Annotated in this window: 216 protein-coding genes, 2 tRNA genes and 1 pseudogene (2 of these 219 cut by a window edge); 106 read left to right on the top strand and 113 right to left on the bottom strand. The window is 62.6% G+C overall.

The genetic code is table 11. The annotated features are described in order from the left end of the window. From EV664_RS02350 to EV664_RS02340, 3 genes are all read right to left on the bottom strand, one after another. On the bottom strand, window positions 1–346 hold the 5' end (the start) of the coding sequence (locus tag EV664_RS02350) for a dicarboxylate/amino acid:cation symporter (protein ID WP_133494061.1). It extends 995 nt beyond the left edge of the window; the window shows 346 of its 1,341 coding nt (coding positions 1–346); it begins with the start codon at window positions 344–346; the stop codon falls past the left edge of the window. Window positions 347–561: 215 nt separating this feature from the next. Further along, window positions 562–2,658, bottom strand: a complete 2,097-nt coding sequence (locus EV664_RS02345) for a phosphocholine-specific phospholipase C (RefSeq protein WP_133494060.1) — start codon at window positions 2,656–2,658, stop codon at window positions 562–564. Between the two features lie 72 nt (window positions 2,659–2,730). Further along, complete coding sequence (locus tag EV664_RS02340) at window positions 2,731–5,115, bottom strand: TonB-dependent receptor (RefSeq protein WP_133494059.1); 2,385 nt, start codon at window positions 5,113–5,115, stop codon at window positions 2,731–2,733. Window positions 5,116–5,284: 169 nt separating this feature from the next. Here EV664_RS02340 and EV664_RS02335 point away from each other — a divergent pair, with 169 nt between their 5' ends. From EV664_RS02335 to EV664_RS02325, 3 genes are all read left to right on the top strand, one after another. Beyond that, window positions 5,285–6,064 carry a DeoR/GlpR family DNA-binding transcription regulator gene (locus tag EV664_RS02335; protein ID WP_133494058.1) on the top strand — a complete coding sequence of 260 codons (780 nt, stop codon included), beginning with the start codon at window positions 5,285–5,287 and terminating at the stop codon, window positions 6,062–6,064. A 142-nt stretch (window positions 6,065–6,206) separates the two neighbouring features. Beyond that, entirely contained in the window at window positions 6,207–7,574 is a 1,368-nt protein-coding gene (locus EV664_RS02330) for an L-serine ammonia-lyase (RefSeq protein WP_229668037.1), read from the top strand. Between the two features lie 68 nt (window positions 7,575–7,642). Then, complete coding sequence (locus EV664_RS02325) at window positions 7,643–8,707, top strand: PLP-dependent cysteine synthase family protein (protein ID WP_133494228.1); 1,065 nt, start codon at window positions 7,643–7,645, stop codon at window positions 8,705–8,707. A 569-nt stretch (window positions 8,708–9,276) separates the two neighbouring features. Here the strand turns inward: EV664_RS02325 and EV664_RS02320 are convergent. From EV664_RS02320 to EV664_RS02265, 12 genes are read right to left on the bottom strand one after another with little or no spacing between them, the layout of a single operon-like run. After that, window positions 9,277–9,558, bottom strand: a complete 282-nt coding sequence (locus EV664_RS02320; protein WP_133494057.1) for a hypothetical protein — start codon at window positions 9,556–9,558, stop codon at window positions 9,277–9,279. Further along, window positions 9,555–10,184 (bottom strand): cytochrome c oxidase subunit 3, encoded by a 630-nt coding sequence (locus tag EV664_RS02315; protein WP_133494056.1) that lies wholly within the window; start codon window positions 10,182–10,184, stop codon window positions 9,555–9,557. Before EV664_RS02315 ends, EV664_RS02320 begins: the two co-directional genes overlap by 4 nt. Then, on the bottom strand, window positions 10,181–11,839 hold the full coding sequence (locus tag EV664_RS02310) for a cytochrome c oxidase subunit I (protein ID WP_133494055.1): 1,659 nt from the start codon (window positions 11,837–11,839) through the stop codon (window positions 10,181–10,183). Before EV664_RS02310 ends, EV664_RS02315 begins: the two co-directional genes overlap by 4 nt. Further along, the gene (gene coxB / locus EV664_RS02305; protein ID WP_133494054.1) at window positions 11,836–12,759 is read right to left on the bottom strand and encodes a cytochrome c oxidase subunit II; all 924 of its coding nucleotides are present in this window, start codon (window positions 12,757–12,759) and stop codon (window positions 11,836–11,838) included. The genes EV664_RS02310 and coxB overlap by 4 nt, the downstream gene beginning before the upstream one ends. After that, window positions 12,749–13,540, bottom strand: coding sequence for a thioredoxin domain-containing protein (locus tag EV664_RS02300; RefSeq protein WP_133494053.1), 792 nt, complete (start codon window positions 13,538–13,540; stop codon window positions 12,749–12,751). Before EV664_RS02300 ends, coxB begins: the two co-directional genes overlap by 11 nt. Next, the gene (locus EV664_RS02295; RefSeq protein ID WP_133494052.1) at window positions 13,537–13,860 is read right to left on the bottom strand and encodes a hypothetical protein; all 324 of its coding nucleotides are present in this window, start codon (window positions 13,858–13,860) and stop codon (window positions 13,537–13,539) included. The genes EV664_RS02300 and EV664_RS02295 overlap by 4 nt, the downstream gene beginning before the upstream one ends. After that, a complete protein-coding gene (locus EV664_RS02290; protein ID WP_133494051.1) occupies window positions 13,853–14,788 on the bottom strand; it encodes a hypothetical protein in 936 nt (311 codons plus the stop codon). The genes EV664_RS02295 and EV664_RS02290 overlap by 8 nt, the downstream gene beginning before the upstream one ends. Next, window positions 14,785–15,279 (bottom strand): c-type cytochrome, encoded by a 495-nt coding sequence (locus EV664_RS02285; RefSeq protein ID WP_133494227.1) that lies wholly within the window; start codon window positions 15,277–15,279, stop codon window positions 14,785–14,787. Before EV664_RS02285 ends, EV664_RS02290 begins: the two co-directional genes overlap by 4 nt. After that, the gene (locus EV664_RS02280; protein ID WP_133494050.1) at window positions 15,279–15,797 is read right to left on the bottom strand and encodes a quinol:electron acceptor oxidoreductase subunit ActD; all 519 of its coding nucleotides are present in this window, start codon (window positions 15,795–15,797) and stop codon (window positions 15,279–15,281) included. The genes EV664_RS02285 and EV664_RS02280 overlap by 1 nt, the downstream gene beginning before the upstream one ends. Continuing rightward, window positions 15,794–17,161 (bottom strand): NrfD/PsrC family molybdoenzyme membrane anchor subunit, encoded by a 1,368-nt coding sequence (gene nrfD, locus EV664_RS02275; protein WP_188656354.1) that lies wholly within the window; start codon window positions 17,159–17,161, stop codon window positions 15,794–15,796. The genes EV664_RS02280 and nrfD overlap by 4 nt, the downstream gene beginning before the upstream one ends. Then, window positions 17,161–19,908, bottom strand: coding sequence for a 4Fe-4S dicluster domain-containing protein (locus EV664_RS02270; RefSeq protein ID WP_133494049.1), 2,748 nt, complete (start codon window positions 19,906–19,908; stop codon window positions 17,161–17,163). Before EV664_RS02270 ends, nrfD begins: the two co-directional genes overlap by 1 nt. Continuing rightward, window positions 19,896–20,558, bottom strand: coding sequence for a cytochrome c3 family protein (locus EV664_RS02265; protein WP_133494048.1), 663 nt, complete (start codon window positions 20,556–20,558; stop codon window positions 19,896–19,898). The genes EV664_RS02270 and EV664_RS02265 overlap by 13 nt, the downstream gene beginning before the upstream one ends. Window positions 20,559–20,812: 254 nt before the next feature. Here EV664_RS02265 and EV664_RS02260 point away from each other — a divergent pair, with 254 nt between their 5' ends. Together EV664_RS02260 and EV664_RS02255 are read left to right on the top strand one after the other, a co-directional pair. Further along, complete coding sequence (locus EV664_RS02260) at window positions 20,813–22,369, top strand: PAS domain-containing sensor histidine kinase (RefSeq protein ID WP_133494047.1); 1,557 nt, start codon at window positions 20,813–20,815, stop codon at window positions 22,367–22,369. Between the two features lie 93 nt (window positions 22,370–22,462). After that, a complete protein-coding gene (locus EV664_RS02255) occupies window positions 22,463–23,221 on the top strand; it encodes a hypothetical protein (protein ID WP_133494046.1) in 759 nt (252 codons plus the stop codon). A 74-nt stretch (window positions 23,222–23,295) separates the two neighbouring features. Here the strand turns inward: EV664_RS02255 and EV664_RS02250 are convergent, their stop codons facing one another. Genes EV664_RS02250 through EV664_RS02240 form a run of 3 tightly spaced genes read right to left on the bottom strand, consistent with a single transcriptional unit; the run spans window position 23,296 to window position 25,646 of the window. Then, window positions 23,296–23,817 (bottom strand): DUF4142 domain-containing protein, encoded by a 522-nt coding sequence (locus EV664_RS02250; protein WP_133494045.1) that lies wholly within the window; start codon window positions 23,815–23,817, stop codon window positions 23,296–23,298. A 2-nt stretch (window positions 23,818–23,819) separates the two neighbouring features. Continuing rightward, window positions 23,820–25,097, bottom strand: a complete 1,278-nt coding sequence (locus EV664_RS02245; protein ID WP_133494044.1) for a ferritin family protein — start codon at window positions 25,095–25,097, stop codon at window positions 23,820–23,822. A 24-nt stretch (window positions 25,098–25,121) separates the two neighbouring features. Next, window positions 25,122–25,646: a DUF4142 domain-containing protein gene (locus EV664_RS02240; RefSeq protein WP_133494043.1), complete on the bottom strand. Its 525-nt coding sequence runs from the start codon at window positions 25,644–25,646 to the stop codon at window positions 25,122–25,124. Window positions 25,647–25,910: 264 nt separating this feature from the next. Between EV664_RS02240 and EV664_RS02235 the strand changes: the two are divergent. Together EV664_RS02235 and EV664_RS02230 are read left to right on the top strand one after the other, a co-directional pair. Continuing rightward, window positions 25,911–28,186: pseudogene (locus tag EV664_RS02235) on the top strand (FdhF/YdeP family oxidoreductase). Window positions 28,187–28,473: 287 nt separating this feature from the next. Continuing rightward, window positions 28,474–29,247, top strand: a complete 774-nt coding sequence (locus EV664_RS02230) for a Crp/Fnr family transcriptional regulator (protein ID WP_133494042.1) — start codon at window positions 28,474–28,476, stop codon at window positions 29,245–29,247. Between the two features lie 6 nt (window positions 29,248–29,253). On the opposite strand, the gene EV664_RS02225 is transcribed toward EV664_RS02230, so the two are convergent. From EV664_RS02225 to EV664_RS02180, 10 genes are all read right to left on the bottom strand, one after another. After that, window positions 29,254–29,523 (bottom strand): hypothetical protein, encoded by a 270-nt coding sequence (locus tag EV664_RS02225; protein WP_133494041.1) that lies wholly within the window; start codon window positions 29,521–29,523, stop codon window positions 29,254–29,256. After that, window positions 29,520–30,299: an SDR family NAD(P)-dependent oxidoreductase gene (locus EV664_RS02220; RefSeq protein ID WP_133494040.1), complete on the bottom strand. Its 780-nt coding sequence runs from the start codon at window positions 30,297–30,299 to the stop codon at window positions 29,520–29,522. The genes EV664_RS02225 and EV664_RS02220 overlap by 4 nt, the downstream gene beginning before the upstream one ends. 24 nt (window positions 30,300–30,323) lie before the next feature. Continuing rightward, complete coding sequence (locus tag EV664_RS02215) at window positions 30,324–31,511, bottom strand: zinc-dependent alcohol dehydrogenase (RefSeq protein WP_133494039.1); 1,188 nt, start codon at window positions 31,509–31,511, stop codon at window positions 30,324–30,326. A 17-nt stretch (window positions 31,512–31,528) separates the two neighbouring features. Further along, entirely contained in the window at window positions 31,529–32,047 is a 519-nt protein-coding gene (locus EV664_RS02210; protein WP_229668036.1) for an SRPBCC family protein, read from the bottom strand. A gap of 158 nt (window positions 32,048–32,205) precedes the next feature. After that, window positions 32,206–33,258, bottom strand: a complete 1,053-nt coding sequence (locus EV664_RS02205) for a Gfo/Idh/MocA family protein (RefSeq protein WP_133494038.1) — start codon at window positions 33,256–33,258, stop codon at window positions 32,206–32,208. 14 nt (window positions 33,259–33,272) lie between these two features. Then, window positions 33,273–34,238: an MDR/zinc-dependent alcohol dehydrogenase-like family protein gene (locus EV664_RS02200; protein WP_229668035.1), complete on the bottom strand. Its 966-nt coding sequence runs from the start codon at window positions 34,236–34,238 to the stop codon at window positions 33,273–33,275. A 4-nt stretch (window positions 34,239–34,242) separates the two neighbouring features. Continuing rightward, on the bottom strand, window positions 34,243–35,349 hold the full coding sequence (locus EV664_RS02195) for an inositol-3-phosphate synthase (RefSeq protein WP_133494037.1): 1,107 nt from the start codon (window positions 35,347–35,349) through the stop codon (window positions 34,243–34,245). A 7-nt stretch (window positions 35,350–35,356) separates the two neighbouring features. Next, a complete protein-coding gene (locus EV664_RS02190; protein WP_133494036.1) occupies window positions 35,357–36,274 on the bottom strand; it encodes a glycosyl hydrolase in 918 nt (305 codons plus the stop codon). Continuing rightward, window positions 36,271–37,071 carry a TIGR04290 family methyltransferase gene (locus EV664_RS02185; protein ID WP_133494035.1) on the bottom strand — a complete coding sequence of 267 codons (801 nt, stop codon included), beginning with the start codon at window positions 37,069–37,071 and terminating at the stop codon, window positions 36,271–36,273. Before EV664_RS02185 ends, EV664_RS02190 begins: the two co-directional genes overlap by 4 nt. Further along, the gene (locus EV664_RS02180; RefSeq protein WP_162848756.1) at window positions 37,068–37,664 is read right to left on the bottom strand and encodes a histidine phosphatase family protein; all 597 of its coding nucleotides are present in this window, start codon (window positions 37,662–37,664) and stop codon (window positions 37,068–37,070) included. The genes EV664_RS02185 and EV664_RS02180 overlap by 4 nt, the downstream gene beginning before the upstream one ends. A gap of 225 nt (window positions 37,665–37,889) precedes the next feature. Between EV664_RS02180 and EV664_RS02175 the strand changes: the two genes are divergently transcribed. From EV664_RS02175 to EV664_RS02105, 15 genes are all read left to right on the top strand, one after another. Beyond that, window positions 37,890–39,008, top strand: a complete 1,119-nt coding sequence (locus tag EV664_RS02175) for an NAD-dependent epimerase/dehydratase family protein (protein ID WP_133494033.1) — start codon at window positions 37,890–37,892, stop codon at window positions 39,006–39,008. Continuing rightward, entirely contained in the window at window positions 39,005–40,090 is a 1,086-nt protein-coding gene (locus EV664_RS02170; RefSeq protein ID WP_133494032.1) for an SDR family NAD(P)-dependent oxidoreductase, read from the top strand. The genes EV664_RS02175 and EV664_RS02170 overlap by 4 nt, the downstream gene beginning before the upstream one ends. Further along, the gene (locus EV664_RS02165) at window positions 40,087–41,190 is read left to right on the top strand and encodes a glycosyltransferase family 4 protein (RefSeq protein ID WP_133494031.1); all 1,104 of its coding nucleotides are present in this window, start codon (window positions 40,087–40,089) and stop codon (window positions 41,188–41,190) included. Before EV664_RS02170 ends, EV664_RS02165 begins: the two co-directional genes overlap by 4 nt. After that, entirely contained in the window at window positions 41,187–42,299 is a 1,113-nt protein-coding gene (locus EV664_RS02160) for a CgeB family protein (RefSeq protein WP_133494030.1), read from the top strand. The genes EV664_RS02165 and EV664_RS02160 overlap by 4 nt, the downstream gene beginning before the upstream one ends. Then, window positions 42,296–43,384, top strand: a complete 1,089-nt coding sequence (locus tag EV664_RS02155; protein ID WP_133494029.1) for a CgeB family protein — start codon at window positions 42,296–42,298, stop codon at window positions 43,382–43,384. Before EV664_RS02160 ends, EV664_RS02155 begins: the two co-directional genes overlap by 4 nt. Continuing rightward, window positions 43,381–44,466, top strand: a complete 1,086-nt coding sequence (locus tag EV664_RS02150; protein ID WP_133494028.1) for a CgeB family protein — start codon at window positions 43,381–43,383, stop codon at window positions 44,464–44,466. Before EV664_RS02155 ends, EV664_RS02150 begins: the two co-directional genes overlap by 4 nt. Window positions 44,467–44,495: 29 nt before the next feature. Continuing rightward, entirely contained in the window at window positions 44,496–45,524 is a 1,029-nt protein-coding gene (locus EV664_RS02145) for an NAD-dependent epimerase/dehydratase family protein (protein WP_373287475.1), read from the top strand. Window positions 45,525–45,584: 60 nt separating this feature from the next. After that, window positions 45,585–46,601, top strand: coding sequence for a chemotaxis protein CheB (locus EV664_RS02140; protein WP_133494026.1), 1,017 nt, complete (start codon window positions 45,585–45,587; stop codon window positions 46,599–46,601). Between the two features lie 70 nt (window positions 46,602–46,671). Next, entirely contained in the window at window positions 46,672–50,544 is a 3,873-nt protein-coding gene (locus EV664_RS02135; RefSeq protein ID WP_133494025.1) for a CheR family methyltransferase, read from the top strand. A gap of 30 nt (window positions 50,545–50,574) precedes the next feature. Continuing rightward, entirely contained in the window at window positions 50,575–50,955 is a 381-nt protein-coding gene (locus tag EV664_RS02130; protein WP_133494024.1) for a response regulator, read from the top strand. Next, window positions 50,952–51,674 (top strand): Crp/Fnr family transcriptional regulator, encoded by a 723-nt coding sequence (locus EV664_RS02125; protein WP_229668034.1) that lies wholly within the window; start codon window positions 50,952–50,954, stop codon window positions 51,672–51,674. Before EV664_RS02130 ends, EV664_RS02125 begins: the two co-directional genes overlap by 4 nt. Window positions 51,675–51,776: 102 nt before the next feature. Continuing rightward, window positions 51,777–54,212 (top strand): GAF domain-containing protein, encoded by a 2,436-nt coding sequence (locus EV664_RS02120; protein WP_133494023.1) that lies wholly within the window; start codon window positions 51,777–51,779, stop codon window positions 54,210–54,212. Between the two features lie 324 nt (window positions 54,213–54,536). Then, window positions 54,537–54,764: a hypothetical protein gene (locus tag EV664_RS19385; protein ID WP_188656347.1), complete on the top strand. Its 228-nt coding sequence runs from the start codon at window positions 54,537–54,539 to the stop codon at window positions 54,762–54,764. A 32-nt stretch (window positions 54,765–54,796) separates the two neighbouring features. After that, window positions 54,797–55,153, top strand: coding sequence for a ParD-like family protein (locus tag EV664_RS02110; protein ID WP_133494022.1), 357 nt, complete (start codon window positions 54,797–54,799; stop codon window positions 55,151–55,153). Then, a complete protein-coding gene (locus tag EV664_RS02105; RefSeq protein ID WP_133494021.1) occupies window positions 55,150–55,737 on the top strand; it encodes an ATPase in 588 nt (195 codons plus the stop codon). The genes EV664_RS02110 and EV664_RS02105 overlap by 4 nt, the downstream gene beginning before the upstream one ends. Here EV664_RS02105 and EV664_RS19745 read toward each other — a convergent pair. Next, window positions 55,713–56,414, bottom strand: a complete 702-nt coding sequence (locus EV664_RS19745) for a DUF2285 domain-containing protein (RefSeq protein WP_373287482.1) — start codon at window positions 56,412–56,414, stop codon at window positions 55,713–55,715. The two genes, EV664_RS02105 and EV664_RS19745, sit on opposite strands and share 25 nt — an antisense overlap. Window positions 56,415–56,611: 197 nt before the next feature. Here EV664_RS19745 and EV664_RS02095 point away from each other — a divergent pair, with 197 nt between their 5' ends. The 15 genes from EV664_RS02095 (at window position 56,612) to EV664_RS02030 (ending at window position 67,099) form a co-directional block, all read left to right on the top strand. Next, a complete protein-coding gene (locus tag EV664_RS02095; RefSeq protein ID WP_162848755.1) occupies window positions 56,612–57,082 on the top strand; it encodes a hypothetical protein in 471 nt (156 codons plus the stop codon). Window positions 57,083–57,364: 282 nt separating this feature from the next. Then, window positions 57,365–58,648 carry a tyrosine-type recombinase/integrase gene (locus tag EV664_RS02090; protein ID WP_133494018.1) on the top strand — a complete coding sequence of 428 codons (1,284 nt, stop codon included), beginning with the start codon at window positions 57,365–57,367 and terminating at the stop codon, window positions 58,646–58,648. Then, window positions 58,641–59,291 (top strand): hypothetical protein, encoded by a 651-nt coding sequence (locus EV664_RS02085; protein WP_188656346.1) that lies wholly within the window; start codon window positions 58,641–58,643, stop codon window positions 59,289–59,291. Before EV664_RS02090 ends, EV664_RS02085 begins: the two co-directional genes overlap by 8 nt. A 54-nt stretch (window positions 59,292–59,345) precedes the next feature. Further along, on the top strand, window positions 59,346–59,531 hold the full coding sequence (locus tag EV664_RS02080; RefSeq protein WP_133494016.1) for an AlpA family phage regulatory protein: 186 nt from the start codon (window positions 59,346–59,348) through the stop codon (window positions 59,529–59,531). After that, on the top strand, window positions 59,528–59,878 hold the full coding sequence (locus EV664_RS02075) for a hypothetical protein (protein ID WP_133494015.1): 351 nt from the start codon (window positions 59,528–59,530) through the stop codon (window positions 59,876–59,878). Before EV664_RS02080 ends, EV664_RS02075 begins: the two co-directional genes overlap by 4 nt. Further along, window positions 59,871–60,254 carry a hypothetical protein gene (locus EV664_RS02070; RefSeq protein WP_133494014.1) on the top strand — a complete coding sequence of 128 codons (384 nt, stop codon included), beginning with the start codon at window positions 59,871–59,873 and terminating at the stop codon, window positions 60,252–60,254. Before EV664_RS02075 ends, EV664_RS02070 begins: the two co-directional genes overlap by 8 nt. Window position 60,255: 1 nt before the next feature. Then, window positions 60,256–61,056 carry a MarR family winged helix-turn-helix transcriptional regulator gene (locus EV664_RS02065; protein ID WP_133494013.1) on the top strand — a complete coding sequence of 267 codons (801 nt, stop codon included), beginning with the start codon at window positions 60,256–60,258 and terminating at the stop codon, window positions 61,054–61,056. 162 nt (window positions 61,057–61,218) lie between these two features. After that, window positions 61,219–61,680, top strand: a complete 462-nt coding sequence (locus tag EV664_RS02060; RefSeq protein WP_133494012.1) for a P27 family phage terminase small subunit — start codon at window positions 61,219–61,221, stop codon at window positions 61,678–61,680. Continuing rightward, window positions 61,670–61,909 carry a hypothetical protein gene (locus tag EV664_RS02055; protein WP_133494011.1) on the top strand — a complete coding sequence of 80 codons (240 nt, stop codon included), beginning with the start codon at window positions 61,670–61,672 and terminating at the stop codon, window positions 61,907–61,909. Before EV664_RS02060 ends, EV664_RS02055 begins: the two co-directional genes overlap by 11 nt. A gap of 59 nt (window positions 61,910–61,968) precedes the next feature. Beyond that, entirely contained in the window at window positions 61,969–62,112 is a 144-nt protein-coding gene (locus EV664_RS19125) for a hypothetical protein (protein WP_162848753.1), read from the top strand. Window positions 62,113–62,264: 152 nt separating this feature from the next. Then, complete coding sequence (locus EV664_RS02050; RefSeq protein ID WP_133494010.1) at window positions 62,265–62,531, top strand: hypothetical protein; 267 nt, start codon at window positions 62,265–62,267, stop codon at window positions 62,529–62,531. 68 nt (window positions 62,532–62,599) lie between these two features. After that, window positions 62,600–63,826, top strand: a complete 1,227-nt coding sequence (locus tag EV664_RS02045) for a phage major capsid protein (protein ID WP_211338440.1) — start codon at window positions 62,600–62,602, stop codon at window positions 63,824–63,826. Between the two features lie 70 nt (window positions 63,827–63,896). Beyond that, window positions 63,897–64,229: a hypothetical protein gene (locus EV664_RS02040; RefSeq protein ID WP_133494009.1), complete on the top strand. Its 333-nt coding sequence runs from the start codon at window positions 63,897–63,899 to the stop codon at window positions 64,227–64,229. Continuing rightward, entirely contained in the window at window positions 64,229–64,669 is a 441-nt protein-coding gene (locus EV664_RS02035; RefSeq protein ID WP_133494008.1) for an HK97-gp10 family putative phage morphogenesis protein, read from the top strand. The genes EV664_RS02040 and EV664_RS02035 overlap by 1 nt, the downstream gene beginning before the upstream one ends. Window positions 64,670–64,672: 3 nt before the next feature. Continuing rightward, on the top strand, window positions 64,673–67,099 hold the full coding sequence (locus EV664_RS02030) for a phage tail length tape measure family protein (protein ID WP_133494007.1): 2,427 nt from the start codon (window positions 64,673–64,675) through the stop codon (window positions 67,097–67,099). Window positions 67,100–67,269: 170 nt separating this feature from the next. On the opposite strand, the gene EV664_RS02025 is transcribed toward EV664_RS02030, so the two are convergent. From EV664_RS02025 to EV664_RS02000, 6 genes are all read right to left on the bottom strand, one after another. After that, window positions 67,270–67,345: transfer RNA gene (locus EV664_RS02025), tRNA-Lys, on the bottom strand. 90 nt (window positions 67,346–67,435) lie between these two features. Then, window positions 67,436–68,557 carry a rod shape-determining protein RodA gene (gene rodA / locus EV664_RS02020; RefSeq protein WP_133494006.1) on the bottom strand — a complete coding sequence of 374 codons (1,122 nt, stop codon included), beginning with the start codon at window positions 68,555–68,557 and terminating at the stop codon, window positions 67,436–67,438. Further along, complete coding sequence (gene mrdA / locus EV664_RS02015; protein WP_133494005.1) at window positions 68,554–70,596, bottom strand: penicillin-binding protein 2; 2,043 nt, start codon at window positions 70,594–70,596, stop codon at window positions 68,554–68,556. The genes rodA and mrdA overlap by 4 nt, the downstream gene beginning before the upstream one ends. Continuing rightward, window positions 70,593–71,105, bottom strand: a complete 513-nt coding sequence (locus tag EV664_RS02010; protein ID WP_133494004.1) for a rod shape-determining protein MreD — start codon at window positions 71,103–71,105, stop codon at window positions 70,593–70,595. The genes mrdA and EV664_RS02010 overlap by 4 nt, the downstream gene beginning before the upstream one ends. Beyond that, window positions 71,102–72,001: a rod shape-determining protein MreC gene (gene mreC, locus EV664_RS02005; RefSeq protein ID WP_133494003.1), complete on the bottom strand. Its 900-nt coding sequence runs from the start codon at window positions 71,999–72,001 to the stop codon at window positions 71,102–71,104. The genes EV664_RS02010 and mreC overlap by 4 nt, the downstream gene beginning before the upstream one ends. Window positions 72,002–72,024: 23 nt before the next feature. Further along, complete coding sequence (locus tag EV664_RS02000) at window positions 72,025–73,071, bottom strand: rod shape-determining protein (RefSeq protein WP_133494002.1); 1,047 nt, start codon at window positions 73,069–73,071, stop codon at window positions 72,025–72,027. 150 nt (window positions 73,072–73,221) lie between these two features. Here EV664_RS02000 and mutL point away from each other — a divergent pair, with 150 nt between their 5' ends. Next, window positions 73,222–75,039 carry a DNA mismatch repair endonuclease MutL gene (gene mutL / locus EV664_RS01995; RefSeq protein WP_133494001.1) on the top strand — a complete coding sequence of 606 codons (1,818 nt, stop codon included), beginning with the start codon at window positions 73,222–73,224 and terminating at the stop codon, window positions 75,037–75,039. A gap of 2 nt (window positions 75,040–75,041) precedes the next feature. Beyond that, window positions 75,042–75,785 carry a DUF4336 domain-containing protein gene (locus tag EV664_RS01990; RefSeq protein ID WP_133494000.1) on the top strand — a complete coding sequence of 248 codons (744 nt, stop codon included), beginning with the start codon at window positions 75,042–75,044 and terminating at the stop codon, window positions 75,783–75,785. A gap of 268 nt (window positions 75,786–76,053) precedes the next feature. On the opposite strand, the gene rplI is transcribed toward EV664_RS01990, so the two are convergent. The 3 genes from rplI to rpsF are packed head-to-tail and all read right to left on the bottom strand — an operon-like array spanning window position 76,054 to window position 77,293. Beyond that, complete coding sequence (gene rplI, locus EV664_RS01985) at window positions 76,054–76,671, bottom strand: 50S ribosomal protein L9 (protein WP_133493999.1); 618 nt, start codon at window positions 76,669–76,671, stop codon at window positions 76,054–76,056. Window positions 76,672–76,684: 13 nt separating this feature from the next. Next, window positions 76,685–76,909 carry a 30S ribosomal protein S18 gene (rpsR, locus tag EV664_RS01980; RefSeq protein ID WP_133493998.1) on the bottom strand — a complete coding sequence of 75 codons (225 nt, stop codon included), beginning with the start codon at window positions 76,907–76,909 and terminating at the stop codon, window positions 76,685–76,687. A gap of 18 nt (window positions 76,910–76,927) precedes the next feature. Then, a complete protein-coding gene (gene rpsF, locus EV664_RS01975) occupies window positions 76,928–77,293 on the bottom strand; it encodes a 30S ribosomal protein S6 (RefSeq protein WP_133494221.1) in 366 nt (121 codons plus the stop codon). A 238-nt stretch (window positions 77,294–77,531) separates the two neighbouring features. Here rpsF and fabD point away from each other — a divergent pair, with 238 nt between their 5' ends. The 5 genes from fabD (at window position 77,532) to mltG (ending at window position 81,997) form a co-directional block, all read left to right on the top strand. Beyond that, entirely contained in the window at window positions 77,532–78,467 is a 936-nt protein-coding gene (fabD, locus tag EV664_RS01970) for an ACP S-malonyltransferase (RefSeq protein WP_133493997.1), read from the top strand. Between the two features lie 10 nt (window positions 78,468–78,477). Beyond that, window positions 78,478–79,215 (top strand): 3-oxoacyl-[acyl-carrier-protein] reductase, encoded by a 738-nt coding sequence (fabG, locus tag EV664_RS01965; RefSeq protein WP_133493996.1) that lies wholly within the window; start codon window positions 78,478–78,480, stop codon window positions 79,213–79,215. Window positions 79,216–79,379: 164 nt separating this feature from the next. Further along, entirely contained in the window at window positions 79,380–79,616 is a 237-nt protein-coding gene (locus EV664_RS01960) for an acyl carrier protein (protein ID WP_133493995.1), read from the top strand. 117 nt (window positions 79,617–79,733) lie between these two features. Further along, window positions 79,734–80,993, top strand: a complete 1,260-nt coding sequence (gene fabF / locus EV664_RS01955) for a beta-ketoacyl-ACP synthase II (RefSeq protein ID WP_133493994.1) — start codon at window positions 79,734–79,736, stop codon at window positions 80,991–80,993. A 35-nt stretch (window positions 80,994–81,028) separates the two neighbouring features. Next, window positions 81,029–81,997, top strand: a complete 969-nt coding sequence (gene mltG / locus EV664_RS01950) for an endolytic transglycosylase MltG (protein WP_133493993.1) — start codon at window positions 81,029–81,031, stop codon at window positions 81,995–81,997. A gap of 55 nt (window positions 81,998–82,052) precedes the next feature. Here mltG and eda read toward each other — a convergent pair whose 3' ends face one another. The 8 genes from eda to EV664_RS01910 form a co-directional block, all read right to left on the bottom strand. Next, window positions 82,053–82,637, bottom strand: coding sequence for a bifunctional 4-hydroxy-2-oxoglutarate aldolase/2-dehydro-3-deoxy-phosphogluconate aldolase (eda, locus tag EV664_RS01945; RefSeq protein WP_133494220.1), 585 nt, complete (start codon window positions 82,635–82,637; stop codon window positions 82,053–82,055). A gap of 14 nt (window positions 82,638–82,651) precedes the next feature. After that, window positions 82,652–83,623 carry a glucokinase gene (gene glk, locus EV664_RS01940; protein WP_133493992.1) on the bottom strand — a complete coding sequence of 324 codons (972 nt, stop codon included), beginning with the start codon at window positions 83,621–83,623 and terminating at the stop codon, window positions 82,652–82,654. Window positions 83,624–83,629: 6 nt separating this feature from the next. Further along, a complete protein-coding gene (gene edd, locus EV664_RS01935) occupies window positions 83,630–85,450 on the bottom strand; it encodes a phosphogluconate dehydratase (protein ID WP_133493991.1) in 1,821 nt (606 codons plus the stop codon). Between the two features lie 4 nt (window positions 85,451–85,454). Next, complete coding sequence (pgl, locus tag EV664_RS01930) at window positions 85,455–86,159, bottom strand: 6-phosphogluconolactonase (RefSeq protein ID WP_133493990.1); 705 nt, start codon at window positions 86,157–86,159, stop codon at window positions 85,455–85,457. A 68-nt stretch (window positions 86,160–86,227) separates the two neighbouring features. Then, window positions 86,228–87,685 (bottom strand): glucose-6-phosphate dehydrogenase, encoded by a 1,458-nt coding sequence (gene zwf / locus EV664_RS01925; RefSeq protein WP_133493989.1) that lies wholly within the window; start codon window positions 87,683–87,685, stop codon window positions 86,228–86,230. A gap of 56 nt (window positions 87,686–87,741) precedes the next feature. Continuing rightward, window positions 87,742–88,683, bottom strand: a complete 942-nt coding sequence (gene argC, locus EV664_RS01920) for an N-acetyl-gamma-glutamyl-phosphate reductase (RefSeq protein WP_133493988.1) — start codon at window positions 88,681–88,683, stop codon at window positions 87,742–87,744. After that, the gene (locus tag EV664_RS01915) at window positions 88,680–89,594 is read right to left on the bottom strand and encodes a C40 family peptidase (RefSeq protein WP_133493987.1); all 915 of its coding nucleotides are present in this window, start codon (window positions 89,592–89,594) and stop codon (window positions 88,680–88,682) included. Before EV664_RS01915 ends, argC begins: the two co-directional genes overlap by 4 nt. Continuing rightward, on the bottom strand, window positions 89,524–89,850 hold the full coding sequence (locus tag EV664_RS01910) for a MarR family transcriptional regulator (RefSeq protein ID WP_133494219.1): 327 nt from the start codon (window positions 89,848–89,850) through the stop codon (window positions 89,524–89,526). The genes EV664_RS01915 and EV664_RS01910 overlap by 71 nt, the downstream gene beginning before the upstream one ends. A 223-nt stretch (window positions 89,851–90,073) precedes the next feature. Here EV664_RS01910 and secG point away from each other — a divergent pair, with 223 nt between their 5' ends. Both secG and EV664_RS01900 read left to right on the top strand, forming a co-directional pair. Then, the gene (gene secG / locus EV664_RS01905) at window positions 90,074–90,445 is read left to right on the top strand and encodes a preprotein translocase subunit SecG (protein WP_133494218.1); all 372 of its coding nucleotides are present in this window, start codon (window positions 90,074–90,076) and stop codon (window positions 90,443–90,445) included. A gap of 89 nt (window positions 90,446–90,534) precedes the next feature. Then, on the top strand, window positions 90,535–92,169 hold the full coding sequence (locus EV664_RS01900) for a CTP synthase (protein ID WP_133493986.1): 1,635 nt from the start codon (window positions 90,535–90,537) through the stop codon (window positions 92,167–92,169). A 93-nt stretch (window positions 92,170–92,262) separates the two neighbouring features. On the opposite strand, the gene EV664_RS01895 is transcribed toward EV664_RS01900, so the two are convergent. Then, window positions 92,263–92,748 (bottom strand): Hsp20 family protein, encoded by a 486-nt coding sequence (locus EV664_RS01895; protein WP_133493985.1) that lies wholly within the window; start codon window positions 92,746–92,748, stop codon window positions 92,263–92,265. Between the two features lie 556 nt (window positions 92,749–93,304). On the opposite strand from EV664_RS01895, the gene EV664_RS01890 reads away from it, so the two are divergent. From EV664_RS01890 to EV664_RS01875, 4 genes are all read left to right on the top strand, one after another. After that, the gene (locus EV664_RS01890) at window positions 93,305–94,555 is read left to right on the top strand and encodes a lipoprotein-releasing ABC transporter permease subunit (RefSeq protein WP_133493984.1); all 1,251 of its coding nucleotides are present in this window, start codon (window positions 93,305–93,307) and stop codon (window positions 94,553–94,555) included. Further along, entirely contained in the window at window positions 94,548–95,228 is a 681-nt protein-coding gene (locus EV664_RS01885) for an ABC transporter ATP-binding protein (RefSeq protein WP_133493983.1), read from the top strand. The genes EV664_RS01890 and EV664_RS01885 overlap by 8 nt, the downstream gene beginning before the upstream one ends. A gap of 77 nt (window positions 95,229–95,305) precedes the next feature. Continuing rightward, window positions 95,306–98,788 (top strand): DNA polymerase III subunit alpha, encoded by a 3,483-nt coding sequence (gene dnaE, locus EV664_RS01880; protein WP_133493982.1) that lies wholly within the window; start codon window positions 95,306–95,308, stop codon window positions 98,786–98,788. Window positions 98,789–98,806: 18 nt separating this feature from the next. Then, a complete protein-coding gene (locus tag EV664_RS01875; protein WP_133493981.1) occupies window positions 98,807–100,405 on the top strand; it encodes a long-chain fatty acid--CoA ligase in 1,599 nt (532 codons plus the stop codon). A gap of 188 nt (window positions 100,406–100,593) precedes the next feature. On the opposite strand, the gene EV664_RS01870 is transcribed toward EV664_RS01875, so the two are convergent. Both EV664_RS01870 and EV664_RS01865 read right to left on the bottom strand, forming a co-directional pair. Next, complete coding sequence (locus tag EV664_RS01870; protein WP_308423508.1) at window positions 100,594–103,233, bottom strand: M1 family metallopeptidase; 2,640 nt, start codon at window positions 103,231–103,233, stop codon at window positions 100,594–100,596. Between the two features lie 74 nt (window positions 103,234–103,307). After that, window positions 103,308–104,381, bottom strand: coding sequence for a PA0069 family radical SAM protein (locus EV664_RS01865; protein ID WP_133493980.1), 1,074 nt, complete (start codon window positions 104,379–104,381; stop codon window positions 103,308–103,310). Window positions 104,382–104,433: 52 nt separating this feature from the next. On the opposite strand from EV664_RS01865, the gene EV664_RS01860 reads away from it, so the two are divergent. Continuing rightward, a complete protein-coding gene (locus EV664_RS01860; protein ID WP_133493979.1) occupies window positions 104,434–104,775 on the top strand; it encodes a VOC family protein in 342 nt (113 codons plus the stop codon). A gap of 5 nt (window positions 104,776–104,780) precedes the next feature. Here the strand turns inward: EV664_RS01860 and moaB are convergent, their stop codons facing one another. Genes moaB through EV664_RS01845 form a run of 3 tightly spaced genes read right to left on the bottom strand, consistent with a single transcriptional unit; the run spans window position 104,781 to window position 107,823 of the window. Continuing rightward, window positions 104,781–105,308 carry a molybdenum cofactor biosynthesis protein B gene (gene moaB / locus EV664_RS01855; RefSeq protein ID WP_133493978.1) on the bottom strand — a complete coding sequence of 176 codons (528 nt, stop codon included), beginning with the start codon at window positions 105,306–105,308 and terminating at the stop codon, window positions 104,781–104,783. Next, entirely contained in the window at window positions 105,298–107,073 is a 1,776-nt protein-coding gene (locus EV664_RS01850) for a lytic transglycosylase domain-containing protein (RefSeq protein WP_133493977.1), read from the bottom strand. Before EV664_RS01850 ends, moaB begins: the two co-directional genes overlap by 11 nt. Before the next feature lie 3 nt (window positions 107,074–107,076). Next, the gene (locus EV664_RS01845) at window positions 107,077–107,823 is read right to left on the bottom strand and encodes a uracil-DNA glycosylase family protein (RefSeq protein WP_133493976.1); all 747 of its coding nucleotides are present in this window, start codon (window positions 107,821–107,823) and stop codon (window positions 107,077–107,079) included. A 114-nt stretch (window positions 107,824–107,937) separates the two neighbouring features. Here EV664_RS01845 and EV664_RS01840 point away from each other — a divergent pair, with 114 nt between their 5' ends. From EV664_RS01840 to EV664_RS01800, 9 genes are read left to right on the top strand one after another with little or no spacing between them, the layout of a single operon-like run. After that, window positions 107,938–109,599 carry an electron transfer flavoprotein-ubiquinone oxidoreductase gene (locus tag EV664_RS01840; RefSeq protein WP_133493975.1) on the top strand — a complete coding sequence of 554 codons (1,662 nt, stop codon included), beginning with the start codon at window positions 107,938–107,940 and terminating at the stop codon, window positions 109,597–109,599. Window positions 109,600–109,615: 16 nt separating this feature from the next. Next, the gene (locus EV664_RS01835) at window positions 109,616–111,199 is read left to right on the top strand and encodes a tetratricopeptide repeat protein (RefSeq protein WP_133493974.1); all 1,584 of its coding nucleotides are present in this window, start codon (window positions 109,616–109,618) and stop codon (window positions 111,197–111,199) included. A gap of 5 nt (window positions 111,200–111,204) precedes the next feature. Then, window positions 111,205–112,035: a 4-(cytidine 5'-diphospho)-2-C-methyl-D-erythritol kinase gene (locus EV664_RS01830; protein WP_133493973.1), complete on the top strand. Its 831-nt coding sequence runs from the start codon at window positions 111,205–111,207 to the stop codon at window positions 112,033–112,035. 2 nt (window positions 112,036–112,037) lie between these two features. Beyond that, window positions 112,038–112,769: an enoyl-CoA hydratase/isomerase family protein gene (locus EV664_RS01825; RefSeq protein WP_229668068.1), complete on the top strand. Its 732-nt coding sequence runs from the start codon at window positions 112,038–112,040 to the stop codon at window positions 112,767–112,769. Beyond that, window positions 112,766–113,500, top strand: a complete 735-nt coding sequence (locus tag EV664_RS01820) for an N-formylglutamate amidohydrolase (protein ID WP_133493971.1) — start codon at window positions 112,766–112,768, stop codon at window positions 113,498–113,500. Before EV664_RS01825 ends, EV664_RS01820 begins: the two co-directional genes overlap by 4 nt. A 9-nt stretch (window positions 113,501–113,509) precedes the next feature. Next, window positions 113,510–115,231 (top strand): dihydroxy-acid dehydratase, encoded by a 1,722-nt coding sequence (gene ilvD / locus EV664_RS01815; protein ID WP_133493970.1) that lies wholly within the window; start codon window positions 113,510–113,512, stop codon window positions 115,229–115,231. Further along, window positions 115,212–115,589 (top strand): hypothetical protein, encoded by a 378-nt coding sequence (locus tag EV664_RS01810; RefSeq protein WP_133493969.1) that lies wholly within the window; start codon window positions 115,212–115,214, stop codon window positions 115,587–115,589. The genes ilvD and EV664_RS01810 overlap by 20 nt, the downstream gene beginning before the upstream one ends. Further along, window positions 115,586–116,983: an NAD(P)H-hydrate dehydratase gene (locus EV664_RS01805; protein ID WP_229668033.1), complete on the top strand. Its 1,398-nt coding sequence runs from the start codon at window positions 115,586–115,588 to the stop codon at window positions 116,981–116,983. The genes EV664_RS01810 and EV664_RS01805 overlap by 4 nt, the downstream gene beginning before the upstream one ends. Then, complete coding sequence (locus EV664_RS01800; protein ID WP_133493968.1) at window positions 116,974–118,191, top strand: class I SAM-dependent RNA methyltransferase; 1,218 nt, start codon at window positions 116,974–116,976, stop codon at window positions 118,189–118,191. The genes EV664_RS01805 and EV664_RS01800 overlap by 10 nt, the downstream gene beginning before the upstream one ends. Here the strand turns inward: EV664_RS01800 and truA are convergent. Next, complete coding sequence (gene truA / locus EV664_RS01795; protein ID WP_133493967.1) at window positions 118,176–118,922, bottom strand: tRNA pseudouridine(38-40) synthase TruA; 747 nt, start codon at window positions 118,920–118,922, stop codon at window positions 118,176–118,178. The two genes, EV664_RS01800 and truA, sit on opposite strands and share 16 nt — an antisense overlap. Continuing rightward, on the bottom strand, window positions 118,919–119,821 hold the full coding sequence (fmt, locus tag EV664_RS01790; protein WP_133493966.1) for a methionyl-tRNA formyltransferase: 903 nt from the start codon (window positions 119,819–119,821) through the stop codon (window positions 118,919–118,921). The genes truA and fmt overlap by 4 nt, the downstream gene beginning before the upstream one ends. Before the next feature lie 59 nt (window positions 119,822–119,880). Between fmt and recR the strand changes: the two genes are divergently transcribed. The 4 genes from recR to EV664_RS01770 all read left to right on the top strand — a co-directional run bounded on the left by recR (window position 119,881) and on the right by EV664_RS01770 (window position 123,440). Beyond that, window positions 119,881–120,477, top strand: coding sequence for a recombination mediator RecR (gene recR / locus EV664_RS01785; RefSeq protein ID WP_133493965.1), 597 nt, complete (start codon window positions 119,881–119,883; stop codon window positions 120,475–120,477). A 54-nt stretch (window positions 120,478–120,531) separates the two neighbouring features. Beyond that, window positions 120,532–121,059 carry a peptide deformylase gene (gene def, locus EV664_RS01780; protein WP_133493964.1) on the top strand — a complete coding sequence of 176 codons (528 nt, stop codon included), beginning with the start codon at window positions 120,532–120,534 and terminating at the stop codon, window positions 121,057–121,059. 113 nt (window positions 121,060–121,172) lie between these two features. Then, window positions 121,173–122,564 (top strand): DNA recombination protein RmuC, encoded by a 1,392-nt coding sequence (locus EV664_RS01775; protein ID WP_373287481.1) that lies wholly within the window; start codon window positions 121,173–121,175, stop codon window positions 122,562–122,564. Window positions 122,565–122,690: 126 nt separating this feature from the next. Beyond that, window positions 122,691–123,440: an esterase/lipase family protein gene (locus EV664_RS01770; protein WP_162848751.1), complete on the top strand. Its 750-nt coding sequence runs from the start codon at window positions 122,691–122,693 to the stop codon at window positions 123,438–123,440. 319 nt (window positions 123,441–123,759) lie between these two features. On the opposite strand, the gene EV664_RS01765 is transcribed toward EV664_RS01770, so the two are convergent. Genes EV664_RS01765 through EV664_RS01735 form a run of 7 tightly spaced genes read right to left on the bottom strand, consistent with a single transcriptional unit; the run spans window position 123,760 to window position 128,895 of the window. After that, a complete protein-coding gene (locus EV664_RS01765; protein ID WP_133493962.1) occupies window positions 123,760–124,563 on the bottom strand; it encodes a TrmH family RNA methyltransferase in 804 nt (267 codons plus the stop codon). Between the two features lie 13 nt (window positions 124,564–124,576). Beyond that, a complete protein-coding gene (locus EV664_RS01760) occupies window positions 124,577–124,822 on the bottom strand; it encodes an HPr family phosphocarrier protein (protein WP_133493961.1) in 246 nt (81 codons plus the stop codon). A 23-nt stretch (window positions 124,823–124,845) separates the two neighbouring features. Next, window positions 124,846–125,253, bottom strand: a complete 408-nt coding sequence (locus tag EV664_RS01755; RefSeq protein WP_133493960.1) for a PTS sugar transporter subunit IIA — start codon at window positions 125,251–125,253, stop codon at window positions 124,846–124,848. 22 nt (window positions 125,254–125,275) lie between these two features. Further along, window positions 125,276–126,196 (bottom strand): RNase adapter RapZ, encoded by a 921-nt coding sequence (rapZ, locus tag EV664_RS01750; protein ID WP_133493959.1) that lies wholly within the window; start codon window positions 126,194–126,196, stop codon window positions 125,276–125,278. Beyond that, entirely contained in the window at window positions 126,193–126,627 is a 435-nt protein-coding gene (locus EV664_RS01745) for an HPr kinase/phosphorylase (protein WP_133493958.1), read from the bottom strand. The genes rapZ and EV664_RS01745 overlap by 4 nt, the downstream gene beginning before the upstream one ends. Window positions 126,628–126,638: 11 nt before the next feature. Continuing rightward, window positions 126,639–128,216, bottom strand: coding sequence for a sensor histidine kinase (locus EV664_RS01740; RefSeq protein WP_133493957.1), 1,578 nt, complete (start codon window positions 128,214–128,216; stop codon window positions 126,639–126,641). Then, window positions 128,185–128,895, bottom strand: coding sequence for a response regulator transcription factor (locus EV664_RS01735; RefSeq protein WP_133493956.1), 711 nt, complete (start codon window positions 128,893–128,895; stop codon window positions 128,185–128,187). Before EV664_RS01735 ends, EV664_RS01740 begins: the two co-directional genes overlap by 32 nt. A gap of 194 nt (window positions 128,896–129,089) precedes the next feature. On the opposite strand from EV664_RS01735, the gene EV664_RS01730 reads away from it, so the two are divergent. Next, on the top strand, window positions 129,090–130,697 hold the full coding sequence (locus EV664_RS01730; RefSeq protein WP_133493955.1) for a phosphoenolpyruvate carboxykinase: 1,608 nt from the start codon (window positions 129,090–129,092) through the stop codon (window positions 130,695–130,697). Window positions 130,698–130,827: 130 nt separating this feature from the next. Next, on the top strand, window positions 130,828–131,958 hold the full coding sequence (locus tag EV664_RS01725; protein ID WP_229668031.1) for a mechanosensitive ion channel family protein: 1,131 nt from the start codon (window positions 130,828–130,830) through the stop codon (window positions 131,956–131,958). Here EV664_RS01725 and EV664_RS01720 read toward each other — a convergent pair whose 3' ends face one another. Beyond that, the gene (locus EV664_RS01720) at window positions 131,959–133,785 is read right to left on the bottom strand and encodes a DUF885 domain-containing protein (protein WP_133493953.1); all 1,827 of its coding nucleotides are present in this window, start codon (window positions 133,783–133,785) and stop codon (window positions 131,959–131,961) included. It abuts the gene before it with no gap. A 191-nt stretch (window positions 133,786–133,976) separates the two neighbouring features. On the opposite strand from EV664_RS01720, the gene guaB reads away from it, so the two are divergent. From guaB to EV664_RS01705, 3 genes are read left to right on the top strand one after another with little or no spacing between them, the layout of a single operon-like run. After that, window positions 133,977–135,434: an IMP dehydrogenase gene (gene guaB / locus EV664_RS01715; RefSeq protein ID WP_133493952.1), complete on the top strand. Its 1,458-nt coding sequence runs from the start codon at window positions 133,977–133,979 to the stop codon at window positions 135,432–135,434. Window positions 135,435–135,443: 9 nt separating this feature from the next. Then, entirely contained in the window at window positions 135,444–136,631 is a 1,188-nt protein-coding gene (locus tag EV664_RS01710; RefSeq protein WP_133493951.1) for an RsmB/NOP family class I SAM-dependent RNA methyltransferase, read from the top strand. Between the two features lie 32 nt (window positions 136,632–136,663). Beyond that, window positions 136,664–137,185 carry a tetratricopeptide repeat protein gene (locus tag EV664_RS01705; protein WP_133493950.1) on the top strand — a complete coding sequence of 174 codons (522 nt, stop codon included), beginning with the start codon at window positions 136,664–136,666 and terminating at the stop codon, window positions 137,183–137,185. Here the strand turns inward: EV664_RS01705 and rsmA are convergent. From rsmA to EV664_RS01685, 4 genes are read right to left on the bottom strand one after another with little or no spacing between them, the layout of a single operon-like run. Further along, complete coding sequence (gene rsmA, locus EV664_RS01700; protein WP_133493949.1) at window positions 137,175–138,008, bottom strand: 16S rRNA (adenine(1518)-N(6)/adenine(1519)-N(6))-dimethyltransferase RsmA; 834 nt, start codon at window positions 138,006–138,008, stop codon at window positions 137,175–137,177. The genes EV664_RS01705 and rsmA overlap by 11 nt on opposite strands. After that, window positions 138,005–139,006, bottom strand: coding sequence for a 4-hydroxythreonine-4-phosphate dehydrogenase PdxA (gene pdxA / locus EV664_RS01695; RefSeq protein ID WP_133493948.1), 1,002 nt, complete (start codon window positions 139,004–139,006; stop codon window positions 138,005–138,007). The genes rsmA and pdxA overlap by 4 nt, the downstream gene beginning before the upstream one ends. A 10-nt stretch (window positions 139,007–139,016) precedes the next feature. Beyond that, a complete protein-coding gene (locus EV664_RS01690; protein WP_373287480.1) occupies window positions 139,017–140,393 on the bottom strand; it encodes a peptidylprolyl isomerase in 1,377 nt (458 codons plus the stop codon). 55 nt (window positions 140,394–140,448) lie between these two features. Beyond that, on the bottom strand, window positions 140,449–142,698 hold the full coding sequence (locus EV664_RS01685; RefSeq protein ID WP_133493947.1) for an LPS-assembly protein LptD: 2,250 nt from the start codon (window positions 142,696–142,698) through the stop codon (window positions 140,449–140,451). A 159-nt stretch (window positions 142,699–142,857) separates the two neighbouring features. Here EV664_RS01685 and EV664_RS01680 point away from each other — a divergent pair, with 159 nt between their 5' ends. The 3 genes from EV664_RS01680 to ndk all read left to right on the top strand — a co-directional run bounded on the left by EV664_RS01680 (window position 142,858) and on the right by ndk (window position 145,308). Continuing rightward, on the top strand, window positions 142,858–144,333 hold the full coding sequence (locus EV664_RS01680) for a leucyl aminopeptidase (protein ID WP_133493946.1): 1,476 nt from the start codon (window positions 142,858–142,860) through the stop codon (window positions 144,331–144,333). Between the two features lie 24 nt (window positions 144,334–144,357). After that, entirely contained in the window at window positions 144,358–144,798 is a 441-nt protein-coding gene (locus EV664_RS01675) for a DNA polymerase III subunit chi (RefSeq protein ID WP_133493945.1), read from the top strand. An 87-nt stretch (window positions 144,799–144,885) separates the two neighbouring features. After that, window positions 144,886–145,308, top strand: coding sequence for a nucleoside-diphosphate kinase (gene ndk / locus EV664_RS01670; RefSeq protein WP_133493944.1), 423 nt, complete (start codon window positions 144,886–144,888; stop codon window positions 145,306–145,308). A 27-nt stretch (window positions 145,309–145,335) separates the two neighbouring features. Here the strand turns inward: ndk and EV664_RS01665 are convergent, their stop codons facing one another. From EV664_RS01665 to purM, 4 genes are read right to left on the bottom strand one after another with little or no spacing between them, the layout of a single operon-like run. Continuing rightward, window positions 145,336–146,004 (bottom strand): hypothetical protein, encoded by a 669-nt coding sequence (locus EV664_RS01665; RefSeq protein WP_133493943.1) that lies wholly within the window; start codon window positions 146,002–146,004, stop codon window positions 145,336–145,338. Beyond that, on the bottom strand, window positions 146,001–146,378 hold the full coding sequence (locus tag EV664_RS01660; RefSeq protein WP_133493942.1) for an MmcQ/YjbR family DNA-binding protein: 378 nt from the start codon (window positions 146,376–146,378) through the stop codon (window positions 146,001–146,003). The genes EV664_RS01665 and EV664_RS01660 overlap by 4 nt, the downstream gene beginning before the upstream one ends. After that, complete coding sequence (purN, locus tag EV664_RS01655; protein ID WP_229668029.1) at window positions 146,375–146,947, bottom strand: phosphoribosylglycinamide formyltransferase; 573 nt, start codon at window positions 146,945–146,947, stop codon at window positions 146,375–146,377. The genes EV664_RS01660 and purN overlap by 4 nt, the downstream gene beginning before the upstream one ends. Further along, the gene (purM, locus tag EV664_RS01650) at window positions 146,937–148,043 is read right to left on the bottom strand and encodes a phosphoribosylformylglycinamidine cyclo-ligase (RefSeq protein WP_133493941.1); all 1,107 of its coding nucleotides are present in this window, start codon (window positions 148,041–148,043) and stop codon (window positions 146,937–146,939) included. Before purM ends, purN begins: the two co-directional genes overlap by 11 nt. 64 nt (window positions 148,044–148,107) lie before the next feature. Between purM and EV664_RS01645 the strand changes: the two genes are divergently transcribed. Genes EV664_RS01645 through EV664_RS01630 form a run of 4 tightly spaced genes read left to right on the top strand, consistent with a single transcriptional unit; the run spans window position 148,108 to window position 153,688 of the window. Next, complete coding sequence (locus EV664_RS01645; protein WP_133493940.1) at window positions 148,108–149,364, top strand: heavy-metal-associated domain-containing protein; 1,257 nt, start codon at window positions 148,108–148,110, stop codon at window positions 149,362–149,364. Then, the gene (locus EV664_RS01640; protein ID WP_133493939.1) at window positions 149,361–149,990 is read left to right on the top strand and encodes a P-loop NTPase family protein; all 630 of its coding nucleotides are present in this window, start codon (window positions 149,361–149,363) and stop codon (window positions 149,988–149,990) included. The genes EV664_RS01645 and EV664_RS01640 overlap by 4 nt, the downstream gene beginning before the upstream one ends. A 3-nt stretch (window positions 149,991–149,993) precedes the next feature. Continuing rightward, window positions 149,994–152,177, top strand: coding sequence for an RNA degradosome polyphosphate kinase (locus EV664_RS01635; RefSeq protein ID WP_133493938.1), 2,184 nt, complete (start codon window positions 149,994–149,996; stop codon window positions 152,175–152,177). A gap of 14 nt (window positions 152,178–152,191) precedes the next feature. Beyond that, window positions 152,192–153,688, top strand: a complete 1,497-nt coding sequence (locus EV664_RS01630; protein ID WP_133494212.1) for a Ppx/GppA family phosphatase — start codon at window positions 152,192–152,194, stop codon at window positions 153,686–153,688. 8 nt (window positions 153,689–153,696) lie between these two features. Here EV664_RS01630 and EV664_RS01625 read toward each other — a convergent pair whose 3' ends face one another. After that, window positions 153,697–154,014, bottom strand: a complete 318-nt coding sequence (locus EV664_RS01625; protein WP_133493937.1) for an I78 family peptidase inhibitor — start codon at window positions 154,012–154,014, stop codon at window positions 153,697–153,699. Beyond that, window positions 154,011–155,186: a ribonuclease D gene (gene rnd / locus EV664_RS01620; RefSeq protein ID WP_133494211.1), complete on the bottom strand. Its 1,176-nt coding sequence runs from the start codon at window positions 155,184–155,186 to the stop codon at window positions 154,011–154,013. The genes EV664_RS01625 and rnd overlap by 4 nt, the downstream gene beginning before the upstream one ends. Before the next feature lie 176 nt (window positions 155,187–155,362). On the opposite strand from rnd, the gene aspS reads away from it, so the two are divergent. From aspS to EV664_RS01605, 3 genes are all read left to right on the top strand, one after another. Beyond that, window positions 155,363–157,201 (top strand): aspartate--tRNA ligase, encoded by a 1,839-nt coding sequence (gene aspS, locus EV664_RS01615; protein ID WP_133494210.1) that lies wholly within the window; start codon window positions 155,363–155,365, stop codon window positions 157,199–157,201. A gap of 78 nt (window positions 157,202–157,279) precedes the next feature. Beyond that, the gene (locus tag EV664_RS01610; RefSeq protein WP_133493936.1) at window positions 157,280–158,059 is read left to right on the top strand and encodes a polyphosphate kinase 2 family protein; all 780 of its coding nucleotides are present in this window, start codon (window positions 157,280–157,282) and stop codon (window positions 158,057–158,059) included. Next, window positions 158,059–158,490: a hypothetical protein gene (locus tag EV664_RS01605; RefSeq protein ID WP_133493935.1), complete on the top strand. Its 432-nt coding sequence runs from the start codon at window positions 158,059–158,061 to the stop codon at window positions 158,488–158,490. Before EV664_RS01610 ends, EV664_RS01605 begins: the two co-directional genes overlap by 1 nt. 56 nt (window positions 158,491–158,546) lie before the next feature. Here EV664_RS01605 and EV664_RS01600 read toward each other — a convergent pair whose 3' ends face one another. After that, entirely contained in the window at window positions 158,547–159,176 is a 630-nt protein-coding gene (locus tag EV664_RS01600) for a carbonic anhydrase (RefSeq protein ID WP_133493934.1), read from the bottom strand. 66 nt (window positions 159,177–159,242) lie between these two features. Between EV664_RS01600 and lipA the strand changes: the two genes are divergently transcribed. Continuing rightward, window positions 159,243–160,175, top strand: a complete 933-nt coding sequence (gene lipA / locus EV664_RS01595) for a lipoyl synthase (RefSeq protein WP_133493933.1) — start codon at window positions 159,243–159,245, stop codon at window positions 160,173–160,175. Beyond that, window positions 160,175–160,675, top strand: coding sequence for a type II toxin-antitoxin system RatA family toxin (locus EV664_RS01590; RefSeq protein WP_133493932.1), 501 nt, complete (start codon window positions 160,175–160,177; stop codon window positions 160,673–160,675). The genes lipA and EV664_RS01590 overlap by 1 nt, the downstream gene beginning before the upstream one ends. On the opposite strand, the gene EV664_RS01585 is transcribed toward EV664_RS01590, so the two are convergent. The 3 genes from EV664_RS01585 to EV664_RS01575 are packed head-to-tail and all read right to left on the bottom strand — an operon-like array spanning window position 160,597 to window position 162,871. Beyond that, window positions 160,597–161,142: a CinA family protein gene (locus EV664_RS01585; protein WP_133493931.1), complete on the bottom strand. Its 546-nt coding sequence runs from the start codon at window positions 161,140–161,142 to the stop codon at window positions 160,597–160,599. The genes EV664_RS01590 and EV664_RS01585 overlap by 79 nt on opposite strands. After that, the gene (locus EV664_RS01580; protein WP_133493930.1) at window positions 161,139–161,714 is read right to left on the bottom strand and encodes a hypothetical protein; all 576 of its coding nucleotides are present in this window, start codon (window positions 161,712–161,714) and stop codon (window positions 161,139–161,141) included. The genes EV664_RS01585 and EV664_RS01580 overlap by 4 nt, the downstream gene beginning before the upstream one ends. Then, window positions 161,711–162,871, bottom strand: coding sequence for a bifunctional 2-C-methyl-D-erythritol 4-phosphate cytidylyltransferase/2-C-methyl-D-erythritol 2,4-cyclodiphosphate synthase (locus EV664_RS01575; protein WP_133493929.1), 1,161 nt, complete (start codon window positions 162,869–162,871; stop codon window positions 161,711–161,713). Before EV664_RS01575 ends, EV664_RS01580 begins: the two co-directional genes overlap by 4 nt. A gap of 91 nt (window positions 162,872–162,962) precedes the next feature. Here EV664_RS01575 and dusB point away from each other — a divergent pair, with 91 nt between their 5' ends. From dusB to hflX, 7 genes are all read left to right on the top strand, one after another. Then, on the top strand, window positions 162,963–163,961 hold the full coding sequence (gene dusB, locus EV664_RS01570) for a tRNA dihydrouridine synthase DusB (RefSeq protein WP_133493928.1): 999 nt from the start codon (window positions 162,963–162,965) through the stop codon (window positions 163,959–163,961). Next, window positions 163,937–165,028: a two-component system sensor histidine kinase NtrB gene (locus tag EV664_RS01565; protein WP_133493927.1), complete on the top strand. Its 1,092-nt coding sequence runs from the start codon at window positions 163,937–163,939 to the stop codon at window positions 165,026–165,028. Before dusB ends, EV664_RS01565 begins: the two co-directional genes overlap by 25 nt. 7 nt (window positions 165,029–165,035) lie before the next feature. Then, entirely contained in the window at window positions 165,036–166,466 is a 1,431-nt protein-coding gene (gene ntrC, locus EV664_RS01560; protein WP_133493926.1) for a nitrogen regulation protein NR(I), read from the top strand. A gap of 129 nt (window positions 166,467–166,595) precedes the next feature. Continuing rightward, window positions 166,596–168,791: a sensor histidine kinase gene (locus tag EV664_RS01555; protein ID WP_229668027.1), complete on the top strand. Its 2,196-nt coding sequence runs from the start codon at window positions 166,596–166,598 to the stop codon at window positions 168,789–168,791. After that, a complete protein-coding gene (ntrX, locus tag EV664_RS01550; RefSeq protein WP_133493924.1) occupies window positions 168,788–170,167 on the top strand; it encodes a nitrogen assimilation response regulator NtrX in 1,380 nt (459 codons plus the stop codon). Before EV664_RS01555 ends, ntrX begins: the two co-directional genes overlap by 4 nt. Window positions 170,168–170,275: 108 nt before the next feature. Then, window positions 170,276–170,800, top strand: a complete 525-nt coding sequence (gene hfq / locus EV664_RS01545; RefSeq protein WP_268237609.1) for an RNA chaperone Hfq — start codon at window positions 170,276–170,278, stop codon at window positions 170,798–170,800. Continuing rightward, window positions 170,797–172,089, top strand: coding sequence for a GTPase HflX (gene hflX, locus EV664_RS01540; RefSeq protein ID WP_133493922.1), 1,293 nt, complete (start codon window positions 170,797–170,799; stop codon window positions 172,087–172,089). Before hfq ends, hflX begins: the two co-directional genes overlap by 4 nt. A gap of 9 nt (window positions 172,090–172,098) precedes the next feature. Here hflX and mazG read toward each other — a convergent pair whose 3' ends face one another. From mazG to EV664_RS01495, 9 genes are all read right to left on the bottom strand, one after another. Then, window positions 172,099–172,833, bottom strand: coding sequence for a nucleoside triphosphate pyrophosphohydrolase (gene mazG, locus EV664_RS01535; protein WP_133493921.1), 735 nt, complete (start codon window positions 172,831–172,833; stop codon window positions 172,099–172,101). Window positions 172,834–172,937: 104 nt separating this feature from the next. Beyond that, on the bottom strand, window positions 172,938–173,573 hold the full coding sequence (locus EV664_RS01530) for a retropepsin-like aspartic protease family protein (RefSeq protein ID WP_133493920.1): 636 nt from the start codon (window positions 173,571–173,573) through the stop codon (window positions 172,938–172,940). Further along, window positions 173,570–174,334 carry an MBL fold metallo-hydrolase gene (locus EV664_RS01525; protein ID WP_133493919.1) on the bottom strand — a complete coding sequence of 255 codons (765 nt, stop codon included), beginning with the start codon at window positions 174,332–174,334 and terminating at the stop codon, window positions 173,570–173,572. Before EV664_RS01525 ends, EV664_RS01530 begins: the two co-directional genes overlap by 4 nt. Beyond that, window positions 174,331–175,119, bottom strand: a complete 789-nt coding sequence (locus EV664_RS01520; RefSeq protein ID WP_133493918.1) for a TatD family hydrolase — start codon at window positions 175,117–175,119, stop codon at window positions 174,331–174,333. The genes EV664_RS01525 and EV664_RS01520 overlap by 4 nt, the downstream gene beginning before the upstream one ends. After that, a complete protein-coding gene (gene metG, locus EV664_RS01515; RefSeq protein WP_133493917.1) occupies window positions 175,116–176,678 on the bottom strand; it encodes a methionine--tRNA ligase in 1,563 nt (520 codons plus the stop codon). Before metG ends, EV664_RS01520 begins: the two co-directional genes overlap by 4 nt. A 98-nt stretch (window positions 176,679–176,776) precedes the next feature. Next, window positions 176,777–177,757: an AAA family ATPase gene (locus EV664_RS01510; RefSeq protein ID WP_133493916.1), complete on the bottom strand. Its 981-nt coding sequence runs from the start codon at window positions 177,755–177,757 to the stop codon at window positions 176,777–176,779. Further along, the gene (gene tmk, locus EV664_RS01505) at window positions 177,754–178,377 is read right to left on the bottom strand and encodes a dTMP kinase (RefSeq protein WP_133493915.1); all 624 of its coding nucleotides are present in this window, start codon (window positions 178,375–178,377) and stop codon (window positions 177,754–177,756) included. Before tmk ends, EV664_RS01510 begins: the two co-directional genes overlap by 4 nt. Further along, on the bottom strand, window positions 178,374–179,531 hold the full coding sequence (locus tag EV664_RS01500; protein WP_133493914.1) for a D-alanyl-D-alanine carboxypeptidase family protein: 1,158 nt from the start codon (window positions 179,529–179,531) through the stop codon (window positions 178,374–178,376). The genes tmk and EV664_RS01500 overlap by 4 nt, the downstream gene beginning before the upstream one ends. Before the next feature lie 114 nt (window positions 179,532–179,645). Further along, window positions 179,646–180,689, bottom strand: coding sequence for a lytic murein transglycosylase (locus EV664_RS01495; RefSeq protein ID WP_133493913.1), 1,044 nt, complete (start codon window positions 180,687–180,689; stop codon window positions 179,646–179,648). 102 nt (window positions 180,690–180,791) lie between these two features. Between EV664_RS01495 and EV664_RS01490 the strand changes: the two genes are divergently transcribed. Further along, a tRNA-Ser gene (locus EV664_RS01490) sits at window positions 180,792–180,881 on the top strand. 138 nt (window positions 180,882–181,019) lie between these two features. Next, a complete protein-coding gene (locus tag EV664_RS01485; RefSeq protein WP_133493912.1) occupies window positions 181,020–181,229 on the top strand; it encodes a hypothetical protein in 210 nt (69 codons plus the stop codon). A gap of 160 nt (window positions 181,230–181,389) precedes the next feature. On the opposite strand, the gene rpmE is transcribed toward EV664_RS01485, so the two are convergent. The 12 genes from rpmE to rpsB form a co-directional block, all read right to left on the bottom strand. Beyond that, complete coding sequence (gene rpmE, locus EV664_RS01480) at window positions 181,390–181,617, bottom strand: 50S ribosomal protein L31 (RefSeq protein ID WP_133493911.1); 228 nt, start codon at window positions 181,615–181,617, stop codon at window positions 181,390–181,392. Window positions 181,618–181,711: 94 nt separating this feature from the next. Next, window positions 181,712–182,191, bottom strand: coding sequence for a 3-hydroxyacyl-ACP dehydratase FabZ (fabZ, locus tag EV664_RS01475; RefSeq protein WP_133493910.1), 480 nt, complete (start codon window positions 182,189–182,191; stop codon window positions 181,712–181,714). Next, window positions 182,188–182,895, bottom strand: a complete 708-nt coding sequence (locus EV664_RS01470) for an OmpH family outer membrane protein (protein WP_229668026.1) — start codon at window positions 182,893–182,895, stop codon at window positions 182,188–182,190. Before EV664_RS01470 ends, fabZ begins: the two co-directional genes overlap by 4 nt. Then, on the bottom strand, window positions 182,895–185,654 hold the full coding sequence (gene bamA, locus EV664_RS01465; RefSeq protein WP_373287474.1) for an outer membrane protein assembly factor BamA: 2,760 nt from the start codon (window positions 185,652–185,654) through the stop codon (window positions 182,895–182,897). The genes EV664_RS01470 and bamA overlap by 1 nt, the downstream gene beginning before the upstream one ends. 68 nt (window positions 185,655–185,722) lie before the next feature. Continuing rightward, window positions 185,723–186,856: an RIP metalloprotease RseP gene (gene rseP / locus EV664_RS01460; RefSeq protein WP_162848750.1), complete on the bottom strand. Its 1,134-nt coding sequence runs from the start codon at window positions 186,854–186,856 to the stop codon at window positions 185,723–185,725. Next, complete coding sequence (locus tag EV664_RS01455; RefSeq protein WP_133493909.1) at window positions 186,853–188,010, bottom strand: 1-deoxy-D-xylulose-5-phosphate reductoisomerase; 1,158 nt, start codon at window positions 188,008–188,010, stop codon at window positions 186,853–186,855. Before EV664_RS01455 ends, rseP begins: the two co-directional genes overlap by 4 nt. Then, window positions 188,007–188,744: a phosphatidate cytidylyltransferase gene (locus EV664_RS01450; protein WP_229668025.1), complete on the bottom strand. Its 738-nt coding sequence runs from the start codon at window positions 188,742–188,744 to the stop codon at window positions 188,007–188,009. The genes EV664_RS01455 and EV664_RS01450 overlap by 4 nt, the downstream gene beginning before the upstream one ends. Window positions 188,745–188,788: 44 nt before the next feature. Beyond that, window positions 188,789–189,526, bottom strand: a complete 738-nt coding sequence (locus EV664_RS01445) for an isoprenyl transferase (protein ID WP_133494206.1) — start codon at window positions 189,524–189,526, stop codon at window positions 188,789–188,791. Beyond that, a complete protein-coding gene (gene frr, locus EV664_RS01440) occupies window positions 189,526–190,083 on the bottom strand; it encodes a ribosome recycling factor (protein WP_133493907.1) in 558 nt (185 codons plus the stop codon). Before frr ends, EV664_RS01445 begins: the two co-directional genes overlap by 1 nt. A gap of 25 nt (window positions 190,084–190,108) precedes the next feature. After that, window positions 190,109–190,831 (bottom strand): UMP kinase, encoded by a 723-nt coding sequence (gene pyrH / locus EV664_RS01435; protein WP_133493906.1) that lies wholly within the window; start codon window positions 190,829–190,831, stop codon window positions 190,109–190,111. Between the two features lie 103 nt (window positions 190,832–190,934). Beyond that, window positions 190,935–191,864: a translation elongation factor Ts gene (tsf, locus tag EV664_RS01430; RefSeq protein ID WP_133493905.1), complete on the bottom strand. Its 930-nt coding sequence runs from the start codon at window positions 191,862–191,864 to the stop codon at window positions 190,935–190,937. A 164-nt stretch (window positions 191,865–192,028) separates the two neighbouring features. Continuing rightward, on the bottom strand, window positions 192,029–192,829 hold the full coding sequence (rpsB, locus tag EV664_RS01425; protein ID WP_133493904.1) for a 30S ribosomal protein S2: 801 nt from the start codon (window positions 192,827–192,829) through the stop codon (window positions 192,029–192,031). Window positions 192,830–192,982: 153 nt separating this feature from the next. Here rpsB and EV664_RS01420 point away from each other — a divergent pair, with 153 nt between their 5' ends. Next, window positions 192,983–193,288: a hypothetical protein gene (locus tag EV664_RS01420; protein WP_133493903.1), complete on the top strand. Its 306-nt coding sequence runs from the start codon at window positions 192,983–192,985 to the stop codon at window positions 193,286–193,288. Here the strand turns inward: EV664_RS01420 and EV664_RS01415 are convergent. Together EV664_RS01415 and EV664_RS01410 are read right to left on the bottom strand one after the other, a co-directional pair. Next, a complete protein-coding gene (locus tag EV664_RS01415) occupies window positions 193,233–194,021 on the bottom strand; it encodes a CDP-alcohol phosphatidyltransferase family protein (protein WP_133493902.1) in 789 nt (262 codons plus the stop codon). The genes EV664_RS01420 and EV664_RS01415 overlap by 56 nt on opposite strands. After that, window positions 194,018–194,746 (bottom strand): phosphatidylserine decarboxylase, encoded by a 729-nt coding sequence (locus EV664_RS01410; RefSeq protein WP_133493901.1) that lies wholly within the window; start codon window positions 194,744–194,746, stop codon window positions 194,018–194,020. Before EV664_RS01410 ends, EV664_RS01415 begins: the two co-directional genes overlap by 4 nt. Window positions 194,747–194,870: 124 nt before the next feature. Between EV664_RS01410 and EV664_RS01405 the strand changes: the two genes are divergently transcribed. From EV664_RS01405 to EV664_RS01395, 3 genes are all read left to right on the top strand, one after another. Next, on the top strand, window positions 194,871–195,590 hold the full coding sequence (locus tag EV664_RS01405) for an energy transducer TonB (RefSeq protein WP_162848749.1): 720 nt from the start codon (window positions 194,871–194,873) through the stop codon (window positions 195,588–195,590). Between the two features lie 84 nt (window positions 195,591–195,674). Then, window positions 195,675–196,901: an NADP-dependent isocitrate dehydrogenase gene (locus EV664_RS01400; RefSeq protein WP_133493899.1), complete on the top strand. Its 1,227-nt coding sequence runs from the start codon at window positions 195,675–195,677 to the stop codon at window positions 196,899–196,901. A gap of 138 nt (window positions 196,902–197,039) precedes the next feature. Continuing rightward, on the top strand, window positions 197,040–198,827 hold the full coding sequence (locus tag EV664_RS01395; protein ID WP_133493898.1) for a cation:proton antiporter domain-containing protein: 1,788 nt from the start codon (window positions 197,040–197,042) through the stop codon (window positions 198,825–198,827). 100 nt (window positions 198,828–198,927) lie between these two features. On the opposite strand, the gene alaS is transcribed toward EV664_RS01395, so the two are convergent. From alaS to EV664_RS01380, 3 genes are all read right to left on the bottom strand, one after another. Next, the gene (gene alaS / locus EV664_RS01390; RefSeq protein WP_133493897.1) at window positions 198,928–201,582 is read right to left on the bottom strand and encodes an alanine--tRNA ligase; all 2,655 of its coding nucleotides are present in this window, start codon (window positions 201,580–201,582) and stop codon (window positions 198,928–198,930) included. A 72-nt stretch (window positions 201,583–201,654) separates the two neighbouring features. Next, on the bottom strand, window positions 201,655–202,326 hold the full coding sequence (locus EV664_RS01385; protein WP_133493896.1) for a phytanoyl-CoA dioxygenase family protein: 672 nt from the start codon (window positions 202,324–202,326) through the stop codon (window positions 201,655–201,657). 2 nt (window positions 202,327–202,328) lie between these two features. Next, window positions 202,329–203,594 (bottom strand): M24 family metallopeptidase, encoded by a 1,266-nt coding sequence (locus tag EV664_RS01380; protein ID WP_133493895.1) that lies wholly within the window; start codon window positions 203,592–203,594, stop codon window positions 202,329–202,331. 99 nt (window positions 203,595–203,693) lie between these two features. Here EV664_RS01380 and EV664_RS01375 point away from each other — a divergent pair, with 99 nt between their 5' ends. After that, window positions 203,694–205,004 (top strand): dicarboxylate/amino acid:cation symporter, encoded by a 1,311-nt coding sequence (locus EV664_RS01375; protein WP_133493894.1) that lies wholly within the window; start codon window positions 203,694–203,696, stop codon window positions 205,002–205,004. Between the two features lie 149 nt (window positions 205,005–205,153). Here the strand turns inward: EV664_RS01375 and EV664_RS01370 are convergent, their stop codons facing one another. The 9 genes from EV664_RS01370 to dapA form a co-directional block, all read right to left on the bottom strand. After that, the gene (locus EV664_RS01370; RefSeq protein WP_133493893.1) at window positions 205,154–205,777 is read right to left on the bottom strand and encodes a glutathione S-transferase family protein; all 624 of its coding nucleotides are present in this window, start codon (window positions 205,775–205,777) and stop codon (window positions 205,154–205,156) included. 105 nt (window positions 205,778–205,882) lie between these two features. Further along, window positions 205,883–206,707, bottom strand: coding sequence for a class I SAM-dependent methyltransferase (locus EV664_RS01365; protein WP_133493892.1), 825 nt, complete (start codon window positions 206,705–206,707; stop codon window positions 205,883–205,885). Window positions 206,708–206,787: 80 nt separating this feature from the next. Continuing rightward, window positions 206,788–207,858: a recombinase RecA gene (gene recA / locus EV664_RS01360; protein ID WP_133493891.1), complete on the bottom strand. Its 1,071-nt coding sequence runs from the start codon at window positions 207,856–207,858 to the stop codon at window positions 206,788–206,790. Between the two features lie 170 nt (window positions 207,859–208,028). Next, window positions 208,029–208,382 carry a response regulator gene (locus EV664_RS01355; RefSeq protein WP_133493890.1) on the bottom strand — a complete coding sequence of 118 codons (354 nt, stop codon included), beginning with the start codon at window positions 208,380–208,382 and terminating at the stop codon, window positions 208,029–208,031. Window positions 208,383–208,419: 37 nt separating this feature from the next. Further along, entirely contained in the window at window positions 208,420–210,807 is a 2,388-nt protein-coding gene (locus tag EV664_RS01350) for a hybrid sensor histidine kinase/response regulator (protein ID WP_133493889.1), read from the bottom strand. 72 nt (window positions 210,808–210,879) lie between these two features. Further along, complete coding sequence (locus EV664_RS01345) at window positions 210,880–212,973, bottom strand: M13 family metallopeptidase (protein ID WP_133493888.1); 2,094 nt, start codon at window positions 212,971–212,973, stop codon at window positions 210,880–210,882. Window positions 212,974–213,064: 91 nt separating this feature from the next. Continuing rightward, entirely contained in the window at window positions 213,065–213,646 is a 582-nt protein-coding gene (locus EV664_RS01340) for a DUF2062 domain-containing protein (protein ID WP_308423507.1), read from the bottom strand. Then, window positions 213,612–214,094, bottom strand: a complete 483-nt coding sequence (gene smpB / locus EV664_RS01335; protein WP_133493886.1) for an SsrA-binding protein SmpB — start codon at window positions 214,092–214,094, stop codon at window positions 213,612–213,614. The genes EV664_RS01340 and smpB overlap by 35 nt, the downstream gene beginning before the upstream one ends. 75 nt (window positions 214,095–214,169) lie before the next feature. Next, entirely contained in the window at window positions 214,170–215,048 is an 879-nt protein-coding gene (gene dapA, locus EV664_RS01330) for a 4-hydroxy-tetrahydrodipicolinate synthase (protein ID WP_133493885.1), read from the bottom strand. 74 nt (window positions 215,049–215,122) lie between these two features. Between dapA and EV664_RS01325 the strand changes: the two genes are divergently transcribed. The 8 genes from EV664_RS01325 to EV664_RS01290 all read left to right on the top strand — a co-directional run bounded on the left by EV664_RS01325 (window position 215,123) and on the right by EV664_RS01290 (window position 222,890). Next, a complete protein-coding gene (locus EV664_RS01325; protein WP_133494205.1) occupies window positions 215,123–217,126 on the top strand; it encodes a transglycosylase SLT domain-containing protein in 2,004 nt (667 codons plus the stop codon). Window positions 217,127–217,175: 49 nt separating this feature from the next. Then, window positions 217,176–217,661 (top strand): transcription elongation factor GreB, encoded by a 486-nt coding sequence (gene greB / locus EV664_RS01320; RefSeq protein WP_133493884.1) that lies wholly within the window; start codon window positions 217,176–217,178, stop codon window positions 217,659–217,661. 127 nt (window positions 217,662–217,788) lie between these two features. Further along, window positions 217,789–218,070, top strand: a complete 282-nt coding sequence (locus tag EV664_RS01315) for an acylphosphatase (RefSeq protein WP_133493883.1) — start codon at window positions 217,789–217,791, stop codon at window positions 218,068–218,070. 58 nt (window positions 218,071–218,128) lie between these two features. After that, window positions 218,129–218,359 (top strand): hypothetical protein, encoded by a 231-nt coding sequence (locus tag EV664_RS01310; RefSeq protein WP_133493882.1) that lies wholly within the window; start codon window positions 218,129–218,131, stop codon window positions 218,357–218,359. 75 nt (window positions 218,360–218,434) lie between these two features. After that, a complete protein-coding gene (locus tag EV664_RS01305; protein ID WP_133493881.1) occupies window positions 218,435–219,181 on the top strand; it encodes an NYN domain-containing protein in 747 nt (248 codons plus the stop codon). 249 nt (window positions 219,182–219,430) lie between these two features. Beyond that, on the top strand, window positions 219,431–220,945 hold the full coding sequence (gene putP, locus EV664_RS01300; RefSeq protein ID WP_133493880.1) for a sodium/proline symporter PutP: 1,515 nt from the start codon (window positions 219,431–219,433) through the stop codon (window positions 220,943–220,945). Window positions 220,946–220,960: 15 nt separating this feature from the next. Further along, complete coding sequence (locus EV664_RS01295) at window positions 220,961–221,332, top strand: gamma-glutamylcyclotransferase family protein (protein WP_133493879.1); 372 nt, start codon at window positions 220,961–220,963, stop codon at window positions 221,330–221,332. Between the two features lie 73 nt (window positions 221,333–221,405). Beyond that, entirely contained in the window at window positions 221,406–222,890 is a 1,485-nt protein-coding gene (locus tag EV664_RS01290; protein WP_229668024.1) for a M48 family metalloprotease, read from the top strand. Between the two features lie 432 nt (window positions 222,891–223,322). Here the strand turns inward: EV664_RS01290 and ettA are convergent, their stop codons facing one another. Then, window positions 223,323–225,002: an energy-dependent translational throttle protein EttA gene (gene ettA / locus EV664_RS01285; RefSeq protein ID WP_133493878.1), complete on the bottom strand. Its 1,680-nt coding sequence runs from the start codon at window positions 225,000–225,002 to the stop codon at window positions 223,323–223,325. A gap of 163 nt (window positions 225,003–225,165) precedes the next feature. Here ettA and EV664_RS01280 point away from each other — a divergent pair, with 163 nt between their 5' ends. The 3 genes from EV664_RS01280 (at window position 225,166) to EV664_RS01270 (ending at window position 227,415) form a co-directional block, all read left to right on the top strand. Beyond that, window positions 225,166–226,578 (top strand): M28 family peptidase, encoded by a 1,413-nt coding sequence (locus EV664_RS01280; RefSeq protein ID WP_133493877.1) that lies wholly within the window; start codon window positions 225,166–225,168, stop codon window positions 226,576–226,578. Window positions 226,579–226,706: 128 nt separating this feature from the next. Further along, complete coding sequence (locus EV664_RS01275; RefSeq protein ID WP_133493876.1) at window positions 226,707–226,952, top strand: hypothetical protein; 246 nt, start codon at window positions 226,707–226,709, stop codon at window positions 226,950–226,952. A gap of 235 nt (window positions 226,953–227,187) precedes the next feature. Then, complete coding sequence (locus EV664_RS01270; protein ID WP_133493875.1) at window positions 227,188–227,415, top strand: hypothetical protein; 228 nt, start codon at window positions 227,188–227,190, stop codon at window positions 227,413–227,415. Between the two features lie 541 nt (window positions 227,416–227,956). On the opposite strand, the gene EV664_RS01265 is transcribed toward EV664_RS01270, so the two are convergent. Then, window positions 227,957–229,019 carry the final stretch of a TonB-dependent receptor gene (locus EV664_RS01265; protein ID WP_133493874.1) on the bottom strand. The gene runs 1,748 nt beyond the window's last position, so only the last 1,063 of its 2,811 coding nucleotides appear in the window; its start codon lies off the right edge, out of view; the stop codon is at window positions 227,957–227,959.

Here is a 229,019-nt window from a genome sequence, read left to right as displayed (position 1 = left end):
CGGGCTGAACCACATTGGCGACGATCAGGCCGACGATAAGCGCGAGCGTGGAGAAGAAGAGAAAATAGGCAAAGGCTTTGCCCGCGACGCGGCCGACCCGGCCTAAGTCGCGCATTCCCGCAATGCCGGTGACCACGGTCAGGAAAATGACCGGTGCGATGATCATCTTTACCAGCTTGATAAAGGCATCGCCGAGCGGCTTCAGCGCTTCCCCGGTCGCAGGGGCGAAATGGCCCAGCGCGACGCCCGCGACGATGGCGATCAATACCTGCACATAAAGATGCGCATACCATGGACGCGATCTGGGCGGCGTCGGGGTTGAGGGGCTATGGACGATATGCGCCATGGATCGGAAAGTCCTCTATACGTGTATTGGCAGACCGGTTCTTTGGCCGGATCGACCTCGATAGCGATTTTCCTGCGCTTAGACGATAGCGGTCTTATCGGCGGAAATCAGAGCGTGCGGGCGCGCTTTCGCGATGCCGGTCCCGCGTGCCGCGTGCCCACAGCCCTTGTCGCCGATGCGATTGTGGTGCTCGGCTTGCAAAGGCTGAAACCGGATCAGACGCGCTCTGCGGCACCGAAAGGATCGCTGCACGTCGCCCGTCCGGCACCATCGTTGCGCCCGGCGAAGCGTCGTAGCAGGCCGGGATCGACCTCACTGCGCAAGGTGACGTCGTACCAGCCCAGCTGCTCTCGCAGCGGAAGCCGCGTCTTTCCGACGGCAAGTACGCGCGGCTCCGACATGGTGCCGCCAGTCACAGCACTGCTGAGCGTAAGCTTCAGCGCATGTGCGGATTCCGGCAGGTCGATCGCGAGGGTTTCGGCATCGATGCTCCATGAAAGCCCGGCGATCAGCAACAGGGATTCGCGACCACCGGCGAAATGGCGATGAAAGCCGTTCGGTCCGATGATCCACAGGTCATAGCCATGGTCGCGATCGACCGGCCAGCGACCCTTCAGCCTGTCGCCCGCACCGACGCTGTAGCGCTGCGGTGCCTGGTCGAGTGCGAGCCGGTCATAGACGTGGAAGACGGCCGCCGCACCCTCGGCGGAAAAGGTGAGGGCGATTGCGTCGCCTTCCGCCGCATCGGTAACTTCCAGTCGATAGGGCAGGGGACGAGCGCGGCGGATGCCCGGTTCCTGCCAGGGGGTTAGCAGGCCTTCGGGGGCCGAGGGGCTGATCTGGGTAGTCAGTGCCGCAGCGCGATGCGCGTCCATGGCCGGATCGGGCAGCGACGGCCAGGACGTATCGCTGCCGCCAAAGTCGAAAGCGCTGGTCAGGTCGCCGCAGATCGCCCGACGCCAGGGCGAGATATTGGTTTCGCGAATGCCGAACCGCGCCTCCAGAAAGCGGATTACCGAGGTGTGATCGAAAATTTGCGAATTGACCCAGCCGCCGCGCGACCATGGCGACACCACATACATCGGAACGCGCGGGCCAAGGCCATAAGGACGTCCGCGCAGTTCGGGCAGATCGGCATCGGCGTCGCCTGCGCTCGGCATCAGATGATATTCGCCGGTCAGATCGATGCTCGATCCGCCGTGCAGCGTACCGTCGGTCGAACGCGAGGGTGGAGCAGGCGGCGGCATATGGTCGAAAAAGCCGTCATTTTCATCGAACATGATAAACAACGCGGTTCGTGCCCATAGCTTCGGATCGGCGGTCAGTGCATCAAGCACTGCGGCGGTATATTCGGCCCCTTGCGCCGGGCTCGACGGGCCGGGATGTTCGGAACCCGTGGCGGTGGCGATGATATAGGAAACCTGCGGCAGCCGCCCGGCAAGCACGTCCGCCTTCAGCACATCGAGCGCCTGTGTCTTCAGCGCGCGATCCTTCAGCTCGGGATTGCCCTCGCCCCGATAGGCATCGCGGAACGCAGCGAACCCGACCAGCGGATTGTCGGTGAAATTATCCGCCATATCCTGATAGATGCGCCAGTCTATTCCCGCTTCCTGAAGCCGCTCGACCGTCGTCGTCCAGCGATAGGGCTCTGGAAAACCGCCCTTGTCGGCGAACTGATCGTGCGAATTGCTGATCGCCGGGCCACCCATTGTTCCGCCGGGATCATTGGTGCCGCTCCACAGGAACAGGCGGTTGCTGTTGGTGCCGGTCTGGATCGAGCAATGATAGGCATCGCAGATCGTGAATGCGTCGGCGAGCGCGAACTGGAACGGGATGTCGTTGCGGCGGTAATAGCCCATCGCGCGCTGTTCCTTCACCTCGGGCCAGTGCGCCATCCTGCCTTCGTCCCATGCGCGCTGGGCATCGGGCCAGTTATGCGGCGTCCCGCGCATACGCATCAGATCGAAATTGCGGCGCACGGCAAGGTGAAAGGGGGTGACGACACGCGGTCCGGAGGGGGCATTGCGATCTGATTGCTGCCAGACCGGACGCGGCTGGCTGTCCCGGCGTTCCGGAGCGAGCGGGATGGGAAAACGATCGCCGAACCCACGTACCCCGCGCATCGACCCGAAATAATGGTCGAAGCCGCGATTTTCCTGCATCAATATGACGATATGATCGATATCGGCGATCGTCCCGCTGCGAATGTCCGGGGCGATGGTCGCGGCGCGAGCGATCGACGGCGGCATCGCGGACAGCGCGGCGCCCGTGATGCCGCTGCCCAGTAAAGCCCGCCGCGATATATCGACCATATGCTTTCGTCCCCTGGTATTTCATCGGAAGCGCCGGCGCAGCAGAACGCCGACGCTTCCTTCGGCTGCCGATCAGAAATCGAGGGTCAGCGAAGCCGTCACCGTTCGCGGCGAACCCAGAAACGCACTGCCATAATCGGCACCGCTCAGATAGCGCTCATTTGTCAGGTTCGTGCCCTGAACGGTCAGCGACAGCCCCTTGAGCATCGGATTGACTTTGCCCAGATCGACACCGGCATAGGCATTGACCAGCGTGAAATTGGGCGCAACCTCCTTGCCTTCGGTGCCGATGAAGCGATCCCCGACGAATTTGACCGACGCGCCCGCTTTATATACCGATTTGCGATAATCAGCGGCAGCGACCCACATATGCCGGGGCGAGTTCATCACCTGAACGTCCGGCGCAATCCCGATATCGGCATCCTGCTTGGGATCGCCGGTGCCGATATAGACGGCATGGTTATAGGTATAGCTGCCCGACAAAGTGAGCCCCGGGGTGACGCGATAGGCGAGCGCCGCTTCGATGCCCCGGCTTTTGATACCGCCGACGTTCAGATAAACGCTGTCGCTCTCTTCCAGATAGTCGATCCCGCTGACCAGATTGGACGAGATCGACACGATATGGTTGTTGAATTTGATGTCGTACGCGGTCAGCGATGCCTGAACCCGGCCGTTGGTATAGCGGGTGCCGATTTCGACATTGTCCGCTGTTTCAGGCTTGATACGGCGGGCGTCGCGAACCGATTGTTCCAGCGGTCCGCTGCCGATCGCGGCGAAATTCTGCGAATAGCCGGCGAACAGTTCCAGACCCGTGACCGGCGTTTCATAGGCGAGGCCTGCCGATAGCAGCGGGTCGGAATGCGAATTAAGCTGCGTTACCAGCCGGTCGTTGAGCAGCTCGGCGCGGCGCTGGTTGAGGAAGAACTGTTTTACTCCGACGCGCCCGGTCAGCGGGCCATAGGTCAGCACATCCTCTGCATAATACATGACTTCATCGACGTCATAATCGGTGCTGAACTGGATGTAATAGGGCTTGTGATCGAACGCGATGCCGAGGAGCGGATTGGTGATCTTATGCCAGTCGCGCAGGCTGTTCGAACGGTCATGTTCGAACCAATAGCCCGCCCGCAACGCGTTCGTCACGTCACCGAATTCATGCGTCCAGTCGGCATCGACGGTGAAGCCGAATCGGTTGTTCTTGTAATGGGTGTGCCGGTACGACATCACGCCGGTCGAATCGGAAGCGTAGCAGGTCGGCGAATATTCGGCGGGCACCCCCGCAGTGCCGGTGCATCCGGCGATCATCGTTGCGGCCGCTCCGCTCGGCGTTACGAAATAGATTTTACCCAGAGGATCGCCCCCGATAACGGTATTGCCGCCCAGAAATTCGCTTTCCGGATTGCCCGCGCCGTCATTGGTCACATCGACCAGATAGGGCGGAATCCAGTCGCCGCGACCACGCATCCGGTGGAAATATCCGCCCAGCGTGAACGAGACTTCGCCGATCTTCGTCGCAGCCTTCAGATAGCCGAACAGATTTTTGCGAAGCGCGCGCGACCCGGCGCGATAGGACTGGTCGATATAAGGAATACCCGTCCAGCTGTCGGTATAGGCGTCATGATCGGGATCGCTGCGGAACTGGGCAAGCGATACCGACCCGAATTCGGACTCATCGGCATCGTCATAGGAAACGAAGCCGGTCAGATCGACGGTGTCGATTTTGCTCGTCATCTTCGCATCGACATGGGCGCGGGTCGTGACACCCGCCCCGCCGATCCAGTCATGCACGTGCGAGGTTGAGGCGCTGATATAGGCGCGGGTGTCCGAACCCAGATCGCCGGTATCGTAGCGACCGTAAAACTTGCGCGCGCCGAAATCCCCTCCGGCGGCGGTGAAGCGCAGGCGCTGATCGGCGGTGGGATCGCCGCTGAGATAGTTGAGCGTACCGCCGAGTGCTTCGTTCGAGCGCGACGAGATGTCGGCCGTCCCCTGAGAAACGATCACGGTTTTGAGGTCGAGCACGTCGAGATAGCGATTGGCGCGCGATCCGCCGCCATAGCCCGATCCGCCATTCGGCATCCCGTCGATCGTGGTACCGATCTGCTGCCCGCCCGCACCGCTGCTGAACCCGCGAATGCTGATCGACGTCGCCCAGTCGGATGAGCCGAACGCATCGCCTTCGGACACGAAAACGCCGGGCAGTTCGTTGAGCACGTCGTTGACGCTGGTCAGCGCCGATTGGCGATCGATCATCGCCGGCGTGACCTGGCTGTTGGCGAATGTGGTTTTCTGACCGGTTACAACGATTTCGCCCGAATCTTGCGAACCGGTGGAATCGCCGTCGCTATCGCTGGTGGCGGTCTCTGCCGGCGTGGTTTCGGCCGTTGCGACATGCGCCTGGGCATGACCGGTTGCTGCCGCAATCGCAAGGATTGCAGCCCCGAATTTGAATTTCATTCTATGCTCCCTGACAGCCTTTGCGGTTGATCATTGTGGCTAGCTGTTTCGGGCGCCCCAATGGCAGCGATGCGTGACATCGGTGTGACACTATGTGAGTTTATGTTGCTTTTTGCTTTTTGGCGCGGAATGAAGGCATACAACCGTGATCGGTGGGGACAGCGAAAGGATGCGCAACAAGGTGATACAGGCTGACCGCATCTCGCAGATTGTGACGTTGATCGAGCAGCAGGGCGCCCGGTCGATCGGTTCGCTCGCCGCGCATTTCGGCGTTTCGCAGGAAACCATTCGCCGCGATATCCGCCAGCTGGAAGCGCGCGGCAGGGTGACCAAGGTGCATGGCGGTGTCACGCTGCCCGATGCCCGGCTGGAGGCGCCCTATCGGGCACGCCTGCACGAGCGCGCCGAAGCAAAGCAACGGATCGCGAAGATAGCCGCGCGCGAAGTTTCGGAAGGAATGACCGTGCTCATCGATTCGGGCACGACCTCCTTCTGGGTGGCGCGCGAACTTGCGCATATCGCCCGGCTCACCGTCGTTACCAACAGCCTTGAGGTGGCGGGCGAGATACTCGGCCGCACCGGTCAGCGGCTTTTCCTGGCCGGAGGAGCAATCAATTCCGATTATCGCGCCGCCTTCGATGCGGACGCTATTGCCTATAGTCGCCGCTTTGTCGTCGATCTTGCGATCCTGTCGATCGGGGCGATCGAGGCGGATCGCGGCTTTCTGGATTTCGAACCCGATGAAGCCGCGTATAAGCGGGCGATGCTCGACCGCTGCCGCCGCGTAATGATGGTGGCCGATATCAGCAAATTCGAACGGATCGGATCGGCCTTTGTCGCAGGGTTTGCCGACGCGCATGATCTGGTCACCGACATGCCTCCGCCGCAGCCGATCGCCGAAGCGGCGCGCCTGCATGGCACCCGTCTACGGGTGGCGGACAGCGAATAAGCAGTCCCGGCGCTTTCGCCTGCGCATCGGGTTGCCGCTCGCCGACATGCAATCGGCAAATCGTTGGCCCACTTTACTATCAAATGATACTATAATGGAATATGGGCCGCCGGTACGCAAAATTCCCCGTGATGGAGACAGGATGAAGGCCCGTTCAGCGTCAGCGCCGATGAGCGTGAAGGAATTGTTCACCATCGGAATCGGGCCATCCAGCTCGCATACGGTAGGACCGATGCGCGCGGCATTGTGCTTTGCGACGACTCTTACCGAGGAAGGGTTGGTGCCCGAACGAATCCGGTGCGACCTTCACGGCTCGCTGTCGCTTACCGGACAGGGGCATGGCACCGATGTCGCGATCCTGCTCGGCCTTGCCGGAGAGAGCCCGGAGCAGGTCGATCCTGATGCGATCGACGGGATTGTGCGCGGCATCCGCGATTCCGGCGTGCTGCCGCTTGCCGGCGGTCCCGAGATCGCGTTCGATGAAGGCCGGGATCTGGTGTTCAACGATTCCTTCCTCGCCGAACATCCCAACGGGATGGTCTTTACCGCTGTCATGGCGGACGGCAGCCGGATATCTCGCCGCTATTTTTCGATCGGCGGCGGCAGCATCCGGGGCGGTGCCCCTGCACCCTTGCCGAACGCGATCCCCCCGCATCCCTTCGAGTCCGGGGCCGAGTTGCTGAAAGTCGCTGAAGCGCGCGGATTTTCCATCGCCGATATGGTGCGCGCCAATGAATCGGCATGGCGCAGCGAAGCGGAGACCGATGCATTTCTCGATGAGGTGCGCAGCGCGATGTTCGCCTCGATCGATCGCGGCTGCCAACAGGACGGCGTGCTACCCGGGGGGCTGGGGGTACGACGCCGGGCCCGCGCGATCAGGGAGGAATTGCTGCGCCGGGGGCCGCGCTCCGACCCCGGCATGGTGTTCGAGTGGGTGAGCCTGTACGCGCTTGCGGTGAACGAGGAAAATGCGGCGGGCGGGCGTGTCGTCACTGCCCCCACCAACGGCGCGGCCGGCGTCATTCCGGCTGTGCTCAAATATTATGTGACCTTCGTTCACGGCGCCGATGATGCCGGGTGCCGCCGCTTTCTCTACACCGCTTCGGCAATCGGCTTTCTCTACAAGCTCAACGCGTCGATCTCGGCTGCCGAAATGGGATGTCAGGGCGAAGTGGGCGTCGCCTGTTCGATGGCGGCGGCAGGGCTGTCAGCGGCGCTGGGCGGCAGCAATGCCCAGATCGAAAATGCGGCGGAGATCGGCATGGAGCATAATCTGGGGCTGACCTGTGACCCGATCGGCGGGCTGGTGCAGATACCCTGTATCGAACGCAATACGATGGGCGCGATCAAGGCGATCAATGCGGCCTATCTCTCGCTTCATGGCGATGGGCGGCATGTCGTCAATCTGGATCAGGTCATCGAAACCATGCGCCAGACCGGCGAGGACATGAAAAGCAATTACAAGGAAACGAGCCTTGGCGGTCTTGCGGTCAATGTGGTCGCATGCTGACGGGGGCGCAGAATTGAGATAGTGGCGCACTTTCCCTCGCGCCCCACCGCAAAGGACAGCAAGTGACCATCGCAAGCGATCAGCACAGCCATTGGCGGGCAGAAGCGATCCGCCGGATCGAGGCGGATTATAATCGTTCGGCCGATACCCATCTGATCCGGGTCGATCTGCCGCGCACTCCCGGTATTACGCTGTATCTGAAGGATGAGAGCAGCCATCCGACCGGTAGTCTGAAGCACCGGCTCGCCCGCTCGCTGTTCCTCTATGCGCTGTGCAATGGCTGGATCGGGCCGGATACCTGCATCATCGAGGCGTCGTCGGGATCGACGGCGGTCAGCGAAGCCTATTTCGCGCGGATGCTGGGGCTGCGCTTCATCGCAGTCGTGCCGGCGGCGACCGCAGCGCCCAAGCTGGATGCGATCCGCTTCCATGGCGGCGAAATCCACGCGGTCGACGATCCGCGCAGCGTCTATGCCGCTGCCCACCGGCTCGCCGCCGAAACCGGTGGCCATTATCTCGACCAGTTCACCTATGCCGAGCGCGCGACCGACTGGCGCGGCAACAACAACATAGCCGAGAGCATCTTCGCCCAGATGGCAGCGGAAGAGGTGCCGGTGCCGAGCTGGGTGGTGTGCGGGGCAGGGACCGGCGGCACCTCTGCGACGATCGGGCGCTATATCCGCTATCAGCGGCATGCGACGCGGCTCTGCGTCGCCGATCCGGTGCATTCGGTCTTTCACCGACATTATGCCGACCGCAGCATCACCGCGCTGGAAGAAGGTTGTGCGAGCTGTGTTGAGGGGATCGGGCGGCCGCAGGTCGAACCGAGCTTCATCCCAACGGTCATCGATCGCATGATCGCGGTCGAGGATGCCGACAGTATCGGCGCCATGCGCGCCCTGTCCGATCGGCTGGGCAGGCGGGTGGGCGGCTCGACCGGCACCAATCTGATCGCGTGCGAAGCGCTGATCCGCGAAATGGCCGCCGCCGGGCAGGCGGGATCGGTCGTAACCCTGTTATGCGACGGCGGTGAACGCTATGGCTGCACCTATTTCGACGATGACTGGCTCAGCGCCCGGCAAATCGACTGGAAGCCCGCTGCAGATCGGATCGCGGCGTTGTTCGCGGAATAGGCAAAGGGTTAGACGGGGGGCCGATTGATGGTCGCTTAAGTACACAGCAGCCGTCATTTGCCTGTCGTACAAGCGAGTACGATCGATAACGCGCGCGATGCCATGGCCGACCGCGCCCCGTCACCGATCCGATATCGATGGCGCGCAACGGTTGGAAACATGCGGATACAACGGCTTTAGGACCGATGAGGAACTATCCGATATCCGCCGAATGAGGCATGCGATTTATTCGCGCACGCAACCGATGCTCAGGCTTGCCGACGATCGCAATCCAAGCTCGCAACAGTCCGAGAGAAAAAATGGTGGACGCACTTGGGCTCGAACCTAGGACCCGCTGATTAAGAGTCCACAGAAAATATTATAAATCAATCGCTTGACTGCATTCGTTCGCATAAGGTCTTAATAAAAATTCCCAACGAATTCTATGTTTGCACAATGAGGCACAATACCAAAGCGGTCACATGTTTATCCGTATTTGCGTGAGCATTGGCCTTGTTAAAAGATGATCTCGAACCCTGGCGTGCTGAGGGCAGTGAATATCATCTCGGCAACCGCGTCGGTGCCTCCGGTCATCGCGTCAGAAAATCGGCGAAGGTGAACAGAAAGAGGAAACTTGCCCATATCAGTCCGGCAAGTGCGGCCAGGCGGACCAGCATCCGGGACGTGCGAAGCTGCATGAGAAACGTCGCCACCAGCGCGATCTGGCCCATAGCGAGCACAACGTTCACGACGAGCTTCGCCGGAAGATAAGGAGTCTGAGCGTAGATCGCCGTTACGACCAGCAGCAACAGCATCGCAGCCCAGCTTTTTAGCGGCGCGAGGACGATGTGGCTGAACCTGTCCTCCTTCATTGCCGCCCCGCGAGATAGAGAAGCGGGTAGAGGGCGATCCACACAATATCGACAAAATGGAGATATAGCGCGCTCGCCATCACGGTGCTGTGATGGCGGTGCAGACTGACGTGCCGGTCCATCCATAGCAGCCGTGCAGTTGCGGCAAGGCCGATGGTCAGATGGACCGCATGTACGGCGGTGACTGCCCAGTAAAAGGCCCAGAATTGTTCTGCCGGGCCGGAATCGAGTTTGAAGTCGGGGCCGGGGAACAGATGTTCGTGCAGGTCCTTGCGATATTCCACGCCCTTTACCGCGAGGAACAGCAGGCCCAGCGCAAGCATCGCCCACAGCATCCATCGTGTGAGGCGCACAATGTCTGCCTTTGCCGCGCGCTCCGCAATTGCCATAGCCATGCTTCCGGTCATCAGGATTGCGGTGTTCGCGGTTCCGAACCAGAACGCGCTTTCGCCCGCACCGTTCAGAAACGCCTCGCCGCCATGCCAGCGGGCATTGGCGTAGAACAGGAAAATCCCGGCGAAGAACAGGCATTCGGTGGCGAGGAACGACCACATGCCGAACGAGACGGCCACTTGCTGCCGCGCGGGTTCCTCGAAGGGGTCGTGCAGGGCGATATCGCTGCTCATGGCAATTGCGGCCGGTGCGATTGTTCGACTTCGTCGGGCGTGCTGTGCCAAGGATGATATTTATACGGCCCGGCATCGACCACGGGCAGCCGGTCGAAATTTTCCCTGGGCGGCGGCGAGGTGGTCTGCCATTCTAGGCTGGTCGACCCGTGCGGATTGTCGGGCGCTTTCTCCCCCTTCACCAGCGACCAGCCAAGATAGAATATCGGCCAGAGATAGGCGAAGCCGAGCACCACCGCGCCGACCGAACTCATGACGTGCCATGGCTGAAATTCCGGCGGATAGACATGGTAGCGCCGCGGCATTCCCATATAGCCCATCACGAATTGCGGGAAAAAGGTGAAGTTGAAGCCGAAGAACATCGACACGGCGGCGAATTGCGCGAGGCGTTCGGAATACATCCGCCCCGTAATCTTGGGCCACCAGAAGTGCAGCCCGCCGAAAAAGGCCGAAACCGACCCGCCGACCATGATGTAATGGAAATGCGCGACGACGAAATAGGTATCGGTCAGATGCACGTCGAGCGGCACCGATGCGAGGAACAGGCCGGTCAGCCCGCCCAGCGTGAACAGCCCGACAAAGCCCAGCGCATAGAGCATCGATGCGGAGAAGCGGACCTGCCCGCGATACAGCGTCCCGGTCCAGTTGAAGACCTTGATCGCGCTGGGCACCGCGATCACGAAGGAAAGGAAGCTGAACACCATGCTCGCAAAGGCCGACTGGCCCGAAACGAACATGTGATGGCCCCATACCATGAAGCCGATTACGGCGATCACGACCATGGCATAGACCATGAACTGATAGCCGAAGATGCGCCGCCGCGCTTCGCAGGTGATGATTTCGGACACCACCCCGAATGCGGGAAGCACCATGATGTACACGGCGGGGTGGCTGTAGAACCAGAACAGATGCTGAAAGAGCAAGGGATCGCCGCCCGAGCGCGGATCGAAGATCGGCAGGCCGAAGGCGCGCTCCGCGACCACCAGCAGCAGTGACATCGAAAGCACCGGGGTCGCCAGCACCATGACGAGGCTGGTGGTGTACATCGCCCATACGAACAGCGGCAGCCGCATCCAGGTGAGCCCCTTTGCCCGCAGCAAATGAGTGGAGGCGATGAAATTCACCCCTGTCGCAATCGAGGAAAATCCCACGACGAACACGCCCAGCGCGGCAAGCAGCACATGGCTGTTCGAATATAGCGTCGAAAAGGGGGTGTAGAAGGTCCAGCCGGTATCGACTCCGCCCGCGAGCAGCGCGAACAGCGTCAGCAGCCCGCCGCCGATGAACAGATACCAGCTCAGCAGATTGAGCCGGGGAAAAGCGAGGTCCTTCGTTCCCAGCATCATCGGCAGCAGGAAATTGCCGAGCGTGGTCGGGATCGAGGGTACCAGAAAGAACCACACCATGATGATGCCGTGCAGCGTGAAGGCGCGATTATACTGATCGTTGGTGATCAGGTCCGCCGACGGCGTTACCAGATCGGCACGGACCAGCGCCATCGCCGCCGCGCCCAGGAAGAAGAAAAAGGTGATGGCGACTGCATAGAGAATGCCGATCCGTTTATGATCGGTGGTGGTCAGCCAGGACCGGACGGTGGTGCCATATTGCAGATAGTCGGGGCGCGTCAGGTCGCGCGCGGCGATGCCCTCGCTCATTGCACATCCCCTCCGTCGGGCGATTTGAGATAGGCGATCAGCAGGATGATATCGCCTTCGCTGGCGATCCCCTGATAGCTGGGCATCACCGGCTGATAGCCCGCGACCACATCCTTTTGCGGGCGGACGATCGAATCGTGGAGATATTGTTCGTCAGCGCGCCGAAAGCCGCCATCGTTCATCGGCTGCATCCGGCCATAGACTCCGTTGAGCGACGGCGCGCGCACCCGCGCCGAATTGCCGTGGCATCCGGTACAACCCAGCCGCTGGAAGAGGCGTGCCCCCTGTTGTGCCAGCGTGCCGGTATCGTCCGTACCCTCGCTCCACCGGGCATAGTCGGCGCGCGGCATCACCACGATGCCGCCGGTCATCTGCGAATGATCGGTGCCGCAATATTCGGCGCACAGCAGATGATAGGTGCCCGGCCTCGTCGCCTGAAACCAGGTTTCGGTATAGCGGCCGGGCAGCACATCCTGTTTGATGCGAAAGGCAGGCACGAAAAAGCTGTGAATCACATCCTGCGACGTCATCACCAGCCGGACGGGCACGCCGACGGGAATGTGCAGCGCGTTGATCTCTCGCCGGCCATTGGGATGTTCGAGTTTCCACATCCATTGTTTGGCGACGACATGGACCTCCATGGCATCTTTGGGCACTTCATATTGCGAGGTTTCGGTCGTCGCGGCGAACCAGAACAGGAAGATCGCGACGAAGAAGATGGCGGCGGTCCAGCCGATTTCGACATCGCGGGCGAGCCATCCGGGCAATTGCCCTCGCTTCGCCGTCGATCCGCGCCGATATTTGATCGAAAAGCCGATGATGAGCGCGACGACCAGCAGCACGATCGCACCCGAAAGCCCGATCAGCAGCCAGAGCAGATGATCGATGCGCGGGGCGAGGGTGGAGGCATCAGGCAGCATCGCGGTGCCTCCTCGCCATGCGCAGGAAGAAGAAGCCGAAGCCGAGGATCATCAGCATGCCGCCGATCTGCAACGCGGTGACGATGCTTCGCCCATATATACCGTGCGCCGCCGCAAAGCCGTAACAGACGGTGGCGATATGCGCGATGATCCCCTGTTGCTGTTTCGCTTTCACGTCGCCGGCCGATTCCAGCGCTTTGTGGAGCACCGGCGCGACCAGCGCGGTTTCGGGAAGCAGCGCGGTCAGCTCGCCTTTCACGTTGAAGATATAGGCAGAGGCATCGTGCGCGAACTGGTCGGTTGCCGGGTCATATACGGCAGTGAAGCCGAGCGCGCGTTCGGCACGCGCGACCGTTTCCCGGTCGCCGCTCAGCAGCTGCGCGGCGCGCGCGACCTGCGGCAGGCCCTTAAGCCGCGCGGCGGCCATGGCGCGCGCCTGCGTCGGACCGTCCTTCGGGTCGAGGCCGAGAATGACGAAAGCGACATCGCGCCCCGGCATGAGCGTTCCATCGGCAAGCGCACCGCCGGTCAGCGTCATGCCGGGACCGCAGACATGGCCGCAGGTATAATCGGCGAAGAGCAGCACGACTGGCTTTCCACCGATCACATCGCCCAGCCGGACGCTCTGCCCATGCTGATCGGTCCAGCGCGTGTCGCGCGGAATGCGGGCATCGGCGGGCGGATCGATCCCGGCCGCGGCGATGTCTGCGTGGCTCAGCCGGGCGGACGCCGGTTGAACGGGGAGGATCAGCAGCAGCGACAGAGCGGCGAGCCATTTCATTGCGGTGCATCCTCCCAATGCTCGATGCCGCTCGCGAGCAGTCGGTTCTTCGCAAGCTCCACCTCCGGGTCGCGTACGGATCCGGCAGGGCGGGGCGGGACGCCGTCCCCGGTCGGGCGAGTGATTGTTTCCACGAGGCCGGGGGCGGGAAAGGTCTCGGGCGGGCGAAAGGTACGTTTGCCGATCGTCGTTTCGAACCAGCGCCCGGCACCGAGGAGGATCAGCAACAGCACCAGCGGGACTGCGATCGCCACCAGCGCCACCCGGCCGGGACGCTCGATCTGCCAGCTTTCGTGGCGGGATTGCGGTTCGTCAGCCATGCGCCTGCTCCCCGCTGCGCCGCGCGCCGAGCGCCTGTCCCCAGAATCCCACCCAGATCAGGCCGAAGAGCGCCGCCAGCGCAGCGATCCAGTCGGCGGCGACCCACCAGAGATTGATGAGCAGCAGGCCGAACAGCGCCGATCCTCCGGCGATTCGGCGGCCCTGCTCACCCCTCGCAAAAACCAGCGCGAGGATCGGGCCAAACAGACCGAAACACAGCCCGGCAGCGGCGAGCAGTGCCATCGCGTGATCGCGCTTCAGATACCAATCGACCTGGCTCGGCAGATCGGCATACCATTTGATAAGATAATCCATGAAAATCATGTAGCTAAGGCCAAGAGCGGCAGCGATCAGCAGATAGGACAGGTCGCGCCGCAGCTTTGTTTCGCCATGCCCCAGAATGAGCAGCGCGGCGCAGGCGCCACCGACCTGCTCGACAGTGAGCATCATGCCGACCGCCGTCGCCGGATGGCCCGGATCGCCGCCCAGCATCCAATCATAGGCGATATAGGTGATGAGCATCGTCCAGAGCGTCAGCGCGACCGCCGCGAAGCTGCGCGAGGCGCCGCCCCGCAACCGGGCGGCGGCGAACCATAGCGCTGCGATCGCGATCAGCGTACGCAGCGCGATTGCCCAGGGACTTGCCCAGAGCCGGAGATGGTCGGGCACCTCCGCCGCAAATTGCGCGGGCAGGATCAGCAGGCCGAAGAGCAGGATCATCGGCAGCGCGAGCGTGAGCGGGGCCAGCGGCGACCAGTCGGTCACCACCACCCGCGCGATCATCAGCATCAGCACCGCGCCGAATATGGGTGCGCTCGCTGTAAGGAAAGCCGCGCGCCATCCGGTCGCGACCGAATGCGGCGCGACGGGCAGCAGCAATGCCATCCCGATCGCGCCGATCGCGCCGATCATCCACGGCCGGATCATTTCCCCGGCTCCCGGCGCGGGCCGGCCGCCTGCAACGCCTTTACATATGCAGCGATTACCCAGCGGTCCTTCGGATCGATCCGGTCGGCATAGCTGTACATCGCGCCATAGCCATGGGTGATAACATCGACGATGTAACGCGGCGGCGCATCTTCGAGCCGCGCGCTGTGATAGGAAGGCGGGGGCGGAAAGCCGCGCTTCACCACCGGCCCGTCGCCTTCGCCGCGCGCTCCGTGACAGACCGAACAGTAAATCCTGTAGCGCTGTTCCCCCCGGTCGAGCAGCGCACGGGTGAGCGGCGGCGGGGTGGCGAGCGCCTGCGCGCGCGCCAGATCGCCCTGCGCGATCGTTCCTTCGGGCGGATGCTGCCGCACCGGGCCGTCCCGCCAAAGCTGCGGGCTTTCCATCCGGTCGTAGCGCGGCTGTTCCTTCATCGACAGGTCGCAGCCGCCGATCAGGAGCGCAGGCGCAAGGAGCAGAGCCGGACGCATCACGCCTCCACCAGCCGGGTGTGGAAAGCGCCGGTCTGGGCCAGCAGGTCGATCGCCAGATTGGCGCGGCTTCCGCTGTCGCAGCCAAGCACAAGCACGAAACTGTCGCGTGAGGCATGCGCGACTTCTTCCAGATCGAATGCCGGATGGTTGAGCCGGGTCAGGCCAGCCTTCAGGAACAGCGCGATCATCCCGCCGATCGCCCCGGCAAGCGCCAGAAATTCGGTGGCGGGGATCAGAAATACCTGCCAGCTGAACAAAGGCCGGTCGCCGCTGTTGAACGGATAGGCATAGGTGGTGAAGGTCGCGAGCGCGAACATCGCCACCGCGCCGATGATGCCGGTGATCGCGACCGTCCACACGATCGGCCGGGTATCGTCGGGATCGCTGAAGATATCCGACGCATATGGCCCCCATTCGCCGAGAATATCGAAGCCCTCGGCATGCGCGCGGGTGCGCGCGCGGATGAACGGGCTTTCATCGTCGAACCGGGCAAGCGCGATGGCAACATGGCTCATGATTGCGCGCTCCGCTCGCTGGCGAGCAATTTGCGCGTTTCGTAGAGCGAACAGACCGGGATGATCCGGGCGAAGACGAGGAAGAGCCAGACAAAGGCAGCGAGCGTTCCGGCAAGGATCGCGAAATCGACGAACGTCGCCGAATAGAGCCGGAAAAAGCTCGGCATATAGCCGGTCGACAGCGTCTCCATGATGATGAGGATGCGTTCGAGCCACATGCCGATCAACACCGCCAGGGACACGCCGATCAGCGTCGGCACATGCGTGCGCAGGCGGGGCACCCAGAAGAGCTGTGGGCTGAGCACATTACAGGCGAGCATCGCCAGATACAGCGGCCGGTAAGCACCGTTAAATTCGAAATCGACGATGCGCAGCTCGGCTGCTTCCCCGCTCCAGGCGGCAGTGAACCATTCGCTGCAATAGGACGCGCCCATCACCACCGAGGCGGCGAGGAGGATCTTCGCCATCGCGTCGAAATGCGCCGGCACGATGATTCCGTCGAGCTGCATTGCCCAGCGCAGCACGAGCGCGATCAGCACGACCACGGCAAAGCCCGAAAACAGTGCGCCGACGACGAAATAAGGCGGGAAGATGCTTTCGATCCAGCCGGGCGTCAGGCTCGCCGCGAAGTCCAGCCCGACGATCGAATGGACCGAGCAGACCAGTGGTACTGCAAGCACGGCAAGCGACCGATGCAGCCGTTCCTGAGCGCGCCATTGCTTCGCGCTGCCCTGCCAGCCCATGGCGAGAAAGCCGTAGAATTTGCGCCAGCCGGTCCGCCCCGGCCGGTCGCGCAGCGCGGCGAGATCGGGGATCAGCCCGACATAGAAGAACAGGATCGAAAACAGCAAATAGCAAAGGATCGCCCAGAAATCCCAGACGAGCGCGCTGCGCCATTGCGGCCAGATCGTCATGGTGCTGGGATAGGGTGCCATCCAGTAGAAATAGGTCTGGCGCCCGAGATGCAGGATCGGGAAGATGCCTGCCATCGACACGGCGAACAGCGTCATCGCTTCGGCAAAGCGGTTGATCGACGCGCGCCAATGCTGGCGCGTGAGCAGCAGCAGCGAAGAGATCAGCGTGCCCGCATTGCCGATGCCGATCCACCAGACATAATTGGCGATCGGAAAGCCCCAGACGACCGATGTATTATTGCCCCATAAGCCCGGCCCGACTGTGATCGACCAGCCGATCGCGAAAAACCCTATCGCGGCAATCACGAAGCTGATCCCGAACGCGATCCAGTAATTGCGGCTCGCCCGGCGGTCCATCAGCGGAGTGAGCACGGTTTCGGTGACATGGTCGAAACCGGTGACCGAAGGCAGCGTCCATCGCCGGCCGGTGTCGCGGACATGCGCCTCCATCACGCTTTGTCCTCTTGATGGCGCTTCCCATCGTTCAGCGTGCGGGCAAGATAGGTTGTGCGCGGTTTCGTCCCCAGTTCCTCCAGCAGCGCATAATGGCGCGGATCTTCTTTTTGCCGCGAAACCTCGCTCGCCGGATCAGCGATGCTGCCGAAGCTGATGGCATGGGTCGGGCAGGCCGCCTGACACGCGGTCACGACCTTTCCGACCGGGTGATGGTTCGCGTCCGCATCATGTTCGGCGGCGGAGATGCGCTGGATGCAATATGTGCATTTTTCCATGACACCGCGTCCGCGCACGGTGACATTGGGGTTGCGCTGGGCGGTAACCGATGCCGGATCCTCATCGCCCCAGACCGAGCGTTCGGCATAGTCGAAAAAGTTGAACCGCCGCACCCGATAGGGGCAATTGGCTTCGCAGGTGCGCGTACCGATGCAGCGATTATAAACCTGAAGGTTCAGCCCTTCGCTGTCATGCACGGACGCCTCGACCGGGCAGACGGGCTCGCACGGCGCCTTTTCGCAATGCATGCAAGGAACCGGCTGAAAACCGGTCGCGCCTTCCGCGCTTACTTCATAGCGGTCGACGCGCAGCCAGTGCATGTCTCGCCCCGCCGCCATTTCCTCCGGACCGATCACGGGAACGTTGTTTTCGGCCTGACAGGCGACGACACAGGCATTGCAGCCGATACAGACATCATTGTCGATGACCATCGCCCATTGTTGGGCAGGGGCGTCGGTGGCGGCGTGGTTGGGGAGCAGCGTCGCCTGCGCCTCTTTTCCGGGCATCGCTTCGCCCGGCGCGACGATGGGGAAGATGCTGGCGAGCGCGCCCTCGATCGCGAACACGGCCTGCGTGCTGACCACGGTTTCGCTGCTGTCGGCGGGCGATAATGTCAGGCGATCGGCATCGACCATGCGCCATGCATTGGCGCCGATTCCGTTGGCGACCGGGCCGCTGTCGCTTCGCCCATAGCCGGTGAGGATCGTCACGACGCCGCGCCGCTGCCCCGACGCGGCGCGGGCGGCCAGCGTTACGGCACGATCGCCGCTTTCGATGCGGAGCGTTTCGCCGTCCGCAACGTCCCATTCGGCCATATCGGCCGGATGACAGCGAACACTCGCCCCCCAGACTTCCTTGGTGATGCTGTCCGGGCATTCCTGTACCCAGGCATTATGCGCATGGCTGCCGTCCCAGAGGGTGGGCGAGGGGCGGATTTGCAGTTCGGGGCCGATCGGTTGCGGAATATCGGGCAGAATGCGCGTCGCACCGGTGTGCGGCAAAGTCGGAGCGGCGCTGTTCGGGACCACGCCGCGCGCCACCGCGGCAATCCATGCCTGGTCGGTCAGATCGGCCCAGCTTGCGCGCACCCGGCCATGGCTGTCGGCGTCGGCCGCGGGATCGCGGATCAGCGCCACAATATCGGCGGCGCTGCGACTGTCATAGAAACGGCGTACGAGCGGCTGGGCGATAGAGGCAGTGCCATCCGGCCCGCGCCAGTCATTCCATTCCTCCAGCGGATGGCTGAGCGGCAGCCGCCAGGTCGAACGCGCAGCGGTCTCGTTCGGAAACGCGGTGGCAGTGATCGTGCAGGCGACCTTTTCCATACCCCCTGCAAAGTCGATTGCGGGCGGCGCGGAATAGACCGGGTTGGAATCGAGCACGATCAGCGTGTCGATCGCGCCGCCATGCATCGCGCCGCTGAGCGCCTCGAGCGATCGGCGGTGCGGCGCGGGCGAGGCGATCGGCGCGATGTAATCGACGGGCGCTTGGAGCAGATCGTTCGCCCATGCGGCGAAAGCGTGCATATCGGCGGGCTGATCGTGTCCGGCCAGCAGCAGCGCCCGGCCCTTTGCCGTAGCGAGATCTCGCGCGGCGGCGCGCGCGAAATCGCTTGCCGCGCTGCTCAGTTCGGGGCGCGCCCCGCTGCCGCTCAGTTCGGCGGCGAGGTGATGCGCGATTGCGGCAAGTTCGGCGCGCGACGCGCTCAGCCGGCGGTCGGCCATTGCCCCCGTGGCGGTCAGCGACGGCTCCGCCGCATAGAGACGCGGCGCCGGTCGCCGCCGCCGCCGTTCGCTCCAGTGGCGGGCGAGCGCGATCTGCTCCGGCCCCGGACCCAGCGGATCGGCGCCCAGCGACACGATGACGTCCGCCTCCGCCAGATGTTGACGGGGAAGCGCGCTGCGCCCGGTCGCCTGTCCGATCCCGGCGAGCAGCGCATCGTCGTGGATCGGCTCCCATTCGACATGGCGAAGCGCGGGAAAGCGGGTGCGCAGCGCCTTCAGTTCGCGCAATATCGTCGGCGAGGTGATGCGCCCGGTCAGCAGCGCGAGCCGCGACCCGTCGCTGCCGTGCAGCCGTTCATAGAGGGTGCGCGCCACCGCACCCCAGCTTGTGGGGCCGGGCGGCCCGCCGGGCGCGGTCACGCGCTGCGGATCGAACAGGTCGAGCAGCGCGGTTTCGCTGAACAGGTCGGTCGCGCCCAGGCTGGCCGGGTGCGCCGCCAGTCCTTCCAGCTTGATCGGCCGCCCGTCGGTCACCAGCCCCATGACGCCGCGGCCATAGCCGGCAAAGGGAAGCGCGGTCGCATAGCGCCGGATGCTGCCGGGCAGCGTGCCCTCGGGCTGATTCACATAAGGGTAGATTTTCTCGTTCGGCGCTGAGCAGCCGGCGACGCTCGCCGCTGCCCCGGCAGCGATCATCTGCAACAAGGTGCGCCGGTCGAGATCGCCGCTCAGCGATGGCATACCGAACAATCCCTCAGATTTCTGCCGCTATGGGCGATTCGCGCCATGGTCAGCTTTGCAAAGGCGCGATCTTTGGCCGTTCTGTTCCGATAGGGCGATCCTTCGAATTCGCGCTCCGGGGCGACGATCCGGTCCTGCGGCGATTTGTGGCAATCGACGCACCAGCCCATGGTGAGCGGCGCGGTCTGGCGGGTCAGCGGCATCGTGCGGACGTCGCCATGGCACGCTGCGCAGGGCACGCCGTTCTTCACATGCACATGATGGTCGAAATAGACATAATCGGGCAGGCGATTGACCCGCTTCCATTCGAGCGGTCTGCCCTCCGCAAGGCTTTGGCGGACCGGCGCGAGCATGTCGGAATCGGTGAAAAGCTGTGAATGGCAGGTCATGCAGGTATGGGTCGGCGGGACGACGGCGTCCGCCTGTTCCTCCACCCCGGTATGGCAATAGCGGCAATCGATGCCGAGTTCGCCGGCATGATGTTTATGGCTGAACGGGACTGCCTGATCGACGAACCGGCCCTCGCCGGTCGCATAGCCGCTGCGCGCCACCGCACCGCCGATAATCGCAAGCCCCAGCGGCGCAAGGATGATCGCGGCGAGCACGATGCGCGCCCAGGTGTTGGAGGCAGGTCTGAACAGCTGACCCAATGGTTCCCCTTCGATGCAATCGGAACCTTAGTCCCGGCAATTCCCATGGGGCGCGTCGTCTTTTGCGAACATCCCCGGTTGCAAAAGCGTAGTCTTTCCGGAGCTGTTCCGGGGTTTAACAAATGTCGCAAATACGGAAGGATCCTTTGGCAAAATGTATACTTCCGAAGCGTTCGCTAAACTGTGTTAAGGCAGGGGCCCTTTTTCTGCCGCTAGCTATCGCCTTTTCGAATCGCACCGTTTAGCGTTTATGGATGATGACCGAACAATCACGGTTTGATGCACATCTCGCCGAGCGGCGATTTCAGACGCTGATCAATTCGGTCACCGAATATGCGATCTATATGCTCGATACCGGGGGCTATGTTCGCAACTGGAATGCCGGGGCGGAAGCGATCAAGGGCTATTCCGAACAGGAAATCGTCGGGCAGCATTTCTCGCGCTTTTACACGCCGGAGGATCGCGACCGCGGCGTGCCCGCCATCGCACTGGCGACCGCGCTTTCCGAAGGCAAATATGAAAGCGAGGCTTGGCGGCTTCGCAAGGACGGAACGCGCTTCTGGGCGCATGTGGTCCTCGATCCTATTTTCGACGAGCAGGGCAACCATGTCGGCTTTGCCAAGATTACGCGCGACATCACCGAAAAGCGGCTGGCGCAGGAACAGCTCGACCAGACTCGCGAGGCGCTGTTTCAGGCGCAGAAACTGCAGGCGCTTGGCGAGCTCACCGGCGGGATCGCGCATGATTTCAACAATCTGATCACCGTCATTCGGGGATCGGCGGAACTGCTGCAAAATCCCCGGCTCGATCCGGCAAAGGCGAAGCGCTATGTCGACAGTATCGTTGCCGCGTCCGATCGCGCCGCCGAACTGACCAGCCATTTGCTTGCCTTTGGCCGTCGCCAGTCGCTGTCGCCCGAAACGGTCGACCTCAACATCCGGCTGGATGCCTTTGTCGAAATGCTTTCCCGCACGCTCGGCGATACGATCGAAGTGCGGTTGCGAAGCGAGGGCGGGCTGTGGACGGTACGCGTCGACGATACCCAGCTTGAGACCGCATTGCTGAACGCCGCGATCAATGCGCGCGACGCCATGCCCGACGGCGGCACGATCACGATCGAATCGACCAATATTCCTGCGAGCGACGGCGAACCCGATCTGGTGTGCATCGCGCTTTCGGACACCGGACCGGGCATCCCCGATGATGTGCTGAAGCGCGTGTTCGAACCGTTTTTCACGACCAAACCGGTGGGCAAGGGCACCGGGCTCGGCCTGTCGCAGATCCACGGTTTCGCAGCACAATCGGGCGGGCGCGCCGAAATCGAATCGAAGCAGGGGGAAGGGACGACCGTGCGCCTGTTGCTGCCGCGCGCCACGGGCGAGGCGCGGCATGTCGAGCGCCCGGTATCCAGCGTTCCGCACGGCCGGAATCTGACGGTGCTGGTCGTAGACGATAATGAGGCGGTGCTGCAATTCGCCGTCGATCTGCTGGAATCGCTCGGCTATATGGCGCGCACGGCGGAATCGGGCGACGATGCGCTCGATATTCTCCGCTCTGCGCACGTCGATATCGTCTTTTCCGACGTGCTGATGCCTGGCATTACCGGGATCGAGCTTGCCCGACGGGTCGAACAGGACTGGCCGGGCCTGCCGTTGGTGCTGACCAGCGGTTATAGCGAGGAACTGGTCCGCGATCTCGATTTGCGATGGGAGCTGGTTCCCAAGCCTTATACCGCGGAAAGCCTCAGCGGTGCGTTTGAACGCGCGCTCTCCGACACATCGTCTGAAGTGTTGAGAACTGATCCCGGTTAAGGATCGGGGCGGCTTGCCTGTGTCATGCTTGCGGAACGGTAACGGCGATGCACGGTGCCTCGGCCGCCGGGCGTCCGATCGGCAAGGAGATTCATGCGAGACAGTTTTTATTTCGGCATTCCTTTGATTTCGGCGGCGGCTGCGAATGACTGGCAGCGGGTGAATCAGCTGCTGCGCGATACGCTGCACTCGGTGCAGGCGCAGGAGGACGGCAATTTTCGGGTGATCATCGTCGGCGACGATGCGCCGATCGGCTGGCGCGAAGGTTTCGGGCAGGACGAGCGCTTCGTCTTCGTCGCGGCGAATGCGGCACGATCCGCTCCGACCGGGGCCAATGACGATGCCGGCGTGAAACGCTGGATGATCCGCAAATGGGTGAAGGATGCAGGAGGCGGGCTGCTGATGCTGCTCGATGCCGATGATCTGGTGGACCGCGCCACGGTCCGGATGGCGCGCGAACGCATGCGCGGCGATGTGCGCGCCGCAGTCATCGGAAAGGGCGTCGCGATCGACTGGGTCAGCGGCTATGCGCTCGAACTGCCGCATGCGGAGGTGTACGAAGGCGCGTTCCACACCTTGTGCGGGTCGAGCACGATCGCGCGCATCGCCCCGAACGATGATCCCTTCGACGCGCTGGGGTCGCATCATCGCTGGCCGGAAAATGCCGCTGAGCAGGAGATCGATCTGATCCGATTGGCGTTATGGGGCGGCTACAGGGTCAATAGCGACCAGAATCATTCTGAAACGCACGGTCCCTATGCCGCCTGGCGCCAATGGTTCAATCGTGCGGTTGTCGAACATGGCGCGCCGCTATCGCCTGCGTTGCAGCACCGTCTGGCCTTCACGGCATAAACAAAAACCGGCCGGCGGAGGGAAAACCGCCGACCGGCACGGGTACGGACAGCCGGGAAAAGCCGCCCGATCTCTCAAAGATTGGCGCGCAGCGTCTTCATGCGTTCCAGATGCCGGGCAACCACCGGCCCGGTTCCTTCGGCAAAGGAGCGCAGCTGCGGATTATCGCCGCCATGCGCATAGCTTTTCATCAGCGACGATGCTTCTTCATGCGCCAGCACCTGCTGATCGAGATAGGTGCTGTCGAAGGAATCGTCCGGCGCTTCCTCAAGATGCTGGATCATCGTCTCGCGCCGCTTGTCGAGCGCCTCTTTTGGATGCTCGACATCTCTGGTCTCGCGCATCGACAGCGCCGATTTCAGCTGATGCGTGCTGGTATTGTGATCGACGATCATCTTTTGCGCGGCAGCACGTATATCGTCGTTGCGCGAGCGTCGAAGCGCGATTTCGGCTGATGTGCGTTCGTACAGATCGCTGGTCGCGGCTGCCTGCACAAATTCGTTCGCGGTCCTGGTCATCGCCGCGCTCATATGGCCGGCAGCGCCGCCCATCGCGTCGGTCATCTTGTCGACGGTGTTTTTGAATTCGCCTGCCATGTTCAGGCTCCCTGTTTTTCGAGGATATCGGCTTCGGCCCGGGCATAGGAAAAGCTGTCGCCATTCCCGCCCTGGCGAAGCGCCGGATCGGGATGCTCGCCCTCGGTCGCAATGCGATAGTCGCTACCCTGTTCGGCGCGGCGCCGTTCGATCACCTGTTCGGTCGGCACGCCGCCCGCATTCACTGCCTTTTGATAATCGTAGAAACGATGATCGCGCGGCAGATCGCCGATCGGCACAAATTCGGAATCCCATGCGGTCCAGTCCACCGTGCGGCGGAGCACATCGCGGACATATTCCTTGTTCGGTTCGAAACGCAGCGGCTCGGTCATGCCGTCAGCCGGGAGGAAGCTTTCGGGATCGATCCCGTCGATTTCCTTGAGCATCTCGCACGCGATGCGCAGATGCTCGATCTCCATATTGAGGTGCAGTTCCCACAATGCCTTGATCCGGGAATTATTCTCGGTCTGCATGCACGACCAATAGAGCCAGCATTCATTATATTCGTGCAGCACCAGATTGGTGAGCCAGCCGAGCGTTGGGTCGAGGATCGATTCATAATGGCTGACATGCTCTTCCTCGATTTCGGCGATTTCGAGATAGAGCGCGCGCGCCAGCGGATTTTCGGGAATATTCCCGCGATCCATATAGAAATTCATCGTCTGCTGTTCGGCAGCGACGATGGTGAGCGCGTTCATCACCGACTGGGTATCGGCGGCCTTCAGCGTCATCGGACGGCGCAGTTCGTCATGCGGATCGCGATGTTGGAAGATCGTGGGCCGGCCGGGAAGAATCTCGGTCAGATCGCCGACAATGTCCTGGGCGGTTCGCGTCTCGCCCATCAAGTCCATCAGATTGGCATAGCGATAGAGATGGTCGAAATCTTCGAGCAGTGCGAATTCATAGACTTTTTTCAGATAGGGATCGGGCTCCTGCCGGGCGAGCCAGCCGGTCAGATCGACGGCGACCTGCTCATAGCCGATCGTGGTTTCCAGCGTGGTTTCGCTGCCCGGGATCAGCCAGTTGACCGCCTTTTGCTGCTGCTGCTCGATGCGCCGGACCATCGCGAGCCTTTGCTTGATGCCGGTGTCGGCGGTGTGGCGCGCGAACTGATGCGAGTTCATGATCGCTTCGACTTCGATGCCGTTCATGAATATCACGCGGCAGCGGGTATACGGATGAACGTCGCGGCTGTCATACGGGGTGACGTTCAGTTCGGACCAGTTCCGGAGCTGCCGGTCCATCGGAATGCCGCGTTCCTTTAAGGGGTTGAAAGCCATGTTGTGTCTCCGTGCGGGGCGCGATCAGCGCCGGTTCAGCCGATCGAGATGGCGGATATGTTCTTCAATGACAGCAGCGGCCTTCTGCGCCGCTTCGCGCAGTGCAGGGGTATCGCCGTTGCGCGCATAATTGCGTTGCAGCTGCAGCGCCTGTTGATGCGCCTGCTTTTGCTGGGCGAGATAGGTTTTTGCGAAATCACTACCTTTAGCGCGCAATGCGGTCAGCATCTGCGTATGTTCGGGCAGGAGGCGCGGCGCGGGGGCCGATATCCCTGCCGATTGCGCAGCGTGTTTCAGCACCTGCGTGGTGCGCTGATGATCCTTGATCATTTCGCGGGCAAAATCGCTGATTGCCGGATCGCTATCGTTGCTGATCGCCAGTTGCGACGACTGGATTTCATATTGGTCGCTTGATGCGGCGGTTCGCAGATAGTCGAGGGTGTTGCCCGACTTCGCCGTTTTCTGAACGCTTACGGGGGCGGCGGTGGCCGGGGCCAGCGCCATTCCCGCGATCAGGCCCGCTGCTGCAGCAAAAGCTAGAAAATTCATCGCATTTCTCCATGCATGTTCGGGCCGGGAACCGCGAAAGCCGGGGGTTGGTTTCGACGACTCGGAGAAAATAATGGAAGTTAATCATGGAGTTATTCGGGCGGCTTTTGCGGGCGACTGCTCCTCCGCCTCACCGTGATCCGCGACGAACCGGTACCGATGTTGGATGGGTCGAGCGCAATTCCCATCCGTCCCCAACCAAGGTTACCATCGGCCCGCGAAGCGCCTGATACGCTTGACGCCATCAGCAACGGGAGAGACGCGATGGCGGACGAGAAGGATACGGCGCATTATGACGGGCCGTCCGGGGGCTGGGGTTCGGTGCGCGGCATGTCGCGCATCTTCGGCAAGGAACTCGACAATCCCGCCGTGCTGGAAACTTTGCGTCGTCAGAACAAGCCCGGCGGGTTCATGTGCGTTTCCTGCGCCTGGGCCAAACCCGCCAAGCCGCATGTCTTCGAATTTTGCGAAAATGGCGCGAAAGCAACCTTGTGGGAACAGACATCGCGCCGCGCTACGCCGGAATTCTTCGCCGAACATACGGTCAGCGAGCTCAAAACATGCCGAGACCATGATCTGGAGCAGGCAGGTCGGCTGACTCATCCCGTGCGCTATGATCATGCGACCGACAGATATGTCGAGGTGAGCTGGGAAGAGGCATTCGCGCATATCGGCAGCGAGCTGAAAGCGCTCGATCCGCGATCGACGGTATTTTATACCTCAGGCCGGGCGAGCCTTGAAACCGCTTATTGCTATGCGCTGTTTGCCCGCCTGTATGGCCATAACAATCTCCCTGATTGTTCGAACATGTGCCATGAAACCACGTCGGTCGGCCTGAAGAAATTCACCGGTTCGCCGGTCGGCACCTGCATCCTCAGCGATTTCGAGATTTGCGACGCGATCTTCTTTTTCGGCCAGAATACGGGGTCGAACAGCCCGCGGTTTCTCCATCCGCTGCAAAATGCCGTGGAGCGGGGATGCAGGATCGTCACCTTCAATCCGGTATATGAAAAAGGGCTGATGGAATTTGCGAATCCGCAAAGCCCGACCGAAATGCTCACCCCGAAATTGACGCAGATTTCCTGCCAATATCATCAGGTTCGCGCAGGCGGCGATATCGCGGCAATCATGGGCATGTGCAATATATCCTCGAATGGGAGGATGAACTATCGGCGCGCGAAGAGCGCCACCTGCTCGATGTGGATTTCATCGAACAACATACCACCGGGTTCGAGGCGTTTCGCGATCAGGCGCGGGGCACGTCCTGGGAAGCGATCGAGGCGGAATCGGGGCTCACCCGCGAGGCGCTGAAGGATGCCGCGCGGGTTTATGCCGAGGCGCGTGCGACGATCGGCATTTACGGCATGGGGGTAACGCAGCATGTCCATGGTTCGCAAACCATCGGGATGCTGGTCAATCTGATGCTGCTGCGCGGGAATATCGGCAAGGACGGGGCAGGGATCTCGCCCGTGCGCGGGCATTCCAATGTACAGGGGCAGCGCACCGTCGGCATTTCCGAAAAGCCTAAGCTCGTGCCTTATGATTATCTGAAGCGGCTTTATGATTTCGATCCGCCGCCCGATCAGGGGATGAACACGGTGGAGGCGTGCGAAAATATCATCGATCGCAAGGTGAAGGGCTTTATCAGCCTAGGCGGCAACTTCCTTCGGGCGGTGCCGGAGCGCGAGCAGATGGAGGCGGCATGGCCCGATATGCAGCTGACGGTGCAGATCGCGACCAAGCTCAACCGCAGCCACCTTATCAATGGAAAGGTCGCCTATCTGCTGCCCTGTCTCGGCCGTAGCGAGGAGGATGTGCAGGAAAGCGGGCCGCAATCGGTCAGCATGGAGGACAGCCTTTCGCACATTTACGGCTCGGTCGGAAAACGCACACCGGCAAGCGAGCATCTGCGTTCAGAGCTGGCAATCGTCGCAGGGATTGCAAAGGAGACATTGCCGCCCAATCCGAACGTGCCCTGGGACCGGTGGGTGGGCGATTATTCGGTGGTGCGCGACCAGATCGAAAAAACCTACCCCGGCAAATTCGATCAGTTCAATGAACGGATGTTTCAGCCTGGAGGTTTCTACCGCGGCAATCCGGCGCGCGATCGTATCTGGCATACCGAAAGCGGCAAGGCGGAATTCAGCTGCCCGGATCAGCTCACGGCGTTCGGCGTCGAGGAGAAGCCGGGCCGATATCGCCTGATCACGATGCGATCGAACGACCAGTTCAATACGACCATTTACGGCTATTCTGACCGGATGCGCGGGATTGAGGGGACGCGCGATGTCCTGCTGATCAGCCCGGAGGAAATGGATGCGGCGGGGTTGAAAGAAGGGCAGGTGGTGTCGCTGGTGAGCGATGCCGATGATGGCGTTCACCGGCAACTAGACGGTCTGACTGTCACGCCCTTCGATCTGCCGCGCGGGTGTATCGGCGCTTATTATCCCGAAGCCAATCCGCTGATGCCGTTATGGTATCATGACCAGCTGTCGCGCACCCCGGCGGCAAAGGCAGTGCCGGTGCGAATCCTTGCCTAAGGCTTGCTTCGTCGCGGTTAAAGAGGCGTTCGCCGTGCCGGACTGATCCAGGCTAATGCGCAATGAAATCTGCTGTATTAACAAAGCTATGGATTGATTGCCTTCGCGATCGGAATAGCGGGGCGAACGCGCGCCCGAGGTGCTCATCGTAACGCCCCGATCGGCAGCAACCATGCCGACCCCCGGTGGCGCCGTCAGGGTGCTGCCCGAAACGGACTGCCTGATTGCAGTGAACCGCCACCGCGCCGGAATCGAAACGGCTGCCATGGCATTCGGGAGAAGCTGACATGCAAAATACCGCCCCACTCCATTATGCGACGCCGACTCCTGACATACGAGCGCCCGCGAAGGGGCCGGCCGATCCGGTCATCCTCCGCCTGCGCACGCTGGTGGAACTGGATGCCCGGGATATCGCTGCGCTCAGCGATCATGCCGTCCGGACGCGGCGCAGCGTGCCCCCGCGCCGTGAACTGGTGGGCGAGGGCGAAGCGGTGAAGCGCCCGATCATGGTTCTTTCGGGATGGGGCGCGCGGGTGCGCCTGTTGTCGGACGGAAGGCGTCAGCTTTTGTCGCTGCTGCTTCCCGGCGAGTTTGTTTGTGGGCGAACGCCCGAAAGCCCCTGTTCCAGCGCGGTTGTCGCACTTACCGAAATGACGATATGCGACGCGCCGGATCCGCAGGACCTGCCGCATGAGTCTGCGCTGCACTCGGCCTATATCGTGGCGGCGGAGGTGGATGAATATCATCTTCTGGCGCAGATTACACGGCTGGGGCGCATGACCGCTTATGAACGCTGTGCCGATTTTCTGCTGGAAGTGGGCGAGCGGCTCAGCCTTGCGGGGCTGACCGATCATAACAGCTATTCGCTGCCGCTGACTCAGGATTGTCTGGCCGATGTGCTGGGCCTCACCAACGTGCATGTGAACCGGACGCTGCAGGCGCTTCGCCGTGACAAGATCATCCGGACGATGCGCGGCAGCGTGACTCTGCTCAACCCCAACGCGCTCGCCAGGCAGGTGGACCGCCGCCCCGCACCCTGTTTCCGGCGCGGAGCGGCATAGTCCGGATCATCGCTCGTCGCGAGCGATGAATTTGTTGAAACGGCTGTCGCCTTCGTCCTGATAGAGAAAGGCGAGGGTATTCTCGTCGAAAATGCGGAAGAATTTCTCCCATTCGACCGGTTCGAGCGATTCTTCCCGCTCGCCAAAATCGACCCGGAGAATGGCGCCGGGGCGATCGTCGTCCGCGGTGGCGCTCACCACGCTGGGCGTGCCGCCGCGTTGCTCCACCCATTTGCGGATGGTGTCATGATCGGTGGTGCGTACCGCCTCGCTCATTGTGTCTGCTCCGGTTCGGCCATGTTGCGATGCTGTTTCGCGAGCATGCGGTCGGGAACGATATGCGCCATCGCCGCCTGCACTTTGTTCCACATGCCCGATACGACATGGGCGGAGCCGTCCATCATCGCGTCCCAGCCGTCGCGTGCGACCTTGGCCGGATCGGCCTTGTCATCATCCTCGCCGACGGGGGTGTCCATCATGCCTGCACGGTGAAAGAATTCGGTATCGGTCGGGCCGGGCATCAGCACGGTAATCCCCACTCCGGTATCGGCGAGTTCATCACGCAGGGCATAAGCGAAGCTGTCGAGATAGGCCTTGGTCGCGTTATACACTGCCTGATAGCTGCCGGGGATAAGCCCCGCGATCGATCCGGTGATGAGAATACGCCCTTCGCCCCGCGCCTTCATCTGCTGAGTCATTTTCTGGAGCAGATAGGTCGTGCCGGTGACATTGGTGTCGATCACCTTGCGCCATTGCTCGGGCTGCTGATCGACAAAGGCATGGCCGAGCCCGCGCCCCGCATTGGCGATCAGGATATCGACCGGGCGCCCCGCACAGGCGGCGAGCAATTTGTCATTGCCGTCAAAGGTCGAAAGATCTGCAGTCACCGGGGTGACCGCAACCGACCCGTTGCCCAGCTGAGCGGCGATATGGGCGATGTCGGGTTCGTCGGAGGTAACGATCAGGTCATATCCCTGATCCGCCGCGATCTTCGCGAGTTCGAGGCCGATGCCGCTGGAGGCACCGGTGATGATCGCCAGTTTATCGGCCATGGATGATCTCCTGATTTGCCGGAATTACGCTGCCGGAATCTGGCCCGGCTTCAGCACCACCTTGGTGCATTCATTCTGGTCGTTCTTGAATTTGACATAGCCTTCCGGACCGTCCTCCAGCGCCATTCGGTGCGAGATGAGGAAGGTCGTGTCGAGCTCGCCTTCGCCGATCATGCGCAGCAGATCGTCCTGATAATGCTGGACATGGGTCTGGCCGCTTTTGACCTGAAGCCCCTTTTCCATCAGCGCGCCGATCGGGAATTTGTCCAGAAAGCCGCCATAGACGCCGGGAAGTGATACTTTTCCGCCCTTGCGGCAGGCAGTGATCAGCTGACGCAGCGCATGGCCGCGATCGGTGCCGAGAAAGGTCGACGCCTTGATCTGGTCCATCGCATTGTCGAGGAACATGCCGTGACTTTCGAGGCCGACCGCATCGATACAGGCGTCAGGACCCATGCCGCCGGTCATTTCCATCAGCGCTTCATAAGTGTTGCTTTCCTCGAAATTCAGCGTCTCGGCACCGAAACGGGCGGCAAGTTCCAGCCGGTTCGGGAAATGGTCGATGGCGATGACCTTGTGTGCGCCCAGCTTGAAGGCTGATTGTACCGCGAACAGGCCGACCGGACCGCAACCCCAGACGGCGACGGTGTCGCCTTGTTCGATGTCGCAATTATCCGCCGCCATCCAGCCGGTGGGCAAAATGTCGGAAAGGAACAGGACTTTTTCGTCCTCCAGCCCGTCGGGAATGACGATCGGACCGGTGTCCGAATAAGGCACGCGGACATATTCCGCCTGACCGCCCGGATAGCCGCCGGTGAGGTGCGAATAGCCGAACAGAGCCGTCATGCCATGGCCGTACAGTTCGCGCCCCAGATCCTGATTATCCGCCGGATTGGAATTTGCGCAGGCGGAAAACTGGTGCTTTTCGCAGAAGAAGCACTGGCCGCATGCAATGACGAAGGGGACGACGACGCGCTGCCCTTCTTTCAGGGTGCTGCGCGGGCCGGTTTCGACGACTTCTCCCATGAATTCATGGCCGAGAATATCGCCCGGCTTCATCGTCGGGATATAGCCGTCGTAGAGATGGAGATCGGACCCGCAGATCGCCGTCGAGGTGATCCTGATGATCGCGTCGCGGGGGTTGAGGATTTCGGGATCGGGGACGGTATCGACGCGGACATCGTGCTTTCCGTGCCAGGTGAGTGCGCGCATATCGGCTCTCCCTTTCTTCAGGATGCGGGTTCGGGATTGGGCGGGCTGCTGGTCGGGATTTCACCGGCTTCGAGCAGCGCTTTCAGGCGTTTGAGGTCGCGGCGGACCTGAATCGAGGGCTCCTTCTGGAACAGCTTCGCCACTGCTTTGCCCACCATGCCATAAGGCGGTTCGTAGCGGATATCGGCGGTGATCCAGGTACCGCGGCCGGGAGGGGCGTCGCGGAACGTCACCACGCCTTCATGCTTCACATCGCTGCCCTCGGTGGAGACCCATGCAATGCGGCAGTTCTCCTCATCCTCTACGATTTTGGAATCCCATTCATAGGTTCCGTCCGGGCCCGAGACTTTCCAGTGCGAGGTGGTTTCGTCCTTCACCTCGATTGCCTGGACATTATGGAGGACGGGGGCGAGGTTCGAGAAATTGCGGAAAAAAGCATAAACCGCTTCGCGCGGCCGGTTGATCGTTTCGGTATGCCCGCTGACTCCGGTTTCGGACGTGGCGGGGGCATCGTCGGTGCGAGGGTCGCTCATCATGCCTCCTGCAAAGGTGGCGAAGGTGGCGCCGAACCGGGGTTGCGGCGCTGCCTTTGGGGTCGAACACATTAACTCAAGTTATTGAGTTAAAACGGTTTATCGGGACGTTGCCGATGATCGACCAGCGCATGGCAACCGGCTTGGTTCCGAAGTTGCCATCAGGATGCGACGAAGCGAGCCGATGCGGCGGACACGTCGCCGCGCAGCCGGTCGAGCACGTCGCTGACCGCGACCAGATGGTCGACCGCAGGATCGAAACCGCGCCCCTGCGCAAGCCGCCCCGCCCAGTCGCTGCTTGCGCGGCCACCCCAGTCGTCGGGCGGTTCGGCGAGCGTTTCGCACGCCGTGCCCTGCATCGCCCAGCCGTGAAAGTCGTAGAAGGAGCCGTCGCGGTTCACCATCGAGGCGCTTCCCTTCGTCCCGTGGAACCGCATCTCGATCACCGCATCCTGACCGGCGCTGAGATTCCACGAGCAGGCGAGGCGCGCCTCAATCCCACCGGCAAGCGAAAGCATGGCGAGCGCATGATCCTCCGCCACATCGCTGTCGTGCAGCGGTTCGCCTTTGGCGAAGCGGCGGACATGCACGGTGTCAACTTCGGGAAAGCCGAGCGCCCAGAGCAGCAGATCGACGAGATGCACGCCCAGGTCCATGATACAGCCGCCGCCCGACAAACGCGGGTCGTAGAACCATGGCTTGTTGGGGCCATAGGCATTGTGAAACACGCATTCGACGGCATAGATCCGGCCCAGCGCACCGCTTTGCACGCGATCGGCAATCGCCTCCATCGCCCGGGTCCGGCGATAGGAGAAATCGACCGCGAGCAGCCGGTCGGCATCGCGCGCCGCGGCGACGACCGCAGCCGCTTCGGCAGCGGTGCGGCCGAGCGGTTTCTGACAGAATACGGCAGTGCCCGACTGAAGCGCGTGTATCGCCTGTTCGGCGTGCAGCGCGCTGGGCGTGGCGATGACGACGCCGTCCACGCCTTCGTTCAGCATGGCATTCAGGCCCGCCACCGCATGGCTGTCGCGCGCCAGAGCGAGCGCCTCTTCACGGCAAACGGGGTCGGGATCGCTGACAAAGACGGTGTCGACCAGACCGGTGGCGCAGATCGCCGCCATCCGGTTGCGCCCGATCCAGCCTGTGCCGAGAAAGCCGAGCCGCAGTCCGGTCCGGCCACCCGGTGCGGGCTTGCCCGCCAACTTAGACATATCCGCCAACTTCGTCACGCCAGAGTCACCAGTGCTTTGACAAAGCCGTCGGGTTTGTCGCGGGTGGCATCGAGCGCATCGTCGAGCGCCTCGAGCGGATATTCGTGCGTGCACAGCGCCTCGGCATCGAGCACGCCGGACGCGACCGCGGCGACCGCATCGCGTACCCCCTGAAGCGCGACCTTTTCATCGCGTTCATGCGCGTTGATGACGTCGATCCCCTTCCAGTTCCACATCTGCATATTGACCTGACGCGGGCCGTCCTGATGATAGCCGGCGATGATGAGGCGGCCGCCGAACGCAGTCAGTTCGCCCGCCAGATCGAGCGGCCATTGTTTGCCCACTGCCTCGATCACCCGGTCGCACATGGCACCTTCGGTAAGGTCCTTTATTTGTTCGATGATGGCATGGTGATCGTCCATCGCGATTGCATGATCGGCGCCGAAGCGCTGCGCGAGGTCGAGCGAGGAGCGCCGCCGCGATATCGCGATGACGCTCGCTCCGCGCAGCGACGCCAGCCGGGTGAGCACCGCGCCCAGAAAGCCGATCCCGATAATCGCGACCGTGGAACCCGGCCGGATGTCCGACCGGCGAAAGATGTTGATCGCGCAGCCGAGCGGCTCGCCCGGAAAGGGCATGCCCGACAAAGCGGGGGGCAGCTTCACGACCTGATCGGCGCGGGCAATGTCATAATCGGCATAGCTGCGAAAGGAGAGCGCAGCGACCCTGTCGCCCGGCGAGGGATCGCTGACGCCCGGTCCCACCGCATCGACAATGCCCCAGCCTTCATGGCCGAGATCGCCGGGCGGGGTGGGATATTGCATCCATTCGGCCCCGTCCCACGGGGTGAGGTTGGAGGCGCAGACGCCGCAACCCTGAAGCCGCACCCGGACTTCGCCCACGCCCGGTTCGGGCCGGTCGACTTCGGCAATTTCGAGCTGTCCGGGTCCGGTAACCACGGCGGCACGCATTTTGGTCATAAGGTCAGGCGTCCTCCAGATAGGCATCAAGCGAATCCCACGCCGCGGCGTCGGTCTGTTGCCGGGGGGGATGTTTGCAGAAACAGGCGCACGGCGCGTCGATCGGGCCGCTCAGCCCGCGATCGCGCGCGATCATCGCACAGCGGATCATGTCGATCGCCACCCCCGCCGAATTGGGACTGTCCTCCACCGACAGGCGCAGTTCGAGGTTCATCGGAACCCCGCCGAACAATTGCCCCTCCATGCGAATGAAGGCGATTTTGTTATCGTTCTGCCAGGCGACATAGTCGCTGGGGCCAATATGAATATCCTGTTCGGCGAGCGGCTGCGCCGTGACCGACTGCACCGCTTCGGTCTTAGAAATCTTTTTCGAGGCGAGGCGGCTTCGCGCCGACATGTTGAGAAAGTCGGTATTGCCGCCGGTATTGAGCTGATAGGTGCGGTCGAGCTTCACACCGCGCCGGTGGAACAGATCGGTCAGCACGCGGTGGACAATCGTCGCGCCGAGCTGCGCCTTGATATCGTCGCCGATGATCGGAACGCCCGCCGCTTCGAACCGCGCCGCCCAGTCGGGATCGCTGGCCAGGAACACGGGAATGGCATTGACGAACGCCACCCCGGCCTCCAGCGCGCATCCGGCATAGAAGCGGCTTGCCGCCTCGCTGCCGACGGGAAGATAGTTGATCATCACATCGACATCGCGCCCGCGCAATTCGGCGACGATCGTGTCGCGGTCGTCTTCGCTCGCTTCGGCAGGCACGAAGGTGCGATCGTCGATATAGTCGGCCATATGGTCGGCCATCCCGTCGAGCATCGGCCCCATGCGCACGATCGTGCCGGTCGGTTCGACCATGGAGCAGAATTTCTGCGTGCAGTTGGGCGCAGCGAAGATTGCATCGGCGACATCGCGTCCGACCTTTCGCCGGTCGATATCCCATGCGGCGGCGATGCGAATATCGGACGGGCGATATCCGCCGAGCTCATAATGGGCGAGACCGGTCATTGCGTGCGCGCCGGTGCGAAACTGTTCGATGCCCTGCACCAGCGAGCTGGCGCAGTTGCCGACCCCGATAAGGGCGAGGCGGATCGGGCGGGATGTGCTGTTCGGCATGGGGTGTCTATCCTCCCACCGCGCGCACCGACTGGCGCGGGGCATAGCGGTCGATCATCCACGCACAGAAATCGGCGAATTGCTGAGGGTCTTTGGCGCAGCTGGTATGATGCGGTTCGACGCCGAGATGTTCGGGCGTGAAGCAGAACGTTACCGTCACATCGAAATCGGCGAGCGCCTCCATCTGCCGGTCGAACCAGTCGAGCGCGCCTTCGCGGAAACTGTCGGCCCAGGAAAGCCCGGTGCGCAGCCGTTTGACGCCGAGCCGCTTCATCCATGCAACGGCATCGTCGAGCCGGGGGTCCTGAAAATGAAACCATTGCATCAGCCCCATCCGGTCGGCGACGCTCGCATAATGGTCCAGCGCTGGTTTCGGCGTGCCGTCGGCGCGGATCAGGCCCATATAGAAATGGCGGAAATAGCTCGATCCCTCCGCCTCGCGATGGCGGGTGGTCGCGCCCCATTGCTGCGGCAGGTCGAACAGCGAATACCAGTAGATCCGATCCACCCGGTCGATCAGCAGTTCCGAGGTGCGGCGAATGCCGAATTCCTGCACCTCCTCCGCGCCGAACGACCCGACGCCGACTTCGGTGACCCACACGGGCTTGTCGGGAACGACTGCCTCGATCTCAGCAATTTTGGCGGGCCAATCGTGAATCGACCATAGATTCCAGTCGAGCGGAAAGCCGTGCACTGCGACCGCGTCGACGGCATCGAGCGCATCATGGCCGCGCATCCGTTCGATCCAGTGCGGGTCGATCGGCGACATGCCGCCCAGGACGCGGGTAATGGCAGGGTTGATATCGGCAATCGCTGCCCCGGTGCGCTTCACCGTATCGGCATAGATCGACCATTCGGGGTCGAGTTCAGGGTCCCAATGCGATTTGTTATTGGGCTCGTTCCAGATCATTGCGGCTTCGATCATGCGTTGCTCCCCCTTGCCGGATAGACCGCAGCGGGACCGAATTCGGCATAGGGCCGGTCGGCGATGCGGCAGAGATAGACTTCATCCTCCGGCTGATCCTCGATTCTAAACCCGGCAGCGCGCAGCATCGCCTGCGAACAGGCGGCATTGGGCACCCACCAGTTGGTCCAGTCATGCGCGAATTCGCGCTCGATAAAATGCATTCGGGGATAGGCCGGATTGTCGAAACAGGTCGGCGGCTGCGTCGTGCCGGGGCGATGAAAGGGCTGATCGTCGGGCACGTTCAGCACGTCGTGCGACCCCTGCTGCATCGTCTGGAACAGCATCCGGTCGCCGGCGACATGGCCGCGGATCAGGTCGAGCGCGAGCAGCGGGTGGCGCAGATGATAGAGCACCCCCATGAAGATCACGAGGTCGAACCGCTGACCCAGCGCGCCGACATCGTACACCGAGTGGCGGCGCCATTCGATATCGCCGACGCCGAGCGTTTCGGCGACGAGCCGCGCCTGATCGAGATAGCGTTGATCGCTGTCGATGCCCAGCACCCGACCCGCGCCGCGCCGCTTCATCTCGATGGCGTAGAAACCGGCATTGCAGCCGATATCGAGCACCGATGCGCCGTTCAGATCGTCGGGCAGCGCATGGGCGAAGCGGTCGAATTTCATCTTTGGGTAATCGCCCAGAAAGTGATCGGGCGCGGTGTGAATGCCATTGCCGAGATCGATGTTCTGAAACCATGGCGCGAGCGCCTCCACCCGGGCGCGCAGCGTATCGCGTTGCTGAAGCTGCGTAGTCATGCCGGCTGCTCGTTCAGGCTGATGAGCGTGCCGCCATGGCGGCTGTAGCGGATGCGGGTGAGCGAGGCGGGGGCGACCTCCAGCCGGTGCACGGCATTCGCGGTCAGCCCGAGAATGTCGATGACTAGCGTGCGGATGATGTCGCAATGCGTGACCAGCGCGATCGTTCGGCCGCAATAGCGCTCCAGCGCACCGGTCATGAAACCGCGCAGCCGGGCAAGGACCGAAATCATCGATTCACCGCCGCGCGCGGTGGCGGCTGCGCGGTTCGCATTCCATTCGCGCCATTCGGGGTCATCGTCGAGCGCGGCATAATCGCGCCCCGTCCATTCGCCGAAATCGATCTCGTCGAGCGCAGCGCCGGGACGCACCTGCCGTGCCGTGGGCGCAGCGAGGATCGCAGCGGTTTCGAGCGCGCGCCAGGCGGGGCTGGAATGGATGGCGGCAAGATCGGTATCGCCCAGCTTCGCGGCCAGCGCCTTTGCCTGTTCGCGCCCCGCGGCAGTAAGCGGCACCCCGGTCGTTCGCCCGGTCAGGATCTTGCCCAGATCGCCATGGGCGGCGTGGCGGATGAGCAGCATTTCGACGGTCATTCGCTCCCCTTCATGATTGCGTCGCTCCGTTCGAACCCGAAGTCCGACGGACATCTACAAACCTGCGCAAAGTAAAACTGTTCCTATACATTTGTTAATATTGGTATTTTTCAGGAACAAAGGTCATGTAAGCTTCTTCTGCCATGAACAGTTGAGACAAGCATAAATAACATTTGTTATTAACTCAGTTATTATCGGCTATCTAATCACTATCCGGGAGTGTTCATGGCGGAGTTGATTTTGATCACGGGCGGGGCGGGGTTTATCGGACGCAATGTCGGCGAAGAATTGCTGCGGCGCGGATATCGGGTTCGCGTTCTGGATGCGCTGCTCGATCAGGTCCATGGCGAGACTTCGGGTGCCGATGCGCTCGATTCCGGAATCGACTTCCAGCAGGGCGATGTTCGCGATGCGGGTGCAGTGAAGGCCGCGCTCCGCGATGTCGGGGCAGTGGTCCATCTCGCCGCCGAGGTCGGGGTCGGCCAGTCGATGTACGAAGTGGTCCGCTATTGCGACACTAATGATCTGGGCACCGCCACGCTGTTCGAACAGCTGATCGAAACGCCCGTCCGCCGGGTCGTCACGGCATCGTCGATGAGCATCTACGGCGAAGGCCTGTATCGCACGGTCGATGGCGAACCGGTCGAGACCGCGGTGCGCGAACCGCAGCGCGGCGAAGTGCGCGACTGGAACCCGCGCGATCACGAAGGGCGGCCTTTGTTGCCGGTCGCCACGCCCGAATGGAAGCGCCCGGCGCTGCAATCGGTCTATGCGCTCAACAAATATGCGCAGGAGCGGCTGACGCATATCCTTGCGCAAAGCTATGGCATGGAGAGCGTGTGCCTGCGCCTGTTCAACGTGTTCGGGCCGGGGCAGGCGCTGTCCAACCCCTATACCGGCGTGCTGGCGATCTTTGCCGCGCGGTTGCTGAACGGTCAGCCGCCGATGATCTTCGAAGACGGCGAGCAGCGGCGCGATTTCGTCCATGTCCGCGATGTCGCGCGGGCCTTTGCCGATGCGCTGGAGCGGCCGGGCGTATCGGGCGAAACGCTGAATATCGGTTCGGGGCAGGACCGGTCCGTGCGCGAGATCGCGCAGCAGCTTGCGCACGCGATGGGGCGGGGCGATCTGGCGCCCGAAATTACCGGCAAGGCGCGGATCGGCGATATCCGCCATTGCTTTGCCGATACGCGCGCCGCGAAGGACATGCTTGGGTTCGAAGCGCGCGAGGATTTCGCGGCGCGGCTCACCGAACTCGCGCAATGGGTCGAGGCGCAGCAGCGCGCCGAGGACCGGGTCGAACATGCGCGCGGCGAGCTGGAGCGCCGGGGGCTGGTGGCATGACGGCGCGCGACGGCAATACGGTGCTGATCACCGGCGGAGCGGGATTTATCGGCTCCAACCTTGCCCATCGGCTGGCGGGCGAGGGGTGTCGGGTGATCGTGTATGATTGCCTCGCCCGGCCCGGGGTCGAGGATAATCTGCGCTGGCTTGAGGAACGGCATGGCAGCCGGATCGTGCCGATCCGCGCCGATATCCGCGATACCGCGATTCTGGGCGGGGCGGTGAGCGAAGCGGATGCGGTTTTCCACTTCGCCGCGCAGGTCGCGGTGACGACCAGCATGACCGATCCGCGCGACGATTTCACCGCCAATGCGCTGGGCACGGTCGAGCTGCTCGAAGCGCTGCGCCGGGGGCGCGGCGGGGTGCCGCTGATCTTCGCATCGACCAACAAGGTCTATGGCGACCTGGGCGATGTCGGAACGACCCTGGGGCCGAACGGCTATACGCCCGACGACCGCGCGCTGGCGGAACATGGCGTCGATGAGCACCGGCCGATCGCGTTTCACACGCCCTATGGCTGTTCGAAGGGCGCGGCGGACCAGTATGTGCTCGATTATGCGCGCAGCTTCGCGCTTCCCGCCTGCGTCATGCGGATGAGCTGCATCTATGGCCAGCGGCAGATGGGGACCGAGGATCAGGGCTGGGTCGCGCATTTCCTGATGCGCGCGATCGATGGCGAGCCGATCACGCTGTACGGCGACGGCGAGCAGGTGCGCGACGTGCTGCATGTCGACGATGCGATCGACGCCTATATCGCGGCGTGGCGCGGGATCGACCGGGTCGCGGGACGAGCGTTCAATTTGGGCGGCGGCCCCGACAATGCGATCCGGCTGCGCGACCTGATCGAGCATATCGAGGGGCTGATGGAACGCCCGGTCGCGGTCACGCATGCCGACTGGCGTCCGGGCGACCAGCGCTGGTTCGTCGCCGACCGGCGCGCCATCGACGAGGCGCTGAACCTGTCGCGGCCCAAAGGCTGGCGCGAGGGTGTGGATTCGCTGGCGCAATGGATCGCCGAATATCGGCGCGAGCTGTCGGCGCAGGCGCGGCCGAAACTCCATCTGCGCACGGCGGCGTCATGAGCGGGAAAGCTCAGTTTCACCTGATGATGACCGCGGATGCGGTCGGCGGCGTATGGCAATATGCGCTGGAAATCGCCCGAACCGTCAGCGAAAGCGGCGGACGGGTGACGCTGGCGGTGCTCGGCCCGGCACCCGATGCAGAGCAGCGCGATGCGGCGCGCAGGATTGCGCGGCTCGATCTGGTCGATACCGGCCTGCCGCTCGACTGGCTGTGCGAAGGCCCTGAGCCGGTGGAGAAAGCCGGAAGCGAGATTGCGCGGCTCGCCCGGCGGATCGCGCCCGATCTGGTTCAGCTCAACAGCCCTGCGCTCTATGGGGAGGGACGGTTCGGCGTGCCCGTCGTCGCGGTTGCGCATGGCTGCCTTCCCAGCTGGTGGAGCGTCAATGGCGAGGGCGATCTGCCGCCCGCGATGCGCTGGCACCGCGCGCTGATGCGGCGCGGCCTGACCGGCGCCGATGCGGTGATCGCCCCGTCGCAAAGTTTTGCCGCGCTGCTCGCCGATATTTACGACCTGCCCGTAGCGCCGATGGCAGTACATAACGGGCGGCGCATGGGGAAGAGCGTGGCGGTGCGCGAGCCCCATGACTGCGCGCTGACCGCCGGACGGCTTTGGGATCGGGCGAAGAATATCCGCCTGCTCGATACGGTGGCGGGGCGGCTCAGCTTTCCCTTCCACGCCGCCGGATCGGATTGCGGACCGCACGGCGAGCGCATCGCCGTCACCCATCTTCATGCGCTGGGATCGCTGAGCGACGAAGCGCTGGCAGAGCAGCTTGCCCGCCGCCCGGTATTCGTGTCGGCGGCGCGGTTCGAACCCTTCGGCCTTGCCGTACTGGAAGCGGCAGCGGCGGGATGCCCGCTGGTCCTGTCGGACATTCCGACCTTTCGCGAATTATGGGACGGCGCTGCGCTGTTCGCCGCCGCCGGGGATGCCGACGGCTTTGCCGCGGCGATCGAGCAGGCAGTGACCGATCAGGGGCTGCGCGGCGAACTCGGCAAAGCGGCCGAGGCGCGGGCGCAGGCTTATTCGGCCGAGGCGATGGGAGCGAAGATGATGCACATCTTCGCCGGGCTGACCCGGCGGAGGGCAGCGGCATGAAAATCGTGTATTTCACCCATTCGCTGCTATCGTGCTGGAACCACGGCAATGCGCATTTCCTGCGCGGCGTGCTGCGCGAGTTGCAGGCGCGCGGGCATAACGTGCTGGCATGCGAGCAGCAGGGCAACTGGAGCCTTGCCAATCTGCTCGCCGATCACGGGCAGGCGGGGCTTGCGCCGTTTCGCGAGCATTATCCCGAACTCTCCTCCGCGAGCTATGCGACGATCCCCGAAGCGCTAGCGCTTGCCGAGGGCGCCGATCTGGTCATCGCGCATGAATGGAACCCGCCTGAACTGATCGCGGCGCTGGGCGAGCGGCGAAAAGCGGCGAGCGATCACCTGCTCCTCTTCCACGACACGCATCACCGGGCGGTGAGCGCCCCCGAAGAGATGCAGGCATTCGATCTGGAAGCCTATGACGGCGTGCTTGCGTTTGGTGCGGCGCTTGCCCGCATCTATCGCGACCGGGGATGGGGCGCGCGCGCCTTTGTCTGGCATGAGGCCGCCGATCTGCGCCATTTTCAGCCACCCGGGCAGGAGGGCGAGCGCGAAGGGCTGATCTGGATCGGCAATTGGGGCGATGGCGAGCGGAGCGAGGAGCTCGAACGCTTTCTGCTCGAACCTGCCGAGGCGGCGGGCCTGCCGCTCGACATTTATGGCGTTCGCTATCCCGAACCGGCGCTGGCCATGCTTCGGCGCCATGGCGCGCGCTATCATGGCTGGGCAGCCAATGCGCGCACCCCCGACCTTTTCGCGCGGCATCTGGCGACGGTGCATGTCCCTCGCCGCTATTATACCCAGCTTCTGCCCGGCATTCCGACGATCCGGGTGTTCGAAGCGCTGGCCTGCGGCATTCCGCTGGTCAGCGCACCCTGGGACGATGAAGAGGGGCTGTTCCGGCCGGGCATCGATTATCTGGTCGCGGCGGACGGCGCACAAATGACCCGCCATCTGCGCATGCTCGCCCATGAACCGGGCGCACGTGCCGAGCTGGTCCGCCACGGCCTCGAAGCGGTTCGAAGCCGCCATGGCTGCGGCCACCGCGCCGAGGAACTGCTCGCCATCGCCCGAACGCTATCGCCACGACTGGCCGAAAGGAGCGCGGCATGAAAATCGCCTTTTACGGATCGAGCCTGTTGTCCGCTTACTGGAACGGAGCGGCGACCTATTATCGCGGCGTGCTTCGCGCGCTTGCGCGGCAGGGCCATGCGATCACCTTTTACGAACCCGATGCATTCGACCGGCAGGCGCATCGCGATATCGATCCGCCCGAATGGGTCCGCTCGGTCGTCTATCCGGCGACCGATGCCGGGTTGCAATCGGTGCTCGCCGAAGCGGGCGATGCCGATGTGGTGGTGAAGGCGAACGGGGTCGGCGTGTACGACCGCGAATTGCTGGAAGGTATCATCGCTTATGCACGCGGCGATGCGCTGCGCGTATATTGGGACGTGGATGCCGCCGCGACCCTGGACGAAATGGCGGCCGATCCCGACCATCCGGTGCGAAACGCGCTGCCCGATCTCGATCTGGTTCTGACCTATGGCGGCGGCCCGCCGGTGGTCGAGGCGTATCGCGCCTTTGGGGCACGCGCGTGCGTGCCGATCTATAACGGCGTCGATCCGACCACGCATTTCCCGGTGGTGCCCGACCGGGAATTCGCCTGCGACCTTGCCTTTCTGGGCAATCGCCTGCCCGACCGGGAGGCACGGGTGGAGGCATTTTTCCTCGACCCGGCAGCGCGGCTTCCCGACTATCGCTTCCTGATCGGCGGCAGCGGGTGGGAAAGCAAGGCAATGCCCGACAATGTCCGACATCTGGGCCATGTCGCGACGCGCGACCATAATGCGTTCAATTCGACACCGCTCGCCGTGCTCAACATCGCGCGCGATTCGATGGCACGGGTCGGATTTTCGCCTGCGACGCGCGTGTTCGAAGCGGCGGGTGCTGCGGCGTGCCTGATCACCGATGCCTGGGAAGGCGTCGAGCAGTTTCTGGAGCCCGACCGCGAAATCCTTGTCGCGCGCGACGGCAGGGACGTTGCCGACATTCTGAAGGCGCTCACGCCCGAACGCGCGCGGGCAATCGGCGCTGCCGCGCGCGATCGGGTGTGCCGCGACCATAGCTATGCATTGCGCGGGGCCGAGGTTGATCGCGTGCTGCGCGCCGCGTGTGACAAGACAAGGGAAATGGCATGAATATCGTCGTTCTGGGGCTGAGCCTGTCCTCCTCCTGGGGAAACGGCCATGCCACCACCTATCGCGCGCTGCTGTCCGCGCTGTCGGAGCGCGGACACAATATCCTGTTCCTCGAACGCGACCAGCCCTGGTATGCCGGGCAGCGCGACCTGAAAAATCCCGATTTCTGCCGGCTGCGTTATTATGACAGCGTCGCCGATCTTGACGAATGGAAGGATCCGGTCGGACTTGCCGATCTGGTGATCGTCGGTTCCTATGTACCCGACGGGATCGAGGTCGGGCGCTGGGTGCAGCAACAGGCGCGCGGCATCACTGCCTTTTACGATATCGATACGCCGGTGACCTTGGCGGCGCTGGAGCGCGGGACATGCGACTATGTCACCCCGGCGCTGATCGCGGGCTATGATGTCTATCTGTCCTTTACCGGGGGGCCGACACTGACCCGGATCGAGGAGCAGTTCGGATCGCCCTGCGCGCGGGCGCTATATTGTTCGGTCGATACCGCGCGCTATCGCCCGGTGGATGTGCCCAAACGATGGGATCTGAGCTATCTCGGCACCTATAGCGAGGACCGGCAGCCGGGACTGGACCGGTATCTGCTGAACGCAGCGATCGTACTCCCCGACCGGCGCTTCGTCATCGCCGGGTCGCAATATCCCGATCACATCAGCTGGCCCGACAATGTCGAGCGGATCGAGCATCTGCCGCCCGCCGATCATGCTGAATTCTATTCCGCCTCGCGCTTTACGCTGAACCTGACCCGCGCCGACATGGTGGCGGCGGGATGGTCGCCCTCGGTCCGGCTGTTCGAGGCAGCGGCATGCGGGACGGCGATCATCTCCGACCGGTGGAAAGGGATCGGCAGCCTGTTCGCACCGGAGGAGGAAATTCTGCTGGTCGAGCGCGGCGACGACATTCTGGCGGCGCTGGACCGCGACCCCGAACCGATCGGCAGGCGCGCCAGGGCGAAGATCCTGCGGGCGCATGGCGCGGACCAGCGCGCCCGGCAGCTGGAGGAAATTCTGGAGATGCTGCCTCTGGCGGCAGGAAATGCCCGGCCGGCCAAAGCGGCGGCATGGTGAGTATATCGGCGTTGGCTGAGGAGCGATGCGTGAAGCAAGATAAGAAAGAGACCGCACTGGTAGCGGGCGGAGCAGGGTTTATCGGGTCGCATCTGTGCCGGGCGCTGCTGCGTCAGGGGTTTGACGTCATCTGCCTCGACAATCTGCTGACCGCGCGGCGGTCGAACCTGCTGGCGCTGGAGGCAGAGCGTGGCTTTTCCTTCGTTCGCGGCGATGTGGTCGATCCGCTGCCCGCCGTCATTACGGAGCGCGGGGCCGATATCACGCGAATCTATAACCTTGCCTGTGCAGCGTCGCCGCCGCTGTATCAGGCGGACCCCGAACATACGATGCTGACCAATGTGGTGGGCACCGACCGGCTGCTTCGCCTTGCCGAGAGGGCGGGGGCGCGGTTTTTGCTTAGCTCGACCAGCGAAGTCTATGGCGATCCCGAACGCCACCCGCAGAGCGAGGAATATCGCGGATCGGTAAGCTGTACCGGCCCGCGCGCCTGTTACGACGAGGGCAAGCGCGCCGCCGAGGCGATGACGTTCGATTTCGCCCGGTCGGGCCGGGCAGAGGTGCGGGTCGCGCGAATCTTCAACACCTATGGCCCGCATATGAACCCCGATGACGGGCGGGTGGTGTCCAATCTGGTCTGTCAGGCGCTGCTCGGCCTGCCGGTCACGATTTACGGCGATGGCAGCCAGACGCGCAGTTTTTGCTATGTCGAAGATATGGTGAAGGCGCTGATGCTGCTGATGGAAAGCGATATTGCGGGGGACGAGCCGGTCAATCTGGGCAATCCGGAGGAGCGGACGATCGCCGAGTTGCTCGATGCCATCCGGGCGCAGGTCGACCGCGAGATCGAGGTGGAGCATCGTCCGCTGCCGGTCGACGATCCGACACGGCGGCGGCCCGATATCGGCCGGGCGCGCGCGCTGCTCGGTTGGGCACCCGAAACTGGGCTTGCCGAGGGGCTGGCGCGCACGGTCGACTGGTTCGCGCGCGAGCTGGCGCGCAATGCGCCGGGCGTGACGAAGGAAGAGGATGCGCCGCGCGCCGCGATCGCGGTGTGATCTCTGCCGTTCTCTGTCAGCCGCAGGTCCGCCGGGCCCCGCCATGAAAAGTTGATTTTTATGCATCATCCGACCGGCCTTAATATTATCGCCATCGGCGGATCGAGCGGCAGCGGGGCGGTTCTGTCGCGGCTGTTGCCGAGCCTTCCCGCCGATATTCCCGCAGCGATTCTGGTCGCGACGCATCTTGCCAGACATGCGAGCGGCTATCTCGCCGAGCGGCTGAGCGGGCGCGGGGCGATGCGGATCGCCAATGCGGTCGATTGTCAGCTGATCGAACATGGCCATGTCTATATCGCGCCGCCCGACCGGCATTTGCTGGTGATCGACGGGACCGTGCGGCTGGGCAGCGGGCCGCGCGAGAATATGGCGCGCCCGGCGATCGACCCGCTGTTCCGATCGGCGGCGATGTATCACGGGCCGCGCGTGACGGGGGTGGTGCTGAGCGGCTATCTCGACGATGGCGCATCGGGATTGCGGGCGATCAAATCCTGCGGCGGGACGACGGTGGTGCAGGATCCCAGGGATGCGCAGGTCGGGGAAATGCCGCTCGCCGCGCTCGCCGCCAGCGATGTCGATCATGTCGCCACCGCCGATGCGCTGCCCGGGCTGCTGACCGCGCTCGCCCAGGAACAACGCAGCGGCGCGCATACCCCGTCGGATGCGCTGCGGCTGGAGGTGGAGATTGCCGCCGGAAGCCGGCTGGGCAGCGAGACGCTGATGGCGATAGCCGATCCCGCCGCCTTGTCCTGCCCCGCGTGCAACGGCGTGTTGTCCGAGATACGCGGCGCGCGGCCGCTGCGCTATCGCTGTCAGATCGGCCATGGCTATACCGCGCAGGCGCTGACCGCGCGGTCGGACAAGGTGGATGAGGCGATCCGCGTGGCGATGCGAATCATGGAGGAGCGGGTGACGCTCGTCGGGCAGATGGCGCGCGATGCCCGCGGCGCCGGACGCGATGCGGTCGCCGAATTATATGATGCGCGGGTGAGCGAATATCGCGGCTATGCGGCGACGCTGCGCGAGGCAGCGGTTGCGATGATGCGCTCGGCAAGGGATGTCGGTCAGGAAAACTGAGTAAGGGGCTATCTTCGTCCCTCATACGTTGCTTAGGCTTCCGAATGACATTGGATTGAACAGGAATTGCGTGCCCAATCAAAGCATCAGGAAGAAGCAGCGGACGCAGCGCTCCGACCGGCCGGCGGTGATCGTCGGGATCGGTTCGGGCGGCGCTTCCATGCAGGCGCTCGAGACCTTCTTCGCGAACCTGGGCGCCGAGACCGACGCCGCGTTCGTTGTCGCGCTGTCGTCGGAAGGCGCGCTTCCGCTCGAAACGGTGATGGAAAAGCTTGTCGGGCGGCACGGCAAGGCGGTCCGCCGTGCCGAAGACGGCGCGCGCCTTGAACGCGGCGCTATTCTGGTCGCAGCGCCTGACGAGATCGTGACCTTCGTCGAAGACGCTATCCGGGTGACGGCGAGCGACGGTCCGGCGGGGCGTGGATCGGTCGATTCGATGCTGATCTCGCTCGCCCGCCACGCGCATGAGCGCGCGGTCGCGGTGATCCTTGCCGCGAACGGCGCCGAGGGAAGCGCCGGGGTCGCGGCGCTGAAGAAATTCGGCGGGCTGAGCATCGCTCAGGCCGATGATGCGCAGGTGACGGGCGAAGCCGCTGTCGGGCCGGCGCCGGTTGCCGATCTGCACGTCGCGGTGGCGCGGATGCCGGGCGAAATCGCGCGCTACGCAGCGAATCTCGCGGGCGCGCAGGCGCTGGATACCGACCGGATGCCGCGCGAGATCGAGGGGCAGATCGGCACGATCGTCGCTGCGCTGCGCAACGTCACCGGCCATGATTTTCACGGCTATAAGCGCGGCACCTTTGTTCGCCGGGTGCAGCGACGGATGCAGGTGCTGCAGATCGACCGGCTGACGGATTATATCGAACGGCTGCGCGGCGAGCCGCAGGAGGTCCAGAATCTGTTTCAGGACCTGCTGATCGGGGTAACGCAATTTTTTCGCGATCCCGAAGAGTTCGAGGCGCTGGAACGCGAAATCCCGGCCTTGTTCGAAGGCAAGGGGCCGAACGATCAGCTACGCGTATGGGTGCTCGGCTGCGCGACCGGGGAGGAGGCCTATTCGATTGCGATCCTGTTGCGCGAGCATATGGCGACGATCGACCGTCCACCCGATGTGCAGATTTTTGCGACCGATCTCGACGCGCGCGCGCTCGGCCTTGCACGGGCGGGCCGGTATAGCGAGGCGATCCGCGATCAGGTGCGCCCCGACCGGCTGAAACGCTGGTTCATCCCGGAGGGCGCGACCTATTGCGTGAAGAAGGAGCTGCGCGAAATGTGCATCTTCTCCCCTCATAGCATCGTCAAGGACGCGCCCTTTTCGCGGCTCGACATTTTGTCGTGCCGCAACCTGCTGATCTATCTCAATTCGGAAATGCAGAACCGCGTCCTGCCGATTTTCCATTTCGCGCTGAAGCCGGGCGGCATCCTGTTCCTGGGATCGGCGGAAAATGTCACGCGCCACGCCCGGCTGTTCGCGCCCGTCGATCGCAAGAGCCGGCTGTTTCGACGGGCCGAGACAGCAAATCGCATCATCCCCGACTTTCCGCTGACGTCGCGCAGCAAGGCGGCCGATCCGTCCGAGACGGCGCGGCACAACCCGACCGGGCGGCTGAGCAGCTCGATCAGCCGACAGGCAGAGGCCATGGCCGAACGCTATGCGCCCGCCTATCTGGTGGTCGATGCGCATGGCGATGTGCTGCATTTTTCCGGGCGAACCGGACGCTATATCGAGCCCAGTCCGGGCGCGCCGACGCTGAACCTCAACAGTCTGGTGCATCGCGACCTGCGGCTGGATGTCGGGTCCGCGCTGACCCGTGCCATCGCCCAGGGGCGGCGGGTCGAAATGCCGCGCATGGTGATCCGGCAGGACGATCAAAGCTATGGCGTCACGATCGTCGTCGAACCGATCGGCGACGAAAAAGTGCGATCATTCGTCGTGCTGTTTCAGGATCTGGGCATCGTGCCGCAGGATGGCGGCTGGGGCGGCGGTGGCGGTGACAGCGACGAGCATGTCAGCGCGCTGGAGGCCGAGCTTCGTCTGACCCGCGAACGGTTGCAGGCGACGATCGAGGAACAGGAATCGACCAATGAAGAGCTGAAATCCTCGAACGAGGAATATCAGTCGATCAACGAAGAGCTGCAATCGGCCAATGAGGAGCTGGAGACTTCCAAGGAGGAACTGCAATCGGTCAATGAGGAATTGCAGACGGTAAACGGCGAACTGGCCAATCGTGTGTCCGAACTGGGTCGGACCAATTCCGACCTGAAAAACCTGCTCGAATCGACGCAGATCGCGACGGTGTTTCTCGACTCCGACCTGTGTATCCGCAACTTCACGCCCGCCGCGACCGACGTCCTGCATTTGCTGGAGAATGATGTCGGGCGGCCGCTCGACCATGTCGTATCGCGGCTTTGCTATCCCGAACTGGTCGATGATGTGCGCATGGTGCTGCGCAAGCTCGTGCCCATCGAACGGCAGGTCGTCGATAAGGATCAGGACCGGCATTATGCCGTCCGGGTGCTGCCGTACCGCAATACCGACAATTATATTCAGGGCGCGGTCCTGACCTTTACCGACCTTACCGATGTGCTGAAGGCGCAAAAGGCGCTTCGCACCAGCGAGGAGCGGTTCCGCGTCTTTATGAATTCGAGCTGCGAGGCGGCATATCGCATGTCGCCCGACTGGGAAGAGATGCGCTATCTCGCCGGGCGCGACTTTCTGGAGGATATGCCCGAACCGTCCACCGACTGGATGGAATCCTATATCGCTGAAGAGGACCGGGCGACCATCCGCGCCGCGATCGACGAGGCGATCGCCGGGAAAAAGCCGTTCGTCCACGAACATCGCGTCCGCAATATCGACGGAACGTTCAGCTGGACGCTGTCGCGCGCCGTGCCGATGCTGGATGACGAAGGCCATATTGTCGAATGGCTGGGCACCGCCACCGATATGACCGCGCGGCATGAGGCGGAACAGGCGCTGCGGGCAAGCGAACGCCGTCTGCAATTGCTGATCGAAGGCATGCCGCAGCTCGTCTGGCGATCGGCGAGCGGGGGCCATTGGACCTGGGCGAGCCCGCAATGGCTGGCATTTACCGGCCAGTCGGCAGAGGCGGCGCAGGGGCTGGGCTGGCTCAATGCGCTTCACCCCGAGGATCGCGACAGCGCGCTCGCCTTCTGGAAAGGAGCGGCGGCCGAGGGGCAACTGACCATGGAGGGGCGGATCCGCTCCGCTTCGGGCGAATATCGCTGGTTCAAGACGCGGGCATCGCCGGTGCGCAATCGCGAGGCTGAGATTCTCGAATGGCTCGGCACGTCGACCGATATTCACGAGCTGCGCGAGTTGCAGGATCGCCAGCGGGTGCTGGTCGCCGAATTGCAGCACCGGGTGCGCAACATGCTGACCGTGGTGCGATCGGTATTTTCGCGCACCGTGGATTCGAGCGGGGACATGGAGGCGCTCGCCGACCATTTTCGCGGGCGGCTCGACGCGCTTGCCCGCACGCAGGTGGTCATCACCCAGGATGCGAGCGGCGAGGTCGATCTGGAAAATATGATCCGCGACGAATTGCTGAGCGTCGGGGTCGTAAACGACGAGGCGGCAGAGATTGGGGGACCGGAAGTGGCGCTCACCCCCGCCACGGCCGAGCTGTTCGGGCTGGCCATTCACGAGCTGACGACCAATTCATTGAAATACGGGGCGCTTTTGCACGCCGAGGCCAGGCTGATTATAAACTGGGAGACCAACCTGGATCAAAGCGGCATTCGCCATCTCCGGTTTATCTGGCGCGAACAGGGCGTGCCCGCGGTCTCGGTCGAACCCCGCAAAGGGGGATTCGGACGCGAATTGATTGAGGAAGCACTGCCCTATCGACTGGGGGCAGAAACGCGCCTGGAATTTTTGGGGGGCGGCGTTCGATGCTCGATCGGGCTTGCGCTCGAATAGCATCGGGCAGGTTGCCTGAAAGAAAGGTAGATGATGGGCAACCCTTTGGCCGATAAGCGCGTTCTGGTCGCCGAAGACGAATATTTCATTGCCTCCGATATCAGGCGGCTGCTTGAGCAGGAGGGGGTGATTATCATCGGCCCGGTCGGCGACCTTCCGGGCGCAACGCGACTGGCCGGAGAGGCCGAAGGGATCGATGCCGCGATTCTGGATGTGAATCTGGCAGGCGAATTGACCTATCCACTGGCCCGGTCGCTGGTCGAGCGGGGAGTGGCCTGCATGTTTTTGACCGGATATGACGACTGGGCCATACCGGAGGATTGCGGAACGCTGCCGCGCGTGGCCAAGCCGTTTTCCGAACGCGAAGTCATCGAGACGCTGACGGCGCTCGTCGACGCACCCGGTTCGTGAGCGCGCCCACGCCCTTGCCCGACGTGTCGAACGAACCTGCGCTGACCCGCCTCAACCGGCTGGCCGCCCTTGACGAAGCCGCACAATCCGAACTGAACGCATCGCTGCGCCGCCGCCGCAGTGCGCAGGCGCGCCGTGAAGTCGTGGCGGAGGGCGAAGTGATTACCGAACCGCTGCTGATCCTGCGCGGATGGGCAGCGCGGGTGCGCGTGCTGCCCGACGGACGGCGGCAGCTCATCAACTTCCTCCTCCCCGGCGATCTGATCGGCCTGTGCCGCCATCCCGACCCCTGCACCGCCTCCACCATCTTGGCGATCACTGATGTGCAATATTGCACCGCGCCGCGCGGCGCGCCCGATGCACCGCTGGGAATCGCATATGCGGTGAGCAGAGCGATCGAAGAGGCCTATCTGCTGAGCGCGATCACGCGGCTGGGACGACTGAACGCGCAGGAGCGGCTGCACGATCTGTTCCTCGAAGTGCTCGAACGAATGCAGCTGGCGGGCATTACCAGCGACAACAGCATTCCCATGCCGCTGACGCAGGAAGTGCTGGCCGATGCGCTCGGCCTGACATCGGTGCATGTGAACCGCATGATCCAGCTTTCGCGGCGCCAGGGGCATCTGGTGCTGGCAGGCGGGACGCTGACGATCACCGATCCCGATGCGCTGGGCAGCATGATCGGCAGAAGTCCGGTCCGCATATGGGGCGGTTGCTGATTCTTCGGAAAAGCGCATCGCCACGGTGGATTGGACAGAAGCTGCGCAGCCTGCGATCATGCGGACGCGCGAACCGATCCGAAACTTCTGGACGCTGATGCCATGGCCGAAAAGCGGGAATTGCTCAGGCGTCAGCAGGTTCTGGCAAAGTTCGGCGATTTCATCCTCGACAGCGAAGATTTGCAGGAAATCCTGACCGAGGGATGTCGGCTGATCGGCGAAGCGCTGGGCACCGATCTCGCCAAAATTCTGGAGATCGATCGCAGGAGCAACCGTGCACTGGTGCGGGCAGGGGTCGGCTGGTCCCACGATGTCGTGGGCAAAGCGTGGATCGACCTTCATCAGCGCTCGTCCGAAGCTTATGCGATTCATAGCGGCGAACCGCTCGTCACAAACGATATCCGACAGGATGGCCGGTTCGATTTTCCGGCCTTTATGCGCGATGAAGGCGTTGTTGCGCTGGTCAATGTGCCGATATTGTTTCCGGGACGCGAACCCTATGGCGTGCTTCAGGTCGATTCCAAGACGCAGCGAAATTTCGGCGAAGAGGAAATCGAATTTCTGCGCATCTATGCCATGGTGCTGGGACCGGTGGTCGACCGGCTGAAAAAGCTGAACGACCTTCGCGTTGCTGACGAACAATATCGGCTGATCGTCGAAAATGCGCGCGATCACGCGATTTTCCTTACAGATACCAACGGCACGATCACGGCATGGCCGGCAGGCGCGCAAGCGGTCTTCGGATGGAACGCGCACGAAGCGATCGGGCGGACGACCGAGATGCTGTTCACCCCGCGGGATCGCGAATCCGGCCGACCGGCACAGGAAATCGGAGCTGCCGGGCGGGACGGCAAGGTTGCCGATGTGCGCTGGCATGTAGCGAAGGACGGCACGCCGGTCTTTATCGACGGACAGATGATCGCGCTGGCGGGCGAGGGCACCGGTTTCATGAAGATCGGGCAGGACGTGACCGAGCGCAGAAAGGCGGAGGATGCGCTGCGCCGGAGCGAAGCGCGAACCAAGGCCGATCTTGCCGCCATGCAGCAGTTGCAGGAGGTCAGCACGCTGCTGGTCGGCGATCATGCGCCGCAATATCTGTACGATCGTATCGTCGATGCCGCACGCGCGCTGATGCAGTCGGATGCGGCGAGCCTGCAGCTGCTCGATCGGGATAGCGGCACGTTGAAATTGCAGGCAAGCTGCGGTCTCCATCCGGTTTCGGTCGATTGTTGGCAACACGTCGATGCGTCGGGCGACAGCGTTTGCGGTCAGGCGCTGCGCAGGCAGGAACGCGTCATCGTCACCGATGTCGCGGCAGACCCTGCGGGTCCGGCGGAGCGCGAAGCCTATGACAAATCGGGCATCCGATCGGTGCAAACTACCCCCCTTCGCGCGCATAGCGGGCAGATTGTTGGCATGTTGTCGACCCACTGGCAGCGCAGGCATGTGCCGGGCGCGGCGGAGCTGCGCTTTTTCGACGTGCTCGCCCGGTTGTCGGCCGACCTGATCGAACGGCTCGACGCGGGCGAGGATCTGCGCCGCAGCGAGGAGCGGTTGCGCAGCGCGGTCGAGGTAGGACATCTCGGCCTGTGGGACTGGAATGTGCGCACCGGCGACATCCACTGGTCCGACGAACATTTTCGTATGGAAGGCTATGGCGTGGGCGAGGTCACACCGAGCTATGATGTCTGGTCAGGTCGCCTCCATCCCGACGATCGCGAAGAAACCGAGGCGAAGGTGCACGAAGCGATGGCGGACAAGAAGGAATATGAGCATGAATTCCGCTCGCTGCACCCGGATGGTACGGTGCGCTGGCTGCATGCGCGCGGACGGTTCTTCTATGATCGCGAAGGGCAGCCGCTGCGCATGATCGGCGCGATGATCGATGTGACCGGGCGGCGCGAATGGGAGAGCCGCCAGAATATCCTGATCGCTGAATTGCAGCACCGCACGCGCAACCTGATCGGCGTGGTGCGCAGCATCGCCGCGAAAACGCTGAGCGGGTCGCGCGATCTGGCGGAGTTCGACGCGCGCTTTTCCGACCGGCTCCAGGCGCTGGCACGGATTCAGGGGCTGTTGTCACGGCTGAAAGACGATGAGCGGGTAGCGTTCGATATGCTGGTGCGCAACGAGCTGGAGGGGATGAACGCGCCGATGGAGCGAGTGTCGCTGGCCGGCCCCGCGGGCGTGCGGCTGCGCTCTTCCACTGTGCAGACGCTTGCGATGGCGCTGCACGAGCTGGCGACCAATGCCGCCAAATATGGCGCGTTCCGCCATGAGGGCGCGACGCTCTCCGTCCGCTGGGCGCTGGCCGCGGCGAACGGGGAAGGCGAACCGCGACTGGACGTGGAATGGCGCGAAAGCGGCGTCCCGATCGACCACGATACCATTACGCGCAACGGGCAGGGGCGCGAGCTGATCGAACAGGCACTGCCCTATCAGCTGCGCGCCGAAACCAGCTATGCGTTCGGCGAAGACGGAGTGCGCTGCACGATCTCGCTTCCGATATCGGCGCGCACCTTTGAAGAGCGCCGATAAGGGGGGCATCGGTTCCGGCGCGACTTTTGTCCGACACGCCGCGTCGTTCGATTCACTCGGTTTAGTCCGGGGAAGGCGGGCCACGCCTTCGCTTTGGATTCTCACGCAAATGGAGATATCCATCAAGGCAGTAGTCTGGCACCGCGTCGGCGACATTCGCATGGACGACGTCCCCGAACCCCAGATCCGCGAACCTGCCGATTCGGTCATTCGGCTGACCTCCTCGGCGATTTGCGGTACGGACCTGCACTTTGTGCGGGGCAGCTTCGCCGATATGAAAGAAGGGCGCATTCTGCGTCGGCATTGTCGAACAGGTCGGCCATCATGTCCGCAATCTGGAAGCGGGCGGGCACAGCCTTTTTTAATGGGCCTGAGGCAGCGGCCGGTTTCGACGGGCTGCAGGCCGAAAAAGCGCGCATTCCCTATGCCAATATCGGACTGGTGAAATTGCCGGATGAGGTGAGCGCTGAACAGGCGATCCCGATCTCCGACATCTTCCCGCCGTGCCGCGCTTTGATACAACTTTGCACGACGCGCTTGAAAGTCAGGTAGCAAAATGCTACCTCACGGGCTGGAGGTGACCTATGCCCCAGTCCATCAAACTTGCTGACGACATCATGAAAATCGTGCGTCGTGAGTCCGAGTTACAGAGCCGCTCGATTGCTGGCCAGATCGCGCATTGGGTACGCATAGGTCGCGCTATCGAGAAATCGGGCAATTTCGATCATGCCCGTATCACCGCTGCGCTCGCTGGCGACATCGAGACAATCGACCTCACTGATGAGGAAAAGGATGTCTGGCTCGACAGCTTTGTCGAGAAGATGGCGCAGCCGGGATCAGATGAAGACGCTTTCTTTGCCCGGCGGCGGCAGCTTGGACAAGGTGTTGGCCTTGATGCAGCCGGCAATCTCGTGCGTGAGAAGGCCGCGCATAAGGCATGACGCCGACGATGATCGTGCTTGCCGGGCCGAACGGCGCCGGCAAGTCGACCCTCTACCAGACCCGCGTAGCACCAAGTTTCGCAGGACCATTCATCAACGCAGACATCATCCAGCGCGACGAACTGCGCGATCCCTCTCCAGCCGCTTCTTACGAAGCGGCCAGGATCGCGTCTTCGCGCCGAGATGATTATCTTTCTCGAGGTCGCGATTTCGCGACCGAAACCGTCTTCTCGCATCCCTCCAAGCTTGAACTGATCGACGAAGCACGAACCAAAGGCTTTACCGTCATCGTGATGCATGTCGGCGTCGATACGCCCGACCTTTCTGTGGCGCGTGTCGGTACGCGGGTCGAGGAAGGCCGACATATTGTCCCCGAGGACAAGATTCGTGCCTATTATGCGCGTGGCGCACCGTTCATTCGCACCGCGGTCCTTAAAGCAGATCGCGGCATGGTCTTCGACAATTCGCGTCTCAACGAACCGCCGAGCCATTGCCTGACATTCGCGAACGGGCGACTGGTCTTCGCATTGCCGCGCCTGCCCAACTGGATCAGATCGGTTTATGAAACTGACTTGGAGATGTGAAGCGAAGTGCAAAGAATGGCCGGCAGGCTGCCCGGCGCGCGCCGCAGCGTGTCGGTCCGCTGCGAACTGGGCAGCCGAAATCCACGGCCAGTAAATGGCTGACATGCACATGGGGAAGGTTCGGGCCTTAAGTACAGAATGCAGCCATCGAGGAACGGCGCTTCGAGCGTCTTGCAGGCGCTCCGAATTGCAACGATCTGGCATGGGCTGTCGGATAGAAGGCAGCATAAACGCGCGGGTTTCCGCAGTGGGCCGCCGCTAGTCTTGCTCCCAACCGCTTGCCCCTCGCGAGGCGCGCCTGTCTTCTCCTCTCCATCTTTTGCTGCTGCGGCTGCGATCGAAGCAGGAGCGATCAAGGTCCGCCACCCGCCCGCAGTCATGCTAGCACCCAAACGCAGCAGCCTCCGGATCTTGGAGCGCAGATGATCTGATGCTGCGTCCCAGTCACGCCGGGCGGTTGCGATACCGAACAAAGCTTCGGCCACTTCACGTTGGCTCGCACCGTGCGCCTTCGCATCGTGCGCACGCAAGGCGAGCGTCCAGCGGTCCGCGCGCTGTTCGGCGGGCAACAAGTAGCGGGGCATACGCCCTAATCGCTCGAAGGCAGCTAGCCGGCGGAGCGTCGTCAGCGGTGCGCTGATCCTCGCCAATCCGGTAAAGCAAAACCGTAGCGCCACGGGACCCTCGCGCAGACTGCCGCCATGCACATCGAGGCGCACACGGCGAATGCCGTCGGAGAGCACATCGCACGTTTGAAGGGCGACGCGCCGACTATGAGCGGCATTTTGAACAAAATAGGAATAACCCTATCAAAGCGCGTGCAGAGGCGATCGAGTGGTGGAGGGGTTTGGCAAGCGCACCCACAAACGAAGATGTGGCCATTAATGTTACGGCACTCCGTCTCCAGGAGATGCTGAAAGAGGATGCTCTTCGGCAATTATCGCAGTCTGACTTCCGTCAGGTGGCGGGTGACGTGCACGCCATGATCGAGTTTTCCCGACGGGTCAGCAACAGCATGGTAGGCCTGCAAACCAGCGAGATCAAATATTCGATACCCGAAAAGCTAGACGCTCTGAGCGAGCACATCTGGAAAGCCAAATCTGATAATGGGTCTCGCGTGACGGATGTGATCCGGCACATCTTGTATGGTGGGCCCGATGACCTCCTACCCGAACGCCTTTGGGAAGCCGTGGCCGATCCTAAATGGAAGCTCGAATGCATGGGTATCAGCGCTTACGGCGAACTTGTTGGGTGGGCCATGCCCGACAAGTTTCCTCCAAGAAATGGCCGGACATCGAAGGCGCTGAGATCGCTCGGCTATGACGTTCAAGTCCACGTCTCATAGGCGACCGAACAATCTGGTACCCCAGTGGGACCCCGCGCCCGATCACCGCCGCGACCTTGCATTTAAGTCATTGAAAAGTGGTGGACGCACTTGGGCTCGAACCAAGGACCCGCTGATTAAGAGTTATCGGTCATAGTGTCCGACGCAATCCGGCAATGTCCACAAACGCTTGCAAAACAGCCGTTTATATGTCCTAGTGCGTCCGGCGGTTTCCGGGGGTATCTTGCCCCAAGTGTTACCTTAGGTAACATTTTCGAGACCCGCTGAACGAACGGGCAGGCGATGGCGGTAGGTAACAGACAGGCGGCGGTGGCGCTCACTGATGCGAAGCTGAAGGGCATGAAACCCCCGGCGTCGGGGCAGATCGAATTGCCCGATGCAAAGGTGCCAGGGCTTCGCGTCCGCATCGGGGCGAGCGGCGCGCAAACCTTTATTCTGCGCAAGCGTGTCGGCGGCAAGGTGCGCAACATTACCGTTGGACGCTATGGCCCTCGCTTCGGGATTGCCGATGCCCGCAAGAAAGCCCGTTCGTTGCTGAGCGATATTGAAGCGGGCGGCGATCCTACTGCCACGCTCGAAACACCACGGAGGGCAGGGAAGGGGGCACAGACCATCCGCAACATGCTTCCCGACTATCTGGCAGCGAAAGCGGGCCTGCGTTCGGTCGGAGAGGTTAAGCGGATCATGGAAGGCTATGTCCTGCCCGAAATAGGCGACCGGTTGGCCGATGCCGTGACCCGCGCCGATGTAACCCGCCTGATTGACGGTATCGCCGCAACCGCGCCCGTCATGGCCCGCGCGACCCATGCGCAACTATCCGCATTCTACACTTGGGCGATGCCGCGCCTTGACCGCCTGCCAGCCAATCCGTGCCGAGATGCGGGACGACCGCCGAAACCTAAGGCGCGCGACCGGGTGCTATCGGAAAGCGAATTGCGGGCGCTATGGCAGGTGGCAGAGGATGAAGCGTTGCCTTGGGGGGCGGCGCTGAAGCTGCTGATCCTGACCGGGCAGCGCCGGGAGGAAGTATTTGCAGCCGATCGCGACGAGTTCGACCTAAAAGCGGGCGTGTGGACCATCCCAGCCGACCGGGCAAAGAACGGCGTTGCGCATCGGGTGCCGCTCGCTGGCGAGGCTGTCGCCTTGCTCGAAAGCATACCGGCGATAGCGATAACCGCAGAGGATGGCAGCGACGCCACTAGCCCCAAGCTGTTCCCGGCGCGTAGCCGCCCCATGAACGCTCCTAGCGGCTTCAGCAAAGCACAGGCGCGGTTTCGAGTATCGCTCGCCAAGAAACTGAAAAAGGAGCCTGAGACGGTGCCAGATTGGACCCTGCACGATATTCGCCGCACGGTAGCGACCGGGTTGCAGCGGCTGGGGATACGAGTTGAAGTAACCGAGGCGGTGCTGAATCATGTTTCAGGATCGCGGGGCGGTATTGTCGGCGTCTATCAGCGCCATAGCTTTGATGCGGAAAAGCGGCATGCGCTGGAAGCATGGACGGCAGAGGTTGCGCGGATCGTTCGGGGCGATGATGGCGGGAATGTGGTGGCGCTACATGGCTGAGGAGGAGTTCGAGCGGGTCGGTTCTGGGATAACCGCAAGGCGTCGCCGGAAAAATAAAAGCGTTGCTCCAACCGTCGATGCCTTTCGCGCATTGGCGGCGCATCTGCGTGGATGGAATACGACACCCGCGACGCCTTGGGAGAAACATCGACCGCAGATTGATGCCTGTCGCGAGCGACTTCACGAAATAATGCGAGGCGCCCCGGAACCATATCTGAGTGATGACTGGTTCGATTGGCAAGAAACGAACATGCGGGAGCGCCAAGACGAGGCATGGTATTTGGACAACATCTTGCGACAGGCGAATTGCGTCGATCATCATGTGAAACAGGGGGCGATCGGCTGGGCTATTCATGAAGCGATGTTGCTGAGTGAACTCTTAACCGAGCTTAGGGTCAAACAGTGTTGGGAATTGCCCGCCATGTGGGGCGAACAGCGGCTGAAAGACGCGAAAGAGGCTGCAGCCGACCGCCGTAAGATGTCTGACGAAGAACGAAGGGAAATTGTCGAGCAGATCGCAGCGGAGAGGGGGCTGGGCGTTCGCGACGCGATACGAACCGCCGCAGTTCGTCGCCCCGATGGCGGAAAGGAATCGTCCTATCGTACTGCGTACTACAAAAAGGTGTCTAAGCCTGTCGATTAGACAGCTATCGTCCACATAAATGTTCAGTCGTCCAACAAAACGAAGGGCGACAACATGACACTGCTAAGACTTCCCGATGTGATGGCGCGAACCGCGCTGTCTCGTTCCGCCATATACGATCTGATGGGTGAGGGGCGCTTTCCGCGACCCGCCAAGATTGGCGGTCGTATTAACGCTTGGGCCGAGGCCGAGATTGCCGACTGGATCGCCGCGCGGCTCGCAGAGCGGGAGGCGGCATGATGGAAAAAGAAAACCCCCGCACGATGGCAGGGGCTTCCGATGTTCACTTGGCGGGGAACACGGATGCTTTTACTTCAACCTACACGAAAGCGCCAGAGGGCGCGCAAATCATCGAAGCAATTCAGAACATGGCTTGCGAAGCGCAATCCGAAATCGGGCGCGTCGAAACGCTCGCCCATTTTATCGACGAAGCTTTGGACGAAGTGGCATCCGACAGCGAAACCGTTGGGCCGATTGGGCGGCTCTACGATCTGCTCGCCGTCCTAAAGCTTCAGGCTGCTGCCGCGAAGGCAACTGCGGGGAACATCGAGTCTATCACCCTGTGCGGAGCGCCAGCTGATGTTTGACGCTCAGCAAATGGCCTCGCCCTATGTCGCGTTTTTTCGCGAACCGACGACGCGCCTCGATCGTTTTCTTGTGCAAGGTTATGTCGATCGGGCACAACTCGCGGCGGCGGTGGAATCGCTGATCGAACTGATCGACGCGATCGACGGCGACCCCGACTTTGAGGAAACCGATTGCGAGGACTCGCACGTCCTTTCGCACCGCGCGCTTGAGTGGGCGAGCAGTCCCGGCTGCGAGATCGCAGACGCTGGCGGGCAGCATGACGAGGACGGGATAAACACGATGTTCCGCATCGATGAGACCGGCGCCGGTTGCCCGATTGCCGATCCTGACTGTGCGGTCGATGACACTGCCTGCGATGAGGGCGAGGCGGCGTAAGATGGCCGAGAAGGTCTATTCAGCCCCCTTACCGTTACATGCTATATGGGATGACCGCTTAGCAGGGATAGACCTGCGCGTTCTGGCGTGCATCGCGTATCATGATCGCATGTCGCTGGCGACCGGCAAAGGCCAAGGCTGCACTGCCAGTCACGGCACGATCGCGGCGGAGATTGGGTGCAATTACACCAACCTGTCGAAGGCGATTAAACGGCTGGGCGACCTTGGGTATATTGAGCGCCACAAACCGACTTTCGGAGACAAGCGCGGGCATGTTTATCGCGTGCCCGCGTTCCTCTACGGCAAGGAAGAAAGTTTGTCATTTGGCCAACGATCCAAGGGCCAAAACAGCCCGCTCGCCTTGAATGATGTTGGCCAAACGGCAAACCATGCCATTGATATAGTTGGTCAAGACACCGAAGAAAATGGCTCAATTTCAGCTACATCACCTGAACAATATATTTCGCTAAGCGACGTAAGATATTCTGCTAAAGCAGAGAACGATACTCATCATAAGATGCGCGACGCTGAAGCATCGCGCGGGCGTGGCAGTAGGAAGAAGCTGCATCGCAACGGTGAACCGCTCCACGAAACGCTCGCCAAGTTCGAACGCCAGTGGAAGCAGGACTGGACGGTCTATCAGGACAATCTGTCGGATTGGGTCGAGTGGCTGGGCGACCATGCGCTTTACGCAGCCGAGAACGACGACAGCGTCCTGTCAAACTGGGCGACCCGTCTTTCGGAGAACGTGGCCCAGTTCGCTTGGGCCGAGGCCGAGATTGCCGGAAGCGAGGCTTCATGAACACTCGCCATCGAAATGAGCAAACGCAAACAGGAGGTGGCATGACCAGCGACGCCACCCCCGGCCCCGAAAGTTCACGAGGCGGCCGCGCCCTGACCGGCGCCCATCCTCCGTGCGCACCGAAAGCAAAAACTCAAGGGGGACCTTCCCGAAAGGAGCATCATGAAACTGATTGAAGGAGGTTCCGGCATTCCGCCCGAGCCCGACTGGTCCGCAGTCTTTCCGGGTCGCGCGAAATCGATCGCGGCCGATCGTGCCAATGCAACTCGCTATTGGCACGATGCCATCGGCGACCTGCGCGCCATCGAAAAGCTATCGGTGGTGAACGGGCACGCGCTGCAACGGCTCGTCATCGCATACATCCTCTACGACCGGGCGGCGGTTGAGGTCATCCGCGAAGGGCCGATCGTGCCGGCCCCGCGAACGAAAACTCCGATGCACTCCCCCTGGGCGACTGCAATGCGCGATGCGAGCCGGATGGCGAACGCGATCGAAGCCGAGCTCACCCTATCGCCCAGGCGACGCGCAAGCGGCGGAAAGGTCAGCCGGCGGTCGCGGAAATCCAGCCCCGCCGACCAGTATTTGAAGAGCGTTCCGACGGAGAATAACGACGATGAAAAATGATGACTTCGACCGCATCGCGCCGGTTATCGACATGGCGCAGCGCCTCCATGGATCGCTGCATGACAAGCTGATCGAGAAAGGCGTTGCGCCGATCGACGCTCTGATTGCCTCGCTCTATGCCACTCATCAACTTGCTGCCAAGCTGCACGGAAACCCGGTCGCCGCGGTCGAGTGGATGCGCGACGCGCTCGACACGATCGAGCGGCAGGCGCTGGGAACGAAACATTGACTGCGGGCGAACGCCTGGCCGCCCTGTCTCCGGCAGCGCGAGCAGCGGCAACGGCTGCGTTGGACGAAATCAGCCGGCCGCTCGACGTGCGCGAGATCGATGTCGCGCTCGCTCGTGCTGGCATCCCCCGATCGACGCGGCGTCCGGTCGTGCGAGCGCTCATGGAGGCGTTCGACATCATCGTCCTGGAACCGAACGCGTGATGGGCTGGCCGCGCGGATTGAGCGCCGTGTATGCTATGGCACGCCCGCGGCGCCCGATCGCTGAGCGCGACTTGGTGCGGCGAGCTGCTGGCGACATCGGATCGGCCAAGATGCGCGCCCAGCGACTCGCGAGCCGCGTTGCGCGAGAGACGATGGCCGCTGTCGACCGTGATCCCGGCGAGCGCATTTTCGACCTGCTGCGGACATATGACGATGACCCAGCGCGCGCGCTGGCGACCAGCCCCGATATCGATACTGCAGCGCTTGTGCGGGCGGCGCGACTGGCGAGGCTGGAGGCGCGCGGCTTCCGGCGCCTGTTGCCTGCGGAGGCCGCAAACGAGGACGAGGCCGTCTGCGCAGAGGTCGGGCAGCGGCTCGCCGAGCGGTATCGGCGACACCTTTCCGGCAACCGAAAATAGTTGGCGTAAACCCGGTTTTTCACCAACCCGCCCGGCCCACGGTCTGTCTCGAAAAGGAGATACGACCGATGAACATGCCCCTTATTTCTCTGCCCCGCGGCCTGATGGCGGTAAGCGCCGCCGGCGGTCGTCCGGGCGCGACGGCGACGATGGACACGGTTCTGGAGGCGCTCGAGGACTTCAAGGCCAAATACAACGGCCGGCTGGACAGCCTCGAGTCTTTTCTCGACGCTCAGGCGAAGCAGACCGCGGCAGATAAGCTCGGCTGCGGTGGCGGCATCGGAACGCTTCGCGCGGCCGACCCCGACTATTCGGCGACCTTCGCCAACTATTTCCGCAGCGGCGTCAGCGAGGAAGCCGTCCGCACCGCCCAGGCGACCGGCGAGCGCGCGCAGATCATGGCTTCGATGCAGTCGGGCAGCGAAAGCGACGGCGGCTATCTCGCCCCGGTCGAGTGGGACCGTCAGATTGGCCAGGCGCAGCGCATCCGCTCGCCGCTGCGCCGTCTCTGCGATGTCCGTGTCACGACGACCGGCGCATATTCGACGCTGTGGAAGCTGACCGGCCCCGGTTCGGGCTGGGTCGGTGAAACCGCCCCGCGCCCGGCGACTTCGACGCCGACCTTCGCATCGATCACGTTCGGGCACGGCGAAATCTACGCTAACCCCGCGATCACGCAGCGCCTGCTCGATGACGGCGCGATCAACGTGCAGGAATGGCTCGCAACTGAGGTCAGCGAGGAGTTCGACAAGCAGGAAGGCATCGCCTTCATCTCCGGCGATGGTTCGAACAAGCCCTACGGCCTGCTCGGCTATGTCGTGGGCGGCGCACATGAGGGTCAGCACCCCGGCGGTTCGATCCAGGCCGACGCCAGCGGCGACGCTGCCACGGTGACGGTCGATGGCTTGGTTGACTTCACCTACCAGCTGCCGGCTCCTTATCGTCAGAACGCGGCATGGCTGATGAATAGCCAGACGGCCGCGACGATCGCCAAGATGAAGGACGGCGAGGGCAATTTCATCTGGCGCGAAAGCCTCGCTGCGGGTCAGCCTGCGACGCTGCTCGGCCGCCGGGTCGAGATCGACGAGAACATGCCGAACATCGCGGCGGATGCGCTGCCGATCCTGTTTGGCGACTTCCAGGCCGGCTATGTCATCAACGACCGGCAGGGCGTGCGGGTGCTGCGCGACCCCTTCACGAACAAGCCATTCGTCCATTTTTATGTAACGAAACGTGTCGGCGGCGGTCTCAAGGATCCTAATGCGATCCGCGCGCTCAAGATCGCCGCGGCGTAACCCCAAGGGGCGGCAGCAACAATCGCTTCGCTGTCGCCCCGCCTTTTCCCGTCGATAAGGAGCATCCATCATGCCTACCCCGCGCAAGAAGCCTGGGATTCAACCCATCATGATCGAACACGATGGCAAAAGCCTGCCATTCAAAATTGGTCTCAACGAATGCTGCCAAGCCGAAGCCAAGTTCGGCGGTAGCTTCCATGCCATCGTGCAGGAGCTGGGCGAAAACCCACGCCTTTCCACGGTTCGCTATCTTTTCACGCTTGGCCTGTCGGACGCGGAGAACGTCTATAGCGAAACCGAGGCAGGTGAAATTATCGCCGAAATCGGTTTGGAAGAGGCCGTCGGCGTCATCGGGGAATCCGTGCGGCGCATGATGCAGGGCGGCAAGGCCGAAGCCGCATAATGGCTGGCGACGCGGTAGAGCTTAGCGGGTTCAAAGAGCTGGACGCGGCATTGGCCAAGTTCAGCAAATCGACCGAGCGGGCCTTGCTCCGCCGCGTCGCCACGCGCGCACTGGAACCGTTCGTGACCGAAGCCAAGCGCCTTGCCCCTGTTGCGTCCGGCAATCTGCGCGACAGCATCACAATCGGCACAAAGCTGACCGGAAACGCTCGCAGAGAAGCGCGGCGCGACCCGCCCGATGGGGTTCGGGTCTTTGCGGGAACAGCGGATCGCGAGGCGGTGCCCAATGAGTTCGGGACGGTTCGTGCGCCCGCGCAGCCGTTCATGCGTCCTGCTTGGGACACCACTTCCAACCTCGTTTTGGCCCGCGTCATGGACGACCTGGCCGATGAAATTGATCGCACGGCACAGCGCGTCGCGGCGCGCGCGGCGAAGGGATAGGGCATGGCAGGCGCCAAAATCGGTTCGCTGAACGTTGACCTCACGCTGGGCACCGCCCGGTTCAAAAAAGGGCTCTCGGATGCGCAGCGCCAGTTGCTCGACACGCAAAAGCGGTTTCGGGCGGTGGGCGCAAAGATGCAGAGCCTCGGCACCACCATGTCGATCGGCCTGACCGCACCATTCGCGGCGCTAATGGCAAAGGCGATCCCGGCAGCGACGAAGGCAAGCGAGGCCATCGCGCAGGTCGATTCTGCACTCAAATCAATGGGGCCAGTCGCGGGCTATACGTCCGGGCAGTTGCAGGAGATGGCGAAGCAGTTGGAGCATACCTCCAGCTTCAACGACAAAGACATTTTGAAGGACGTAACCGCGAACCTGCTGACCTTCGGAAATGTCGCGGGCAGTGCGTTTTCGCGTGCGCAGCAAGTTGCGGTGGATCTGTCGACGCGATTGGATCAGGACCTGAAAAGCTCCGCTATCCAGCTTGGCAAGGCGCTCAACGATCCGGTGAAGGGGCTGACCGCATTGTCGCGGGTAGGCGTGTCTTTCACGAAAGAGCAGACCGCGCAGGTAAAGGCCATGATGGCGGCGGGCGATGCAGCCAGCGCGCAAAATTTGATCCTTACCGAGCTGGAAAAGCAATATGGCGGCGCAGCGCAGGCGGCACGTGATGCGGCCCCCGGCAGCGATACCGTCGATGCGTGGCGCGAGTTTCAGGAACAGGTGGGCGCGCTGGCGCTCGAAGTGCTGCCTGTCTTCACGGACATGGCGACAAAGGTGCTCAACGTCTTCAATGACCTTTCACCGGGTATGAGGGCGGTTGTTGTTGGCGGCGCGGCTCTCGCTGCTGCGCTGGGGCCAGTTCTGGTCGGGCTTGGCGGGCTGGTGCAGATCGCCGCGCCTTTGCTTGCTGGGTTCGGTGGTGCAGGCCTGGCAGGCGTCCTGACGACGCTGGGAGGCTTGTTGTTGCCCATCGCGGCAGCGGCGGGGGCGGTCTATCTGGCGTGGAAGAATTGGGACACCATCGGCCCCGCGCTTCGCCAGTTGGGCGAGACACTCCAACAAGCGTTCGGCCCGACCGTGGTGGCGACCTTCGAAGCGTTGAAGGCGGCGGCGCTCGCATTGTGGAACGGACCATTTGGCGACCTGCTGACCGACACGGTTTCGCACGCTGTCGCGTCGGTAAAGGACTTGTGGGAGCAGTTCGGCCCCGCGGTCATCTCGATCGTTAAGGCGGCAGGCGTGATCGTCGCCACGACCTTTCAGCAAATCTCGGACGTAATCAACGTGGTGGCGGCGCTGCTGCATGGGCGCTGGGGTGAAGCATGGGACTATGCCAAGAAGACCGTAGCCGATGGGATCATCGGCGCGCTTGACGTGCTGCGCGCCCTTGCACCGGGCGCGATCAAATCCATGCGCGCACTCTATGCAGGCGTGAAGACCTGGGTGCAGGACCGCCTGGGGGCCGTGTGGACATGGCTGCACGGCAAGCTCAAGGCGGTGGGCGGTTGGTTTTTCGACCTTTATGACAAGGTTGTCGGGCATAGCTACATCCCCGACATGGTCGATGCGATCGGCGATCACATGGCGCGGCTGCAAGGCAATATGGTCAACGTGGCGCGCGATGCGACCGAAAAAACCGGCAATGCGTTCGGCGACTTGCAAGAGCAGGTCGCCCCGATCCTTGATCGGCTGTTCCCCGATCAGGCGAAGTTCAACCAGTTCAAGCGCGATCTTGCAAACCTGACCACTTATGCGAGCAAGGCCGGGTGGACTGAGGACGAAACCAGCGAAGCACAGACACGATTGCGGCGCGAGTATATGGGAGGCGGTGACCCTTCGCACGCGATCGACCAATGGATGGCGGACAATAGCGATTCGAGCGTCTTGACCGAAGGCGTGAAATCAGTCGCGGATAGCGTAAACGAGGAATGGCAGCGCGTGGCCGCAGCGAATGATAACATGAAGGCAGGCTTTGCCGACATGGCGCGCGACGTTACCGGCTCACTCAAAGGGCTGGTGTCCAATATCAAATCTGGCGACATCCTTGGCGCGCTGCAAACTGTACTTGACCTTGTCGGGCAGGTGTCGAGCCTTTTGGGCGGCAGCTTCAAACCGGCAACCCGCACCTACAGCGTCGGCGGCATCTCGACGCCGCGCGCGAATGGCGGGCCGATGGTGCCCGGTCGAACCTATGAAGTTGGGGAGCATGGCCGGGAGTGGGTCACGGTCGGGGGCATGGCGAGTGCCACGCCAGATCGTCGCGCTGGCCAGGCCGGGAGGCGCGAAGGTGGCGTGATGGAAATCAGGCTGCGCGATGAGCTGCTTGATGCGCGGATCATCAGCGGCTCGGCGCGGGTCACGCAAGCGGGAATTTCGGAGAAGGCGAAAAGCGATTCCTATCGCGCAAGCCGGGGGTTTGGCCGGTAGCGACCTTGGGCCGCGCCCCGCCATATAGCCGATGAAACCGGCCTGTCGGTCGACCCCATCCGCCGCGCGGCCCCAATCTATACGAAGTTACCTAGCCCGTTACCTAGCCGCACAGCGTTATGAAATACCCCCTATTGGGGTGGATCAAGTAACTGATCCAGCTGTGTTTTTGGTGGACGCACTAGGGCTCGAACCTAGGACCCGCTGATTAAGAGTCAGCTGCTCTACCAACTGAGCTATGCGTCCATCCGGGGCGTTCAGAGCGGGTGTTGGAGCCCGCCGCCGCATTGGAGTGGCGCGGTTAGCACCGCTTTTTTGGGAATGCAAACCAAAAAATCAGATTCTTTCGGTTCTGGTCGCGGAGCGGTTTGCGCGGTCGATTGACATCAGCATTCCGATGCACAGCATGATGGTGAGCTGCGCCGATCCGCCATAGCTGACCAGCGGCAGGGGAATGCCTACCACGGGCGCCAGCCCCATCACCATCGCCAGATTGATCGCGACATAGAAGAAGATGGTGGTGGAAAGACCGGCTGCCGCCAGCCGGGAGAAACGGCTCTGCGCGCGGATGCCGACCCCCACGCCCCAGCGCACCAGCAGCATGAAGGCCAGGATCAGCAGGCATCCGCCGATCAGTCCCCATTCTTCCGCCATGGTTGCGAACACGAAATCGGTATGGCCTTCGGGAAGATAATCGAGATGGCTTTGCGTGCCGTGCAGAAAGCCCTTGCCGAAAATGCCGCCCGATCCGATCGCGATCTTCGACTGGCTGATATGATAGCCGGCCCCCAGCGGATCGCTTTCGGGGTCGAGAAAGATCAGCACGCGCTTGCGCTGATAATCGTGGAGCAGGGTGCTGAACGCGACCGGAATGGCGACCGCGACCGCCAGCGCCCCGCCGATGAACAGACGAAGGGGGATGCCGGCCAGAAACATGACCGTGATCCCGCCGAAGGTAATCATCAGCGCGGTGCCGAGATCGGGCTGCATCATCACCAGCCCGGCGGGCAGGCCGATCAGCAATGCCGCAGGCCAGATTGCACCGAAGCGGCGAATCTCGCGGACCGGCAGCATCGAATAGAAACGGGCGGTCGCCAGTACGATGGCCGGCTTCATCAGTTCCGAGGGCTGCAACCGGATAAAGCCCAGATCGAGCCATCGCTGCGCACCGCCGCGTACCGCGCCCAGTGCCTCGACCAGCACCAGCAGCACCATCAATATGCCGTAAACGGGAAAGGCGGCGTTTTTCCAAAGGCTTTCGGGGAAACGCGACATGATGAGCGCCATCACCAGAAAGGCGAAGAAGGTTGTCGCCTGCCGCTCGGCCCAGGGCGATACGCTGCCGCCCGCCGCTGAATAGAGTACGACCAGTCCGAACGCGCCGATCGCAAAGACCAGCAGCGTGATTTTCCAGGGAAGTTGCGCGACCGGCGTCGGTACGAAACCCGGCCCGGTCACTCGCCATCCTCCGGCGATCCTTCGGCGGCGGCATTGGGCGCGGCAGTGCGGTCAGTCGTGGCCGCCGCCTCCACCACATTGCTGCGCGCGCTGTCGACATCTTCCGGCGGGGGAGGGACGGGCGCGTTCTGCGCAGCCATGAACGCCGCACGCTTCGCTGCCATGCGGGTGGCGATATCGCCGCCCCAGGTCTCTTCCGCCGCAAGCAGACGCTTCATGGCAAGGTCGCGGTCGAACATATAGGTCATCACATCAGCAGCCGTTTGCGGAGCATCCTGATTGGTGATGAGGTGGCCACCATGTTCGATGACGACCGAACAGGCATAGCGCGGATTATCGGCAGGCGCGAAACCGACGAAGAGCGCATGATCGCGAAGCTTGAATGGGAAACTGGCATTGCCGGTTCGCCCGGCCCGGCGGTCTGCCATGGTGATCCGGCGTACCTGCGCCGTGCCGGTCTTCCCCGCCATATCGACGCCGTCGACATACATGCGCGCACCGCCGCCGGTACCGCCATGATTGACCACCGACCACATGGCTTCACGAATTACCCGGATATGTTCCGGATCGAGGTTGAGCGATGCGGCGGGGCGGTGCGGCTGATCGAGCAGGATACGCGGAACGATCTCGCGCCCGCTCGACAGACGGGCTGCCATGACTGCGAGCTGCATCGGGTTGACCAGCAGATAGCCCTGACCGATCGATGCGTTGATCGAGTCAGCGACCGTCCAGGGCTTGCCGTATTTCTTTTCCTTCCACGCGCTGTCGGGCACCGTGCCATAATATTGCGAGACGAAGGGCAGATCATATTGCGCGCCAAGCCCCATTTGCCGCGCCGTCGGGGCGAAGCGGTCATAGCCGAGTTCGCGCGCCATCTGATAGAAATAGATGTCACAGCTTTGCGGAATCGCGCGGTGCATGTTGATCGCGCCGTGGCCGCCGCGCTTCCAGCAATGGAAGCGGCCGCGCCCGACCTGCAGCACACCGCCGCAAAATACGGTCCGGTCGGGATCGACACCATTTTGCAACAGCGCAAGCCCGTGCATCGGCTTTACCGTAGAACCGGGGGGATAAAGCCCCTGCAATACCTTGTTCATCAACGGAACATGGTCGTCTTCCGACAGCATCTTCCATTCCATCCGGCCGATGCCCTGCGAAAAACTATTGGGATCATAGGCCGGCATCGACACCATGGCGAGCATATCGCCGGTGAGCGTGTCGAGCACCACCACCGATCCCGAATTGGGGCCAAGCCGCCGCGCGGCATATTCCTGCAACCCCGCATCGATGGTCAGGCGTACCGTTTGCCCCGGTATATCAGGCCGGGTGGCAAGCTCGCGCACCAGCTTGCCGCGCGCCGTCACCTCGATCCGCTTCGCGCCCGGCTTGCCGCGCAGCCGATCTTCCAGTGTCTTTTCAAGGCCGTCCTTGCCGAGTTTGAAACCCGGTGTGACGAGAAGGGGATTCTTCTCCTTCTCATATTGCTCGGCGGAAGCGGCGCCGACATAGCCGACCAGATGCGCGACCGCCGCACCCAGCGGATAGTTTCGCGCAAATCCGCGGGTCGGCGCAACGCCGGGCATTTCGGGAATGCGCACGCTGACCGCCGCGAAACGCTCCCAGTCGAGATTCTGCTCGACCTGAACCGGTTGAAACCCCGCAGCGCGCTTCAGATCGGTCTGAATACGATCAAGATCATCGGCGGTCAGTGCGAGCAGATGCGAAAGGAGCGACAAGGTCTGCTCCTTATGCTCCAGCCGGTCGGGAATGATATCGACACGAAAATCGGTGCGGTTATCGGCAATCGGTGCGCCGTGACGGTCGACGATCCAGCCGCGCCGCGGCGGGATGAGCGTCATATTCACCCGGTTGCTTTCGGATAACAGCTTGTAATGCTGGTTTTCGGCGACCGACAGCCAGGCCATCCGCCCGGCGAGCACCAGACCGACCGCGCCCTGACCCAGCCCCAGCATTGTCGCCCGACGGGAAAAACTAAAGGATTGTGCTGCTTCGGTAACGATCTTGAATGGACGATTCATGTCTTTTGTCCGCGCCCGCCAAGGTGCGCGCATAGCCGGAACACCAGCGGGAGCAGCGCAATCGACGCCACGATCTGGAGCAGCAGGGCGATATCGACATTGGCAACAAGCGGGGTGCTGACGATGCGCTCACCCACCAGCGTTATCCCGATCGCACCGGCGCCGATCGCCCAGTTGTGCCACAAATCCCGCCAAACGAGCCGCGAGTCTATCATATCCACGGTCAGATAGCACGCGGTCCAGAAGAACATAGCGCTGCCGAACGGCTGACCGCTGATCAGATCGTCAAACAGACCCAGTAGCAGCGGAGACCATGGCTGAAACAGATCGGCGCGCAGCAGGCGCCAGCCGATCAGCATCATCAGGCCAAAGGGCGGCAGGATCGGGATCGTTGCCACAAAGGGCAGCAGCGTCAACATCGATCCCAGCATCACCGTCACGGGCGCAAGCCAATAGGCGCGGCGCCAGCGATCGGCGCGGTCGATATCGGCGGAAAGCGACCCGCTCATTCGTCGCCGTCTCCCGCTTGCGGGATTGCCTCGCCCGCTGCGGCAGGCGGGGCTTCGGGCATGAATACCTGCTGCACCATGGCGAAATCGGCGGTGTCGGGGCTTGCAAATACGCGCGCTACCGAACTGTCGGAGGCGTTGCGCACCACCCGCGCCACCGGGATATTGGGCGGGTAGATACCGCCTGTTCCCGAGGTGACGAAGACATCCCCGGAAAGAAACGGTGCATTGGCGACCGATGCAGCACGCACTTCGACCAACCCGTCACCGCGCCCGACGATGATCGCCGGCATGCCGTCGCGGGTGCGACGAACCGGCACCACGCTTTCGGGATCGATGATCAGGAGTATGCGCGCATTGTTGAACCCGGTTTCGAGCACTCGCCCGATCAGGCCGTTCGGCCCGCGTACCGGCTGGCCCTGCCGCACACCCTGACGGCTGCCCGCGTTCAGTACGGCATAGCGCCGCGTGCTGCCTGCAGAGGAACTGACCAGCCGTGCTACCGCTACCGTGTCGGGATTGCGATCGCGCAGGCGCAGCAAAGCGCGCAGCCGCCGGTTTTCGCGTCCCAGCGTCCGGGCCTGAAGAACAAGCCGGCGGCTATCGGCCAGTTGCTGTTTCAACCGGCGATTTTCTGACACCGCGCCGAAATGCTCGCCGATCGAACCCGTCATCGAACCGAACCAGCCGCGTACCGTGTCCATGCCGGACGATAAGGGGGTCGTCAGATCGCGCGCAGCGCCACGTAGCGGGCTGAACGCACCGGGACTCAGCGTCGAAATCAGCATCAGAACCGCAGCGACCGCGACGCCTGTCGCCGCGATCACATAGCCGATAAATCGCCGGTATTGCGCCCGCCGTGAAAAGCCCGGGCGCCGGTTACTTGGCGGCGCCATTATTGTCCCGCTTTCTTAAAGGGTTATACGGCGAGCAATACGCCGCGAAATACAGGATCTTCCAGCGCACGCCCCGTGCCGAGCGCGACGCAGGTCAGCGGCTCTTCGGCAACCGTCACCGGCAGGCCTGTCTCATCGCGCAGTATTTCGTCGATCCCGGCAAGCAGCGCGCCGCCACCGGTCAGCACGATACCCTGATCGACGATATCGGCGGCCAGTTCGGGCGCAGTGTTTTCAAGCGCAATCCGGACACCTTCGACGATCGTGCCGACCGGTTCAGAGAGGGCTTCGGCGATCTGGCCCTGATTGATCTGAATTTCCTTGGGCACGCCGTTTACCAGGTCGCGACCCTTGATATGGATCGTCTGGCCGATGCCGTCGCTCGGCGGCTTGGCGGTGCCGACTTCCTGCTTGATCCGCTCGGCCGTGCCTTCGCCGATCAGGAGATTGTGGTTGCGGCGGACATAGGAAACGATCGCTTCGTCCATCTTGTCGCCGCCGACGCGCACCGACGTCGAATAGGCAAGGCCGCGCAGCGAAAGGACTGCGACTTCGGTGGTGCCGCCGCCGATATCGACCACCATCGAACCGATCGGTTCGGTGACTGGCATGTCGGCACCGATTGCGGCGGCCATCGGTTCCTCGATCAGCCAGACCTGCGATGCGCCGGCATTCGATGCGGCGTCGCGGATCGCGCGCCGTTCGACCGAGGTCGAGCCCGACGGCACGCAGATCACGATCTGCGGATGACGCCAGGGCATCGGATGCTTGCCGCCATTCACCTTGGTAATGAAATGTTTGATCATCTGCTCGGCAACATCGATATCGGCGATCACGCCGTCACGAAGCGGGCGAATCGCTTCGATGGTACCGGGCGTTTTGCCCATCATCAGCTTGGCGTCGTCACCGACCGCCTTCACCTTGCGAACGCCCTGAAGCGTTTCCACCGCGACCACCGACGGTTCATTCAGCACGACGCCGCGACCGCGCAGATAGACCACCGTATTGGCGGTGCCCAGGTCGATTGCCATATCGTGAGACATGAATTTGAAAAAGCGGGAGAATACCATCTATTTTTCCGTCTTTTACCGCAGCAGCCCGGCTGTCGGAAGGTCGCACAAACATCGCTTCGGACCCGGTCGGCGCCGGTGATCGTCCGGCATCGGAAAATTGGCGCAATCGGGTCGCGGGATGGCGCCGCTTGGGCTACAGCGGCGTGCATGTCAATACGCCGTCTACCAGAGCATCTAGTCAATCGTATAGCCGCAGGCGAGGTGGTGGAAAGACCCGCCAGTGCGTTGAAAGAACTCGTTGAGAACGCAATCGATGCCGGGGCGCGTCGAATCGCTGTCCGGATCGCTGCCGGGGGCACGGACCTGATCGAGGTGACTGATGACGGTTGCGGCATGTCTCCGTCCGAAATGGCGCTCGCGCTGGAACGCCATGCAACTTCGAAACTGCCCGATGATGCGATCGACGCCGTTACCACTCTGGGGTTTCGCGGTGAGGCGCTGCCCTCAATCGCCAGTGTCGCGCGGCTGACGCTGGAAAGCCGGGTGCGCGGTGAAGAGGGCTGGCAGCGCATCGTCGATAACGGGACGCTGGAGCGCGAAGGCCCCGCCGCCTTGCCGCCGGGCACAAGAATCCGGGTGGAGTCGCTGTTCGCGCGCGTGCCCGCCCGCCGCAAATTCCTGCGCTCGGCGCGCAGCGAATATGCCGCATCGATGGATGTGATGCGCCGGCTCGCCATGGCGCGTCCCGATATCGCCTTCAGCGTGGAGCATGACGGGCGTCGCGTGCTGAGCGTGCAGGAGGGCGAGACGGGGCCTGAACGCGTCGCCGCACTCACCGACCGGGCGCTCATCGAGAATAGTGTGGCGATCGATCTGGAACGTGGTCAGATGCGGCTCGGCGGGGTGGCGAGTCTGCCGACCTTCAACCGGGGAGTCGCAGATCATCAATATCTGTTCGTCAATGGCCGCCCGGTAAAGGACCGGCTGCTGACCGGCGCAGTGCGCGGCGCGTATGCTGAGATGCTCGCGCGCGATCGTCATGCCGTGGTTGCGCTGTTCCTCGATCTGCCGGTGAGCGAAGTCGATGTGAACGTCCATCCCGCCAAGACCGAGGTTCGCTTTCGCGATCCGCAGCTTGCGCGCGGTCTGATCGTCAGCGGCATCCGCCGCGCGCTCGACGAGGCGGGGCATCGCAGCGTTCAGCGTCCGGCCGAATCGGCGCTCGCCGCCTGGCAGACCGAGGAGGACGTGCGGCGGCGCCAGCAGGAGGAAGCCGCGCGTTCGCCGTCCTTTTTCGCTTCGCCTCCTCCGCCGGCGGGATGGACCATGCCCCGCTACGAGGGTGAGACACTTTCCTCGGTCGCTGACCGACGCCCCGAATATCTCTTCGCCGCGCCGCAGGCCCGTGCCGAAACGGCGAGCGCACATGTCCCCTCGGGCGCAGACTTCCCGATGGGCGTCGCGCGCGGACAGGTCGCCAAAACCTATATCATCGCCGAGGCGTCCGACGGGCTGGTCATCGTCGACCAGCATGCAGCGCACGAACGGCTCGTGCTCGAACGGATGCGTGCCGCGATGGCGGGCAGCGGGGTGAAAGCGCAGGCCATGCTGATGCCCGAAGTCATCGAACTGGACGAAAGCGCCTGTGACCGCCTCGAAGCACGAATAACGGAGCTTGCCGAATTCGGGCTGGAACTCGAGCGCTTCGGGCCTCGCGCGATGCTGGTCCGCGCGACTCCGGCGATGCTGGGCGGCGGCGATGTCACCGGCCTTGTCACCGACGTTGCCGATGAACTTGCCGCTTATGATCAGGCACTGAGCCTGAAAGAGCGGCTCGACCACGTCGCCGCCACCATGGCGTGCCACGGATCGGTTCGGGCGGGGAGGGTGCTGTCGGTCGCGGAAATGAACGCATTGCTTCGGGAAATGGAGGCAACCCCGCATTCGGGCCAGTGCAACCATGGCCGCCCGACGTGGGTGAAGCTGGGCATGGCCGATGTCGAGAAACTGTTCGGAAGGAAGTGAGCATGACGGAAACGGCATATCGTCCCTATGCGCCGCTGATGGTTCTGAAGCCGTTCGGCGATGATGTCTGGATCGTGGATGGCCCGGAAATCCGTATGGACTGGCTGTTTACCTCGATCCCCTTTCCGACGCGCATGACGATTGTGCGGCTTCCCGATGGCGGTCTGTGGGTCCATTCGCCGACGGGAAACGATGCTGCGCTCATGGACGCAGTCGCAGCACTGGCGCCCGTGCGCTTCCTGATCGCGCCGAACAGCATCCATTATTGGTGGGTGCCCGACTGGAAGGAGCGTTTCCCGGAGGCTGAGGTCTTTGCCGTACCGGGACGGGCCGAAACGGCAAAGCGCCCGTTGCCGGAGCATCGGGTGCTGCGCGACGCCGCGCCGTCCGAATGGTCCGGGGCGATCGATCAGGTGCTGGTGCCGGGAAGCGTCGTTACCGAGGCCGATTTTTTGCATCGCGCGTCGCGAACACTGATTCTGACCGATCTGATCGAGAATTTCGAGCCGAAGCGGGTGAAGTCGCGCTGGCTGCGCATGGCAATGCGGCTGAGCGGTCCGCTCGATCCTGATGGCAAGATGCCGATCGATCTGCGCCTGACCTTCCGGCGGCACAAAGCTGAGGTGCGGCGCGCGGTTCGCACGATGCTGGACTGGCGGCCGGAGCGCATCATTCTCGCGCATGGGCGCTGCTATACCAAAAACGGAACCGCCGAATTTCGTCGTGCCGTGCGCTGGGCATTATAGGCTCGGGCACCCCGACGTTTATGCTGCACTGCAAAATTACTGTTCATTCTCGCGCAACCTTTCCGTATGACGTGCATTGATCGCGACGAAGGGAAGACAGGAATGAACAAGATCATGCCGGTAGTACTGTCGCTGATCCCGCTCGTCGCGGTGATCGGTGCCTGTATGACCACCACCTGACACGAACGACAAATTTTGAACGCAACGAAAAAGGCCGCCCGGCAGAACCGGACGGCCTTTTTTCATGACCCGAAAAGGGCGATGCCGATCAGGCTTCGCCGGTTTCCGTGGTTTCGGCGTCTGCCGCTTCGTCTTCGTCCGAAGCGATTTCGCCGGGTTCGAGATTGGGGTCGCGCTTCTCGGTGAAACCGCTGGTGTCGCGCGATTCTTCGAACATCGCCGCCATGACGTCGATGCCCTGCTCCTGCATCTCGGCCTCTTCGGGCGAGCGAGCGACGTTGACCTTGATGGTCACGGCCACTTCGGGGTGCAGCGCCACGCGAACGTCGAACAGGCCGATGGTCTTGATCGGCTTGTCGAGAACGACCTGCGAACGCGCGATCTTGTGACCTTCGTTCTCAAGCGCCTCAATGACGTCGCGGACCGCGACCGAACCGTACAGCTGACCAGCGCCCGATGCCTGACGGATCAGGACGACCTGCGTGCCGTCGACCTTCTTGGCTTCCTGTTCGGCTTCGCTACGCTTCTCAGCGTTTTCCTTTTCGAGCCGCTCACGATTGGCTTCGAAGACCTTCTTGTTGGCTTCGTTGGCGCGCAGCGCCTTGCGGTTGGGGAGCAGGAAGTTGCGGGCATAGCCGTCCTTCACCGTCACCACATCGCCGATACCGCCGAGCTTTTCGACGCGTTCGAGCAGAATGATATCCATGGGTCTGGCTCCCTTACTTCACGATATAGGGCAGCAGGCCCAGATGACGGGCGCGCTTGATGGCCTTGGCCAGTTCGCGCTGCTTCTTGGCGCTCACCGAGGTGATGCGCGAGGGAACGATCTTGCCGCGCTCGGACACGAAGCCCTGCAGCAGACGAACGTCCTTATAATCGATCTGCGGCGCATCCTTGCCCGAAAAGGGGCAGCTCTTGCGGCGGCGGAAAAATGGTCGTGCCATGTGCTAGCCTCCTATAGCTCAGTCGTTATCGCGGTCGCGGCGGCTGCGACGTCCGTCGCGGTCGCTCTTGCGCATCATCACCGACGGGCCCTGCTCATGCTCGTCCACGCGGACGGTCATGTAACGGATCACGTCTTCGTTGATCGCCGTCTGACGCTCCAGCTCGGCCACAACGCCGGTCGGTGCGTCGATTTCGAGCATCACGAAATGCGCTTTGCGATTCTTCGCGATCTTGTAAGCGAGGCTGCGAAGACCCCAGGTCTCGGTCTTGACGACCTTGCCGTCATTGTCTTCGATGATCTTGGTGGCGGTTTCCGCCAGTGCGTCCACTTGCGCCTGTGCCAGATCCTGGCGCGCAAGGAACACATGCTCATACAGAGCCATGCGTCTTTCCTTAATGTTGGCCGATTGCTGACGTCCGCCCCATGCGATACGTCCCTCCGGCTGTCGTCCGAATTGCAAGGTTCCGGATGACCGGCCGTCGCCGGCCACCCGAAGCGCGCGCCTATGCGACAAATGGGCGTGGTTTGCAACCCCTGCGTTGACATCACGGCGCGCTTTGACCTTCGCTGCAATCCCGCTTAATCCGCGCGCCCAACGAACTTATCATCAGGAGAGCAATATGCGAGCGTTCCTCTTTCCCGGTCAGGGCAGTCAGGCCGTCGGCATGGGTAAGGCGCTGGCCGAGGCGAGCGAAGCGGCGCGCGATGTGTTCGGTGAAGTGGATGAAGCGCTCGGCCAGAATTTGTTTCGCCTGATGACCGAAGGCCCGGCGGACGAACTGACGCTAACCCAGAATGCGCAGCCGGCTATCATGGCCCATGCGATCGCGGTGCTGCGCGTGCTGGAGAAAGAAGGCGGCATCCGCCTTGCCGACAAAGCCGATTTTGTCGCCGGTCACAGCCTTGGCGAATATACCGCGCTGTGCGCCGCCGATGCGATCGATCTCGCCACCACCGCCAGGCTGCTGCGGCGGCGCGGTGAGGCGATGCAGGCCGCGGTGCCGGTCGGCGAGGGCGCGATGGCAGCGATCCTCGGCGCTGACCGCGACAAGGCGCAGCAGATCGCCGATGCCGCCGCCGAAGGCGAAGTGTGCAGCGTGGCGAACGATAATGACCCGGGACAGGTCGTGATTTCGGGCGCAAAGGCGGCAGTCGAACGCGCGGTGCCGCTGGCTAAAGAAATGGGAGCGAAGCGCGCGGTCCTGCTTCCGGTATCAGCGCCGTTCCACTGTCCGCTGATGCAGCCTGCCGCCGATGTGATGCAAAAGGCGCTGGCCGATGCGCAGCTTCGTGCGCCGCTGGTGCCGGTCTATGCCAATGTAACAGCGGCCCCGGTCGCCGATCCCGATACGATTCGCGCGTTGCTGGTCGAACAGGTCACCGGCATGGTCCGCTGGCGCGAATCGGTGCTGGCGATGGCCGAAGCGGGCGTCACCGACTTTATCGAGCTGGGCGGCAAGGTGCTCGCTCCCATGGTGAAGCGCACCGCAGCCGACAGCGAACAGACCAGCGTGGTCACGATGGATGATATCGAAGCGCTCGCGAAGCGCCTTTAAGGAGATTTAGATGTTCGACCTTTCGGGAATGACCGCGCTGGTGACAGGCGCGAGCGGCGGGATCGGTTCTGCAATCGCGCGCTCGTTGAGCGCGCAGGGCGCACGGCTTGCGCTGTCGGGTTCCAATGTCGGGAAGCTGGAGGCGTTCAAGGCCGAGCTGGGCGGCGATCATGTCGCGCTGCCCTGCAACCTGTCGGATGCGGGCGCAGTCGATACGCTGGTGCCGCAGGCGGTGGAAGCGCTCGGCAAACTGGACATCCTGATCAACAATGCGGGCGTGACCCGCGACAACCTCACCATGCGAATGAAGGATGAGGAATGGGAGCAGGTCATCCGGGTCAATCTTGAGGCCGCATTCCGCCTGATCCGCGCTGCTGCCAAGCCGATGATGAAGGCGCGCTTCGGTCGCATCGTCTCTATCACCTCGGTCGTCGGCGCTACCGGCAATCCGGGTCAGGCCAATTATGCCGCGTCCAAGGCCGGGCTGGTCGGCATGTCCAAGGCTGTGGCGCAGGAACTGGCGAGCCGCGGCGTTACGGTGAATTGCATCGCGCCGGGCTTTATCCGGTCGGCGATGACCGATGTCCTGCCCGATGCGCAGAAGGAAGCGCTGACGGCGCGCATTCCGGCGGGCAAGCTGGGTGAGGGTGAGGATATCGGCGCTGCCGCCGTATATCTTGCCAGCAAGGAGGCAGGCTATGTCACCGGTCAGACGCTGCACGTGAACGGCGGCATGGCGATGCTGTGATTCGGCGCTTATTTTCGGCGAAAAAATCGGCGGAATTACGCCGAACCGGAATATAAAGGCGCCTGAATTCGGGCTATGACATGCTCCGGCACTTGTCAGGGCGGGCATGCCGTTCTAGGTGCGTTCGAGTATTTGAATACCCAGTCAGAAGAGGAAAAGGGATAATGAGCGAGACCGCCGATCGCGTGCGCAAGATCGTCGTCGAGCATCTCGGCGTCGAAGCCGACAAGGTGACCGAGGATGCGAGCTTCATCGACGATCTGGGCGCCGACAGCCTTGATATCGTTGAGCTGGTAATGGCGTTCGAAGAAGAATTCGGCGTTGAGATTCCGGACGAAGCGGCCGAGAAGATCACGACCGTCAAGGATGCCATCAATTATATTGACGAGCATCAGGGCTGATCGGCCCTTTCGCGAGATCGCCCATCGGGCCGACCGCGTGATACAGACGGCTTTCCGGCCCGGCTGCAAACCGGGGCGGGAAGCCGTTCGTTTTTGTAGAAAATACGGAGAGATCGAATGCGCCGCGTAGTCGTAACCGGCCTTGGCCTCGTCACCCCGCTGGGCGGGGATGTGGAAACGACCTGGAAGAATATCATCGCTTCAAAAAGCGGAGCGGCGACGATTACCCGCTTTGATGCGACCGATTTTCAGACCAATTATGCGTGCGAGGTCAAACCGGCCGATCACGAATATGGCTTCGATGCGGGCAAGCGCGTCGACCACAAGATTCAGCGCCAGGTCGATCCGTTCATCGTGTACGGGATCGATGCGGCCGGTCAGGCGATCGAGGATGCCGGGCTGACCGATATGAGCGAGGAAGAGCGCTTCCGCGCCGGTTGTTCGATCGGTGCAGGGATCGGCGGTCTGCCGGGCATCGAAAGCGAATCGCTGGTGCTTGAGCATAAGGGACCGAAGCGTGTTTCGCCGCACTTCGTTCATGGTCGTCTGATCAACCTGATATCGGGTCAGGTGTCGATCAAATACGGTCTGATGGGGCCGAACCATGCGGTGGTGACGGCTTGTTCCAGCGGAGCGCATTCGATCGGCGATGCTGCGCGGATGATCGCGCTCGACGATGCCGATGTCATGTTGGCGGGCGGCGCTGAAGGGGCGATCTGCCCCATTGGAATCGCCGGATTCGGTCAGGCGCGCGCGCTTTCGGGCGGGTTCCGCGACGACCCTACGCGCGCCAGCCGTCCCTGGGATCAGGGGCGCGATGGTTTCGTGATGGGCGAAGGCGCGGGCGTTGTCGTGCTGGAAGAATATGAGCGAGCAAAGGCGCGCGGCGCTAAAATTTACGCTGAGGTCGTCGGCTATGGCATGTCGGGTGACGCCTATCACGTCACCGCACCGCATCCCGAAGGGTCGGGCGCATTGCGCTCGATGCAGATGGCGGTGAAAAAGTCGGGGTTGAACCTTTCCGACATCGACTATGTCAACGCGCACGGCACTTCGACGCCGATGGGTGACGAACTCGAACTCGGCGCGGTGCGGCGTCTGTTCGGGAACGATATCGAGACCATGTCGATGAGCTCGACAAAATCGGCGATCGGCCATCTGCTGGGCGGCGCAGGGGCGGTGGAGAGCATCTTCTGCATCCTTGCGATGCGCGATCAAATCGTTCCGCCGACGCTGAACCTCGACAATCCGAGCGAGAATTGCGCGGGCGTCGATCTGGTTCCGCATAAGGCGAAGGAGCGTAAGGTGAAGGCGATTCTGAACAACAGCTTCGGCTTCGGCGGCACCAATGCTTCGCTGGTGATGAAAGCGATCTGATAGCGTTTCGCTGAGCGGGCGTTGCGGGAGGAAATATGCGCAAAGTTGGGTGTCTTCTCCTCGCGATCGTCCTGCTCGGCGGCGCTGCGCTGTTCGGCGTGGCGCAACTTTGGGGCGGCGCCGGGCCGTTGCCCGAACAGCGCAGCGTCGTGGTGCGCGAGGGATCGACGCTCACCGATGCGGCGGGCGCGCTGGAAAAAGCGGGTGCGGTTCGCTCCGCACGCCGCTTCGTGTTGCTTTCGAAAGTCTTTGGCGGCGGCACGCCGATCAGGGCAGGCGAATATCGCATCCCGGCGCATGCCAGCCAGTCCGACATTCTGGAGATGATGCAGAAGGGCGATGCGCTGCGGCGCCTCGTCACCATACCGGAAGGCCTGCCCTCGATACTGGTTCGCGAGCGGTTGATGGCAGCGCCTGAGCTTGAAGGCGAGCTCGACGTCCCGCTCGAAGGAACGGTGCTGCCCGACAGCTATAGCTATCAGCGCAACGACAGCCGCCGTCAGGTGCTGGAGCGCATGCAGCGCGCCATGGTGCAATATCTCGACGCTGCCTGGGCGAAGCGATCGCCCGATACGGTAGCGAAGACGCCGCGCGAGGCGCTAATCCTCGCTTCGGTGATCGAAAAAGAAACGGGAAAGCCCAAAGAACGGCGTGAAATTGCTGCAGTCTATTCGAACCGACTGCGTGAAGGCATGCGGCTGCAAGCAGATCCGACGGTGATCTACCCGATCACAAAGGGTAAGCCGCTGGGACGCAGAATTTTGCGGTCCGAGCTGGAGGCGCGCAACGGCTATAACACTTATGCCATGGCAGGGCTGCCGATCGGGCCGATCTGCAATCCGGGGCGCGCATCGATCGATGCTGCGCTGCACCCGGCGAAGAGCGATGCGCTCTATTTCGTCGCCGACGGCACCGGCGGGCATGTCTTCGCCAGAACGCTGGAAGAACATGAGCGCAATGTGAAGAAATGGTACGCGATCCGGCGCGCGCGCGGGGAAATGTAGAAAGCTTTCCATGAAAATGCCGGGTGCGGATTGCCTCGCGCACCCGGCTGCAATGTCACCGACCCAGTTGCGAAGCCGCCTTAGCCTTTGCTTCGATCTCCTCGGGCGTACCACTCGCCACCCAGCTTCCGCCGACACAGAGGACCGGTTCGAACGCCAGCCATTCGGGCGCGCTCGCTTCGCTGATCCCGCCGGTGGGGCAGAAACGGCACTGGCCGAACGGTGCCGCCAGCGCCTTCAGCGCTTTCAGCCCGCCCGACGTTTCGGCGGGGAAGAATTTGAAATGGTCGAGGCCAAGATCCAGCCCGCGCATGATGTCGCTCGCATTGGCGATGCCGGGGAGGAAGGGGACGCCCGCATCGATGATTGGCCGCGCAACGCTTTCGGTAAGTCCGGGCGAGACGATAAATTCTGCGCCCGCGTCGATAACCTGCGCCGCCTGTGCCGCGCTGACGACCGTACCGGCCCCGACGATTGCGCCTTCGACCTTTTTCATCTCCGCCATCACCTCCAGCGCGGCGGGAGTGCGCATGGTCACTTCGAGCACCCGAATACCGCCCGCCACCAGCGCCTTTGCGATGGGCTGTGCGTCGGCGGCATCGTGGACGACCAGCACCGGAACGACCGGCGCGACCTGCATGATTTCACTGATTTTCACTGGTTATGCTCCTGCGCATAGGCGGCTGCGGCACCGAACAGGCCGGGCTCGGGATGGGTGATGAGTTTGACGGGAATCGAGCGCATCAGCGACTGAAACCGGCCCTTGGCGACGAAACGATCTTCGAACCCCGATTGCAGCAGCCGGTCCTTCAGCCGATAGCCGAGCCCACCCGCGAGAACGACGCCCTTCGGGCCGTGTGCGAGCGCCAGATTGCCTGCTACCGTACCAAGCGCAAGACAGAAACGATCGAGCGCCGCGTTGGCGATGCTGTCATTGCCGTTGAGCGCCATATCCCAGATTTCGCGATCATCGCGGCTGGGCACCGACAGCCCCTCGATCTTCGCCAGCGCCTCGTAAATCGCGACGATCCCCGGCCCGGCGACAATCCGCTCGACCGATACGCGGTTGAACGCCTTGCGAAGCCGCTGAAGGATCGCATCCTCGATCGCGTCCAGCGGCGAGAAATCCATATGGCCGCCTTCGGTCTCGATGATCGAATAGCCGCCGCCATGCCGAAACACCTGTGCGACGCCCAGCCCCGTGCCGGGGCCGCACACGGTAATTGAGCCGTGATCGGGAAAAGGCTGATCGGGGCCGCAGACATGGATGAAGTGATCGTCCGACAGCTGCGCCACCGCATGGCCGACCGCGCCGAAATCGTTGATCAAGCTCCAGCTATCGACCTCAAGCCGTTCGTTGATCAACGCAGGGCGAAACACCCATGGATTGTTGGTCAGCTTGATGACCTCACCGCCGATCGGGGAGGCAATAGCGATTCCCGCCGCTCGGGGCAGCGGACGATCGATAATCCGGGCAAAGGCCTGTTTCGCCATTTGCAGGCTGGCATGTTCAGCCGTTTTCATCTTCACCGGCTCGCTGAGCGAAAGCACGCGCCCGTTCGCGACTTCGGCGATGGCGAAACGCGCATGCGTGCCGCCGATATCGATCGAAACGATTTCTGTCATCTGGTCTTACAGCCCCGATTCGGCGAGCAGCGCGGACGCGCCCTGCTCGGCTTCGTTTGCGCCATGGCGCATCAATGCGAAGATTTCGCGGCCCGTGCCCATCGCTTCGGCAGGGGCGGGCGCAAGCTCGCGCGCATCCCATTCCGCGGCAGGCACTTTGGCCTCCAGCGTTCCGGCGACCGCATCGACGCGAATGATATCGCCGTCGCGTACCTTGCCCAGCGGGCCGCCGCCCTTTGCCTCGGGCGAGGTATGAATGGCGCAGGGCACCTTGCCGCTCGCTCCCGACATGCGGCCGTCGGTGACGAGCGCCACGCGGAAGCCGCGATTCTGAAGGACGCCCAAAGGCGGGGTGAGCTTGTGCAGTTCGGGCATGCCGTTCGCCTTCGGCCCCTGAAAGCGGACGACCACGACGACATCCCTGTCGAGCTCGCCTGCCTTGAACGCATCCTGCACCGCTTGCTGATCGGAAAAAACGCGGGCCGGTGCTTCGATGATCCAGCGATCTTCCTCGACCGCGCTGATCTTGATGCAGGCCCGGCCGAGATTGCCGGCGAGGATACGGAAGCCGCCTTCATGCCAGAAGGGATTGTCGACGGTGCGGACAACGGCATCGTCGCCGCTCTTTTCGGGCAATTCGTTCCAGACGAGCTTGTCGTCCTCGATCGCCGGCTTGGTGCCGTACGCGGCAAAGCCTTTTTCCGCGATCGTCAGAATATCGTTATGAAGCAACCCTGCTTTGGTGAGCTCGCGAATGACGAAGGGCGGGCCGCCCGCATCTTCGAACATGTTCACATCCGCCGATCCGTTCGGATAGACGCGCGTAATGAGCGGCACGACCTTCGACAGCCGGTCGAAATCCTCCCAATCGAGCACGATCCCGGCCGAGCGGGCAATCGCGGGCAAATGGATCAGATGGTTGGTCGAACCGCCCGTCGCGAGCAGCACGACCGCCGCATTGACGATCGCGCGTTCGTCGACGACTTCGCCGACGGGGCGATAATCATCGCCTTCCCATCCGATCTGCGCGAGCCGCTGCACTGCCTCGCGCGTCAGTTCCTGGCGCAGCTTGGTGCCCGGATTGGCAAAGGCAGCGCCGGGGACGTGCAGGCCCATCGCTTCCATCATCATCTGGTTGGAATTGGCGGTGCCGTAAAAGGTGCAGGTGCCCTTGCCGTGATACGCAGCGATCTCGGCTTCGAGCAATTCCTCGCGGCTCGCCTTGCCCTCGGCATAGAGTTCGCGGACCCGCGCTTTTTCCTTGTTGGGAAGGCCCGAACGCATTGGCCCGCCTGGGATCATCACCATCGGCAAATGACCGAAGCGCAGCGCGCCCATCAACAGGCCCGGTACGATCTTGTCGCAAATGCCGAGCAGCGCAGCGCCTTCGAACATGCCGTGCGACAGCGCGACGGCAGTGGACAGCGCAATCGTGTCGCGGCTGAACAGCGACAATTCCATGCCGGGATAGCCCTGCGTCACGCCGTCGCACATCGCCGGAACCCCGCCGGCCACCTGCGCCGTGATCCCCGCCTGCAGTGCCCAGACCTTCATCTGTTCGGGGTAACGATAATAAGTCGCATGCGCCGAGAGCATGTCATTATAGGCAGTGACGATGCCGACATTCATCCGGCGCGAATCCTTCATCTGGTCGCGCTGTTCATCGGTTCCGGCATAGCCATGGGCGAGGTTCGCGCAGCCGAGGCGCGGACGATCCACGCCGTTTTCACGCTCCCGGCGGATGAGTTCCAGATAGGCCTTGCGTCGTTCCTTCGACGCTTCGATCACACGGTCGGTAACGGCGGCAAGTTCGGCGTGCAGGGTCATGGCTTCAACGGCTCCAGTGAATGTCGACGGGAAGTTCGGCAGCGCCCAGCACGCGGCCGATGGGGTAGGGCGATCCGACACCCTCTTCGATCGCAGCCTCAAGAACCTGCTTTTTCTGGTCGCCGGTAAACGCGATCATCAACGCAGCCGCCGATTTGATCGCAGCGAGCGACAGGGTGACGCGATCGACCGGCGCTTCGGGCGGCAGCGGATCGGGGCGGACACCGAGCGCCCGGCGTTCCGACGGGCCGTTCAGTGCTTCGTCGAGGTCGGGGCCGGGAAAGATCGACGCGGTATGGCCGTCACCGCCGACGCCCAGCAGGCACAGATCGAGCGGCCAGCGCAGATCCTGAAGCCGCGCATCAGCCGCGCGACCTGCAGCCTTATAATCTTCCGCCGCTTCGCTGGTGATCGGAAACACACGGGCGCCGAGCGGCACGAACGTCTTGCCGATCATCGTGATGTTCGACAGCGGATCGCCCATGGGGACGAGCCGGTCATCGGTCGGAACGATCGTCACCTTGCGCCAGTTGAGCTTCGCCTGCGCCAGCAGTTCGAAAATCGGCTGAGGGGTCTTGCCACCGGGAAGCGCGATGACCGCGCTGCCGCGTGCTTCGATCGCGCTTTCGATGATGAAGCGCACATCGCCTGCGACGGCCTCTGCCATTTCGGACGGGCTGTCATAGTCCCACCATTCGATCTCGGTCATAAAATCCTGAACTCATGCTGTAATATTTGTGGAACGGGCGGGACCGGTCGCCGATCCCGTATCCCGCTTCATTCGTACCAGGTCACGCCGTCGCGTTCGGTCAGCGCAATGCTGGTCGACGGGCCCCAGCTCCCCGAGGTGTATTTTTTGGGGGTCATGTTGTTCGCTTTCCACCCTGCGCGGATCTGATCAATCCACCCCCATTGCGCTTCGACTTCGTCGCGGCGGACGAACAGCGTGGGGTCGCCCTCGATCAGGTCGAGCAGCAAGCGCTCATATGCAATACGGCGCCGCGCTCCGGCAAAGGCGGTGGTCAGCGACAGGTCAAGCGGCACTTCGCGCAGGCGAACGCCCTCACGGTCGAGCCCCGGTTCCTTCGCCATCACCAGCAGGCGGACATATTCTTCCGGTTGCAGGCGGATGACCAGCGTGTTGGGCTGCAAAATCCCGCCGCGTTCGGAAAAGATCGAATGCGGCACCGGTTTGAACTGGATGACGATTTCCGAATAGCGTTCGGGAAGCCGCTTGCCGGTGCGAAGATAGAAGGGAACGCCCTGCCAGCGCCAATTGTCGATATTGGCTTTCAGCGCGACAAAGGTCTCGGTGTCGGAGGGGCGGCCCAGTTCTTCGTCATATGCGCCCACCGGCTTTCCGCCGACCGCGCCGCTGCCATATTGGCCCGTGACGGTCATTTGCGGCGCAAGCTCCGAGGTGATCGGGCGTAGCGAGCGCAGCACCTTGACCTTTTCGTCGCGGATTGAGGTGCCGTCGATCTTGGCGGGCGGCTCCATGGCGATCAGGGCGAGCAGTTGCAGGACATGGTTCTGCACCATGTCGCGCAGCGCGCCCGATCCGTCATAATAATCCGCGCGGCCTTCCAGCCCGACCGTCTCCGAAATGGTGATCTGAACATGTTCGATCGCCTGCGCGTTCCAGACCGGTTCGAACAGCGCATTGCCGAAGCGCAGCGCCATGATGTTCTGCACCGTTTCCTTGCCCAGATAATGGTCAATGCGGAAGGTGCGGTCTTCGGGAAAGACCTCGGCGACAATATCGTTGATTTCCCGGCTTGACGGCAGATCGTGGCCGAGCGGCTTTTCGAGACCGATCCGGACGTTGGGGCCGGCGAGCCCTGCGGACTCCAGCCCCTTGATCGTCGGCCCGAACAGCGAGGGGGCGGTCGACAGGAAGATGGCAAGACCACCCGAAATATCGCCCAGCTTTTCGGCGAGTTCGTCGAACCCTTCCAGCGTCGAAGCATCAAGCGGCTGATAGTGCAGCCGGGTGAGGAACGTTTCTATCGCCGCGGCATCCTTCCGATCAGTCGGCAGATGTTCGTCCAGCGCCGCGCGCGCGAATTCGCGATATCCGGCATCGTCATGGTCCGACCGCGCCGTGCCGGTAATCGTCAGCCCTTCCGGCAACAATCCGTCGGCATGCAGGCCATAGAGCGAGGGTATCAGCATACGCTGCGCCAGATCGCCCGTGGCGCCGAATAAAAGCAACTTGCCGGCAGGACTTGCCACGTCTGCACTCCTTGTTCTGATGGCCGGTTCCGGCCTGATGGTTACGGTCGGGCCGTTCAGACGGTCAGGCCGGAAACGGGGTCGCTCCCCGCCATGATATTCAGATTTTGCACTGCAGCGCCAGCCGCGCCCTTGCCCAGATTGTCATAGGTGGCGGTCAGCCTTGCCTGACCGGTTTCGCCATTGCCCGATACGCGAAGCGTGATCCGGTCGGTTCCGGCATCATCCTCGATGCGGACAAGCGCTGCCTCGGCACCCTCGGTCACGCGTACCAGCGCGCATTCGCGATAGGCATCGCGCAGCGCCGAATCGAGCGCTGCGACTGACGGCTTTCGGGGAAGCGCATGCAGCGGCAGGCCGATTTCGGAAAGCATACCGCGATAGGTGCGGGCCACGGCGGGCAGGAAAAGCGGCGGGCTCGCGATCCGCGCATGTTTCTGCATTTCGGGCAAATGTTTATGTGCCATGCCGAAGCCATAGGCGCGGTAGGCGGTGGGGTCCTTATCCTCACCATCGCCTTCAAACGCTGCGATCATCGCTTTGCCGCCGCCCGAATAGCCCGATGCGCCGCCATAGACGAGTGGCCAGTCGTGCGGGACCAGCCCCGCACGAACCAGCGGACGGATGAGCAGCAGAAAGCCGGTCGGCCAGCAGCCGGGATTGGTCACCCGTGCAGCGCCCGCGATCTGATCCTGCTGCCCCGGTTCGAGTTCGGGAAGGCCATAGACCCATCCCTCCGCCACGCGATGCGCGCTCGACGCATCGATTACCCGGGTGCGCGGATTGTCGATCAGCGTTACCGCCTCGCGGGCGGCGTCGTCCGGCAGGCACAGAATGACGAAATCGGCATCGTTCAATGCCTCGCGCCGGGCACCGGCATCCTTGCGCTGCGCTTCATCGAGCGTGACCAGCGTGAAGGCGTCGCTTGCGGACAAACGCTGCCGGATTTCGAGGCCGGTCGTGCCTGCGGCCCCGTCAACAAAAACGGTCTTTGTCATGCGGTCACCCTGCGTCTCGCGGTTACAGGTCCGAAGCGATCCGGGCCACTCAGCCCCGCGATCGGTTCGCGCACTACAGCACCCCGCACGGGGTCACAATGGATTGCATGGTCCGAATCCAACGCAATCGCAGCATGGCCATCAAAAAACAGCAGATCGCCGCGCCGTTCGGAGCCCTGCGCCTCGTCGCCAAGCGACTCCGCCTGCAGATCGGCGAAACGCGGCGCCACGATACCTGCCATCATCAGCGAGAGAAAAATCAGGCCATCGTGCGAAACTCCGGCACCCGACCGACCACCCGGAACGAACGGCACACCGAGCAACGCCTCAACGATCGCGACAAAATCGCCTGACTTTGACACAGGGCAGGGTGCAGCATCCTCAGCGGATACGAATCCCTTGCCCAGCGGGATCCATCCGCTTGCATCGGCAGCGGGCAGCCGGGTGCCCATCGGCAAGGTGTCGAGGGCGGCTGCGCCGGTCGCTGGCTTGGCGCGAACCGCCGTCTGCAATGCAGTAACGATCAACGGGCATTTTGCCGCTGCGCCCAGTTGCGAACGATAGATATAGCCCACTGCGCCATCGACGCAATTAATGCCCCAGCAGACATCTCCAACGATTTCCAGAACGTCGAATCGTTCGCCGATCAGGCATTCGGACAGAATGTCGCTGCATTGTTTATCAGCATAAAGCGGGCCCCGCGCGGTGACGACATGCGCGATCGGTGCCGCATAATGGGGTGCGAATACACGGTCAGCCAGACGCACGTCGGCAAGATCGCGCCGCGCCGCCTGAATACGTGAATCGATATGCGCCGAACGACCCGACAGCGCGAAACGGCTACGCGTCTGCCCGTTGGCGGTGGTGGTCGTCGATATGTTCGCCGGCGACGAAATGCCCGAACTCTGCAAGAAACTCTGCCCCTTTCGTGGTGCGCGCAACGAAGATGTTTCGCTTGTCGGTATCGTCACGCTGGCGGCGGAGATAGCCGAGCGCACCTAATCTGTTCAAGGCGCGCGTAACAACAGGTTTCGAAACATTCAACGCATGGGCGAGTCCGCGTACCGTATGCGGCCCGGATTCGAGATAGACCAGCATTAACAGCGCCATCTGGCGGTTGGTGAGGTCGGGCTCACCCGATCGGACATAGCCGATAAGCGTGTTCATCCACGAGGATAGCGGTTTTTCCGCGTAAGCATTCACATCGATCACTCTTACCGTTATAAGCCCGGTGGAAATAAGGGCATCGTCCGTCCAACGTATGCGAAGGCTTCGGGTTTCAGGCGCGTGTCTCTTTTGTTTTCATGATGTTTACCACCCCAGGTTGATTGCGCGGCGGGCCTGGCCTATGTCGCCGCTTTCTCGCTAAATCGGTTGTCCAAGGTCCATGCTGTTCACCACGCTTCTCGTCGTCCACGCCATCATCGCGGCACTGCTCGTCACGGTCATCCTGATGCAGAAGTCGGAAGGCGGCGGCCTCGCGTCGGGCGGAAGTCCCGGCGGCCTGATGTCGGCGCGCGGCGCGGCCGATTTCCTGACCCGTGCTACCGCGGTTCTGGCGACCTTGTTCGTGTCGATGAGCATCGTGCTTGCTTTCGTCGCGGCGACGCGGGGGTCGTCGAAAATCGACACTTCGCTGGCGACCAGCCCGGCTGAGCAGAGCGCGCCGTTGCAGGCTGCGCCGGGCAATAGCGATACGAATGTCGCTGCTCCGGCAACCGAAACACAGCAGGACAACGGATCGGTGCCGCTCGCCCAATAAGGCGTTTCGCACCGTTCATCTTTTTTTCGCCGGCAGGCGCATCATTGCGCTTGCCGAACCATAATCTTGAACGCTAGGCAATTCTCCCCATGGCGCGGTATATCTTCATCACCGGCGGCGTGGTGTCTTCGCTCGGCAAGGGTCTTATGGCGGCAAGCCTCGCGGCGCTGCTGCAGGCGCGCGGCTATCGCGTGCGGATTCGCAAATTCGACCCCTATCTGAACGTCGACCCCGGCACCATGTCTCCCTATCAGCATGGCGAGGTGTACGTCACCGATGACGGGGCGGAGACCGATCTCGATCTCGGCCATTATGAACGCTTTACCGGCGTTTCCGCGCGTCAATCGGACAATGTCACGTCGGGCCGGATCTATAGCCAGATCATTCAGCGCGAACGGCGCGGCGATTATCTGGGCGCGACGGTGCAGGTCATCCCGCACGTCACCGATGCGATCAAGCAATTCGCCACCGCCGAGACCGACGACCTCGATTTCGTTCTGTGCGAAATCGGCGGGACGGTCGGTGATATCGAGTCGCTTCCGTTCATCGAGGCGATTCGTCAGCTGCGTAACGAACTGGGCCGCGGGAATTCGATCAGCGTGCATGTGACGCTGGTGCCTTATATCTCGGCCGCGGGCGAGCTGAAGACCAAGCCGACCCAGCATTCGGTGCGCGAGCTCGCCTCGCTGGGCGTGCAGCCCGATGTGCTGGTCTGCCGCGCCGAACAGCCGCTTCCCGAAAGCGAGCGGGCCAAGATCGCATTGTTTTGCAACGTGCCCAAAGGCGCGGTTATCCCCGCGCTTGATGCGCCCAGCATCTATGCGGTGCCGCTCCAATATCATGGCGAGGGCCTCGATACCGAAGTGCTGCGTGCATTCGGTGAGGAGCCGGGCAGTTCGCCCGACCTGTCGCGCTGGACCGATATCGTCGATCGCCTGACCAACCCGGAAGGCGAAGTGACCATCGGTGTGGTCGGCAAATATGTCGGCCTTCAGGATGCGTATAAGTCGCTCAACGAAGCGCTGGTGCATGGCGGCATCGCGAACCGGGTGAAGGTCAATGTCCGCTGGATCGACGCCGAACTGTTCGAGGGCGACGAGAGCGAGGTCGCTGCGGCGCTGGAGCCGTGTCATGCCATTCTGGTGCCCGGTGCGTTCGGCGAACGCGGCGCGGAAGGCAAGATCGCCAGCATTCGCTTCGCGCGCGAACGCAACGTTCCCTATTTCGGGATCTGTTTCGGCATGCAGATGGCCTGTATCGAAGGCGCACGTAATCTCGGCGGTATCGAAAATGCGTCTTCAACCGAATTCGGGGAAACGTCCGAACCGATTGTCGGTCTGATCACCGAATGGATGACGCAGGAGGGTGTCGAGCAGCGCGAAGCCGGCGGCGACCTTGGCGGTACGATGCGGCTTGGTGCCTATCCGGCGAAGCTCGACGGCAACAGCGTCGTATCTTCAATCTATAATTCGAAGGATATTTCGGAGCGCCATCGCCATCGCTATGAAGTGAACACCCATTATCGCGACGTTCTGGAAAAGGGCGGTCTGGTATTTTCCGGCATGTCGCCCGACGGGCGGCTTCCCGAAATCGTCGAGCGTCCCGATCACCCCTGGTTTATCGGGGTGCAGTTCCATCCTGAGCTGAAATCGAAACCTTTCGATCCGCATCCTTTGTTCCGCAGCTTTATCGAAGCGGCGGTGCGGCAGAGCCGACTGGTCTGATCGTATAAGGAAAAAGGCGCCCGGACTATTCCGGGCGCCTCCTTGGCGCGGCGCTAAAGGGAGTGAAAACGCCGCGTTCAAGCGATGTGAAGATCAGGCCGCGTTGGCGGCCTGGGGTGCCGTTTCGGGTTCACGATGTTCGATCGCTTCAGGTGAACCCTGACGAACATCGATCTTTCTCGGCTTCATTGCTTCAGGCACTTCGCGGACCAGATCGATGGTCAGCATGCCGTCGCTCATATTGGCGCCGTCAACGCGGATAAAGTCGGCCAGCTCGAACTTGCGTTCGAAACTGCGATTGGCGATGCCGATATGGAGAAACCGACCCCGGTCCTCCTCTTTCTCTTCCTTCTTACCGGCAACCACCAGCGTATTCTGATGCGCGGTAATGTCGATTTCATCCGAAGAGAATCCCGCAAGCGCAATCGTGATACGATAATGATTCTCTGCAATCCGCTCCAGATTGAACGGCGGGTAATTGTCGCCGGTCGCCTGACGCGCATTGGTTTCGAGCATGTCGAACAGCCGATCGAAGCCGATGGCCGAACGACGATAGGGGGTCAAATCAAACTGACGCATGGTTCATATCCTCCAATGAGCAAAATGTACGTCCGTCCGGAAATCCGCATGCTGCGCGATCCCGGAACTGGCGCGACCCGAATGTGGCGTCGCGTGACCTTTATTTGGTTCGGTTAACCATGGTTTCAAGAGGCGCTATCTCGCCTGAGCCGGGTAACAGACGATTTTGGCAGGCATCTTGCGTGCCGGCTGCGTCGACGGGGTGAAACGCCACGGATATGCAATGTTGAAAGCGTATCCCGCAACGCATAACGCCCGGGCCGTTTCCGACCCGGGCGTCTGCGTGACGAATGCTCGTCAGCCCCCTTGGTTGACCGTCGCCTTCTCACTGGATCTGACGCCAGTGGGGCGGTGCGGCCCTCCCCGAACCACGGCCTTTTGCCTGTGTTCCGATGACATGAATGCTACGCAGCTGCCGGGCGCTTGTCATTCGGATTCGGGGGTGTCTTCGAAGATGGCTTCATCCTGTGTTCATTTGGCAACAGCACACATTGCAACCCGCGACGTGCACGCCTAGAGCGGCGTCGATCAACGGATGGCGGGAATTTTCAGACCAATGCTATTGTCGCGTTACGAGCGGATGATCGCCCGCCGCTATCTGCTACCTGGACGCGGCGAGGCGTTTATCTTCATGGTTGCCTCGATCAGTCTGGTCGCAGTGACGCTCGGCGTCGCCGCGCTTGTCGTCGTGATGAGCGTGATGAACGGCTTTCGTGCGGAGCTGTTCGACAAGATCGTCGGTTTGAACGGCCATGCCGTCATTCAGGGCTATGACAATCAGCTACCCGACTGGCGCGCGATCGTGGCGCAGGCCAAGCGGACACCGGGGATCACCAGCGCCACCCCGCTGATCGAACAGCCGCTGATGGCCGGCTATTCCGGCCGGGTTGAGGGCGTGCTGGTGCGCGGGATGCGCGAGCAGGACATTCTTAACAACCCGACCATCGCCGATAATGTGAAGGTCGGCAGCCTGAAACAGCTGACCCCCGGCAGTGGCAATATCGCGATCGGTTCCCGCCTTGCTCAGGCGCTCGGCGCGAACATCGGCAGCGAAATCGCGCTGATCAGCCCGCAGGGACCGGCGACGCCATTCGGCACTGTACCGCGCATCGTTTCCTATCGCGTCGCCGCGATTTTCGAAGTCGGCGTCTATGATTACGACAAACAGTTCGTCATCATGCCGATGCAGGATGCACAGACCCTGCTGCTGATGGGTGACAATATCGGCATGGTCGAACTCGACACGGTTGACGCCGATAAGGTCGATCAGATCGTCGCGCCGCTGGCCCGCCGCTATATCGACGAAGCACAGGTTTCGACCTGGAAAACGATGAACGCGCAGCTGTTCGAGGCGTTGAAGGTCGATCGGCTGGTCACCTTTACCGTCGTGTCTATCATCATTCTGGTGGCGGTATTCAACATCCTTTCGTCGCTGATCATGCTGGTACGCGCCAAGACGCGCGACATCGCGATCCTGCGCACCATGGGCGCGACGCGGGCGAGCCTGATCAGAATTTTCATGACCGTGGGTACCACGATCGGTGCACTGGGCATCGGAACCGGGCTGGTACTCGGTTTCCTGCTGATCGAATTTCGTCAGGGGATGGTGCAGCTGATCGGTCTCGTCACCGGACAGGAGATATGGGACCCTTCGATGCGCTATCTGACCGAACTTCCCGCCAAGACCGACCCGGTAGAAGTGGTTGGTATCGTATTAATGGCATTGACGTTCAGTGTGCTCGCGACGCTCTATCCGGCGTTCAAGGCGGCGAGCACCGATCCGGTACAGGTATTGCGCTATGAATGAGCCGGTTCTTTCCACCACCGGGCTGAAACGCAGCTTCCGTCAGGGTCAGGCAGTGATCCATGTGCTGCGCGGTGCGGACCTGAGCATCGCTCCGGGCGAGATCGTTGCGCTGCTTGGGCCGTCGGGTTCGGGCAAGTCCACACTGCTTCAGGCGGTCGGGCTGCTGGAAGGCGGGTTCGAAGGGTCGATCCGCATCAAAGGGCGAGAGGCGGCGAAGCTCGACAGCCATGGCCGTACCGAATTGCGGCGCGATGCGCTGGGCTTTGTCTATCAGTTTCACCATCTGCTTCCGGATTTCAACGCGCATGAAAATGTGCTGCTGCCGCAGCTGATCTACGGCACCGCTCCCGCTGAGGCGCAGATGCGCGCGACTGCGTTGCTCACCGCGCTTGGGCTTGCCGAGCGGCTCGACCATCGGCCCAATCAGCTGTCGGGCGGCGAGCAGCAGCGGGTGGCGGTTGCCCGAGCGCTTGCCAATCGCCCGGCGATCGTGCTGGCCGACGAACCCACCGGCAATCTCGACGAACAGACCGCCGATGTGGTGCTCGCCGAATTTTTGCGGCTTGTGCGCGAAGAGGGATCGGCGGCGCTGGTCGCTACGCATAATGAGCGACTGGCGCGACGAATGGACCGGGTGGTCCGGCTTCAGGACGGTCATCTCGTCGAGCAATAAGAGAAAAGCCGCGGGGTGTCGGTAAAGCAGCCGCCGCGCCACTTTCGCGAATCGGATTAAACGCCCATAGTCCGGCGATGGCGCATTCCGGTTTCGTACCCCTTCGTATTTTCTCTTCCTACACCATGCTCGATGGCGCAATCGACCCCAAGGCGATTGCGAAGCGTGCGCGGGAGCTGGGCTTTCCCGCTGCGGCGCTGACTGACCGCAACGGTCTTTATGCTGCCATGGCCTATTCCGATGCCTGTTTCTCCAGCGGGGTGCAGCCGGTCATCGGCGCGATGCTGTCGGTCGCAAGGCCCGACACGCCCGAGGGGCTGGAACCGGTGCTCGACTGGATCGCGCTCTATGCGCAGGATCAGACGGGCTATGACAATCTGTGCCATCTGGTGAGCTGTGCGCATCTCGACCGCCCGATCGAATGGCCTGCCCATGTCACCGTGGACGCCCTGAAAGGACGAACCGACGGCCTGATCGCGCTTACCGCCGGTGCCGAGGGCGCGCTGGCGCGGTTATTTGCCGAAGAGCAGCGCGATGCCGCGCTTCGTTACACCGACCGTTTGCAGGGCCTGTTCGGCGACCGGCTCTATATCGAGCTTACCCGGCGTGGGGATGAGGTCGAGATGCGCGCCGAGCCCGATCTGATCGATCTGGCGTTCGATCGAAACCTTCCGATCGTCGCGACCAATCCGTGTTGCTTCGACGAAGCGGCGTTTCACGAAGCACATGACGCGATGTTGTGTATCGCCAATTCGACCTATGTCGCGAGCGGCGATCGTCCGCGCTCTTCGCCCGATGCGTGGATGAAGCCCGCCGCGGAGATGGAGAGGCTGTTCGCCGATCTTCCCGAAGCGCTCGCCAATACGCTCGTCGTGGCGCAGCGCTGCGCCGTGGCGGCACCGAAGCGTGCCCCAATTTTGCCCAGCCTTGCCGGTGATCGCGAGGGCGAGGAGGCGATGCTCCGCGCCGAGGCCGTCAAGGGGCTGGAGGCGCGGCTCGCCAAGCTGGAGATCAGCGACGAAGAAACGCGCGCGCGCTATTTCGAGCGGCTGGAATATGAGCTCGGCATCATCATTCAAATGGGGTTTCCGGGCTATTTCCTGATCGTTGCCGACTTCATCCAATGGGCCAAATCGCATGATATTCCGGTGGGACCGGGGCGCGGATCGGGCGCTGGGTCGCTTGTTGCTTGGGCGCTGACCATCACCGATCTCGATCCGATCGAGCTCAATCTGCTGTTCGAACGCTTTCTGAACCCGGAACGCGTTTCGATGCCCGACTTCGATATCGATTTCTGCGAAACGCGGCGCGGCGAAGTCATCCGCTACGTTCAGGACAAATATGGCCGCGACCATGTCGCGCAGATCATCACCTTCGGTAAGCTGAAAGCGCGCGCGGTGCTGAAGGACACAGGCCGCGTGTTGCAGATGAGCTATGGTCAGGTCGACCGGCTAGCCAAGCTGGTGCCGAACCTTCCCGCCGATCCCTGGACGCTGGAGCGTGCGCTGAACGGCGTTTCGGAGCTGCACAGCGAATATCAGAACGATAATGACGTTCGCTATCTGCTCGATCTCGCCATGAAGCTGGAGGGGTTGCCGCGCCACAGCTCGACCCATGCGGCGGGCGTGGTGATCGGCGACCGGCCGCTCAGCAAGCTCGTCCCGCTCTATCGCGATCCGCGGTCGGACATGCCGGTTACCCAGTTCGACATGAAATATGTCGAAACGGCCGGGTTGGTGAAGTTCGACTTTCTTGGCCTCAAAACGCTGTCGGTGCTGCATGAGGCGGTTCGGTTGCTGAAAAAACGCGGGGTCGAGGTCGATCTCGAAACGCTGAGCTGGGACGATAGCGGCGTGTATGACCTGCTCCAGCGCGGTGACACGGTCGGCGTATTCCAGCTGGAATCGGAGGGGATGCGTCGCACGCTGTCGGCGGTACGTCCCACTAATTTCGGTGACATCATCGCGCTCGTGTCGCTCTATCGTCCCGGCCCGATGGATAATATTCCGCTGTTCGGTGCACGTAAGAACGGGCGCGAAAAGGTCGAATATCCGCACGAGCTGCTCGAACCGATCCTGAAAGAGACGTACGGGATTTTCGTCTATCAGGAACAGGTGATGCAGGCAGCGCAGGTGCTTGCGGGATACAGCCTTGGCGGCGCTGACCTTCTGCGCCGTGCGATGGGTAAGAAGAAGCAGGAGGAGATGGATCAGCAGCGCGCGATCTTCGTCGCGGGCTGTAAGGAACATCACGACATTCCCGAGGCCAAGGCGAACGAGCTGTTCGATTTGATCGACAAGTTCGCAGGCTATGGCTTCAACAAGAGCCACGCTGCGGCCTATGCGCTGCTCGCCTATCAGACGGCATGGCTGAAAGCTCATTATCCCCACGAATTCTACGCCGCGTCGATGAGCTATGACATGCATCAGACCGACAAGCTGGCGATCTTTGTCGAGGATATGAAGCGGCTCGACGTGACGTGCCTGCCACCCGACATTAATGCCAGCGGCGCTGATTTCGACGTGCAGCAACATGGCGAAGGTCTGGCGGTTCGCTATGCGCTCGCGGCGCTGAAGGGTGTGGGCGAGCGGGCGATGGAGTTGCTGGTCGAGGAACGCAGCGAGAAGGGGCGTTTCCAGTCTCTCGACGATTTCGCCCGGCGGGTCGATCCGCGGCTGCTGAACAAGCGGCAGCTCGAAACGCTTGCCGCAGCGGGCGCGTTCGATTCGATCGTCGATCAGCGGGCAGGGGTGCATGCCGCCGCCGAAACGCTGCTCGCCGTGGCGCAGCGCACTGCGCATCAGCGCAGCAGCGGGCAGGGCGGCCTGTTCGGCGATGACGGCGCTTCCGAGCCCGATATCAAGCTGCCGGACAGCGCGCACTGGTCGCTGGTCGAGCGGATTGCGGCGGAAAAGGATGCGTTCGGCTTCTATTTCTCTTCGCACCCGCTCGATCGCTATTCGCACCTTGCCAAAAGCCATCAGGCGCGAGCGATTGCAGCGCTGGGAGAGGTGGAAATTGCGGAAGGCGCACGCGCGGGATCGACGCTCGCCGCACTGATCGAGGATGCGCGCTGGCGCACTTCGGCGCGCGGGCGGCGCTATATGATGGCGACGATCTCCGACGCGACGGGCCAGTGTATCGCCACCTGTTTCGAGGACAGCGCGGCGGCCGATCTGGAAGAGGCCGCGCGCGAGGGCGGGTGCGGCCTGCTCACCGTCGAACTCGACCGGCGCCCGGGCGAGGAGACGCCGCGCGTGACGATCAAGCGCGTTCAGCCGTTCGAAACGCTCGCCAATATGGCGCGGCTGGTTCTCGATCTCGAACTTGCCGATGCGTCGGCGGTGGCGGCGCTGGGCCGGCTGCTCGCGGATAAGCGCGGCGGGCGCGGTGAGGTGCGGTTGCAACTCGGATTGAAGGAGGGTGGCGAGGCGATCGTCGTTGCGGGGCGCGACTTCCGTCTCGACGACGAGCTTGCCGCCGCCATCGGGAATATGCAGGGTGTCATTCGATCAGAATTAAAAGCGGCCGACCCGCCGAAGCTCGCCGCGGTCGGTTAACGATCGTGGGAGAGTGCGATGTTTGGAGGAATGCAGGAGTTTGAACTGCGGGTTCCGCGTGCGCTGGAGCATGCGGAGCGCGAACATGGTACGCGGGAGATTGTGACCCGCTGGGCCGACGGCAGCGAAACGCGCACCAGCTGGGCAGCGATTGTGCACGACGCCCGCCGTCTGGCGCAGGCGCTGGAGCGAATGGGAGTTCGCAAGGGCGACCGTGTGGCATCGCTTGCCATGAACCATCATCGCCATCTGGTGACATGGTATGGCGCGATCGGTGCGGGCGGCCTGATCCATACGATCAATCCCCGGCTGTTCGACGATCAGCTCGTCTATATCGCCAACCATGCCGAAGATAAGGTACTGCTCTACGACAAGGCGTTCGAGCCGATCGTCGAGCGGCTGAAGCCGCAATGGAAAACGATCGAGCACTATATCTGCTATGATCCCGCCCCCGGCGACGAGGGATTCGAGGATGTAATCGCGCGCGAGGATGGCGATTATCGCTGGGTCGAGGGCGATGAGCGCGAACCGTGCATGCTCTGCTATACCAGCGGCACGACCGGCGATCCCAAGGGCGTGGTCTATAGCCACCGCTCTTCGATGATCCACGCCATGGCCGAGATACAGCCGTCGGTGTTCGACCTTTCGACCCGGTCGGTCGCGCTTCCGATCGTGCCGATGTTCCATGCGGTGGGATGGGGGCTGCCGTTCTGCGCGCCGATGGTCGGGTTGAAATTCGTATTCTCGGCGGTGAACGACCCTGCGGTGCTCTGTGAATTGATGAACCGGGAAAAGGTCACGCATTCCGCCGGCGTACCCACCGTATGGTTCGCGATGTTCCAGCATATCGACAAGACCGGCCAGACCCCCGAGCACCTCAAACTGGTAACGATCGGCGGCTCGGCGGCACCGCGTTCGATGATCGAGCGGATCATGAAGATGGGCGTCAGGGTCAACCATGCCTGGGGCATGACCGAAACCTCACCCATCGGCACGATCGGTGCGCTGCCGGTCGAATGGGACGAGATGACGCTGGAGCAGCGGCTCGACCATAGCGTGCGGCAAGGAAGCGCGCCCTTCGGTATCGAGATGCGGATCGTCGATGAGGAAGGGAAGGTGCTGCCGCGCGACGGTGAGACATCGGGGCGGCTGGAGGTGCGCGGTCCCTGGGTCGTGCAGCGCTATTTCAAGGATGAGAGCGGCGATGCGGTGAACCGGGACGGCTGGTTCGATACCGGCGATGTCGCGGTCATCCATCCCGATAACAGCATGCAGATTACCGACCGAGCAAAGGACGTCATCAAATCGGGCGGCGAATGGATCAGCTCGGTCGATCTGGAAAATGCTGCGGTCGGCTGTCCCGGGGTCGCGGAAGCAGCGGCGATCGGGGTGCATCACCCCAAATGGGAGGAGCGGCCGCTATTGCTGGTCGTGCGCGCCGAGGGGAGCGAGGTGACGGCTGACGCCATTCTCGATTATCTGAGTGAGCATGTCGCCAAATGGTGGTTGCCCGACGAAATCCTGTTCGTCGATGAATTGCCGCACACTGCGACGGGGAAGCTGTTGAAGACCGCGATCCGGGCGAAGTATAAGGATCACAAGCTCGCGACCGGGTGATACCAACCTGCAATAACCCGGATCGACCTCCAGGACCGTCATCGCGAGAAGCGTAGCGACGAAGCGATCCAGGGCGATGTGCACCCCGTTCTGGATTGCCGCGCCCCTTCGGGGCTCGCAATGACGATCGGGCGCAGGTCCGTGCGCCAAACCGGCGGCGACAATTCTTTATCGCCGCCGATCCTTTCTTACTGCTTCGCCGGATAGGAGGTCTTGAGCGCGGCGGCGAGTTCAGTGCCGCGTGCTGCTTTCAGATTGGCGCAGGTGCGGATTTCCTCCACCGTGCGGTCGAAGCCGAGCATGCCGACCTCCGCCTCGGCGATCTTGGGCCGCATCACCTTGTCGAGCCGGTCCGCCTCCGCCGCCGAGCAGCTGCGATTGAACAAAGCAGGCAGGCGCGAGCCGAGGAAAATGCCCGCACTGCCCGCGATCTTGTCGAAATTGGCGAAGACATAGTCATAGGCCAGTTGCCGCGTGTCCGAATTGGCGGCGAGACCGTAGAGGAAGCCGAACTGCTCATTCCGGCGCAGGCGTTTGTCCTGAAAATCGTTGAGCAGCCAGTTGGCGACATCCGCCTTGCCCGACCCCGCGATCGCGCCCAGTGCGGCGGAACGGAAGCCTGCATCCTCGCTCGACAGCGCTTTTTCGGCAAGCTGCTGGGCGAAGGGGAGATCGCCTTGATCGACCAGAATGCCGAGCCCCAGGCCGAGATAAGCGGGGCTGATCGCATCTTTGTTGCCCGCCAGATATGCCTTTGCCGCCCCGGCGAGTTTGCCGCGTACGGCAGCGTCCTTCGCGCCGCCTGCCATCAGGCCGACCACCGAGCGACGCAGCTTTTGCCGGTCGGGATCATTGTCGCCCGTCTCTCCGGCAGGGTCGAAGCCAAGCTTTGCCAGCATCGGACCGTAGATCGCGCCGATCATCGCGCGATAATTGGCGGTCGCGCTGTCAGGGAGCACGTCATGGCCAACCAGATAGCCCCAGCGACCGGCATTATCGACGGCCGCGTTGGAATCGCTGTTGCCTGCCATCGCTCTGGTCGCGGCGATCAGCTCCATCGGATCGCCCTTGCCCGCCTGAAACCGCGCCCACAGGCTATCGTCCATCGCCAGTGCTTCGCCGGCCGGCAGGGAGGGAGCAGCGACGATCAGCGTCTGCCAGTCATCCTTCGGCAGGTCGAAACGGTAATACCCGGTACCGCCTGCATTTGGCATGATCGCGCCCTTCCCGGGTTCGGGAATCGTCGCGCTCTTGTCAGCGAGCAGCGTGCAGTTGCGATCTTCACCATGACGAACGCAGAGCGGGATCGACCACATGGTCGGCGCAACCTGGGTGCCGAGATAATGATAGCGGTCCTGCGTCACCGTATAGCCGTCGCCGTTTCCGGCATGGGCGAAAGTGACGACCGGCACGCCCTGCTGATCGACAAAGCTCTTCATCGCGCCGAGAACGCGCGGATCGCCTGATGCATCGGCCAGCGACTGGAAGAACTGATCGGTCGAGGCATTGCCATAGGCATGGCGTTTCAGATGCAGGCGAACGCCCTTCTGAAAGGCTTCATCGCCCATATAGGCAGCGATCATCGCCACGACCTGACCGCCCTTGCCATACGTGATTGCGTCGAACGCGCCGTTAATATCCTTGTCCGAGGTGATCTTTTCATGGATCGGACGCCCCGCTTTGAGCGAATCGAGCTCCATCGCGTCGAAGGCTTCGCCAATGGCGTTGGTGCCGATATTGAGGTCGGGCCGCCATTCATTGCCGATGCGATAGCCCATCCAGTTGGCGAAGCTTTCGTTCAGCCAGATATCGTCCCACCATGCCGGAGTGACGAGATCGCCGAACCATTGGTGCGACAATTCATGCGCCACGACCATGCCGAATTCCTGCTTGTCGCTGGTCGTCGGATTCTGGTCGAGAAGCAGGATGCCGTCGCCGTAAATATCCGCGCCGGCATTTTCCATCGCGCCGGGCATGATCGGCGAACCGATCTGATCGAGCTTGGGGAAGGGGAAGCGTTCGCCGAAATATTTTTCGAGCAGGTCGACGATCGGGCCGGAATTTTCCTTCGCAAATTCCATCCTATCGGCATTTGCCTGCGTGGCGACGATGCGGATGGGGAGCGGTTCCTCGCGATATTCGGTCGGCGCTGCCTCGGTCGCGACGGTAGCGAAGGGGCCGACGACGAACGCCATCAGATAGGTGGGAAGCGGCTTGGTCGGCGCAAAAATATGGGTAACGAGATCGCCATGTTTTTCCGTGCCGGTTTCGGGTGCGTTGCTCACCGCCTCAAAACCCGGCTGCGTGGTCAGCGATACGGTGAAGGGCGTCTTATACCCCGGCTCGTCGAACGAGGGGAAAGCGGCGCGGGCGTCGATCGATTCGAACTGAGTCCAGCTATACCATTTGTCGCCGACCTGAATATGATACATGCCCGCCGGGCCATCGGCGAAGGGCGCGCTATAGTCGAATTTCAGCGTCACCTTGCCCGCAGGAACCTGACGCCCGAAATCGAGCCGGGCAAGCCCGAGCGGGTTGAGCTGTTTGAACGTAACCGGGAAGGTCTTGCCGCCGACAACCGCGCTCGCGCTGGTCACGGCGAGGTCGCGGCCGTGCATATAGACCATGTCTGCGGCTTTGTTCAGCGTGACATCGATCTCTGCATGGCCGGTGAAGCGGTCGCGCGAGGGGAGCACGGTGAGGGCGAGGCGATAAGCCTGCGGCGTTGCCGTATCGGGCAGCTTGCCGGTGGGCAGATTGCTGTCCTGCGCCATCGCGAGCGAGGGCATGACAAGGGCGGAGGCGGCAAGCAGCAGCAGCTTTCGCAAAATCGGAACTCCCGGAAAATCGCTTTGTAATAAAATGTTGCTTAAGCGGTTCGTCGCGCCCTAGCAACGGTGTATCATTCGAATAGGTCGCCTTGCGGGCCGGGGGGCGGGCGGAACAGGTCGGTCCGCAGGTTGAGCGCGCCGCCGGTAAGGCCGAGCTTGTTGCAGGCGCGGTGAAAGCGGACGCGCATCAGATCGGCCCATGGCCCTTGTCCGCGCATCCGCGAACCGAAACCGGGATCATTGTCGCGCCCGCCGCGCAGGCTCCGGATGATCGCCATGACCTTGCCCGCTCGGTCAGGATAATGCGTATCGAGCCATGCGCGGAAAAGCGGGGCGACTTCATGGGGCAGGCGCACCGGGATGAACGATGCCGCCCGCGCACCGGCCTCCGCCGCGCGTTCGAGGATATGCTCCATTTCGTGATCGGTAATCGAGGGGATGACCGGCGCGATCGACACTTGCGTGGGGATTCCCGCCTCGCTGAGCGTTCGTACCGCGGCCAGGCGGCGTTCGGGATGCGGCGCGCGCGGCTCCAGCGTCATCGCGATTTTCGGGTCCAGCGAGGTGACCGAGATCATCACCGCCGCCAGCCCCTGCGCCGCCATGGGGGCGAGCAGATCGATATCGCGGGTGACGCGATCCGATTTGGTGGTGATCGTAATGGGATGGCGACACGCGCTGAGCAGCTCGATGCAGGATCGCGTCACCTGCCAGTCGCGCTCGATCGGCTGATACGGGTCGGTATTGGTCCCGAAGGCGATGGGGCGGGGGACATAGCCGCGCTTCGAAAGTTCGGTGCGCAGCAGCTCGGCGGCATTGGGTTTTGCAAAGAGGCGGGTTTCGAAATCCAGCCCCGGCGAGAGATCGTGATAGGCATGGGTAGGGCGGGCGAAACAATAGATGCACCCATGTTCGCAGCCGCGATAGGGATTGATCGAGCGATCGAACGGAATGTCTGGCGAGCGGTTGCGGGTGAGGATCGCTTTCGGCGTTTCGATCGTCACGCTCGTGCGGATCGGGGCAGGCGCACCGTCGATAACCTCCCGCGCATCGAGCCAATCGCCGTCCGCCTCACGCTCGGGCAGATTGAAGCGGCTGCTCTCCCGGTTGTGCGTCGCGCCGCGCGAGGTGCGTGTTTTTGCCATTGCAATGTTGTAAATCGCCGATTAGAACAATTCAAGAACATTGGAGGGTGGCATGGCACGGTTCAACTATGTCGAATTGCCGGTGCGCGATATTGCGCAGGCAAAGGCTTTTTATGCGTTCGCCTTTGGCTGGGACTTTTCGGAGTTCGGGCCGGATTATGCCGCGACCACCAGCGGCGACACCGATATCGGGCTGAACGGCGATGCCGCGCATTGGACCGCGCAATTGCTGCCGGTGATCGAGGTCCGCGATCTGGAGGCGACGCTGGCGGCAGTCGAAGAAGCGGGCGGAACGATTACGCTGCCGATCTTTGCTTTTCCCGGCGGACGACGCTTCCATTTTCGTGACCCGCACGGCCATGAACTGGCGGCGATGGTGAGCGAAGCGGCGTGAGCCGGTCAGCGTTCGATGAGGCGCGGCATCAGTTCGACGAAATTGCAGGGTTTGTGCCGGATATCGAGTTGGTCGCGCAAAATGCCGTCCCAGCCGTCCTTCACTGCGCCGGTCGAGCCGGGCAGCGCGAAAATATAGGTGCCGCGCGCGACACAGGCACAGGCGCGCGACTGGATCGTCGAGGTCCCGATCTTCTGATAGCTCAGCCAGCGGAAAAGCTCGCCGAAACCCTCGATCGCCTTGTCCTGGACGCGGGCCAGCGCTTCGGGGGTGACGTCGCGGCCCGTCACCCCGGTGCCGCCGGTGGTGATGACGCAATCGACCGCAGGATCGTCGATCCAGCTGTGCAGCGCTTCGACAATGGTATCGATGTCATCGGGCGTGATGCGGCGGTCGGCAAGGACATGGCCTGCGTTCGTGATGCGATCGGCGAGGATATCGCCCGATTTGTCGGTTTCCGGTGTTCGGGTGTCCGATACGGTAAGCACCGCGATGCGAACGGGACGGAAGGCAATCGTTTCGTCAATCGACACTGGCGCTGCGGTTCCCGTTGTTCGAGCTCAGCCGCACGCCCTTCGGCCCCGGCATGCCCGGAAAGCGCGGCCACATGCCCTCGGTCAGCGCGGCGCGGCTGGGCGAGGTCTTGCCTTCCTTCTTCTCATACATCCAGTAATTGCGCAGCACCGTCATCACATAGCCGCGAGTCTCCCAATACGGGATCGATTCGATATAGAGCAGCGGATCGCCATTATCGCGCGCGTTCATATTCCATGCCTGAACCGGCGAGGGACCGGCATTATAGGCGGCAATCACCTTAGGCAGCAGGCCGCCGGTCGCTGCATTGTCGCGTAGTTTTTCGAGATAGGTCTGACCGACCTCGATATTGGTCGAAGGCCTGGTGAGCGCAGTGCGATCGATCTTCTGCCCGCGCTCACGCCCGATATCGCTCGCTGCGGCGGGCATGATCTGCATCAGGCCATAGGCACCGGCGGGACTGACCACATCGGTGTCGAATTTCGATTCCTGCAGCGCATGCGCGAAAATCAGCGCCTTGTCGACGCGCCAGCCGCCATCGGGCACCCAGTCGGGCAGCGGATAGCGCGCATCTTCGAGCGGCTTGGCACCCGCCGGAGCATAATGCGACAGCCATAGCTCGGTCGAGGCAAGGTCGAGCCGTCCGGCAAGTCGCGAGATCGCGGTATAATCGCGCGACGGGCCGATCTTCGCCTGATGCCGCAGCACTTCATCAGCGAGCGCATGTTCACCGATCTCGACCAGCGCGGCGGCGACGCGGACATTGGGAATGCGGCCGAGCGTGCGCCAGTCGGCGGTCACGCTTGCCTCATCGGTCATATCCTTGTTTTCGCGAATGCCGAGTGCCTGACGCGCGAGCAGCCCGTAAAAGGTCTGCCCATATTGCGCCGCGCTTTCGAGCCGCGCTTCGACCAGATCGGGACGCCCACAGGCGATATCCGCGCGCGAGGCCCAATACAGCCCGGCAGAGCGCAGCTCGGTATCGGTCGCGCGCTGTGCCACCGCCTGAAACGCGGCCTCTGCCGATCGGCAATCATTCTCACGCCAGGAGGCAAGCCCCTGTACCCAGTCGGCCTGCGCGCTCCACTGTCCCGAACCCTGCTGCGCCTTAGCGGCCACGCGGCGCGCGTTGCGATCGTCGCCGGCGAGATAATAGATCCAGGAGACACGCTGCAGCCATTCGGTGCGCGCCTCTCCGGTCAGGTCGCCGAGCGATCCATTGACGAGTTGCTCGGCCCCGGCGCCGTCATCGCCCTCGATAAACGGCTTGATCCTGTCGGCGAGCATCGCCTCGGTCGCGTCCGAGCGCTGCGAACGCAACCGAACGCGGATCGGCGCGCCGTCATGCCAGACGAGCCGCTGTTCGGCGGGAACGGCGGGAAGATCGGACGCTTGCGCGCCGCGAAGCTGGGCGAGGCGCGCGATCTGATCGGCTTCGGGCAATTCAGGCGCTTCGCGAAGCAAAGCGAGCAAGGGTTCGAGCGGGATTTTGGGCGATCCAGCGGCGGTATAGAGTTCGGCGCGGGCAATGGCATCGAGCGGTCCCGGCTTCATCGCCGCGAGCTGAATCTGCGCATCGTTCCAGCGCTGCTCATGGATGGCGGCGAACACCGCGCGATATGCCTCACGCTGCGCGGCATCGAGCTGAGGCGGAACGCCGCGGTTCTCCTGATGGCGCGATACCGGCGTCCTGCGATCCGCCGCATGCGCGCTGACCGTCAGGCCGATGCTCAGCGCGGCGGCGAGGAGAAAATGGGTTTTCACGCTTCAGTCCCCCCAGAAAAGCAGTTGCAGATGCTTCCAGCTTTCGGCCTTGGCGATCGGGCGTTGGATAAGGAAACGCGGATGATAGCTCGCCACCGACCTGAATTGTCGCTTTTCCATGTTAATGGCATGTAAACCGCCCCGATTTCGAGCGCTTTCCGCCCCGAACAGCGCACGGTTCACCGCGTCTCCGAGCAACAAAACGCGTTCGGGGGCGATCAGACCGATATGATGGCGGGTAAGCTCGGCCAACCGGGCCAGGTCGGCGGCGGGAACCTGACCGGTTGCGGGCCGGGCGAGCGCCAGCGCGCTGAGCGCCACCTGCGCCCGATCCAGACCGACGGCTGCCAGCATCCGGTCGAACAGCCGTCCCGCACTTCCCCCGAGCAATATATCCGATTCGCCCTCGGGCTCCGGAAGGTCGAAAACGACCATGAGGGGAGCGCCGGGAACATTCTGCATCGTCGCCATCGGCATGTGCCAGCGCGCCTCGGGCGCATCCGGTCCCACCCGCCAGCGGGCAAATTCCTCGATAGTGGCGGGCAGCGATTGCGGCCCGGCGGGCGCCACCGGGGCCGGTGCCGGACCATCGCCGTGCACCTGCGCTGCCGTAGCGGCGCGGGCGGGGGCAGGCGGCGCCATCCAGTCGCGCGGATCATCCGCGACGAGCATGTCCACCCCGGCATCGCGCCACCATTGCAGTGCGCTTGCGGCTTCGGCATTCCAGCTGTTCAGCGGTTCGACCCCCATTGCTTAATAGAATCGCGGCTTGACGGATCGGTCAATCCACCTGCATCGACAATATGACGAGATGTTGCCGCGATGCGACGATATACAGAAGAACGATCCCGAACGGAGACGGATATGAGCGAACGCGAATCCATGCCCTATGACGTGGTGATCGTCGGCGCCGGCCCGGCAGGGCTGTCGGCCGCGATCCGCCTGAAGCAGCTTGCCGGCGAAAAGGGCGAGGAGCTTTCGGTTTGCATTCTGGAAAAAGGTTCGGAGGTCGGTGCACATATTCTGTCGGGCGCTGTAATCGATCCGCGCACGCTTGACGAGCTTTTGCCCGACTGGCGCGAGAGTGGCTGCCCGCTCGCCAAAACGCCGGTGACCGGAAACCATCACTGGATGCTGACGAAAAAGGGGAAGATGTCCGTACCCCATTTCCTCACGCCGTCGTTCATGCACAATAAGGGTACCTATACCGGAAGCCTCGGCAATCTGTGCCGCTGGCTCGCCGAACAGGCCGAAGGACTGGGCGTCGAGATTTTCCCCGGCTTTGCCGCGGCCGAAGTGCTGTTCCATGAGGATGGGTCGGTAAAGGGCGTCGCCACCGGCGATATGGGGGTCGCGAAAGACGGTTCGCATAAGGCGGATTATCAGCCGGGCCTCGAACTCCACGCCAAATATACTTTCTTTGCCGAAGGGGTGCGCGGCAGCCTGTCCAAGGAGCTGATCCGCATGTTCGACCTGCGGGCGAACAGCGAGCCGCAGGTCTATGGCCTCGGCATCAAGGAATTGTGGGACATCGATCCCGCAAAGCATGAACCGGGCAAGGTGATCCACACGCAAGGGTGGCCGCTCAGCGAAACGCGCGGATCGAACGGCGGCGGGTTCCTGTACCATCAGGCCGACGGGCAGGTCGCGCTGGGTTTCGTCACCTGGCTCAATTATTCGAACCCCTATCTGTCGCCGTTTCAGGAAATGCAGCGCTGGAAGACGCATCCGGCGATCGCCGAGCTGCTGAAAGGCGGCAAGCGCGTTTCCTATGGCGCGCGCGCGATCAATGACGGCGGGTGGCAGTCGGTGCCCAAGCTGGTCTTTCCGGGCGGCGCGCTGATCGGCTGTTCGGCGGGATTTGTGAACGTGCCGCGGATCAAGGGCACGCATACCGCGATGAAGACCGGCATGATGGGCGCCGAGGCAGCGTTCGAAGCGATCAGCGCCGGGCGCAGCAGCGATGAACTTTCGGCCTATAGCAGCGCCTATGAAGCGAGCTGGGTGTATGACGAGCTTCGCGTCGTGCGCAATGCGGTGCCGCTGGTGAAGAAATATGGCGATGTGGTCGGCTCCGCCTTCGCCAATTTCCATATGTGGATGGAGCATCTGGGGCTGAAAATGGGCAAGACCTATGGTCATAAGCCCGACCATGAGAGCCTGTGGCGCAAGGATCTGGCGCAGCCGATCGAATATCCCAAACCCGATGGCGAACTGACGTTCGACCGGCTGTCCTCGGTATTCCTGTCGAATACCAACCATGAAGAGGATCAGCCGGTTCACCTGACGCTGAAGGACCCCAGCGTTCCGATCGACTATAATCTGCCGCAATATGACGAACCGGCGCAGCGTTATTGCCCGGCCGGCGTTTACGAAGTGGTCGAGGAGGAAGGCGCCCAGCCCAAATTCGTGATCAACGCGCAGAATTGCGTCCATTGCAAGACGTGCGACATCAAGGACCCGACCCAGAATATCAACTGGGTCGTACCCGAAGGCGGGGGAGGCCCGAATTATCCCAATATGTAATCGTATCGCTATCACCATGGGCGCGCTTGTCGTCGCGACGCCCGCAATCGCGAATGAGCGTAGCGACGATCTGACCGATTATGTCCGCGCGCGCGCTGCCGAGGCGGACGGCGCGGCGATGGTGGCGGCAGAGCGTTATGGCGATGTGCTTGCGGTATCGCCCGACGATCCACTGGTCGCGACCCGCGCCTATCGCGAGGCATTGACGGCAGGCGATATGAAGCTCGCCATTCGCGCGGCGATGATTTTGCGCCGATCGGGTGCTGCGCCTCCCGATACCAGCCTGTTGATGCTGGCCGATGCCATTGCGCATCGCGACCGCAAGGCAGCGGCCCGCTATTCGGCGGAACTGGAAAAAGGGCCGCTGGGCTTTTTGCGACCCATCGTTACCGCATGGATGACGGTGGAGCGCGAGCCTGATCGGGCAGTGAAGCTGCTTTCGAAAGACCCGGACGATGCGCTTGCCCGGCGCTATATCGCCGAACATCGCGCGCTGTTGCTGATCGCGGCGGGAAAGCACGCGGGAGGGATCGAGGCGCTGAAGCCGTTGCTGGCGAGCGAGCCCAATAATCTGGACCTTCGCCTGAATGCCGCGCAGCTGCTTGCCGGGGAGGGGCATGACGATCTTGCGCTGCAATTCCTCGGCGGTGCCGACCCGACGCTGGTTGCGCTGCGCGCCGCACTCGGTAAGGGCGAACAGCCGGGCGGTGCCTTTGGCGTTTCGCGCATCTATGCCGAGCTTGCCTCCTCGCTGGGCAGCGACCGGCTGATCCCGCTTGCCACCTTGCTCGCGCGTTCGGCATTGCTGATCGATCCCGGCTATGACCGGGCGCGGCTGACGCTCGCCAACGCCCTTTCGCGCGAAGGTGCCGATAGTGCGGCCGAACGTGCGCTGGCTGAAATCCCGGAGGACAGCCCGCTAGCCTATATGGCGAAGGTCGAGCGGCGGGCCGCGCTGGTTCGGGCAGGTGCCAATGCTGAGGCACTCGCGCTGGCAAGCGCGCTTGCCATGCGGGACGATCCTTCGATCGACGATGTGCGCGCTTATGGCGACCTGCTGGTCGATGCGAAGCGTTATCGCGAGGCCGCCGATGTCTATGGCCGGGCGATCGACATGACGAACGGCCATGCGGGATGGGCGCTATATCTGCAGCGCGGCGGGGCGCTGGAACAGGCGGGCGACTGGCAGGCGGCACAGCCGTTGCTGGAAAAGGCGGTCGCGCTTGCGCCGAACGAGCCGGTGGCGCTCAATTATCTGGGTTTTGCCCGCGTCGAACGCGGTGAGGATCTCGCCCGGTCGCAAGCGATGCTTGAAAAGGCGCTGCAGTTGAAGCCCGATGATCCGGCGATCACCGATTCGCTGGGCTGGGCCTATTATAAAAGCGGAAATGTCGCGCGGGCGGTGCCGATGCTCGAAAGCGCTGCGCAGGGCGAGCCCGCCGATGCGACGATCAACGAACATCTGGGCGATGCCTATTGGCGATCGGGGCGCAAATATGAGGCGCGCTATGCATGGCAGGCCGCAGCGATCTATGCCGAAGATGCGCAGGCCGACCGGCTGCGCGCGAAGATCGCCGGCGGATTGCCGCAGGCGGACTGATCGCGATGATCGAGGAAACCGCCTGGGCGAAGCTCAACCTCGCGCTGCATGTCCGCGGCAGACGCGGCGATGGCTATCATGAACTCGAAACCCTGTTCGCGTTTGTAGCAGATGGCGACCGGCTGACGCTCGCCCCCGCTGAAGCGGATTCATTCGCGATTACCGGACCTTGCGCGGCGGCGCTGGCGGGCGAGGGTGACAATCTGGTGACGCGTGCGCGCGACCTTTTCCGTGAGCGGTTCGCGGTGAACGGCGCTGTGGCGATCACGCTCGACAAGCGGGTGCCGGTGGCGTCGGGCATCGGGGGCGGGTCGGCGGATGCCGCCGCGACGCTGCGCGCCCTGGCGGCGATGCACATGATCGATGGAGGCGATCCGCGCCTGATCCAATGTGCCGAGGCGCTTGGGTCGGATGTTCCGGCCTGTGTGCGTAGCGTCATTGCGCTCGGGCGCGGGCGGGGCGAAGCGCTGACGCCGATCGCCGGCATGGCGGGTACGCCGGTGCTGCTGGTCAATCCCGGCGTCGGAGTTTCGACCGCGAGCGTGTTCGCGCGCTGGGACGGCGTGGATCGCGGCGCGATCGGTGAGGGCGATCTGCTCGATTGCGCCCGCGCAGGACGCAACGATCTGGAGGTCCCGGCACGGGCATTGCAGCCGGTGATCGGCGAGGTGCTGACGCTGCTGGAGGAGCAGGCGGACACCTTGCTGGTGCGGATGTCGGGATCGGGGGCAACGTGCTTTGCGATGTTCGCTTCGGTCGATGCGCGCGATGCGGCAGCGCGGGGGGTGGCGGAAGCGCGCCCGGATTGGTGGCGGATGGCGAGCGAATTGCTTTGACGGTGTTCACGCTGAGGTTCGAAGAGACGCTGGCGCTGATCGGAATCGACCGGGCCGAAGCGCGCAACGCGGTTCCGCTTGCCGGATGGCGCGAACTGGCGGTGATCTGCGAGACGATTTCGAACCGCGCGCCGGATGCGGTGCTGCTCCGGTCCGAGGCGGCGGACATTTTTTCGGCCGGGGCCGATATCGGCGAATTTCCTTCACTTCGCGATGAGCCGGCACAGCGGGTTGCATTTCGCGAAGCGATGGCGACCGGGATCGGCGCGCTGGCTGCGCTGCCCATGCCGGTCATCGCGGCGGTCGATGGCGGGTGTTTCGGCGCGGGCGTCGCGCTGATGCTCGGCTGCGATATCTGCGTGGCGGGGCGGGAAGCGCGGTTCGCGACCACCCCCGCCCGGCTGGGGCTGAGCTATCCGGGCAGTGATGTCGCGCGGCTGGTCGACCGGGTGGGGAAGGGGTTTGCTTCGCTGATGCTGTTCACCGGCGAAGCAATCGACGCCGATCGCGCTGTCGCGGCGGGACTGGCGGACCTGTTGGCCGAGGATGCGGGTGCGGCGGCGCTGGCGCTTGCCCGGACAATCGCCCGCAACGATGGCGGCGCGGTGGCTGCGTTGAAAGCAGTGCTGCGCGATCCGCTTGCGCCGGGTCATGCGAGTGCATTCGATGCCCGGTTCGGCAGCGCCGGGTTCGAACGCCGAATGACCGAATTTCTGGAGCGTAAGCGCGGATGAGTATCGAAACCCCCGAAATCCTTTCCGGCGGCAGCGACATGCTGCTGCTATGCGATCATGCATCCGACCGGGTGCCGGAGGATTTGGATCTCGGCGTCAGCGCGGAGCTGATGGCAAAGCATATCGCGGTCGATATCGGCGCGGCGGCAGTGACCCGGCGGCTTGCCGGGGCGCTCGATGCGCCCGCCATTCTCGCTACCGTATCGCGGCTGGTGGTCGATCTGCATCGCGAGCCGGAGCATGATGCGCTGATCCCCACGATCAGCGACGGCCATGCGATTCCGGGCAATAAGGGGGCGGACCGTGCGGAGCGGATCGCGCGCTTTCATGCGCCCTATCATGACAGCATAGCCAGGCAGATCGCGGTGCAGCGTCCCGCCTTCATCGCCGCGATCCACAGCTTCACCCCCGCGCTGGAAAGCGATGGTGCGGAGCGGCCATGGGAGGTCGGAATCCTGTACAATCAGGATGATCGCGCAGCCCGCATCGCGCTTCGTGCGCTCACCGCGCGCGGCGTGGTGGCCGGCGATAACGAACCCTATTCGGGCAAGCTGCTTAACGCCACGCTGAACCGCCATGGCGAAGCGGCGGGCATTCCGTGCATGTCGATCGAAATCCGCAACGATCTGATCCGCGATGGCAATGGGGTGGCGCACTGGGCAGGCGTGATCGAAGAAATTCTGCTCGAAACCCGCAACACTCTTGCTTCCGGGTCCCCTTCCGCGACATAGGCTGTCGCCATGAGCCAGAAATTCGACAAATCCCGCTTGCCCAGCCGCCATGTTTCGGTCGGCCCGGAACGTGCGCCGCAGCGCAGCTATTATTATGCCATGGGCCTTGGCGAAGAGGATATCGCGAGGCCGTTCGTGGCGCTTGCCAGCGCAGGCAATGACAGCGCGCCGTGTAACACCACGCTGAATGCGCAGGCCGATGCAGCGCGTGAGGGCGTGATCGCGGGCGGCGGGATGCCGCGCCGGTTCAACACGATTACCGTCACCGACGGCATCGCCATGGGCACGCAGGGGATGAAATCCTCGCTCGCCAGCCGCGAAGTCATCGCCGATTCGGTCGAGCTGAGCGTACGCGGGCACAGCTATGACGCGCTCGTCGGCTTTGCCGGGTGCGACAAATCGCTGCCCGGCATGATGATGTCGATGCTTCGCCTGAACGTGCCGTCGATCTTCGTCTATGGCGGCTCGATCCTTCCGGGCCGCTTTCATGGCGAGGATGTTACCGTGGTCGATGTGTTCGAAGCGGTGGGCCAGCATGCGGCGGGCAATTGCCCGCTTCAGGAACTGATCGAACTGGAAAAGGTCGCCTGTCCCGGCCATGGCGCGTGCGGCGGGCAGTTCACCGCCAACACCATGGCGTGCGTGGGCGAAGCGATCGGCCTGTCGCTGCCCAATTCGAACATGATCCCGGCGCCCTATCAGAGCCGCGAGCAGGTGGCGATCGCTGCGGGTGCGCAGGTCATGGAGCTGATCGCGCGCAACATCCGTCCGCGCGACATCTGTACGCGCGAGGCGTTCATCAATGCAGCGCGCGTCGTCGCGGCGACCGGGGGGTCGACCAATGCGGCGCTGCACTTGCCCGCCATGGCGAATGAAGCGGGGATCGAATTCGACCTGTTCGACGTGGCGGAGATATTCAAATCAACGCCTTATATCGCGGACCTCAAACCCGGCGGCAAATATGTCGCCAAAGATATGTATGAGGCGGGCGGCGTCTATATGCTGATGAAGACCATGCTGGAGGGCGGGTTTCTCGACGGCAATTGCATGACGGTTACCGGGCAGACTTTGGGTGAGAATATCGATCGCGTCACCTGGAACCCCGATCAGAAGGTCATTCGCGAAATCCGCAATCCGATTACCCCGACCGGCGGTGTCGTCGGGCTGAAGGGCAGCCTTGCTCCCGAAGGCGCGATCGTGAAGGTCGCAGGGATGAAGCGGCTCAGCTTCGAAGGGCCGGCGCGGGTGTTCGATTGCGAGGAGGATGCGTTCGAAGCGGTCGAGAAGCGCGATATTGCCGAAGGATCGGTAATCGTCATCCGCTATGAGGGACCGAAGGGCGGTCCGGGCATGCGCGAAATGCTCGCCACCACGGCGGCGCTCTATGGGCAGGGGATGGGCGAGAAGGTCGCGCTGATCACCGATGGTCGCTTTTCGGGGGGCACGCGCGGTTTCTGTATCGGCCATGTCGGCCCCGAAGCGGCCGAAGGCGGCCCGATCGCGTTGATCGAGGACGGCGATACGATCCGCATCGATGCCGAGGCGGGGACGATCGATCTGGACGTTGCTGAAGATGTGCTGACGCAGCGTCGCAGCCGCTGGCAGCCGCGCAGCAATGATTATCAGGCGGGCGCGCTATGGCGCTATTCGCAAAATGTGGGTCCGGCGCGTAAGGGGGCAGTCACACACCCCGGAGCGAAAGCCGAAACCCATGTCTATGCGGATCTGTAGCGCCGCCTTTTTGATACCCTTGCTGGCCGGATGCGGCGGCGGTTCGGAGGCGTCAGCCGATGCGAACGCCGTCGCGGCGGCGGATGCTCTGCCCCGAATCGCCTGCGCGCCATCGCCGGGGCAGGATTTTGCGAAAGTCTGCACGCTCGAGGAACAGGCGAGCGATGAAGGCACGATGATGACCGTGCGCGATCCCGAAGGTGGGTTCCGCCGGTTGCTGTTGCGGCATGACGGCGTGGTCGTCGCTGCCGATGGTGCCGATACCGCGATTGCCACGCCCGGCGGTGGCGGCATGATCGATGTCGCGATCGGCGAAGCGCGCTATCGCATTCCTGCCGCTGCGCAGGTGAAGCCGTGAGGGGGCGGGTTCCTTGCGCAGCACCGATCCTGACCGCGCAGGCGATGCGCGATGCGGAGCAGGTCTGGTTCAATGGCGGCGGGTCGCAGGTCGAGGCGATGGAGCGCGCCGGAGCGGCAGTAGCTCGTGAGGCTGCGCGTTTCGCGATTGGGCGGGGGATCCTGATGCTGGCCGGACCGGGGAATAATGGCGGCGATGCCTATGTCGCTGCGCGCCTGCTCAGCGAAGCGGGGCACGATGTTGCGGTAGCGGCGCTGGGCGGCAAGACCGAGGGCACAGCGGCCGAAATGCGCATGCGCTGGCATGGGGAGACGGTGTCGTTAGAAGAGGCTGTGCCGCGCCCGATCGTGATCGACGGATTGTTCGGAACCGGGGTGGCGCGCGAGCTTACAAAAGATGTGAAAACATATCTTCATCACATTGTTAACAATGCGCAATTCTCGCTCGCGATCGATCTTCCCTCCGGGCTGGAGACCGATAGCGGCGACGATCTGGGCGCCGCGACGATGGATGTGACTGTAGCGGTGGGGAGTCTGAAACCCGCGCATATGCTGGGGGCGGGGCTTGTCCGCTGCGGGCATGTGCTGCTTGCCGATATCGGGATTCCGGTTTCGGGGCCGATATGGTCGCTGGGGCGTCCGCAGCTCAGCGCGCCCGCTGTCGATGCGCACAAATATAGTCGCGGTATGGTGCTGGTGGTCGAAGGCGACATGCCCGGCGCTTCGCGGCTTTGCGCCCGGGCAGCGCTGCATGGCGGGGCGGGCTATGTGATGCTCGCCGGAACGGGCAGTGCTGAAGCCGGTCCGGACGCGCTCGTCCATCGGCGGGTCGAGGATGCAGGGGCGCTTCGCAACGCGCTGGAGGATGAGCGGATCGGCGCAGTGGTGATCGGGCCGGGGCTGGGCCGAAGCGATGCAGCGCACGCAAAGCTCGATGCAGTATTGGAATCGCCGCACCGGGCGGTGATCGACGGCGATGCGCTGACCTTGCTGGGCTTTGAAACGGCGGATCGGCTTTCGCGGCGCGATGCGCTGTCGGTGCTGACCCCGCATGCGGGCGAGTTCGGGCGGATGTTCGAAGGTGGAGAGGGCGGAAAAATTGCCAGGACCCGCGCTGCCGCCGCGCGCAGCGGTGCGACGATCGTGCATAAGGGGCCGGACACGGTGATTGCCGATGGCGATGGCGCGATCGTAGCCAATAGCGGTTCGTCCTGGCTGTCCACCGCAGGGACGGGCGATGTACTTGCCGGGCTGGTCGGCGCACGGATCGCGGCCGGAGGAAGCGCGGGACAAGCAGTGTGGCTGCATGGCCGCGCGGCGCAACTTGCCGGGCCGGCATTTGCCGCCGACGACCTGATCGCGCATATCGCGCCCGCCATGAAAGAATGTCTGTGACTGACGAAAATACTGCTGAAATCCTGCGAGTGGCGGCGCGCGGCGACGGCGTGACCGGCGATGGCCGCCATGTCGCGCTTGCCGCGCCGGGCGATCGCGTGGCGTCCGACGCGACGCTGATTCCCGGGCCGCATCATCGCGAGCCGCCCTGCCGCCACTTTCCCGAATGCGGCGGGTGCCAGCTCCAGCATCTCGATGATGAAAGCTGGGCCGCGTTTCTGACCGACCGTATCGCCTCGGCGCTTGCGCAGCACGGGCTGGAGACCGAGATACGCGCGCCGCATCTCTCGCCCCCGCGGACGCGGCGGCGCGCGACCTTGCATGCCGAGCGGCGGGGGAGGCAAGTGACGCTGGGCTTTACCCGCAGCGGCAGCCACCAGCTGATCGATCTGGCCGAATGCCATGTCCTGTTGCCCGAATTGTTTGCACTGGTTCAGCCGCTGCGCGAGCTGCTTTCGGCCATGCTGCCCAAATCGGGCCGGTCGAATGTCCATCTGGTGCAGACCGATCAGGGCGCGGATGTCAGTATCGACCGGGTAAGCACCGACAGCCTTGCCGAGATCGAGGCGCTGACCGGCTTTGCGAAACGCCATGGGCTGGCGCGGATCGCGCTGGACGAAGGCATGGGGCCGGAGCCGCGCTGGGAGCCTGAACCGGTGACCGTCACGCTGGGCGGCGTGCCGGTGGCGTTTCCGGTGGGTTCGTTCCTGCAGGCGACCGAAGCGGGTGAGGCAGCGCTGATCGCCGCGGCGCGCGAGGCGGTGGGCGAGGCCGGGACGATCGCCGATCTCTTTGCCGGGCTGGGCACCTTCACCTTCGCTTTTCCACGCGCGAAAGTCTATGCGGCGGAAGCAGCGCGCGATGCCGTCATGGCGCTGAAGGGCAGCGCCAATATCGCGCTGCGTCAGGTGTTTGCCGATCATCGGGACCTGTATCGGCGGCCGGTTACGGGTGAGGAGCTAAGCCGGTTCGATGCGGTGGTGCTCGATCCGCCGCGTGCCGGTGCGCGCGATCAGGCGCGCGAGCTTGCCCGTGCCGCGACGCCGCGCATCGCCTATATATCGTGCAATCCCAGTACGTTCGCGCGTGATGCTGAAGCGATTTGTGAAGGCGGCTATACGCTAGACTGGGTACAGCCGGTCGGGCAATTCCGCTGGTCGACTCATGTCGAACTCGCCGTCTGCTTCACGCGTCAGTCTTCCGGATAGCTCGCCCCGACGAAATAGAGGCCATCCGAGGGCGCATTGAAGCCCAGCGCTGCGCGTTCGCGCGCTTCGAGCGCGGTCTTCATATCGCCCGGCGCCCATTTGCCCTGACCGACCAGCGACAGGCAGCCGACCATCGATCGGACCTGATGGTGGAGAAAGGACCGGGCGGCGGTGCGGATCACGATCCGATCGCCGTCGCGCTCGACATCGAGCCGGTCTAGCGTGCGGATGGGGCTTTCGGCCTGACAGTGCGCCGATCGGAAGGTGGTGAAATCGTGCCGCCCGATCAGATGGCCCGCGCCCTCGCGCATCGCCTCGACATCGAGCGGCAGCGCCAGCTGCCATGCCAGCCCCGCCTCCCAGGTGAGCGGTGCGCGCCGATTAACGATGCGATATTCATAAGCGCGGCCGGTGCATGAAAAACGGGCGTGCCAGTCGTCGGCGACCTCGCGGCAATCAAGGATCGCGACCGGGGCTGGACGAATCCGCGCGTTGATCGCGCTCATCAGGCGGAACGGCGCGATCGGCTTTGCCACATCGACATGCGCGCGCATCGCCAGCGCGTGAACGCCGCTATCGGTCCGCCCGGCGGCATAGACCAGCACCTGTTCGCCGGTGATGGTGGCGATGGCATCCTCGATCGCCTGCTGCACGCTGGGGCCATGATCCTGCCGCTGCCAGCCCATGAAGGGGCGACCATCATATTCGATGGTCAGCGCAAAACGGGTCATGCGAGGTCGGTGCCCGCCGGAATGGCAAAGCCGCGCAGCAATTCCTCCGGCGTCATCACGCCGCGCCCGGCGCGCTGCACGCTGATGGGGCGGATCGCGCCGCTGCCGCACGCAATGGTGAGATGGTCGTCGAGCACCGTGCCGGGCGGTGCCGACCCTTCGACCGGCTCAGCCGCATGGATGCGTATGCGCTCGCCCCGATATTCGAAGAATGCGCCGGGGACGGGATTGAACGCCCGGACCTGTCGCTCGACCGCGTGCGCGTCAGCGGTGAAATCAAGCCGCGCTTCGGCCTTTTCGATTTTCGGCGCATAGGTCGCATCGCCGCTTTGCGCGACCGGGGGATAAGCATCCGGATCTGCGAGCACCGCAACCATCAACCGCGCGCCCATCTGCGCCAGTTCCTCGGTAAGCTCGCCCGCCGTCTTGCCTGCTATGGGGGTACGGCCTTCGAGCCGGACCGGGCCGGTGTCCAGCCCCGCCTCCATCTGCATGATCCCGATCCCGGTTTCCGAATCGCCGGCTAGGATGGCGCGCTGCACCGGCGCTGCACCCCGCCAGCGCGGGAGCAGCGAGCCGTGCACGTTGAGACAGCCGAGCCGCGGCGCGTCGAGAATCGCCCGAGGCAGGATCAGGCCATACGCAGCGACTACCGCGACATCAGCGTTCCAGTCGGCAAAGCGCGCCTGTTCCTCAGCGCCTTTCAGCGAAATCGGATGGAGCACCGGGATGCCAAGCGCCTCGGCGCGCTGTTGCACGGGGGAGGGGCGCAGCGCCTTGCCCCGCCCCGCGCGGCGCGGCGGCTGGCTATAGGCGGCGACGACCTGATGCCCGGCAGCGACGATCGCGTCGAGCACCGGAACGGCGAAATCGGGGGTTCCCATCATGATAATCCGCATGAGATCGTCTGAAGCCGCTTGGCAGGGGGGGATGCAACCCCCTATCTGCAATAGCGATCATGGCTTCCGCAGAAATCGACACCCTGATACAGGCACTTTCCCGGCTTCCCGGCCTTGGCCCCCGTTCGGCGCGGCGGGCGGTGCTGCACCTCATCAAGAAGCGCGAGACCGCGATGGCACCGCTGCTGCGCGCGCTGGAAGCAGTGAATGAAAAGCTGTCGACCTGCTCGATCTGCGGCAATATCGATACGACCGATCCGTGCGGTGTGTGCAGCGATCCGCGGCGCGACGGCAGTTCGCTCTGCGTGGTCGAAGAGGTCGCCGATCTTTGGGCGCTCGACCGGTCGCGGCTGTTTCCGGGGAAATATCATGTCCTTGGCGGGCGGTTGTCGGCGCTGGACGGGGTGCGGCCCGAAGATCTTACCATCGACCGGCTGGTCCGGCGGATCGAAGCGGGCGGGGTGGATGAGATCGTGCTTGCCATGAACGCGACGCTGGAGGGGCAGACGACCGCCCATTATGTCGCTGACCGGCTGGAAGCGTTCCCGGTGCGGGTCACGCAGCTTGCTCATGGCCTGCCGGTCGGGGGCGAGCTCGATTATCTCGATGAGGGGACGCTGGCTCAGGCTTTGCGCGCGCGGCGTCCGATCGGATGAGCTTCGCGTTTCTACGGCGTTGATTCCGGGCGGCGTTGCCCCTAAATCGCAACCATGGCCATTTTGCCCATCCTTGAAGTGCCCGATCCGCGGCTGAAAACCGTTTCCAAACCGGTGGAAGCGGTGACCGACGAGACGCGCAAGCTGATCGCCGATATGTTCGAAACCATGTATGATGCGCCGGGCATCGGCCTTGCCGCGATTCAGGTCGGCGTGCCGCAGCGCATCCTGGTGATCGACCTTCAGGAAGAAGAGGATGCGGACGGCAAGCCGATCCGCGACCCGCGCGTGTTCATCAATCCCGAAATCGTCGAAACCGATGAGGCGATGAACATCTATACCGAGGGTTGTTTGTCGGTGCCGGAGCAGTTCGCCGATGTCGAACGCCCGGCAACCTGTCTTGCGCGCTGGACCGATGAAGACGGCAATGCACATGAAGAGCGGCTCGACGGGCTGCTCGCCACCTGTCTTCAGCATGAGATGGATCATCTTGAAGGAATCGTGTTCCTCGATCATCTTTCGCGGCTGAAGCGGCAGATGATCCTGAAAAAGCTGCAAAAGGCGCGCAAGACCGCAGCGTAATGCGATGCCCCTGAATTAGGGCTGTCCTACACGCTTCGTTCCAGCTATGTTCCCGTTCGAGTCTGGCCTTTCGTCGTCGTTGGCAAAGGCATTTTGAGTCGTGGTGGGAGAAGATCGTGGGGCTGGACGCCGTATTCGTCGCTGTGGGAACGCTGCTCATCGGGCTGTTGCTCGGCTGGTTTCTGGGCGGACGCGGCGCGGCGGCGATGCGTGAGGAACGCGACCGGCGGACCGAGGAATTCAAAGCGGCGATCGCCGATGTCGCGCGCGCGCAGGAACAGGCTGCCGAAGTGCCGCGCCTTCGCGACCAGATCGAGGCGATTCGGACCGAGCGCGATTCGGCGCTGATCGAGCTTACCGGACTGAAAGCCAAATCGGGCGCGTTCGAAGAGCGGCTCGCCGAGTTCAAGGATGCGCGCGAGGCGATGGCGGGGCAGTTTCGCGAGGTCGCCAATGCGCTGCTCGGCGAAGCGCAGAAATCTTTTCTCGAACGCGCCAATGACCGGTTCAATGAGGAAGGCAAGGCCAATGAGGCGAAGCTTCGCGCGCTGCTCAGCCCGGTGCAGGACACGCTGAAACGCTATGAGGAATCGATCTCCAAGGTCGAGAAGGAGCGGCAGGAAGCCTATGGCGACCTGAAAGGTGTGATTTCGGAAATGCGGGTCGGTCAGGAATCGGTGCGCAGCGAGGCGGCGAAGCTGGTCAACGCGCTTCGTGCTGCGCCCAAGGCGCGCGGCCGCTGGGGTGAGCAGCAACTGCGCAATGTGCTCGAGACTTGCGGGCTGACCGAACATACCGATTTCCGGACCGAGGTGAGCGTTGAAGGCGAAAGCGGGCGGCTCCGTCCCGATGCGATCGTGAAGGTGCCGGGCGGGCGCAGTCTGGTGATCGATGCGAAGGTCTCGCTCAACGCCTATCAGGATGCGCATGGCGCCAGCGATGAGGGCGAGCGCGCAGCTTTTCTCGACCAGCATGTCGTGTCGATGAAAAATCATGTGAATGCGCTGGGCACCAAATCCTATCAGTCGCAGTTCGACGATACGCCCGATTATGTCATCATGTTCGTGCCGGGCGAGCATTTCCTCTCAGCGGCGCTCGAACATGCGCCCGATCTGTGGGACTATGCCTTTGATCGGCGCGTGCTGATCGCCACGCCGACCAATCTGATCGCGATCGCGCGCACCGTCGCTGCAGTATGGCGGCAGGAGAAGGTGGCTGGGCAGGCGCGCGAAATCGCCGAGTTGGGCAAGGAATTGCACGCGCGGCTCTACACGATGAGCGGCCATGTCGCGAAGCTCGGCAAAAATCTGGAAACCGCGATGGGCGCCTATAATAGTTTTGTCGGCAGCATGGAGTCGCAGGTGATTACCTCCGCCAAGCGGTTCGAAAGCCTGAATATCGATACCGGCGGCAAGACTCTCGACCCGCTGCCGGTAGTTGAACCCTCGCCACGCCCGCTGACCAAATTGGCGGCGCCCGCAGAAGCGGCGGAGCGCGCTGAGTAAGCGTGCGGAGCCACAATGTGGCGGAGCCACAATGTTTCATTATTGTTACCGGGAGGCGAAACTCTCCGCCGATTCGGCGGTTAGTGCGGCATGGTCGGGGTTTTTCGAGATTTTGTAGCGCGCAATATGCACCACGCATCGTGCGTGCTGGATGAAGCGCGCTATTACGCACGGTCCTTTTTCGGTCCGATGCCCACGCGGCTCGATCTGCTTCCTGCGGGGGCGGGCGGGGGTTCGGTGCTTGTCCTGCCCGGCTTTCTTGCCTGCGATGCCTCCACCCGGCCGCTGCGGCGCGGGCTGAAACGCATAGGCTATCATGTCTTCAAGCTCGGCATGGGCCGCAATATGGGGGTCAGCGAGCAGACGCTCTACGATGTCGATATGCGCGTTCGCGAACTGGTGCAGCGGCGCGGCGAACCGATCATCCTGATCGGATGGAGCCTCGGCGGTCTGATCGCGCGCGAATATGCCAAGCATGCGCCCGAACTGGTCCGCGCGGTGATTACGCTGGGCAGTCCGATCCAGGGCGACCTTCGCACGCTTCCCATCGCGCGCCTGTATGAATGGCTTGCCGGCCATAAAGTCGATGCGCCGCCGATCGACTGCGCGCTCGATGAAAAGCCGCCCCAGCCTACGGCCGCGATCTGGTCACCGCGCGACACGGTGGTGCCGCTGGCATATGCGCGGGGGAACCGGCGGAGTTGCGATTTCGATATCGAGGTGCGCTGCGCGCATCTCGGCTATTGCACCGATATCGACGCGATGCTGGCGATCGATAGGGCGATTGCACGGTGCTGCCCCGAAGCGGCGAGCCATAAGACGGCTGCGCTATTGGCTTATCACGGCGCTGAACCGATCGCGGCCGAAGCTGCATAGTCCCTTCTCCGTTGGCGGTGCTTGCAATCTCCGGTTGCGATAAGCGCCAAGGTGCATTGATCGGAACCTATGGGAGGTTCGTCATCGCGAGCTCCGAAGGGGCTCGGCGATCCAGCGGGAGTGGGCACATAACCGGATCGCGTCGCCGCGCTCGTCGAAGAGCGGTCCTGGGTTGGAGTGGGGGCAGACGATCGCGGCCCCGGCCTTCGCCGGGGCGACGATTTGTGGAAATGAGTGCATACAAACCTCTGACATCATGCGTTGCCGCTGCGGGGCTCGCAATGATGTTGGTGAGTTTAATATAGCTTAGTTTAAAATATCAGCCGGCGCGCTGGCGGTCCTGCACGGTATAGGCCATCACTGCCGTCGCGATGGCTGCGTTCAGGCTGTCGGCCTTTCCTGCCATCGGGATTTTGACGAGTATGTCGCAGGCCTCGGCATAGCTGTCGGGCATGCCCTGCGCTTCGTTGCCGGTGAGCAGGAACGTGGGAGCCGGATAGTCGGGCGTACGATAATCGGTGTCGGTATTGAGGCTGAGCCCCACCAGCATACCCTCTCCGCCGCGCAGCCAGCTTAGAAAGTCGCCCCATTCGGCGCGCGCGATCGGCACGGTGAAGATCGCCCCCATGCTGGCGCGCACCGCCTCGACCGAAAAGGGGTCGACGCACTCGCCGATCAGGATCAGCCCTCCTGCGCCCACCGCATCCGCGGTGCGCAGGATCGTGCCGAGATTGCCCGGATCGCGAAGTCGTTCGGCGACCAGCCAGAGCGGCGCTGCACTGCGATCGATCCGGTCGAGCGCAGTCGGCAATTCCTCATACACGCCGACGACCGAGCCGGGATTGTCCTTGCCCGACAATTTGGAGAGGATATCGGCGCTGGTCTCGATCGCTTCGCCGCCGCGTTCCTCGGTCTCGCGGATCAGCGGCCTGACCAGCGCGTGATCGGCGCTGTCATGGGTGAAGAAGAGGAAGCGGGGGACCACACCTTCCTCGCGCGCTTCGGTAAGAATGCGCAGCCCCTCGGCAAGAAACAGCCCCTCGTCGCGGCGATGCCGCTTGTCGCGAAGCGAGCGAATCCGCTTGATCAGCGGGTTGGAAAAGGCAGTGATTTCACGGGGCATCAGCGGGCTCGGCTCATTCCTCGCCAAAGCCGTCCTCGACCAGCGCGGCCAGAGCATCCACGGCGGCCTCTGCGCCTTCCCCCTCGGCACTGATCCGGATCGAATCGCCCTTTGCGGCGCCCAGCATCATCAGCCCCATGATCGAGGTGCCGGTAACCCGCGAACCATCCTTCTCGACCTCGATCTCGACCGGCTGGCTGGCGGCGAGGGTCACGAATTTCGCGCTGGCGCGGGCGTGCAATCCACGTTTGTTCGTCATCGCAACGATACGCTCGGCACGATTCACGCAGCGGCCTCGCCCAGCACTTCGGACGCGACCGAGATATATTTGCGCCCGGCTTCGCGCGCGGCACCAACCGCTTCGACGACCTTCATCGTCTTGCGCGCGCCGCCCAGACGGATGAGCATCGGCAGGTTGATCCCGGCAATGACCTCGACCCGCCCCGGCTCCATCAGCGAAATGGCGAGGTTGGACGGCGTGCCGCCGAACAGGTCGGTGAGCACGATCACGCCCTGACCGGCATCGACGCTCTGAATCGCCTCTGCGATATCGGCGCGGCGCTCCTCCATATCGTCTTCGGGGCCGATGCAGATCGTGCCGATCCGCTCCTGCTTGCCCACAACATGCTCCATTGCGGTGACAAATTCTCTGGCCAGACGACCATGTGTCACCAATACGAGCCCGATCATGCCAAAATGATTCCCGTGCGGTTCATAGATGTGCTGGCGTTCCTTCAAGCGAATCCTGCGGCGCCGAGCCCAGATCGCGGTGCCGCACCGTGGGCGAAAAACCGTTTTCACGCAACCGTTGCGCGATGCGTTCCGCGACATGGACCGACCGGTGCCGGCCGCCGGTGCAGCCGAAGCCGATCGTGACATAGGCCTTGCCCTGTTCGCGGTAGCGCGGAAGCAGGTGCAGCAAAAGTCCTTCGATTCGCTCGATCGCCTCGGCATATGCCGGGTCGGCCATGATATATTCGGAGACGTCCGCGTCCTGTCCTGTTCCGGGACGAAGCGCATCCTCCCAGTGTGGATTGCGCAGAAAACGCATGTCGAACACCAGATCGGCATTGCGGGGCATGCCGCGCGCATAGCCGAAGGAGAGCACCGACAAGGTGGGCTCGCGCATTTGCTGCGTCGCAAACTGATCGCGGATCTGCTGGGTGAGGTCGTTCGCGCTCATCGTCGTCGTGTCGATCAGCCGGTTGGCCCAGCGGCGCAGGGGTGCGAGCAGTTCGCGCTCGCGCGCAATGCCGTCGCTCGCCGGGCGGTCGGTGGCAAGCGGGTGGCGGCGTCGGGTTTCCGCATAGCGGCGTTCGAGTTCCGCGCCCGAACAGTCCAGAAACAGCGTGCCGATATCATGGCCGCGCCGGTCGCCCAGCGCCTTGATACGCCTGACCAGCCCTTCGGGATCGAAACCGCGCGTTCGGATACCGACCCCCACCGCAAGCGGTCGGTCGTCCGCTTCGGTAGCATATGGAAGCTCGGTCGCGAGCAGCCGGTCGATCAGGAGGACGGGAAGCTGATCGACCACTTCCCAGCCGAGATCCTCCAGCGTTCGCAGCACGGTGGATTTGCCCGCACCGGACATCCCACTGACGATCAGGATACGCTTCTGCTTTTGGCGGTTCATCGCAATGTCTCCACCTGGCGAAGCGCCAGTTCTGCCTTCACGGCTGCGGATGCTTCCAGCGCAGCGATTGCGAAAACCGGCACATCCACACCGGCAATCGCTTGTATATCATAGGAAAGCGGCATGCGCTCCGGTCGATCCTCGATCCGCAGGAGCAGCGCCACCGGGACATTACCTACCCACGGCAAGGCAACGATCCCGATGCCGCGCACCTCGATCCTGCCAGCGATCCGGTCGGGCGCAGAGGCGATCAGCCGCTCCCCTGAGCGGGTGAGGTGGGTATAATCATCGCTCACCAGCGTGGCGCCGCGATCGATCAGGCGAAGCGCGAGATCGGATTTACCGCTCCCCGACGGCCCGGCGATCAACAGCGCGCGCCCGCCGATGGCGACACACGATGCGTGCAGTGTTTCGGATGGGGGAGCGGTCATCGCGGGCGATCTTAACGACGCGGCGCGGCGGCGGGAAGACGCACCACGAAGCGCGCGCCGCTCAGCCGGTCCTCGCGCGATTCGACCGCGATGTCACCCTGATGCGCTTCGATAATCGTGCGCGCGATGGCGAGGCCGAGCCCGCTATGCTTGCCGAACGCCTCAGCGCCGGGGCGGACCGAATGAAAGCGGCGGAAGATCGCCTCGCGATCCGATTCGGGGACGCCGGGACCTTCATCCTCGACCCGGATGACCACCATATCGTCTTCCCGCGCGGCGGCGACGACGACTATGCCCCGCTCGGGCGAGAAGGACACGGCATTGTCGACCAGATTTTCGAAAACCCGCTCCAGCCGTGCGCCTTCACCGATCGTGACAAGCGGTGGGCCGGGTGCGCCGTCGAAATGGATGCGCACCGCCTGCTCACTCTGGCGAGCCATGCGCTGTTCGACCAGCCCTTTCAGCATCGCGCCGATATCGACCGAATCGAATTTGGCACGGCTGAGCTGTGCATCGAGGCGCGACGCTTCCGAAATATCGGTGATCAGCCGGTCGAGCCGATGAATATCGTCGCGCACAATGTCGAGCAATTGCGCCTGAAGATCGGGATCGCGGACATGGGCGAGGCTTTCGACCGCAGAGCGGAGCGAGGCGAGGGGATTTTTGAGCTCATGCGTGACATCGGCGGCAAAGGCTTCGGTCGCGTCGATCCGCGCGCGCAGCGCCTGACTCATGTCCGACAGCGCGCGGGCGAGCATCCCGATCTCGTCGCGGCGTGAGGGCAGGCGCGGCACGACCACTTCGCGCGCACGGCCCAGCCGAACGCGCACCGCGGCGCGGGCCAGCCGGCGAAGCGGGCGGACGATGGTGCGCGCGAGAAACAAGGATAACAGGATCGACACGAGCACCGCGATGCCCAGCACGACGCTTAGCCGGAAGCGTTCGATACGGACCGTCTGGGTGATGTCGCGGGCATTGACGGTGGTCATCACGACGCCTTCATCGCCGAGCGAGGTGGCGGCGGTGATCACCGGCGTCCGATCAGGCGCGCGCCATACGGTGGCCGGGCTCCCCCCGGTGGCACGCGCGGTGCGGACATCGGGCCAGCCATTGCCGTTCTTGCCCGCCCGGTCACGATAGAGCGGCGCACGACGCGCGCCGACCACCGTATCGATGACCGCATCGAGAAAACGCGCCGCATCCTGCTGCCAGGGTTCAGTATCAGGATCGACAAGGCGAAAATTATTGACGCCGAGCGCGCGGCTATCGGCGATCAGCGAGCCGTCGGCAGCATAGACGCGCACGCGCGTCCCGGTACTCGCCGCCAGCCGGGCAACGATCGGCTTTCGCGCCTCGGCCGGGGCGGCGAGCAGCGCCTGCGCGATCAGATCGGTTTCGCGCGAGGCGCGTTCGACCCGGCTGTCGACGATGCGCGCACGATAGGAATCGAGATAGAAGAACCCCCCCGCCAGCATCGCCAGCGCGAAGATATTGACCGCGAGGATTCGCGGCGTGAGCGAGACACGACCCGACCAGCGCAGCGAAAGCTCGCGCTCGTCACTCCTCGGAAAAGCGATAGCCCGCTCCATATAGCGTCTCGATCGCGTCGAATTCCGGATCGACCTGCCGGAATTTGCGGCGAAGGCGCTTTATATGGCTGTCGATGGTGCGGTCATCGACATAGATATCCTCATGATAGGCGGCGTCCATCAACTGGTTGCGCGTCTTCACAATGCCCGGCCGCTGGGCCAGCGCTTCGAGGATCATGAATTCGGTGACGGTCAGGGTGACATTGTCGCCCTTCCACGTCACGCGGTGCTTGGCAGGCTCCATTTTCAGCTGCCCGCGTTCGAGCACCGGCGCGGCTTCGCCCTCGGCATCGCCGCCATTCCCCCCGCCAGCATGTTCGGTACGGCGAAGAATCGCGCGGATTCGCGCGATCAGCAGCCGCTGCGAAAAGGGTTTGCTGATATAATCGTCTGCCCCCATGGCGAGGCCCAATGCTTCGTCGAGCTCGTCATCCTTTGAAGTAAGGAAAATGACCGGAAGCTGGGTTTTCTCGCGCAGGCGGCGGAGCAGCTCGAGCCCGTCCATGCGCGGCATCTTGATGTCGAGCACGGCAAGATCCGGCGGATTGTCGGTCAGCGCCTTCAGCGCCGTCTCGCCGTCGGTATAGACACGCGTCAGAAACCCCTCCGCCTGAAGCGCGATCGATACCGAGGTCAGAATGTTGCGGTCATCATCGACCAGCGCGATCGTGTCGCTCATTCGTCGTCCCGCCAAAGCCGTTTCATCCCCTTGCCGGTACTGCAAAGCCCGCGACACGACAAGCGGCCCGGTCCCATGATGGCGCGCGCATCCCCGCAACAGGTTTGACGGCAACGCACACCGTTACTAGTCGGGATTTAGTTGATCGGCATCAGATTAAAGAAAAAGAAATGCCGAATATTCGGGAGAGCAATATGAGCAACAATAAACCGCGCCGAGGTCTTGATGCATCGGGAATTGAAACCGCTGCCGCCATTCATTGGAATCTTCTGACCCCGCAGCTGGTCGAGCAGGCCGTTTCGCGTGGCGAAGGGCGACTCGCCGCAGACGGACCGCTGGTCGTCGAAACGGGAAAGCACACCGGCCGGTCAGCGAATGACAAATTCATCGTCCGCGATTCCGAGACTGAGAACAGCGTCTGGTGGGGCAAGGTCAACAAGCCGATGGACCCTGACGCCTTTTCCCGGCTGAAAGCCGACTTTCTGGATGCGCTGAAGGGCAAGGATACGCTGTTCGTTCAGGACCTGTATGGCGGGTCGCAGCCCGACCATCGCGTCCGGGTGCGGGTGGTGAACGAACTGGCCTGGCACAATCTGTTCATACGCACGATGCTGGTGCGGCCGCAAGCGCGTGAGCTGGCAGACTTCGCCCCGGAATATACGATCATCGACCTGCCGAGCTTCCGCGCGGACCCGGAACGCCATGGCTGTCGCAGCGAGACGGTGATCGCTGTCAATTTCAGCGAAAAGCTGATCCTGATCGGCGGCACCGCTTATGCGGGCGAAATGAAAAAGTCGGTATTCGGCCTGCTCAACTATCTGCTTCCGCCCGAAGGCATCATGCCGATGCATTGTTCGGCCAATATCGGACCCGAAGGCGACACGGCAGTCTTTTTCGGCCTGTCGGGTACGGGCAAGACGACGCTATCCGCCGATGCAAGCCGCACGCTGATCGGCGATGACGAACATGGCTGGTCCGACAGCGCCGTCTTCAATTTCGAAGGCGGATGCTATGCCAAGATGATCCGCCTGTCCGAAGAGGCCGAGCCGGAAATCTATGCGACCACGCGGCGCTTCGGCACGGTGCTGGAAAATGTCGTGATGGACGATGCGACCCGGACTCTCGATCTCGACGATGCCAGCCTCGCCGAAAATACGCGCGGTGCCTATCCGATCGATTTCATCCCCAATGCGTCGAAAGACAATATGGGGCCGGTGCCCACGAACGTCATCATGCTGACCGCTGATGCGTTCGGCGTGCTGCCGCCGATTGCGAAGCTGACGCCCGAACAGGCAATGTATCATTTCCTGTCGGGCTATACCGCCAAGGTCGCCGGGACCGAGATCGGCGTGACCGAGCCGGAAGCGACCTTCTCCACCTGTTTCGGGGCACCGTTCATGCCGCGTCACCCGTCGGTCTATGGCAATCTGCTGAAAGAACGGATCGCGAAAGGCGGCGTCCATTGCTGGCTGGTCAATACCGGCTGGACCGGGGGCAAATATGGCGTCGGCAGCCGTATGCCGATCCGGGCGACCCGCGCGCTGCTCAACGCAGCGCTCGACGGCAGTTTGAACCATGCCGAATTTCGCATCGACCCCAATTTCGGGTTCGAGGTGCCGGTCGCGGTGCCCGGAGTCGACAGCGCGATCCTGAACCCGCGCGATACCTGGGCCGACAAACGCTCCTATGACGAGACGGCAGAAAAGCTGGTCGATCTGTTCGTGAGCAATTTCGAGCAGTTTGCCGATCATGTCGATCAGGGTGTGCGGGCAGCGGCGCCGAAGGTACGCCAGTCGGCCTGACCCGAGATGCAGGGGCGGGGCGTTGCTCCGCTCCTGCACGCACCTCCAAAAAATTGCTGCATTGCGGGAACAACTATCGGCGATCTCCCTTTGATGGGGAATGTACGATCTGGAGATAGCAGGCTGGCGCGTGCCTGAACCCATTATCAGCGTCGCGCTGATCGCTTTGGCCATCGTCATTGCACTGGCCGCACATGCGCTGTTCGTCCGGTTGTTGCGGCGGATCACGCGCAATACCAGCTTTCTGGCCGATGACGTTCTGTTCCGCCGGTCGCTGCGGCCCATGCGGTGGATTCTGGTGGCGATCGCGCTGACGCTGATTCGCCCGGCATTGGACCTCAGCCCGACAGCGGATGCCATATGGAAACAGGCGGCGGGGCTGATCGTGCCGTTGCTGATCGGCTGGCTCGCCATCTCGGTTATTCGGGCGAGTACGCGGATCGTCGAAATCCGCTCCGACATTACCGTCGAGGACAATCTGAAGGCGCGTCGCCGCCGGACACGCAGCATGATCCTCAGCCGGATCGCGGTGATTATCGTCGGCTTCATCACCATCTGCCTGATGCTGCTGTCGATCCCGGGCGTGCGCAATATCGGCGTCACGCTGATGGCGTCGGCCGGGCTGGTCGGTCTGGCCGTGGGCGCTGCGGCGCAGCCCGCGCTCAAAAATCTGATCGCGGGCGTTCAGATGGCATTCACCGAACCGATCCGGATCGAGGATGCAGTGATCGTCGCGGGCGAATGGGGATGGATCGAAGAGATCAAGCTCACTTATGTCGTGGTGAAGGTCTGGGACGAACGGCGGCTTATCGTGCCGGTATCCAAATTCCTCGAAGAGCCTTTTCAGAACTGGACGCGCGAAAGCGCCGGGTTGCTGGGATCGGTGTTCCTGTATCTCGACCCGAGCGCCGATGTCGCCCGGCTGCGCGCCTATTTCGAAGATATGGTCGTCAAAGAGCCGTTGTTCGACGGGCGCGGCAAGGCGTTGCAGGTTACCGATGTCAGCGCGCAAGCGATCGAAATCCGCATGCTGGCGACCGCGGCCAATTCGCCCAAGACGTTCGACCTGCGCTGCGCCATCCGGGAGAAGATGCTCGCCTTTATCCGCGATGAAATGCCTGCGGCCTTTCCCCGCACGCGCGCCGAACTGGGGCAGGCCGAGTGGAAGCGCGATGCCGAGCCGATCCGCGATCCCGTCCGGCCGCCGCGCAGCGCGCCGCAGGAGGAAGGGATCGGCGGACCGTCGGGTGAGGGCGGCTGATCAGCCGTCGCGCTTCTGCGCCGCGATATAGCGGTCGATATTCGCCTCCAGCACGGTCATCGGCACGCCGCCGCCGGTAACCACGACATCGTTGAACCCCTTGAAATCATAAGCGGGGCCAAGCGCCTGCTTGGTCCGCTCGCGCAGCCGGTTGATCGTCGAATGGCCCACCTTGTAGCCGCAGGCCTGACCGGGCCAGGCGCAATAGCGATCGACTTCGCCCGACACCTCTTCCACGGTTGAGCCATTGGTGGTGGCGAACCATTGGATCGCCTTATCCCGGCTCCAGCGCTTGGCATGAATGCCGGTATCGACGACCAGCCGGCAGGCGCGAAAGGCCAGGCTTTGCAGATAGCCGAGCTCGCCCAGCACATTGTCGTCATAAGCGCCCAGCTCCGCAGCGAGTTGCTCGGCATAAAGCGCCCATCCCTCGGAATAGGCGTTGAAGGCGAGGATCGAGCGGATCAGCGGCAGTTTGAACGTATATTCGCCCTGCCAGACGTGCCCCGGAATCGTTTCGTGATACGCAAGATCGGGAAGCGCATAACGCGGCCAGATCTTCGTCGTGCGCAGGTTGATCCACAGCCGCCCCGGCACCGAACCGTCCATCGTTCCCGCGCCGCCATAGGCGCCGGGCGCTCCGGGCTCGACCTCGGGTGCCATGCGCTTCACCTCGGCATTGCCGGGGACGAGCGTGTGAAAGGCGCGGGGCATCTTTGCGCGCATATCGTCGATCGATTGCTGGAGCAGTGCGATGATCTGCGCGCGCCCCTCATCATTGTCGGGGAACAGATATTTGGGGTCCTTGCCCAAAGCCGCCATCCGTTCGCCGACGCTGCCGCTGGTATATCCCTGTTGCTTCAGGATGACGTCCATGCGCGCCTGAAGATCGGCGAGCTGGTCGAGGCCCATCCGGTGCACCTCGTCGGGCGGCATGGTCGTGGTCGTGCCGGCCTGCAGCGCCCATGCGTAATAAGCATCGCCCTGCGGCAGGTCCCATACGCCCGCATTGTCGTTCGCCTTCGCCCGATGGCGGCGCAGTTCGGCGATCTGCCGGTCGAGCGCGGGGGCGATTTCCTGTGCCGCGATTGTCGCTGCCTGTGCGCCGAAATCGCCCGGAATATCCCGGGTCCGTTCAGCGAGCGAGGTGACGATCGTCCAGCCCGCCGGATCGCCCTTACGCGCGATGGCAAGCTGGGCAAGCGCCTTGTCGAGCAGGAAGTCGGGCGCGATCACGCCTTGCGTATAGGCCGACTTCAGCCGCTCGGTCTCACCGTTCAGCGCGTCGGCATAGGCGTGGAGCCGGGCGAGATAGGCGGTGGCATCGCCGCGCGTCTTTACCGTGTGCTGGCTGTCGAGAAATTGCGGCACGTCGAGAAACGCGCCGACATTCTGGATCACGACATAAGGCGAATTGCGATAGCCGCCGACCGACACATCGCCATAGGGGAAGTCGAACCCGGCAGCGGCGAGCTCGAACGCTGCCTTCGCCACCTCGACATTGTTGCGCGTCTCGGGAGAGAGCGCGTTTTCGTCGAGCGAGGAAAGGTCAGCGACATAGTTGCGGACATGGTCGGCGATCCGCGACATGCCTGCGGGCGAGCGGTCGGTCAGCCGCGATTTCAGCGCAGCGCGCTCGCCCGTATCGATGCCGAGCCCAGTCGCGGTTTCGGGAAAGTCGATCAGCATCGATTCGGTGATGCGATCGAGCATCGCCGTTGCTGCCGCATCGGGTCCGGTCGCCTCTGCAAAGGCACGCAGGGGCAAAGCGGGAAGGGCGGTGCCCGCGCCCAAAAGGGCGAGCATCCGACGGCGATCAAAGGACATGCGGCTCTCCGGCAATGAGCGGTGACGATAGGCAATCCTAAGCCGGACAGGTTGCATTTGTCACGGTCGGGCGCTGCTGCATCGGCGAGCGAACGGCTTTTCCTGTCTTCGCCTACTAGCGCTTTGGCGGGAGTGCGGTTACATGGGCCGCCAATTCCCGACTCCGCATCTCTTCAGGAACTGGCTCTTTCATGGAAATCCCTCTCGGTCTCACTTTCGACGACGTCCTGCTCTACCCCGCCGAATCCGAGGTGGTGCCGAGCCAGGCCGACACGCGAACGCATGTGACGCGCGAACTGGCGCTCAACATTCCGGTCATGTCCTCTGCCATGGACACGGTGACCGAGGCCGATATGGCGATCGTCATGGCCCAGCTGGGCGGGATCGGCGTGCTTCACCGCAATCTGTCGGTCGAGGAACAGGTCGCGGCGGTGCGTCAGGTGAAGCGATTCGAATCGGGCATGGTGGTCAACCCGATCACCATCGCGCCCGATGCGCCGCTGTCCGAGGCGCAGGGCCTGATGGACCGGCACAGGATCAGCGGTATCCCGGTCACCGAACCGTCGGGCAAGCTGGTCGGCATTCTCACCAATCGCGATGTGCGCTTCGCCGAAAATCCGCGCCAGCGGGTGTCGGAACTGATGACGCATGAAAATCTGGCGACGGTGTCGGCGGGCGTGACTCAGGAAGAGGCACGGCGGCTGCTCCACCAGCGTCGAATCGAAAAGCTGCTCGTCGTCGATGACGAGTATCACTGTGTCGGACTGATCACGGTCAAAGATATCGAAAAGGCAGTGACCTATCCAAACGCTACCAAGGATGCGGCGGGGCGACTGTGCGTCGCTGCTGCAACCACGGTGGGCGATGCAGGGTTCGCGCGTACCGAGGCGCTGATCGCGGGCGAGGTCGATCTGATCGTCATCGACACCGCGCACGGCCATAATCGCGACGTGGCGCGCGCTGTCGAGCGGGCGAAGAAGCTCTCCAATTCGGTGCAGGTGATTGCGGGCAATGTCGCCACTCCGGAAGCGACGCGCGCGCTGATCGATGCGGGAGCGGATGGGATCAAGGTCGGCATCGGACCGGGGTCGATTTGCACCACGCGCGTCGTTGCAGGCGTCGGCGTGCCGCAGCTTACTGCGGTGATGGAATCGGCCGCTGAGGCACGCAAATCGGGCGTTCCGGTGATCGCCGACGGCGGCGTGCGCACCTCGGGCGATATGGCGAAGGCGATTGCGGCGGGTGCGTCGGTGGTGATGGTCGGATCGCTGCTCGCGGGCACGGAGGAAGCGCCGGGCGAAACGTTCCTCTATCAGGGCCGCGCCTATAAATCCTATCGCGGCATGGGATCGGTCGGTGCGATGGCCAAGGGGTCGGCGGATCGCTATTTCCAGCAGGATATCAAGGATCAGTTGAAACTGGTCCCCGAAGGCATCGAAGGTCAGGTGCCGTTCAAAGGCGCGGCGCGCGATGTCATTCATCAGCTGGTCGGCGGCGTGAAGGCAGCGATGGGCTATACCGGCGCGCGTACCATCCCCGAAATGCAGGAAAAGGCGAAGTTCGTTCGCATCACCAATGCCGGGCTTCGCGAAAGCCATGTCCATGACGTCACGATCACGCGTGAGGCTCCCAATTACCCGACGCGCTGAGGCGATTGCATGAGGCCCGAGGCACGCACCCAGGCCGCGATCGAGCTGCTTGACCAGATCATCGCCGCCGCGCGCGATCAGGGCGCGGCAGCAGATACGCTGATCGCGCGCTATTTTGCGGCTCGGCGCTATGCCGGGTCGAAGGACCGGCGAGCGGTGCGCGAACTCGTCTATGACGCGATCCGCTTGCTGGGCGAACGTCCGGCGAGCGGACGCGCGGCAATGCTGGCGCTGGCCCGGCGGCAGCCCGATCTGACGGCGCATTTCGGCGCGGGCGATTATGCACCCGAAGCGATCGGGACTGACGAGGCGGTGGCAGAGGCCGGTGTCGCGCCGCAATGGCTGGTCGATGCGCTCGCCGAATCCGGTGTGACGGAGGCGCAACAGGCGGCATTGCTTGACCGCGCGCCGCTCGACATCCGCGTCAATCCGCTGCGGGCCAAGATCGAAGACGTGGCCGAAGCGCTCGGCGAAGGCGAAGCGATCGCCGCCGCGCCGCTGGGGCTACGGCTGCCGGGCGAGCACCGGCTCGAACGCCATCCTCTGTTCGAAAGCGGCGGCTTCGAAATACAGGATGCGGGCAGTCAGGCAGTGACACTCGCCAGCGCGGCGGGGCCGGGCATGCTGGTCGTCGATCTGTGCGCGGGCGGCGGCGGCAAGACGCTTGCCATGGCCGCGATGATGGCGAATCGCGGGCGGATCGTGGCGAGCGACAGCGATCGGGCGCGGCTGTCGCGGCTCCCGGCGCGGGCCGAACGGGCGGGGGTGAGCATCGCCGAGACGCGGCTGCTCAATCCCGGACGTGAGGCAGAGGCGCTGGCCGATCTCACCGACAGCGCCGATGTGGTGCTGGTCGATGCGCCCTGTTCGGGGACCGGCACTTGGCGGCGCAATCCCGAAGCGCGCTGGCGGCTGACGCCCGATCGCCTAGCGCGGCTGACCGGGCTTCAGGCCCGGCTGCTCGACATGGGCGCGGCGCTGGTCCGGCCCGGTGGCGCGCTGATCCATATCGTCTGTTCGCTGCTCGACAGCGAAGGGCGCGGGCAGGTCGATGCGTTTCTGGCCCGTCACCCCGGGTGGGAAGCGGTGCCGCTTGTCCTGCCCGCCGGAAGCGCGCATGGCAAAGGCATGCGCCTCACCCCCGCCAGCGATGCCACCGACGGCTTTTTTGTCGCAAGGCTCACACGGCCATGCTAGCGCCGGAAACGCGTTCAGTTTCGGAGATATTCATGCGTATAACCTCGGTCTCGGCAGCGGTCGCGCTGACGCTGCTATGCGTTTCGACCTCGCTATACGGCCAGCGGCCCGACGATCAGATCGATCCGCGATCCATGGCATTGCTGAAACAGGGCGAAGCAAAGCTGGCCGCGGGCAATCTGGCGGGCGCGCGCAACACGCTGGAGACCGCGCTTGCCGTCGATCCGCGTAACCGCATGGCGTTCAACGCGCTGGCAAAAGTCGCGCGCGGACAGGGTCTGCCCGGCCGGGCGATCCGCCTGTATCGTGAAGCGCTGCGGCTCGAACCCAATGATCTCGACGCTCTGAAGGGGCAGGGCGAAGCGCTGGTGACCAAGGGTGCCGTCGTGCGGGCCAAGGAAAATCTCGCCAAGATCGAGAAGATCTGCGGCAAAGACAGCTGCGCGCCTGCTGTGCAGCTCGCCGCGACGATCAAAAAAGGGCCGCCGCCTCAGGCAACTGCGCAGCAGGACGTGAATCCGGACGCTGATACGCCCGAAACTGCTAAGCAATAGGCTGTAGCTGCCGCGCGATGGCGACATAATCGTCGATCGACAGCGTTTCCGCGCGGCGGGTGGGATCGATCGATAGCGCCTCCAGCGCATCGAGCGCCCCCGGAACGCATTTAAGCGACTGACGCAGCATCTTGCGCCGCTGCCCGAATGCGGCGGCAGTGATTGCTTCCAGCTTCGCCGGGCAGATATCGTCCGGCGCCTCGGTCGGGGTGATATGCACCACCGCTGACATCACCTTTGGCGGCGGGGTGAAAGCGGAACGGTGCACCGGCATGGCGATGCGCGCATGGCTGCGCCACTGCGACAAAATGGCGAGCCGGCCATAAGCATCGCTGCCGGGCTTTGCCACAATCCGTTCGGCAACCTCTCGCTGAAACATCAGCGTCAGGCTGCGCCACCAGGGCAGCCAGTCCGCCGACAGCCAGCTCACGAGCAGCGCGGTTCCGACATTATAGGGAAGATTGGCGACGATCGCAGGCGCTTCGTCGAACAGCCCGGGCATATCGATCGCCAGCGCATCGCCTTCGATCAGCGTCAGGCGGCCGGGATAGGCCTCACCCAGCTGCGCCAGCGCCGGGATGCAGCGACGGTCCCGCTCAATCGCCGTGACGCGGGCTCCCGCCGCGAGCAGCGCGCGGGTCAGGCCGCCGGGGCCGGGGCCGATCTCCAGCACCGGCCTATCCGTCAGATCGCCGGGAATGGCGGCGATCCGCGCCAAAAGCTGCGAATCGAACAGAAAATTCTGGCCGAGCGCCTTGCTGGCCGACAATCCATGCTCGCGAATAACCTCCCGAAGCGGCGGGAGGTCGACGGGACTGGTCATGCCGACGCGCTTGCCTTTGCGCGGCGTCCCGCCGCCGATGCAGCAAGACGGATCGCGGCGATCATCGCGCCGGGTTCGGCCTGATCGGTGCCCGCAATGCCGAATGCAGTGCCATGATCGGGCGAGGTCCGCACGATCGGCAGGCCAAGCGTGATATTGACGCCTTCATCGAAATGGAGCGTCTTGATCGGGATCAGCGCCTGATCGTGATAGGGGCACAATGCTGCGTCAAAAGTGGCGCGGGCGCGGGGATGAAACATGGTGTCGGCGGCAAACGGGCCGGTCGCATCGATCCCTTCGGCGCGAAGAATTTCCACCGCCGGCTGGATGCAATCAATCTCTTCGGTGCCGATCGCGCCGCTTTCCCCGGCATGCGGGTTGAACCCGGCAAAAGCGAGGCGCGGCTTTTCGATCCCGAAATTGCGCTGCAATCCGCGCGCCGTGGCGTGGCCCTTATTCACGATCAGTTCGACCGAAAGCGTTTCGCTCACCTTTGCCAGCGGAATATGCGTGGTGATCGGCACGACGCGCAGCGTCGGTCCGGCGAGCATCATCACCGCATTGTCTTTCGACACGCCGCAGCGTTCGGCGACGAATTCGGTCTGGCCGGGATGGGTGAAACCGATATCGTAGAGTCGCGCTTTGGAGACCGGCGCCGTTACCAGCGCGCCGGCGGCACCCGACCGGGCGAGCCCCACGGCCAGCTCAAGCGACAAAAGCGCACAGCGCGCGCCGGGAATATCGGGCACGCCGGGGACGACTTCGCTGCTATCGTCGACCGACAGCAGCGGCAGCGCCTCCCCGAATATTCCCCGCGCCTCATCGGGATCGCCGATCACGCGCACCGGGCCGTCCCACACTGCCTCAATCGCCCGGATATTGCCGACCGCGAAAAAGGGTTCAAGCTGATGAAGCTCCCGGCCCTGCCAGGCCTTGGCCACGATTTCCGGCCCGACTCCCGCCGGATCGCCCATTGCGACGGCGAGGGGGCGAATCATGGCTTTCTCCTCAGCGATATTCGATAATGGCATCGCGTCTCAGATCGCGAAGCATCCGCTGTGCGCGAAGATTGACACGTTCCTGTTCCAATTGCGCCTGTACCTTGTCAGGCGAGGGCAGTGTACCCCCTTTCGGATCGTCGCGGCCACATAATACGAGCACGCGCACGCCCTGATCCATCGAACCGAAGGGCGGGGTCGCTTCACCGACCTTCAGCTTCATCATGATGTCCTGAAGCTGGGGCGGAAGATCGCGGATGCGCACCGCATCATTGTCGACCACTTCCGCGCCGATCTTCTGCGCAACTGCAGGAACCGCGCCGCAGCCCTGCAGCTTGCTCGATGCGGTGGCCAGTTCCTGCGCCTTTGCCTTGCCAGCAGCCTCGCTGGTCCCGGCGGGGAAGGTCAGCGTCATCTGGCGCAGGCTGAGCACGGCATCGCGCGGATCGGCGGTCAGCACCTGACGTTTATCGACCAGATAGAGCAGCGAAAAGCCGCCGGGCACTTCGACCGGCCCGGCAATCTGGCCAACCTGCATCGACTGAACGGCATTGACCATCGAGGCGGGCAGCATTTCGCTGCGTACCCAGTCGAGATCACCGCCGCGAACGCTGGTCGTCGCTTCGGAATAGGTGCGCGCAAGATTTTCGAACGGCACGCCCTGTTTAAGCTTCTCGGTAATCTCCTTCATCGTCGCGACGATCTGCTGTTCGCTGCGATCATCGGAGGGAAGGTAGATTTCCTTGAGGTGATATTCCTCGGTCCCCTTGGAAGCTTTCAGTCGGTCGAGGATCGCGTTCACTTCGGCATCGCCGACATTGACGAACGGTTCGACCTGGCTCTGAAGCAGGCGGCTCCAGGCAATCTCGCCCTCGATCTGGCGCTTCAGCGAAGCGGGTGCGGACCCGATTTCGCGAAGATAAGCGTCGAACTCTTCGGGAGTCTTGTTGAACCGGTGCGCGATACGATCATAGCTCTGATCGATCTCGCCCTGAGACACCACAATATCCTTGGCCTTGGCCTGCTGTATCTCAAGCGTTTCGTCGATCAGCGTGCGCAATATCTGCAATTTCAGCTGCTGCCGCTCATCGGGCGCAATCTGCATCTGGTTGAGCGAGGCGACCATGGCGAGACGGTGATCGACATCGGTTCCCGTAATCACGCTGTTGTTCACGATCGCGGTCGGCCGACGCACATTGGGATCGACCTTGCCGAAAATCTGAAGATTCTTAGGCAGGTCCAGACCGGCATCCGGAGTCTGGTCATCCGGCACCGTCTGCGCAGAGAGCGCCGATGCAGCGGCAAGGCCGCCCATCGCCGACAGGATGCGGGCAAAACGCTTAGCCTTCGAATTCACGTTGATCACCTGGTTTCGAACCTCATTCATCGTGCGGGCATCGCCGCTTTGTGCAATTTTTCGCATGAACCGCATGAACACGGGCTTAGCGGCCAAGATTCTTTAACGAAAGGGTAAGGAGGTAACTGTTTCCCCGCCGCGCGTCACCCGTATCCTGATAATAGCGGCGCCAGCTGACCCCAAGTTTCAGGCAATCGTCTTCATAGACAAGGCCCAGCCGGTGGCGAACCGGTTCGAACCCGTCCGAACGTGAGATCGGATCTTCGCGGGCATCGGTAAGGTCGATCGTCGCCGAACCGTACACCGACCAGAATTTCGCAAAGGCGACGCGGCCGCCGACACGCGCCTCCTCCCGGTCGCGCAAATCCTCCAGATCGGCGGTGATGTTACGGTTGAGGCGGAGATAGCCGAGCAGCAGATATGTCTTACGCGACCCGATCGTCGCATCGATCTCGTTCCGCCGGATCGCCAGATTGTCCTTGTCGAGACGATAGCGATGGGTGAGCGCGACGAAATCGCGATAGCGGATCTCGGTTCGTCCCACGAAGTCGGAAAAACGGTCGGTAAAGCCGGTTCCGTCGGGCAGGATGCTTGCCTGTGACGACAGGCGATAGCTTTGCCCGGCAGTGGCGTCGATCGTCAGCCCGGGCAGCGTGATCGCCCAGTCAAACCCGTATGTGAAGCGGGTCGAATCCTCGAACCGGTCATAGCCCGGGAAGCGGTTGAGCGCGAAAAGATTCGAATCCTCAAGGTCCACCGCGCGTGCATCTTCGTTGGGAATATCGAGATTGCGGATCGGCGGCGAGGCGACCATCTGCACGCGCGGGGTCAGGCGCTGCGTTCCCGACAGAAAGGTGCCGACAAAGGGCCATTTCACATCGACCGCAACTGCCGCGATAGCGCGTCCCTGAAATCCGTCCTTGCCGCGATAGCTGACCACGTCGGTCGCGAGGATATCAGAGGTGTGATAGATATCGCCGCGCGCATAGGCGGTGAGCGTGACCTCCTGCCCCCAGGGGGTGATCCGCCGCAAATCCCATTCGGCGGATGCAAAGGCGCGCTGCGTATCCTGCCCGGCAGTACGGGTGATCGCGAGGCTGTTCAGCTGAAGATTGAGAACGCCGTCGGAGATGACGCCGGAAATGCGGCGTCGATAGTCGATCTCCGGCAGGGCGATCGGTTGCAATCCCTGACGCTCGTCCGGGCGCAGGGTCTGAACTGCCCATCCGTTGATCGCGAAATAGCTGTTCCGGTCGATCCGCTCGACTCGGAGATTGTTGCGCAGCCGGTCGACGCGCGAAATATCGTAGCGGCGAAGAAAGGTCTGATCGCTGGCCACCCGAATCGAAGCGCTTGCGCTCCAGTTCGGCGTAAACTGATAGGTGCCCGAACCATCGATATAGCCGCGAAATTTGTTGTCGCTGCTAACCTGCGTATCGGCGCTGATCCGATCGTCGGCCTGGCGGCTATAGGTCAGATAGCCGGTCACCCGAAACGCGCCGTCATCGTTCAGCTCGCGATATTCCGCCTGCAGCATCGGCAGCGCGTCCGAGAACAGATGCGGCGTAATCGTCAGGTCGCGATCGGGCGCGAAGCTGATGAAATACGGGACGGCAGCTTCAAAACCGTTCACCCGGTCATAGCGGATCGAGGGCGCGAGCAGACCGCTGTCGCTCTCACCGCCGACGGGGTGCGAAAAGGAGGGAAGCGGGACCACCGGCATGCCGAACAGCTGCAGCGTGGCGCCGCTATAGCGAATGCGCTTTTCCTGCGGATTATACACCACTTTGCGGGCAGTGATCTTCCAGGAGGGCTCTTTGGGACAACCGGCCGAATCGGTCACCGAACAGCCCGTATAGGCGGCGTGGTTGACCGTGATGACGCCGTTTTCGTCGCGATTGCCGTCGCGCGCGGCAAGACGGCCGCCCTGATCCAGCACCACGAGCATATTCTCGATTGCGCCGCCTTTCAGCGCATCGGTAAGCTCCATCTGGTCGCCATAGGCGATATCGCCCTGCGGGTTCGTGGCGGCGATATTTCCGGTCGCCACGACCTGCCCGGTCTTGCGGTTCCACACGACCTTATCGGCGCGCAGGCGATTGCCCTCGCGCGAAAGATGGACATCGCCCGAGGCGGTCACGATCTCGCTCTTGCTGTCATATTCCAGCGTTTCGGCGCTGAACGCGATCTGCTGATCATCGGTCGCCGGTGCAGCGGAAGCTTCGGGCGCAGGCGGTGCGGCCGGGCGTTCGCCCAGATCCTGAGCATGCGCCGGGATTGCGCCAAGCACGGGCAACAGCACCGCGCAGGATAGCAGGCAGGCCTTACGCGTCACGATTTTCCAACTCACTCCCCGAACCCGCGCGATGGCGACGAACGCGCCCTATCGCATCGGTAGCGGGGAAGGGCAATGCGCAGACGGCTTTGCCGATGCGCTGCTTTATCCCTACATGGACGCAACAAGAGCAAATCAGCCAAGAGGAAATCCATCCGCATGAATATCGAGTTTGCCGCCGGACGCCCCGCCGATGCCGAAGTCATTGTGCTGCCGGTCGAGAAAAACGCGCTCGACCGGCTGCAACCGGCCGGGCTCGCTGCCGATATCGGCTCGCTGGTGCGCGACGCCGCTGCCGCCAACCGGTTCGAAGGCGAAGCGGGAACGATGAGCGAGGTTTTCGCATCGGTGGACGGCACGTTGCGCCGCATCGTTCTGGTCGGCATCGGCGGCGCGAACGAACCCGATTGCGAACGCGCAGGCGGGGCGATTGTCTCACGGTTCCTCGCGTCGGGCGTCACATCGCTCACGGTCGATTTCAGCGCGCTTTCTGCCTCGCCCGCCGCGAAAGCGACTGCGCGATTCGCCGCCGGGGCGGCGCAGAAATCGTGGCGCTATGATGTGTATCGCACGACGCAGAGCGAGCGGTCGAAGCCGACGCTCGAAACCGTCACGATCGTCGCCGCGCCCGACGGCACCGAAGCGGCATGGGGCGAATTCGATGCGGTGACGAAAGGAATGGAGCTGACCCGCATGCTGGTATCCGAACCAGCGAACAAGCTCTATCCTGAAAGCTTTGTCGAACATGCCCGCAAGCTCGAATCGATCGGCATCGAGCTGACCGTGCTGAACGAGGATGAAATGCGCGAGCTGGGCATGAACGCGCTGCTCGGCGTCAGCCAGGGTTCGGCGCGTGAGGCACGGCTGCTGGTGATGCGCTGGAACGGCAAGGGCGTGGGCGATCCCGATCTGGCTTTTGTTGGCAAGGGCGTGACCTTCGATACGGGCGGCATCTCGCTGAAGCCCGGCGCGGGCATGGAAGACATGAAATGGGACATGGGCGGCGCAGGCGCGGTCATCGGCGCGATGAAGGCGCTCGCGCTGCGCAAGGCGAAGGCGAATATCGTCGGCGTGTGCGGCCTCGTTGAAAATATGCCCGACGGCAATGCGCAGCGTCCGGGCGATATCGTCACGTCCATGTCGGGTCAGACGATCGAGGTCATCAACACCGATGCCGAGGGGCGTCTGGTGCTGTGCGACGCGCTGTGCTGGGTCCAGCGCAACCTGAAGCCGAAGACCATCATCGATCTCGCCACGCTGACCGGCGCGATGATCGTCAGCCTGGGCCATGAACAGGCGGGGCTGTTCACCAACAGCGATTCGCTGGCGCAGGAACTGACCGCGGCGGGGCTCGCTTCGGGCGACGCGGTTTGGCGGATGCCGATGGGCGATGCCTATAACAAGCTGATCGATTCGCCGATCGCTGACATGAAGAATGTCGGCCCGCGCGCGGCGGGGTCGATCACCGCAGCGCAGTTCCTTCAGCGCTTTATCGAAGACGGTGTTCGCTGGGCGCATATCGACATTGCAGGCATGGCATGGGCCGATAAGGCGGGGCCGAATTATGAGAAGGGGGCGACCGGCTATGGCGTCCGCCTGCTCGACCGGTTCGTCGCCGATAATTTCGAATCCTGATTCGAGCCACGGGGCTGAACCGGAATGAAGGTGGATTTCTACCATCTGACGCTCAGCCCCGTTGACCGGGTGCTGCCGCGGATCGCGGAGAAAGTGCTGCAGAGCGGGGCGCGTCTCCTGATCGTCGCGGGCGATGCCGCGCGGCGCGACGCGCTCGACAAAATGCTCTGGAGCTATGCTCCGGAGAGCTTTCTGCCGCATATGCTGGCAGGAGGCGGGGATGATACGCGCCAGCCGATCCTGATCGGCGAACATGCCGAAGCAGCGAACGGCGCGACCCATATCGCCATCGCCGACGGGGTGTGGCGCGAGGAAGCGCTGGCCTTCGAACGGGCATTTCACTTCTTCGATTCGGACACGATCGGCGCGGCGCGCGAATCATGGAAGGCCCTCGCCACGCACGAAGGCGTCGAGCGGCGCTATTGGCGCCAGAGCGATAGCGGCGGATGGGAACAGGCGGCGTGACCGACAGGCAGCTTGCATCCTTCCCGCTGCCCGATTAGTGCAGCGCCACTTTTCCACGTCAATTCAGCTACAGGAGCGAGACCGGCCATGGCCGTGACCCGGACCTTTTCGATCATCAAGCCCGACGCCACGCGTCGCAACCTTACCGGCGGCGTCACCAAGATGCTGGAAGAAGCGGGCCTTCGCGTCGTCGCTTCCAAGCGCATCCACATGACCCGCGAACAGGCCGAAGGCTTTTACGCCGTTCATAAAGAACGCCCCTTCTTTCAGGACCTGGTCGCGTTCATGATTTCCGGCCCTGTCGTCGTACAGGTTCTGGAAGGCGAAGACGCCGTTTCGCGCAACCGCGAAGTGATGGGCGCCACCAACCCGGAAAATGCCGCCGAAGGCACGATCCGCAAGACCTATGCCGAATCGATCGAAGCCAATTCGGTCCATGGTTCGGATTCGGAAGAAAATGCGGCGACCGAAATCGCATTCTTCTTCAAGCCCGAAGAAATCGTCGGCTGATCGGATCGCCGCTGCGCGCGGCGGGGATTATTTCTTTAGCGATTGCAGGCGTTTGCGTTCGGTTTTCCACAGGGAATCGAGCGTGGCGCCTGCATCGCCCGACACCCGGCGGCGAAGCACGACGCCTTTCAACCGCAATTTGCGCCCGGCGAATATCCGCCCCTCGGTGGTGAACACCACATCATAGATCGCCCGGTCGGTACGCTGCTGATCGCCCGACCAGTAGCGGGCGGAAATCTCGACCGGCACGCGCCCCTGCACCGCATCCGGCCCGCCATCGGTCATGTCGAGCAATTGGTTCGCGAACCAGTCGGCATCGATTTGCGGATCGATCAGCGTTTGCTTGGTCGCTACGCCAATTGCGGGCGGAAAGCGGATATCCGCGCTCTGAATGCTATGCCCGGCCTGATCGGTGAGGGTCAGAACGCTCCCGCCATGTTTGGGTTCGCCGACCAGCGAGACGAGCGCCGCCTCATGCGCTGCCTCGCGGTTTTGCAGCGCCTGTTTCGCTTCCTCCGCAACGCGCGCCGCTTCCTGGCTCTTGCGCATCGCAACATTGTTCCACAGCGTCGCGGCTGAAATCACCAACGCCAGGATGCCGAGCACTTCGGCCAGCGTCAGCCAGCAGCGGCGGCTGCGCGCCTCGCTTTCGCTGCGCGCGGGCGTCGGCGGGTCGACCGGATCGGGATCGCTCATCGACCGCCCGCCTCCAGCAAGCGGCGCGGCGCAACCATTTCCCAGCTGATGGCGATTCGATCGGCCACCCCGTCCCAGTCGCTATCGTCGCGGTCCACGCGCATGCCGACCCAGCCCGACGGTCCGAGATAGGGCGGCTTGTAATACAGATCGGGCTCCGCCTCGATCAACATGGCCTGCTCATCCTCGCCGCTCGTTTTGACCAGCACTGCGATCCGGCCATCGTCATGATGGTCATGGCTGAGATAGGCGAACATCCTGCCGTTCTCGATATGGAAGGCAGGCATGCCGTGCGACAGTTTTTCGCACGCCTCGGGCAGCGCAAGGCAGAGCGGACGAAGTTTTTCCAGCATTGCCTGCGCCTTGGGTGTCATCGCTTCACGAACTCCGCCAATATCTTCGGGTATAGCCGATGTTCCTCGATCAATACGCGCCCGGCAAGGCTTTCCGGCGTGTCGTCGGGGAGGATCGCGACCTCTGCCTGACCGAGCACATCGCCGCCGTCCAGCTCTTCGGTAACGATATGGACCGAGCATCCGGCCACTGCGTCCCCGGCCGCCAGCGCTCGCTGATGCGTGTCGAGGCCCTTATATCTGGGCAATAGCGAGGGATGGATATTGATGATCCGCCCGCGCCAGCGCGCAACGAAATCATCCGAAAGCAGGCGCATATAGCCGGCAAGCGCGATCACCTCGACTCCCGCATCGCGAAGCGCTGCGTCGATCTTCGCCTCATACTCCGCCTTCGCCATGCCCTTCGGCGATTGGGCGAAAGTCGCGATTCCCGCGTCGGCGGCCCAGATCAGTCCGGGTGCCTGCGGCCGGTCGCTCGCCACCAAAGCGACTTCATAGGGGCAGTCGTCGCCGCGCGAGGCTTCGACCAAAGCTGCCATATTCGATCCGCGCCCGGAGATCAGGATGCCGACGCGGCGCTTATCCTGCATGGCTTGCCGACCAGTCGTTGCGCGCGCTCCAGATGCCCGCGCTGCCCGAAACGGTGCACCCGCGCGTACCGCTCTCTACCTGACCGATTCGCGAAACCGATTCGCCCGCGGCTTGCAGCGCAGCCGTTACAGTCTCCGCTTCATCAGCGGATACGAACACCGCCATGCCGATGCCGCAGTTGAACGTCCGGGCCATTTCCTCGGGCTCGATATTTCCCTGTGCCTGAAGAAACGCCATCAGCCCCGGCTGCGCCCAGCTGTCCGCGTCGACCTCTGCATGGCAGTCATCCGGCAGCACGCGCGGGATATTTTCAAGCAGACCGCCGCCGGTGATATGCGCGAGGCCGTGAATTTTTCCGGCGTTGAGCAGCGGCAACAGGCTTTTCACATAAATCCGCGTCGGTGCCATCAGCGCGTCGATCAGAATCACGTCCTGATCGAACAGAGCGGGCCGGTCGAGTTTCCAGCCCTTGTCGGCGGCAAGGCGGCGGACCAGCGAAAAGCCGTTCGAATGGACGCCCGACGATGCCAGGCCGAGAATCGCATCGCCCGGCTTCACTTTGGTCCGGTCGAGCAGATTACCGCGCTCCACCGCCCCGACACAGAAACCGGCAAGGTCGTAATCGCCGTCCGAATACATGCCCGGCATTTCCGCCGTCTCGCCGCCGATCAGCGCACAGCCCGCCTGTCTGCAGCCCTCGGCAATCGAGGCGATGACGCGCTCGGCAACCGCATTGTCGAGCTTTCCGCTCGCATAATAATCGAGGAAGAACAGTGGCTCGGCACCCTGAACGATCAGATCGTTGGCGCACATCGCGACCAGATCGACGCCGACCCCTTCATGCCGTCCGCTCTCGATCGCGAGCTTCAGCTTGGTGCCGACCCCGTCATTCGCGGCGACCAGCAGCGGATCGGTGAACCCGGCTGCTTTCAGATCGAAAATACCCCCGAAACCGCCCAGATCGGCATCGGCCCCGGGCCTGCGCGTTGCCCGGGCAAGCGGGCCGATGGCGCGCACCAGCGCGTTTCCGGCCTCGATCGAAACGCCCGCCTGGGCATAGGTATAGGGCGCTCTGCCCGTCTCATCATTGCTCATGGAAGCATCTGCTAAACAGATCGCGCTTGGATTTCCACGCCCGGTTCGCCAAAAGGGCGCGGAAATGATCAGGCGTCCGCTCTCCATCCTCTCGCTTGCCGCACTCGCTGCGGGTATCGGCGGCATCGCGCATCTCGCCACGGCCCAGTCGGGCGGGATTCAAATCAACGCACCGCTTACCGATACCGGTACGTTCGAGGTGACGGGGATCGATGTCGATGTCCGCGCAAAGGCCGCCGAACAGGCGCGCGAAGACGGCTGGAAAATCGCGCAGCGTCTGGGCTGGGACAAATTGTCGCGGCGGCTGACCGGCAAAGGCGGATCGTTGCCCGATTCGACGCTGAACGATGTCGTTGCCGGAATCGTGATCGAGCATGAGGAGATCGGTCCCGATCGCTATATCGCGCGGCTGGGCGTGCTGTTCCGGCGCGACCGGGCAGGGGCGATGCTGGGCGTTGCGCAGCGCGTGACTCGCTCGGCACCGATGCTGGTGATTCCGATCGAATGGTCGGGCGGCACGGCCACCGCGCTGGAGCGCAAAACGCCGTGGGACGAAGCATGGGACCGGTTCCGGACGGGCAGCAGTTCGATCGACTATGTCCGGGTCGGCGGCACCGGTCCCGATCCGCTGTTGCTCAATGCCGGGCAGGCCGATCGGCGCGGGCGCAACTGGTGGCGCTCCACGCTCGACCAATATGGCGCGCGCGACGTGTTGATGCCCGAGGTGCGGTTGCAGCGCCAATGGCCGGGCGGTCCGATCGTGGCGACGTTCGTGGCGCGTCACGGCCCCGACAATCTCGAAATTTCGCGCTTCAGCCTGAAGGTCGACAGCGCGGATGGCCTTCCTGCGTTGCTCAACGCGGGCGTACAGCGGCTTAATTCGATTTATGAACAGGCGCTCGCCAACGGGACGCTTAGCGGCGATGACGGGCTTGCGAACAGGCCGCCGCTGCCGCAGGCACCTGAGGAAGACGCGGCCCCCGATAGCGAATCGGATACGGTGATCCAGCCGCTGCCGGGCGATACGCCCTCGGCCGCGACCACCACGATCAGCATTCAGTTCGACACGCCTTCTGCGGGTGCGGTGACCAGCGGCGAAACCGCGCTGCGTGCGGTTCCCGGCGTGCGCTCGGCAGCGACCAGCAGCCTTGCGCTCGGCGGTGTGTCGGTGATGCGGGTTACCTATGACGGTACCCCTGCGGGCCTTGCCGCCGCGTTGCAGGCGCGCGGCTATCAGGTGCAGCAGGCGGGCACGACGCTGCGTATCCGGCGATCGGGCGGCGGCGGTGAAACACCGGCGGCGGACAATAGCGCGGGATGAGCCAGCTCGAGCTGCCGCTCGACTGGCCCGCCGATTCGAGCGCGGATATCTTTCTGGTCGGTGAGGCGAATGCCCATGCCGTCCAGATGCTTGACCATCACGCCGCATGGCCGGTGCAGGCGGCGATCCTGACCGGACCGCGCAAATCGGGACGCAGCAGGCTCGCCCGCGTCTTTGCCGCGCGAACCGGGGGCAGGGTGATCGACAATGCGCAGCAGGCAGATGAAACCAACCTGTTCCACGCCTGGAACGAAGCGCAGGCGGGACATGTCCCCTTACTGATGATCGCCGACAGCGCGCCGCCCGAATGGGAAGTCGGCCTTCCCGATCTGCGCTCGCGCCTTGCGGCATCGCCGATCCTGACGATCGCCCCGCCCGACGACGGCCTGATCGCCGATCTCTTCGAATTCTGGTTCGCCCGGCGGGAGATCGTCGCCGGGCCGGATGTCATCCAATGGCTGTCGGCGCGAACCGAACGCAGCTATGTAGCGTTATTGTCAATCGTGGACACTATCGAGGAGGGATTGCGCGGAGGCCGGGGCAGGCGACTGACTGTCCAGCGCGTGCGGACCATGTTGTCGTCGCGCGTTCGTGACGGGAACGCACAGGAACAAGGAACCGATTGAACGATGAGCAGCCAGCCTTCCGTCGCGAACGATACGACCCCGCAAGTCGAAGGCGGCAGCGAAAGCCGGTTTTTCAACCGCGAACTTTCCTGGCTGTCCTTCAACCGGCGGGTGCTGGAGGAAGCGTGCAATCGCGCGCATCCCTTGCTCGAACGGCTGCGCTTCCTGTCGATCTCCGCATCCAATCTCGACGAATTCTTCATGGTGCGCGTCGCCGGACTGAAAGGCCAGCAGCTGCAGAATGTCGAGCAACGCTCGGCGGACGGCCTGACCCCGACACAGCAGCTCGCCGCGATTGCCGAGACCACCAGCGAGCTGGTGGACGATCAGCAGGCGGTGTGGCGCGATATTCATGGCGAGCTCGCCGATGCGGGGATCGATGTGCTCGATCCCGCCACGCTTGAGGGCGAAGCGCTTGCGGCGCTGGAAGCGCATTTTCGCGAATGCATCTTCCCTATCCTGACCCCGCAGGCGCTCGATCCGGCGCATCCCTTTCCTTTCATCCCGAATGGCGGCCTCAGCGTCATACTGGATCTGAAGCGCGAATCGGACGGGGTGGATGTACGCGAGCTTGTGCTGCTCCCCGCGAGCACACCGCGTTTCGTTCGCCTGATCGGTGAGCGGGCACGCTATGTCGCGGTGGAAACGCTCATCAAACGGTTTTCCGACCAGCTTTTCCCCGGCTACCGCGTCGAATCGGCCGCTGCGTTCCGAATCCTGCGCGACAGCGATATCGAGATCGAGGAAGAGGCAGAGGATCTGGTCCTCTATTTCCGCAGTGCGATCAAAAGACGGCGGCGCGGGCGAGTCATCCGTCTGGAGGTCGAAACCGATATGAGCGACGAGCTCGAATCGGTGCTGAAAGAGGAACTGGGCGGAATCGACGCGCTGATGATCGAAACCGGCGGTTTTCTCGCCATGGGCGATCTCGCCGCGCTGGTCGATGAAGACCGGCCCGATCTGAAATTCACGCCGTTCAGCCCGCGCTTTCCCGAGCGGATCCGCGAATATGGCGGCGATTGCTTCGCGGCGATCCGGGCGAAGGATATTGTCGTCCACCACCCGTATGAAACCTTCGACGTGGTGCTCGCCTTTCTGAAACAGGCGGCGCAGGACCCCGATGTCGTGGCGATCAAGCAGACGCTGTACCGCGCGGGTAAGCAGTCGGCCGTCATTCAGGCGCTGATCGCTGCGGCTGAAGCGGGAAAATCAGTGACGGCGGTGGTCGAGCTGAAAGCGCGGTTCGATGAGGAGCAGAATCTGCTCTGGGCCAATGCGCTGGAGCGCGCCGGAGTGCAGGTCGTGTACGGCTTTATCGACTGGAAGACGCATGCCAAGGTATCGATGGTCGTTCGCCGCGAAGGCACGGGTTTTCGGACCTATTGTCACTTCGGTACCGGCAATTATCACCCCGTCACGGCGAGGATTTACACGGATCTAAGCTTCTTCACCGCCGATCCGGCGATCGGCCGCGATGCCAGCCGGATTTTCAATTACATTACCGGCTATGTCGAACCCGGCGATCTGGAATGCATGGATATTTCGCCGCGCGACATCCGGCCCAGACTGACCGAACTTGTTGATCAGGAAATTTCCCATGCCCGGTCGGGCAAACCGGCCGCAATCTGGGCGAAGATGAATTCGCTGGTCGATCCTGCGATGATCGAGAAGCTCTATGAAGCGAGCAACGCCGGGGTTGAGGTCGATCTGATCGTGCGCGGCATTTGTTGCCTTCGCCCCGGCGTGCCGGGCCTGTCGGACAATATTCATGTCAAATCCTGTGTCGGCCGCTTTCTGGAGCACAGTCGGATCTGGGCCTTCGCTAATGGCAAGACGCTGCCCAATGACGGGGCGAAGCTTTTCATTTCCTCGGCCGACTGGATGCCGCGCAATTTCGATCGCCGCGTCGAATATATGCTGCCGATCACCAATCCCACGGTGCACGACCAGATCCTCGATCAGGTGATGGTCGCTAATCTGATAGATACCGAACAAAGCTGGGAACTGCATCCTGACGGTCGCTATGTCCGCTTCGAAAAGGGTTCACGGCCGTTCAACCTGCACCGCTATTTCATGACCAACCCATCGCTATCGGGGCGCGGCGCGGCACTGGAGAGCGGCGAATCGATGCCGAAGAAACTGTCGCTGCGCCGTCGCCGTGTATCGAATCGCGAGAGCGAAGCGTGACCGCCCAGACCGCAATGCTTCCCGTTCGCAGGCAGCGCCGCCATCATGCGGCGGTGCGAACGCGCGGCGCAATTATCGATATCGGCTCCAATTCGATCCGGCTGGTCGTCTATGCCGGTCCGACGCGTATCCCCACGATCATGTACAATGAAAAGGTGCTGGCGGGGCTGGGGCGCGGTCTTGCCGAGAACGGCCGGATTTCGGATGAATCGATGGCGCTGGCACGACCGGCGCTTGCCCGGTTCGCGGCGCTTTGCCGGGAGATGGAGGTCGATGACCTGCGCTGCGTGGCGACGGCGGCGGTGCGCGACGCCGAAAACGGCGGCGAATTTCTCGATATCGCAAAGGCGCTGGGGCTGAAGGTCGAGCTGCTGTCGGGAGAAGATGAGGCGGTTGCTGCCGGGCATGGCGTGCTTGCCGCCATCCCCGATGCCGACGGCATTGTCGGCGATCTGGGCGGCGGCAGCCTTGAACTGGCCCGCGTGCATGACGGCGAAGTGCATGAACGCGCATCGTTTCCACTCGGCGTGCTGCGCATCGGCAAACTGCGTGCCAAAGGCAAGCGGACGCTCGAAAAGCGCGTCTCCAAGATGATCGGCGATGCGGGCTGGAAACATGCCGGGGCAGGGCGGCCGCTTTATATGGTCGGCGGTTCCTGGCGCGCGCTCGCCCGGCTCGACATGCACCTCAATCAATATCCGCTTCCCGTCATCCATGGCTATCGCATGGACCGCGACGCGATCGAGCGGCTTCGCCGGACGATCGCGCATATCTCCAAAGGGCGGCTGCGCGATATTCCCAATCTGTCGAGCGGCCGTATCGCGACGCTGAGCGAGGCAGGCGCGCTGCTCTCCGTACTGATGGACCAGCTCAGGATCGACGAAGTGCTGGTATCGGCGTTCGGATTGCGCGAGGGCCTGTTCCATCAGGGCCTCGATCCGGAAGAGCGCGATCGCGATCCGCTGCTCGTCATGGCGCATGAAGAGGCACGGACCCTGGGGCGCTTTCCCGATCATGGCGACCTGCTGCACGACTGGATCGCGCCGCTGTTCGGGGAAGAGCAGGATCGCTATCTTCGCCTGCGCCATGCCGCTTGCCTGCTCGCCGATGTCGGGTGGCGTGCCAATCCCGAATTTCGCGCCGAGCGCGGGCTTGAGGTCGCGCTGCACGGCAATTGGGTGGCGATTGACGGATGGGGCAGGGCGCTGCTCGCCCAGGCGCTGTTCACTGCATTCGGCGGCGGGATGAGCAGTCCCGAGCCGCTCGTCCAGCTCGCGCCCGATGACGATCTGGAACGGGCGAAGAAATGGGGTCTTGCGATCCGCCTCGGGCAGCGCTGGAGCGGCGGTGTTGCCGGACCGCTGGAACGCTCACGGCTCGCCGGCGACGACACCATGCTGTCGCTCAACATCGGGAAGGCCGACCGCGATCTGTACAGCGATACGGTTGAGCGCCGCCACAAGGCGCTCGCTGCCGCGATGAACCGGGAGGCGCGGCTGAGCGGCCTGTAGCGCCGCGATCAGCCGCAGGCGAAGCCGGTTACCATATTATCGCGCGTAATATCGATATTCAGCCGGTCGGTGCGATAATCCATCGTCACTGCCATGCCGGGCTTGCGCCAGCGCACGGTCTTCGCGCCTGACATCCGCAGCGCCTTTGCCGCGAGGTCGGGTGTTCCCTTTTGCCCTGTCAGCGAATCCAGCCCTTCGGTACTGCATGCGCTTTTGCCAAGCGGCGGAACGGGTTCGGGCATCGCGGCATCCTTGTCAGCCGTATTTTGCATACAGGCACCGCAAAACAGTGCAGGGGCAAGCGCGATCAAAGTGTTACGGATCATTCTTCATCCTCCGTGCGAGTCATTTTCAGCTTACCACCCCGCACGGTGAACCCCAGCTGACCCTCGACCAGCGCAAGCGCGTCGCGCCCGAACTGTTCGAACCGCCACCCCTTCAGGATCGCGAGATCGTCACGCTGTCCGGCCGCCAGCGCCTCCAGATCGTCCGACCGGGCGAGCAAACGGGCAGCGACGTTGATCTCGCGCGCCCTGATCTTGAGCAGCAATTTGAGCAGATCGGCGACCAGCGCTCCTTCCTTGCCCAAAGCGGGCTTGCGATCGTCGCGCGAGGGCATTTCGTCCGAGGGCAACGGCTTTGCAGCGCCGATCGCATCCATCAACCGCCCGCCGATATCGTTCGAAGCCCATGCAGCAGATAGACCGCGCACCTTTGCGAGATCGCCCTGTTTGCGCGGCGGATGCGCGGCGATGTCGGCCAGCGTCTCATCCTTGACGATTCGCCCGCGCGGCAGATTCTTGTTCTGCGCCTCTTTCTCGCGCCAGCGCGCCAGTGCCTTCAACCGCCCGAGAACATCCGCCTTGCGGCTGGGCGTGCGGACGCGTTTCCACGCAAGATCGGGATCGTTGAAATAATGGGCGGGATCGGCAAGCCGCTCCATTTCCTCGTTCAGCCAAGCACCGCGCCCGGTAATTTTCAGCTTTTTCAGCATCATCGGAAAGATTTTGGCGAGGTGCGTGACATCGGCGATCGCATAAGTGATCTGCCGCTCATCAAGTGGACGGCGGCTCCAGTCAGTAAAGCGCGCGCCCTTGTCCACCGTGATGCCGAGATAGGAATCGACGAGATTCGAATAGCCGATCTGCTCGCCCTGACCCAATGCCATTGCCGCGACCTGCGTATCGAACAAAGGTTGCGGCGTCTTGCCGGTGAGATTGTAGACGATCTCCAGATCCTGACCGCCCGCGTGAAAAACCTTCAGCACGTCGTGATTGTCGGTCAGCAGGTCGAGCAGGGGGGTAAGGTCGATTCCCGGCGCCATCGGATCGACCGCCGCAGCTTCGTTTTCGTCCGCTATCTGGATCAGGCAAAGCTCGGGCCAGTAGCTGTTTTCGCGCATGAACTCCGTGTCGACCGTAATGAAGTCGGCATTGGAAAATCGCGCGCAGAGATTTGCGAGGGTAGCGCTGTCCTCGATCAGACCGTGAATATGCATCATCCCCCCATATACGCCCCGTGCGGGTTGACAAAGTGGTGTGTGATGCGGTTTCGCGCGGCCACGGATTTTTACGCACCGCAGGCTTCGGCGCCGGCTGGATTTGTCTTGTCCTTACGGACACGGGCAGTACGGTTTTTTCGCCCCGTCACGCGGCAAACAGGAATATGAAGCAGATGCACGCCTATCGCACCCATAATTGCGCTCAGCTACGGGCCGGTGATGTCGGTTCCGAGATTCGCCTGTCGGGCTGGATCCATCGCAAGCGCGACCATGGCGGTGTGCTGTTCGTCGATCTGCGCGATAATTTCGGCATCACCCAGATCGTCGTCGACAGCGATTCGCCTGCGCTGGAAACGCTCGACCGGCTGCGCGTCGAATCGGTGGTGACGATCGACGGCGCTGTGAAGAAGCGTTCGGACGAAACCATCAACGCGAACCTGCCCACGGGCGAGATCGAGGTATATGCCCGCAGCGTCACCGTGCAGTCGGCGGCGCAGGAACTGCCCATGCCGGTGTTCGGCGATTCCGAATATCCGGAAGATATTCGCCTTCGCTATCGCTATCTCGATCTGCGTCGAGAGAAGGTGCACAAGAATATCAAGCTGCGCTCCGACGTGATCGCGTCGCTTCGCCGCCGGATGATCGATCAGGGCTTCACCGAATTTCAGACGCCGATCCTGACCGCATCTTCACCCGAGGGCGCGCGAGATTATCTGGTGCCCAGCCGCGTGCACCCGGGCAAATTCTACGCGCTGCCGCAAGCGCCGCAGATGTTCAAACAGCTGCTGATGGTGGCGGGCTTCGACCGTTATTTCCAGATCGCGCCGTGCTTCCGTGACGAAGATGCCCGCGCAGACCGCAGCCCCGGCGAATTCTATCAGCTCGATTTCGAAATGAGCTATGTCACGCAGGAGGATGTGTTCGCCGCGATCGAGCCGGTCCTTCACGGCGTGTTCGAGGAATTCGCGAACTGGGAAGGTAAGGGCCGCACGGTCAGTGCGCTGCCGTTCCGCCGCATCCCCTATCGCGAATCCATGCTGAAATACGGCAATGACAAGCCCGATCTGCGCAATCCGATCGAGATCACCGATGTTTCGGCGCATTTCGAAGGGTCGGGCTTTGGTCGCTTCGCTTCGATCGTGGAAAGCGGTGACGTCGTACGAGCCGTGCCGGCGCCGAAGACGGCGGAGAAGAGCCGCAAGTTCTTTGACGACATGAACACATGGGCGCAGGGCGAAGGCTTTCCCGGCCTTGGCTATGCGACGCGCAAGGGCGGCGAATGGGGCGGCCCGATCGCGAAGAATCACGGGCCGGACAAGATGGACAAGCTGGCCGATGAACTCGGCCTTGGTCCCGATGACGGCATCTTCTTCGCAGCGGGCAAGGAAGCGCAGGCGGCCAAGCTTGCGGGGCTTGCCCGTACGCGGGTTGGCGAGCAGCTCGACCTGATCGACGCCAGCCGCTTCGAATTCTGCTGGATCGTCGATTTCCCGATGTTCGAATATGATGAGGACGCGAAGAAGGTCGATTTCAGCCATAACCCCTTCTCGATGCCGCAGGGTGAGATGGAGGCGCTGGAAACGCAGGACCCGCTCGATATCCTTGCTTATCAATACGATATCGTCTGCAACGGCGTCGAACTGTCTTCGGGCGCAATCCGGAACCATCGCCCGGATATCATGTATAAAGCGTTCGAGATCGCCGGGTATAGTCAGCAGGATGTAGACACCAACTTTGCCGGCATGATCAACGCGTTCAAATTCGGTGCACCGCCGCATGGCGGTTCGGCGCCGGGCGTCGATCGCATCGTCATGCTGCTCGCCGATGAGCCCAATATCCGCGAAGTGATCGCCTTCCCGATGACTCAGCGGGCCGAGGATCTGATGATGGGTGCGCCCAGTCAGGTTTCACCCAAGCAGCTTCGCGAACTCAACATCCGCATTGTTGAACAGCCGGGACAGGCAGCAGCGAAGAAGGAGCCGACCGCCACGGTCGCACCGGACGCAGGCTGAGCCGGTGAACCGCGCAACGGATCAGGTGGTCGATTTCGTTCTTGAGATCGACCGCATGCTGCATGTCAGGATCGGCGCATGACGATCAATCTCTCCGATTATGAGCGCGGCAAATCGTTTGACGGCGATTATGACGAAGCGCTGAAGGCGCTGCAAAAGCGGCTCGGCCATGTTCAGGTCGCGCATATCGTCCACAAGCGCGCGGCGATGATCGTACTGGAAGGCTGGGACGCGGCGGGGAAGGGCGGCGCGATCAAACGCATGACCGCGCATTGGGACCCGCGCTATTTTCAGGTGTGGCCGATCGCAGCGCCCAGCCCGGAAGAAAAGGCGCATCACTTCCTCTGGCGCTTCTGGCAGCGTCTTCCCGCACTTCGCAATATCGGCGTGTTCGACCGCAGCTGGTATGGCCGGGTGCTGGTCGAGCGGGTGGAAAACTATGCGAGCGAGGCCGAATGGCGCCGCGCCTATGACGAAATCAACCGGTTCGAGGCGCAGCAGGCAGATTGCGGCACGACGATCGTGAAGTTATTTTTCCACGTCACGCAAAAGGAACAGGACCGGCGTCTGAAAGACCGGATCGACAATCCGTGGAAGCGGTGGAAAACCGGCGCGGAAGACTATCGCAATCGCGCGCGGCGCCCCGATTATCTTACCGCCATGCACGACATGTTCGCGCATACCGATACAGACCATGCACGCTGGACGGTCATAGATGCGAATGACAAAAAGGCAGCGCGGATCGCTGCGCTGACGGCGATCGCCGAACAGCTGGAAGCCAGAATATCGATGGAACCGCCGCCGCTCGATCCCGAGCTTGAAGCGCTGGCACACCGGATGCTCGCAAAATCGCCTTAATGTCCGGTGCCGCTTACCAGCCGCATGTCCTGCGTGGTGGCGAGATCGGATGCGAGAAGCCATCGCAATGCGTCGGATTCTTCGCCGAAACATTGTGCATCGCGCTGATCAATCGCGCGCACCAACTGTCGCATGGTAAGCGAAGGGCGGATAAGAAATGCCAGCTTCCGCGAGCGATGACGCGGGTCGCCGAGCAGATTGCGAAACGCGGCCACGACCTGCTGCGACTGAATTTTCATCTCCCGCACATCGCTGAGCGTCAAATGCTGGTTGGGCCTGCAGCGCAATGCTTCATGCGCCTTGTTTCGCGCCCGAACAAAATCCTCGACATCGCTGACCTCATAGAGGCCGGACAGCTTGATCCGAACGAGATCGCGGGAAGGATCGACAAGAATGAAGAAACGCGCACTCATTTCGTTTCGATGCCATAGACATGGCTTACCGATGATGAATAGCGCTACCGTATCTTCACGATAGCGCCTGCGGATCACGCCGGCGCAAAATTCCCATCGTCCGCCATGACATGCAAAATGCCGTCGCGAATCGCGAAATAAGAGCCGTGCAGCCTTAATGTGCCGGCACGCAGGCGGTCTTCGACAAAGCCGAAGGTGCGCAGATTAGCGAGCGAAATGCGAACCGTTTCCAGCTCCATGGCACGCGCGCCCTCTTCACCATCGCCATGTTCTGCGACGATACGGTCGCGGGCGTCGTCGAGCATATCGACCCAATGCGCGATAAAGCCGCCCTCACCCTGAGGCGCATCGTGAAAGCGGCGCGATAACGCTGCCTGACACCCCCCGCACGAACCATGGCCCATCACGACGATATGCGGCACTTCCAGCTGGGTTACCGCGAATTCCAACGCGGCCGAAACACCGTGGCGGCCGCCGCCTTCTTCGAACGGGGGGACCAGATTGGCGACATTGCGGACGACGAAAATCTCGCCGGGCGAGACGTCGAAAATCTGCGCCGGATCGACCCGGCTGTCGGAACAGGCAATGACCATCACCTGCGGCGATTGTCCTTCGCGCAGTTCGGCCCAGCGCTCATGCTGACGCGGCCAGTCATTGTTGCGGAATCGGCGATAACCGTCGAGCAGTTGCGTAAATCCGTTCATGCTTTTCGGTAAAGCATCGCTTGCCGGGGCTGGCAAGGGGCGGAGAGGATCGCTATCTGGAGCGGCATGACCGACCAAACCGACATCGCCCCCGCGCCACGTCAGCGCAAACCCGACTGGATTCGCGTAAAAGCACCGACTTCGGTCGGTTTTGCCGAGACCAAGAAGCTGATGCGCGAGAAGAACCTCGCCACGGTGTGTGAGGAAGCTGCCTGCCCGAATATCGGCGAGTGCTGGACGCGCAAGCACGCAACCGTGATGATTCTGGGAGACACCTGCACGCGCGCCTGCGCCTTTTGCAATGTGAAGACCGGCATGCCCCGCATGGTGGATCCCAAAGAGCCGCAGCATGTCGCCGATGTCGCGGTTCAGATGGGACTGAAACATATCGTCATTACGTCGGTCGATCGCGACGATCTTCCCGATGGCGGCGCACGCCAGTTCGTGAAGGTGATCGAGGCGTTGCGTGCACAGGCACCCGATACGACGATCGAAATCCTGACCCCCGATTTCCGCAACAAGGTCGATTCGGCGCTCGAGATGATCGTCGAGGCGCGGCCGGATGTGTTCAATCACAATCTCGAAACCGTGCCGCGGCTCTATCCGACGATCCGCCCCGGCGCGCGTTATTATGCGTCGCTTCGCCTGCTCGAGCGGGTGAAGACGCTCGATCCGTCGATCTTCACCAAATCGGGCATCATGCTCGGTCTTGGCGAACAGCGGCTCGAAGTGCATCAGGTGATGGACGATATGCGCTCGGCCGATATCGATTTCCTGACGATGGGCCAGTATCTTCAGCCGACGCCCAGGCACGCCAAGGTCGCCGATTTCGTGACGCCGCAGGCATTCGACGCTTATGCCTCGATCGCGCGCGCCAAAGGATTCCTGCTGGTCGCCAGCTCGCCGCTGACCCGGTCAAGCTATCATGCGGGTGACGATTTCGAACGGCTTCGCGCCAATCGGGAGGCGCGGCTTGCGGCGCAGGCTGCGAGAGGCTGATGCCCAAACATACTGAGACGCGGCAGCTTCCTTATAGTCCCGAGCAGATGTTCGACATGGTCTCCGATGTCGGTGCCTATGACGAATTTCTGCCCTGGGTCAGCGCCATTCGGGTTCGTTCGCAAAGCGATACCGAAATGGTCGCCGACATGATCGTCGGGTTCAAGGGGCTGCGCGAAACCTTCACCTCGCGGGTGCAGATGGAGCGGCCCGACCATATTCATGTCGAATATGTCGACGGGCCGATGAAATATCTGCACAATGACTGGAAATTCCGCCCCGACGGGCAGGGCGGTTGTCTGGTCGATTTCTGCGTCGATTTCGCGTTCAAGAACCGGATGTTCGAAATGCTGGCCGGGCAGGTGTTCGACCGGGCGCTGCGTAAGATGATCGGCGCGTTCGAACAACGCGCCGATGCGCTTTATTCGAACGCTTCGTCTTCCTCCGAAAACGGCTCAGACCCCGGCATCAGCAATTCGAGCGCGCATAACGCCGCCTGAAGCCGGATCGATCCGCGCCCGTCATCGTCGAACTTGCGCGAATCGGCGACGACATTTTGAGGATCGGCGCCGCGTTCGGCGCGTGCGAACACCACCGTGCCGACCGGCTTCTTTTCGGTTCCGCCCCCGGGGCCGGCAATACCGGTAATGGCGACCGCGACATCGGCAGTGCTTTTTTCCAGCACGCCCTGCGCCATGCTCCATGCCACCGCGATCGAGACCGACCCGAAGGTTTCGAGAAGGTCGAGGCTCACGTCGAGAACGCTGAGCTTCGCATCGTTGGAATAGGTGACGAACCCGGTTTCGAACACGTCCGACGACCCCGGAATTTCAGTAAGCGCAGCGCTGACCAGCCCGCCGGTGCAGCTTTCGGCAAGCGCGATGCGCCGATTGGCGGCGCGATTGGCATCGACCACCCGTTTTGCGGTGTCGTACAGCTTGTCGGGAAGAACGCGGTCGATCATCATTTATTCTCCGTCGCGTCGCAAATTTTGAACAGCGAAACCGCATCGTCAACGCGCCCGCTTTTGGCGGAGCGGTGTTCCAGCCCCAGCCGCGCCACCATCACGAGCAGCCCCGAAAGGCTGCTTGCGGGCAGCGGGTCGACCAGCGCAAGGCCGCGATCGATTCGCTTACAGCCCTTGCTGTCGATATTGCTGGTGCCGAGTTTGTTGCGAACCAGCTCATCGACCAGCGGCTGCACCATTTCGGGCGGCAGGGTGCTAAGGTCGAGGTCGGTGCCCGCAATGCGGTTGATGCCGCGCATCGCGCTCCTGAACTGCCCCCGGGCCTCACCGTCGAGCTTGCTGAGCAGCCGGTCGCCCGATTGCTTCAGATATGCATCCCGGGACAGCATCGGCGCGCAGCGGGTGCGTACCGCCCGCACTGCGCTCGGCAAAAACACTGCGGCCACGGCCTGCGCATCGGCGGCGGGAATGCACCGCGCCTGCGTTTGCGCCTGTGCCGCGGCGGGAGCGAATGCGATTGCGCCCGTCATGGCCCAGCCAAACGCCGCTGCCGGGACGTTTCGAAACTTCATCGGGTAAACTCCGCAATACTGATAGTGGCAATCGCCTGCGCGGCGATTCCCTCTTTGCGACCGGTAAAGCCCAGACGCTCGGTCGTCGTCGCCTTGATGCTAATCCGGCTCTCGGGCAGCCGCAACAACCCGGCGATCCGGGCGCGCATAGCGTCTCGATATGGACCGACCTTCGGCGCTTCGCAAATGATCGTGAGGTCGATAAAATCGATCCGCCCGCAAGCGGCGAGGACCAGATCGCGCGCATGTTCGAGAAAGCGCGAGGAGGGGGCGCCGCGCCATTGCGCGTCGCTGGGCGGGAAATGCGTGCCGATATCGCCCGCTCCGGCAGCGCCGAGCAGAGCGTCGGTCACCGCATGCAGCGCGACATCGGCATCGCTATGCCCCGACAGCCCCTTATCGTGCGGGATCAGAATGCCGCCGAGCCACAGTTCCTCACCCGCGACGAGCCGATGCACATCGAAGCCCATGGCGGTGCGGACATGCGACGATGCGGCAATCTTCGCTTCGGCGGCGGCGAAATCGTCGGGATAGGTGACTTTTTCAAGCATAAGGCTGCCTTCCACCAGCGCGACGACAATGCCGGCCGCGCGCGCGATTTGTGCATCGTCGGTTGCTTCGCGATCTGCGGGCCAGTTTCGATGCGCCGCCATAATGTCGGAAAACACGAACGCCTGCGGCGTCTGCACCCGCACGAGCCGGTCGCGCGGTACCACATCGCCCAGATGGTCGGCACCAAAGGCGAGCGTATCGGCAACCGGCATCACCGGAACCGCGCCGCCATGCGTTTCGAGCGCGGCGAGCAGCGAATCGATGACGGCGGCCGGAAGAAAAGGGCGCGCCGCATCGTGGATCAGCACGCGCTGCGCTCCACCCGATGCAGCGACCGCCTCAAGCCCGGCCAGCACGGATTCGCGCCGAGTGACGCCGCCGGGGACGAGCGTAACATCGCCCAGCGCAGCGCGGGCCGCTTCCTCCTGATCGCCGCCGATGACGACGATCACGGTATCCACTCCGGGATGCGCGGCAAAGGCGGCGACGCTGTGCGCGACCATCGCGCGACCGCCCAGCGGGGCATATTGTTTGGGTGTGGCGGACCCCGACCGGGTCCCTGTCCCGGCCGCGACGACGATTCCCACGGTTCGCTTCGATGTCATGAGCGCGCGGTAGCGCAACACCTCGCCGCCCGCCAGCCTTGCGAAAATACCATGACTCCCGTAAGGAGCTGCCTGAATTTCAGGCATAGCTATGACTTTATTGCACCCAATCCAGATCGGGCCGGTTCGCATCGATGCGCCGGTCCTGCTCGCGCCGATGACCGGCGTTACTGACCTGCCGTTCCGCCGCATCGTGCGTCGCTTCGGTTCGGGTCTCAACGTCACCGAGATGATCGCGAGTCAGGCGGCAATCCGCGAAACGCGCCAGTCGGTGCAAAAGGCCGCATGGGACCCGATCGAGGAACCCGTGTCGATGCAGCTCGTCGGCAATACGCCCAAAGAGATGGGCGATGCGGCGAAGCTGAACGAAGATCGCGGCGCGGCGATCATCGATATCAATATGGGCTGTCCGGTGCGCAAGGTGACCAACGGCTATGCCGGATCGGCGCTGATGCGCGAACCGAAGCTCGCCATCGAGATCATCGAAGCCACGGTGAAGGCGGTGTCCGTGCCCGTCACGCTGAAAATGCGGATGGGCTGGGATCATAACAGCCTCAACGCTCCCGAACTCGCCCGCGCGGCGGAGGATATCGGGGTGAAGATGATTACCGTCCACGGACGCACCCGGTGCCAGATGTATAAGGGCAGTGCCGACTGGGCCTTTGTCCGCAAGGTCAAGGATGCGGTCAGCGTCCCGGTGATCGTCAATGGCGATATCTGTACCGTCGGGGATGCGCGGGAGGCGCTGCACCAGTCGGGCGCGGACGGGGTGATGGTCGGGCGCGGCGCCTATGGCCGGCCCTGGCTGCTGCGTCAGATGATGGACGCGCTGACCGGCGGCGAGGCGCGGCCGGATCCGACGATCGACGAGCAATATCGCGTCATCATCGATCATTATCAGCAGATGCTCGACCTGTATGGCGAGCAGGTCGGCGTCAACATGGCGCGCAAGCATATCGGCTGGTATACCAAGGGGCTGACCGGATCGGCCGAGTTTCGCAACAAGGTCAATCAGGAGCCGGATTCGCGCCGGGTGCTTGCGATGCTCGCCGAATTTTACGCGCCATGGCGCATTCAGGCGGCCGCTTGAACGGCGCGGAAGCCGCGTCGATTGCGGGTGAGGATCTGTTCGCGTCGCTTCCCGTCGCCGCGCTGTTGATCGGCCCCGATGAATGTGTCGCGCGCGCCAATGCAGCGGCGGAGCATCTGCTCAACCAGTCGGAACGGGCCATGAAGGGGCAGCGGCTCGACCGGCTGATCGAGCCGCCGTCGGGCTATGCCGACCGGCGGCCCGGGCTCGGCTTCGCGGCGTTCGATGCCGATATCCGTATCCGGCGCGGTGCGGATATCCGTGCTGATTTCGTTGAGGGCTTTGTCGCCGACCGGCCCGAATGGCGGATCGTAACGCTGCATCACGCGCCCGCCGGGCGACGCATGGGCTATGGCATCGATCGCAGCGCGGGAGCGCGGGCAGCGATCGGCGCGGCTGCGATGCTGGCGCATGAGATCAAGAACCCGCTATCGGGCATACGCGGAGCGGCGCAATTGCTTGCCGCCGGGGTGGACCAGCCGGAGGAACTGACCAGCCTGATTACGGCGGAAGTCGACCGGGTCGCTGCGCTGATCGACCGGATGGAGGATTTTACCGACACCCGGCCGCTCGAACTGCGCGCGCAAAGCATCTATCCGCTGCTCGCCCATGCCCGCTCGCTTGCCGAAGCGGGGTTCGCCAGCGATATCGAGATGGTCGAGGATTATGACCCTTCGCTTCCGCCCGCATTGCTCGACCGTGATGCGTTTCTGCAGCTTGTGCTGAACCTTATCAAGAATGCCGCAGAAGCGCTTGATGGGGTGCCGGATCCACGGATCACGATTTCGACCGCCTTCCGGCACGGCATGTCGGTCAGTGTCGGCCCGGGGCATCCGCGCCGCCCGCTGCCGATCGAAATTACGATCAGCGACAATGGCCCGGGCGCACCTGCCGATATCGCCGAACATCTGTTCGAACCCTTTGTGTCGGGCAAGCCCGAGGGAAAGGGGCTCGGCCTGCCGCTGGTCGACAAGCTGATCCGCGACATGGGCGGCATCGTTCATTATCAGCGCGAAGCAACCGACCCGCCGACGACCGAATTTCACATCTTTCTGGCAAGGGCATAGCATCGACGTGAAATCGGCCGATATTCTGGTCATCGACGATGACGGCGCGATCCGTACCGTCGTCGCTGCCGCGCTGAAGCGTGCCGGGCATCGTGTCCGGGCCGCGGAAACCCTGCGCGACGCGCGAACGCAACTGGCGAACCTGCCCGATTTGCTGGTGAGCGATGTCGTGCTGCCCGATGGCGACGGGCTGGAGCTGGTCCGTGCGCTGATGCAAGACCATCCCGGCCTTCCGGTGATCGTGCTCTCGGCAAAGAATACGCTTTCGACGGCGGTGCGCGCAACCGAGGCAGGAGCGTTCGAATATCTTCCCAAACCCTTCGATCTCGACGCGCTTACCGCTGCGGTGGCGAGCGCACTGGGCCGCAATCGCGGGACCGGCGAAGGGGAGGAGGGGGCGCCCGACGAGGCGCTGCCGCTCATCGGGCGCTCGCCCGCGATGCAGGATGTGTATCGCATCATCGCGCGGGTGGTTTCGAACGATCTCACCGTTCTGATTTCGGGCGAATCGGGAACCGGCAAGGAACTGGTGGCGCAGGCGATCCATGATCTCGGCCACCGCCGCAATGCGCCGTTCGTAGCGCTGAACATGGCTGCGATCCCCCGTGAGCTGATCGAAGCGGAGCTGTTCGGGCATGAGCGCGGCGCCTTTACCGGGGCGCAGGCGCGCGCGGCGGGCAAGTTCGAACAGGCATCGGGCGGCACGCTGTTCCTCGATGAAATCGGCGACATGCCGATGGACGCGCAGACGCGGCTGCTGCGCGTGCTGCAATCGGGTGAATTTACCAGCGTCGGCGGGTCGCGCACGATCCGCGCCAATGTCCGGATCGTCGCGGCGACGAACAAGGATCTGGCGAAGCTGGTCGCCGAAAACCGGTTTCGTGAGGATTTATTCTACCGGCTGAACGTTGTGCCGATCGCGCTGCCGGCGCTGCGCGACCGGCGTCAGGATGTTCCGCTGCTCGCGCGTCATTTTCTTGACCGTGCGGCTGAGCAGGGGCTGCCGCGCAAACGCCTGTCCGACGGCGCCGGGGCGTTGCTTCAGGCCTATGGCTGGCCCGGCAATGTTCGTGAGCTGGAAAATCTGATGCGCCGGATTGCCGTACTGGGCCGCGACGATGTGATCGACGCGGAGGAAATCCGCGCAATGCTCGGCGAAGGTGAGCGATTTGCAATCCTTGATCCTGACGCGGACAGTCTGCGCGGCGCGGTTCGCGCGCGGCTGAGCGAGATTGCACTAGCCGACCCACAAGCAATGGTGGACGGCTCGCTTTATGACCGGATCATCGCAGAGGTCGAGAAACCGTTGATCGAGGCGATCCTCGAACAGACCGGCGGCAACCAGCTGCGCGCCGCAAAGGCGCTGGGCATCAATCGCAACACCTTGCGCAAGAAGCTCGATTTGCTGGACATCGATCCCGGCGGCACGACCGGATGACCCGCTTTAGCGCCGAATAAGCGCAAATATGTGTTTTCCCCGCAACGACAATGTTGTATTTTGGCAACGATGAGCGTCGTCGCCGATCATAAAAGGCAGTTTTTTCAACGGCTTCGGGCCGCCGTTCCGATGCGCTTTGTCGAGATCGGTGTGTTCGCGCTGGCGGTCCTGATCGGGGCGGGAACCTATTTCCTGATATCCGGGGTCAGTTCGACCCAGCGCCTCTTGTCCCCGCAACTGATCGCACTGCTCCTCGTCGCGAACCTGCTTCCTGCGATGGGACTGCTGGTGCTGATCGGGCGGCGCGTCGCCAAACGCCGTGCGGCTGCCTCACCCATCGGCGGCGACGGGCGGCTACATGTCCGTCTTGTCGCGCTGTTCTCAGCCATGGCGGCGATCCCGATGCTGTTCGTCACGATCTTCGCCTCGCTGCTGTTCCAGCATGGCGTCGAATTCTGGTTTTCCGATCGCGCCGGGGGAATGCTCGAAAACGCCTCGGCGATTGCGCACGAAAATTACGAGCTCGAACTGACCCGCATCGGCAAGCAGGTCGAAACGATGAGCGGCGATCTGTCGAAATATTATCTCGACCAGTTCGGGATCGACAGCCCGACTTTCGCGCGCGGCCTGTTCTACCAGACCTATCAGCGCGAGCTTTCCGAAGCGATTATCGTGCATGTCACGCCCGACGGGCATATCAATTCGCTCGCGCTGGTCGATCCTTATGAGCGCGATCTCGAACAGGTCATCAACCTGGCAATGATCAAGGAGATTCGGAACGGCCAGAAAACGCTGATCGTGCCCAGTCTGGAAGCACCGGGCGCGCTGACCAAGCTCGACTGGGGCGATGAGAATTACCTCTACGCGACCCGGGTCTTCGACAAACAGACCGCCACGTTGCTTCGCCGGGGCAAGGCGATCGTCGATGACTATCACGCATTGCTGACGCGATCGCGCTCGCTCCAGCTCAAATTCAACGCTGCGCTGATGATCGTATCGCTGCTGATCGTCGGCCTTGCGGTGTTCATCGCGCTCGCCGTCGCCGACCGTCTCGTGCGCCCTGTCGGCGATCTGGTCGATGCGGCGCGAAAGGTGGCGGGTGGCGATCTTTCCGCGCGGGTATCGGTACCTGCATCGGAGGATGAGATCGGCACGCTCGCCTCGGCCTTCAACCGGATGACGGGCAGGCTGCAGGAACAGACCAATGCGCTGGTCGCCGCCAATGCGCAGATCGAAAGCCGCCGCGCGCTGATCGAAGCCGTGATGTCGGGTGTGCGTGCGGGCGTAATTTCGATCGGCGAGGATCATAGCGTCCGTCTGATCAACCGGTCGGCGATGGAGATGCTGCGCACCGGCGACACGGTGCCGGTGGGGCAGCCGCTGAAAGATATCGCCCCCGATCTGGAGGCGGTGCTCGATCAGGGCGGGCGCGAGGCGGTGGTCCAGATGACCATCGGCGGCGAGGCGAAGACGCTGGCGGTGAAGATCACGCGTGACGAAAATAACCGCATCCTGACCTTTGACGACATTACCCAGCAGTTGCTCGATCAGCGGCGCGCGGCGTGGTCGGACGTCGCGCGGCGGATCGCGCATGAAATCAAGAACCCGCTGACACCGATCCAGCTCGCCGCCGAGCGGTTGCAGCGCCGCTATGGCAAGCAGATCGATCCTGCCGACAGCACCTTTGCCCGCCTCACCGAAACCATTGTCCGGCAGGTCGGCGACCTCAGGCGGATGGTCGATGAATTCTCCTCCTTCGCGCGAATGCCCAAGCCGGTGTTTCGCGACGAATCCCTGCTCGATATCGTCCGTCAGGCGGTGTTCCTGCACGAAGTGGCGCATCCCGACATTGCGTTCAAAGTCGATCATGACGGGTCGATGCCGCATCTTGTCTGTGACCGGCGGCAGATCGGCCAGGCGCTCAGCAATCTTGTCAAAAATGCTGTGGAAGCTGTTGAAGCAAAACACGAAAGCGATCAGGATTCTGAGGTCGTAGCTTCCGTCGCCTCGGACGCGGAGGGGCATATCACGGTGCGGATTCTCGATACCGGGATCGGCCTTCCGGTCGAGCGCGACCGGATCGTCGAACCCTATATGACCACCCGGGCGCGCGGCACCGGGCTTGGCCTCGCGATCGTGAAGAAGATCGTCGAGGAACATTTCGGAACGATCGAATTTGCCGATCGCCCCGACAAAGAGGGCACCGAGGTGAAGATCATCTTTGACGGTGCGCTGCTGGCCGGTCTGGCAGAAACCGGCGGAGAGACGCCCGGCGAAGCCGAAACGCCGCATCCCACCTTAACCAGACACAGGAATAACGCATGACGCTGGACATTCTCGTCGTCGACGATGAGCGCGACATTCGCGAGCTCGTTTCGGGCGTGCTTGAGGATGAGGGCTATGAGGCGCGAACCGCCGGCAATAGCGATGATGCGCTGGAGGCGATCGCAACGCGGCGGCCCTCGCTGGTGCTGCTCGATGTCTGGCTGCAGGGGTCGCGGCTCGACGGGCTGGACGTGCTCGACGAGATCAAGCGGCGCGACCCCAGCCTGCCGGTGCTTGTCATTTCGGGGCATGGCAATCTGGATACGGCCGTCGCAGCAATCCGGCGCGGCGCGGTGGACTTTATCGAAAAGCCGTTCGAAGCCGACCGCCTGCTCCTGATGGTCCAGCGCGCGACCGAGAATGAGCGGTTGCGGCGCGAAGTGGCGTCGCTGCGCGCCTCGGCTGGCCGTGAGGACGATCTGACGGGCACTTCGACCGCGATCAACAATGTGCGCGCAACGCTGAAGCGCGTGGCGCAGACCGGAAGCCGGGTGCTGATCACCGGCGGCGCGGGTGTGGGTAAGGAAGTCGCCGCGCGCCTGCTTCATTCGTGGAGCCAGCGCGCCGATGCACCGTTCGTCGTGGTCAGCGCAGCCCGCATGACTCCCGAACGGGTCGAGGAAGAACTGTTCGGGGTGGAGGAGGGGGGCGATCTCGTCCGGCCCGGCATGCTCGAACAGGCGCATGGCGGCACCCTGTTCCTCGACGAAATTGCGGATATGCCGCTCGCCACACAGGCGCGTATTCTGCGCGTCCTGACCGATCAGAGTTTCAGCCGGGTGGGCGGGCAGCGCGTGGTGAAGGTCGATGTCCGGGTCGTATCGGCGACTGCCCGCGAGCTGACCGACGAGATCGCCGAGGGCAGGTTTCGCGAGGACCTGTTCTATCGCCTGAATGTCGTGCCGGTGCATCTCCCGCCGCTTGCCGAGCGGCGCGAGGATATTCCGGCGCTGGTCGAGCATTTCGCCGCGCAATATGCCGCCGGGCGACGCGTCCGCACGCCGGAGATCGCATCCGAAACTCTGGCGGCGCTTCAGGCCTATGACTGGCCCGGCAATGTCCGTCAGCTGCGTAATGTGGTGGAGCGCACGATCATCCTCGCCCCCGGGGACCGGATCGGGCGGATCGATGTCGATCTGTTGCCGCCCGAAGTGATGGGCGCGGATCAGGACGCGGCGGGCGGGCTTGCCAATCCCTCGATAATGGGCGCGCCGCTGCGCGAGGCGCGCGAAACGTTCGAGCGCGAATATCTGCGCGTCCAGATCCGCCGTTTTTCCGGCAATATTTCGCGCACCGCCAGCTTTATCGGCATGGAGCGTTCGGCTCTCCACCGCAAATTGAAGTTGCTGGGCATCAGCGAACATCGCGACGACTGACCGGGCTTCTTTGCAGCCGCAGGTGGACGCAGCGGCAATGCCGACCTACATAGGGCACCGGCCCGGATCACGCGACGGGCCGGTACAACCCGACGCCGGAACCGGCGCGTGCGGCAAACCCGCCAACATAAAGGCCAGCAAATGGTAGAAAAAAACAGTTCGCTTCAGGATCTATTCCTCAACTCGCTGCGGCGTTCCAAAACCCCCGTCACCATGTTCCTCGTCAAAGGCGTGAAACTTCAGGGCATTGTGACATGGTTCGATAATTTCTCGGTGCTGTTGCGGCGCGACGGTCAGTCGCAGCTCGTCTATAAGCACGCCATTTCGACGATCATGCCGTCCGGCCCGGTCGATGTCGCGTCGATCGTCGAAAGCGCTTCGCGTCAGCAGGGGCGCAACCCGCTGCTGCAGGAGATTTTCCTCAATGCGGTGCGCAAGGGCGAAGAGCCGGTCACGATGTTCCTGATCAACGGCGTGATGCTGCAGGGGCAGATCGCATCGTTCGACCTGTTTTCGATGCTGCTTCAGCGCGACGGCATGGTGCAGCTCGTCTATAAACACGCCGTATCGACGATCCAGCCGGCCAATCCGGTTGATCTGGCCGAAGAACAGGCAAGCGCAGAAAACGATTGAGTACCGGGTTCGATCGCGAAGCGGGCGAATTTGCGCGCGGGGCAAGCGCGGTTATCGTGCTGCCCGATCTCGGCAATTCGCCGCGTGATGCCGATGCGCGGGTCGAGGAGACGGTGGGTCTCGCGGCGGCGATCGGCATCGATGTGCGCGCCCGGCTGACCTTTCGCCTGCGCCAGCCCAAGCCGGCGACCATGCTCGGCAGCGGGCAGGTCGAGAGCGTCGCTGAATGCGTGGAGCAGCAAGGCGTGCAGCTCGCGATTTTCGACGCCTCGCTAAGCGCGGTTCAGCAGCGCAATCTGGAAAACGCGCTTGGGTGCAAAGTGGTCGATCGCACCGGCCTCATCCTCGAAATTTTCGGTGAGCGGGCGCAAACGGCCGAAGGGCGGCTGCAGGTCGAACTCGCGCATCTCGATTATCAGGCGGGCCGACTGGTGCGCAGCTGGACGCATCTTGAGCGGCAGCGCGGCGGCTTCGGCTTTCTCGGCGGTCCCGGCGAAACCCAGATCGAGGCCGACCGGCGGCTTATCCGCGACCGGATGGCGCGGCTGCGGCGCGAACTCGATCAGGTCAGCCGCACCCGCTCGCTCCACCGCGACCGGCGCCAGCGCGCGCCCTGGCCGGTGATCGCGCTGGTCGGCTATACCAATGCGGGCAAATCGACGCTGTTCAACCGGCTGACCGGCGCCGATGTGATGGCGGAAAACCTGCTGTTCGCGACCCTCGACCCGACGCTGCGCAATATCGAGCTGCCGGGTATCGACAAGGCGATGCTGTCCGACACGGTGGGCTTTGTTTCGGACCTGCCGACTCAGTTGGTCGCTGCGTTCAAGGCGACGCTGGAAGAGGTGGTTTCGGCCGATCTGCTGGTCCATGTCCGCGACATTTCGCATCCCGATACCGAGGCTCAGGCCGATGATGTCGAGGCGGTGCTGCGCGATATCGGCGTTGCGGAAGAAACGCCCCGGTTCGAAGCGTGGAACAAGGTCGACCTGCTGCAGGGCGAGGCGCGCGAACGGGCGCTCGACGAAGCAGCGGTGCGCGAGGATGTCTCACTGATCTCCGCGCTGACGGGCGAGGGGATCGAGGCGCTGCGCGACAAACTCTCGGCAAAGCTTACCGCCGGTCATCGGCGCTATCGCATCCTGCTGCCCGCGGGCGATGGTGCGGCGGCGGCATGGCTGCACGCGCATGGCGAAGTGCTCGACCAGTGGATCGAGGGCGATGAGGCGGGCTATGAAGTCCGCCTTGCCGCTGCCGATTATGACCGGTTCCGCCAGCGCGGCGAGTAGGGGCGTCGCTTATTCGCTGCGTTTCGCCGCCTGCCAGAGCGCTTCCTTGGCGTCGAGATCGAGCGCTGCGAACGCGCTCCCGGCCTCCGCCTCCATCGCGCGGAATCGCCGCTCGAATTTGGCGTTGCCGCTGCGCAGCGCCGCTTCGGGATCGATGCCGAGCTTTCGCGCCCAGTTGACCACGGCGAAGAGCAAATCGCCCATTTCCTCGGCTCGCTGATCGGGCGAGGCGGCAGACGCGACTTCCTCAATCTCCTCGAATATCTTACCTCGCGCACCGTCAGCATCGGGCCAGTCGAAGCCGACCCGCGCCGCGCGCTTCTGCAGCTTCTCCGCACGCAGCAGCGCCGGAAGCCCGACCGCGACGCCGTCCAGCGCGCCGTCGACCGATTTCGCGCCGCGCTCCTGCGCCTTAATCTGTTCCCAGCCGGGCGATACCGCTGCATCGCCGAAAATATGCGGGTGGCGGCGTTCCATCTTGTCGCAGATCGCGTTGACGACATCGGTCAGGCTGAAATGACCGGCTTCCTCCGCAATCCGCGAATGAAACACGACCTGAAGCAGCAGGTCGCCGAGTTCATCCTTCAGGTCCGGCATGTCAGCGCGTTCGATCGCATCGGCGACCTCATAGGCTTCTTCGATCGTATAGGGCGCGATCGTTTCGAACGTCTGGACGCGATCCCATTCGCAACCCGTTTCGGGATCGCGCAACTGCGCCATGATGGAGATCAGTCGTTCGATCATGTCGGAAAACCTCTCAGAGCCGGAATGCGTGAAGAGGGCTTAAGCATATTCCCGGCACTCCCGCCAATAACTGCCATCAGACCGATAATATATATTATGTTAAATCAGCTTTGATCCAATACGGATGGGCGCGCTGCTTCATGCTCGCTCGTGTCAGCCGGTTCGAGGATCAGCGTGCGCCCTTCGACACGCCACGACCCCAGCCGCGAAAGGAAATTCATTCCGATGACATCGAGATCGCCGAACCGGTCGGACACTACCGCGTCGAGATTATCGGCGTGCAGATTGCCGAGCGTGATCGAGCGGATCGTGGCGCGTTTCGCCAGTATCTGACCGTTGGCGGTGCTCAGCATCACTGGGAATCCCCCGCCGCTGGTTTCTATGCTCGCTGCGTCAGCGGTCGCCTGGGACAGCGCCGTCGTCGTTGCGCCGCTGTCGATCAGCATCCGCCGCGATACGCCGTTCAGCTCGACACGCGCCCAGAAATGACCGTCCGGCCCCATTTCGATCCGCGTGGTTCCGCCCTCGACGCTTTGCCCGCCAATGCCGAAGCGTTCGGCAAGCCGGGCCAGCGTGTCGCGCTGTTCGACCACCATATACACTGCACCGGCGATGATCGCCCATCCGATCAGCGAGCGCAGGATCGCGCCGATGCCCGGCCGCCGCGCGAACAACGCGCTGAGGACGAGGATCAGCGCACCGATATACCAGATCGCGCTGAGGGACTGGTCATCGCTCACGCGGTGAGTTCCAGCCCGTCATAGCCCGGAACGACGGGGTCGGGCAGTTCGCCGAGCAGGGTCGCATAGTCCATCGACGTGTCCATATGCATCAGCGCAGCGCGCTGCGTGCCGAACCGTTCGATCCAACCCAGCACCTGTTCGAGATGCGGATGTGTCGGGTGCGGTTCGCGGCGAAGCGCATCAACGACCCAGATATCGAGATCCTGATACAGGTTCTCCATATCCCCCGTCATCTCATTGAAATCCGTGGCATATCCGATCGACTTACCATCATGGTCGAAGCGCAGCCCGGCGGAAAAGATATTGCCGTGCGGCTGATCGACGACCGAAATATCGATATCGCCGATCCGGATATGGTCGGGAAGTTCCTCCAGCGCGATCGTCTGGCGATATCCGGGCCGGCCGGTAAAGGCATAGCTGAACCGATCGGCGAGATGGTTGGCGGTCGCGCGCCGGGCAAGCCCGCGCACCGGATGGCCGAGCGCGTGGAACACCTGCCGCAAATCGTCCAGACCGTGGCAATGATCGGCATGGTCATGCGTCCAGATGACCGCATCGACCGTCTCGACATCGGCGGCGAGCAGCTGCTCGCGCATATCGGGACTGGTATCGACCAGAATCCGCGTGCTGTCCGTGCTCACCAGAACCGAGGCGCGGGTGCGGCGGTTCTTCGGCTCATCGGGATCGCACGCACCCCAGTCATTGCCGATCCGCGGGACCCCCGATGAGGTACCCGATCCGAGAAGCCTGATCTTCACGAGCGCGACGAGCGCGTTTTGGCGAACAGCGTGTGGAAATTCTCGCGGGTCTTTTCGGCGAGTGCATCGGCATCCTCACCGCGCAAGTTCGCCAGAAAGCGGCAGGTATCCGCGACGAAGGCCGGTTCGCCCGTCTTGCCCCGATGCGGCACTGGGGCAAGGAACGGTGCATCGGTCTCGATCAGCAGCCGGTCGGCGGGCAAGGTCGCCGCGACAGCCTGCAAATCCTTTGCGTTCTTGAACGTCACGATACCCGAAATCGAGATATAGAACCCCAGGTCGAGCGCGATCTCTGCAAATTCCGCGCTGGCCGTAAAGCAATGGATGACGCCGGGAAACGCCCCCTTCCCCATTTCCTCGCGCAGAATTCGCGCCGTATCTTCCTCGGCATTGCGGGTATGAACCACGATGGGAAGCCCGGTTTCGCGGCACGCCGCGAGATGGGCGCGAAAGCTGACCTGTTGCCGCTCGCGATCGGAATGATCGTAATAATAATCGAGCCCACTTTCGCCGATCCCGACGATGCGCGGGTGCGCGGCACGTTTCACCAGCTTTTCGGTATCGACCTCGGGATGGTCATCGGCCTCGTGCGGGTGGATGCCGACCGTCGCCCAGACATCGCGCTCGCGCTCAGCGGTCGCTTGTACCGCGTCCCATTCGCTTTCGCGCGTGGCGATGTTGAGCATCGCGACCACCCCGGTTTCGCGCGCTCGACCCAGAATCTCACCCTGCTGCTCGGCAAGGCCCTTATAATTCAGATGACAATGGCTGTCGGCAAGCCTCATGCCGCCGGCTCCTCCGCTTCCTCAAGAACAAGTCGGGGGAATATGGGGGTTGGCGGTGCGATCTTGAACCCGGTGGCCTTCTGCCGCTCGTACCAGCCATCGTCTTCGGCCGCTTCATGCGAGCGATCCGTCACGCCCAGCTGGTCGAGCATCTTGCCTGCCGAGCCCGGCACCACCGGTTCGATCGTGATCGCCAGTTCGCGAATGGCGCGCACCAGCGTGCCGAGAACGGCGTGCATCCGATCGGGATCGGACTTGCGCAGCGCCCAGGGTGCCTGAGCATCGATATATTGGTTGCACGCGAACACGCCCGCCATCCAGCTGTCGAGCGCCTGAGACAGCGAAAGCGTTTCGAACGCAGCGCGAAAGGCGCGACATGCGGCACGAACCTCGTCGAGCAGAGCCTGATCGGCGGGGTCGCCCCGCCCGGCATCGGGCATTTCGCCGCCGAGATTCTTGGCGATGAAGCTCAGCGTGCGCTGCGCCAGATTGCCGAAGCTGTTCGAAAGGTCCGCATTGGCGCGAGTCACGATCGCCTCTGCCGAAAAGCTTCCATCCTGTCCGAAGCTGATATCACGCAGCAGGAAATAGCGCAGCGCATCGACGCCATAGCGTTCGGCCAGCGCTTTGGGATCGACGATATTGCCGGTCGATTTCGACATTTTCTCGCCCCGGTTGAGGACGAAGCCGTGACCGAACACCTGAGCGGGCAGCGGCAGCTTCGCACTCATCAGGAAGGCCGGCCAGTAAACGGTATGAAAACGAACGATATCTTTGCCGATCAGATGGAGATCGGCTGGCCAGTACTTCTCGAACTGCGCGCGATCGTGCGGATAGCCGATCCCGCTGATATAATTGGTCAGCGCATCGACCCAGACATACATGACATGGCCCGGCGATTCCGGCACCGGAACGCCCCAGTCAAAGCTGGTCCGACTGACCGACAGATCGGCAAGCCCGCCCTCGACAAAGCGAAGCACTTCGTTGCGGCGGCTTTCAGGGCGGATAAAATCCGGATTGGCGCGATAGAAATCGAGCAAAGGCTGCTGATATTTCGACAGGCGGAAAAACCAGGTTTCCTCCGACGTCCATTCAACCGGCGTACCCTGGGGCGAGAGCTTCTGCCCCCCGTCCCCTTCGGTGAGTTCCTTTTCCTCGTAAAAGGCTTCGTCGCGGACCGAATACCAGCCTTCATAGCGGTCGAGATACAAATCGCCCGCTTCCTCCATCGCCTTCCAGATCGCCTGACTGGCGGCATAATGTTCGGGTTCGACGGTGCGGATGAACCGGTCATAGCTGATATCAAGAGCATCGGCTATCTCATGGAAATATCCCGACATTTCATCGGCAAGCGCACGCACGTCCATGTCCCGCCCGCGCGCGGTCTGAACCATCTTCAGCCCGTGTTCGTCGGTTCCGGTCTGAAAGCGAACATCGCGACCCGCCTGACGCTGAAAGCGGGCAATCGCATCGGCGGCGATCATTTCATAGGCATGGCCGATATGCGGCCGGCCGTTGGGATAATGGATCGCGGTGGTGATATAAAAGGGCTTTGCCATGATGCCCGTCCTCTAGGCGCTGGCGCGGCGAACAGCAACGCCTCTTGGCAGCGTGTCCTGCCAAAGCGCCGCGATGTTGCTCCCGACGCTCTGTGGTATCAATCGGCGGCGAGGCGTGCGATCACACCGCCCATTTCGAATACTGTCGCATTGGGGTCGAGCGACAGGCGGATGGCGGCATCGGAAAGCGCGCTGGCATCGGCATAGGCGTCGAGTGCGACGCGCAGCGCCTCGCCCTGCCGCGCATGCGACTGTTCGGCAATGAAGGACGGCACCCGCGCCAGAAACGCTTCATAGCGCGGCTGCGCAGCCTTCGCGCCGAGCGCGCTGCCGAGGCGCGCTCGGATCGCATTGCTCGGATCGCCGGTGCGCGCGATTGCATGGATCTCGCGCTCGATCGCGGCGAGATCGAGCCCGGCAAAGGCAAGCGCGCGGCCGGGCGAACCCTTTCCGGCCAGCACCAGCGTATCGATCTCTTCAGCGCCAGCCTCCGGCAATGCCTCGCGCAAGATCGCCGCGACCTCGGCATCCGAAAGCGGTTCGAAGCGCAGCACCCGGCAACGCGAACGGATCGTCGGCAATAATCGCCCGGGCGCATGGCTGATGAGCAGAAAGATCGTCCCCGCAGGCGGCTCTTCGAGATTCTTGAGCAGCGCATTGGCTGCGCTGCGTTCGCAATCGTCGATCGAATCGATGATGACGATCCGCCGGTTGGAATAGGTCGGTCGCGTTGCGAACATCGGCTGAAGCTCGCGAATCTGATCGACCTTGATGCTGCGGGCGAGACCGGCTTCGGGCTTTTTGGGGTCTTTGGGCAGGCGCTCCAGCACGCGAAAATCGGGATGCGAACCCGCGCGGACCTGTCCGGCAATCGCGCTCCCGACCAGCAAGGTTTCCATGGCAAGCGGGATCGACGGATCGGCCGCGCTGGCCAGCACATGCGCTGCCGCTTCACGCGCGAACGTCGCCTTGCCCACCCCCTCCGGACCTGTGAACAGCCAGGTGTGCGGCATCGAACCACCCGATGCCGCAGTGAAGAACGCTGCTTGCGCCTCGGCATTACCGGTCAACGGTGTCATGGCAGCAGATCGTCCAGCGCAGCGATCAGCCGCGCCGTCACTGACTCCATATCGCCCGATGCGTCGATCCTGCGCACCCGCTCGGGTTCCTGATCGGCGATCGAATCGAAAATCGCCGCCACCGCGCGATGAAAGTCACTGTCGCGCGCGGCGAAGCGGTCGGCATCGGCGCCGTCGCGTGCCGCAGCCCTTCCCACCCCGGTTTCGGCAGGGACGTCGAGCAGGAAGGTACGATCGGGCAGCAGCCCCTTCGACCCGAAGCCGTGCAGCGCCAGAATCGCGGCGTCGTCGATCCCCTGCGCCCCCTGATAGGCCCGGGTAGAGTCGATATAGCGATCGCAAATGACCCAGCTCCCCCGCGCCAGCGCAGGTCGGATGCATTTTTCGACATGATCGGCGCGCGCGGCGGCGAACAGCAATGCCTCGCAATGGCTGCTCCACCGGGAGACATCGCCTTGCATCAGCAACGCCCGAATCGCCTCAGCGCCCTCGCTACCGCCCGGTTCGCGCGTGACGAGCGCTTCGATCCCGCGCGCCTCCAGCGCCCGGGCAAGCCGCACCGCCTGGGTCGACTTACCCGCGCCTTCCCCTCCTTCCAGCGAGAGGAAGCGGCCGCTCATCCGAACAGCGACATCAGCCCGGCCCAGGCCCGGCCGAAAAAGCCCGCTTCGGACACGTCTTCCGCAGCGACAAGCGGAAGCTTCTGGGGCCCCATGCCCGGCGTATTGATGATGAGATCGGCGATATGCTGACCCTTTTGGATCGGCGCTTTGATCGGTCCCTGATACACGACCTTGCCCGTCATATCGGGCGACGTACCGCTGGGGATGGTCACCGTCAGGTCGCGCGGTGCGACAAGCCCGACGCTCGATTCGCTTCCCTGCTGCACTTCAGCCGTAGCGACCTGCTTGCCTTTTTTCACGATCGGCTTCGCCTTCCATGCGCGAAAGCCCCAGTTCATGAACTGGCGCGACTGCTGCGCACGACCGGTATAGGTATCGAGCCCGGCAAGCACCATCACGAGACGACGGCCATTCTGCTCGGCCGAGCCGGTAAAGCCATAGCCGGCCTCTTCGGTATGGCCGGTCTTCAACCCGTCCGCGCCGTCGACATAGCCGAGCAGCGGATCGCGATTCGCCTGCGTAATCGCCTTGCCACCCATGGTCTGGCCCCAGGTGAAATCCTGTTTCGAATAATATTTTTTGTACAGGTCGGGAAAATTCTCGATCGTCGCCTCGGCGAGTGTAGCGAGATCGCGCGCGGTGACATAGGTCTGCCCCTCATCGGGCCAGCCGTTCGAGGTGCCGAAATGGCTGTTGCTCATGCCCAACGCCTTGGCCCGCTGATTCATCAGCGCGGTGAACGCCTGCTCAGTCCCCGAAATTCCTTCGGCCAGCACGACGCAGGCATCGTTCCCCGACAGCGTGACGATGCCGTAGAGCAGGTTTTCGACGCTGACATCCTCATCGGGCGACAGGAACATCGTCGAACCCTGACTATGCCATTTAGCCCAGGTTTCGCGCTGCACATGGATTTTCTGATCCTGTTTCAGCTCGCCTTTTTTGATGAGGTCGAACGCGACATAGACCGTCATCATCTTCGCCATGGAAGCGGGCGGAATCCGCTTGTCGGGCTGTTTGGCGAACAGGACTGCGTCGGATGAGAGATCCTTCATGAAAGCGATCGGTGCGGGCGTCTGGAACGGCGGCGCCTGCGCGGCGCCGGGCGCTGCAACGATGCTTGCCAAAAGGGCTGCGGTAAGGAGTTTCTTCATCCTAAAGTCCAACCAAAAGGGGTTACGCGACAGATATGGTTGCGCCGTGTCACAAATCGGCGGTTGCGAAAAGCCCTGAAACGGACACTGCGGTCAAGCGCCCGGAACCTATCTTTATTGCGCGACCTGATCGGCGAGCAGCCCGACGGTCAGCGCATAGAAATTCGAGCAATTATAATCGAGAATCACGCGATAATTATGCGTCAGCAGATAGGCCGTCTTTCCCGGCCCGTCGGGTTCGAGCAACGTCGCCAGAATATGATCGTCGGGCCAGTAGCCGCGTTCGGGGACGATCCCCATTTGCCGCCATTCCTTCATCGTATGCCAGGCGCTGTGCCGTTCATGCACGCGCGGGCAGCGCGGCGACACGGTTTTGTTCGCGAGCCTTCCGACATTCAGCCCGGCAGGAACGTCGACCGGAATGCCCCAGGGCACGCCCGGCCGCCATCCTGCATTGACGAGATAATTGCCGATCGAGGCAAGCGCATCGGCATCGCTGTTCCAGATATCGGCCCTACCATCGCCATCGCCATCCTTGCCGAGGCGCAGATAGACCGAGGGGAGAAATTGCGGACCGCCCGTCGCGCCTGCCCAGCTTCCCTGAAGCGAGGCGCGCGAAAAGCCCATATCGATCAGCTTCAGCGTGGCGAGAAATTCGCGCTCGAACAGATCGCGGCGGCGCCCTTCATACGCAAGCGTGGCAAGCGAGCGCGGCAGATCGAACCCGCCGGTCACCGCGCCATAGGCCGTTTCATTCCCCCAGATCGACACCATGATCGATTCGGGAACCCCGGTCTCGCGCTCGATCCCGGCCAGCTTGCCGCGCAGCCGCTGATAAGCGGCACGCCCCAGCGCGATCCGTGCATCGTCGACATGACGCGCATAATAAGGCGCATACGCAGGAATAGGGCCGCTCGAACTTCCGCCCGGCTGCCCCCGGTCGAGTTCTATCACGCGTTCGTTGAGCGTCAGGGTCGGGAAAACCGACTGGATCGTCGGCTGGGTAATCCCTTCGGCCACCGCCTTAGCCTTTAGCGACACAAGATAATTCTGAAAGCCGGACTCATCCTGCGCCATAGCGGTTGAACCAAGCGACGCCATGGCAGCCGCACCGATCACAGCGATGATACGCCGGAAAACCTTACCCGAAACACGCATGCAGCATTCCTTGCCACAGCATCGCGGCCGCATGAACCCCCAAGACACAAATCCTTGCGTAATTCATGCAAGCAAGGCTAAGCGCATCCGGCACTCGCATCCGGAGAGGTGGCCGAGTGGTTTAAGGCAGCGGTCTTGAAAACCGCCGTGGGTTCACGCTCACCGTGGGTTCGAATCCCACCCTCTCCGCCATTTTTTGACCAGAGCGTTCAACGATGAAGCGCTTCGCTTCGTCGACTTTGCCCAATTTTTGCCATTCGGGACCGTATCACCATCGCCGATGCTATGAATCGGACAGCGTTTGTTGGGCGGGACGGAGGCGAAGGCGCTATGATCGTTCAGATTTTACTGTTTTTCTACGGACTGATCGCGATGTTCGTGCTGATGTCGATCGAGCGCAACCGTAAAGAAAAGCGTGCCAATTCGGACTATCTGACGCTCGCCGGGTGGGGCGTGATGTCGATGTCGGCGTCGCTGGCACTGTCTTTGCTGGGCGCCGCCGCGCTTTTGCTCGTCGGAATTCCGGCAACAGCGGCCTGATCCGAAACAGAGTACCTGCAAGCGGGCGATAAGCGCGATTAAGGATCGCGATATAGGGAGCATGGGCGCGCATATCGTCGCGCCGCCGGCTTTGCGATACTGGCCGCAACGCCGGATCAGACGGCGATGCGCATGAAGCAGCGCATCGCCGGTCCCGACCTTATTTCTTGAGCGACAGACCGCCGAAACGCTTGTTGAAGCGAGCGACCTGACCACCCGCGTCGAGCAGACGCTGATTGCCGCCGGTCCATGCGGGGTGCGATTTGGGATCAATGTCGAGCTGAAGCGTGTCGCCTTCCTTGCCCCAGGTGGAGCGGGTTTCGAACACGGTACCGTCGGTCATCTGCACCTTGATGGTGTGATAGTCGGGATGGCCTTCTTTTTTCACGTAATGTCTCCGAGGATGTGGCTGGTTCCGACCAGCCTGAAACAAAGGCGGCGCGGTACACCCGCGCCGCCCGGATTGCAAGATTATAGCGGAACTATGCTTTGGGCGGGTCTGCGATCATCGCAGTGAAATTCGCCTCCGCCGCGAGCTGACCGTCGATCAGCGCGCGCCCGGCGAATTTGCAGACGCTCGAGCGCTTCTGAACGAATTCGACCTCAAGGTTCAACAGCACGCCCGGTTCGACGGGCTTGCGGAACTTCGCATTCTCGATCGCCATGAAATAAACGAGCTTGCCCGACCCCGCCAGATCGAGCGATTCGACCGCTAGGACACCGGCGGCCTGCGCCAGCGCCTCGACGATCAGCACGCCCGGCATGATCGGCCGGCCGGGGAAATGGCCCTGAAAGAAGCCTTCATTCATCGTCACCGCCTTGATCGCGGTGATGCGTTCATCGCGAACGAGCGATTCGACCCGATCGACCAGCAGCATCGGATAGCGATGCGGGAGCGCCGCCATCACCCGCCCGATATCGAGCGGGCCGATCTGATTCTCGCTGCTGCCCGCCTCGCTCATCGGCTGTTCTGAGCCGGCTGCGTGGTCGTGGTCGTCGATCCTGCGGCCTGACGCGCCTGCTGCGCTGCCTGAAGTGCGGCGATCTGCTGGATCTGCTGCAGCTGCTGCTGAAGCTGCTGCACCTGCCGGCTCGGCTGCCAGTTGGCGGGCGGCGTGATCGCGACGGTCGGAGCGGTCTGGTCGAGCTGCGCCGTGATCTGATCGGTGATATCGGCCGCCTCGGGCGCGTACATCACCGAATCGGGCGAGAGCACGAAATTGATCTTCTTCGACGTAATCACCTGCTGCTGCGCCGCTTCATATTTCTGCGCGATCTGCTCGATGGCATAGGCCTGAGCCTTCATCGCAGGTTCGGTCAGCTGCTGGATCTGCTGATCGGTCTGGTCGAGCTGGGTCAGGACGGGACTTTTCGAATCCTGCGCCTTTTTCAGCTCGGCATCGTCGACCTGCTTGTCATTGTTGGTATCGAGCTGTGCGAGCAGTGCCTGACGGCTTTTCCGCTTGCCTTCGATCTGGTCGAGGCTGGCCTTATAGGTCGTGGTGATCTGCTGATTGGCGGTCGAGAATGCCTTGCTGCGTGCGATGGCGAGCGTCGGCTGCGCGGTGGCGATTCCTGCAACCTGCGCATTGGCGCCCGGCACGCCGGCGAAAACTGCAGGCGCGGCAACGGCAGCGGCCAGAAGCATGAACTTGGTCGATTTCATCAGAATTGCGTCCCTACGTTGAATGTAAACAATTTCGTATCGTCACCCGGCTGGCTGAGAATAACCTTGGCAAGGTCGAGGCGCAGCGGACCGAATGGTGAGTTCCAGTCGACGCCGACACCCACCGACAAACGCGGGCTCGCGCTGTCGCCGAGATATTGCTCGTAATATGGCGGGGTTGTCGACGTATACGCTGTGTTCTGGGTCGTACCCGAACAGGCCCCGCCGAACGTATCGGAATATCCGACCTGACAGGTCGTGGTCTTACCGGAAATGTCGCCATTATCGCTCGGCACGATATATAGCGGATTTCCGCTACCATCTGTGATGGCGGTCGTGCGCGGCAGCAGCGTCGGCGAACCATCCTCATTATACAGTAATTTGCCGTCGCTATCGGTCGCCTGCGTGAACGAGCCGTTGAGGATCGGCCTTTTCAGACCGAACAGCGCACCGACCTGCGCAAAGATCGAGGGACGCAGGCCCAGCTCTCGCGCGCCGGAACCAAGCGGAATCTCAAGCTCGGCCTTACCCAGATAATAAGCCTTACCGCCCAGCGCATCGTCAAACACGCGATCCTTGTCGGTAATCAGCGCCTGCGTTCCCGCAGCCGGATCGCCCGAATATTGGAAGCGCTTCACACGCGGACCGACGCCGCGAATATCGAATCCGCGGAACTGCTGCTGGCCGAGGAAGAAGCGATCGGTAATGCGAACTTCGTCGACGCCGGGACCGCGATTCGACTCCAGCGAGTGAATTACGCCACCTTCGGCCGAAAGCGAGAAGATAAAACCGCTGCCGACATTCCAGTATTTGGCGGCGCGGGCGTTGCCGCGAATGAAACGGACATCGCCGCCAAGACCCGCGAAATCAACCCCGACGCTCAGTCGTTCCCCCCGGCTGGGGCGGAGATTGCTATTCAGGCTATTATAGCCGATTTGCAACCCGATCATCGATGACAGGCGGTTACCCACTGAATCGCAAAGATAGCGGCCGGCGAGCACCGGATCGCACTGGCCGTCCGCGTTATAGAAACGGCTCCTATCGAGCGTCACATCGGTCTGGCTGAGCGTATAGTTGCCCGAAAGCGTCCAATATTCGGTAAGCGGCACGCCCGAGAAAATCTGGAAACCGGTCGAAACCTGTGAATAAGTCGTGTTCCGGTCGTTCCCCAGATAATTGAACGAGTTATAATCGCGGCGGAAAATCTTCCCGCCCAGCGCGATCGGCCGGTCGAACAGATACGGCTCGGTAAAACCGAGCTCGGCGGATTTCGCATAGGTCGACCAGCTGATCTGCGCGCTGGCCGTCTGCCCCATGCCGCGGAAATTATTCTGCTGGATCGCCCCCTGAACGATGAAGCGTTCGAGGCTGGAGAAACCCGCGGAAAGCGACAATTCGCCCGTCGGCTTTTCCTCGACATTGGCATCGAGCACGATCCGGTCGGGGCTGTCGCCTTCCGACTGTTTGATCGCGAACTTGTCTTGAAAATAACCCAGCGAGTTGATGCGATCCTCCGACCGCTTCACCAGCAGCGAGTTGAACGCATCGCCCTCCGCCAGACGCATTTCGCGGCGGATTACCTTGTCTTTGGTATTGGTGTTGCCAGTAATGTTGATCCGCTCGACATAGGTACGCTGTGCCTGATCGATATTGAATTCGATCCCCATCGTATGATTCTTGCGATCGGGTTCAAAGCGCGGATTTACCTTGGCAAAGGCATAGCCGAACGTGCCCGCCGTTTCGGTCAGCTGATCGACCGTATCCTCGACCAGCTTGGCATTATACCAATCGCCCTTTTTCATCGGCAGGAATTTGGTGAGCTTCTTCTCATCGAAGTCGCGAATGCCGCTATGCACCGAAACATCGCCGAACTTATACCGGTCGCCCTCTTCCACCACATAGGTGATGATGAAGTCTTCCTTGTCCGGGGTCAGCTCGGCGACGGCCGAAATCACCCGGAAATCGGCATAGCCCTGAGTCAGGTAGAATTGCCGCAGCTTTTGCTGGTCATAGGACAATCGGTCCTGATCATAGCTGGTATTCGAACTGAACAGCCGGAACCATTTCGACTGTTTGGTCGCCATCTGGCTGCGCAGTTCTGAATCCGGGAATTTCTCGTTCCCGATGATGTTGATCGCGCGAACCTTCGACTTGTCGCCCTCATGGATTTCAAAAATCACATCGACGCGGTTCTGGTCGAGATTGACCATCTGCGGATCGACGGTTGCGCCGAACCGGCCCTGACGGCGATACAGTTCGATGATTCGAGCGACATCGGCGCGAACCGCGGTGCGCGTGAAGATCTGGCGCGGGGCGAGCTTGATCTCAGGCTTGATCTTGTCGTCCTTGAGATGCTTGTTGCCCTCAAGCACGATCCGGTTGATCACCGGGTTTTCCTTCACATGGATGACCAGGTTGCCGGTCTCCACGCCCTCGATCGACACATCGGCGAGGAAATCGCTGGCCAGCAGATCCTTGATCGCCTGATCGATCGTTTCGGTGGTGTAGGTCTCCCCCACCCGCAGCTTGGTATAAGAGAGGATCGTCGCCGGTTCGATCCGCTGCGATCCTTCGACCTTCAGCGATTTGACGACATGCTTTTCCGGCGCCGGCACCAGCGGACTTGCCTGTGGCGGCGGCAGGGTGGTCGCGCTCGACGCTTCCTGCGCATGCGCCACACCGATACCGCTGAGCATGGTGCAGGCAAGCGCGACAATCTTCGCGTGCGAGCCGAAATTCAGTGCCTTATTCCTTGTCACATTCCCACCCTAAAAGGATAAACCCCTGCACACCCCCATGGCAGCGCATCCGCCCTGCCCTATGCGCGTCAGCCGATCAACCCGGCGAGGCCACGCCACAGCCCCACCGCGCCAAGATCGTTGAACGTCACGAAGACGAACAGGGCCAATAGCACGGCCAGCCCGCCGCGAAACGCCCATTCCATCACTTGCGGACCAACAGGTCGACGGCGCACCGCCTCCACCGCATAAAAGAATAAATGTCCGCCATCCAGCATGGGAATTGGCAAGAGGTTGATGAATCCGAGATTAATCGAGATCAGCGCAATGAAGAAGACCAGTTCGACCGGCCCCAGTGCAAGCTGTTGTCCCGCAATTCCCGCGATACGGATCGGGCCGCCCAGCTCGTCCACCGGACGGCGGCCGGTGATGATCTGCCCCAGCCCGTCGATCATCGAACGCAGCGTCGTCCCCACCATGCGGACGCCCTCGACCGGTGCACGAAGCAGGCCGACCCGTTCATAGACCGGCTTGCCCGGCCGGATGCCGAGCTGGCCCTTGCGATATTCGTTTCCGAACCGGTCGCGTTCGCGAAGCGTCGCCAGCGTCACCGGAACGGTCAGCGTCTCGCCGTTCCGCTCGATCCTTAGCGGAACCGTCTCACCGGGGCGAAGCATCGTATATTCGGCAAGGTCGGAAAAGGTCGCCATGCCGCGTCCGCCCATCGCCTCGATACGATCGCCGGGGCGCAGCCCGGCCGCTGCGGCCGGGCTTTGCGGGGCAACGACCCCGACGATGGAGGGGGTGCGATTAACGCCGTACAGCGTCGCCAGCCCGGCAAAGATCAGGATCGCGATCACAAAATTGGTGACCGGCCCCGCCGCGACGATGATCGCGCGCTGCCAGACCGGTTTCGACTGAAAGGTTTTCGCCCGCTCTTCGGCAGGAAGCGCCAGCCATTCGGCATCGGGCTGCCCGGCAGGGTTCATGTCTCCGGCAAAGCGCACATAGCCGCCCAGCGGCAACCAGCCGAATTTCCACCGGGTCCCGCGTTTATCGGTAAAGCCCGCAATCTCGCGCCCGAAGCCGATCGAAAAGGCCTCGGCCTTCACCCCGAATATCCGCCCCGCAGCATAATGACCAAGCTCATGCAGGAAAACGAGCGGCCCCAGCACCAGCGCGAACGCCAGCAGGGTCATCAGGATACCGGGAGAATCGGTCACGCCACGCATTCCTTCACACGCTCGTCCGCGCGGGCCCTTGCTTCGGCATCGATACCGAGAACGGTATCGAGATCGGCGGGCGCCGCCGGTTCATAGCGTTCCAGCGTATCAGCGACGATTGCGGCAATTTCGAGGAAGCCGATTTTTCGGTTCAGAAATGCAGCGACTGCCACTTCGTTCGCCGCATTCAGGATCGCCGGCGCCGCCCCGCCTGCTTCCAGCGCAGAACGGGCAAGTGTCAGGGCGGGAAAGCGCGCCGGATCGGGCGCTTCGAAATCCAGCCGGCCGATCGTCGCCAGATCGAGCGCGGGGCACGGCGTCGCCATCCGCCGCGGCCAGGCAAGCGCATACGCGATCGGCGTGCGCATATCGGGGGTGCCGAGCTGCGCGATGACCGATCCGTCGACATATTCGACCATCGAATGAATGACCGACTGGCGATGCACCAATATGTCGAGCTGTTCGGCTTCGACCGGGAACAGGTGAAACGCCTCAATCACCTCCAGCCCCTTGTTCATCATCGTCGCCGAATCGACCGAGATCTTTGCGCCCATCGACCAGTTGGGATGCGCCACCGCCTGTTCGGGGGTGATAGCCTGCATCGCATCGATCGGCCAGTCGCGAAACGGGCCGCCCGAGGCGGTGAGGATGACTTTGCGCACCTGCTCCGGCGCTTTGGAATCGAAGCATTGATAGACCGCATTATGCTCCGAATCGACCGGAAGCACCGTCGCGCCGCTTTCGCGCGCCGCCCTGAGCATCACCTCGCCTGCCGAAACCAGCGATTCCTTATTGGCAAGCGCCATGGTGCCGCCACGCTTCAGCGCCGTCATCACAGGACGAAGCCCGGCGCAACCGACGATCGCTGCCATGGTCCAGTCGGCCTCAATCGCCGCTGCCTCGCATAGCGCCGCTTCGCCCGCCATGACCTGCGTGTCGCTGCCCGCCAGCGCTTCCCTGAGGGCATCGCGCTTGCGCTCATCAGCCACCACCGCGACTTTAGCCCGCACGCGGCGGGCCGCATCGGCCAGCCCCTTCACATCGCTGTTCGCGGTCAGCGCGACGACTTCGAATGCATCGGGCGCGCGTTCGATCAGGTCGAGCGTCGATGTCCCGATCGACCCCGTCGCACCCAAAATCGTGATACGTTTCATAGAAAGGCCTGATGGACCAGGATCAGCAGCGCAGCAAGCGGAGCGACCGGGACCAGCCCGTCGAGCCGGTCGAGAAAGCCGCCATGGCCGGGAAGCATATTGCCCGAGTCCTTCACTCCCGCCCGGCGCTTGAGGCCGCTTTCATACAAATCGCCCATCTGCGCCGAGACCGCCAGAAGGGGCGTCGCGACGACCAGATAGAGCGGCAACCCCCAGCGGGTCAGCGCGAACGCGAATATCGTGGCTGCCACCATGCCGCCGATCAGGCCCGACCAGGTCTTGTTCGGGCTGATCGACGGGGCGAGCTTCGCCCCCCCAAAGCTACGCCCGGCCGCATAGGCGCCGATATCGCAGGCCCATACCAGCGCCATCGTCCAGAACGCCAGCAGCAGCCCGGCATCCATCGCGCGGATCGTGACCAGCGCGAGCAGCGGCAGGCCGACGTAGATCGCACCCGCCGCGATCCTGCCGCTGCGCGTGATGATGGCGATGAAGAACCCGGCCCCTGCCAGCAAACCCAATGCAAAGAAGCTTGCCCCGGCCGCGAGCGGCGACATGATCGCGAGCGGTACCGACAGCGCGAATTGAGCGAGCCGGGTCTCGCCCCGCGTCGCCCGGGCAAGGCCGCACCATTCGGCAAGCATCAGCAGACCGACAACGACCAGCAACAACCAGTAGAAAAAACCGCCGCTCCACAATGCCGCAGCTGCGATTGCGATCAGAATCGCCCCCACGACAGCGCGTGGACCAAGGTCGGATTTAGGCTTTGGTACGCCGGTCACAGGCCACCGAAGCGGCGATGGCGGCGGGCATAGATGTCCAGCGCCTCGCCCAGCGTCGCGGCATTGAAATCGGGCCAGAGCGTATCGACGAACACCAGCTCGGCATACGCCGCTTGCCACAACAGAAAGTTGGACAGGCGCTGCTCGCCCGATGTGCGGATCATCAGGTCGAGCGGCGGAAGATCGTGCGTCGCAAGCTCTGCCTCGAACCGTTTCTCGTCGATCGCTTCAGGCGCAATCGCCCCCGCCGCCACTTTCTCGGCAAGCGAGCGCGTGGCCTTCAGGATTTCCGCCTGTGATCCGTAATTCAGCGCGATGACCAGCGTCGGCCCGTCCGAATCGCGCGTACGCTCGACCGCTTCGTCGATCATCGCGACGAGATCGTCGGACAGCGCGCGATAATCACCGATGACGCGCAGGCGAACACCTTCGCTCACCAGCTCATCGACTTCATTCTTCAGGAACCGCCGAAGCAATCCCATCAAATCGCGAACTTCGCCTTCGGGCCGCCGCCAGTTTTCAGAAGAAAAGGCGTAGAGCGTCAGGACCTCGATGCCCATTTGCCGGGCCGCGCGCGACACGCGGCGCACTGCCTCCACACCTTGTTTATGCCCGGCGATGCGCGGCAAATGCCGCGCCTTCGCCCAGCGACCATTGCCGTCCATGATGATGGCGACATGGCGCGGGGGCGAATCCGTCTGACCGGTCAGCGGCAGAGAAGCCGGCTTCGGCATCACTGACCCAGAATTTCCTTTTCCTTGGCGCTCGCTGCGGCATCGACATCCGCGATCGTGCTGTCGGTCAGCTTCTGGACTTCGGTCTCGGCGCGCTTGCGCTCATCCTCGCTGATCTCGCCCTTCTTTTCGTCCGCCTTCAGGCTGTCCATGCCGTCGCGGCGGACATTGCGCACCGCGATGCGCGCTTTTTCGGCATATTGCCCGGCGAGCTTGGCAAGCTCCTTGCGCCGCTCCTCGGTAAGGTCGGGGATCGGGAGGCGAATATTCTGGCCATCGACGATCGGATTGAGGCCGAGCCCGGCCGAGCGGATCGCCTTGTCCACCGGACCGACATTGGATTTGTCCCACACCTGAACCGACAGCATGCGCGGTTCAGGAGCCGAGACGGTGCCGACCTGATTGAGCGGCATATGTGCGCCATAGACATCGACGGTCACCGGATCGAGCAGCGTCACCGACGCACGCCCGGTGCGCAGACCGGCCAGATCATGTTTCAGCGATTCGACAGCGCCGGCCATGCGACGTTCCAGATCGGCCTTATTGTAAGCGGCCATGAGCTAAGTCCCTCTAATTTTATGATTATACGGCGTTCTGCACGATCGTCGCAACGCCCTTGCCTTCCATGACGGAGGTCAACGCGCCCTCGCCGCGAATATTGAAGACGACGATCGGAATATTATTATCGCGGCACAGCGCAACCGCGCTCGCATCCATGACGCGCAGGTCGTCGGCAAGCACCCGGCTGAAGCTCAGCGTATCATAGCGTTTCGCATCGGGCACCTTTTTGGGGTCGGCATCATAGACGCCATCGACGCTGGTGCCCTTGAACAGCGCGTCGCAGCCCATTTCGGCGGCGCGCAGCGCAGCGGCGGTATCGGTCGTGAAGAACGGATTGCCGGTGCCCGCGGCGAAGATCACGATCCGGCCCTTTTCCATATGCCGCACCGCGCGGCGGCGGATATAGGGTTCGCAGATCGAGGACATCGGGATCGCCGACTGGACCCGCGTCTCGACACCGATCCGCTCCAGCGCATTCTGCACAGCAAGCGCGTTCATGACGGTGGCGAGCATGCCCATATAATCGGCATTCGCGCGATCGAACCCCTTGGCCGCCCCGGCAAGCCCGCGAAAGATGTTCCCGCCGCCGACAACGAGGCAAAGCTCGTGCCCTGCCTCTTTCGCAGCGGCGATTTCGCTCGCCACGCGGTCGCAGGTGGCCGGGTCGATGCCGAACTGCCCCTGCCCCATCAGGACTTCGCCCGAAAGTTTGAGAAGGATCCGGTTGAAGCGGGGAAGATTCATGTCACCTGTTCGCGCTGGGGATATGCAAAGCGGCGCGGACCTTAGAAGGACCGCGCCGCCGTGCCAATGGTAAACCGCCGCATGGAGCAGCGGAAACCATTAATTACTTTTTCACGCCTGCGGTCGCTGCGACCTCGGCTGCGAAATCGCTCTCTTCCCTCTCGATGCCTTCGCCGAGCTGGAAGCGGACATAGTCCTTCAGCGTGATGGTCGTGCCGGCATCCTTGCCGGCCTTTGCCACCACGTCAGCGATCGCGGTCTTGTTGTCCATGACGAAGAGCTGCGAAAGAAGCGCATTTTCCTTGGCGAACTTCTTCACCGCGCCGTCGACCATCTTTTCGACGATTTCAGCGGGCTTGCCCGATTCCTGCGCCTTTTCCATCGCGACCGCACGCTCGCGCGCGATAACGTCCTGGTCGAGATCTTCGGCATGCATCGCCAGCGGGAAGGCAGCAGCGATGTGCATCGCGATCTGCTTGCCCAGCGGCTCCAGAACATCGACGCCCGCATCCGATTCGAGCGCGACAAGCACGCCGATCTTGCCCAGCCCGTCGGCAACCGCGTTATGGACATACGGAATGACCGCGCCCTGCGATACTTTCAGCTTCTTCGCGCGGCGGATCGACTGATTCTCACCAATCGTGGCGATATTATTGGTCAGCGCGTCCTGCACCGTGGTGCCCGAAGGCATTTCAGCATTTTTCAGCGCGTCCAGATCGTCGCCTTCGGCCAGAACGAGCTGCGTGACTTCGCGAACGAAATTCTGGAACTGATCGTTCTTCGCGACGAAATCGGTCTCCGAATTGACTTCAACCGCTGCGCCGGACGGACCTGCAACTGCGATACCGATCAGCCCTTCGGCAGCGGTACGGCTCGACTTTTTCTGTGCGGCGGCAAGGCCCTTGGTACGCAGCCAGTCGACTGCCGCCTCCATGTCGCCATTGGCTTCGTTGAGCGCCTTTTTGCAGTCCATCATGCCTGCGCCCGAACGCTCGCGAAGTTCCTTCACCGCTGCTGCCGTGATCTCGGCCATATCTCGTTTCCTCTTCATCGTGAGCCGGTGCGGCTCAAACGTGGTCAATATGCAAAACCGTTCGCGCTAAGCCCGCCGGAGCTCCGTCTCTCCTGTCGATGACAGGAGCAAGACAGCGCCCCGAAAAGCCCGGCGCGAACGGTCAATATCGCCGGTCCAGGCTGTTAGGCGTCGATCTGACGCTCGCCTTCGGCAGCCGTTTCGGGCTGAGTCGATGCAGCAGCTTCTTCAGCCGGCGGATTTTCCATCGAACCGATATCGTGACCGGCAGCGACGGCTGCCTGCTCACCACCGCGAGTCGCTGCGATGCCCACGGCTTCGCAATAGAGGCGAATCGCACGCGCCGCATCGTCGTTGCCCGGAACCGGGAACGCGATGCCGTCGGGCGAGCTGTTGGTGTCGAGGATCGCGACGACCGGGATGCCCAGCGTGTTCGCTTCCTTGATCGCCAGCTCTTCCTTGTTCACGTCAATCACGAACATGATGTCGGGAATGCCGCCCAGATCGCGGATACCGCCCAGCGAAAGCTCAAGCTTGTCGCGCTCGCGCGTCAGGTTGAGGATTTCCTTCTTGGTCAGGCCGTGCGTGTCGCCGCCAAGCGTTTCCTCAAGCGTCTTGAGGCGCTTGATCGAACCCGAAATCGTCTTCCAGTTGGTGAGCATGCCGCCCAGCCAGCGATGGTTGACGAAATGCTGGCCCGAACGACGCGCAGCTTCAGCGATCGGCTCCTGCGCCTGACGCTTGGTGCCGACGAACAGAACCTTGCCGCCAGCAGCGACGGTCTGGCTGATGAAATCGAGTGCGCGCGCGAACAGCGGAACGCTCTGCGACAGGTCGATGATGTGAACGCCGTTGCGATCACCGAAGATGTAAGGCTTCATCTTCGGGTTCCAGCGATGGGTCTGGTGCCCGAAATGCGCGCCAGATTCGAGCAATTGCTGCATCGAGACGACAGGTGCCGCCATAGGGATATCTCCTTCCGGTTAGTCCTCTGGAAAGCGATGACCCCGTCATCGGAGCACCGGTATATGTGCTTTCCATGTGGATTGAGAGCGCGCCATTACCGCAATCGTCCCATGGAATCAATGCTTGACTGCGGAACGATATGAGAACATACCATGTCCATTCCGCGAAACGCGGAACGTATTCACCCCTCCGGCGGTTTACACCACCGGATTTCCACCAAAGGGAGTCGGGTAATGGGTATTGTTGTCGCGTTTACGGTTTTTGCTGGCGCACTGATCGCGTCGATCTGGGTGATGATCGCTACGATCGCGCCGAAATTCGCTTATATCCGGGATTTATTTTCGGGTCGCGCGCTGCGACAGTCCGAGCTGCCCGAACTGCCGCCGCTGCGCGGCCGGGTGACTATAGCTCCGGCCCGGCGGAAGGTCGGCGCACCATATTGGCGCGCTGCTGCCTGATCCGGCGATAGGCGCGAAAGCTGAACGGTATCGTCGCCAGATAGCCGAGCGTCAGCACCGCCAGCGTTTGCCAGGGCGCAGTGACGAGCGCCGCGACCACGATCGCGACGATCACCAGCGCCTCGAACCGGATATTGCGGCGAAGCTTTAGCGACGACCAGGAATAGGTCGCGATGCTCGACACCATCAGCAACGCTGAAAACGCGACCCATGGCGTCACCAGCCAGGGCGAGCGGAACAGATCAAGACCGGTGAAAATCCACGCATAAAGCGGGAGCATGGCAAGCGCCGCGCCCGCCGGAGCGGGAACTCCCGTCAGGAAACCCGCCGATTTGTGCGGCTGATCGGCGGCATCGATCCGCGCATTGAACCGGGCGAGACGAAGCGCGGTGAAGGCAGCATAGAGCAGCGCGATCATCCAGCCGAGCTTGGGCACTTCGATCAACGCCCATAAATACATGATGATTGCAGGCGAAACGCCGAACGAAATCGAATCGGACAGCGAATCGAGTTCAGCGCCGAACCGGCTTTCACCGCCCATCATCCGCGCAATCCGTCCGTCTATGCCGTCCAGCACGCCCGCGATCAGGATCATCAGGACTGCTCGGTCCCAGTCCGCGGCGATCGCGAAGCGAATGCCGGTGAGGCCGAAGCACAGCGCGGCGGCAGTAACCGCATTGGGCACCACCGCACGCAGCGGAATACCCGTATCGGGACGCCGCCTCCGCCTCATTGCGAAACGCCGGTTACCGGGGTTCCGCCAAAGCGGCCGATCACGGTTTCGCCTGCCACCGCACGCTGGCCGAGCGCGACCTGACACACACAATCAGCGGGGAGATACACATCGACCCGGCTGCCGAACCGGATAAGGCCAACCCGCTGGCCGGTCGCGATCATATCGCCCGGCTTTACGAAGCTGACGATCCGGCGTGCAACAAGCCCTGCGATCTGGGTAAAGCCGACCATGCGGCCATCGCGCCCTTCGACAAGCACATGCTGGCGCTCATTTTCCTCGCTCGCTTTGTCGAGATCGGCATTCAGGAACTTGCCCGAAATATAGACCACCCGGCGAATCGTTCCGGCGATCGGCGTGCGATTGATGTGCACGTCGAATACGCTCATGAAGATCGATACGCGCTCCAGCTCGCCTTCGCCCAACCCGTCGGGACCAGCCATTTCCGGCGGAATCGGAACGCGCTGGATCATCGTGACCAGCCCGTCGGCAGGCGAGGTAATCAGCCCCTCCCCCTCCGGCGTCACCCGAACGGGATCGCGAAAGAATGCGGCGACCCAAAGGGTCAGCCCCAACATGGGCCAGGTCAGGAAGTCCCAGACCAGCCATATGATAAAGGTGAGGACGAGGGCGATGAGCACATATTTGCGCCCCTCCGGATGAACGCTCGGAAAGCGCCATTTGACCGTCGTCGTGCCGATTTCCGGCTTGTCCAGCGATGCCATCGGGATGGTGTAGCCGTCCTGTCCGCGTAATACAATCCGTTCCGGCTGGCGCTTCTGGCGCGTTCACGAACGCGCCCGACAAACAATGCCATAAGGGGCAGGAAGCAACAGGATGCACGCCGCGATGCAAACAGTCTCCCTCCCCCGGCGGATCGGTGCCGCGCTGGCAGCGCTGGTGGCGATTTTCGCGCTTGGCGCGGTGTTGCTCAGCGGCCTGACGATAAGGCTGGTCAGACATGGCGATCAACGAGCGCTGGCGCTGTTTACCGCTCCCGCTCTTGCACCGCCGCCCCCGCCTGAGCCCGTTCGCGCGCCCTCCGGTCGGGATCGCCCTGCAGCAGCAGCTCCTCCGGCAAAGAAAGCGCGCGCGACACCCGTGGTGGCTCCGTCTCCCGTCATTCGCCTCCCCGCACCTTCCCCGCTGATCGCCGCGCCGCACCCGATCGATGGCAGCGAGCAACATTCCGGTGCAGCGGATCAGGGCGACGGCAACGGCGCGTCCGGTTCGGGTGAAGGGCGCGGCGGGGGCGGCGATGGCGACGGCACCGGATCGGGTCTGGAGCGCCCCAGCGAACGGATCGCCGGCACAATCACCAACGCCGATTATCCCAAAGCCGCAAGCCGCGCCAACGCGCAGGGAAGCGTCATTGTACGCTATATTGTGGGAACGGACGGGCGCGCCCATGACTGCACGGTGCTGCGCTCCAGCGGCAACAGCGCTCTCGACGCCACGACGTGCCGCCTGATCGAAAAACGCTTCCGCTTTCGTCCCGCGCTCGATGCGGCGGGCAATAAGGTCACCGATCCGCGCGGCTGGCAACAACGCTGGTGGTTCGTCCCCTGATTGCGCTGGTGGCTTGATCCGCCTCCCCCTCTTGCCTAGACGCTCGGGCAATTGGTTTCGACTTATTTGAGGAAAATCGGGATTATGGCGAAGATCAAGGTGAAAACCCCCGTCGTTGAGATCGACGGCGACGAAATGACCCGGATCATCTGGGAATGGATTCGCGAGCGGCTGATCAAGCCCTATCTCGATATCGACCTGGAATATTACGATCTTTCGGTCACCAAGCGCGACGAGACCGACGACCAGATCACCGTTCAGTCGGCTGAGGCGATCAAAAAATATGGCGTCGGCGTGAAATGCGCCACCATCACGCCCGACGAAGCGCGCGTCGAGGAATTCGGCCTTAAGAAAATGTGGCGGTCGCCCAATGGCACGATCCGCAACATTCTGGGCGGCGTGGTTTTCCGCGAACCGATCGTCATCAAGAACGTTCCCCGCCTGATCCCCGGCTGGACGCACCCGATCGTCGTCGGCCGACACGCTTTCGGCGATCAGTATAAAGCGACCGATTTCAAGGTCCCCGGCGCGGGTAAGCTCACCATGAAATGGCAGGGCGAGGACGGTCAGGTGATCGAGGAGGAAGTATTCGACTTCCCCGCATCGGGCGTCGCGATGGGCATGTACAATCTCGACGAATCGATCCGCGATTTCGCCCGCGCGTCGATGAACTACGGGCTCGACCGCAAATGGCCGGTCTATCTGTCGACCAAGAACACGATTCTGAAGGCCTATGACGGCCGTTTCAAGGACCTGTTCCAGGAAGTGTTCGAAAGCGAATTCGAAGCCAAGTTCAAGGAAGCGGGCATCGAATATCAGCACCGCCTGATCGACGACATGGTCGCATCGGCGCTGAAATGGAACGGCGAGTTCGTCTGGGCCTGCAAAAACTATGACGGTGATGTGCAGTCGGATCAGGTCGCACAGGGGTTCGGCAGCCTTGGCCTGATGACCTCGGTGCTGATGACGCCGGACGGCCAGACGGTCGAAGCCGAAGCGGCGCACGGCACCGTTACCCGCCATTTCCGCCAGCATCAGCAGGGCAAGGCGACCTCGACCAACCCGATCGCGTCGATCTTCGCCTGGACGCGCGGCCTTATCTATCGCGGCAAGTTCGACAATACGCCCGAAGTCACGCAGTTCGCTGAGCTGCTCGAAAAGGTCTGCATCGAAACCGTCGAAAGCGGTCAGATGACCAAGGATCTCGCGATCCTGATCGGTCCCGATCAGGACTGGATGACCTCGGAGCAGTTCTTTGAGGCGATCCGCGTGAACCTTGAAACGGCGATGAAGAAGCAGGGTCTCGCCTGATCCTTCGCTATCGCTGAGGTGAGGAAAGGCCCCGATGTTCGCGCATCGGGGCCTTTTTCTTTTGCCCTCCCCCTCGTGAGCAGCAAAAGCAGCAGGAAAGGCATGACAGGGCAGCGAACGCACGTCTAAGCTCGGCACATGCTATTCGACCTTACCCATGGCGGTTTCAGCGACGCGCTGGTGATCCTCGGCGCGGCCGGGCTGGTGATCCCGGCTTTCGCGCGCTTTCGTATCAGTCCCGTTATCGGCTTCATTCTGGTCGGGCTGCTGGTCGGTCCTGCGGGCCTCGGCGCGCTCGTGCCGGATTATCCGTGGCTCTATTATGTCACGATCTCCGATCCGCACGGGATCGAGCCGTTTGCCGAATTCGGCATCATCCTGCTGCTCTTCTCGATCGGGCTGGAGCTGTCGCTCAAGCGGCTATGGGCGATGCGCACGCTGGTATTCGGCGTCGGCGCGGCCGAACTGATCGGTTCGGGGCTGATCCTCGGGCTGGCGCTGCATCTGATCGGTCAGGCATGGGGCGGCGCGATCGGTCTTGGCTTCGCACTGGCGCTGTCCTCGACGGCACTCGTCATCCCGCTCGCCGGAACGCAAAGCGCTTCCGGCCGCGCTGCCTTCGCGATGCTATTGTTCGAAGATGTCGCGCTGGTGCCCATCATCTTCATGCTCGGCGCGCTTGCTCCCAATGCGACGCAGGACGGCTGGCAAAATCTGATGGATGTGGCGATACGCGGCGGTATTACCGTTGCGATATTGTTCGTCGTCGGCCGCCTGCTTCTGCCGCGCATGTTTGGTCAGGCAGCGCGAACCAAAAGCCCGGAACTGTTCCTTGCTGCAAGCCTGCTGATCGTTATCGTGGCGAGCCTCGCCACATCGGCGGCGGGCCTGTCGCCGATCGTCGGCGCGCTGCTCGCCGGGCTGCTGATCGCCGAAACCGAATATCATAGCGAGGTCGAAGTGATGACCGCCCCGTTCAAGGGGCTGGCGCTGGGCGTGTTCCTGATCACCGTGGGGATGCAGCTCGATCTTCGGCTGGTCGCCGCCAACTGGCAGATGCTGCTGCTCGCGATTATGGGCGTGATGCTGGTCAAGGCGACTGTCACGACGGCGCTGGTGCGGATCGCCGGCGCGCGGATGGGGACTGCGGCGGAGACCGGCGTCATGATGGCGAGCCCGTCGGAAACCACGCTGATCGTGCTCGGCGCGGCCGGAGCAGCGGGGCTGATCCTGCCTTCGACTGCCGCCTTCTGGACGACTGTGACCGCAATCGGCCTCACCATTACGCCATTGCTCGCCAAAGCGGGATCGCTGATCGCCCGGCGGATCGAATTCGTGTCGGGCGAGCTTCCTCCCGAAGCCGATGTCGATGCCGAAGGGCCGGGCACGGTGATCATCGGGTTCGGCCGCGTCGGGCGGACGGTCGCCGATATGCTGAAAGTGCATGACAAGAAATTCATTGCGGTAGAGGCCGATATTGACACGGTGAATGAAGGACGGCGCGCGGGCTATCCGGTCATTTTCGGCGATGTGGTTCGCCCCGAACTCGTCGACCGGCTCAATCTGGGGCGTGCCGATGCGCTGATCCTCACCATGGACGAACCGGTACTTACCGTCCGCCTGACGCGCCGGGTGCGCGGATGGGTGCCCAATCTGCCGATCATCGCGCGCGCGCGCGACTGGAACCATGCCGCCGAGCTGTACCGGGCGGGCGCCACCGATGCGGTTCCCGAAACGCTCGAAAGCTCGCTGCAATTGTCTGAGGCGGTGCTGGTCGATCTGGGCGTTGCGGTCGGGCCGGTCATCGCCTCGATTCACGAGAAGCGCGACGGGATGCGCAAGGCGATCAAGGATGCCGCCGAGATGGACCGCGAACCCCGCCTGCGCCGAACGCGGGCGGACGATGCAGACCCGAGCGCTGCGTGACGGGGTTGTTCAATTATTTTTGAGCAGCATCAGTTAAATACTTGATATAAAAAGAAATCCGGCACGTCATCAGGTGACGCGCCGGATGTCTTTCTGCCAGTCAGGCCGTAACCTTCGCCAGCGCCTCGCGGATCGCGGTCAGCGCCGCCTCGCCCTTGTCGCCGTCGGGCCCGCCGCCCTGCGCCATATCGGGGCGACCGCCGCCGCCTTTGCCGCCCAGCGCCGCTACAGCCGCCTGCACCAGCGTCACGGCATTATAGCTGTCGGTCCGGTCATCGGTCACGCCGACCGCAACCGAAGCGCGCCCGTCATTCACCGCGACGATCGCCGCCACGCCCGACCCGACACGCGATTTGGCATCGTCCACCGCGCCGCGCAGCGCTTTGGGCTCAAGCCCCTCGACCACCTGACCGATGAAATTGACGCCGGCGATTTCCTCCGGCCCTGCGGCCTGGCCCGAACCGCCGCCCCCCAGCGCCAGCGCCTTTTTCGCCTCGGCCAGTTCGCGCTCCAGCCTGCGCCGTTCCTCGATCAGCGCCGCGACCCGGTGCGGCACCTCTTCGGGCGTTGCTTTTAGCGCGGCTGCCGTCTCGCGCAGCCGGTCCTCGCGCTGCGTCAGCCACTGGCGCGCAGCCTCGCCGGTCAGCGCTTCGATCCGGCGAACGCCGCTCGACACCGCGCTTTCGCTGACGATCTTGAAGATGCCGATATCGCCCAGCGCGCGGACATGCGTGCCGCCGCACAGTTCGACCGAGAAATGCTTGTCGGTCGCCTTGCCCATCGAAAGCACGCGCACCTCATCGCCATATTTCTCCCCGAACAGCGCCATCGCCCCCGCCGCAATTGCGTCGTCCGGCGTCATCAGGCGCGTCGTCACTTCTTCATTGTGGCGGATCTGCGCGTTCACATCCTGTTCGACCCAGGCGATTTCCTCAGGGCTAAGTGCATTAGGATGCGAAAAGTCGAAGCGGAAACGATCCGCTGCAACCAGACTGCCCTTTTGCGTCACATGCCCGCCGAGCCGCTCACGCAGCGCCGCATGCAGCAGATGCGTCGCCGAATGGTTGGCGCGAATCTGGTCACGGCGTTCGGCATCGACAGCGAGATGGACCGTATCGCCAACTGCGATCGCGCCCGCCTCGACCCGCGCATGATGCGCGTGCAGCCGTCCCAAAGGCTTGGCCGTATCCTCGACGATCGCGCTCAGGCCCGCATCGCCGGTGATGCGCCCGGCATCGCCCATCTGACCGCCGCTTTCCCCATAGAAAGGCGTCTGGTTGGTCAGGATCACGCCGCTCTCCCCGGCGCTCAGCCGGTCGACCCGCGCGCCGTCTGTGACCAGCGCAACGACCTGCCCCTCGCCCTCGGTCGAGGTATAGCCGGTAAATTCGGTGCCACCCAGTTCGTCGGCCAGGTCGAACCATAGTTCGTCCGACGCCTTGTCGCCCGAACCTCTCCACGCGGCGCGCGCGGCGCGCTTCTGTTCGGCCATGGCTTCATCGAACCCGGCGCGATCGACCTTCAGCCCCTGCGAGCGCAGCGCATCTTCGGTCAGGTCATAGGGAAAGCCATAGGTGTCATAGAGTTTGAACGCCGTGGCACCAGGCAGCGTATCGCCCTCGCCCATATCCGCGGTCGCTTCGTCGAGCAGCTTCAGCCCCTTGTCGAGCGTCTGGCGGAAGCGCGTTTCCTCCTGCAGCAGCGTCGCTTCGATCAGCGACTGCGCGCGCACCAGATCGGGATAGGCGCCCCCCATCTCCGCCACCAGTGCGGGCACCAGCCGGTGCATCAGCGGCTGTTTCGCGCCCAGCAGATGCGCATGGCGCATCGCGCGACGCATGATCCGGCGCAGCACATAGCCGCGCCCTTCATTGGCAGGAAGCACGCCATCGGCGACCAGAAAGCCGCTCGAGCGCAAATGGTCGGCGATCACCCGGTGGCTCGCCTTGAAATCGCCATCCGCCGCAACCCCGGTCAGCGCCGCCGATTCCTCGATCAGCGCGCGAAACGTGTCGGTGTCGTAATTGTCATGCTTGCCCTGAAGCAGCGCCGCGACCCGCTCCAGTCCCATGCCGGTATCGATCGACGGCTTGGGCAAGTCGCCGACGATCTTCCCGCCCTCCTGCACATATTGCATGAAGACGAGGTTCCAGATCTCGATGAACCGGTCGCCATCTTCATCGGGGCTTCCCGGCGGGCCGCCCGGAATATGCTCGCCATGGTCGTAGAAGATTTCGGAGCACGGACCGCACGGCCCGTCATCGCCCATCGACCAGAAATTGTCGCTCGTCGCGATGCGGATGATCCGCTCGTCGGGCAGTCCGGCAACCCGCTTCCAGATTTCCGCGGCCTGATCATCGTCATGATAGATGGTGACGAGCAGGCGGTCGGGATCGATCCCCCATTCCTTCGTCAGCAGATTCCACGACAATTCGATCGCGCGATCCTTGAAATAATCGCCGAACGAGAAATTGCCGAGCATTTCGAAAAATGTGTGGTGCCGCGCGGTATAGCCGACATTGTCGAGATCATTGTGCTTGCCGCCCGCCCGCACACATTTCTGCGCGCTCGTCGCGGTCGAATATGGCCGCTTCTCAACGCCGGTAAAGACGTTCTTGAACGGCACCATCCCCGCATTGACGAACATCAGCGTCGGGTCGTTATGCGGCACCAGCGGCGCGCTGGGTACTTTTTCATGGCCATGTCCGGCGAAATAATCGAGGAACGAACGGCGAATATCGTTGGTCGAGATCATGAACTACGACTTAAGCGCGCAATCGCCGATGCTCAAGCAAAACGCGTCGATCAGGGTGATCGTAACCGCGCTTCAGTCATCCGCCGCCCATTCCAGCCCGTTCGGCAAATCGATGACGGCATAGTCGATCTGCAACACGCGGCGACGGCCCGTACCCAGCACCTTGCCCGATGCATGAAGGATCGGCGTGGCATACACCCAGACATCGCCAGCCTCCGCATGACATTCGCGATGCCCGCAGGACTGTACAGCCGCCGCAATATCGGGTTCGGCGACCAGCCCCCGCCGGTGAGAGCCGGGCGCGATCAGAAGCGGTGCATTCCCGCTGTCCACCCGATCGATATGGACCCGCACCGTGAGCATGGCCTCACTTACCGCAAACGGAGGCGATACATGGGTCCGTCCCTGTTTCACCGTCCATGGTCCATAGCCGGGCGTATCCAGACGCTGCTTCACCTCGATCGTCCGATCCTGATGCCAGCCGACCGTCCAGTTGGACGAAGCCGTCTTATCGAACGCGATCGCCCGAACCGGTCGCATCGGCGCATCAGCGAGCGAGCGCACTTCTTCGGTAAGATGCCGGAGCGGATCGCGTCGGGCGATATCGGACACGCTTAACCGCTTACCCGGCCGGTTATCTTGTGCAGAAGGAAACAGGTTTGCGAGCGAATCGGCCGCAGCCGGCGAAAACAACCTGCTCAGCAACACCGCTCCGTCTCGGGCAAGAATCTCGCCGGCCTGCATATTCACCCCATCGGCGCATCGATGCTGCGCGGCGGCTCGCTGAAATAGCGCGGGCCCGATTCGGTCATGTGGAAACAATCCTCGAGCCGCACGCCAAACTTGCCGGGAAGGTAAATCCCCGGTTCGTCCGAAAAGCACATGCCGACGTCCAGCGGCTCCTCCTCGCCATGAACCAGATTGACCGGCTCGTGTCCGTCCATGCCGATGCCGTGCCCGGTGCGATGCGACAGTCCCGGCAGCTTGTAGCGCGGACCATAGCCGAGCGCTTCATAATAGCCGCGCACCGCATCGTCGACGCTCCCCGCCGGCACGCCGAGCCGCGCCGCGGTGAACGCCACGCGCTGGCCCCGGCGAACCTGATCCCACACGGTGCGCTGCGCGGTCGAAGGGGGGCCGTGAACCCAGGTCCGCGACACATCGGACTGATAGCCATGCACCGCACAGCCGCAATCCATCAGCACCACCCCGCTCTTCGCCACCTTTTGCGGCTGTTTCGACCCATGCGGATAGGCCGACGCCTCGTTGAGCAACACCATAGAAAATTCGACATCGCCGCCCAGCTTGCGCGTCGCCGCGCTCATCAGCGCGGAAACGTCGCTCGCACTCATCCCCGTCTCTACCCGGTCATAGGTCCAGCGATAGGCGGCGATCGTCACATCGGTCGCCACCTGCATCAGCGCGATTTCGGCAGGCGTTTTGCGCATCCGCACCGCGCGCACCACCGGACTGGCCGAAACGATACGTACATCAGGCAGGGCATGGCGAAGTCCGTCGACCGCGAAATAGCGAACCGTCTCCTCAATACCGACCGGCTTATCGGCAAGGCGGCGTTCTTTCAGGAAGCCTGCGATCAGCTTCAGCGGGTCCTCATCCTCCTGCCACACCCGAACATCGGCCGGAATCCCAAGCGATTCGCGCACCGAAGGTTCTTCGAAAAACGGTGTCACCACCATCGCCTCACCCTCGACCGGCAGCACGGCAGCGGTCAGCCTTTCGCTGCGCCACCATTTAATCCCGGTGAAATACGTGAGCGAGCTTCCCGCTTCGATCAGCACCGCGCCGATCCCGTTGGCACGCATCAGCGCCTGCGCCCGCTCGATCCGCCCCGCGCGCTCTTGCGCCCCGATAGGCTGCGCATCGCCGGTAATATCCTGAAGCGCCGACAGGTCCGGCTCTGCCGCGCGCAGCACCGAGGACCGCAGCGCAAATGGCGCGATCGCTCCCAATGCCAGTATTTCGCGCCGTCCGATCGCTTGCCCGTGCGTCATTAAAAAACCTCTTATTTTCAAACAAGCGTCATGCGCCGCTTGACCCGGCGAGCGCAATCCCGTTCCTTGCGCGCTTCCGGATTTTCAGGGGGCGCCTAAATGGCCAAACGGCTGACCATGTTCATTCTGCTCGGGCTGGTGCTCGGGCTGCTCGTCGGCTGGGGGCTCAATGCCGCGATCGACGACGGCAGTGCCGCGTCCGCCGCGCAGTTGAAGGAGATTGCTGGCTATTTCTCGATCCTGACGACGATTTTCCTGCGGCTGATCAAGATGATCATCGCGCCGCTCGTCTTTTCGACGCTGGTCGCGGGAATCGCGCATATGGGCGATAGCGGCGCACTGGGCCGCATCGGGCTTCGCTCGCTCGGCTGGTTCATCTGCGCCAGCCTGATGTCGCTGACGATCGGGCTTATCCTCGTCCATATCCTTCAGCCGGGAAGCGCGCTCAACCTCACCATTCCCGCGGCCGATGCAGCGTCCGGTGTCGACAAGGCAGCGTTCAACCTCAACAACTTCTTCACCCACATCTTCCCCGCTTCGATGATCGAAGCGATGGCGACCAACGAGATTCTGCAGATCGTCGTCTTCTCGGTCTTTGTCGGCGTCGCGATCACGGCGGTTGGCGAAGAGGCGCGCCCGCTGGTGCGCGCGATCGATTCGCTGGTGAAGGTGATGCTGCAGATCACCGATTATGTGATGCGCTTCGCGCCCATCGCGGTGTTCGCCGCGGTGGCGGGCGCGCTGGCCGAGCGCGGGCCGGGCGTGATCGGCAATCTCGCGTACTTCATGATGTCGGTCTATATCGGGCTGTTCGTGCTGTGGTGCGCGCTGTTCGGGCTTGGCTTCCTGTTCATCGGCAAGCGGACGCGGCATCTGTTCCGTTTTATCCGCGAACCGCTGCTTCTCGGTTTCTCGACAGCTTCGTCGGAGGCGGCCTATCCCCGCCTGCTGGAGGCGCTGGAGCGTTTCGGTGTACCGCCGCGCATCGCCAGCTTCGTGCTGCCGCTCGGCTATTCTTTCAATCTCGACGGGTCGATGATGTATATGACGTTCGCGTCGCTCTTCATCGCTCAGGCCTATGGCATCGATCTGTCGCTGGGGCAGCAGATCACGATGCTCCTCGTCCTGATGGTGACGTCAAAGGGCATTGCAGGGGTGCCGCGCGCCAGTCTGGTGGTCATTGCCGCGACGCTGACCATGTTCAACATTCCCGAAGCGGGCATATTGCTGATCCTCGCGGTCGATCATTTCCTCGACATGGGGCGTACCGCGACAAACGTGATCGGCAACGCGGTCGCCGCAAGCGTCATCGCCCGCTGGGAGGGCGATCTCGATCCCGAAGCGGCACCCGAAATCGAACCGGCCCATGCGCCAAGCCACGGGCTGGTTCAGCACCGCGATCAGGGATAGGGGCTGGGCGATACAGGCTCTGCCGGAATATCTTTTGCCGGGAACGTTCGTGCGATACCGATTTCGCCGACAGGGCTGAACCGAATGGCGCAGGTACATTCGGTTTCGCTCAACCGGGGCAACTGCGCTTCGCTCACCGCACCTTGCGGTCAGGCATAGGCATAGTCCCCGCCCTTTTCGAGCGCAGCCCGATAGGCGGGGCGGGCATGGATTTTGTCGAGCCATGCCGTGATCGCCGGGCGACCGCCCAGCCCGCCGCGGCTGCGCGCCGCCTCCAGCGGAAAGCTCATCATCACATCGGCTGCGGTAATGTCGTCGCCAGCGAACCATGGGCGGCTCGCCAGTTCGCTCTCGATAAAGTCGAGATGCACATCGATCATCGGCTGGATGCGTTTCTGTGCTTTTTTGCCGAATAGCGGCACTCGCCCCAGCACCAGCTTCAGCAATAAAGGCGGCATCGCCGATCCTTCGGCATAATGGAGGAAATAGCGCCAGCGCAGCACCGACTCGCGGTGACCCAGCGGCCCGAATTTACCGTCCGCCTTCTCGACCAGATATTCGACGATCGGCCCGGTTTCGGCAATCACCATAGCGTCATCCTCGATCACCGGCGATTTTCCGAGCGGATGCACGCGCTTCAGCTCGGGCGGCGCGAGCATCGTCTTGCGGTTCCGCTCATAGCGCTTCACCTCATACGGAAGCCCCAGCTCTTCCAGCAGCCAGAGGACTCGCTGCGAGCGGGAATTTTCGAGATGGTGGACGATGATCGTCATGAACGGACCTCCATGATGCAGTCGAGGGTTTGGCGATGAACGAGCGAACCGATCGAACGATGCAGGACTGAATGCCCCTTGTGAAGCTAAATGCCCCCTTTGCTCCTATGCCGCATCACGCCGCGCTCGCCAGATCCAGGCCGAGGCCGGAAACGCGATCCGTCCCGGTTCCGCGTTTCGCGACAATATATCGCGCATACGGGTCAGCAGGGCCATATGCTGCGCTCCGTCAGCATCGCGCAACATCGCGGCGGCTGGCCCGATCCGGGTGAGAAACGCCATGGCATCCTCGACCGGCTTATCCCCCTCGCCGACAATATAGTCAAAATCGTACCGCTCGGCCTCACCGCGCCATCCCGCTTGGGCGAGCATATCACCGACATAGTCAGGATCGGCAAAGGCGAAGGGACCGGGCGAGCCAAAGGGCGGCGGCGCAACGCCATCGGTCGCGATTTCCACCCAGGGATTCGCGGCGATCTCGGCAAAGCAGCTGAACACCATGGCCGCGTCGGGCATCGAGGCGTCGGCAAATCGGGCAAAGGTTGCAACCGGGTCGGAAAAGAACATCACCCCATGGCGTGAGACGAACAGGTCGATCGGGGCCTCTCGACAGGCGACCTCTCCCGCATCGCCCTCGACAAAGCGAATGGCAGCATGGCGCGATCGCTCTGCCGCGACCGACAATAGATCGGGCGACAGATCGACACCGATAATCTCCGCCTCGGGTCTGGCCTCAGCCAGCGCAAAGCTGGTCGCTCCCGCTCCGCAACCGATATCGAACGCGCGAAATCCGCCTTGCGGCGCGGCATCTGCGATCGCTGTGTTCAACTTTTGCGAAAGGCTGCCAAAGGCCCGATCAGTTCGACGCCATTGCTCAGCCCAGACCGCCCCGACCTTGTCCGACCAGTCATTTGCCTTGCGCGTCAGCATCGTCAGCCCCTTTCGCAAAAAAGGGAACCGCCGGTCTCCGGCGATTCCCCAATGTTAGGTTCCTTGCAACGACGCAATCCTTACTCGGCCTCATCCGGGTCGGGACCGGTCATCATTTCCTCGGCGACCTTGTCTTCCTTGCCCCGGATCGCGCGCTCCAGCTTGTCGCACATTTCCGGATTTTCCTTCAGGAAGTTCTTCGCATTTTCGCGGCCCTGACCGATGCGGACACTGTCATAGCTGAACCAGGAGCCCGCTTTTTCAACGATTCCGGCCTTGACGCCGAGATCGAGAATTTCGCCGATCTTCGAAATGCCTTCGCCATACATGATGTCGAATTCGACCTGTTTGAACGGCGGCGAAACCTTGTTTTTCACCACCTTCACGCGGGTCGAATTGCCGATAATATCCTCGCGATCCTTGATCTGGCCCGTACGGCGGATATCAAGGCGAACCGAGGCATAAAATTTCAGCGCATTGCCGCCGGTCGTCGTTTCCGGATTGCCGTACATCACGCCGATCTTCATGCGCAGCTGGTTGATAAAGATCACCATGCAGCGCGACCGGCTGATCGATCCGGTCAGCTTGCGCAGGCTCTGCGACATCAACCGTGCCTGAAGCCCGACATGGCTGTCACCCATCTCGCCTTCGATCTCGGCACGCGGCACCAGCGCGGCAACCGAATCGACCACCAGCACGTCGATCGCATTCGATCGGACCAGCGTATCGGTGATTTCCAGCGCCTGTTCGCCGGTATCGGGCTGCGACACGATCAGCTCGTCGATATCGACGCCCAGCTTCTTGGCATAAACCGGATCGAGCGCATGTTCGGCATCGACGAATGCCGCGGTCCCGCCCGCTTTCTGCGCTTCGGCGATGACATGCAGCGCCAGCGTCGTCTTGCCCGAGCTTTCCGGGCCATAGACTTCGATCACGCGCCCGCGCGGCAGGCCGCCGATGCCCAGCGCGATATCGAGGCCGAGGCTACCCGTGGAAATCGCCTCAATCTCCATCGCCTCGCGGCTGCCCAGCTTCATCGCGCTGCCCTTGCCGAACGCGCGGTCGATCTGGGCCAGCGCTGCGTCGAGCGCCTTTTGACGGTCCGTATTTGCTGCCATCTTGTCGTCGACTACCTTGAGTGATGCTGCCATGTGCCACCTGTCGCTAGAGCATGTGCGATATGCGTTCAACGTCTTCGTTTGATCATGTATCGCATTTGTTCCGTAAGAACAAGAGTGGAACGGATATTATTTCTGCAGCCGCCGACGCCCGGCGCCAACCTTTTGACGCCGGTACGATCGCGATGTTTTCAAAAAAGCCCTCAGCCCAGCCGGGCGAGCGCGGCCTCCACCCCGTCCATGGTGAACGGTTTGGCAAGCACCGGCCGGTCGCGAAACGCCGGATCGATCATCTCGCCCGATCCGCCGGTGGCGAGCACGAACGGAATGTTACGCTCGGCGAGCGCCGCTGCCACGGGCCATGCCTTTTCCCCGCCGCGCAGATGCACGTCGAGTATCGCGGCATCGAAATCGCCTGCCGATAATTGTTCCAGCGCTGCGGCGACCGTATCGGCGCTGCCCGCCGGTTGTTTGCCCAGCATGTCGAGAAAATCCTCGAGCATCATGGCAATCAGCGGTTCGTCCTCTACGATCAATATCTTGTGCGGTTCGGTCATGCTTTGTTTCCAAGCATAAAGCCGCATCCGCGCCAAGCTATTTCGCTACGAGGACCTCGCGCGCCGCTTCGGCAAGCTGCTGAACCGAAAACGGCTTCGGCAGAAACGCGACATTGTCGAGGTCGATCGAATTGCGCAATTGCTCCTCGGCATAGCCGGACATGAACAGGATCGGCAGGTCGGGATAGGCCTCACGAATATGCCGCGCCATGGTCGGTCCGTCCATCAATGGCATCACCACATCCGATACCAGCAGGTCGAGATCGGGCAGTTCGCGGATCAGTTCGAGCGCCGCCTCGCCATTTTCGGCCGCCAGCACGGTATAGCCCTGCCGCGCCAGTGCCCGCTGCGCGACGGAGCGCACCATATCCTCATCCTCGACCAGCAGGATCGTGCCGCTGCCCCATAAATCGCTCGGCTTGGGTTTTTGCAGCACCGGCGGAGTCGGGGTGCGCTCGCCCGCCCGGGCATAATGGACGGGCAGATAGATGGCGAAGGTGGTCCCCTCCCCCTCCACCGAATCGGCGAAGATGAATCCGCCCGATTGCTTGATGATCCCATATACGGTCGAAAGCCCCAGCCCGGTGCCTTTGCCGACCTCCTTGGTAGTGAAAAACGGCTCGAATATCTTGCCGAGCACGTCCTGCGGAATGCCGGTGCCGGTATCCGACACGAACAGTCCGGAATAATCAGCGACCGGCAGGACGTCGTCGTTCATCGCCCGCACATCCGCCTGGCTGATCGCCTGAGTGCGGATGGTCAGCATGCCGCCTCCGCTCGGATTTCTCGCCAGCATGGCATCGCGGGCATTGACTGCGAGGTTGACGATCACCTGTTCCAGCTGCCCCGGATCGGCGCGCACCGGCCCCAGATTACGCCCGTGCTGAACGACGAGCTGCACCGTCTCCCCCAGCAGACGTTTGAGGAGGTTCGATACCTCCGAAATGACATCGGGCAGTTGCAGCACTTGCGGGCGCAGCGTCTGCTGGCGCGAAAAGGCGAGAAGCTGGCGCGTCAGGCTCGCAGCGCGGTTCGAATTGGCACGAATCTGCTGGATATCGTCATAATCGCTGTCGCCCGGCGAATGACGCATCAACATCAGGTCGCAATGTCCCAGGATCGCGGTCAGAATATTGTTGAAATCATGCGCAACCCCGCCGGCAAGCTGTCCCACTGCCTGCATCTTGGTCGCCTGCGCCACCTGCCGCTTCAGCCGCGTCTCCTCGCGCGAATCCTTCAGCGTCAGCAGCACCGCCGCCTCGCCCATACCGCGCGCGGCGGCGACCGATATCTGAACCGCCTCCTCGCCCCTGCTTTTCAGCCGGATAGCGATATCGGCCGAACGGGCTGCCCCGTTCACAAAGCGTCGGATCAGATCGGCGAGCGCGCCCTTATCTTCGCGCACGACCAGATCGCCGGGATATAGCGGTGGGTTGGCCGGGTTCACGTCAGTGGCGCGGTTGAACGCCTCGTTGCGATGGAGAAACCGGCCGCTGCGATCGACCAGCGCCATGCCGACGGGCATCAGGGAAACGAGCGAGTGGATATTCGCCGTGGCATGCATCGCCTGCGCCGGCGTTCCCGGCTCTTCCTCGTCAAGCAGCGCGATCAGCATCGGCGCGCCATTGCCTTCGACCAGCGGGATTTGCAGCACGCGCAGCGGCGTCCCCTCGCCGCCCTCACGCTCGAACCGGATCAGCCCCTGCGCGTCGGTGATGAGCAACCGGGCAAAATCCCGGCCCTCGACCGCCATATCCGCGCGGCCCAGCGCGCGCGCGCAAAACACCCGGTTGGCCGCGCGAATCCTGCCATCGGACGACAGGCTGACAATCATGATCCCGGCGCTACCCAGCCGGTCGCCGTTTTCCCCGGAAATCGTGCGCTCGACGTCCCAGCCAAGCTCGTTCGCCCCGCCGACACCGAACCGCCAGAGCAGCATGTCCGCGCCGGCACGCTCGACCTGAGCCTCGACCTCGCTGCCTTCTTTCGCCGCGATAGTCAGCCGGGTGTTACCGTCGCGCCAGGCGATACGGTCCGCCATCCGCAGATCGGCATTATCCTCATTAAGCGGCAACGCGGGCGGGGTCGGATAGCCGTCGAACATCTGCGCATAGGCGCTGTTGGCGCAAACCAGGCGCCCGGCCCGGTCAGTGACTGCGATCGCATCAGCGCTCGTTTCGGCCAGCATATTGGCAAGCGCATAATCGACGGTGGTTTCGGCTTTTGGCTGTGTGACCTCGCGCCTGCTCCAGCCGTAAAGCGCAACCGCGATCACGAATGCAGCGCCGCCGAAACCCGCCGCAACAAAGGCGTTGCCGACAATCGCAAACATCACGAGTGCCGAAATCAGCCCGCAGGCAAGCGTTACCGCATAGGCAAAGGCAGCGGAACCGAGTGTGGTTGCCGGGGCGGGAAGCGTAGCCATATCAACCTCTTGATGTGCCCGCTCCCGCCGCCGGTCAAGCAGATAGCGGCAGAAAGGCCTGCCGCCGCCCGCTTACCAGATGCGAACCCGTGCGTCGGGAGCAAGATACAGCTTCTCGCCGGCCTTCACGTTGAACGCTTTGTACCAGGGGTCGAGGTTGCGAACCACCGACACCCGCGCGGGCGAAGGCGAATGCGGATCGGTGAGCAGGCGACGCTCCGCCTCTGCATCGCGAACCTTGCGCCGCCATACCTGCGCCCAGCCCAGATAGAAGCGCTGATCGGCGGTATAGCCGTCGATCACCGGGGGTGCCTTGCCGTTCAGCGAATGAATATAGGCGTCGTGCGAAACCGTCAGACCTGCGAGATCGGCGATATTCTCGCCCAGCGTCAGCTTGCCGTTGACGAACTTGCCGGGCAGCGGTTCATATTTGTTATATTCCTCGACCAGCGCATTGGTGCGGGCATCGAACGCCTTGTGATCGGCGGGCGTCCACCAGTCAGCGAGCCGGCCCTCGGCGTTATATTTTGATCCCTGATCGTCGAAATGATGGCTGAGCTCATGACCGATGACCGCGCCGATACCGCCGTAATTGACCGCTGCGTCGGCATTGGGATCAAAGAACGGAGGCTGCAGGATCGCGGCGGGGAATACGATCTCGACCCGGCCCGGATTGGCATAGGCGTTGACCGTCATCGGGGTCATGCCCCACTCCCAGTCGTAAATACGCTTGCCGAGCTTGTTCAGCTCGTAATTATGCGCCCATTGGTTGGCGCGCAGTTCGTTGCCGAACGCGTCGCCCGATTTGATCTGCAGCGCCGAATAATCGCGCCATTTGCTGGGATAGCCGATACGCGGGGTGAAAGCCGCCAGCTTTTCATGCGCTTTTTTCTTCGTTTCGGGGGCCATCCAGTCGAGCGCGTCGATCCGACGTCCCATCGCGGCGATGATATTTTTCACCATCTGGTCGGCAGCCGCCTTCGCTTCGGGCGGGAAATAGCGCGCGACATAGATTTTGCTGACATTGTCGGCGAGGATGTTCGATGTGAAATCAACGCCCCGCTTCCAGCGCGCTTCCTGTTCGGGCGTCCCCGAAAGGCGCGTGCCGTAAAATGCGAAATTCTCATCGTCGAACGCCTTGGGCAGAACGTCCGAAAATCCTTCAAGCGACCGGATCAGCAACTGGTCCTTCAGTGCCTGAAGCGGCGTATCGGAGATAACCTTCGCTTCGCCCTCGATCGCGCTGGGCTGATCGACGATCACCGTATCGGTGTTTGCACCGATGCCGCGGAAGAATGCAGAGAAATCGAAACCGGGCGCCCTGCTCTGCAGTTCGGCGAGCGTCATCTTGTTATAGGTTTTGTTGGCGTCGCGGCTTTCGACCCGCGTCCAGTGCGCTTTCGCAATCTTCGTTTCCAGATCCATCACCGCCTTGGCGCGCGCCTCGGCATCGCTCTCGCCGGCAAGCGCAAGCATCTTGGCGAGATGTGCGACATAAGCGGCGCGGGTATCGACCGATTTCGCTTCGTCCGACAGATAATAATCGCGATCGGGCATGCCGAGGCCCGACTGATAGAGATTGGCGGCGTAAAAATCCGGATTCTTGCTGTCCTGGCCGATATAGGGCGCAAACGGGCCTGACACGCCGTTGCGATTGGCTTCGGCCAGCAATTCGGGATAGCCCGCCTTCGAATTCAGCGCCTTGATGGTGTTCAGCCAGGGCGTGATCGGTGCCAGACCCCTCGCGTTGATCGCATCCTGATCGAGATAGGCGGCATAGGCCGTTCCGATCTTCGAATTCGGGTCGGTCTTTGCTTCGTCCAAAATCTTGCGCGTACGCTCCTGCGACAGATCGTTCAGCGCAGTGAACAGCCCGTAATTGGACTTGTCAGCGGGAATCGTGGTGTTCTTCTGCCAGGTACCATTGGCATAATCGTAGAAATCATTGCCCGGCAGAATGCTCTTTTCCATGCCAGCTTCATCGAAACCGAACGTGCCGATTTGGGGTTTGCTCGAATCCGGCGCGCTGGTTTCGGACACGGCCAGCTTGTCTCTGGTCGCAGCAGTGTCGGCGGCGGTGCGCGGCCCGGCACCATCGGTCGGGGCGCAGGATGCGAGCAGCGCCGAACCGGCAAGCAGGGTAGAGGCTAGAAGCGAGATCCGCATGAACTCTCTTTCGTGACAGATGGTTACCAATGAAACGGTAACCTTGTATTGCGCAGCGAGGCGCATCCGTCAAATCAAGAACATTGGCAGCTCAGCTCTTACGTCGACGCCGTTTCCATTTCCGTGCGATCCACAGCCGCCATCCCAGTGCGCTGACAGCATAGCCCAATATTGCGCCCGACAGCGCGAACAGCACCAGCCCGACGACCGTTGCAGGCCCCGCATCGGCGAGAAGCCACTGAAACCAGCTTAGATTGGCATTCGATGCGATCGGCGCCCCCGGCACGTTTGCATCGATGCTCAGCACCCATTTTCCGGTCCAGTACGCCGCAAGCCAGATCGGCGGCATCGTCAGCGGATTGGTGACGAAGGTGGTAAGCGCGGCCGCCGGGATATTCGCACGGATCGGAAACGCGAGCAGCGCGGAAAGCGGGATCTGCGCCACCGGCGTCAGGAAACCGGTAAGCATGCCCAGCGCCACGCCGCGCGGCACCGAACGGCGGGTGAATCGCCAAAGCGCAGGGTGGAGCACGCGATGCGCGACAGGACGAAGCCATTTGTTGCGCGCCATCGCGGCCCGCGTCGGCATCTGTCCGCGCAGCCAGCCAAGGAGGCCGGTCCGGGCAGGTGCCCGTTCCTCATCCTCTGTCGCGCAGCAGCCTTTGTTGTTCACGCTTCCAGTCCCGCTCCTTGATCGCCTCGCGCTTGTCATGCGCCTTCTTGCCCTTTGCGAGCGCGAGTTCGACCTTCGCTCTGCCCCGCCCGTTGAAATATATAGACAGGGGAACAAGCGTCATGCCTTCCCGCGCCACCGCACCATGCAGTTTTTGTATCTCGCGATGATGAAGCAGCAATTTACGCGGGCGCTTCGGTTCGTGATTGAAGCGGTTTCCGTGCGAAAATTCCGGAATGTTCGAATTGACGAGCCAGACCTGCTCGTCCTTCACCTCGGCATAGCTCTCCGCGATCGACCCCTCACCGAAGCGCAGGCTCTTCACTTCGGTCCCGGTAAGCGCGATTCCCGCTTCGTACACATGCTCGATGGCATAATCGAAACGGGCGCGCCGGTTCTCGGCGACGGGCTTCTTCTTATCGAAAGTCTGGTTGCGCGGACGTGCCATGGGACGCGCCATGTAGGGCGGCTGTATCCGAAAAGAAAGCGCCCTTGCGCGATTCTCCTCGTCGCCGGAGCGCGCTCAGATCAGCCCGGCTGCCTCCAGCGCGGCATCGACGACCCGCTTCGCCGCGTCATTCGGCTCGACCATCGGCAGGCGAAGCTCGGTGGGAAAATCGGGCCGCACGCGCGAAATCGCATATTTGACCGGGCCGGGCGATGCATCGGCGAACATGGCGAGGTGCAGCGCGAACAGCCGGTCCTGATAATCGAGCGCGAGGCTGTAATCGCCCGCCGCGCACGCAGCCTGAAATTCGGCGCACAGCCGCGGCGCGACATTGGCCGTCACCGACACGCATCCCTTGCCGCCGGTCGCCATGAAACCGATCGCAGTTTCGTCATTGCCCGAAAGCTGACAGAAATCCGGTCCGCACGCGGCGCGCTGCGCCGATACGCGCGACAAAATGCCGGTCGCGTCCTTCACGGCGACGATCGAAGGAAAGGCATTGGCGAGCCGCCCCATGGTCGCAACTTCGATATCCGTCACGGTCCGGCCCGGCACATTGTACAGCACGATCGGCAGGTCGCAGCTTTCGACCACCGCTTCGAAATGGCGGAAAATCCCTTCCTGACCGGGCCGGTTATAATAAGGCGGCACCATCAGCACCGCATCAGCACCAGCCTCCTTTGCCGCGCGGATATTCTCGCAAGCAACGCGCGTATCGTTCGATCCTGCCCCCGCGATCACCGGAACCCTGGCCGCCGCCTGTTCGACGCATAGCCGAACGACGCGGAAATGCTCGTCTTTCGGCATGGTGGCCGCTTCGCCGGTGGTGCCGCAGGGCACCAGCGCGGCGGAACCCTGATCGATCTGCCAGTCGACAAAGGCGCGAAAAGCATCTTCATCGACCATGCCGTTGCGAAACGGCGTTGCGAGCGCGGGAATCGATCCGGAGAACATGTTTTTTAACCTGTTGCCTGCAAGCATGTAATTTCGGGGTGGCAGATAGTAGGGTATTCCGTATCATGTCCAGCATGGTAGCCACGATGTTCAAGAACATATTCTTGCTTGCGGGCGTATCCGGCCTTGGGGCATCTTCGGGCGCGTTTCAGCCGGGTATCGCCAATCTGCGTTCAACCGTCTCGGGCTGGATGGCCCCGACGCAAAGTTCGGCGAGCGACGCCGCACTCGACGCGACCATCTTGCAATGGAAGCGATTGCAGCAATCGGACGGCTATTCGTTCAGCGAATATGCCTCGTTCCTGCTCGCCCATCCCGGCTGGCCCGGCGAAAAGAGCCGCCGCGTCGCCGCCGAAGGCGCGATGGACAAGGGCTATTCCCCCGCGCTTGCGGTACAGTTCTTCCGAAAATTCCCGCCGCTCAGTTCGACCGGACGGGTCCGCTATGCCGAAGCGCTGATGGCGACCGGCCAGCCTCAGGCTGCGGCCGATCAGGCGCGCGACGCCTGGCGTTCGGGCGTGATGCGCCAGGACGACGAAGCGCGAATTCTCGGTCCCTTTGCCGGATCGCTTCGGCCGGAGGATGACGATGCGCGCATGGATGCGCTGCTCTGGCAGGGCGCGACCACTGCAGCGCGGCGTCAACTTCCCCGCATATCGCCCGCGCGCCGCGCAGAATTCGCCGCGCGCCTCGCCTTTCGCACCGATGCCGCCGATGCGGGGCAGCTCGACGGAGCCGTAACCGGTGCAGCGCGGCAGGATGCGGGCTTTATCGCCGACCGCGCCACTTGGCTGCGCAATGGCGGCCAAAGCCCCGTCGTCCGCCAATATCTGGCGCAGCCGCACCAGCTTTCGCGTCTTCCCGGCGATCCGGAAGAATGGTATGAAGTACTGCTCACCAATGCGCGGGCGGCGGAAAATGACGGCCAGTATAAAACCGCGTACGACATTGCGAGCCAGGTCGACGATGCCTATCCGATCGCGACCGATGTCAGCACCAAATCGCTGGGCGAGCGCGACGATTATACCAGCCTTGTCTGGCTTGCCGGAACGACTGCTTTTTACAAGCTGAACCGGCCGCAGGATGCGGAAGGAATGTTCATCCGCTACGCCCGCGGCTCGCGCACGCCGCAGACCCAATCCAAGGGCCTGTACTGGGCGGGCCGCGCCGCCGAAAAGGCCGGCGATCAGGTCAAGGCGAAGGCATATTACCGCGAAGCCACCGGTTTTCCCGACCTGTATTACGGCCAGCTCGCCATGGAACGCCTCGGCGAACCGCTGCGCCGCCCCTCGGGCGACGGACCGCAGCAGATCGATCCGGCGGTGCGACAGGCATTTTACGGCAGCGAAGTCGTTCGCGCCGCCCGGCTGCTCGGCGCACAGGGCGACTGGGCCGATCAGACAGCATTCGTCCGCCAGATCGCGGCGGATGCAAAAAGCGATACCGATCATGCACTTGCGTTCGAATTCTCGCGCGCAATCGCAAGGCCTGATCTGGGTGTGATGGTCGGCCGCAGCGCGCGGCTGAACGGGCTTACCGATTATACCGCGCTCGGCTATCCCTCAGTGCCCGTCCCGCCGGGCTATGAAGGCAGCTGGACGATGATCCATGCGATCGCGCGGCAGGAAAGCCAGTTCAATACGGCTGCGATCAGCCATGCGGGCGCGCGCGGTCTGATGCAGCTGATGCCCGCTACGGCGCGCGAGGCGGCGGGCAAGATCGGACTTGCCTATAGTTCAGATTCGCTGACCGGCGATCCGCAATATAATATCCAGCTGGGGTCGAGCTATTTCCAGCGGATGCTGAGCTATTATGACGGCTGCTATCCGCTTGCCGTCGCCGCCTATAATGCCGGGCCCGGCAATGTGAACAAATGGATTCGCGCGAATGGCGACCCGCGCCTGCCCGGCGTCGATATTCTCAAATGGGTCGAGGATATCCCGATCTATGAGACCAAGAATTATGTTCAGCGCGTGCTGGAAAACGCGGTCGTGTATGACCTCATGAACCAACAGCACAAAGTGTCGAAGGGCCCGGCCAATCTGTCCTGGTATCTGGGAAAGAACAAGCCGGGCTGAGGGTCAGCCCGTTGCTTGTATTTTGCTCTTCTCCAATATGATGGCAGCGATGAATCCCCGCCCCAATTACATCACGCCTGCCGGCTATGCTGCGCTAAAGGCCGAATATGACGCGCTCTTCGCCGAGGAACGCCCGAAGCTGGTCGAGATCATTTCCTGGGCTGCGGGCAATGGCGATCGTTCGGAAAATGGCGACTATATCTATGGCCGCAAGAAATTGCGCGAGATTGACCGGCGGCTCGGCTGGCTGTCGCGGCGAATGAAAGCGGCCAAAATTGTCGATCCGAAACAGCAGCCGGACCGAGATCGCATCTTTTTCGGCGCGACCGTCACCATCGCCGATGAAGACGATCATCACCGCGCACTGACGCTGGTCGGCGATGACGAAGCGGATGCGGGCAAGGGACTGGTCGGCTGGAATTCGCCTATCGCCCGCGCGCTGCGCGGTGCCTCGACCGGCGACCTGCGCCGCGTATCGCTTCCCGCCGGCGACAAGGAATATGAGGTGATCGCAATCACCTATCCCGGCGCCTGAGCCCCTCCCCGCGCCGACCCGTTCGCGCATCGCGACGGGCGCCTCTTCGCGCACCCGCCGCGACACGCTAAGAGCGATGCCGCGCCGGATTTTCCGGCTTTGTACCATTGCGTAGCGGGGGAATATCATGAACGCGGTTCGTTTGCTGATCGAAGGACGGGTGCAGCGGGTCGGCTATCGCGACTGGGCGGTGAAGACCGCGGGCGCGATGAAGGTCAGCGGCTGGATCCGTAATCTTCAGGACGGGCGGGTCGAAGCGCTTGTCGCTGGTGACGAGGAACAGATCGATGCTTTTGTCGAGGCCTGCCGCGAAGGCCCTCGCCTTGCGGAAGTCACCCGGGTCGATGTCCGGCCCGATGAGCCTATGCCCCGGATGCTCAAAGGCTTTACCAAGCGATTTACTGCCTGATCCGGGGAACGCGCCCGCCCCTTCGTCCATTGGGAGGACAGAAGAGGAGGTGAGCCTCATGGAAAATCGCAGAACCGAAACCGCCCGCGATCATGACGACAGCGATATCATCGAAAATGCCGAACGCGCTCCCGATACGGTCGGGCGCGCCGGCGGCAATCTCGACCGCGATGTCGGCACCGATGCCGAGGCGGAGCGCGTGCAAAAGCCGGATGGCCATACCCGCGTGACGAAGCAGGACGATATCGACAATAATGTGCGTTATCCCCGTGATCGTCAGGGCAGCTGACGCAAAATTCTGAACACACAATGCCGTTCGCGCCCGCGAGCGGCATTTTTTTCGCGCGCTCGAAAAGGAAATCCGATGGAACATACGCCCGGCGGCGGCAATGTCGCGCTGTTGATCGACGCCGACAATGCTTCGCCCAACAGCATCGATCCCGTGCTTACGGTTCTTGCCGAGCTGGGCACGGTCAATATTCGCCGCGTATACGGCAACTGGCGCAAGCAATCGCTCAAGGGCTGGGCCGATATGACGCTGAAGCACGGCATCGAACCCTATCAGCAATTCGACATTACGAAGGGCAAGAACGCCACCGACATGCGCATGACCATCGACGCGATGGATTTGCTGTTTCGCGGCCGGGTGACGGGGTTCGGCATCCTGTCTTCCGACAGCGACTTCATGCCGCTTGCCATGCGCATCCGGCAGGAAGGCCTGCCCTGTTACGGCTTCGGCACCGATCGCACCCCCGAAGGCTTCCGGCAGGCGTGCAGCCGCTTCATCGACGTACAGGCGCTGGTCAAGGCGCAGGAATCGGCAGCGCAGGATGACGACCCGGCGACCGGGTCCGACCCCGCCAGAGACGCAGCCAGCAAAACCGTCGATCAGCAGCTGCTTCACCTGCTGATCGACGCCTATAACGCCGCAAAACGCGACGAGCGCGGCTATGCAAGCCTGTCGGAAGTCGGCCAGCGCGCCGGAAACCGCTCCAGCTTCGACACACGCAATTACGGCTATGCCCGGCTATCCGATCTTTTCGAAGCAGTGCCCAATTTTCAGACCGAGCGGCGCGAGGACGGACAGATTTTTGTCAAACGCGTCCGCTGATCGGACCCGTCAGAACAAATTTCATCGTCACAAATCGGCGAACCAGCTGCAGCAAAAATCTTCAAGTCGCTACATGTTCGCGATAAATACTATTGTTTCCGGCAGGCTTAGCATCAGGGAAAAAATATAGGCGCAGCCCGGCAGGATTGAACAAATCCTTCGCACCGCGATACGAGGATTTGACCATCCGGGCATTCCGACACGGTTAGGGGCTGGAACGTCCAGAAATCCTTTGTTACACGATCTGCCATGCAAATCGGAACCATCATCAGTCTCATCGTATATTTCGCGGCGATGCTTGGCATCGGGGTGTATGCCTGGGCGAAATCCACCGACGATAGCGAAGGCTATCTGCTGGGCGGACGGCAGCTGCCACCGGCCGTAGCGGCGCTGTCAGCCGGGGCGTCGGATATGTCCGGCTGGCTCATTCTCGGCCTGCCCGGCGCGCTGTACGCAAGCGGTCTGGTCGAGGCATGGATCGGCATCGGCCTGTTCATCGGTGCCTTTGCCAACTGGATCCTCGTCGCACCGCGCCTGCGCCAGCAGACGGCGGAGCTCGACGACAGCCTTACCATCCCCGAGTTTCTGTCGCGTCGCTTTCCCAGTCAGGCGATTACGCTGCGCGTCATTTCGGCGCTGATCATCGTGGTGTTCTTCTCAGTCTATACCGCCGCCGGTCTGGTCGGCGGGGGCAAGCTCTTCGATACCAGCTTCGCCGGATTGTTTGGATCTCTGCCACAGGATCTGGGCGGCAGCGATTATGGCTTCGGCGTCTGGATCACCGCAGGCGTCGTTCTTGCTTACACCATGTTCGGCGGCTTCCTCGCGGTCAGCCTGACCGACTTCGTTCAGGGCTGTATCATGGTCGTTGCGCTGGTCCTGATGCCGATTGTGGCGACGATGGGCGAAGGCGGGATCGGCCCGATGTCGCACGCGCTGACCTCGATCGATCCGAATTTTCTCAGCATCACGCACGGTCTGACCGTGCTCGGCTTCCTCTCCGCAATCACCTGGGGCCTCGGCTATTTCGGTCAGCCGCATATCATCGTGCGGTTTATGGCGATCCGTTCGCTTCCCGAAGTCGCGACGGCACGTAATATCGGCATGACATGGATGGGCGTTGCCATGCTCGGTTCGCTCGGCATCGGCATCGCCGGACGCGCCTTTGTCGAGCGCAACGGCATTCCGATGGAGGATCCCGAAACGATCTTCATCGTCCTTGCCGATCTGCTCTTCCATCCTCTCATTACCGGCTTCCTGCTCGCTGCATTGCTCGCCGCGATCATGAGCACGATCTCCTCGCAGCTGCTGGTCGCGTCGAGTTCGCTTACCGAGGATTTCTATCGCCTCTTTTTCCGCAAGCAGGCGAGCGAACGCGAGATGGTGACGGTGGGCCGCATCTGCGTGCTGCTCGTCGCGGTGGTCGCAGCGTTGCTCGCCATGGATCCCAATAGCGAGGTGCTGGGTCTGGTTTCCAACGCATGGGCCGGGTTCGGGGCTGCGTTCGGTCCGCTGATCCTTCTGTCGCTGACCTGGAAGCGAATGACAGCCGCAGGCGCGGTCAGCGGCCTCGTCATCGGTGCCGCCGTCGTGATCCTGTGGATCGCACTCGGCTGGAACGAGAGCTTCCTCGGCGGTGAGGGCATTTATGAGATCATCCCGGGCTTTTTCGCTGCCATGATTGCGATCGTCGGGGTCAGTCTGGCGGGCAAGGCACCCGAACCGCGCGCAAAGCCGCTGACCCAAGATCCGCTCGAGACCTGAGGCAGGAGACCGCCGATGCAGCGTTTCTTTTTCTACGGAACGCTGCAGCGTGGCGGGCTGTATTACCGGCAATTGCGGCTGGCGGAACGGGCTCGCTTCCTGAGCGAGGATCGGATCGCCGGCCGCTTGTACGATTGCGGGCCATGGCCTGCCGCGCTGATCGGCGAAAGCGGGATCATTCATGGCGAGCTGTTCGAAACCATAGACCCGCAGCTTGGCACAGAGATCGACGCGGTCGAAGGCTTCGATCCGGAGCGCCCCGAAACATCCGAATATGTCCGGCGGACCATCCACACGACCGGCGGGATATTGGCGATTGCCTATCACTATACCCGGCCCGTAGACGATCTGACGCCCCTCCCTTCCGGACGCTGGCCGATACGCTGATCGATCGTCACTGACACGGAACGAACCGCGCAGTTCCGCTTTGATGCTGTCACATCGAAAGGGAGGAAAATCCATGAGCTTTGCACGCATCCTGATGGGCTGCGCCGCGCCGGTAGCGCTTGCCGGCTGCGCGGCGGGCGGGCTTACCGGCACCGCGCCTGTCACCCCCGGTCAGGCAGCCCCGATCAGCGCGTCGGAGCGCCAGCAGGGCAGTCAGGCGCGCACGGGCATTCTCAACGAATATAACGGCGCCTATACCAAAGGGCCGACCAGCTATGTCACGCGCGTGGGCCAGCGGATCGCCACGCAATCGGGCCTGTCGTCGAACCCCGATGCCTTTACCGTCACCATTCTCGACAGCCCGGTCGACAATGCGTTCGCGACCCCCGGCGGCTATGTCTATGTCACGCGCGGCCTGCTCGCGCTGATGAATGACGAGGCGGAGCTCGCCGCGGTGCTTGGCCATGAAGTCGCCCATGTCGCCGCGCGCCACAGCCAGAAGCGGCAACAGGCGGCGCAGCGCAACAGCATTTTCGGCGCGCTGGGTCAGGTGCTGGCGGGTGCAGTGCTCGGTGATTCGGGCTTCGGCCAGTTGCTCGGCCGCGCGGCCGGCACGGGCTCGCAGCTCGCAACGCTCGGCTATTCGCGCAGTCAGGAGAGTCAGGCCGATCAACTCGGCGTCGATTATCTGAAGACCGCCGGATATGACACCGATGCGCTCGCTTCGATGCTGACCAGCCTCAGCGATCAGCAGCAGCTCGATCAGCGTATTTCGGGCAATACCCGCTCGGTACCCGCCTGGGCGAGTACCCACCCCGAATCGGGCCAGCGGGTGAGCGCCGCGCTTGCCGAAGCGCAGCAGCTGGGCGGCACCGATCAGCCGCGCGACCGCGATGCCTATCTCAGCGCGATCAACGGGCTGTTATATGGCGACGATCCGGACAATGGCGTGATCGACGGGCGCGACTTTCTGCATCCGAAACTGGGCATTGCCTTCACGATCCCGCAGGGCGCGCAGATGCAGAACAGCGCGCAGGCCGTAACGGTCTCCGGTCAGAATATGCAGGCACAGTTCGGCATGGGCCAATATTCGGGTGACCTTGCCAATTATGTACAGAAAGTGCTGCAATCGCTCGGCGGCGACGGCGCGAACCTGCCCGCCGCGCAGATACAGCGCACCACGATCAACGGCTTCCCGACCGCTTATACCCAGACGCGGGCGAACACCCAGTCGGGCGCAGTCGATGTGAGCGTCTTCGCTTATGAGGCGTCGAACAGCGGCGCCTATCATTTCGTGGTTCTGACTCCTGCGGGTCAGGGACTCGGCGCGGCGCAGGGCATGGTCCAGTCGTTCCGAAAGCTGTCGAGCGCGCAGGCGGCGAAGATCAAACCGAAATATGTGCGCATCGTCACGGTGAAATCGGGCGATACGGCAAGCTCTATCGCTCAGCGCATGGCGTTCGACGATTATAAGCTGGAACGATTCAACGTGCTCAACGGCATCCCCGACGGCGCAACACTCCGCACCGGGGACAAGGTGAAGATCGTTACTTATTGAGGTGGGCGAATTACATACGCTTGACAAAAGCAGGCATCGTTCTAGTCTTGTTCGCAGGCCCGTGAAACAGCCGATTGGTACTCGGCCCAGTGAATCGATAAGCCTGTAACAACGTTCCGCTTATCCCACTTTACGATTAAGTCGACTGTCGGGACCGGATACCAAGCGTTGCTGTGCTAAGCGGTCTAGAACGCTTAGCATAGGCCCGTAGCCTGCGATCGGGGGCCAATCCGAAGCGCAGGGGCCAAAAGTCACTAACCTTTTGGGTCTGTGGCGCGTCATGACCCGGAGGAACGGCTATGAAGCCTGAATCCCGGTTCGAAGTGAAGGTAGAAGTAACGGCCGATATAGCTGCGATCATTAGATCGCTCATTTTATTGGTTTTTCTTTTCACCTGATCAGGAGGGCGGGATTTCCCGCCCTCCATTACTATCAGCGCGTCAGCTTCTTGTACGCCAGCCGCGTCGGGCGGTCGGCGGCGTCGCCCAGACGGCGGCGCTTATCCTCTTCGTACGCCGCGAAATTGCCTTCGAACCATTCGACATGGCTGTCGCCTTCGAACGCCAGAATGTGCGTCGCCAGACGGTCGAGGAAGAAGCGGTCATGGCTGATGACCACGGCACAGCCAGCGAAATTCTCGATCGCCTCTTCCAGCGCGCCCAGCGTTTCGACGTCGAGATCGTTGGTCGGTTCGTCGAGCAGCAGAACGTTGCCGCCGCGCTTCAGCATCTTGGCCATGTGAACGCGATTGCGCTCACCGCCGGACAGCTTGCCGACATTCTTCTGCTGGTCCTGCCCCTTGAAATTGAACGCGCCGACATAAGCGCGCGTCGACATATCGTGGCCGTTGACCTTCACATAATCGAGGCCGTCCGACACTTCTTCCCAGACATTGTGACTGGGGTCGAGATCGTCGCGGCTCTGGTCGACATAGCCGAGATGTACGGTCGTGCCGATTTCGATCTCGCCGCTATCGGGCTGTTCCTGACCGGTGATGATCTTGAACAGGGTTGATTTACCGGCACCGTTGGGGCCGATCACACCGACAATACCGCCCGGCGGCAGGTTGAACGACAGGTCTTCGAACAGCAGCTTGTCGCCATAGGCTTTCGAAATGTTCGTCGCCTCGATCACCTTGTTGCCGAGACGCTCGGGCACCTGAATGACGATCTGTGCCTTGCCCGGCGCGCGATTCTGCTGCGCTTCGACGAGCTGGTCGAATTTGGAAATACGCGCCTTGGACTTGGTCTGACGCCCTTTGACGCCGGCGCGAATCCATTCGAGCTCGTCCTTGATCGCCTTTTGACGACCCGATTCCTCACGCGATTCCTGTTCGAGGCGCTTCGCCTTTTTTTCCAGATAGGTGGAATAATTGCCTTCGTACGGGAAATATTTTCCGCGATCGAGCTCCAGGATCCAGCCCACGACATTGTCGAGGAAATAGCGGTCATGGGTGATCATCAGCACCGCGCCGGCATATTCGGCGAGGTGGTTTTCCAGCCAGTTGACGCTTTCGGCATCGAGATGGTTGGTCGGTTCGTCGAGCAGCAGGATCGACGGCTTCTGGATCAGCAGCCGGGTCAGCGCAACGCGGCGCTTTTCACCGCCCGAAAGCGTATCGACGCTCCAGTCACCCGGCGGGCAGCGCAGCGCCTCCATGGCGATTTCGAGCTGGTTGTCGAGCGTCCAGCCGTCGACCGCATCGATCTTTTCCTGAAGGACGCCCATTTCCTCCATCAGCGCGTCGAAATCGGTATCGTCCTGGGGATCGCCCATTTCCGCCGAAATGGCGTTAAAGCGATCGACCATATCGGCCACTTCGCGCGCGCCGTCCTTCACATTTTCGAGCACATTCTTGCTGGGGTCGAGCTGCGGCTCCTGCGCCAGATAGCCGACGGTGATATTTTCACCCGGCCATGCCTCGCCCGAAAAATCATCGTCGATCCCGGCCATGATCTTCATCAGGGTCGATTTACCCGCACCGTTCGGACCGACGATGCCGATCTTGGCGCCCTGATAGAATTGCAGGTTGATATTGGACAGAACCGGCTTTTGCGCGCCGGGGAAAGTCTTGGTCATGTCCTTCATGACGAAGGCGTATTGAGCGGCCACGTTGATGCTCCGAAAAGGAATGCAGACAGGAACAGAGATTTGGCCCGCGATGTAGCGACGGGGGCAGCGATTGGCAAACCGATAGCGCGGCACTTGTCGGACCTGCCGCCTTCTCGCATGACGGTGACGAAGCCTTTCATCGTAAAATCAATCGGGGGAAATCATGACGATCAGATGCCTTGCGCGCTTCGCGGTCTCTTGTGCGGGGCTCGCGCTCGCGGTGCCTGCTGCCACGGCACAGGAGAGGCTTCCCGCCGGGGTGACGGCAAACGTCCCGACGCGCGTCGCTGAGCTGCGCGATGCTGCGCTTAACGACACCGTCGCCTATGACATTGTCGAAGGGCTGACGACCGAGATCGGGCCGCGACTGGCGGGCACCGACGCCGAAGCGCGGGCACGCGACTGGGCGGTCACCAAGCTCAAAAGCCTCGGTTTCAGGAATGTGCATATCGAAACCTATCAGATGCCCGTCTGGATGCGCGGTGAAGAAAAGGCTGAGGTAATTGCGCCCTTTTCGCAGCCGCTGCGCATCACCGCGCTCGGCAATTCGGGCGCAACGCCGGACAAGGGAATCACCGCCCCGATTGTCTATTTCGAGACGTTCGGCGATCTCACCCGCGCTCCGGCGGCCAGTCTGAAAGGCAAGATCGCCTTTGTCTCGAACCAGATGGTGCCGACTCAGGATGCCAGCGGCTATGGCACGTTCGGCATGGCGCGCTTTGTGGGACCGCAGATCGCGGCGGAAAAAGGCGCAGCCGCGATTCTCATTCGCTCGATCGGCACCGATGAAAGCCGGGCGCCACATGCCGGGAACACCAATTTCCGTGACGGCACTACCCCCATCCCCGCCGCTGCGCTGTCGGTCGAGGACGCCGCGAATCTGGAACGCATGGTGAAGCGCGGCAAGCCGGTCACGCTTCACCTGCTCCTCACCCCGAAGCAGATCGGGCTGCAGGAATCGGGCAATGTCATCGCTGAAGTGCCGGGCAGCGATCCCGACGCGGGAATCGTGTTGATCGGCGGGCATCTCGACAGCTGGGACCTCGGCACCGGCGCAATTGACGATGCATCGGGGCTTGGCATCACCACCGCGGCCGCGCATCGGATCATGCAGGCAGGCACGCCCCGACGCACCATTCGCGTCGTGTGGTTCGGATCGGAGGAAGTCGGCGCATTCGGCGGCGAGGCCTATGCGAAAGCGCATAAAGACGAACGCCATGTACTGGCGGCCGAATCGGATCTCGGCGCTGATGCTATCTGGCGGTTCGAGACCAATCTGCCCGCTTCCGCCGCGCCGATCGGCGACCGGCTTCAGGCGGCTTTGGCCCCGCTCGGCATCGCGCGGGGACCGGGCAAGGCGCATGACGGCGCAGATATCGGTCCGGTTCTGCGTCAGGGCACAGCGGCAATCGACCTCAACCAGTCGGCGCTGCGCTATTTCGACTGGCACCATACGGCAGAGGATGTTCTGGAGCGGATTGATCCGGAGCAATTGCGGCAGAATGTGGCGGCATGGACCGCCATGCTGGCCATCGTCGCCGATGCGCCGGAGGCGATCGGGACGGTCGATTCCTGATCGTTTCGGGACCGAATCCTGCGGTAGCTTAACGCAAGATGCATTGACGCACGCCATGGCGGCGCTAATGCGTGGAAGCTCGCGATGTCGATTCCGACATTGCACGGGTTAAAAGGGAGCTAGTTTCTATGAAGAAGATCGTGATCGTTTCGGTTGCCGCCGGCCTGATGGGCCTCGCTGCTTGCACCTCGCAGACCCCGGCTGAAAACAATGCCGAGGCGATGGAAGCCAATGCTGAAATGGCTGCCGACAACTTCGACGCGATGGCCGAAAACGCGACGACCGAATCGAACGAAGCTATGTATGAGAACATGGCTGACAACATGGAGCAGAAGGCTGACAACGCCGACGCCATGGAATCGGACGTTCAGTAAGATACGGATCTTCGGATGACGGCCGGATGTCGCGATCCTTTCGATCCCGCGGCTCCGGCTTATTCCGCTACGGAGCACATTCCGGCGCGGACTTCCCCAATCTCTGCGTTAGACGCATTATCCCCTGATTGGGTATGAATTACCGATTGACGCGGATCGCGCTATCGCTATTGGGGCAATCTCGCGACGGCATTCGGGCCGGCCGCGAACCAATTATTCGTTTCGGAGCAAGGTTATGAAGAAGATTGTTTTCGCCGCTGCTGCCGCCGGCCTGATGACTCTGGCTGCGTGCTCGGGTGGTTCGGAAGAAGCCGGCAACACCGATGCCACCATGGCGAACCTCGACATGGGCGCTGACAACATGGACATGATGATGGACAATTCCACCAACATGACCGATCCCATGATGATGGACAATTCGATGGACAACACCATGATGTCCAACGACACTGACGCCATGTAATCAGCCTGATCGGGGCATATGCCCTGATCGCTGAACAGGTTTCGAAAGAGCGCTTCCCATCGGGAGGCGCTCTTTTTTTGCCTGTAGCGGAAGCGCTCGCCACCCCGCCTTGCCAGCCAAGCCGATATCCGGAAACGCTCCTGACGCGAAGGCTTATGCCATAGCCGAGGTTCGTGAGCCCCCCGGGAGCGTGGCAGTCCAGAGAGGCCGGTCGATCAGCGCATGCGTCGTCGCTTCGATCTGGGCAATGACGAGCCGATATGCGATTCACCTCCGCTGCAACGACAGTTCGACAGGTTGCGCGGGCGTAGCGTGGAAGACGACGCCATCGGGGCTGCCGAAGCGGTCCCACGATGATCCGCGCGGACCGCACCGTTGCAACACCCTGTAGTGCTCCGCGCCAGACGCAGGCGGATATTGGACGCGGGCCTGCAAACCAGTGCCTCCCCCTTCCCAACCTCGCTCATGCCCGGATACAGAAAGCCGGCCGCCCGCATGGTGCAGACGACCGGCCGGTCACAAATCATCGACTCGTAATGTGTCAGAATTTCAGTTTCACGCCGCCCTTCACCGTCGGGCCATAGGTTTCATATTGCAGCAGCCGCTTGGCACCGGCGAAATTCTGATATGCAAAATAGGGTTCGTTGTTCACGTTGATCCAGTCGGCATATAGCTGGATCGTCTTGGTGATGTCGTAGCGGGCGCTCAGATTGACCTGGAAGTGCCGCGCGACATAGCGGTCATTATCCGCCTCATCGCCCAGTTCATCGAGATATTTGCCGCGATAGGTACCCGCGACGCGGATGCTGATCGGGCCTTTTTCATATCCCAATATCGCGTTGAAGACGTTTTTCGACGAAGACGGCAGCGGGATATGGCGCGGATCATCGGCATTGCCATCGGTGAACACCGTGCCGGTCGCATCGGTATAGGTATAGTTGAACTGAACGAGCAACCCGTCAAACGGCCCCGGCAGGAAGTCGAGCACCTGACTGAAACTCGCCTCCACCCCGGTGACCTTCGCGGTTTCGCCGTTCACATGCGTTTCCAGCTCCTGATAGGCGAAATTGCGGAAGGTTCCGGGGGTGCGGATACGCTGATCGACGATGAAGTCATCGATTTTCTTATGGAAGAACGCCACCGACAGCGCGCCGCTCTGCGAGAAATAATAAGATGCCTCAGCATCGAAATTCCACGCTTTATAGGGGTTGAGGTCGGGATTGCCGATCTCGGCCTCGCCATCTTCGTTGATCAGGAAACGCGGGGCAAGATCGGACAGGTTGGGCCGCATCAGGCTGCGATATACCGCGCCACGCAACACGATCGCGGTTCCCGCAGGCGCAAAGCGAACATTTAGGCTCGGCATCCAGTCGGTATAGCTGCGCTGAAATGCCAGCGGCGTGACGCATACCGCATCGGCGCAGGGCGGCGTGGCATCGGGATTTTCTTCCTGAACCAGATTGCCCTTCAAATGACTGAAGGTCCGTTCCATACGAACGCCGCCGATCACGCGCAGCGTATCGCTGTCCCAGCGGCCGAGCAGATAGCTTGCCAGAATGTCCTCGCGCGCCTTGTAATCCGACGTCGCCGAATCGAGCATCGTG

It is taken from the genome of Stakelama pacifica, from assembly GCF_004361835.1.
Taxonomy (GTDB): Bacteria; Pseudomonadota; Alphaproteobacteria; order Sphingomonadales; family Sphingomonadaceae; genus Sphingomonas; species Sphingomonas pacifica.
The sequence above is the reverse complement of the archived record's forward strand: the minus strand, read 5'-3'. Positions and strand labels throughout refer to the sequence as shown.

What these genes read in the sequence shown, in the direction of transcription:
- fabZ (WP_133493910.1), bottom strand. Translation starts at nt 182,191, where the DNA reads ATGAGCGAGGCGGGCAGCAGCGAGAATCAGATCGGCCCGCTCGATATC.
- EV664_RS01575 (WP_133493929.1), bottom strand. Translation starts at nt 162,871, where the DNA reads ATGACATCGAAGCGAACCGTGGGAATCGTCGTCGCGGCCGGGACAGGG.
- EV664_RS01640 (WP_133493939.1), top strand. Translation starts at nt 149,361, where the DNA reads ATGAGCCAGCTCGAGCTGCCGCTCGACTGGCCCGCCGATTCGAGCGCG.
- EV664_RS01810 (WP_133493969.1), top strand. Translation starts at nt 115,212, where the DNA reads ATGTCTATGCGGATCTGTAGCGCCGCCTTTTTGATACCCTTGCTGGCC.
- mutL (WP_133494001.1), top strand. Translation starts at nt 73,222, where the DNA reads ATGTCAATACGCCGTCTACCAGAGCATCTAGTCAATCGTATAGCCGCA.
- EV664_RS02035 (WP_133494008.1), top strand. Translation starts at nt 64,229, where the DNA reads ATGGCTGGCGACGCGGTAGAGCTTAGCGGGTTCAAAGAGCTGGACGCG.
- EV664_RS19385 (WP_188656347.1), top strand. Translation starts at nt 54,537, where the DNA reads ATGTCCGCAATCTGGAAGCGGGCGGGCACAGCCTTTTTTAATGGGCCT.
- dnaE (WP_133493982.1), top strand. Translation starts at nt 95,306, where the DNA reads ATGGCGCATTCCGGTTTCGTACCCCTTCGTATTTTCTCTTCCTACACC.
- EV664_RS01565 (WP_133493927.1), top strand. Translation starts at nt 163,937, where the DNA reads ATGGCGCATTCAGGCGGCCGCTTGAACGGCGCGGAAGCCGCGTCGATT.
- recA (WP_133493891.1), bottom strand. Translation starts at nt 207,858, where the DNA reads ATGGCAGCATCACTCAAGGTAGTCGACGACAAGATGGCAGCAAATACG.
- EV664_RS01890 (WP_133493984.1), top strand. Translation starts at nt 93,305, where the DNA reads ATGCTATTGTCGCGTTACGAGCGGATGATCGCCCGCCGCTATCTGCTA.
- tsf (WP_133493905.1), bottom strand. Translation starts at nt 191,864, where the DNA reads ATGGCCGAGATCACGGCAGCAGCGGTGAAGGAACTTCGCGAGCGTTCG.
- EV664_RS01990 (WP_133494000.1), top strand. Translation starts at nt 75,042, where the DNA reads ATGACGGAAACGGCATATCGTCCCTATGCGCCGCTGATGGTTCTGAAG.
- EV664_RS02220 (WP_133494040.1), bottom strand. Translation starts at nt 30,299, where the DNA reads ATGGCCGATAAACTGGCGATCATCACCGGTGCCTCCAGCGGCATCGGC.
- EV664_RS01900 (WP_133493986.1), top strand. Translation starts at nt 90,535, where the DNA reads ATGGCGCGGTATATCTTCATCACCGGCGGCGTGGTGTCTTCGCTCGGC.
- EV664_RS01840 (WP_133493975.1), top strand. Translation starts at nt 107,938, where the DNA reads ATGAGCGAACGCGAATCCATGCCCTATGACGTGGTGATCGTCGGCGCC.
- eda (WP_133494220.1), bottom strand. Translation starts at nt 82,637, where the DNA reads ATGCAGGTCGCGCCGGTCGTTCCGGTGCTGGTCGTCCACGATGCCGCC.
- pyrH (WP_133493906.1), bottom strand. Translation starts at nt 190,831, where the DNA reads ATGAATCTTCCCCGCTTCAACCGGATCCTTCTCAAACTTTCGGGCGAA.
- aspS (WP_133494210.1), top strand. Translation starts at nt 155,363, where the DNA reads ATGCACGCCTATCGCACCCATAATTGCGCTCAGCTACGGGCCGGTGAT.
- EV664_RS01290 (WP_229668024.1), top strand. Translation starts at nt 221,406, where the DNA reads ATGAGCTTTGCACGCATCCTGATGGGCTGCGCCGCGCCGGTAGCGCTT.
- glk (WP_133493992.1), bottom strand. Translation starts at nt 83,623, where the DNA reads ATGACAGAAATCGTTTCGATCGATATCGGCGGCACGCATGCGCGTTTC.
- fabD (WP_133493997.1), top strand. Translation starts at nt 77,532, where the DNA reads ATGCGAGCGTTCCTCTTTCCCGGTCAGGGCAGTCAGGCCGTCGGCATG.
- EV664_RS01500 (WP_133493914.1), bottom strand. Translation starts at nt 179,531, where the DNA reads ATGAAGAAACTCCTTACCGCAGCCCTTTTGGCAAGCATCGTTGCAGCG.
- rpsR (WP_133493998.1), bottom strand. Translation starts at nt 76,909, where the DNA reads ATGGCACGACCATTTTTCCGCCGCCGCAAGAGCTGCCCCTTTTCGGGC.
- pdxA (WP_133493948.1), bottom strand. Translation starts at nt 139,006, where the DNA reads ATGATTCGCCCCCTCGCCGTCGCAATGGGCGATCCGGCGGGAGTCGGG.
- mreC (WP_133494003.1), bottom strand. Translation starts at nt 72,001, where the DNA reads ATGGCGCCGCCAAGTAACCGGCGCCCGGGCTTTTCACGGCGGGCGCAA.
- EV664_RS01625 (WP_133493937.1), bottom strand. Translation starts at nt 154,014, where the DNA reads ATGATCCGTAACACTTTGATCGCGCTTGCCCCTGCACTGTTTTGCGGT.
- EV664_RS01645 (WP_133493940.1), top strand. Translation starts at nt 148,108, where the DNA reads ATGATCAGGCGTCCGCTCTCCATCCTCTCGCTTGCCGCACTCGCTGCG.
- EV664_RS02180 (WP_162848756.1), bottom strand. Translation starts at nt 37,664, where the DNA reads ATGACCGTCGAAATGCTGCTCATCCGCCACGCCGCCCATGGCGATCTG.
- EV664_RS01585 (WP_133493931.1), bottom strand. Translation starts at nt 161,142, where the DNA reads ATGATGATCGACCGCGTTCTTCCCGACAAGCTGTACGACACCGCAAAA.
- EV664_RS01765 (WP_133493962.1), bottom strand. Translation starts at nt 124,563, where the DNA reads ATGCCCCGTGAAATCACTGCCTTTTCCAACCCGCTGATCAAGCGGATT.
- mazG (WP_133493921.1), bottom strand. Translation starts at nt 172,833, where the DNA reads ATGATCGAACGACTGATCTCCATCATGGCGCAGTTGCGCGATCCCGAA.
- EV664_RS02345 (WP_133494060.1), bottom strand. Translation starts at nt 2,658, where the DNA reads ATGGTCGATATATCGCGGCGGGCTTTACTGGGCAGCGGCATCACGGGC.
- def (WP_133493964.1), top strand. Translation starts at nt 120,532, where the DNA reads ATGGCCATTTTGCCCATCCTTGAAGTGCCCGATCCGCGGCTGAAAACC.
- EV664_RS01580 (WP_133493930.1), bottom strand. Translation starts at nt 161,714, where the DNA reads ATGAAGTTTCGAAACGTCCCGGCAGCGGCGTTTGGCTGGGCCATGACG.
- EV664_RS01355 (WP_133493890.1), bottom strand. Translation starts at nt 208,382, where the DNA reads ATGACCGAACCGCACAAGATATTGATCGTAGAGGACGAACCGCTGATT.
- EV664_RS02050 (WP_133494010.1), top strand. Translation starts at nt 62,265, where the DNA reads ATGGCCGCTGTCGACCGTGATCCCGGCGAGCGCATTTTCGACCTGCTG.
- truA (WP_133493967.1), bottom strand. Translation starts at nt 118,922, where the DNA reads ATGACCCGTTTTGCGCTGACCATCGAATATGATGGTCGCCCCTTCATG.
- fmt (WP_133493966.1), bottom strand. Translation starts at nt 119,821, where the DNA reads ATGCGGATTATCATGATGGGAACCCCCGATTTCGCCGTTCCGGTGCTC.
- ntrX (WP_133493924.1), top strand. Translation starts at nt 168,788, where the DNA reads ATGACGCTGGACATTCTCGTCGTCGACGATGAGCGCGACATTCGCGAG.
- EV664_RS01590 (WP_133493932.1), top strand. Translation starts at nt 160,175, where the DNA reads ATGCCCAAACATACTGAGACGCGGCAGCTTCCTTATAGTCCCGAGCAG.
- EV664_RS01350 (WP_133493889.1), bottom strand. Translation starts at nt 210,807, where the DNA reads ATGGCTACGCTTCCCGCCCCGGCAACCACACTCGGTTCCGCTGCCTTT.
- EV664_RS01280 (WP_133493877.1), top strand. Translation starts at nt 225,166, where the DNA reads ATGACGATCAGATGCCTTGCGCGCTTCGCGGTCTCTTGTGCGGGGCTC.
- EV664_RS01770 (WP_162848751.1), top strand. Translation starts at nt 122,691, where the DNA reads ATGCACCACGCATCGTGCGTGCTGGATGAAGCGCGCTATTACGCACGG.
- EV664_RS02280 (WP_133494050.1), bottom strand. Translation starts at nt 15,797, where the DNA reads ATGAGCCATGTTGCCATCGCGCTTGCCCGGTTCGACGATGAAAGCCCG.
- coxB (WP_133494054.1), bottom strand. Translation starts at nt 12,759, where the DNA reads ATGCTGCCTGATGCCTCCACCCTCGCCCCGCGCATCGATCATCTGCTC.
- EV664_RS01470 (WP_229668026.1), bottom strand. Translation starts at nt 182,895, where the DNA reads ATGAAATCGACCAAGTTCATGCTTCTGGCCGCTGCCGTTGCCGCGCCT.
- EV664_RS02310 (WP_133494055.1), bottom strand. Translation starts at nt 11,839, where the DNA reads ATGAGCGAGGGCATCGCCGCGCGCGACCTGACGCGCCCCGACTATCTG.
- EV664_RS01410 (WP_133493901.1), bottom strand. Translation starts at nt 194,746, where the DNA reads ATGGCATCGCTGGACAAGCCGGAAATCGGCACGACGACGGTCAAATGG.
- EV664_RS02120 (WP_133494023.1), top strand. Translation starts at nt 51,777, where the DNA reads ATGGCCGAAAAGCGGGAATTGCTCAGGCGTCAGCAGGTTCTGGCAAAG.
- rapZ (WP_133493959.1), bottom strand. Translation starts at nt 126,196, where the DNA reads ATGAACCGCCAAAAGCAGAAGCGTATCCTGATCGTCAGTGGGATGTCC.
- EV664_RS02065 (WP_133494013.1), top strand. Translation starts at nt 60,256, where the DNA reads ATGGCCGAGAAGGTCTATTCAGCCCCCTTACCGTTACATGCTATATGG.
- alaS (WP_133493897.1), bottom strand. Translation starts at nt 201,582, where the DNA reads ATGATCTCGACCAACGATATTCGCCGTTCGTTCCTCGATTATTTCGCC.
- EV664_RS01395 (WP_133493898.1), top strand. Translation starts at nt 197,040, where the DNA reads ATGCTATTCGACCTTACCCATGGCGGTTTCAGCGACGCGCTGGTGATC.
- EV664_RS02320 (WP_133494057.1), bottom strand. Translation starts at nt 9,558, where the DNA reads ATGAAGGAGGACAGGTTCAGCCACATCGTCCTCGCGCCGCTAAAAAGC.
- EV664_RS02315 (WP_133494056.1), bottom strand. Translation starts at nt 10,184, where the DNA reads ATGAGCAGCGATATCGCCCTGCACGACCCCTTCGAGGAACCCGCGCGG.
- EV664_RS02295 (WP_133494052.1), bottom strand. Translation starts at nt 13,860, where the DNA reads ATGGCTGACGAACCGCAATCCCGCCACGAAAGCTGGCAGATCGAGCGT.
- EV664_RS02010 (WP_133494004.1), bottom strand. Translation starts at nt 71,105, where the DNA reads ATGAGCGGGTCGCTTTCCGCCGATATCGACCGCGCCGATCGCTGGCGC.
- EV664_RS01510 (WP_133493916.1), bottom strand. Translation starts at nt 177,757, where the DNA reads ATGACACCGTTGACCGGTAATGCCGAGGCGCAAGCAGCGTTCTTCACT.
- fabF (WP_133493994.1), top strand. Translation starts at nt 79,734, where the DNA reads ATGCGCCGCGTAGTCGTAACCGGCCTTGGCCTCGTCACCCCGCTGGGC.
- EV664_RS02030 (WP_133494007.1), top strand. Translation starts at nt 64,673, where the DNA reads ATGGCAGGCGCCAAAATCGGTTCGCTGAACGTTGACCTCACGCTGGGC.
- EV664_RS01845 (WP_133493976.1), bottom strand. Translation starts at nt 107,823, where the DNA reads ATGGGGGTCGAACCGCTGAACAGCTGGAATGCCGAAGCCGCAAGCGCA.
- EV664_RS01455 (WP_133493909.1), bottom strand. Translation starts at nt 188,010, where the DNA reads ATGAAACGTATCACGATTTTGGGTGCGACGGGGTCGATCGGGACATCG.
- EV664_RS02245 (WP_133494044.1), bottom strand. Translation starts at nt 25,097, where the DNA reads ATGGCTTTCAACCCCTTAAAGGAACGCGGCATTCCGATGGACCGGCAG.
- EV664_RS02290 (WP_133494051.1), bottom strand. Translation starts at nt 14,788, where the DNA reads ATGATCCGGCCGTGGATGATCGGCGCGATCGGCGCGATCGGGATGGCA.
- EV664_RS01830 (WP_133493973.1), top strand. Translation starts at nt 111,205, where the DNA reads ATGATCGAGGAAACCGCCTGGGCGAAGCTCAACCTCGCGCTGCATGTC.
- argC (WP_133493988.1), bottom strand. Translation starts at nt 88,683, where the DNA reads ATGACAAAGACCGTTTTTGTTGACGGGGCCGCAGGCACGACCGGCCTC.
- EV664_RS02200 (WP_229668035.1), bottom strand. Translation starts at nt 34,238, where the DNA reads ATGACCAAAATGCGTGCCGCCGTGGTTACCGGACCCGGACAGCTCGAA.
- EV664_RS02270 (WP_133494049.1), bottom strand. Translation starts at nt 19,908, where the DNA reads ATGCCATCGCTGAGCGGCGATCTCGACCGGCGCACCTTGTTGCAGATG.
- EV664_RS02225 (WP_133494041.1), bottom strand. Translation starts at nt 29,523, where the DNA reads ATGAGCGAGGCGGTACGCACCACCGATCATGACACCATCCGCAAATGG.
- dapA (WP_133493885.1), bottom strand. Translation starts at nt 215,048, where the DNA reads ATGTTCTCCGGATCGATTCCCGCGCTCGCAACGCCGTTTCGCAACGGC.
- EV664_RS02075 (WP_133494015.1), top strand. Translation starts at nt 59,528, where the DNA reads ATGATGGAAAAAGAAAACCCCCGCACGATGGCAGGGGCTTCCGATGTT.
- EV664_RS01270 (WP_133493875.1), top strand. Translation starts at nt 227,188, where the DNA reads ATGAAGAAGATTGTTTTCGCCGCTGCTGCCGCCGGCCTGATGACTCTG.
- EV664_RS01745 (WP_133493958.1), bottom strand. Translation starts at nt 126,627, where the DNA reads ATGACCGCTCCCCCATCCGAAACACTGCACGCATCGTGTGTCGCCATC.
- EV664_RS01885 (WP_133493983.1), top strand. Translation starts at nt 94,548, where the DNA reads ATGAATGAGCCGGTTCTTTCCACCACCGGGCTGAAACGCAGCTTCCGT.
- EV664_RS01485 (WP_133493912.1), top strand. Translation starts at nt 181,020, where the DNA reads ATGATCGTTCAGATTTTACTGTTTTTCTACGGACTGATCGCGATGTTC.
- EV664_RS02140 (WP_133494026.1), top strand. Translation starts at nt 45,585, where the DNA reads ATGCATCATCCGACCGGCCTTAATATTATCGCCATCGGCGGATCGAGC.
- EV664_RS01895 (WP_133493985.1), bottom strand. Translation starts at nt 92,748, where the DNA reads ATGCGTCAGTTTGATTTGACCCCCTATCGTCGTTCGGCCATCGGCTTC.
- ilvD (WP_133493970.1), top strand. Translation starts at nt 113,510, where the DNA reads ATGAGCCAGAAATTCGACAAATCCCGCTTGCCCAGCCGCCATGTTTCG.
- metG (WP_133493917.1), bottom strand. Translation starts at nt 176,678, where the DNA reads ATGGCAAAGCCCTTTTATATCACCACCGCGATCCATTATCCCAACGGC.
- EV664_RS02045 (WP_211338440.1), top strand. Translation starts at nt 62,600, where the DNA reads ATGAACATGCCCCTTATTTCTCTGCCCCGCGGCCTGATGGCGGTAAGC.
- EV664_RS02170 (WP_133494032.1), top strand. Translation starts at nt 39,005, where the DNA reads ATGACGGCGCGCGACGGCAATACGGTGCTGATCACCGGCGGAGCGGGA.
- EV664_RS01835 (WP_133493974.1), top strand. Translation starts at nt 109,616, where the DNA reads ATGGGCGCGCTTGTCGTCGCGACGCCCGCAATCGCGAATGAGCGTAGC.
- purN (WP_229668029.1), bottom strand. Translation starts at nt 146,947, where the DNA reads ATGCAGGATAAGCGCCGCGTCGGCATCCTGATCTCCGGGCGCGGATCG.
- guaB (WP_133493952.1), top strand. Translation starts at nt 133,977, where the DNA reads ATGGAAATCCCTCTCGGTCTCACTTTCGACGACGTCCTGCTCTACCCC.
- EV664_RS02190 (WP_133494036.1), bottom strand. Translation starts at nt 36,274, where the DNA reads ATGATCGAAGCCGCAATGATCTGGAACGAGCCCAATAACAAATCGCAT.
- EV664_RS01605 (WP_133493935.1), top strand. Translation starts at nt 158,059, where the DNA reads ATGTCCGGTGCCGCTTACCAGCCGCATGTCCTGCGTGGTGGCGAGATC.
- EV664_RS01675 (WP_133493945.1), top strand. Translation starts at nt 144,358, where the DNA reads ATGAAGGTGGATTTCTACCATCTGACGCTCAGCCCCGTTGACCGGGTG.
- EV664_RS01315 (WP_133493883.1), top strand. Translation starts at nt 217,789, where the DNA reads ATGAACGCGGTTCGTTTGCTGATCGAAGGACGGGTGCAGCGGGTCGGC.
- EV664_RS02160 (WP_133494030.1), top strand. Translation starts at nt 41,187, where the DNA reads ATGAAAATCGTGTATTTCACCCATTCGCTGCTATCGTGCTGGAACCAC.
- EV664_RS02195 (WP_133494037.1), bottom strand. Translation starts at nt 35,349, where the DNA reads ATGCCGAACAGCACATCCCGCCCGATCCGCCTCGCCCTTATCGGGGTC.
- EV664_RS01875 (WP_133493981.1), top strand. Translation starts at nt 98,807, where the DNA reads ATGTTTGGAGGAATGCAGGAGTTTGAACTGCGGGTTCCGCGTGCGCTG.
- EV664_RS01760 (WP_133493961.1), bottom strand. Translation starts at nt 124,822, where the DNA reads ATGACGAACAAACGTGGATTGCACGCCCGCGCCAGCGCGAAATTCGTG.
- EV664_RS02250 (WP_133494045.1), bottom strand. Translation starts at nt 23,817, where the DNA reads ATGGCAGGCGAATTCAAAAACACCGTCGACAAGATGACCGACGCGATG.
- EV664_RS01630 (WP_133494212.1), top strand. Translation starts at nt 152,192, where the DNA reads ATGCTTCCCGTTCGCAGGCAGCGCCGCCATCATGCGGCGGTGCGAACG.
- putP (WP_133493880.1), top strand. Translation starts at nt 219,431, where the DNA reads ATGCAAATCGGAACCATCATCAGTCTCATCGTATATTTCGCGGCGATG.
- EV664_RS01865 (WP_133493980.1), bottom strand. Translation starts at nt 104,381, where the DNA reads ATGGCAAAAACACGCACCTCGCGCGGCGCGACGCACAACCGGGAGAGC.
- EV664_RS02150 (WP_133494028.1), top strand. Translation starts at nt 43,381, where the DNA reads ATGAATATCGTCGTTCTGGGGCTGAGCCTGTCCTCCTCCTGGGGAAAC.
- rsmA (WP_133493949.1), bottom strand. Translation starts at nt 138,008, where the DNA reads ATGACCAGTCCCGTCGACCTCCCGCCGCTTCGGGAGGTTATTCGCGAG.
- EV664_RS01380 (WP_133493895.1), bottom strand. Translation starts at nt 203,594, where the DNA reads ATGACGCACGGGCAAGCGATCGGACGGCGCGAAATACTGGCATTGGGA.
- EV664_RS02185 (WP_133494035.1), bottom strand. Translation starts at nt 37,071, where the DNA reads ATGACTACGCAGCTTCAGCAACGCGATACGCTGCGCGCCCGGGTGGAG.
- EV664_RS01705 (WP_133493950.1), top strand. Translation starts at nt 136,664, where the DNA reads ATGCGTATAACCTCGGTCTCGGCAGCGGTCGCGCTGACGCTGCTATGC.
- EV664_RS02340 (WP_133494059.1), bottom strand. Translation starts at nt 5,115, where the DNA reads ATGAAATTCAAATTCGGGGCTGCAATCCTTGCGATTGCGGCAGCAACC.
- EV664_RS01405 (WP_162848749.1), top strand. Translation starts at nt 194,871, where the DNA reads ATGCAAACAGTCTCCCTCCCCCGGCGGATCGGTGCCGCGCTGGCAGCG.
- EV664_RS01735 (WP_133493956.1), bottom strand. Translation starts at nt 128,895, where the DNA reads ATGAGCGACACGATCGCGCTGGTCGATGATGACCGCAACATTCTGACC.
- EV664_RS01755 (WP_133493960.1), bottom strand. Translation starts at nt 125,253, where the DNA reads ATGATCGGGCTCGTATTGGTGACACATGGTCGTCTGGCCAGAGAATTT.
- EV664_RS01660 (WP_133493942.1), bottom strand. Translation starts at nt 146,378, where the DNA reads ATGACACCCAAGGCGCAGGCAATGCTGGAAAAACTTCGTCCGCTCTGC.
- nrfD (WP_188656354.1), bottom strand. Translation starts at nt 17,161, where the DNA reads ATGGAGGCGCATGTCCGCGACACCGGCCGGCGATGGACGCTGCCTTCG.
- EV664_RS01720 (WP_133493953.1), bottom strand. Translation starts at nt 133,785, where the DNA reads ATGTCCTTTGATCGCCGTCGGATGCTCGCCCTTTTGGGCGCGGGCACC.
- EV664_RS02110 (WP_133494022.1), top strand. Translation starts at nt 54,797, where the DNA reads ATGCCCCAGTCCATCAAACTTGCTGACGACATCATGAAAATCGTGCGT.
- EV664_RS01610 (WP_133493936.1), top strand. Translation starts at nt 157,280, where the DNA reads ATGACGATCAATCTCTCCGATTATGAGCGCGGCAAATCGTTTGACGGC.
- EV664_RS02040 (WP_133494009.1), top strand. Translation starts at nt 63,897, where the DNA reads ATGCCTACCCCGCGCAAGAAGCCTGGGATTCAACCCATCATGATCGAA.
- lipA (WP_133493933.1), top strand. Translation starts at nt 159,243, where the DNA reads ATGACCGACCAAACCGACATCGCCCCCGCGCCACGTCAGCGCAAACCC.
- greB (WP_133493884.1), top strand. Translation starts at nt 217,176, where the DNA reads ATGAATCCCCGCCCCAATTACATCACGCCTGCCGGCTATGCTGCGCTA.
- EV664_RS01555 (WP_229668027.1), top strand. Translation starts at nt 166,596, where the DNA reads ATGCGCTTTGTCGAGATCGGTGTGTTCGCGCTGGCGGTCCTGATCGGG.
- EV664_RS01275 (WP_133493876.1), top strand. Translation starts at nt 226,707, where the DNA reads ATGAAGAAGATCGTGATCGTTTCGGTTGCCGCCGGCCTGATGGGCCTC.
- EV664_RS02060 (WP_133494012.1), top strand. Translation starts at nt 61,219, where the DNA reads ATGAAACTGATTGAAGGAGGTTCCGGCATTCCGCCCGAGCCCGACTGG.
- EV664_RS01690 (WP_373287480.1), bottom strand. Translation starts at nt 140,393, where the DNA reads ATGAATGAGGTTCGAAACCAGGTGATCAACGTGAATTCGAAGGCTAAG.
- EV664_RS01665 (WP_133493943.1), bottom strand. Translation starts at nt 146,004, where the DNA reads ATGAGCGATCCCGATCCGGTCGACCCGCCGACGCCCGCGCGCAGCGAA.
- EV664_RS01635 (WP_133493938.1), top strand. Translation starts at nt 149,994, where the DNA reads ATGAGCAGCCAGCCTTCCGTCGCGAACGATACGACCCCGCAAGTCGAA.
- EV664_RS01305 (WP_133493881.1), top strand. Translation starts at nt 218,435, where the DNA reads ATGGAACATACGCCCGGCGGCGGCAATGTCGCGCTGTTGATCGACGCC.
- EV664_RS02175 (WP_133494033.1), top strand. Translation starts at nt 37,890, where the DNA reads ATGGCGGAGTTGATTTTGATCACGGGCGGGGCGGGGTTTATCGGACGC.
- EV664_RS01820 (WP_133493971.1), top strand. Translation starts at nt 112,766, where the DNA reads ATGAGTATCGAAACCCCCGAAATCCTTTCCGGCGGCAGCGACATGCTG.
- ndk (WP_133493944.1), top strand. Translation starts at nt 144,886, where the DNA reads ATGGCCGTGACCCGGACCTTTTCGATCATCAAGCCCGACGCCACGCGT.
- dusB (WP_133493928.1), top strand. Translation starts at nt 162,963, where the DNA reads ATGACTTTATTGCACCCAATCCAGATCGGGCCGGTTCGCATCGATGCG.
- EV664_RS02260 (WP_133494047.1), top strand. Translation starts at nt 20,813, where the DNA reads ATGATGACCGAACAATCACGGTTTGATGCACATCTCGCCGAGCGGCGA.
- EV664_RS01860 (WP_133493979.1), top strand. Translation starts at nt 104,434, where the DNA reads ATGGCACGGTTCAACTATGTCGAATTGCCGGTGCGCGATATTGCGCAG.
- EV664_RS02210 (WP_229668036.1), bottom strand. Translation starts at nt 32,047, where the DNA reads ATGATGAGCGACCCTCGCACCGACGATGCCCCCGCCACGTCCGAAACC.
- EV664_RS01345 (WP_133493888.1), bottom strand. Translation starts at nt 212,973, where the DNA reads ATGCGGATCTCGCTTCTAGCCTCTACCCTGCTTGCCGGTTCGGCGCTG.
- edd (WP_133493991.1), bottom strand. Translation starts at nt 85,450, where the DNA reads ATGACCCTGCACGCCGAACTTGCCGCCGTTACCGACCGTGTGATCGAA.
- EV664_RS01415 (WP_133493902.1), bottom strand. Translation starts at nt 194,021, where the DNA reads ATGAGGCGGAGGCGGCGTCCCGATACGGGTATTCCGCTGCGTGCGGTG.
- EV664_RS01520 (WP_133493918.1), bottom strand. Translation starts at nt 175,119, where the DNA reads ATGAGGCTTGCCGACAGCCATTGTCATCTGAATTATAAGGGCCTTGCC.
- EV664_RS02085 (WP_188656346.1), top strand. Translation starts at nt 58,641, where the DNA reads ATGGCTGAGGAGGAGTTCGAGCGGGTCGGTTCTGGGATAACCGCAAGG.
- frr (WP_133493907.1), bottom strand. Translation starts at nt 190,083, where the DNA reads ATGGCCGCTTACAATAAGGCCGATCTGGAACGTCGCATGGCCGGCGCT.
- EV664_RS02230 (WP_133494042.1), top strand. Translation starts at nt 28,474, where the DNA reads ATGCAAAATACCGCCCCACTCCATTATGCGACGCCGACTCCTGACATA.
- EV664_RS01420 (WP_133493903.1), top strand. Translation starts at nt 192,983, where the DNA reads ATGTCCATTCCGCGAAACGCGGAACGTATTCACCCCTCCGGCGGTTTA.
- EV664_RS02090 (WP_133494018.1), top strand. Translation starts at nt 57,365, where the DNA reads ATGGCGGTAGGTAACAGACAGGCGGCGGTGGCGCTCACTGATGCGAAG.
- EV664_RS01400 (WP_133493899.1), top strand. Translation starts at nt 195,675, where the DNA reads ATGGCGAAGATCAAGGTGAAAACCCCCGTCGTTGAGATCGACGGCGAC.
- smpB (WP_133493886.1), bottom strand. Translation starts at nt 214,094, where the DNA reads ATGGCACGTCCGCGCAACCAGACTTTCGATAAGAAGAAGCCCGTCGCC.
- EV664_RS01960 (WP_133493995.1), top strand. Translation starts at nt 79,380, where the DNA reads ATGAGCGAGACCGCCGATCGCGTGCGCAAGATCGTCGTCGAGCATCTC.
- rplI (WP_133493999.1), bottom strand. Translation starts at nt 76,671, where the DNA reads ATGGATATCATTCTGCTCGAACGCGTCGAAAAGCTCGGCGGTATCGGC.
- EV664_RS02205 (WP_133494038.1), bottom strand. Translation starts at nt 33,258, where the DNA reads ATGTCTAAGTTGGCGGGCAAGCCCGCACCGGGTGGCCGGACCGGACTG.
- EV664_RS02105 (WP_133494021.1), top strand. Translation starts at nt 55,150, where the DNA reads ATGACGCCGACGATGATCGTGCTTGCCGGGCCGAACGGCGCCGGCAAG.
- EV664_RS02070 (WP_133494014.1), top strand. Translation starts at nt 59,871, where the DNA reads ATGTTTGACGCTCAGCAAATGGCCTCGCCCTATGTCGCGTTTTTTCGC.
- EV664_RS02165 (WP_133494031.1), top strand. Translation starts at nt 40,087, where the DNA reads ATGAGCGGGAAAGCTCAGTTTCACCTGATGATGACCGCGGATGCGGTC.
- EV664_RS02155 (WP_133494029.1), top strand. Translation starts at nt 42,296, where the DNA reads ATGAAAATCGCCTTTTACGGATCGAGCCTGTTGTCCGCTTACTGGAAC.
- EV664_RS02330 (WP_229668037.1), top strand. Translation starts at nt 6,207, where the DNA reads ATGAAGGCCCGTTCAGCGTCAGCGCCGATGAGCGTGAAGGAATTGTTC.
- EV664_RS02335 (WP_133494058.1), top strand. Translation starts at nt 5,285, where the DNA reads ATGCGCAACAAGGTGATACAGGCTGACCGCATCTCGCAGATTGTGACG.
- EV664_RS02240 (WP_133494043.1), bottom strand. Translation starts at nt 25,646, where the DNA reads ATGAATTTTCTAGCTTTTGCTGCAGCAGCGGGCCTGATCGCGGGAATG.
- EV664_RS01910 (WP_133494219.1), bottom strand. Translation starts at nt 89,850, where the DNA reads ATGAACACGCTTATCGGCTATGTCCGATCGGGTGAGCCCGACCTCACC.
- rpsF (WP_133494221.1), bottom strand. Translation starts at nt 77,293, where the DNA reads ATGGCTCTGTATGAGCATGTGTTCCTTGCGCGCCAGGATCTGGCACAG.
- EV664_RS01295 (WP_133493879.1), top strand. Translation starts at nt 220,961, where the DNA reads ATGCAGCGTTTCTTTTTCTACGGAACGCTGCAGCGTGGCGGGCTGTAT.
- EV664_RS01375 (WP_133493894.1), top strand. Translation starts at nt 203,694, where the DNA reads ATGGCCAAACGGCTGACCATGTTCATTCTGCTCGGGCTGGTGCTCGGG.
- EV664_RS02215 (WP_133494039.1), bottom strand. Translation starts at nt 31,511, where the DNA reads ATGCGCGCACTCACCTGGCACGGAAAGCACGATGTCCGCGTCGATACC.
- EV664_RS01370 (WP_133493893.1), bottom strand. Translation starts at nt 205,777, where the DNA reads ATGACGATCATCGTCCACCATCTCGAAAATTCCCGCTCGCAGCGAGTC.
- EV664_RS01385 (WP_133493896.1), bottom strand. Translation starts at nt 202,326, where the DNA reads ATGCAGGCCGGCGAGATTCTTGCCCGAGACGGAGCGGTGTTGCTGAGC.
- purM (WP_133493941.1), bottom strand. Translation starts at nt 148,043, where the DNA reads ATGAGCAATGATGAGACGGGCAGAGCGCCCTATACCTATGCCCAGGCG.
- rpsB (WP_133493904.1), bottom strand. Translation starts at nt 192,829, where the DNA reads ATGGCGGCACCTGTCGTCTCGATGCAGCAATTGCTCGAATCTGGCGCG.
- EV664_RS02255 (WP_133494046.1), top strand. Translation starts at nt 22,463, where the DNA reads ATGCGAGACAGTTTTTATTTCGGCATTCCTTTGATTTCGGCGGCGGCT.
- fabG (WP_133493996.1), top strand. Translation starts at nt 78,478, where the DNA reads ATGTTCGACCTTTCGGGAATGACCGCGCTGGTGACAGGCGCGAGCGGC.
- EV664_RS02055 (WP_133494011.1), top strand. Translation starts at nt 61,670, where the DNA reads ATGAAAAATGATGACTTCGACCGCATCGCGCCGGTTATCGACATGGCG.
- EV664_RS02000 (WP_133494002.1), bottom strand. Translation starts at nt 73,071, where the DNA reads ATGGTATTCTCCCGCTTTTTCAAATTCATGTCTCACGATATGGCAATC.
- EV664_RS01445 (WP_133494206.1), bottom strand. Translation starts at nt 189,526, where the DNA reads ATGCCGAAGCCGGCTTCTCTGCCGCTGACCGGTCAGACGGATTCGCCC.
- EV664_RS01710 (WP_133493951.1), top strand. Translation starts at nt 135,444, where the DNA reads ATGAGGCCCGAGGCACGCACCCAGGCCGCGATCGAGCTGCTTGACCAG.
- EV664_RS01800 (WP_133493968.1), top strand. Translation starts at nt 116,974, where the DNA reads ATGTCTGTGACTGACGAAAATACTGCTGAAATCCTGCGAGTGGCGGCG.
- EV664_RS01365 (WP_133493892.1), bottom strand. Translation starts at nt 206,707, where the DNA reads ATGCTGACGCGCAAGGCAAATGACTGGTCGGACAAGGTCGGGGCGGTC.
- mrdA (WP_133494005.1), bottom strand. Translation starts at nt 70,596, where the DNA reads ATGAATCGTCCATTCAAGATCGTTACCGAAGCAGCACAATCCTTTAGT.
- pgl (WP_133493990.1), bottom strand. Translation starts at nt 86,159, where the DNA reads ATGACCGAGATCGAATGGTGGGACTATGACAGCCCGTCCGAAATGGCA.
- EV664_RS01740 (WP_133493957.1), bottom strand. Translation starts at nt 128,216, where the DNA reads ATGGAGCGGGCTATCGCTTTTCCGAGGAGTGACGAGCGCGAGCTTTCG.
- EV664_RS02130 (WP_133494024.1), top strand. Translation starts at nt 50,575, where the DNA reads ATGATGGGCAACCCTTTGGCCGATAAGCGCGTTCTGGTCGCCGAAGAC.
- EV664_RS01680 (WP_133493946.1), top strand. Translation starts at nt 142,858, where the DNA reads ATGAATATCGAGTTTGCCGCCGGACGCCCCGCCGATGCCGAAGTCATT.
- recR (WP_133493965.1), top strand. Translation starts at nt 119,881, where the DNA reads ATGGCTTCCGCAGAAATCGACACCCTGATACAGGCACTTTCCCGGCTT.
- EV664_RS02080 (WP_133494016.1), top strand. Translation starts at nt 59,346, where the DNA reads ATGACACTGCTAAGACTTCCCGATGTGATGGCGCGAACCGCGCTGTCT.
- EV664_RS01600 (WP_133493934.1), bottom strand. Translation starts at nt 159,176, where the DNA reads ATGAACGGATTTACGCAACTGCTCGACGGTTATCGCCGATTCCGCAAC.
- rnd (WP_133494211.1), bottom strand. Translation starts at nt 155,186, where the DNA reads ATGCATATTCACGGTCTGATCGAGGACAGCGCTACCCTCGCAAATCTC.
- tmk (WP_133493915.1), bottom strand. Translation starts at nt 178,377, where the DNA reads ATGAGCGGCCGCTTCCTCTCGCTGGAAGGAGGGGAAGGCGCGGGTAAG.
- EV664_RS01495 (WP_133493913.1), bottom strand. Translation starts at nt 180,689, where the DNA reads ATGCGTGTTTCGGGTAAGGTTTTCCGGCGTATCATCGCTGTGATCGGT.
- EV664_RS02300 (WP_133494053.1), bottom strand. Translation starts at nt 13,540, where the DNA reads ATGAAATGGCTCGCCGCTCTGTCGCTGCTGCTGATCCTCCCCGTTCAA.
- EV664_RS01325 (WP_133494205.1), top strand. Translation starts at nt 215,123, where the DNA reads ATGGTAGCCACGATGTTCAAGAACATATTCTTGCTTGCGGGCGTATCC.
- EV664_RS01730 (WP_133493955.1), top strand. Translation starts at nt 129,090, where the DNA reads ATGAGCAACAATAAACCGCGCCGAGGTCTTGATGCATCGGGAATTGAA.
- EV664_RS02285 (WP_133494227.1), bottom strand. Translation starts at nt 15,279, where the DNA reads ATGCGTCCGGCTCTGCTCCTTGCGCCTGCGCTCCTGATCGGCGGCTGC.
- EV664_RS01310 (WP_133493882.1), top strand. Translation starts at nt 218,129, where the DNA reads ATGGAAAATCGCAGAACCGAAACCGCCCGCGATCATGACGACAGCGAT.
- mltG (WP_133493993.1), top strand. Translation starts at nt 81,029, where the DNA reads ATGCGCAAAGTTGGGTGTCTTCTCCTCGCGATCGTCCTGCTCGGCGGC.